Below are 230,686 nucleotides of genomic sequence, written 5' to 3' on the forward strand. Positions count from 1 at the left end.
GCCGCAGCAATACGTTCAGGACAAACGGATGTACCTGGCCCGGCAGTTGCTGCGCAACCCTTATTTGTTCATTTCGGAGGTCGGTCAGAAATGCGGCTACCGGTCGCCGAATTATTTTTCCCGCATCTTCCGGCGGCATAACCAGATGACCCCGGAGGAGTTCCGGGAGTATATCACGCCGAAGCTGGCTCCGGAAACCGCGGAATGACCGGCTCGTTCCGGGGCGGGAACCGGCGCGATGGCTTCAGGTGCGCGAACTATGGGATAACTCGGAAAATGATTTTATTATTCAATTATTTTTCCGATCAGGCTTGCATTGCCGGTTTTGACGGTTATTGTAACAGTATCTCTTCGCTTTCATACGGAAACGACTGTTCAAGTGGAACGGTGGTTTGAAAACAGTATGAGGAGGGAAGAATGATGAAAGTTTACGTTTTTTTGGTTTGATTTTTCGATTTTTTTGAAATCCTGATATCTTTGCAGTTTTTTCCTGATGGGTTCAGCAGCAATTTGCTTTCTCCTTTTCTTATCGGGCAATTTACCGACAACTTCCAAAACAACCAGTCAATTTTTATCGGAGAGAGCAGAATAACTGCGGGCGAATTGTTCCCGCGAAAGGACCCATGATGAACATCTATATTGGAAACATGCCTTACTCGATGAGTGAAAATGATCTCGACCGGGCCTTCTCCAGCTACGGCGCCGTGGACAGCGTCCGGCTGGTTACCGACCGCGATACCGGCCGGCCCAAGGGGTTCGGCTTCGTCGAAATGCACGATACGGCCGAAGCGCAGGCGGCGATTGCCGGCCTGAACGGTTCCAGCCATGACAGCCGGACGATTGTTGTCAACGAGGCCAGGCCGCGCGAAGAGCGCACCCACAGCAATAACGGCTTCCGCCGCAGCGGCAACCGCTATTAATTGCTTTCACGGCCGGGAAGATGCTGCAATGCTCTTTCCGGCCGGTGTTATTGAAAAGAGACTTTATGCCACATTCTTTTGTCCAAGACAGCTATGACACGCCGGAAGGCGGTCAGGACCTGGCTTCCCGGCTGTTGCTGAATTGCCGTTTTTATTTTTACTTGCGCACCTGCTTCAATTTTTACCGCATCGGCAAATGCGCCCGCCAAGGCCGTTTTCACCGGCAGAACCAGGCCTATTATTCCCGGTTGAATTTTGATTTGCTGGAGCGCTGCGGCGCCCGGATTCATTTGCGGGGCCTGCAGAATTTGTCCGCCGAGCCCGGCCCTTTCGTGCTGGCCGGCAACCACATGAGTTCGATCGAGACGATGATTCTCAACGCTTTCGTTTCGCCGCGGCTGGATTTTACTTTCGTCATCAAGCGGGGGTTGTTTTCCGTCCCGTTTTTACGGCAGGCGATGCGCGCCATCGGCGCCATCGGCGTCGGGCAGCTCGACGCCAGGGAGGATTTCAAAATCATTATGGAACAGGGATGCCAGCGGCTGCAGAGCGGTCAGTCGGTCTTGATTTTTCCCGAAGCGGCCCGTTGCTTCGAATTCCGGCCCGAGCGTTTCAATACCATTGCGGTCAAGCTGGCCAGAAGCGCGGGGGTCAAAATCATTCCTTTTGCCCTCAAAACCGATTTCATCACCCGCGGCCGCCTGATTGCCGAGTGCGGCCCGGTCCATCCGGAAAACCGGATTTGTTTCGAATTCGGCGCGCCGCTGCCGGTGATCGGCAACGGCAGGGAGACGCAGCGCCAGATCATCGATTTCATTGCCGGACGTTGTCGGCAGTGGCGCCGGGCCGCCCCGGTCGTTTCGATGCCGAATCGCGAAACTCCGCTGCTTGAACCAACGCCGATCCGTTGATTTTTAATCATTTCATTATCCGCTCAGGACGCCATCGGTTTTCCGGAGAGTGCCGGGAATGCCGTGGCCGATTGCAGTCAAGGAATCTTGCCATGCGTAATGCTGTCCCGGAAGTCATATCAAATTTTTATTCACCGAACGAAGAAATCGCCAACACCATCACCCACGCCGTCGGCCTGTTCGCCGGAATCGGCGGATTGATCGCGTTGTTTGTCGCGGCGCTGCCGGCAAAGCCGCTGACCATGACGGTCTTCCTGATTTACGGCCTTTCGCTGTTGAGCATGTATCTGGCTTCGACCGCCTATCATGCGGTTCGCAACGATCGAGTGAAATTGTGCTGCCGCCGGCTGGATCACTGTTCGATTTATCTGTTGATTGCCGGGACGTACACGCCGTTGCTGATGCTTGCCGTCGGCGGCGGCAGCGGCCTGGCTCTGTTGATCGTCATGTGGTCGATCGCCGCCGTCGGGATTGTCGTCAAATGCTTTACCCTGGAGAATTGTTACGGTTTGTCGGTGCTGCTCTACCTGGCGATGGGCTGGCTGAGCCTGATTGTCATCCGTTCCCTGATTGTGGGGCTGAGTACGACCGGACTCGCCTTGCTGGTTGCCGGCGGGCTGGTGTATACTTTCGGAATCATTTTCTTTTTGAGCAACCGTCCTTACAGCCACACCGTCTGGCATCTGTTTGTACTTTGCGGCAGTTCGTTGCATTTTCTGATGATTATCGGTCTTCGCTGAGTTGGGTTGCCGCCCGACGGGGCGGCGGAGGCGAATTCATGCCGGCGGCGGAGTTGCCGGCCGCGTTTTTTGTCGTTTGAAATCAAAAATTGGATTGAATGTGAAAAAAAATCCGGGAAATTTGACAAAATTCACTGATAAACTGGATTTTCATGGCAAAAAGTGGTATATTAAACGCAACTTTTTGATTATACTGTGTTTCACCTATAACTTTGAGGTTTGAAAAATGGCTGATTTGAGAATTGGTGTGCTGGGTGTCGGCGGCCGTGGCTGTCTGGCTGCGCTGGCGCATCATCCGGGCGAAGGGTCGCGTTTGGTTGCCGGTGCGGACATCTCTCCGAAGGCGTTGGCGACATTCAGGGAAAAGTATGGCGAAGACGTTTTCACGACCGATGATTACCGGCAGGTGCTGGCCCGTGAGGATGTCGAGGCGGTCTTCATTACGACGCCGGATTTCTGGCATGAGGAGATGGCGATTGCGGCGCTGGAGGCCGGCAAGGCGGTCTATCTGGAAAAGCCGATGGCGATCACCATCGAAGGCTGCGACCGGATTCTCGAAACGGCTTACCGTACCGGTTCCAAATTGTATCTGGGACACAACATGCGCCATTTTCCGGTCATCAACCAGATGAAGGATATCGTCGATTCCGGTCTGATCGGTGAAGTGCAGGCGGCCTGGTGCCGCCATTTCATCAGCTACGGCGGCGATGCCTATTTCAAGGACTGGCATTCCGAGCAGCGTTTCAGCAACGGTCTGCTGCTGCAGAAGGGTGCCCACGACATCGATGTCATTCATTATGTCTGCAGCGGTTACACCAATGCGGTCAGCGGCATGGGCAAGTTGAGCGTTTATGACAAATGCGCCCGCCGTTCGCCGGAAACGCCGGGCAATGCGTCCTGGAGCGATGAAAACTGGCCGCCGATGAGCCAGGTCGGCCTTTCGCCGATCATCGATGTCGAAGATCACAACATGATTCTGATGCAGTTGGACAACGGTGTGCAGGCCGCTTACATGCAGTGCCATTATGCGCCGGATGCCGAACGCAATTACACGTTCATCGGCACGCACGGCCGGGTGGAGAACATCGGCGACTACGGCCAATGCGAAGTGCACGTCTGGACCCGGCGCGGCCCGCGGGCGACGCCGGATATCATTTACAAGCTCAAGGAAGTGGCCGGCAGTCATGGCGGTTCCGATCCGGACATCGTCAAAACTTTCGTCGATTTCGTCCGCTTCGGCAAGAAGACCAAGACTTCGCCGATCGCGGCCCGCAATGCGGTGGCCGTCGGCGTCAGGGGCCATGAGTCGATGCGCGGCGACGGAGCCCGCAAGACGATTCCGCCGGTGGCGCAGTATCTGATCGATTATTTCGAGAACGGTCAGAAAAAATAAGCGATGAAATCGTTTTGGAAATTCGGGGCGGTGTCGGTTCTGGCCGGCTCCGCCTTTTTGGTCGGCGCCGTAGAGATTGGCGACGCGGCGCCGGAGGTGGAGGTGGCTGCCTGGCTGCGGGAAGGGGAGACGCTGGAGATCCGGCCCGGAGAAACTTATCTGCTGGGGTTCATGAGCGGCGACGACCGGCTCGACCGCATGACGCTGGCGATGCTGGCCGGTTGCCAGAAGAAGCTGGCGGACCGCGGTTTGCAGAGTGCGGTTTTCTTCAGCGGCGACGAGTTGCCGCCGGCTGACGGCCCGTTGCTGCGCAATGCCCATTATCCGGTCGGGTTGACGCCGAAATTCCAGTCGGTGGCTGGTTTCCTGCCGTCCGGCGAAGTGCTGCTGCCGCTGCTGGTCATCGTCAACCGGGAAGGGAAAGTGGTCTGGCGCGGCGATCTCGATGAAATGCGCCGGGTGCTGATTCCGATTCTGGATGGCACGTTCGATTACCGGGCGGCCGAGGCGCGGCTCAAATTGTTCCTGGCGATCGGCGAACAAATGCAGCAGGAGGATTACGAAGCGGCGCTGAAGCTGATCGAGGACGGCTTGGCGGCCAATCCGGACGACGAGCAGTTGGTGGCGTTCGAATGCTACATTTATGTGACCTATTTGAAAGAGGTTGCCAAGGCGATGGAAACGGTCAATGCCGCTTTGCAGCAGTATCCGGAAAATTACGATTTTTATCTGCTGAAGTTGAAATTGCTTGAGCAGCAGCCGGATTTGGCTGAGGCCGACGAAACCTATCAGGCGATGATCGAGCACTTGGGGCGCGAGCCGGCCCGGCTGTTGGAATTGGCCGAGGCGCTGCTGGCGCAGGAGACCGGACCGATCCGGATTGCGCCGGCGTTGGGTGCGGCGCGCAAAGCCTACCAGGAACGGGAGCAGTTGACGATTACCGAGCGGATTCGGGCGATTACGGCGTTGGCGCAATGCTGCCAGCGGATCGGACGGTTGAGCGAAGCGGTGCGATTGCAGGAAGAGGCGCTGGAGTTGGCCAAGGGAGCGGCCGAAGAACCGCTGATCGTCGAACAGTTGGAATTTTACCGGGCCGCCGAAGCACTGGGCCGGGACTTTTCTCTGGACGAGTGAAGCGTTAGCGTTCTTAAGTTTGCAAGACGCCGGGAGTGCCCGGCGTTTTTTTTCTTTTGACGCCGGGACGGGGAGCTGTAAAATCAGCAGCCGGCGAGATAAGGATTGTATTTCTTCTCATGCCCGATGGAGCCGGCCGGTCCGTGGCCCGGGTAGAATTTCAGGTCGTCCGGCAGAACCATCAGCCGCTGCTGAATCGATTCGAGCAAAGTCCGGCCGCTGCCGCCCGGCAGATCGGTCCGGCCGATGGAGCCGGCGAAGAGAGTGTCGCCGACAAAAATTGCCGGAATCGATTGGAAATAATAACAGCAGCCGCCCGGCGTATGACCGGGGGTGAAGATGACTTCGCAGTCCAGGCCGTCGAATTTTGCCGAGGTCGGCGGCAGATCGGTCACGCGCGGCAAATAGGGCAGCAGTTGGTTCTCTTTGCTGGCGTACAGCGGTTCATCTGCCGCGCTTAGCAGAATGCGTTTGGCCGACAACGCCCGCGCCGTCGCGCCGACCGCGCCGATGTGATCGACATGGGCATGGGTCAGCAGGATGATCGCTTCGTCGTAGTCGAATTGTCCGGCCGCTTCAATGATTTCAGGGGCGTCGGCCCCCGGGTCGATGAGGTACAGGCGTTTTCCGACCGGCACCAGATAACAGTTCGTCTCCAACAGGCCGACCGGTAACGTAATGAAATGATCCATCGCCATTTTGCCGTCCTTTACCGCCGGTTGCCGAAAATGCGCAGCAGCAGCAGGAAGAGGTTGATGAAATCCAGATAGAGCCTCAAAGCCCCGAGGATCGCCAGTTTCCGGACCAGACTGCTGTCCGAGTCGGAAATATTCATCGCCAGTTCGCGGATTTTCTGAGTATCATAGGCGGTCAGCCCGACGAAAACGGCGATGCCGAGATAGGTGACCAGCCAATACAGCATGTTGTTGGCCCAGAATAGATTAATGATCGATCCGATGATTACGCCCCACAAAGCCATGATGCACAAACTGCCGATGCTGGACAGGTCGCGCTTGGTCGTATAGCCGTAGAAACTCATGCCGCCGAAGGTGGCTGCCGTCGCCAGAAAAGTGGAAAATAGCGAGGCCTGGGTATAGACCAGAAAGATGCCGGACAACACGACGCCGTTCAACGCCGCATAACCGAGAAACGCCACGGTCGCCGTGGTGGACGACATCCGGCCGATTCCGGCTGACAGCCAGATGACCAGCAGCAGTTCCCCGATCAGCAAGCCCCAGAACAGTCCGCGCTGCATCATCAATTTTTCCACCAGTCCCGGCGTTGCCGCCATCCAGCCGGAAATCCCGGCGGTCAGCAGCAGGCCGAGGCACATCCAGCCGTAAACCTGGTTGAGAAAAGAGATCTGCGGCGAGGTGGCGGCATAGCTGCCGTACCGGTCCGGATTTCGTTCGTAAGAATTGTTCAACATTTCGTTTTCCTCCTCATTTTTTGCGTTTTATTTTATTAGCATTATTCGAAACTGCGATATATATTCTAATATAAACCGATAAAACAATAAAGTAAAGCTATGAGAATGACGACTTTTGGTTCTTTTCTCCGTCCGATGCCGTCGGCGGGACGGGTGTTTTTGTTGAGTTTGCTGTTGACGGCCGCCAACCTGCTGCGGGCCGAACCGGCGGCCGCGGTGGCGGAAACCGCTTTCCAGAAGGAAGATCCTTATCCGCAAATCATGCTGCTGACCAATGTCATGGAGATTTTGCGCGACAATTATGTCGATGAAAATAAAGTGACCTACGAACGTTTGATCGCCGGAGCTTTGCGCGGCATGCTGCGGGAACTCGATCCCTACAGTGCTTATGACACGCCGGAAGAACACCGGCGCAATTCCGATGATTTGAACGGCCAGCAGGTCGGTCTTGGCGTTATGGTCCGCAAGAACGATTACGAAGCGGTCAAGGTGATGGCGGTCATTCCGAATTCTTCTGCCGCCCAGGCCGGCATTCAGGCCGGCGACTGGCTGGTGGAAGTGGACGGTTTTTCCACCTTGGATGCCACGCTGGAAGAGTGCATGCGGCGTCTCAGCGGCCCGGTCGACAGCGAAGTGCAGTTGAAGGTCTACCGCGAGGAGGAGGATGAATTGCATGAGGTGACGGTGACGCGTTGCGCCTTTGCGCGCAATTCGGTGCCTTCCAACGGTATAGAAATGCTGCCGGGCGGCTACGGTTATATCCGGATCGAGAGTTTTACCAGCAATACGCCGGCAGAGCTGGACCGGGCGCTGAAGCAGCTCAACCAGAAAAGCATGCATGCGCTGGTGCTGGATTTGCGCAACAATCCGGGCGGCCTTCTGGATGCGGCGCTGGCGGTCTGCGACCGTTTTCTCGGCGCCAGTGAATTGCTGCTGTTTATCGAGGGGCGGCGGGAAAGTGATCGTGAAGTGTTCTATGCCGGCGATTCGACGGTGAAATATCTGAATCTGCCGCTGGCGATTCTGGTCAACGGGCACAGCGCCAGCGCGGCGGAGATCGTTTCCGGCTGCTTGAAGGATCACCGGCGGGCTGCTTTGATCGGAGAGAAAACCTTCGGCAAGGGGTCCGTGCAGCGGGTCCACCAGTTGAACAATGCCGGGGCGATCCGTTTTACGATCGCCAAATATTATACGCCGAGCCGCAATTTGATTCACGGCGTCGGCATCGAACCGGATCTGGAGGTGGAACTGCCGGAGGAAGAGGAGTTGCCGCTCAAGCTGTTGCGGGAACCGGCGGGATTGCGGATGACGCTCGAAGATGGTTCCGAATGGAACGATACGCAGTTGCAGGAAGCGCTTTTCTATCTGGAAAAAGAGACCGGCGCCAATTCCGACCGTTGACGGTTTGGGGCTTGGAGTGGTGAAAACGTCAAAATCAGGGAGCAGTGGACGCCATGCCGACGCAGGGCAGTTTATTTGAAGACAGCGCTGCCCGGCCGTTGGCCGACCGGCTGCGGCCGACCGTGCTCGACGATATCGTCGGCCAGGAGCATCTGCTGGGGGCGGATGCGCCGTTGCGGCGGATGATCGCTTCCGGTCGTTTGAGCAGTTTTATTTTATGGGGGCCGCCGGGGTGCGGCAAGACGACGCTGGCCCGGATCATGGCCAATTGCACGTCATTGCATTTTGTCGCTTTGTCGGCGGTATTTTCCGGGATTGCCGAACTGCGCAAGGCGTTTGAAGAAGCGGCGCGCCGTCGGGAATTCGGCGAAGGGACGCTGCTGTTCGTCGATGAAATTCACCGTTTCAACCGGGCGCAGCAGGATGGCTTTCTGCCGTATGTGGAAAATGGGACCGTTATTCTGGTTGGCGCCACCACCGAAAATCCCTCTTTCGAACTGAACAGCGCGCTGCTGAGCCGCTGTAAGGTTTTCGTCATGAACGCGCTTGACATTCCGGCGCTGGAGCAGATCCTCCGGCGCGGCGAACAGTTGCTGAAGCGGCCGCTGCCGTTGACGCCGGAAGCGCGCAATACGCTGCTGGAGCTGGCCGATGGTGACGGCCGTTATTTGATCAATCTGATGGAATCGGTCTGGGATTTGGCCGGGGAGGGCGTCACGCTTGATTCCGCCGGGTTGTTGAAGATCGTTCAGCAGCGGGCGCCGGTCTACGACAAGGACCGCGAAGGGCATTATAATTTGATCAGCGCTCTGCACAAGTCGTTGCGTGGTTCGGACAGCGATGCGGCGCTTTACTGGGCGGCCCGGATGCTGGCCGGCGGAGAAGATCCGCTGTATTTGTTGCGCCGCCTGACCCGTTTTGCGATGGAGGATGTCAGTTTGGCCGATCCGCAGGCGCTGCCGCTGGCGCTGGCGGCCTGGGATGCTTATGAGCGGCTTGGTTCGCCGGAAGGGGAACTGGCGATTGCCGAACTGGTCGTCTTTCTGGGCAGTGCGCCGAAATCCAACAGCAGCTATAAAGCCTGGCTGGCGGCGCAGGAGGCGGCCGGACAGTTCGGTTCGCTGCCGCCGCCAAAACATATTCTCAACGCACCGACGAAGCTGATGAAAAAGCTCGGCTACGGCAAGGATTATCAATACGATCACGATACCGCCGAAGGGTTTTCCGGCCAGAACTATTTCCCGGACGGCATGCCGCGGCAGAAGTTCTACGATCCGCCGGAACGCGGTTTCGAGCGGGAAATCCGCAAGCGGCTGGCTTATTGGGAAGAGTTGCGGCGGCGCAGGAATGCCGCTCCGTCAAAATAAGAACTTATCAACTAATAAATGGTTATAATACCGGATAAATCCTTATGATTTTATTCATGATGCTCATAGCGGCCGCCAGATAGAGCAAGCCCCGGTATGCCACGTACGTTTTCTCGTATCTGACGAGGAGTTTTCTGACTGTGAGTCAGGCGCTGGTCCTTGATTCCGCCGGCTTTGCCAAGCCGACCCGTGGCCGCATTTCCGGCCGCGCCGGGTGACAAACCTGTCGCCGGAAGCATAACTTCCGGCGTTGGTTGCCTCCCAAGCCTCGATGCAATAATGTGTATGGATTAGCTCGGCTTACAATATCCTGCTTTATCATGATGCGATCCTTTAAAGTAAAAAGATTTCCATCGATTACCGGCAATGGCCTATTGAGCTATCAATACCAAGTCGGTTTTTATTTCCGCATCCAGTGTTCTGCTGCCCGTGATTCTCTGGTAATCAAAATCATTCATTGTTATAGTATAATTCAAGCAGCAATTAATGCAAGTATCATCTAGTCGATCATGAAAAAGTATTTAAATGATTTTAATCAATAGAAATATTTATGATTTCGTGTTATATTCTTGAAAGGGAAGGGATTTATTGAGAAAGAACTCTTGCAAAATGGTGACGAAAAGCAGTAATTGCGATACAGTACGAAGCCATCTTTTCAAACCGTTATGCCAGCGGAATGAGTGATGAATCAATTCTGGATGAATGACTTTGAGATACTTATTTTCAATACATTACCGGTGTCGTTTATTTTGAGCACAAGTATCCGGCAGATCAGTCAACCATGTCGCGTTGGGGTAAAAAGCTGTCGGAAAGCGGCGCGGAGAAGAGGTTTGATGCTAGCTTTAAACCGTTTGCGCAAAGGCTTCCTCAAGAAAAGCGACCAAAAGAAACTTTATTCGGTTCATGAGCCGCAATACGATGGGCATACGCTGAAATCCGCGTTGGAACAAATGATGAAACTCATTGGCCATGAAGTGGAAATGGCGATATGCGACCTTTGCTGTCGATGGCACGATTATGAAGGCAAAATAAGGTTTTTCCTTTTTGCATCGGGCTTGGCATAACCGACTAATTAATGAAATTGCTGTAGTCAGAAAAAAGTACGTAGTTTACAGAATAAAAAAATAATAAATGTCATAATAAAAACAAACAAAGTTAATGACCATGAATGTAGATTTATTCTTTTTAATTCTTGTAGTTTTACTTATCGTCATTATAATAACTCATAATAAGTTTATTCTTTTATATCTTTTTTCTCGTTCTTTATTGTTGAGCATTTTAGGTATTCATTCGTTAACATTAAATGAATTTTGGATGGGTGGTATCATATTAATATTTGCAATATTGGGCTGGACTGAAATAGTATTTTACATTGCTATATGGAGAAAAAATAATGAACAATAATTTCGATTTTTAATATATATTTTATAGATAAAATTTATTTTTTATTTATTCCATAAACTTATATCTATGAAACTGCGAAGAACCAGTTGACTAGGTTATGTCGTCAATAGATGTGTGCTATATTATGCAAACGTCAAAAAAGGGGGACTGCAAAAATTGGCGGACCGAGGTTATGATTCGGACGCAATTGTTGAGAAAACAGAAAAAGCAGTTATTCCGCCAAGGAAGAATCTCAGGGTTCAACGTGAATATGATAAAGAGTTATACAAGTTACGATATTTTATCGAGAATGCATTTATGATCTTAAAACGTTGGCGCGGAATTGCAACCAGATATGCAAAGAACACCGCTTCGTTTCCTGCGGCAGTGCAAATCACGCCGGATATCACCTATACCTACAATCAGCTTGAATAACCATTGACGGTTGTCGATGCCGCCAGGACCAGAACATTTACCTATAATGCGCAAGTCGCCTTGCAAAAAGAGTCAATCAGTGGTATTTATACGAAAGAGCTGAATCGCGTTTATACCACCAGCGGCTTAAAGGGAAGTTACAGTGGATTGAACATCGGAACGGTCAATCTGTATACCTACGGTTACGACCGGTACAGTCGCTTGAATAAAGTGACCACCGCGGCCGGCGTTTTCAATTATACCTTTCTTGCCGACAGCGACCTGATCGCTTCCATGACCCGGCCGAATAATGTTTCGACCAACTACACCTACGAAACTGCCAGGGATCTGTTGACCAAGGTTGCCAACGGCGCCATCAGCACATTCCGGCCTGCCAACGGCGCACTCGGACGCCGTACCGGCATGAACCGCAGCGGTAGCGCCTTCACCGCTGCTGATGTTTTGAGTTATACTTACAACAGTTATTCCGAACTGACCGGCGCCTCGTCAAACAACAATGCTTCCTACGGTTACAACTATACCTACGATCCGATCGGCAACCGCAAGACCGCCGGCCTGGCCGGAACCAACTGGACCTATACCGCCAACAATCTCAATCAATATTCAGCGTTGAATCAAGCAGGTACGGTTCAGAATCCGACTTATGACATTGACGGCAACATGCTGACTCGCGACGGCTGGACGCAAACCTGGAATGCCGAAAACCGGCTGATCAAAGCTGAAAAAGGAACGGCAAAATTAGAGTTCGCTTACGATTATATGGGCCGCCGCATTGAAAAGAAAGTTTATAATGGTAGCACCTTAACAGCCCACATTCGATTCGTCTATGATGGCTATAAGCTGATCGAAGAACTCAATGGTTTGAGCAATAATGCTGTCTTGCGATGTTATGTCTGGCAGCCGGTAATGCTTGATACTCCGTTGACGGTTTTCGATGCAACAGCCAATAAAACCTACTTCTATCATACCGACGCCAATAAAAACGTGACTGATCTGACGGACTCTGCTGGTGCGATAGTCGCGCATTATGAATACAGTCCCTTTGGACAACTGGTGAAATCTTCCGGAGCTTATGCAAATACTAATGTCTTTACCTGGAGCAGCGAGTATTCGGGTAAAGAAACCGGTTTGATTTATTATAATTTCCGGGAATATGATCCGAAACTGGGGCGTTGGTTGTCACGAGATCCTATCCATGAACAAGGAGATCTTAATTTATACGCATATATAAGTAATAAAACTATCAATCATATAGATAAACTTGGATTACAAAATTTCGGAGAAGGATTTCTTCCAACAACGATTGATCTTCTGCCACAAATTGCAGAGCAAGAAACTGGAGGTGAAGGTAATAGTGAAAATACTTCTTGTTCAGCACAAGAAGCAAGTCTGAACAGATTTGTTTATTATTTTATACTAATAGCTAGAGGATGCGTACAAATTATCAATATGGAAAAAGGCCCAGAACCACCTGCACCAAAGTCTCCTTATGAGTATAACATTATCGTTAATCCTGATCCACCATCAGGGTCTTCAGGACCGGATCCTGATCCGACTCCAAAACCAACAGATCCGAATCCTCCTAAAGAACCACCGATTTCTCCTGGAACTATAGATATTTTCATTATTCCTATTCCGTATTGGTGGTTTCAAATGCAAATTGATAATATAAAAGAACAAGAGAGAAGAAATAATCCTTGTCATGGTAATCCGCCTTATACGATATAATTACTTTATCTGGTTCAGGGTAGTTGATATGAAATTTAAGGTAATATTATGAATATTAGATATAAATTGAGATGTTTGTTTTTATTCATTATTATCAAAATCGTGAGATTCAATCAGCGTAATTACAGTTTTTTAAAAATTGCTTTTATGTTTTTGCCAGGAGATGAATATAATAATGCCATTAAAAAGTTAAAACCAGTTCTTGAGGCTTTAGAGTATAATTTCGAAAATAGTAAATTTTTTGTTAATGAAATAGAAAAAATCAAAAAATCAAAAATTGAATTAATTATTATGCCTGATAATTTTATACCGGGTCATTCTTGTAAAAAAATGGGTAAATATTTATTTATGGAAGAAAATCTATTTACGAGTTGGTCTCGGATTTTCTTAATTTTATTTATTCATGTAGAAAAAGATAAAAATGAAATTGATAAATTCATTGAAAGATTGGAAACTGCATATAAAGCAGATTTTCAAGACTGGAAAAAATACTTTTATACTTTTTGGCATTATGAATTTACATAAAACAAAATCACCGGTTATGCTTGATGCTGCTCCGTTGACGGTTTTCGATGCCGCTGCCAATAAAACTTACTTCTATCAGACTGACGCCAATAAAAATGTGACTGATCTGACGGACTCTGCAGGCACAATAGTCGCGCATTATGAATACAGTCCTTTTGGGCAACTAGTGAAATCTTCCGGAGCTTATGCAAATACTAATGTTTTCACATGGAGTAGTGAATATACTGACCGGGAGACCGGTTTGATTTATTATAATTTCCGGGAATATGATCCGAAACTGGGGCGTTGGTTGTCACGAGATCCTATCCATAAACAAGGAGGTCTTAATTTATACGCATATATAAGTAATAAAACTATCAATCATATAGATAAACTTGGATTACAAAATTTCGGAGAAGGATTTCTTCCAACAACGATTGATCTTCTGCCACAAATTGCAGAGCAAGAAACTGGAGGTGAAGGTAATAGTGAAAATACTTCTTGTTCAACACAAGAAGCTCATTTAAATAAGTATTTATTTTACTTTTTGCTGATGTTTAAGAGTTGTGCACAATTTGTCGGTATGGAAATCGGTCCTGAGCAACCACCTCCTAGACCTGCTTATGAACAAACAATTGAACCAGCTAATCCTCCTTCGGGTTCTTCAGGACCTGATCCTGATCCTGATCCTGATCCGACTCCAAAGCCAACAGATCCGAATCCTCCTAAAAAACCACCGATTTCTCCTGGAACTATAGATATTTTCTTTATTCCTATTCCGCATTGGTGGTTTCAAATGCAAATTTATAATATACAAGAACAAGAGAGAAGAAATAATCCTTGTCATGGTAATCCTCCTTATACGGCATAATTACATTTTAAATTCAATATAATTGATTGATGTTGAAGGAAGTATTATGAAAATTAAGTATCATTTAAAAAATATATTCTTTTTAATTTCTATCAAAATCATGAGATTCAAACAGAGTAAATATAGCTTTTTAAAAGTTACTTTTATATATTATCCAGAAACTGAATATAATAATGCTATTAAAAAATTACAACCAGTTCTTGAGGCTTTAGAGTATAGTTTCGAAAATAGTAAATTTTTTGTTAATGAAATAGAAAAAATCAAAAAATCAAAAATAGAATTAGCTATTATGCCAGATAATTTTATACCAAATTATTGTTTTAAAAGCATGGGAAAATATTTATTTATTGAAGAAAGTCTATTTACGAGTTGGTCTCGGATTTTCTTAATTTTATATATGCATGTAGAAAAAGATAAAAATGAAATTGATAAATTTATTGAAAGATTGGAGACTGCATATAAAGCAGATTTTCAATACTGGAAAAAATACTTTTATATTTTTTGGAATTATGAATTTACATAAAACAAAATTGTTTTTAATCTGACTTTTAACATAGCATTTAATGAGATATAACTAATAGTGCTAGTCTGTACTTCCCGCAACTCTGACTCCTCTATCATCGCGTCAAACTGTTTTGAGCCGGCTTGCCATACTTGACCATGTGCTCGTTGAGAATCGTGGTACTGCTTGGCTAATAATCTGTTTTATATACGAAGCAATTTCGATACGAATTCAAATGCCATCAATATGATTTCTTTCTGGCGCTCTCTTAATTCAACTCGTATTATTAAAGGGAGGATAATAACACTTACCATGAATAACCATGTGAATCTATGAAGGCATTCCCGTACTCTTTTTTCCATCAAGCCAATGCATAAGGCTTTCTTTATTGATCAAAACTTTTCCAGAACGGGCCGGAGTAAGTTTCCTGACATCTATTTCACCCTTTTTCGCAGCTCGATACAATGTGGTTCGTGAACATTCCGAAAAGAACTCGGCCTCTTTCTCCGTCAAATAAGGTTTCGGATCAAAACTGCTTTCCTTTGCCTGGCAAGGAGAAAGCAATTCATGCAAAGTATACCCATAGGGCGAAATCAAGGTATCTATTACATTGACCAGATCATCGGGAATATGTTTTTTCATATAAACAGTGGCTCCTTTCCTGGTTGTTTTGCAGATACAGTATAACCTGATTCAAACGAAATGCAACCAAGCAAAATGGCGGCATTTACAAAGTTTAATTCCAAAGTGAATGAATTTGAGTTTCCATTTGTAACCATGAGGGAAATTGGAGGTTTTTCGACATCATAATAAAAAATGGTTATTTTTGATTTTTTGATCGATTCAAATAAATAGCATAAATCGCTTTCCCAAGACGACGTAATCATATGTTTTGGATTTTTTAATTTAAAATATCAAAATATGCAAAAACGTGAATAAAAAATTTTATTTTAAAAAAAAAGTCCCGTATTTTCCCTACATTTTTCATTTTTCGATCAAAAAAAAGTCAAATCACAATTTTCATAACATCATTATTAATATTGACTTATCTATAGTTTTTGTCGAGATAAAATAAATTAGAACTATACGTTCGCATCGTATAGGCCAGGGGTTCGAATCCCCTCAGCTCCACCAATTTTGAGATCGGAAACCAGTTGCGGTAAAATACTTGCGACTGGTTTTTCATTTTTGCGCCCCAACCTGCTCAAACCTGTCAAAACATGCCTTCAGACCACACCTGTCCTAACAATTTTCAAAATGGCGTAATTTTCTGATTACGCCCCCTCATTTTCATCTATTTCACACCAATTCTCAAAAGTAGCCCCCCTCACTACTGTCCGGTAAAAGTTTCCGGACTTGATTGTTAAAATCGGGACTTGTTCTATATTAGAAGAGCTCAAACCCATAATATTGAACAAGAAAGTCCCGACAATGCATTACAGTAGCATCTTTCAGCAGCTTTTCAATTTCATACCGAGACATCGTTTTGAGAAATCCGTAGAAAACTTATCCGGCGACCGCTATTGCAAACATTTTACCGCATGGCGGCAGTTTTTGACGTGCCTTTACGCGCAAATTACGGGCAAAGACTCCTTGCGAGAAATTGAAAACGGTCTTCTTGCAAACCATGATCGGCTGTATCACCTCGGCATGGAGGTTGTTCCAAAATCGACCTTGTCCGAAGCGATGAATCGACGTGATCCGGAGATATTCAAGGCGTTGTTTGAGGAAATTCTTGACCGGGCTTTGAAATGTGCGCCCTCGCACAAGTTCCGATTCCACAATCCGCTGTACGCGATTGACAGCACGACGATTGATCTGTGCCTAAATCTTTACGATTGGGCGCATTATCGTAAAAACAAGGGTGCTATCAAACTTCATACCGAGCTTGATCTATCCGGAAATCTGCCCTGCTTTGTGATGCTGAGCAACGGGAAAATAGCAGATATTCGAGCGGCACGAGAGAACATTATCATCGTTCCGGACAGCATCTACACCTTTGACAAAGGATACTATGATCTGAACTGGTTTCAACACATTGCGGACAGCGAGGCTTATTTTGTCACGAGACTGAAAGACAATGCAAAAATTGAGTTTCTCGGACAGCATCGGGAGGCAAATGAAAAACGTGGGGTTTTGCGGGATGAAGCCGTGTGGTTTACCGGATATCAATCAGCAAGAAAATATCCCGGAGAACTGAGGCTGATTGAGTTCCTGGATGAATCGACCGGAAAAACATACCGCTTCATTACCAACAACTTCAAACTGGCGGCAGCGAGCATTGCCGGAATTTATAAACAGCGTTGGCAGATCGAAATCTTCTTCAAATGGATCAAGCAAAATCTCAAAATCAAGAGCTTTCTTGGAACCAGTGAAAACGCCGTCATGACGCAAATCTATGTCGCGCTTATCCATTATCTTTTGGTCGCATACATCAAATTCCTGCATGGATTCAAGCTCAGCCTCTCGGAATTAACGAACCGAATCCGCGAGACGCTTATGCAGAATCTTTCCCTGCTCGAAGTCCTCGCTCTGAACCGCAAAACCATTACGAAGCCGCCGGATTGGAATGCTCCCGAACAACTCGAACTTTTCAACGAGTTTCTATGCTGAATTTTTTACCGGACAGCAGTGAGCCCCCCTTTGTTGTAAATCTGCTGTCCTAAAAAGCGAACTCTGGTTGAAATGATTCCGGCTCCGGTGGTTTGGTAAATGGTTGATCCAGCCATTGGCGCAAGTCGCGGTAAACAAATAGATTCCATTTCAGGAAAGTGACCAGGGTTGAAAAATGCCATTGCGCTTTCGACAAAAACTTCAGGTACTTGGTCAGCAAAATAGCGATAAGCGCTGTCCAAACTTGAATCCGAACCGCATTTTCGCTGGTGCCGATAAACGTTTTGATCTTGAAGTTCTGCTTGAGCATCTTGAAAAAGCTTTCGATTTGCCAGCGAGCCTTATAGATGTCGCCGATCGTTTGTGCGTCCAGCTCAAAATTGTTGGTTAGCAAGGTCAATGTCCGATGGTTTTCCACATCGCAGACGACCACTTTGCGGAGACGTTCCGGATATTTGTCTTGCGAACCACGCAGAAAAATGACTTCATCGCTCAAAACGGTTCCGGGATATTGCTTGACATCGTATTCCGGGATGTCGTAGGTCGTATTGGTCTTGAGGCGCGTGACAAAATCCACACCGGAGAGATTCCATTTATACAGCATGGAAAAATCAACGTATCCGCGATCACAAACCACCATGCTGTCACGCGGGAGTTCCATTCGTCTGGCGCTGTTTACCTCATGAACATCTCCATTGGTGAAATCAACGAACACGGGAAGATGACCATCGTGATCCAACAGCATATTGAGCTTGATTGCCCCTTTGGTTTGCCGATAGGTTGCCCATGGAAAAACTTTAACGCAAAGCTCAATCAGCGTTGCGTCGAGACTGTAAAGTTTCTTGGGAAACGAAAACTCATGCCGTGGCGCAATTGCATGGCAGTGTCCCAGAAGCATATGGAAAATATCGCCGAACATTTTCGGAGAGCGATGGGCATTGGCGTACGACAAGTTGGATTTGGTTGGAGCGGATTCCACTCCAAGATGATTCAATTTACCTCCACAGGTTTTCAAACCTCCGCAAATCTCTCGCAGACTATTGGCCTGCGCCAACTGGCAGAAGATCATCGACACAAAATGTGCCCAACTGTCAAAGGACTGTTTTCGCTTGTCTCCATTGTGTTTCATGACTATTTCTTCAAATTCTCGCTTCGGTATCAAATCCAACACTTGACGAAAAAGACTGACTGATGTATTCTTCATTACGGAGCCTCCTTGTGGTTTAGGCAACCGTAATATACTATTACGGACAAGTTGGCTCCACTTTTTTCACCCTTTCAAAAGTTTGTTAGGACAGGCGTGATGGATGATGCAGATGGGAATCCCATATTAGATTGGGAAGGCTTTTCTGCTTCTGTATTTTCATTAGGAGAAGTCTATGCCAATGGTTTTGATAAGATGATTGAAGAATTGAAGCTGAAACTTGGAACTTTTGATGAAACTGGCAATGTTGGAAATTGTTTTGAACGGTTGACTATTATTGGCCATGGAGTTAGCAATACACTTGTGTTGGGGAAAAATGATACGATTGGTTCTTTTCAGATGGAGCTTCTTGTGAATAATTCTCCGGTACAAGACCTTCAAGTCAAAGGATTTCTTGACTCATTGAAGGGGATGTTGTGTAGCTGTAATGCAGTTGTGGAATGGAGACTTTGTTATGTTGGTGATGGTAATGCAGGAAGTCTTTTGGGGCAACAATTAGCAAATTATTTGAACGCAGGAGTCATTTTGCATCAAGGTCAATCTAATATATTAGGTGCAACTGGATTTGGGGCAAAACCTTTATATAAAAATGAAGATTATAACCCTCTATACCCACATCGTATTAGGCGTTTTTTGCCAGAGCAACAATTTGATACTTTTCTTATGGAGAAAAAATAATGAAGAAAATAACTAGATATTCTATATGGGTCTTAGTTATTATTGCAATAGAAATATTAATTTTGTTATTTTGTCTTCCAGAAATAGTAACAAGAGGTTTTTATTATTTACCTCAAGAGATTGAAATTTCTGGAAACATAATACTGGCTGATAATACAGCTATAGAAATTTCCCCGCCTATAAAGGCATATCGTGTGGAAACTATGGATTTATCCAAAGAATATTGGGTCGGAATATATAAAATTGATGGAAAAATAGCAAAAGTATATATTTTAAATAAAAAAATTTACTTAAATATTAAAAATGTTTATTGTATTGATAATACTGAATTATTTGATAGAATAAAAAAATACATAAAAGAGCATGAGCATAAATATAACAGAAAATTTTCTTTTTAAAATATATTTCTAATAAGAAATTATTGTTATTGATTTTATAATAGAATAGGTTATAATTTTGGACTTTATATAGAACTAAATGTACCCAGAAGGCTAACAAGACGGCGGGATCATTGACGAAGAACTACGGTTATACATTGAACATCAAGGACCAGCGGATCAAGACGACGCTGGCGGACGGCAGTTACTGGGATTACGCGTATGACAACTATGGACAGGTGATCAACGCGGTGCGCAAGAATGCTTCCGGAGGGATCGCCGGGCAGTCGTTCAATTACAGCTTCGACCAGGTCGGCAACCGTCTGTCCGCCTTCCAGGGGACGACCGTCAGTGATTCCCAGTGGAGCTATACGGTGAACGCGGTAAATCAGTATTCGCTGATCACCGAGCCGAATGGCACCACTTACGCGCAGGTGCACGATGCGGACGGCAACCTGACTGGGAGCTATACGACGCAGTATACCTACGATGCCGAGAACCGTCTGAAAACGGCGGATGTCGGGACTTATCGTTATGAATATACTTACGACTATCAGGGCCGACGGATCAAGCAGAAGGTGATCCTGAAATCGGGAGCGACCGGCCAGACGCAGTCGGAGGTCGCTTACGTCTACGACGGCTGGAATGTGGTTGGAGTCTATGACAATACCACGGCAACGCCCAGCTTCCAGACTGGCTATCTGTGGGGCGAAGACCTCTCCGGCAGTCTGCAAGGTGCCGGCGGCGTCGGCGGACTGCTGGCGGAGACGCGCGGCGGCCAGACCTATCTGCCGGTGTATGACGGCAACGGCAATATCGTGAGCTACCTGAACGCCTCGACTAAGGCTTCGGTGGCGGAGTACGTCTACGACGCCTTCGGCCGCACGGTATCGTCGAGCGGAGCGGAAGCCGACAACTTCACCTACCGGTTCAGCACGAAGCCGGTGGACGGCAATGGGCTCTACTACTATGGTTACCGTTACTACGATCCGCAGCATGGCCGCTGGATCAGTCGTGATCCGCTGGAAGAAGAGGGAGGCGTGAATCTGTATGGATTTATCCAGAATAATGGCGTGAATTACTTTGATTTTTTAGGAATGAGTATTTGGACTGGCACAAGTGATCGTCTATATGGGGAACCGGTTGGTTTGGGTTTGAACCCAGCTCAACAAAATGAAGTTTTCCTTGGTTTTAGTACGGCTGAGATAGATGGAAATATAAAGGGGGTCGAAATGAAAGCTCCTTTATTAAAACTGCAAGTATTGGCATATTCATTAAAAGATGATGGTTATGATCCTATTAGTACCGAAGCAGCCATGACTTTGGTTAGGCATAAAATACGCTTCATGACATATGAAGATCTTTTAACACAATTGAAAGAATATGTTGAATTGGATGAATGCCGTTGTATTGATTCATTGATTATTTTAGCGCATGGTGAATCCGACGGTAAGTTAACATACGGAGGAAGGCAGTTAGGACTGCAGGATGATTTTGTTGCGCTTCAGGATTTTTTGTTTCAATGAGTTCTGCGAAATAGAGGAAAAGTGAACAGGAAGCAGTTTGAGCCACCGGCAAAAGCTTTGAAAACAAGCAAACAGTACGAGTTGGTGCAGAATTGGGTAAAAAATCGCTGAAAAAAGGCGTGAAGAATTAAGGCGGATGTGAATTCGCCGGGGTTGATTGAAAAATTTGAGATTATCGCGAAGCTATGCGGCGTCAGCAAACGATTTGTAACAGCGGATTTTGTCCGGCTGTTCGAGAATGAATGCGGCGGCGACGGCGGTGAGCGCGAGCGTCAGATGTGCAATGCTCATCTGGTTGCGGATGGCTCGGTAATTGAAATGCGTGGTCTGTTCGACCTCGCGCGAGCCGAGGCGCGAGAAATAGCGTTCGACGCCGGTACGTTTGGTATAAGTCTCTTTGTACCATGCGCTTTGGCGCGGGACCTGGGCGCGTGCATCATCGGTAACGTCGATGTAAGCGGTACAGCCATAGCGGCTGCCGGTACAGAATCGTTGATGATTGCAAGGGCATTGGCCAGGTAATTCGGCTTTTTCCGGGCGCGTTCCGGCGATGATCGGACAGCGGAATTTCTTGCGGGTGCGGCCTTCGCTCTTGGTGATGCATGAATATTTCATTTCGAGTCCGCCGGGACAGATGGGACAGCCTTTTTCGCCGAGAAGTTTGGCCGCTTGCTGGTTGCGCGGATTGATTGGGATGCATGCTTGGCCTTTGATTTCGTCCTTGATAAAGTCGTAGAATTGGCGGTGGTCATAGGCGGAATCGGCGATAAAAACTCGGCCTTTCTTCTGTCCGTAGACCCGTTTGAGTTTGCGTAAGAGCGAGTGCGCAATCTGTTCGTCGGAGATGTTGTTCGGCTTGGTGATTTCGACCAGCGGAACGCCTTCTTCGGAGACCAATACGTGCGTCCGGAAGCCCCAGAAAAAGCTGAATTGCTTGCCCGTGCCGAATGGCTGTTTCAAGTAAGAATAATAGCCGAGAGTCGCTTTGGGATTGCGGGGGATTTTATCCTCTTTATCCAATGAGCGACTCGGATTTTTGGGATTGTTGTGCTTGGTATTGGCCATGACCGGTTTGGAATCGACGATCAGGACGTCAAGCGAAACCACGCCGCCGCCGATCAGCGACTGAACCGCCGCATGATGAATCGCCTGGATTTCGGAGTTTTTTGTCTTGCTCAGGAATGTATAAAAACGGGACGAGTCCGGCAGCGAATCATACTGGAAACCGATCATTTCGCAGATCACCGGATTCCGTTGCAGATTGCGCAAGAGCTCCGGAATGCTTTTGATTTCCTCCGCGTGCTTGTAAACGTATGCTTTGAGGTAAGCCAAATCTCCATAGCCGATACGACCAGGACCTTTCTTCTTAGCGACACTAGTATGAGATTCTTCCAGCGCAAGAAACAGGCTCTCGTATTTGGAGTTGGCGTACCCGCGATAATCGCAGAATAAAGATAGTTGCATTGGTTTTTATTCCTCCTTCTGGAGTTATGATTTTGATTGCTAGAAGATTACAATATAATTTCAGTTGGAGGATTTTTCAAATTTCAATGCATTGTAAATAGTTAAAAATAAATAATTTAATGTATTTCGCAGAATGCACGATTTTTTGTTTCAATTAAAGGAGGTATTTTGTGAAGACGGTCATGTTGAATTCAGATCATGTTTTTCAGGTGGAGGAGAAGCCGGAGATTTGTTGGGACAATATATAGCTGACCAGTTGGATGTTGATGTGACGATGTATCAAGGGTTGGTTTCACCTTCTGGGGTAAAGGCAAGGGCTCTTTGGAGGATGGGAAGCAAGATGTTGGGATTTTATGACCGGAATGATTATGATCCCTTTAATAGGTCTTTTAGAGTTAAAAGATTTACTCCTGAATGCAATCAGTAGAAAAACGGAGATGTGATGCATTATCGTACTAAAAATTTTATTATGATTGGATCTGTTATTTTTATACTCCTGTTGCTTTTACTTTGGCGCATTCCGCCTAGAAAGGCCGATATAGAAAGCTATAGTCCTTTGGCAAATGGTGAATTCATATCATTGAAATCAGGTGAAAATAGTATGGATTTATTACGGGAGGTAAAGGTTGTAGATGATGAACTACGGAGCAAAATAAAGGGAAGTTCTAATAAGCGATTATATGATGCGGTAAAACAAATTGGCCGAATTATAATGAATAATAGAAATGATTGTTCTGTAGGCTGGTATAATGGACGAATTTTTTTATTTCCTATAGGCGAACATGGTCTTTTTGCTTGGGAATTAGATAAAAACTCAAAGATAGCTCAGGAAATTAGGGATATTTACAATGAGAAAGCGCAAGCTAAAAATAACTTTGAAAAGATATATTGAGTTTATAATAATTCTTTTTTAATATTCTAACAATATCTTAAAAAGAGATAGCGAGAGCTTTGGTAATAATGACTGTGTCTAAAATAGTCGGTCATGAAAAAGTCTTCAAACGCGATGAATTACTACAATACCAAAGGGCAGTTGATCAAGCCGGTGACGCCGGGCGGGGTAATGACGCTGTATACTTATAACGTTCGCGGCCAGTTGATTTCCGAAATAGTGGATATGGATCGTGACGGGACGCAGTCGACCGGCGATATCGCGACGACTTATACCTATAGCTTCGGAACTAAAACCCTGGATGGGCAGTCTGTTACTGTACAGGTGATGACGGTGACGACGTCGAGTGGAGCCAATTCGGTTGAGGTCCGGAAAACGGAACAAACGTTGGACGGTCTGTGCAGTTGGGTGACGGAATTCGGCAAGACTGCTTTTTCGCGGACCGAATATCTGGGCGACGGAGAGGTTCGGCTGACCGAAACCGATGCGGTTGGAGTTAAGAAGGTGACGACGCAGGAGAACGGGCTGGTTACGAAAGAGGAGTTGTTCAACAGTGACGGCACCGCCGGCAATGTGACGACTTACACTTACGATCAGTTCGACCGGTTGAGTACGGTGACTGAAAAGCGCGGCGCGACGGTGGTGAATACGCTGGCCAACAACAGCTATGACGCGAACGGCAACGTGCTGTCGCGGACGGTGAACGGGCAGTCGGTCAGTATGGCTTACGACAATCTGAACCGGCTGTATAATTATCTGCTGCCCGGGAACCGGATCGTCAACTATGAATTTCATTTGACCGGAGAGTTGAAAAAGGTGTCCGGCGCGGAAACATACACCCAGGAATTCACCTACAACAACTTCGGCGGCATGGCGACGCTGAAGACCTGGCGTACCAACACGACGCCGCAGGTGACGAGCTGGAACTACGACACCCGGCAGCGGGTGAAGGAGAAAATCTACGCGGACAGCCGTAAGGTTTCCTATACCTATACGGCGGACAACCAGCCATTGAAACGGACCTGGGCGCGTGGGGTGACGACGACTTATTCGTATGACAACGGCGGGCGGCAGACCGGCATCGACTACAGCGATGCGACGCCGGACGTGTCGATCACCTACGATTTCCTGAGCCGCCCGGTGACGGTGACCGATGGAGCCGGAACCCGGACTTATACTTATGACAACACGAAGAATCTGCTGACCGCCGAGACGGTGCCGTATCTGGCCGATACGACGCTGAATTATACTTACGATGCCTACGGCCGCCGCACCGGCCAAATGTTGAAGACCGGCAGTACGACGCACCAGCAGGCGAACTATACCTATGGTACGGATGGCCGCTATGCGACGATTTCGGACGGCGGTTATACGGCGCACTACACCCACAACGCGGCCGGGCAGCTGTCGACGCTGCGGCTGGCGACGGCGTCGAACAACCAGACGGTATCGACGGCAACCCGGAGCTTCAACAGCGCTCACCGGCTGACCGGCGTCAGCACGACGGCGGGATCATTGACGAAGAACTACGGTTATACCTTGAACATCAAGGACCAGCGGATCAAGACGACGCTGGCGGACGGCAGTTACTGGGATTACGCATATGACAACTATGGACAGGTGATCAACGCGGTGCGCAAGAATGCTTCCGGAGGGATCGCCGGGCAGTCGTTCGATTACAGTTTCGACCAGATCGGCAACCGTCAGTCCGCCTTCCAGGGAACGACCGGCAGTGATTCCCAGTGGAGCTATACGGCGAACGCGGTGAATCAGTATTCGCTGATCACCGAGCCGAATGGCACCACTTACGCGCAGGTGCACGATGCGGACGGCAACCTGACCGGCAGCTATACGACGCAATATACCTACGATGCCGAGAACCGTCTGAAAACGGCGGATGTCGGGACTTATCGTTATGAATATACTTACGACTATTTAAGCCGTCGGATCAGGCAGAAGGTGATTCTGAAATCGGGCGCGACCGGCCAGACGCAGTCGGAGGTCGCTTACGTCTACGACGGCTGGAATGTGGTGGGCGTCTACGACATCACGACGGCGACGCCGACTTTTCAGAAGGGGTATCTGTGGGGTGAAGACCTCTCCGGCAACCTACAGGGTGCCGGCGGGGTCGGCGGGCTGCTGGCGGAAAGGCGCGGTGGACAGACCTACCTGCCGGTCTATGACGGCAACGGCAATATCATGAGCTGCCTGAACGCGTCGACCAAGGCTTCGGTGGCGGAGTACATCTACGACGCCTTCGGCCGTACCATATCTTCGAGCGGCGCGGAGGCCGACAACTTCACCTACCGGTTCAGCACGAAGCCGCTGGACGGCAGTGGCCTCTACTACTATGGTTACCGTTATTACGATCCGCAGCACGGAAGATGGATCAGCCGCGATCCGATCGAGGAAAATGGCGGCGTGAATCTGTACGGATTTGTCGGAAATAATGGCGTTGATGAGTATGATATTTATGGTCTGAAAAAATGTTATCGTTGGATGCTTATCACCTTTTACAATGGACAAAAGAAAGTTGCGCCAGGACAAACTCCCGAGCCGCCATTGGATGAATTTAGTGCGGCTGTTGCTAATCAGCGATACACACCACCACCTGAAAATTCTAATAAAAGAAATCCAGATTTTCTTGGCAATGATCATCCGGTTAACCAACCATATCCGACTGGAACAATTTTCCATATTCGTAGAGGTAGAAAAAATAATGATCGGAGAGTTGTACGTGATACAGGTAAAGGATGGGCGATGCCACGTTCTCCTAAGAGTAGCGAAGGAGGTTTAACAAATAATGAAAGGTATGCTTTACCTAAAGGAGTAGATCCAGATGAGTGGCTTGATCTTTGGACAAAAAAACCCGATGGTAGAGATCCAGAATGGGATATTGTTATCTTAGAAATTGGAGAAGATTGCTCTTGCCCTTCGAAATGGAGTGAGAATGACCCGCCTCCAGAGCCGGATAATATGAAAAAATATAAAGAAGGGCAAAAAGAAAAGGCAGAATACGATAAGCGAAAGGCGACTGAGAGATGGAAAAAAAGAAACCCAGGCAAATAATAGTAGTATTATTGGAAATAGTTGTTTTTTTAGTGATTTTAGTTGCATTTATTTTCTTTTTGACAAAAAATAATGATGTGCCTAATATTTCACGTAAAAATGGAAACAGAGAGATTGCAAAAGTTTTGCAAGATGATGACAAGGTGGATAAAACTTGGAAAATATTTTCGCCGAATGGTGATTATTATTGTAGGGTAGAAGAGTTAAAGGAGCAAGGTGAAATAATTTCCTTTGGAAAACTGGGCCAGACCAAAGAAGTTTTTTTATTGCGGACCGAAAGATGGGCAAACATTGAATGGTCTGAACAAAATAGATGGTTTGTATTGTTAGACTGTAATGATGGTCATGTTACAGATTTATATGTTTATCATATTACAGATAATGAGAATTCCATGGTTGAGCTGGTTTATGCCTCGCCTGAGCGATGGATGTATGATAGACATTGGAGTCTTGAAACATGGAATTTTGAGGCAGGAACGATTTCTATAAAATGTGAATACGGTTGCGAAGGAAAAACTGAATGGAGGGAAAAATATTACACGATTCCTATTTTTATTCCTGATGCATGATAGTCATTTAAATTTATATATATTTAAAAATGATATGTAAAATTGTTCTGTATTGTATTTATTCAATGTCAAAAATACTAATTCTCTTATATTTAAAGTGAGATTCCTACTTATAACGACGTTTAGAGTGAACAGAGGATCTAACCGGTCATGGTGGCAGTAAATTTAAGGTTTTTAAGGAAGAAGGTAATAAATTGAAGAGGCTCCATGATGCAGATGAATATGGAAGATATTTTGAGAGATAAACATAAAGGTCCTGTTGGTCAATATATTTTACTGAAAAATTTAAAAGGAGTCAACCGATGATTGAGTCTGCGGAAGAATTTATTCGGTTAAGAGAAAGTGAAATTCCGGAGGAATATGTCCGTTCGGCGGAAGACGAATTGCCTTTAGAGATAGGTATGGAACTAGTAAAAAATTTTCCAGAGATGAAACAATGGGTTGTTATCAACAAAACAGTGCCAATTGAAATTTTGGAGTTATTAGCTGATGATGAAGATGAAAATGTTCGTTTTGAGGTTGCATCGAAACGTAAATTAACGAGGGATTTATTCTTAAAACTATCCAAAGATCCTGATGCAACGGTGCGGGGAAGGATTGTTTTTAATGCGAAAACTCCGATTGATATTCTGAGAGGAATGTACCCGGATAGCTGGGATCATCTCAATGAACCGCTAAGAAAACGCATAAAAGCTTATGAAGAAAAGATGAAAAAATAATTTAATTGGAAGATAGTAACTTGCATCGCACAAGGAAAATCGAGCGTAAATCTGTTGTATTTTTGTTCTGCCATTAAATGCTGATAGAACCTTGTGCGAATATGAGAATATCTATGACTATCTGAACTGTCGGATCAGGCAGAAGGTGATCCTGAAATCGGGAGCGACCGGCAGACGCAGTCAGAGGTCGCTTACGTCTACGACAGCTGGAATGTGGTGGGAGTCTACGACATCACGACGGCGGCGCCGACTTTCTAGAAGGGGTATCTGTGGGGCGAAGACCTCTCCGGCAGCCTGCAAGGCGCCGGCGGGGTCGGCGGGCTGCTGGCGGAAAAGCGCGGTGGGCAGACTTATCTGCCGGTCTATGACGGCAACGGCAACATCATGAGCTACCTGAATGCGTCGACCAAGGCCTCGGTGGCGGAATATGTCTACGACGCCTTCGGCCGCACGGTGTCATCGAGTGGCGCGGAGGCTGACAACTTCATCTACCGGTTCAGCACGAAGTCGATGGACGGTAACGGCCTCTACTACTACGGTTATCGTTATTACGATCCGCAACATGGAAGATGGATCAGCCGCGATCCGATCGAAGAAAACGGTGGCGTGAATCTGTATGGGTTCGTCGGAAATAATGGAATTAAGGCATATGATGTCCTAGCCTGAATGTTGCATGAAACTTTCGAATCGTCGAGAAATGTTCAGAAGATTCGGAAGTTTTTATTTTCAGAGTCGGATATTGTCGTTTTTTTGCAAATTGAGCATATTCCCCCTTTCCCCCGTTGTTGTTCGGCGAGCCGGTGACAGCTCTCCAAGGTTTTATTCCCAAGCGATGATTTTCGCAGCGATCAAGCGGAGGAGTTCCTGATTTGGACAAGCACTTGAAAGAGCAACATAAATTTTTCTGGTATTCCGCCGAATAATGGCACCGATTTTCACCAGGTATAAGCGAATGCTGCCGCAGGTAGCCTCGGCAAATTGAGTTCCTGTCAACAACAATGCCCGAAACCGTTCCATGAGAATATAAGCCAAACTTGAAAGCAGAAGCCGGAATTGATTTGCCGCAAAGTCATGGCAGCTCGTCCGATCAGCGAAAAGATCCAGCTGCTGTTCCTTGATCCTGTTTTCCATCTCACCTCGGGCGCAATAGACTTTTTCATAAAGATATTGTCCATCATCATCAAGATTGGTGACGATAAAACGATTATTCGGTCCGGGGGAGTTGAATTCCGCTTTGGCAATCACCCGGCGCGGGTATTTCCAAGTTCCTGCCGCATATTCGAACTGAGTAAACAGTTTTGCTTTTTCATGTGTTTCGTTGTAAAGTGCTTCCGCTTTCACTTGAAGATCTTTTGATAATTCCAGCAAACGTGGATTTTTCGCCAATCCGACAATATATTTGACCTCATTTTTATCACACCAGTTCAGCATTTTCTGCCGACAAAAGCCACTGTCTCCCCGGAAAATAATCTTAACCTTCGGCCATTTCTGCCGAAAGCGCTTTACCAGTAGCGAGAGAATCGCCCAAGCATGCTTGGCCGCATCAATTTTTGATGGACGCAAATAAGCCACAAGCAATTGATCCCCGCAGAAAACATACAACGGCAAAAAGCAATAGTGGTCATAATAGCCATGAAAAAAGCGATTTTCCTGCATCCCGTAAGCGAGGTCATCGGTAGCATCGAAATCAAGAATCAATTCTCGCGGCGGCGTGGAAAAACTTTCGATAAAGAATTCGACAAACAATCGGCTCAAATCTACGCAAGCACGACGATCGATTCCATTTTCGAATCGACATAAAGTGCTTGGAGTGGCGAGTTGACGATCACGACCGACAACAGTTTGAATCAGCGGATCAGTTCGCAATTCATGATGGTCATTGAGATCTTCATGGCCGGCAACCAAACCAAAAACTCGTTGACGAAGCATGCTCAGATAGGAATGTTCAACTTTTCCGGGCTGTCGAATATCAAAAGAATCCAGCAGGTTACCGGCGCGCCGGGTCAAACCGAGTTTGCGGTCGAATTCTTTCACAAAAAGCAACCCGCCGTCACTGCTGATATCTCCACCGGCGAAATTGAATTCAATTTTTCTGCTTTTCGGACCTTGAAAGAACGGAATCGAAACGTTACATTTTGTCATTGGCAGACCTCGGCGTTATATTGTCACGTAAAATATTACAATATAATATATTAGTCGAGAATCTGCCTCTTTGTTTTTGAAAATTTACGCAATATTCAGGCTAGACCGGGTTTTTCCCAAAATGCTGCCGCGGAGCGATTTTACCGCACTTCAGGCTGGCCGGCGGCCGGAACGGCCGCCGGCTCGATGACAAACTTGTCCCGCCGGTAAATGCGGTATTTTCGGGCGCTTCCCCTGACTTGGAAAGCCTTGACGGTGATTGCCGATTCATCAACCGTTACCAGGAGAAAATGATATTCCCGCAGCGCAGCCTGCCGGTACCGGTAACTCGGCTCGTTTGGCCGTTCGCCGGCGCGGCAGAGCGTTCCGCCGCCGCCGCCGGTGATCAGATAATGAATGCCGTCGCCGGCCGCATAGCGCCGTTCCGGAGCCTCGGCGCGGGTAAAACGGCGATCATCCGGCACCCAGAGATGTTCGTATTGATGGATATGGCCGGAGAAAACCATCGTGACGCCGTATTTTCGGAACAGCGCTTCGTAGGCGTCCCGCACCGGTTTCAGGCATTGGCCGCGCTCCGGCTTATTCGGGTCGGGCGGGTTTTCCGCCATCGCCGTCGCGTAAAGCGGATGGTGCAGATAGACGAAAATGGCATCGATCGAAGCATCGGCCCGCGCTGCTTGCAGCGTCTCCTCGACCCAGCGGAGCGGGGTGTTGGTCCAGTCGCGATAGCCCTGTTCAAACGAAAGAAACAGGGCGTTTTCGTAGCGGAACGAGTAAAAGGTGCGGCAGGAAAAGCCGCTCGGCACCCGGTCGCGGCATTCCGCCGCCGCCGGATCTTTCGGCGAGGATGGATATTCCGTCGGATCCGTCTCATAGGCGACCTGGAATTTTTCGGCGTAACCGCTGCCGAATACCGCCGGATTGCGGGTGAAGAGCTGTTCTTCCAGGAAGCGTTTGTATTGCAGCGAACCGACCGCGTCATGGTTGCCCATCGTCGGAAAAAAGGGGACGGTTGCCAGCAGCGGGCGGTAATATTCGACAAATTTCCGATAGGAATCCGGCGCGAATCCCAGATACATCAGGTCGCCGGTGTGCAATGCGAAGTCCGGCTTGAGCGCCGCCATGGCCGCCGGCAGAGCGCCGCGTTCCGGCACGCCTTCCAGCGGATCGCTGATCGCCTGCTGGTTGTCGCCGACCACGACGAAACGGAAAGGCGCCCCGTCGGCCAGCCGGCACGCCAGCGCCAGAAAGAAGAGCAATCCCCACCGGGCTGTCCGCCGCCAGGTCATCGGAGTGATTCCTCCCGGTTCAGCCGGCGAAGATGATCGTCCGCCGGCCGGAGGTGATGATCCGGTGCTCGAGATGGGCTTTGACCGCCCGGGTCAACACCCGCCGCTCAATCTCCTTGCCGAGCCGTTTCATATCGGCCGGATCGTCCTCATGGCTGATCCGCTCGACATCCTGCTCGATGATCGGGCCCTCGTCCAGTTCCGCCGTGGCGTAATGCGCCGTGGCGCCGATCATCTTGACGCCGCGCTCCCAGGCGCGCTGATAGGGATTGGCGCCCTGGAAGGCCGGCAGGAAGGCGTGATGGATATTGATGATCTGTCCCGGATAATGCGCGATGAAATCATCGCTCAGGATCTGCATGTAACGCGCCATCACCACCAGGTCGATGCGGTGATGGTCGAGCATATCGATCAGTCTTTTCTCCTGTTCCGCCTTGCGGCCCGGCTCCACCGGCAGGCAGTAGAACGGCACCCGGAATTGATCGGCGACGTATTCCAGCTCCGGGTGGTTGCTGACGATCAGCGGAATTTCGCACGGCAGATCGCCCTCCCGGGTATGGACCAGCAGATCGTAAAGACAATGCGAGGTCTTGGAAACCAGAATCGCCATCCGGCGGATCGGTTCGGTGTAATGCACTTCATAGCTCAACGCCAGCTCCGCCGCCAGCACGGCAAAATCCGCTTCGAGCCGTTTACGGGTGATCGCCATGTCGCGCAGGTCGATTTTGACCCGCATGAAATAACGGTCCTCCTGGGCGTCGGTGTACTGCTGGCAATGCAGGATATTCAGTCCCAGTGCGTAAAAAAAACCGGTGATTTTCGTCACCAAACCCTTTTGGTCCTGACATTGTATCAAAAAAACTGCCTGTTTCATCCGCGTTCCATTCTTTTTTCGGGCTACTTTCGTTCACTGCTGCCGCATCGGCTGGAAGGTGCTGCCGTCCAACTGTCCGGTCGGCACCGCCAGCGGCGGATGGCTGTCGGCCACGCCCCAGCGACGGCTGAACGGCCAGAAGACGAACAACGCTTTGCCGACAATATTGCGGCGCGGCACGACGCCCCAGCCCCGGCTGTCGTAGCTGAACAGCGAATTGTCGCCCATCATGAAATAACTGTCCGGCGGCACTTCGAATTCGGTGCCGTCGACGTTCAAATACTGGCCGATGACCCCGACCGGATTGTTCGTATGGCCGTGATAACCGCCCTGATTGCTGTAAATTTTTTGAAACGCTTCGGAGAATGCCGTTGCCGGCTGAAATTCGGCGTCGCCGGCCGGTTTGATCCACAACTGATTGTTGACGATTTTCAGCGTGTCGCCGGGCAGGCCGACCAGCCGTTTGATATAGTAGAGGCCGGACATTTCCACCAGCGGCCGGCCGCCGGCGCCGATGATGCCTTCGGTGTTGAAGACGACGACATCCCCCCGGTTCATGCCGAACAGGTGGTGGCTGATCCGGTCGACGAACAGGTGGTCGCCCAGCGACAGGTAGCCGTCGGCCAGCACCTCGCCGGGACGAAAGCCGCCGAAACGGTCCAGGCGCGCATATTCGCGCACTTTTTTCGGCTCGCCCGGCAGCTGGTAATGTTCTCCGCCGATGACGAATTCGGTGTCGGTGAAAATGCCGTTGGCGGTGACCGCCTTGACGCTGCCCGGCTCCAGGTAGCCGCCGCGGCCGATTTCAGCCCGGGCCGGCCGGGTGGAAAACAGCAGGAAATCGAGAAATTCCGGCAGTTTGCCCTGATAGGGGTTGGCTTTGCCCTGTTCGGCGATATAGTGGACGCCGAACAGAGTCGGCTGCATGCTGCCGGTCGGTATCTGGAACGGCTGCAATGCCAGCGCCCGGATGCCGAACGCCACCACCAACGCCACCGCCGCCACGTCGAGATATTCCCGCAGCGTTTGAAACGACGGCGGCGGGCAATATTCCGCCAGCCGCGCCTGGCAGTTGCCGAGGAAGGCGTCGATTGCCACCGGATCCCGGCTTTTCAGCAGCGACTGCACCTCGCCGTTGAGTTCGGCCAGCTTGTTCTTCTGCTCGGTGGCCAGAAGGTCGTCGTCGCGGTGGGCGAGCAGCCGCACCTGGGCGCCGAAATGTTTGAGTTTCCGGCGGCGGCGGCGCAATTTCCAATATTCCAACATAGCAGCTCCCAAAATCTTTTATTCCGTTTCACCGGAACGCAGGACGGCGACGAAAGCCTCCTGCGGAATGTTCACTTTGCCGATCAGCTTCATCCGTTTTTTGCCTTCCTTCTGCTTTTCCAGCAGTTTCCGCTTCCGGGTGATGTCGCCGCCGTAGCATTTGGCCAGCACGTTTTTGCGAAGCTGGCGGATCGTTTCGCGGGCGACGACTTTGCCGCCGACCGCCGCCTGAATGGCGATCTGGAACATCTGCGGCGGAATGACGTCTTTGAGCCGCTCCGCCAACTGGCGGCCGCGCTGATAGGCCATGTCGACATGGACGATGGAAGCGAAGGCGTCGACCGGCTCGCCGTTGACCAGGATGTCCAGCCGGACCAGCTTGCCGGCCCGGTAACCGGATTGTTCGTAATCCATGCTGCCGTAGCCGCGGGTGATCGACTTGAGCTTGTCGTGAAAATCGATCAGAATTTCATGCATCGGCATGTCGGCGGTGACGATGACGTGGTTGCCGTCGACCGACGCCGTATTCGTACAGACGCCGCGCTTGGACATGATCAGGTTCATCACGTCGCCGATGTAGGTGCTCGGCAGCATGATTTTCGCCTCGATGATCGGTTCTTCGATCCGGTCGATGCCGGACGGGTCCGGCAGGTGCACCGGATTGTCGACTTCCTCCATCGTGCCGTCCTTCATATAAACGTGATAAATGACGCTCGGATAGGTCGCGATGATGTCCATGTTGTATTCCCGCCGCAGCCGTTCCTGGATGATCTCCATGTGCAGCAGGCCGAGAAAACCGCAGCGGAATCCGAATCCCAGCGCCGCCGAGGTTTCCGCCTGGTAGAGGAACGCGGCGTCGTTGAGCTGCAATTTGGCCATGCTGGCCTTCAACTGCTCGTAGTCGGCGGTATCGATCGGGTAGATGCCGCTGAACACCATCGGCCGGATTTCCCGGAAACCGGGCAGCGGTTCGGCGCACGGATTTTTGATTTCGGTCATCGTGTCGCCGATCCGGGTGTCGGAAGGACTCTTGATATTCGGAATGACGTAGCCGATCGAACCGGCTTCGAGCGACTCGGACGGCCGCATCTCCGGACCGAAAAAACCGACTTCCTTGATTTCGCTCTCCAGCCGGTTGCTGAACAGTTTGATCCGGTCGCCGCGCCGGAATTCGCCGCTGAACACCCGGACGTAAGTGACCACGCCGCGGTAGGCATCGTAATTGGAATCGAAGATCAGTGCGCTGCTGCCGCTGTAACGCGCCGCCGACGGCGGCGGAATGCGGCGGATGATCGCCTCGATCACCGCCGGCACGCCTTCGCCGGTCTTGCCGCTGACCAGCAGCGCCTCCTCGCGCGGAATGGCCAGCACCTCTTCCATCTGCTCCAGGCACATCGCCACATCGGAGGCCGGCAGGTCGATCTTGTTGATCAGCGGGATGATTTTCAGGTTCTGCCGGAAGGCCAGATTGACGTTGGCCACGGTTTGGGCCTGCACCCCCTGGGTGGCATCGATCAGCAGCAGCGCGCCTTCGCAGGCGCCCAGCGAACGGCTGACTTCGTAGGTGAAGTCGACGTGGCCCGGCGTATCGTTCAAATTCAATTCGTAGGTTTGCCCGTCCAGCGTGAAATGCATCCGGACCGGGTGCGATTTGATCGTGATGCCGCGCTCCCGCTCCAGGTCCATGCCGTCGAGCAACTGCTCCTGCAAATCCCGTTCATCGACCGTGTGGGTGTATTCCAGCAGCCGGTCGGCCAGCGTGGATTTGCCGTGGTCGATATGGGCGATAATTGAAAAGTTACGGATCAGTTCAAGTTTTGCCATATTCTCTAAAGATTATACCGTTTTTTCGTCAAGATTCAAAAGAATACTATATCATCGTTTCCGCCGCGGTGCAACCGGATATGCCGGATATTTCGCGTCGGTTCGGCCGATGATGCACCGGCGGCGGCAGATGGAAATGGCGGAAAACTCGAACCGCGTCAGCAGCTTCGGATGCTGCTTTGCCGGTAAAGGTTGTTGCCCTGGCAATCGATCGCCGCTACCAGCGGCAGGGCTTCCACTTGCATTTCGTACATCGCTTCCGGTCCGAGATCTTCGAACGCGACCGTCCGGCAGCTTTTGATGCACCGGGCGATCAACGCGCCGGCACCGCCGGTGGCGGCGAAATAAACGCCGCCGTAACGTTTCATCGCTTCGATCACCGCCGGGTTGCGGTCGCCTTTGCCGATCATGCCGCGCAGGCCGCATTCGGCCAGCAGCCGCGGCGAATAGGCGTCCATCCGGCCGCTGGTGGTCGGACCGGCGCTGCCGACCGGCCGCCCCGGCGGGGCCGGGCAGGGGCCGACGAAATAGATGATCCGGTCATGCAGATCGACCGGCAACGGCCGCCCGGCATCCAGCAGCGCGCACAGGCGTTTGTGCGCAGCATCGCGGCCGGTGTAGATGGTGCCATCCAGGAGAATACGCATGCCGGCCCGGAGTTTCTGGACTTTTTCCAGCGTCAGCGGGGTGGTCAGACGGATCGTTTCGCTCATGATACCGGGCTCCTTACAGCTCAAAACCGGCGTGGCGCGCCGCGTGACAATTCAAATTGACCGCCACCGGCAGCGAAGCGATGTGGCAGGGATAATAATTGATATGCACCGCCAGGGCCGTCACCGAACCGCCCAACCCCTGCGGACCGACGCCGCTTTGGTTGATCCGCGCCAGGATTTCCCGTTCCAGCCCGGCGTAGTCGGCGTCGTCGCTCGGCTGGCCGACCGGCCGCAGCAGCGCTTTTTTGGCCAGGAAGGCGGCCTGTTCGAAGGTGCCGCCGATGCCAACGCCGACGATGGTCGGCGGACAGGGGTTGCCGCCGGCTTTGACGACGGTTTCGGTGACGAAATCGATGACGCCGTCACGGCCGTCGGACGGTTTGAGCATCCGCAGGGCGCTCATATTTTCCGAGCCGCCGCCTTTCGGAGCCAGGATGACCGACAGCCGGTTGCCGGGGACGATCGACAGGTGAATGATCGGCGGCGTGTTGTCGGTGGTGTTTTTACGTTGAAACAGCGGATCGCTGACGATCGATTTGCGCAGGTAGCCGCGGCGGTAGCCGTCGGCGACCCCGGCGGTAATCGCCTCGTAGATGCTGCCGCCGTCCAGCTTGACCAGCTCGCCGATTTCGACGAAAAAGACGGCGAAACCGGTATCCTGGCAGATCGGCAGCCGTTCGGCGGCGGCGATTCTGGCATTCTCCAGGCATTGCTGCAGAAAATCCCGGCCCAGTTCACCCTGCTCGAATTGCAGCGCCCGGTTCAACGCCGCCGAAACGTCCTCCGGCAGTTGACAGGCCGCCTGCAGACAGCAGGCGCTGACCGCATCGACCACCTGTTGAAACGGCACTACCCGCAACATGTCCTGCGGTGACGCGCCGATTTTCAATTTCAATTTTTTCGATCCGTCCATGATTGCATTCCGTCAGTTTAATTCGATATAGTGCGTTTGGATTTCCGGCGTCCGTTCGGCGATGTTGGACAGATGGTCACCGAGTTTTTCCAGTTCGCCGAGCATCTCGATGTAGATGACGCTGTGCGCCAGATTGCAGTTGCCGCGCCGCAGCCGTTCGATGTGCTCTTCCTCGTATTGCGCGGTCAGCCGGTTGATTTTCTTCTCATTTTTCAGCGCGATCCGGACTTTTTCATTGTCGACGCTGCCGAGCGCTTCGACGACGTCCTTGGCCAGTTCATCGAGCAGGCTCCAGATTTTTTTCAAATCCTTGCGGCCCTGTTCCGACAGCTTCTTGTCGGTCCGGACCAGCCGCTGCGCCAACTGCATGATGTTGGCGGTGTGGTCGGCAATCCGTTCGGCATCGTTGGTGCAGTGCATCAGCAGCGGCACCAGCTCCGACTGGGGCAGCGACAGTTCACGGCGGGTGATCTGCACCAGATAATCGGTGACCTCGCGCTGCTGGGCGTCGATGGAGTTCTCCAGCTTGTCCAGCCGTTCGCAGTCCTCCGGCGTATAGTTCAGCTTCATGAAATGCTGGTTCAACGCCTCGTCCACCATCAGCCAGGATTTTTTGACCATGCCGCGGATGGCGAATACCGCCTGTTCCAATGCGATCGACGGCGTGTCGAGCAGGCGCGGTTCGAGGCGGGTGGTGACCACTTCTTCGTTCTGCCGGATCGGGATGAAGAAGTTGCAGATTCTGGCGAACAGCCCGATGAACGGCAGCAGCAGCATGACGTTCAGCACGTTGAACAACGTGTGCGCCATGGCGATGTGCCGCTCGACGTTTTGCGGGATGACGGCGAAAACGTCGCCGGGCGTGATTATATTGATGAAATAGAGGAAAATCGGCATGTTGCGCGATCCCCACGGCACATAGAAAAGAACCAGCATGATGCCGGTGCCGATCGCATTGAACAGGAAATGGGCCAGCGCCGCCTGTTTGGCCGGCCGGTTGGCGGCCAGCGAGGCGAGGAAGGCGGTGATGGTCGTGCCGATGTTGGTGCCGAGCAGCAGAGGAACGGCGGTGTAAAAGCTGATCAGTCCGCCGGCTGCCAGGGCCAGCACGATGCCCATCGCCGCCGAACTGGACTGGATGACAAATGTCATCAGCGTGCCGATGGCGATGGCGGCGAGGACCGCGCCGAACGGCATGAAGGAGTTGCCGTCCGGCGTGCAGTCGAAGGTGGCGAAAAACTCTTTGAACGACGGGAAATCACCCAGGATTTTCAATTCATCGCTCATGATGCCCATGCCGAAGAACAGCATTCCGAAGCCGAAAATGGTCTCTCCCCAGCCCCGGACCGAGTTGCGTTTGGAGAGCATCATCACCAGTAGGCCGATGAAGATGGCCGGCATCGCCAGCCCGCCGAGATCGAATGAGATGACCTGGGCGGTAATGGTCGTACCGATGTTGGCGCCGAAAATAATGCCGATACCCTGGGTGAGGTTCAGCAAGCCGGCGTTGATGAAGCCGATGACCATCACCGTCGTGGCGCTGGAGGATTGAATGACGGCGGTCACCGCCGTGCCGGCCAGCACGGCGACGACGCCGTTGCTGGCGAAAAAGTGCAGAATGCGTTTCATCTTGTCGCCGGCGATTTTCTGCAGTCCGTCGCTCATCAGCTTCATGCCGAAGATGAACAGCGCCAGTCCGCCGAGCACGGTGATGACGACGCTGGACAGATTTAGCCCGAGCGCCCGGACCGGCAGGCCGCGGACGTAATAGCCGCTGCCCGGATCGGCGACTTCGATGTCGTAATGGTAGGCGCCGGTTTTGCTGCCGGTACGCAGTTCCGCCGTCGCTTCGCCGGATTCGTCGGTGACGGCCATGCCGGGCGACACCGATCCGCTGTTCCGGCCGTCGGGCGAAGCGGTGGCATTGAAATAAATCGGCACCCCGCTGGCCGGCGTGCCGTCTTCCCGGACCAGTTTGACTTTCAGCGGCTCGGCAAGCGTTTCGCCGGCGGTGCCCTGCAGGCCGCTGCCGCTGATTCTGATGCCGGAAATAAAACGGGCCTGGATTCGTCTGGACGGCGCCGAGGCCGGAATGATGTCGATGTACTGGTCGCCGGTGCGTTTGCCGGCGGTCACTTTGACGTCGACACAGCCGGAGACATCGGTGGTCGCTTCCGCCGGTTCAATGGTCAGATCGGAGTGAGGGGACGGTTCGAAGCGGAGTTTTTCCCCGGCAAGCGGTTCCCGGCTGCCTTTGCCGCCGAAAGCGCTTTTTTGGACCGGGCCGAGCACTTCGACGCGGAGAGTTTTTTCAAAGGGTTCGCCCGGCAGCGCGCACTGGCTGTCGCCCTGCAGGATCGTGACCTGGTCGACCGGGAGTTTTTGTTGAGAATCGCCGCAACCGTTGAGCAGGAGACATACCGGCAGAAGCAGGGTCAACAGCATGGCTCGCCACATCCGACAATGTTTTTGTTGCATCAAATATCCTGTTGTTGCTGTCATCTTCATATATGATGTATTTTATAATATATCCTGAAAAACGTCCTGAAACAACCCCGAGGACCGGAGAAAGCCGATAAAAAAGCCCGGATGCGGTTGGAAAACGCTCCGGGCAGTCGAAGGGATTATTTGATTTGTTTGCGCTTGACGCGCGGCGTGCCGGCAACCGCGGCGGCGAATGCCGGCCGGCGACGCGCGGCGTGAGCGCGGCCGAATGCCCGGCCGGAGAGTTCCTGCCGCACTTGACGCCGGTTGCCGGCGCCGTCGGACGGCCTTTGCCCCTGGCGGCCGGTCGGATCGTCGGCGTCGTCCTCTTCCGGCGCGCGGGCGATGGCGACCAGCGGAGCGCCGTCATGTCCGGCCCGGCGGAATGCTTTGAGCAGCAGTTCGGCATCGTCGGCATCGACTTCGAGGAAGGAAAAGTGGTCGAAGGAATCCACTTTGCCGATGCGGTTGCTGCGCAATCCGGTTTTCTGGAAGATCAATTCCAGCAGTTTTCCGGCCCCGTAACCTTCCGCCTTGCCGAGCGCCATGAAAAGGCGGAGCTGGATGCCGCTGCGGCGTTCCCGGCCGCGCTTGCGCCCGGAGGAGAGTTCCGGATAGGTTTCCGGCAGCAGTTCGGCGCGATAGGTCAGGCGGAGCAGCGCGGCCAGCAGTTCGGTGTGATCATGATGCTGCGACAACTCTTCGGCGAATTGCCGGTAGGCGTTGTGCCGGTTGTCGGCGATGACGCTGCCGAGCTGTTCGAGAATGCGGTTCTTTTTGCGGTTGACGACTGCGGCGCCGTCCGGCAGTTCGCCTTTGCGGATTTCTATTTTCGCCTCGCGCTTGATCTGGTTCAGGGTCCGGAATTCCGCCGGAGTGACGAAAGTGATCGCGGTGCCCCGCCGCCCGGCCCGGCCGGTGCGGCCGATCCGGTGAATGTAAGATTCGCTGTTTTGCGGGATGGAGTAATTGATCACGTGGGTCAGGTGATTGACGTCGATGCCGCGGGCGGCGACATCGGTGGCGATCAGGACGCTGAATTTGCGCGCCTTGAACCGCTCGATCAGCCGGGTGCGCTGGGCCTGGGCGACATCGCCGTGCAGCGCTTCGACGGCCAGTCCGCGGTTCTGCAGTTTTTCCGTCAACTCATCGACGTCGCTGCGGGTCCGGCAGAAGACCAGCGCATATATTTCCGGTTCGACATCGATCAGCCGGGCCAGCGCTTCGAGTTTGTCGGCGCGCTGAACTTCGAAATAGAACTGGTCGGTCAGCGGCGTGTCGGTTTCCGGTTCGGTGATCCGGATGATTTCGTAACCGCGCATGAATTGCGCTGCGATCTTCATGATCGGCGGCGGCATCGTCGCCGAGAACATCAACATGCGTTTCTGCTCCGGCGTGGAGCCGAGAATCGTTTCGATTTCCTCGAGAAATCCCATATTGAGCATCTCGTCGGCCTCGTCGAGCACGGCGAATTCGATCGAATCGAGTTTCAGCGCCTTGCGTTCGATCAGGTCGATGACTCGTCCCGGCGTTCCGACGACGATGTCGACGCCTCCCTTCAGGCGCCGCAGTTGGATGTCGATTGCCTGGCCGCCGTAGATCGGCGCCACCGACAAACGGCGGTTGCCCTGAAGCGACTGGATTTCCTCGGCGATCTGGATGGTCAGTTCCCGGGTCGGCGCCAGGATCAGCGCCTGGACACGGCCGGCCTCGGGCCGGATGATTTCGATGATCGGAATGGCGAAGGCGGCGGTTTTGCCGGTGCCGGTCCGGGCCTGGCCGATGACATCCTGTTCGCCGGCCAGCAGCAGCGGAATGGCGGCGGCCTGAATGGCGGAGGGTTGTTCGAATCCCTTCTCGGCCAACGCGTCGATGGTGGTTTCGGAAATGCCGAGACGGCGGAAACTGTCGAGATTGCTCATCAATGACTTCTTTCTTTGAAAATGAGTTGTTGGGCCGACTCTTTCCGGAAGATAATTATGGAGCAATACGCACAATTTGCCGACGAATTATATATCAGGAGCGATCGACTTGAGTGGTTTACTATACCATCGATCGATGAAAATGCAATGCGCAATTGAGAAAAGTGTCCAGAATATGAGAAATTTGTCCAGGCTGTCAATCCTGTCGCAACAGCGGAAATCCGGGTGCCGCCGAAAATTACCGGCGATACAACTGGCGGCGGTTGGGCCGTTCCGGCAGGGCTTCCGCCTGCTCGACAGTGGCGGCGTCGTAGCGGGCCAGCAGCCTGGCGTCAAGCAAGCTCCAGGCGCGCCAGTTCGGCAGCCGGTCGCGCAACCCGGCAATCAGACCATGATAATAGGGCAGATAGGATGCCGCAGGAAATTGCGCGGCGTACCGGGTTGACAGCAGATCAAAGGCCGGCAGCGCCTCCGGTCCCAGCAGTTGTAAATATTCGATGTCCAGTTCGGCCGGGCTTTCCGGGGTGATTGTCTGCCCGGCCGATGCCACTTCCCGGCAATTCTGGACGTTAAAACAGGCGATCCAGCCGCGGATCGGCAGCCAGCCCAACAACGTCAGCAGCAGAATCAAGGTCAGTAAGTTGGTGTTGACCAGCCAGAAATTGCTGCGATGAAGCAGAATCTTGAGCATGATCCACACCAGGCCGGCTACGACCAGCAGCATCCAGATTCCAGCGGCGAACCGCAGCAGCGTCAGGCTGTAAATCGTCACGTATTTTTCCAGCCGCAACAGGGAGGATATGACCAGGAAAACGTTCTGGAACAAAAAGAGATAAACCAGATAACGCGTCAATTTCCATTCGCGGCCACGCCGATCGCCGCTGAAAAATACGATGGTGATCAGGGCGGCGAGCAGTGCGGTGACGATCAACGGATAGGCGCCGCGGTGGGCGTAGGCGGCGAACGTCATGCCTTCCGGCAGGGCGACGCCGGCCCAAAGATATTCGATGTCGAAGATGTTCGGCAGCAGAAAAACCAGATTGAGGAAGACCAGGCAGCGGGTGATGAGGAGGCGGAAAAAAGAAACGGTGTCCATTCCCAGTTTTCCGGCCAGCCGTTTGGCGGTGTCCGGTTTTTCAGCGGGAGAACGTCCGCCGGAGAACGAGGTGAAGATTTCGCCGATATTCCGGCAGAAGTTGCCGATGAAACCGATCTTTTGACAGACCTGCTTCCCGGCGAGCAGCCGCAGGAACCCCCAGAGCAGGGCGGCGAACAGGAGCCAGAAGAGGACGCGGCGCAGATTGACCTTGCTCCACCATTGTTCGAGGAACCGGGTGATTGCAGTGCAGAGTTGTTCGACCAGCGGATTGGCGGCGATGAAAAAATTCAGGAAAAACAACGCCAGACCCAGCGGCAGAACCCAGAAACAGAAAACGCGCAGAAATTGACGCAGCCACCGGCGATCCCTGCGGTTCAAGCGATTGTCTAGATCGATTACCCAATTGAACCAGCCGGTGGTGCCAAAGACAAGATAGCGGCGCAGCAAAACCGGAAGAGAGAGGTCAGCCGTCTTCAGTCCTTTGACGCCGAAACGATAGAGAAGCAGTCCGAGGCTTGCCAGCAGGATGTTGAGCGCATTGGGCTGAAATACGATCGACAGGCCGTTGATGAGCAACAAGCCGGCGCCGAACCAGACCGGAAATTGTCGAAATGATTGTCGGCTGCGGGGCAGGACGATGACGCCGAGCAGCAGGAGATAGCCGCCGAGCGTCCAGCCGATCGGCCAGTCGAAAAACAGGTAGTCCGCCAGCATGACCAGGCCGATGAGAACGGGCAGGAAAAAATTGGCGGGCAGCAGCAAATCGTCAGATGGATTCATCATAAAAACGAAAACCTTCCATTGCTTGCAGTTTCACTCTATCGGAATAAGACGGAAAAGAGAGGTGTTTTTGTAACGGCAATGACGAATAAGTGATGGATTTTCTGGCAATCCGGCCGGCGAATGGTAAAGTATTGTCCGCGGAGAAGAAGTTTTCAATTCTTAAAAGCGCGCAGGAGAAATCATGGAAAAGCTGGAATTGACCGGCCGGCCGCGGGAAAAACGGCGCGGCTTGCTGTTGAATATTACCGGTGACGGCAAAGGAAAAAGCACGGCGGCTTTCGGGACGCTGTTCCGGGCGTTGGGTTACGGCTGGCAGGCGGCGGTGGTCCAGTTCATCAAGGACGGACGGCCGACCGGGGAGGCGGCCATGGCGGCGCGGTTGCCGGAACAACTGCGCTGGCACCGGTGCGGAGGCGGTTTTTCGTTCCGTCCGGGCGCCGATGCGGCGGCCGACCGGCAACTGGCGTTCGACGGCTGGCGGCTGGCGCAATCCTATCTGGCCGGCGGCGATGTCGATCTGCTGATTCTGGATGAACTGAATATCGCCCTGCAGTTGAATTGGCTTGACTTGGCGGCAGTCGTTGATGCGCTGCAGCGGCGGCCGGCCTGGCTGCATGTCATCGTCACCGGCCGCAACGCTCCGGCCGCCCTGTTGGATATTTCCGATCTGGTATCGGAAATCAAGGATGTCAGGCATCCCTATGCGAAGGGGATCGCCGCCCAGCCCGGCATCGATTTCTGATTCGAATCGTCCGGAAAGGTTCCGCGTTTCGGCCGGCCGCCCGGAAAAATCGTTTTTTTTCGGTTGGCGGCCAACTTTTTGACCGGCGGCGGCATCTAATACCTGCGAACGACCAATCAAGCGAAAAGCGAAACGACCAAGAAGGATGTATGTCACCGATGCACCATGGAATGACGGCCGGCCGGGATGAGCTGGCCGAATATTTGCGGGAGAACCGCGCGCGTTTTTACCGGATCGCCTACAGTTACGTCCGGCAGCCGGAGGATGCGCTGGATATCGTCCAGAATGCGATTGTCCGGGCGGTTGCCCGATACGGTTCGCTGCGGGAGAAGCGGTATCTGGGCAGTTGGTTCTACCGGATTTTGATCAACGAGAGTCTGGGGCAGTTGCGCCGTCGGCGGCGCTGCCGGGAAACGGTTGACATCGACGGCATCGAGCTGCCGGACCGTCACGCGCCGCCGCCGGACGACGACTTCGGGGCGCTGGTCCGCTCCCTGGCTCCGGAAACGCAGACGATCGTGTACCTGCGCTATTATGAAAATTTGAAATTCCCTGAAATCGCCCGGCTGACCGGTTGGAATGTCAATACCGTCAAGACCAGGCTTTACCAGGCTTTGAAACAGCTTCGCACACAATGGAAACAGGAGAATCAGAGATGAAACGTCGTCAAGCTTCCCGCCGGGCCTATCAGGCTGTCGAAATACCGCCGGAACTGGAATCCGTCGTCGAACGGGCATTGCGGCAGGGGCGGACATGCCGCCGTTGGCGTGTGCGCCCGCTGTGGAGTGCCGCCGCCATGTTGCTGCTCGGTTTTATCGCGCTGCTGAATGTCAGCCGCGCCTTTGCCGAGCTGGTCGGCGAGGTTCCGCTGCTGGGACCGCTGGCGCGGCTCTGCACAATTCGCGAATACAGCCGGTCCAACGGCGACGACGAGGTCAACGTGCGGATTCCGGCTTTGGCCGGCACCGGCAATCCGGTCCTGGAAGAACGGATCAACGCTGAAATTTTACAGCGGATGAACGACCAGGTGGCGGCGGCCGAGCGGCGTGCCAGGGAAGCGCGGGAAGCCCGGATTGCCACCGGCGGCGACCCGAACGAGGTGATTCCGGTTTTCATCGACATTGATTATGAACTGAAGTACACTTCCGCCGAACGGATTTCATTTGTGGTGACCAAGACTGAGACGTTGGCCAACGCTTATTCCGAGCAGTATTTCTACAATCTGGCGCTGCCGGACGGTCGGGATTTGCAGTTGTCGGACCTGCTTGGGCCGGATTTCAAACGGATTGTCGACACCGAGGTGGAACGCCAGATCGCCGAACGCGGCAAAGACCCCGATGTCGTCTTTTTCGAGGGGGAAAATGGTTTCCGGGGAATCGATGACCGGCAGAAATTCTTTATCGATGCCGACGGACAAGTGGTGGTGGTATTCGCCAAATATGAGATTGCGCCCGGCAGCATGGGCATCCAGACCTTCAAGATTCCGGCGCCGTTGTCCGGCAATTCCAGCGGCAGGTAATGTTGCAGTTGGTCCGGCCGGAATGGTTCAGCCCAGCCGGGGCGCCGGTCCCGAGGAATCCCGGATGATCAGCTTGTCCGGGGTGAAGGCCGCCTGCAGGGCCTGCCGCACGTCTGGCAGCGCAAGCTGGTTTTCCAGCAGTTGGATGAGCAGTTCGGTGGCCAGGCTGCCGGTCTGGAAGAGCCGGTCGTCCGGTGAAGTCAGCGGGACGGCGCCGTAGCAGCAGGTGGCGCTGTCCGAGGCGACGATGCTGATGTCTTCCGGACAGCGCCGGCCGCTGCGCAGGACGGCGCGCAGGAATCCGGTGCAGATCTGGTCGTTGGCGACCAATGCCGTGAAGGTCCGCCGGTCGGACTGCAGCCAGCGTTGCGCCAGGGCTTCTCCGGCGAGAAATTCATCGTTGGCTTCATAGTACTCCAGTTCGACCTGCAGGGTTTCCCGCCGGCTGTCCGGCTTGAGGCGGTGCAGGGCGTCCTGATAGATGTCGAACGTTTCCTGATAATAATAAGGCGCCCGGATTTTCCGGTGTCCCTGGTCGTACAGATAATTCAGGATGTTGGTGATGGTACCGGCTGCGTCCGATTTGAGGCAGAGGATGTCGTCCGGATAATTGCCGTCGATGATGATGAACGGCGTACTGCCGGCCTGCAGTTCTCGGACGGCCTTCAGGTCGGTGGTGCCGGCCATGATCAACCCGTCGACATTGCGCCGCCAGATGTTGGCCGGCCGCATGAAATGAGTCATGTCGGTCAGATCGTAAGTGGTGACGACCAGGTGATAATCGTAACGCTTGCACATTTCACTGACGCCCGACAGCAGCGTGCTGAAATAGCTGTTGGCCAGCCCCAGCGTCACTTTGTTGGACACCAGGAAACCGATTTGAAATGAGCGTTTGGAGGACAGGGCGCGCGCCGATCGCTGCGGGACGAAGTTGTAACGATCGACGATTTCGAGGATATGCCGACGGGTCGCTTCGCTGATCTGCGGCCGGTTGTTCAACGCGGCGGATACGGCGGAAATCGATACACCGGCCAGTCTGGCGATATCGGTGATTTTCAATTTCTTGCCATTTTCCGGTATGTTGGTCATTCGCCGCTCATCCTCCGTTCGGGAAACATTTTCAAGATGCGTCTAATATACTCCCGGCTGCCGGCGAGTCAATGTCCCGAATGAGCTTTTCTGCGGAAAAATCGGTACCGGAAAATGACCGGCGTCCGCCGGTCAGGTGGCAGGAGTTGGGTGCCGGCTTTTTTTTGTTAAGATTTTTGCCGGCAATGAATTGCGGATGATGTAGATCATTTGGTGCGGAGCAGTGATGTAAGCCACTTATTCTTCGGTTTTTGGCTTGGCCCTATTATTTTTTTTGCATAAAATACGCTATAAATCTTATATGACAAAACTGCAGCGGATTGAATACCGTCCCGGAGCCACGGTGCGGTTTTACGGTTCGCTGCGCAGCTTGGCAATCCGGCTGTCCAGTTCCTCCGCCTGCCGCAGCAGTTGCTGCATTTCCGGCTTGCCGTTCAACCGCAGCGCCAGCTCTCGGTGCAAGGCCATGATCTGGTCGTGCAACTGCTGCAGATCGGCGTCCGCCTTGATCAATTCCAGCCGTTTGGTCACCATCGTGCCGGTCAAGGCGGTCCGTTCGGCTTCCAGTTTTTTCAATTCGGCTTGCCCGGCGGCATCGGCGGCGACCAGCGTGGCGGCCGCTCCGGCAGCCAGCAGCAAAACTAACAGGATTCTCGATTTCATCGTTTTTTCCTTGCAAATCAATCCGTGACAAATCATTTCACCGGTAATTTAATCCGTTAACCGGCAAATTGCAATCGCCGGTCGGAAGGAATAAAAAGATGAAGGTTTTTCCGTTTCCCGGATTGACAATCTCCCGGCAAGCCGTTATAGTAAACATCGAAACATAGGATGTTTGATAAATCCGGATGGGCGCCGGGGAGATGCTTCGGCGGAAAGCCTTTTCCAGGAGAAGGCAATCGTCCGGTATCGTTGTAGTGTGGAAACAATCAACAATACCTGGTTCGAATGCATGGACGCGGCGTCGGCCGCACGTCATGTTTCGGACGGGGCCCCGGTTGCGGGGAACAGGGAGAATTCGTTATGGAAATTATTCACGACAGTGCCGCCGATCTCGGAGCTTTGAATGGCAAGACGGTGGCGATCATGGGGTTCGGCGCCCAGGGCCGGGCCCAGGCGCTGTGCCTGCGCGATTCCGGCGTCGATGTCATCGTCGGCGTCCGTCCCGGCAAATCTTTCGAGGCGGCCCGGGAAGAGGGCTTCCGGGTGATGAGCGTTGCCGAAGCGGCGGAGAAGGCGGATATCATCCACATTCTGCTGCCGGATGAGAACCACGGTCAGGTTTACGAGCAGGAGATCAAGCCGCACATGAAGCCGGGCAAGGCGTTGTGCTGCTCGCACGGTTTCGCCTACGTTTTCAACCAGATCGTGCCGCCGAAGGAGGTTGACGTGATCATGGTGGCGCCGAAGAGTCCGGGGACGGAAGTGCGCAAGCGGTTCGTCGAAGGGTTCGGGGTGCCCGGTTTGATCGCGGTGCATCAGAACGCCACCGGCAAGGCGCGGGATCTGGCGCTGGCGATCGCCAAGGCGGAGGGATTGACCCGTTGCGGCGTGCTGGAGTGCACGATGGCGCAGGAAACCTACGAGGACTTGTTCGGCGAGCAGAATGTCATCTGCGGCGGTGTCGTCGATTTGATGAAATACGGTTTTGAAACGTTGATTGAGGCGGGCTATCCGCCGGAGATGGCTTATTTTGAATGTATTCACGAGGCCAAATTGATCGTCGATCTGATCTATGAAGGCGGCATTCAGAAGATGAATTCGGTCATTTCCAACACGGCGGAATGGGGCGAATATTACAACGGCCCGTTCATCCTGCCGGCGGACGTCAAGGCGCGGATGAAGGAATCGCTGAAACGCATCGAGTCCGGCCAGTTTGCCAAAGAGTGGCTGGCGGAAGCCCACAGCGGCGCCGGGAATCTCAAGGCGAAACGCGAAGCGCTCGGCAAACACCCGGCCGAAATCGTCGGCAAACAGATCCGCAGCCTGTTCGAAAACAAGTAATCGTTTCGATGGCGGCTTGCGCGAAACGCCTTCCTTCCCGTGTCGGAAGGCGGGCGTTTTTGTTTGTTCGCAGAGTTTGAACCGCAAAGGAGGGCAATCGATGGTGGCATACCGCAAGCCGGTGAGAATGTCGCTGGCGCGTCAGGTGCTCGAAGAGATGGAGCGTTGCATCCGGGACGGCGTGTGGCCGCTGGGCGGCAAAATTCCGCCGGAACCGGAACTGGTGCGGTCGTTCGGAGTCAGCCGCAACACGGTGCGCGAGGCGGTGCAGTCGCTGATCCATGCCGGCATGCTGGAGGCGCGGCCGGGCGACGGCACCTATGTATTGGCCAGCGACCGGCTGGAAGTGGTCATCAAGGACCGGCTGAGGTCGGCGGAGCTGTCGAAAATCCTGGAGGCGCGGCTGGCGCTGGAAAAAGAGATTGCCCGGCTGGCGGCAGTCAACCGGACGGAGGCGGATTTGCGGTTGCTGGAGCAGCGGCTGCGGGAACGCAATAATTGCGACAACCGCGATCCGGAGGCGGATTTGAAATTCCATGCGGCGGTGGCGGCGGCCACCCACAATCCGATTCTGGCCGAGCTGTATGAAATCATCAGCCAATACCTGCAGGTGATCATGCGCATGTGGCTGGCCGCCAACCGGCGGAATGAAGCGGAAATTCAGGTGCACAACGAATTGGCGGCGGCGATCGGCGCCCGGGATCCGGAACGGGCCGAACAGCTCATCCATGCGATCATCCGTTTCGACAGTGCGGTGCTGCCGGCGGAGAAGGGTCAGGCGTCGGTCTGATTGAGGATGATGAACGGATTGTTTTCCGGATCGAGGCAGCGGAAAGTGTTGCGGCGGTTGAGCGCTTCGATGCGGAACCCGTAACTGTGGAGCAGCTTGGACAGCTCTTCCGGCTTTTCCACCCGGAACTGCCACTCCGGCACTTTGGCCTGGCCGTCCTGGCCGTCGGTGATTTTCTGCAGAATCAGCGTCGCCCGGTTGTCGAGCTGGAATTCCACTTGAAAATTGCTGTCGAATACCGGATTGCCGAGCCCGAGCAGCCCCCGGTAGAAAGCGCGGCAACTGTCCAGATTGCGGACCGGAATGACGATTTCAAACTGTTCGTTACTCATAATTGCGGTATCCGATTTGCGCATTTCCCGTCGAAAGATTACATTAAACATGTCTTCTGCCTTTAGAATAGAGCCGGAATGACCGAATTGCAAAAGTTTTTTATTTTTTTTCGGTTTTTTTAACCTCAAACAAGGATGATATTGCCAAGATGGATTATCAGGTTTATCAAAATCCGCTGACCGACCGTTACGCCAGCAAGGAGATGAGTTACAATTTTTCGCCGCAGAAGAAGCATTCCACCTGGCGCCGGCTGTGGCTGACGCTGGCCGAGGCGGAAAAAGAACTGGGGCTGGACATCACCGACGAACAGCTTCAACAGATGGCCGCCCATCTGGACGACATCGATTTCGATGCGGTGGCGGCCCGGGAGAAAGAGCTGCGCCACGATGTGATGAGCCATATTCACGTTTTCGGCGCCCAGTGTCCGGCGGCGATGCCGATCATTCACCTCGGCGCTACCAGTTGCTATGTGACCGACAATACCGAATTGATCCAGATGCGCGACGGCTTGAAGATCCTGCGCGGCAAGCTGCTGAAGCTGATGGCGCTGCTGGCGGATTTCGCCCTGGCCAACCGGGCGGTGCCGACGCTGGGCTTCACCCATTACCAGCCGGCGCAGTTGACGACGGTCGGCAAGCGTTTTTCGCTTTATCTGCAGGATTTCCTGCTTGATCTCGAAGAGCTGGAATTTGAATTGAACAAGCTGCCGTTCCGCAGCGTCAAGGGGACGACCGGCACGCAGGCCAGTTTCCTGGCGCTGTTCAACGGCGATCACGGGAAAGTCAAGACGCTGGAAAAGCGGGTGGCGGCCAGGATGGGCTTCGACCGGGTGATCGACGTCTCCGGTCAGACCTATACCCGCAAAATCGATTATTTCGTCATGGCGGTGCTTTCCGGCATCGCTCAGTCCGCCTACAAGATGGCCGGCGATATCCGGCTGCTGGCCAATTTGCGGGAGATGGAGGAGCCGTTCGGCAAAAGCCAGATCGGTTCCAGCGCGATGGCCTACAAGCGCAATCCGATGCGCAGTGAACGGGTCTGCTCGCTGGCCCGCTATGTGATGACGCTGCCGTTGAATGCGGCGCACACCGAGGCGACGCAGTGGTTCGAGCGGACGCTGGACGATTCGGCCAACCGCCGGCTGGTGCTGGCGGAAGGATTTCTCAGCGTCGATGTCATCCTCTCTTTGCTGCTCAATATCGTCGACGGCATTCAGGTGTGGCCGAACGTCATCGCCCGCCGGGTGGCGGCCGAGCTGCCGTTCATGGCGACCGAAAATATTCTGATGGCGGCGGTGAAGGCCGGCGGTGACCGGCAGCTTCTGCACGAGGCCATCCGGGTGCATTCGATGGACGCGGCCCGCCGGATCAAGGAGGAAGGCGGCGACAACGATCTGCTCGACCGCATCAAGGCCGATCCGGCGTTTGCCGCCATTCGCGACCGGATCGATCAACTGGTCGATCCGCGTTCGTTCGTCGGCCGTGCCCCGGAGCAGGTGGAGGAGTTCGTCGATCAGCGCGTCCGGCCGCTGTTGGCGCGGCATGCCGCCGAATTGTCCGCCGGTGGTGAAGCGATCAATGTCTAAGCGTTTCAATCTGCTGCTGTTGCTGGCCGTCTGGCTGCTCGGCGCCGCCGGTTACGCGGCGGAAGCGAAGCGGGTCGTTTCGCTGTCGCCGGCGCTGACCGAGACGATCGCGTATCTCGGTTGTCTGGACCGGCTGGTCGGACGCAGCAGCGCCTGCGATTATCCGGCAACGGTCAAAGCATTGCCGGCGGTCGGCGATTTCGCGATTCCGTCGCTGGAAAAGATCGTCGCGGTCCGGCCGGATCTGGTGGTGGCCGATACGCTGAAGGATGCCGGGCAAGTCAAAATTTTTCGCGATCTGGGCATCGATTTCCAAGTGCTGCCGTTGCAGAGCATCGCCGATTACAAGCGGGCGGTCGGCAAGTTGGGCGATTGGCTGGATTGCCGGGAAGCGGCGGCGAAGGAGATTGAACGGGTCGAGCGGGAAGTGGCGGCCTGGACGGCGCGGCGGCCGGAGAAACCGCTGAAAGTGCTGCTGCTGATCTGGGACAATCCGCCGATGACGGCCGGTCGGAACTCTTTTCTGACCGAGTACGTCGCGCTGGCCGGCGGAAGGAATATCGCTGAAGCGGAGGAGCGCGATTATTTCAGTTGCGCGCCGGAGTGGGTGTTGCAGCAGGCCCCCGAAGTGGTGCTGGCGCCGTCGCCTCCAGATTTGGCGGCGACGCGGCAGCTGAATCTGCCCGGCGGTTGGGAGGCGTTGCCGGCGGTGGCGGCGAACCGGGTGTATACCGATCTGGACGAAACGGTGGTCAACCGGTTGGGACCGCGGCTGTTCGAAGGCATTGCCGCCATCCACCGGGCGCTCTATCCGGCAACGCCGGCGAACGGTGGCGAATGATCCGTTATTTCAACTGGCATACTCATCAATTGAACCTTCAATCCGAGGTTTTTGCCCTGGTGTCCAGGGAGTTGGGGGAATGGGGCGCGACCCGGCCGTTCGCCCGGAATTGCTATACCTTGCAATTGCACCCGTGGTTTCTGCCGGAACGGTTCCGGTTGCTCGATGACGCGTTCCAGCAGGCCGCCGGGCAGGCGGCGGCGGTCGGCGAAATCGGCCTGGACCGGCTGCGCGGCCCGGAATTGCCGGTGCAGCAACAGTATTTCCTGGCGGCGGCGGCTGTGGCGGAACAGGTGCGGAAGCCGGTCATCCTTCACAACGTCCGGACGCTGGCGGAAATTCAGGCGGCCGCCAGACAATTGCGGCCGACGGTGCCGTGGATTCTGCACCGTTTTGCCGGCAGCGCGGCGCAGTTCGAACAATTGCTGGAGCAGGGGTTCTATTTTTCGCTGGGGGAATCGGCGTTGCGGCAGCCGGACTTGCTGGATTGCCTGGCCGCGTCCGCCGAAGCCCGGTGCCGGATCGGGCTGGAAACCGATGATTCCGCCGTGGAGATCGGAATGCTGTACGGCAGCTTTGCCGACGCGCTCCGGTTGGAGCCGGAACAGTTGGAGCAGGAGTTGAAACGGAACTTTCAGGCCGTTTTCAAGGAGGCGGACGGTGACGGAACAGGAGAAATTTGAGCAGCGGACCGCATTGGCGGTCGGCGCGGCCAACATGGCGAAGTTGCGGAATGCGCACGTGTTGATTCTCGGGCTGGGCGGGGTCGGCGCCTATGCGGCGGAAATGGTGGTGAGAAGCGGGGTCGGCGCGGTGACCATCGTCGACGGCGATGTCGTCGAGCCGAGCAACCGCAACCGGCAGTTGCCGGCGCTGGTCAGCACCGAGGGCCGGCCCAAGGCGGCCGTGATGGCCGAACGGCTGCTGGACATCAATCCGCAGTTGAAAATTCATCCGGTGGCGCAATTCATCCGTGACGAAGCGACCGAAGAACTGCTGTCGACCCCGTTTGATTATGCGGTCGATGCGATCGACAGCCTGTCGCCGAAAGTGCATTTCCTGCTGTGCTGCCGGGAGAAGGGAATTCCGTTCATCAGTTCCATGGGGTCCGGCGGCCGGCTGAACCCGGAAGGGATTGTCGTGGCGGATATCTCCGAAACTTACAATTGCAAACTGGCCCGCGCCGTACGCCGGCGGTTGGCGCATTACGGCGTCAGAAGCGGCATTCCGGTGGGTTTTTCGCCGGAGCTGGTGGCGGAGAGCGCGATCGATAGTTTTGTCGACGCCGCCGGCATCCGGCATTCGGTGATCGGTACCGTTTCCTACCTGCCGGCCATGTTCGGCTGCATGTGCGCAGCAGCGGTGGTGCGCGGGCTGTTGCGGCCGGCGTAGTCCTGATTTTGCGGATGCCGGGCGGCGGAGAAATGCCGTGTTTGTAAACCGGGGAAGTCAAGGATATAGTAAACATCAAGAGGAAATGTGTCGGTCGGCGGCTGGCCGGGGCGTTGCGGCGCGCTGGTCCGTGAAGCGAAAAAATATTGAATTTTGCTGGATTTGGAATTGTGAAAAAACTGTCATTGAGTTCACTGATTTTGCTGGCGGTGGTATTCGGCCTGGCGGCCGGATTGTTCTTCGGGGAATGGTGCCGGCACCTGGAAATCGTCGGCCGGGCGTTCATCGCGATCATGCAGATCAGCGTGCTGCCGTATATTTTCGTTTCGTTGATCCAGAGTTTCGGCAGCCTCGATCCGCAGCAGGCCAAACTGCTGGCCAAGCGCGGTATCGTCATGATTCTGCTGATGTGGGGCGTGGTGTTTGCATTGATGGCGCTGATGCCGCTGACCTTTCCGCAGTGGCAGTCGGGTTCTTTCTTCAGTCCGAGTATTTTGAGCAGCGGCGAGCCGGTCGATTACATTCAGCTGTTCATTCCGGCCAATCCGTTCAATTCGCTGGCCAACAATACGGTGCCGGCGGTGACGATTTTCAGCATTTTGTGCGGCGTGGTCCTGATGGGAATCAGGCGTAAACAGAATCTGCTCAATTTGTTGGAGATTTCCTCGGAGGTGCTCTCCCGCCTGACGCTGATGCTGGTCAAACTTTCACCGATCGGCATTTTCGCGCTGGTGGCCAAGGCGGCCGGCACGATGCGGCTCGAAGACATCGGCCGGGTCGAAGTCTACCTGGCCGCTTATCTGCTGATGGGGGCGCTGCTGTTCTTTCTGATCCTGCCGCTGGTGCTGACGATGTTCACGCCGTTCCGCTACCGGGAGATCATGAGCGTTGGCCGGGAGGCGATGCTGACGGTGCTGCTGACCGGCAATCTGTTCATCGTGCTGCCGCTGCTGGTCGAAAATATTGAAAAGCTGTTCAAGCGCCACTCGATCCTGACCGACGAAGGGGAGGCGATGGCCCGGATCATCGTGCCGATCACCTTCATCCTGCCCTGTGCGGGGCAATTGATGGATCTGGTGTTCATTCTGTTTGCCGGCTGGTTCTCCAACGAATCTTTCGGACTGGCCGGTTATCTGGAGTTGTTCGGCGCCGGTTTGCTGACTTCGTTCGGCAGCGCCAAGGTGGCGATTCCGTTCCTGCTGGGGATGTTTCATCTGCCGTCCGACTTGTTTGAAATTTTCCTGTTTTCCAGCGTGATCACCGACAACGTCAAATTTACGGTGGAAGCCGCCGCCGTGCTGGTGTTCTCCGCTTTGTTCGTCGCCTGGATGACCGGCCGGGTGCGCTGGAATTGGCGGCGGCTGTGGAGCCGGCTGGCGGTCATCGTCATCGTCATCGGCGTTTCGCTGTTCGTGCTTTATCTGGGCATGAACCGGCTGCTGCCGGAGCCGAAGGATCAGCGGCTGGTGTTGAATGCGATGAAAATCGAACCGTCGGTGCCGTTCGAAGTTTTCAATCGCCTGCCGGCGGCGCCGCCGCTGGCCGCGGGCAGCCAGCTGGACCAGATTCGCCGGAGCGGCGTGTTGCGGGTCGGCTACAACCGCGACGGCATTCCGTTTACGTTCTTCAACGACCGGGGCGAGCTGGTCGGTTTCGACGTGGCGATGGCCCATAAACTGGCGGCGGACCTCGGCTGTCGCCGGATCGAATTCTACCCGGTGGAATATGACGAGCTGGAAACGGTGCTGAACGACAATCTGGTGGACATTGCGATGTGTGAAATCTCAATCAGTGCGGAACGGTTGGGGAAGGTCGGTTTCACCGATCATTATCTGGAGTTGTCGATGGCATTGCTGGTGCCCGATTATCTCAAGACGTTATTGCGGCAGGACCCGTCGCGGCTCGAAGATCCGCGTTTCGCCATCGCTGCTCTGGAAGGCGCCGATTATGAGCGGCTGGAGCAGTTGTCTTTCCGCGGCAAGGCGGTCGAACTGGCCGGCTACGATGCGTTTTTTTCCGGCGAAGCCAAAGCCGACGCCCTGTTGATCGCGGCGGAAAACGGTTCGGCGTTGACGATTATGCATCCGGAGTACGATCTGTTCATTCCGGCCCGGCAATACAAAGACCTGGTCGCTTATGCGGTACCGCTCGACGACCAGCGCTTTATCGAATATTTGAACTTCTGGCTGGCGTTGAAGCGCAGCAACGGTGAGATCGACGAGGAATACGACTATTGGATCCGGGGCGTCGACGTCGAAAAGCTGCCGCCGCGCTGGTCGGTGCTTCAGAATGTGATTTTACCGAAAATTGCCGCCGGCGATTGAGGCGGCAATTTTCGGCGCCGGTTCATTGGCCGTTGAATGGTTGCCGTCATTCCGCCGGCAGCGGGACCGCGGCCAGGCTCCGCGCTTCCAGGCGGCCCTGCCGCCGGGTGGTTGATTCGATGTATTCCCAGTCTGCTGCCTGGTATGTGTAGTTGGCCAGGATCAGCATCCGCCGTCCATCCGGCGACTCCCAGACGGCATGCAGTACGACCGGCCGGAAACCGGAAGAGAGGTTTTCTTCGCCTTCCTTGGTATAGAGCCCGCGCTGCAGAAAGTGGAGTTCTTGCCGGGGACAGAAAAATGCGCCCGGTATGCCGAGCTGGCCGTCGAAGAGGAACTGGCGATGACGGTGGTAGAAGGCGGCGGCGTCCTTGAAGAAGGTGTAGTCGGCGGCGAATTCCGGGCGGTTGAGGTTTTCCTGCCGCAGAGTGGCGACGGTCGGCTGCATGCCCCAGACGACGTTGCGGGCCACTTCCAGCGCGAACTGTTCCGGGCAGAGCCGGTGCCAGGCCTTTTCGCTGCGGAACCGGCCGGCGTCCGGCCAGCGGTCGTCATAGGGCGGAATACCGTCCATCAGCGCATAATTGCCGAAAAATGCATGACGGCCGTGGTAGACGGCCATGAAAAGCGGAATGGCTTCCTGGTATTCCGGCAGCCGCAGGGCCCGTTCCTGGGAAGAATAGACGACGATATTGGCTTCTACCAGATCGAGAAAATCCTCGCTGCACTCTTCCGAGCAGAGCAGCAGACCCGGATTGCTCCGGCGAATTTCCCGGAACAGTTCGCGGAAGCCCTGCACCTGGTAATTACCGCCGCCGGGTTCGTGGGCGTGATGCGGGTTGCAGCAGAGGTAATCGTGGTTGCAGGTGATGACGTCGAGATAGAGCATCGGCAGCCGCCAGTGGCGGAGCCGGTCGGCTGTTTCGACAATTTTCCGCCGGAATTCCAGCCCCATGCCGCACATGAAAGTCAACGGATGCGGGTTGTAGCGGTTGAAATCGCAACTGAACAAGCTGCCGTCCGGCTGCAGCGCCGCCGAGGCTTCGCCGCCCTCCGGCCAGGAAGCGGCCCGGGCGTCCCACAGCGAACCGTTGGTGTAGACCTGGGTTAAAATACCCCGGGCGTTGAGCCGGTCGATCGCCTGAGTGAAAGCCGCTTCGCCTTCGCGCGGCGGAAAATAATCCGGATAAGCGGTGTCGTATTCCGATTGATGCCACCAGTACCAGTCGAGTGCCACCGGCAGTTGCAGGTCGTCGGCCAGCCGTTCCACCGGCGGAATGACTTCGGCGATTTTGCCGCGGTTCCATACCCAGGCGGCGACGTCGCGCAGCGGTCCGGGCGACGGTTGGTTGACGGCCCAGAATTGCTGTAGCGCCCAGTTGCGGTAGAGCCGGGCCGCGGCGACCCAGCCGCCGTCGAAGCGGGCGATCCGGCCGCGATAGGGCAGCGAGAAGGAGTCGCGGTGCCGGCCGCGCGGCATCGGGAAAATACTTTGGCAGCGGATCGCGCCGGATGTCGTTTCGTCGATTTGCCACTCTTTCAAGTAGCCCCGGGTGTCGCAGGTGCTGAAAAAATAGCCGGTGTCCTCGAAGAGCAGGGAAATGAACTGCATGGAGTTGTAGCGGGAGGTGATGGTATTGCCGGGAGCGGCCTGGGAAAAGATGTGCCGCCGGACCTGATGGACCAGCATGCCGCAGGTGACCGGCAGCGTCAGGTCGAAATCCCGGTCATCCGCCAGCGTGGCGACCGGAAAATGGATTGCCGTCACTTGGTATTCCGGCGGCAAGCGATGGTAGCGGAAGGAGAGCAGCAGTTCGCTGCCGTCCGGTTCCCGGCCGATTTCGACCGTCAACCCGTCAGCCCGGCGCCAGACAACCCGTTCCGCCGTTTCCTCGACGACCGCCAGTTGGGCGGCGTCAAGCTGCCGGCTGCCGCCGTCCGGCCCGGTTAATTCCAGCGACCAGCCAAGAGTAATCTGCTGATAATGGAGTGTCATGACGATGTCCTTATTTTTGAAATTTAATTTTATAATATGAAATTATATTGATTATAATTATAGTAAAATTTCAAAAAAAGTCAATAGGTCAATGGAAAAAAATTGGAATTTTGGGGGTCGAACTTCACTTTACGGGCTTGATTTGCCGGATAAGCGCGGTAGTAGTAAAGCGATGGCAACCGGACAGCCGGTTGAAGCGGCGGTGGAAATCAACCCGAAAAAGCAGCGATGATAAAAGTTCTTGACAAGGCCCTGGCGATGTTGGAAATGGCGGTGGTCGCCTCGCCGGAACCGGTGGCGATCAGTGAGTTTGAAAAAGCGCTCGGCATCAACAAAGCGACCTGCACCCGTATCGCCAAGGAGCTGACCGCCGCGGATTATCTGGAGCAGGTTTCCCGCAAGGACGGCTACCGGGCCGGCATCCGGGCGCTGGCTTTCGGCGGCGCGGTTCGCTATGAGACGGAATTGTTGCGGACGGCCGCGCCGTTGCTGCGCGAGTGTGCGGCCGCCTGGCAGGCTTCGGTGATGCTGTGCGCGCTGCGGCATGGGCAGCGTTATATTCTGTGGCATGAAAATCCCAATCCGGATTTGAAGATCAGAATTCCGGCGTTGGCGCTACGGGATTTGCGGGGGACTGCCGCCGGTTTGATGCTGCTGGCTTTCGCCGGAGACGCGGAGCGGCGCGCGGTGCTGCAGGCGCCGTTCAGCGAAGGGGAAGAAATTTTGAAGCGGGCGCTGTATCCGGATGATTCCCTGGAGGAGTTCTTGGATGGGGTGAAACGACGGCGGGAGTTGTGTTTCGAGTCGCCGTTCGGCTGGGGAGTTTGCAGCAGCCCGGTTTTTCGTGATGGCAGTTGCGTCGCCGCCGTCAGTCTCGGCATGACCGCTGCGGCTTTCGAAGCGGTTGACCGGAGCAGGCTGCAGGAACAGGTCGGCCGGATTGCCCGGGAAATCTCCTGCCGGATCAGCAGCCACGTTTCGATCGGCTGACGGTCGGCCCGGACGAATGGTTTACCTGTTTTTTACCTGATCGCGGATTTGCTTTTTGATTTTTGTCGGATTATAATAGTTACAGTTTGCAATAAAACGCTTTAGCGTTTGAAATGAAAATCAAAAAGGAGACCGATGAAATCCCATTGGACAATGTTTGCGTTGCTGCTCGGCTGGGCGGCGCTGCAAAGCGGTTGTGCCTCCCGGCAACTGACCGGAAAAGAGGCGACGAATGAACTGCATTTGATTCCGGCGCCGGCCGAAGTGGCGGTGCGCGCCGAAGTGTTGGTACCGGTTGCCGGTTTGCCGCTGACCACCGAGGTGGCCGATTTGGGCTTGCCGCGGGAAGGCTACCGGCTGAGCATTGCGCCGGACGGCATCCGGATTACCGGCCAGAGCGAAGCCGGCGTGTTTTACGGACGGCAGACGTTGAAGCTGATGACGGAGACGCGCCAGCCGGAGGCCGGCAAAGCCGGCGTGATGCTGCCGGTGACCGAAATCGTCGATTATCCGCGGGTGGCGTACCGCAGCCTGATGCTCGATGTTTCCCGGCATTTTTTGCCGCTCGGCGATGTGAAGACTTTCATCGATTGGATGGCCGCCTACAAATACAACCATCTGCAACTGCATCTGGCCGATGACCAGGGCTGGCGGCTGGAAATCAAGAAATATCCGAAGTTGACGGAAATCGGTTCGGTGCGCGGTTCGGCGGAGCAGCCGTACGGACCATTTTTCTACACGCAGGATGAGATGCGCGATCTGATTGCTTACGCGGCGGAACGCTTCATCACCATCACGCCGGAGATCGACATTCCCGGTCATTCGCTGGCGGCGCTGGCCAGCTATCCGGAACTCGGCTGCACCGGCGGACCGTACGCGGTCTGGAACGACATCGGAATTTCCGAAGACATCCTCTGCGGAGGCAATCCGGCGACATTGGAATTTCTGACCGGTGTTTTCACCGAAATCGCCGATCTGTTTCCCGGCCCGTATGTCCATATCGGCGGCGACGAGTGTCCGCTGCACCGCTGGGAGCAATGTCCGAAATGCCAGGCGAAGATGAAAGAATTGAATTTGACCAATCCCCGCGATTTGCAGCGGCGCCTGACCAGTCAGATCGGCGAGGTGCTCCGCCGGAAGGGCAAACGGCTGATCGGCTGGGATGAACTGCTGGCCAGCGGCGTGCCGGAGGATGCGATCATCATGTCCTGGCGCGGCACTTCCGGCGCGTTGCGGGCGGCTGAGCGGGGAATCGACAGCATCGTCGCCAGTTACTCCCACCTTTACTTCGACTATGCCCAGGGAACCACCGCCCAGGAACGTCCTTCCGCCGGCAGTTTGATCACCAACCGCCGCGCCTATTCGTTCGATCCGACGCTCGGCAATCCGGCGTTGACCGACAAGCATCTGATCGGCGCGCAGGCCAATTTGTGGGCGGAAAGCATTTACGATCTGAAATGGCTGCAATACAAGTCGATGCCGCGGATTTTCTCCTTGGCCGAAGCGCTCTGGTCGCCGGAAAATTGCCGCGATCTGGTCGGTTACCAGAACCGGCTGATGTACACCTATCGTCTGCTCGACGATCGGAATTTCGAAGCGCGTTATGCTGCCTGGGAAATGCCGGACACCGTCTATTTCTCCGGAGATTACACCGTCGATTTCGGCGAACTGCCGCCGAATATGGAAATCATTTATACGCTGGACGGCAGTGATCCGGCCGACAATCCGGCGGCGTTGAAGTACAGTGAGAAACGGCCGCATTTTACCGACGACGGCAGTTTGTGCATGCGCTTGATTCTGCCGTCCGGCAATCAATCCTTGTGGAGCTGTTATCAATTCGTCCAGATGGCGGCGCCGGTTTCGCCGGAGGAAGTGGCGCCCGGTTTGAAATTCGAAGTGCGCAAAGGAAAGTTCGATTCGTTGGAGCAGATGCGCAAGGCGCCGGTGGACTACACCTACTATGCCGACAATTTCGACTTTTTGGCCGCCAAGCTGCCGGAAGACGGTTTCGGCTACGTGGCCAGCGGCTATTTTTATGCGCCGAAGAGCGGCAATTACGAATTTTCCGACGCGATGATGTGGGGCGGCGACCTCTATATCGACGGCAAGCTGCTGATTCCGCACGATCCGGCCGGCGGCGTTTATTATTCGAAAGTGGCCAGCGTCTACCTGACCGAAGGCTATCACCCGTTCAAACTGGAATACCGGACGAAGGATTTCGGCCAGATGCAGCTTTATGTCGCCTTCGACCTGGAGCGCCAGTTGCCGCTGGCGGGGGAATATTTGGTGCATCGCAAATAGAAGATCGATCGGTTTGGAAATGAAAAGACAACCGGCGCCGGGAAACCGGCGCTGTTTTTATGTCAACCGGAGTCAATTGGCGGCGGAAGCGGTCCGAAAGTCGGCCTGGACTGCCTGCCGGAACGCGGCGTCGCGGAAAAATCGCAACGCCACGCCGGCCAATCCGGCGGCGGCCTGCAGCGCCGCTTCGAACGCCGGTTCCTGCCCGGCGGCCTGCTGGAATTCCCGGGTATGCAAACCGGCCGGCATTTCCGGCGGCGTGATGCCGAAAAAGAGATTGGCGCCCGGCACCGCTTCGGTGACGTCGGCGAAATCGGTGGAGATGCGTTCGGCGATTTCAGTTGCCGGGTGCAGACCGAGCTGCTCGGCCTGCTGCCGCAACGCCGTGTTCAAGGCCGGGTTGGGACGGTTGGCGGAATAAGGATTGGTGACCGGCGTCAGTTTGCTGCGGCAGCCGGTCATCAGCCCGGCTCCGGAAACGATGGCGGCAAATCGCTCTTTCAAGCGTTCCTGCAAGGCGTTGCTGTCGGCCCGCAGATAGAAGAACGCTTTCGTATAGTCCGGGATGATGTTGGCGGCGCTGCCGCCGGAAATGATAATGCCGTGCACCCGGGCGCCGGCCGGCAGTTGCTGCCGCCACAGGCCGACGCCGTCGAACAGCAATGTCAGGGCGTCCAGGGCGTTGATGCCGTCGGCCGGCGCGCTGGCGGCGTGGGAAGCTTTGCCGAAGAATTCGACATCGAACCGGGCGACCGCCAGGTTGCCCTGGTCGATACCGGTGGTGTGGTACGGATGGCAGGCCAGCGCGCAGTCGATCTCCCGGAAGGCGCCGGCTTTCAGCAGGTCGATTTTACCGCCGAAGGTCTCTTCCGCCGGAGTCCCGAACAAAACGATTTCACCGGGAACATCGAGCAAGTCGCCGACGGTCAGGAAGGCCGCCAGCGAAGCGACGGCGATCAGCGGATGGCCGCAGGCATGGCCCAGTTCCGGCAGCGCGTCATATTCGCTGAAAAATGCCCCTTTCGGCCTGCCGCTGCCGAGCGCGGCCCGGAAGGCGGTGGCCAGGCCGCCGAAAGGCGTTTCCACTGGAACACCGCAGGCTTTCAGCAGTTCGGTTTGCCGCCGGCAGGCGGCGTGTTCCTGATGGCCGAGTTCCGGGTGTTCGTAGATTTCCCGCCAGAGCGGCCGGAGCATCTCCCGGTAACGGGCGGCCGTTTGCTGCAGAAGAACCGGTGAGATGACGGCAGCCATGATCAGAAACCGAATTCCGGCTGAATGCTGCCGAACATATCGCCGTCGCCGTCCGGCTTGGAGGTTTCATCGGGCGCATCCGGCGCTTCTGTCGGAGCCGGCGGCGGAACCGTCGTCCCCCCGGCCGGTTCCGATTCCGGTTCTTCCGGGGAGTCGGCTTCCGTGGCGGGAATGGCATCCGGCGTCCGGAATTGCAGCAATTCCTCTTCGGCCAGATAGCGGTTGAAGGTAATTTTGGTGATCTCTCCGCCGATCCGGATGCCGCGCGCCTTGGGCGCCCGCAGCGGCAGCGTCAGCAAATTGAGTTCCGAGGTTTTCGGCATCAGCCGCTTGGTTTCCACCAGTTCGTACCAGGCGTCGGTGCGCGGCGTCAGCAGTTCGAGGCGGCACTTTTCCGGACAGAGCTGATACTCCTTGTCCTTGATGAATTTATTGATGACCGAGCGTTTGCCGTAAAACTTGCCATTGGTATTTTCCCGGTAAATGATGCCGAATTCGGTGGACGGGTCGTACTTGCGGAAGGCATACAGTTTGCCGATGAACAGCTTTTCCGGAATGCTGATGATCCGGTAGCTGCCGTTGCGTTCGATGCACAGCAGCACGTCGAATTCGTTGCAGGTGACCGTATCGTCCGGATTGACGCTGCGGACCGCGGTGCCGATATAGCCGTTTTTGCGGTCCCAGCCGACTTTGATGTTGTTCAGCGCCGCGTCGCGCCGGTCGATCTTTTCGAAATATTCGATTTCGGTCCGGCGCGGAAACATCGGTCCGTATTTGGCCAGCAGCGCTTCCAGATATTTGATCGCATAGGCTTTCAGCCGTTTCAGGTGGCGTTGAATTTCGTCGATCCGGCTCAAAATATCCTGCAAATCCTGTTGGTTCTTGCGGATGTCGAAAAGGGAAATCCGCCGGATCTGGATGGCCAGCAGCCGTTCGACGTCCTCGTCGGTGACATCCCGTTTCAGGAAGTGGCGGAATGGTGCCAGCCCGGCGTGCACTTCCGCCATGACCGCTTCGGTGGAGTCGCACTCTTCGATGCGTTTGTAAAGCCGATTCTCGATAAAGATCTGCGCCAGCGTTTTGGCGTGGAACTGTTCTTCGAGCTTGGCCAGCTCGATCTCCAGTTCCCGCTTCAAATATTCCAGCAGCCGCGCCGTATTGCGTTCGATGACCGAACGGGTGTTCATCTGGACCGGCCGGTTTTCGCAGATCACCATCATGTTGACCGAAATCGACACCGAACAGTCGGTATAGGTATAGAGGGCCCGCAGCGCCTTTTCCGGATCGTAGCCGCGGGTTGGAATGACCTCGATTTCCACCTTTTCGCCGGTGAAATCGCTGATCGAAGCGATCTTGATCTTGTTCTTTTCGGCCGCTTTCTCGATTGAAGCGATCAATTTTTCGGTGGTGGTGGTCGCCGGAATCTCCCGGATCAGCAGTTTGCGTCCTTCGATGTCGATGCGGGCGCGCAGAATGATTTTGCCGTTGCCGCGCTCGTATTCGCGGACATCCATCAGGCCGCCCTGCTGGAAATCCGGATACAATTCGAACTCCTCGCCCTGCAGCAGCGCAATCTGCGCCTGGATGACCTCGTTGAAGTTGTGCGGCAGAATGCGGGTGGCCATGCCGACGGCGATCCCGTCGGAACCGAGCATCAGCAAACTTGGAATCTTGACCGGCAGCACGACCGGCTCCCGGTTGCGGCCGTCATAGGAGTCGACGAATTCGGTGATGTCGTTGTTGAACAGGACTTCACGGCCCATCGGCGTCAGGCGGCACTCGATATAACGCGGCGCCGAAGCGCCGTCGCCGGTGAAGATGTTGCCGAAGTTTCCCTGCCGTTCGATGAAATATTCCTTGTTGGCCAGCACCACCAGCGCGTCGCCGATCGACGCGTCGCCGTGCGGATGGAACTGCATCGTGTGGCCGATGACGTTGGCGACTTTGTGAAATTTGCCGTCGTCCAGCCTCGATAGCGCCCAGAGGATGCGGCGCTGCACCGGTTTCAGCCCGTCGTCGACATCCGGGATGGCCCGTTCCTTGATGACATAGGAAGCGTATTCGATGAAATTGGTGTCCATCATCGAACGCAGATAGCCGTTGCCGCCGAGTTTGCGGTTTTGCGCTTCAGTGGCGCCGGCCGGCAGCGCTTCGGCCTCTTCGCCTTCGACCTCCTGCAGTGAGGCGTCGAATTTGATGTCGTCGGCTTCCGGCGGATTGTGGGGTTCGTCGCTCATAACTCAATGCTTCCTGACTTAGACCAGATTGGCCATGATGTGATCCCGGCGTTCCGGCGTGTTGTTGCCCATGTAGAAATTCAGAATTTCCGGGACATTGCGCATATGGTCGACGGTGACGTTCAACAATTTGATGTTCTCGCCGATGAAGGGGCCGAACTCGTTCGGCGAAATTTCGCCCAGGCCTTTGAACCGGGTGATTTCCGGTTCTCCGGATTTCCGGCGCGCCGGCAGCAGCCTGGCGATTGCCTGGTCGCGTTCCAGGTTGTTGTAGCAATAGATCGTTTCCGCCCGGTTGCGCACCCGGAACAGCGGCGTCTCCAGAATGTACAGATGTCCGGAGAGCACGATCGGCTCGAAAAAATTCAGGAAAAAGGTGATCAGCAGATTGCGGATATGCAGGCCGTCGACATCGGCGTCGGTGGCGATGATCACTTTGTCGTAACGCAAATTTTCACAGTCGTCTTCGATGTTCAACGCCTGGGTGATGTAAAAGAGTTCTTCATTCTGGTAAACCCGGTCGATTTTCTCGTTCCAGCAGTTGAACGGTTTGCCCTTCAGCGCGAAAAGCGCCTGGGTGTAGACGTTGCGGCAACTGACCATCGAGGCGGCCGCCGAATCGCCTTCGGTCAGGAAAATCATCGTCGGCCGGCCGGCGGCGCCGCGGTCGCCGCGATGGTACTTGCAATCCTTGAGCTTCGGAATTTTCAGCGACATGCGCTTGGCTTTTTCCCTGGATTGCTTTTTGACCGACTGAATCTGCCGGCGCAACTGCTCATTGCGCGACACTTTGTCGAGCAGCACTTCGGCTTCTTCGAGATGGCGGTGCAGATAATCGACGATGGCGTCCTTGACCGCCGCGACGATCGGGCCGCGCACGTCGGTGTTGCCGAGTTTGTTTTTGGTCTGCGATTCGAAAATCGGATCTTTCAATTTGATGGCGATGGCGCCGACGATGCCGTCGCGGACGTCGGCGGCCTGGTAGTTTTTGCCGGAGAATTCATTGACCGCCTTGAGCACCCCTTCGCGGAAAGCCGACAGGTGGGTGCCGCCGTCGTTGGTGAATTGGCCGTTGACGAATGAAAAATAGCTTTCGCCGTAATCGTCGTGGTGGGCGAGGGCGAATTCGATCGTCTTGCTTTTGAAGGCGATGATGTCGTAAAGGCCGTCTTCGCCGAGTTCGACTTCCAGCAGATCCTTCAAGCCGTTTTTGGAATAGTAGCGCTGATCGTTGAAATAGAGCGACAGGCCGCTGTTCAAATAGGCGTACATCCACATCCGCTTCTCAATGTATTCCAGCTTGAAACTGTAGTCGGCGAACAATTGATGATCCGGTATGAAGGTGATCAGGGTGCCGTTTTTCTCGTCGGTTTTTCCTTCGCTTTCACTGACGAGCCGGCCGCATTCGAAGGTCGCCTCGGTATAATGTCCCTCCCGGATGGTCCGGGCGATGAACAGCTCCGACAGCGCGTTGACCGCTTTGGTGCCGACGCCATTGAGGCCGACTGAAAACTGGAATACGTCGTCGTTGTATTTGCCGCCGGTGTTCATCACCGAAACGCATTCGACCAGTTTGCCCGGCGGAATGCCGCGTCCGTAGTCGCGGACGGTGACCCGTTCGCCGTCCAGCTTGACGTCGATGCGTTTGCCGCAGCCCATGATGAATTCGTCGATGCTGTTGTCGACGATTTCCTTGAGCAGAATATAGATTCCGTCGTCCGGATGCGAACCATCGCCCATCCGGCCGATATACATGCCGGGCCGCAGGCGGATGTGCTCCAGTGAACTCAGGGTTTTTATTTTGGATTCGTCATAGGCGACGACCGGAGGTTCCTGACTCATAAAACTTACGCGTACAATCTCTTTGGAGTTTCTGTTACCATGAAAAGAATGTACTGCCGATTCGGCCAAAATTCAAGTCTCCGCAGGTAAAAAAAGGGCTTCTTCCCGCTGGATTTCTGACGGAAATGCCGCCGGTTTCCGGTGGATTGCCGAAAAAGCGCCGGCTCGAAATATCCTGATTCCGGCCTGAAAAAACATCCGGGAAGATTGCCGGGCGGAGCCGGAGAGCGGGAAGGCGTTCCGGCGAAGATTACTTGCAGAGGGTTTCCCGGAGCGGGCCGGGATTGTTTTTTTTTCAGTTGCGCGGCAGGCCGCGGATCATGCTTCCAGCTTTCTGCGATTGGGAAAGACCCAGCCTTCCAGCAGGATGACCAGGCTGAACAGCAGCAGCGAGCCCGGGATCAGGAAAAAGGCTTCCCGCAGGCCGCAGCAGTCGCCCAGCAATCCCATCAGCCAGGTGAAAAAGCCGCAGCCGGGAATGCCGACCGATGAAAAATAGATGTACAGCATCGTCGAATCCAGCTCCGGGAGGTTGTTGACGCCGTAAACCTGCAGCGTCGGCCAGTAAGGCGCGATGCCGATGCCGGCCAGAAAGAGCAGGCCGAACAGTACGGCAAAAGTCAGCACCGACGATTGAAAGGTGTCCGGCTGCAGGAGCGTCAGCAGCAGCGTGACCGGGATGGTCCCGAGGCCGGTACACAGCAGCAGGTGCTTCAGGTACTGTTTGCGGGCAAAATAGCCGAATCCGGTGCGGCCGAGGAACATGCCGAGCGCAATCGCTGCCGTGCCGAGACCGGCGAACCAGGCGCTGGCGTTGAAATTCAATTGGATGTAGGTCGCCGCCCAGAAAGTCAGGCAGAATTCGGCGCCGGCGCCCATGAACATGCCGAGGCAATAGACCCAGAAGCGCGGGGTCCGGACGATGGCGGTGGTGTAGCGCCAGACATCCTTGGTACGGATTTTTTCCGGCGCTTCCGGATATTTATGGCGCGGACTCTCCTTCCACAGGAAGGTGAGCGAAACCAGCAGTCCCAGGAGGCCGGCGCCGGCCAGGATCGGCCGCCAGCCGATCCCCATGCTCAAAAGTCCGCCGGCCAGCAGCACGCAGGTGCCGACGCCGACCGACCAGAAGGCATGGGAAATGTTGACGTAGCGTTCCGGCGCGTCGGCGTGCAAATCCTGGACGAACGGCGTGGCGAGTCCCTCGCAAATGCCTTCGCCGAAGCCGGCCAGCAGCAGGCAGGGGATCAATAGCCAGTAGACTGGAGAAAACGCGCAGAGCAGAATGCCGCTGCCCATGAAAAGCATGCAGTAACCCATCGAAAGCCGTTTGCCGAGATGTCCGGCGATACTGCCGCACAGCAGCAGCGCCACCACCATCGACACGCTCCGCACCAGGTGCAGCACTCCGCCGGCGGCCATGCCGCCCTGATCCAGCGGGAAATTCAAATCGCGTCCCATCGCAACCAGCACGATCGGAATCGACAGCGAACAGAGCGCATAGACGGAAAACGCCGAATAACTGGCATAATCGTAGCGGCCCAACTGCAACTTCTTCGATGACTTCATCAACATCCCCGGCATGAAAAGATTAAGGCTTCGTTTAAGTATTAAGGGAAATGAATATAAACATCTTTCGCTAAAAAGCAAATCGGAATTTTCGAAGAGTGGGATGATTTTCGGTTCTATTCCATGAATCAATAATTTGCGTCTGCCCGGACGCGGCCCGGCGGGCGGACTCCGCTAGCTGCCGGCTCCGACGGGCCGGAATCGCGAAGCTGCCTGTCGTGGTGAAGATCGTTGTCTTTCCGGCGTCCGTTCCGGATTGTGCTCTGGACCGGTCGGCGGCGGCCGCTGGCGGGCCCAGAAACTGCACCTGGCGTTATTTGCTTGCCGCGGCTGGCATTTTCACCGATTCGGGCTATACTTGATCCGGTCGAAGTGAAATGTTGCCGCCATTGTGAAAAGAGATGTGAATTGTGAATATGAAACAATCGAAAACGGAAAAAAATGATGGAATGGAACTGCCGGAAGAATTGAAGGACCGGCAATTGTCGGAAATAGTCGAACCGCTGTTGCAATGGTATGACCTTCACGCCCGGGTGCTGCCGTGGCGGGAAGAGCCGACGCCGTACCGGGGCTGGGTTTCCGAGATCATGCTGCAGCAGACGCGGGTGGAGGCGGGCAAGCCCTATTTCGAGCGGGTCCTGGCTGCGTTGCCGGATGTAACCGCATTGGCGGAAGCGCCGGAAACGCGGCTGTTGAAACTGTGGGAAGGACTGGGCTATTACAACCGGGTCCGGAATCTGCAGAAGGCCGCCCGCCGCATCGTCGGGGAATTCGGCGGCCGTTTTCCAGCCGATTTCGAACAATTGCTGTCGCTGCCGGGCATCGGCGAATACACTGCCGGAGCGATCGCTTCGATTTCATTCGGCCAACCGGTGCCGGCGGTCGACGGCAATGTGCTGCGGGTCGTCGCCCGGCTTTCCGGCAGCCGGGCGGATGTCGCCGATCCGGCGGTGCGGCGGGCTTTCGGCCGGGCGCTGCAGGCGGTCTATCCGGCCGGCCGCTGCGGCGATTTTACCCAGAGCTTGATGGAACTGGGGGCGATCGTCTGTCTGCCGAACGGCATGCCGAAGTGCGAATCGTGTCCGTTGAGCTCCTGCTGTACGGCCCGGCGCGACGGCAGCTTTGCCGAATTGCCGGTCAAACCGGCGAAAAAAGCGCGGAAAATCGAAGCCAGAACCGTTTTTATTCTGCGCTGCGGCGACCGGATTGCATTGCGTCGCCGGCCGAAAACCGGGTTGTTGGCCGGCTTGTGGGAACTGCCGAGTGCGGCCGGTACTTTGACGCCGGAAGCGGCGGCGGCGCAGTTGCGGAAGTGGCGGCTCGCGGCCGGACCGCTTCGGCCGGCGGCCGGGGGGAAACATATTTTCACCCACCTGGAGTGGCATATGACCGGTTATATCGCAGAATGCCGGTCGCCGTCGGCGGGTTTCGAATGGACCGACCGGCGGCGGTTGACCGAGGAGATCTCGCTGCCGTCGGCCTTCAAAGCGTTTGCCGACAGTTTATTCGGCTGAAGTTTCCGCCGGCGGTGGGACTTCCGGCAGCTCCGACAGTTGGAACGGCGTCAGTTTGGCCCGGTACTGTTTTCCTTTGATCTCATCGAAGAGGCGGGCCGCCATGATGGTGCCGTCGTCCTCGGTCAGAAAACCGCAGCCGGCGTCGAAGTCGTACAATTTCAACAGCTTGAACTGTTTGTCCACCAGGGCGAAGCGGGAACCGTAGCAGCCGAGCAGGTAGCCGTCCCTGGTGGCCTTGAGCGATTGCACGCCGGCGTAAGTCTGTCCGACCGGTACGGCGTGTTTGGCGATCAGTTGAAAATCGGGCGTGTATTCATAAACCCATTTGAGTGGGGAGGGATCGTTGAGCAGTTCGAAAGGCGCGACGGCGAACCCGTCCGGCGTCGCCTCAATGCCGTCGATGCCGGTGGCGTCCGGGAAAGGGATTTTTTTGACGAACGAAAGGTCTTCCGGGTTGTAGACGAAAATTTCCGAATAATCCGCTCCCCGCGACCAGTCGTTGATATAGCAGGTCGAGACATAGAGCAGGCCGTCCCGGACCGTCAGGCCGCCGTGGTGGCCGTCGACGGCGATGCCGCGCAGAAAATTACCCTGGGCATCGGTTTTGATCAGCCGGTTGGTGAAACACCAGTACAGCGAACCGTCCTCGCCGCGGCAGAGGTCCTGGAGATGCTGCGGATAGATTCCCTCGCAGATGATTTCCGGTTGTCCGAACAGCATGAGCGGCAACAACAGCGCACCCAGCAGAATGGCGAATTTTTTCATGATGGTTTTCCTTTTGGGTTGGTATCGATCAAATTGGTATTTATTATATCCGGAAGGAGGCCGCGTGTCAAATCCGGGATGAGATAAAACGTTTTTTCTTTCAATAAGACGATATTGGGAAAAATGAAAATGGAATTCATTTGACAAGTCGGGGATCATTTGATATAGTAGAAATGTCTATCTGCAACAGAACTGTTGTATTCAATTGAGGGTAAGATGTATTTGAACCATTGGCGAAGCACGGAGAAGAGCCGCAGTTCCCTGTTGCTGCTGGCGGCGATGCTGTTGTTTTCCTTCAATGCGCTGCTGCATCCGTTGTTCCATTGCCATCGGCCGTCTTCCGAGCCGGAGCTGTTGGCCGGGGTGGCGGAGAAGTCGCCGGAGTGGACCGCCGGCGCCGGCGCCGGACAGTTCAGATTTACCGCCGGAGACGATCTTTGTCCGATCTGCGCCGGTTTGTTTCAGGCGGCGGATTGCGCCGCCGTCGCGCTGTCGCTGCCGGAACCGGCGTCCTGGAATGCCGCCGGCCGGCTGTTGCCGTCCATTCCGGCGGAACTGGACAAAAACACCTGCGCCAGAGCGCCGCCGCCTCTACCTGCCTCCTGTCTTTGAATCGACCTTTTTTCTCTTTTGGGCATTCGTCTGATTTGCCGACGGTCTCTTTGGAGCCGGTCGGCGACGGGAATCGCGGCCGGGCTCGGTATGGTCCGCCGGGTCGATTCGAACAATTCCAACACAATGTTTTCCGTCTGATTTTTTCACCGGCAGTCGGTGACTGCCAAACCGTGGATGTCACATTATGAATAAAACATTTCATTTTACTTTGATTGAACTCTTGGTTGTGATCGCGATCATCGCCATTCTGGCCAGCATGTTGCTGCCGGCCCTGGGCAGGGCGAAAGGCAAAGCGCAGGCGATTTTCTGTCTCAACAATTTGAAACAAAGCTACCTGGCGATGTCGCTCTATGCGGATGATTACAATGGCAGCTTTCCGGTGGTACACCTCGGCGATTTCGCCCATCCGGAGGAGATCGAGCCGGAAGTGGAGTGGTTCGAGCCGCTGGAGGACTATGGCTACAAGACCGATTATCTGCACTGCCCGACCGACGGCGGGTTCGATGGCGACAACGGCGTCCAGAGCTATGTCATCAATGCGATGCTGACCTTCGGCCGCAACCGTGACACCGTCAACCGGCCGAGTTATTATGTGATGCTGGCTGAACGGGGCGGCGATACGGTGGGCGATGCGGTTCATCACCAGTGCTATCATGCGATGGCGCCGGTGGACGCCTGGCGCCCGACGATTGCGGAGAAACGCCACGGCAACGGTTCGAATTATCTCTTCCTCGACGGTCACGCCGCGCTGCACCGGTTCATAGAAACGGTCGGCGACGGCAGCATTGTCGAAAACCGACACTTCATCAGCGAATGGGGCGGCAGTTCCTACTTTGAAGAACACCATCATTGAGGAAACGGTTCCGAATCTCCGGGCTCTGTTGTCGGAGCCCGGAGATTCGGGAGCTGCCGCTCGGGAATTTTTTTTGGTAAAAAGTGCCATTTGATATTACAAAAAATCGTCTTACTTCCGTCCTATCTAACGAGAGAGGAGTTTTGAGGGAAAAATGGTAATGGGTTTCGCCGCTATGAACGGCGGCGCCCGGACGGACGGGAGACGGGACAGTGAGAATTTCGAGTATTTTTGCCGAGTTTTTTGCGAAAATTTTGAAGCCGGTTCCAATGTTTCTGACGATTGCCGCCTTTGTCCTGCTGGTCGGCGGCATCTATTGCTATAACAGTTCCGAAATTTGCATGGATTTCGCCTATTGGCAGATTATCGAACGCGCCGACGCGGACCGAACGCCGCGGGACCGTTACGAAGCGCTGCCATTTTTCGTGCAGCAGCGCATCATCGACAGCACCATCGATACTTTGAAGAGTTCCGATTTGCGTTCCCGGGCGCGCGGAGTTCATTTTGTCGCCGATTTGTGCAGGGAGATTCCTTCCTGGCGGGGCTTGATGGCGGAAGGCGGCGTCGAAGAGGATGATATCGATTTGTTGAACAAGCGCTGCATCTATCTGGTGTTCGGGGCGGACAAACGGTTGATCCCGTACCGCAACGCGTTGGATGCGGCCGATTTTTTCAAGGCGAGCTTGCGCAAGGGACTGGCCGGCGAACACGTGGCGATTTACGTGGCGGCGACGCTGGGATTGATTTCGGCCGGCCGTTATGACGAAAGTTTCATCCGGCAGGAGATTTTGCCGGTGGTCGACCACGGCAGCGAGGAGTTGAGAAGGGAATTTTACACGCACATGTGGGTTTGCAAAGTGAAGAATTGGCCGAAAATTTTTGCCTCGCGTTTGCCCGTCGAATCGGATGCGAAAGTCAAGGCGTTGTTGTGCAAGCTGCTGGAGCGCGGCAATACGTCCGATTCGGCTTATGTCGAGGAAGATGAGTGGTGACGCAATCGGCTTTCGCTGAGTTTCCGGTTGCGCTTTTCCTTGCTGATGCTGGCGATGATTGCCGGCGGTCTGTTGGTTTCCGGTCTGAAGGCGGCGGTGGCCGCCGCACCTTCCTCGCCGGTTGACGTGGCGCTGGACAGCCTGGACCGGTCCGGTCCGTCACGAACATGACTCGAACCGCGCCTTGTTGAAAAATGGCGGCTGTGACGGCGGTTCGTGGTTGGAGACCGGTCGGAGTCAGCGGCGCAAGCTGCGTCTGTTACCGCTCGATTTCTGTCTGCTTTCCGAGCCGGAAAGCGGCACTTCCTTGAGTGCATAATCCCGCCGGCAGGACCGCGCCCGGGTCGTCCCGGGTGCGGTGCGGGCCATTGACGTGGAATGACTTGTTTGCATTTGAAAATGGAAAAAGATTGGTCAGCGGTCTTTGCGCCGCAGCCAGAGCAGCGCCCCTTTGTCCGGCGCGACCGGAATGGCGTCCGTCAAACTGAAATGTGCCTCCGGCTGGAATGATTTGATCGGCGGCGCCCATAGTTCGTACTTTTCCGGCTGGAAACCGGCAAAGATATCCGGCCGGATGGACAATTCGACCGGCAGCACTTCATCGGCCGGAAAATGTTCGTCCGGCCAGCGGGCGATGGCGATCAAGGCCTCGTCGGCTTTCTGATAACAGGTCACCTTGACGCCCGGCGCCGCGGCGGCAACCGGACAGGCGTTGTCCCAGTAGCCGAGCATGGCCGCCTTTTCAATGCCGAACCGGTCCCAGAGCTTCCACATCGACTCCGCATCGGGGAGGTAGCGGCTGCTCATGCCGAAAACCATGCCGCGATAGGGGTTGCCGCCGGTCTCGTAATTGAGCATTTCATTGGTCAGGCCGAATGGAATGCCGGAAATCTCCACCAGATAATAATCCGCTGGCATATCGTAATCGTAAAACTCTCCCAGCCATAAGTCGGTCAGATAAGGCAGATGCTCCATCGCATGGTTCATGACGCTGATTTTACTCGACGGGTACAGGTCGCTGCAATGCATGTTGATCCGATAGTCCGGCCGCAGCTTTGCCAGCGTGCGGGCCACCCGTTTGGTCACTTCCCGGCCGAAACCGATGCCGTCGAGATACAAACCTTGCGCGCCGGTTTCCCGGAACAGATAGTGCAGCGATTCGACATAGTAATTGATCAGGCGCGAATCGCTCCGGGTGGTGATCGCCGCGCAGAAATCGCCCGGCAGGCCGGCGGCGTCCAGCCAGTCGGTGCGCCAGGCCGGCACGTAATGGTCGACCAGATGTTCTTGCAGCCACGGATAACCGCCGCCGGGCGCGAAACTGAAAGCGCCCATGTCGGTATAAGTCAGCCCTTCACGGGTCGTGAAAATTTCATCGCCGAAACTGCGGAACGCCCACAGCTCGCTGCAGTGGTTGGACAACTCGCGGACGGTGTAATAGAGCTGGACTTCCAGGCCGGGCCGGGATTGCCGCCCTTCCGGCGTGTCGAGTTCCAACGGTCGGGCCAGTTCGGCCAGAAAGGTTTTCAACTCTTCCAGGTGAGTGAACGGGTAGTTGATATACGGCATCTGCCGGGTGCCGTGATGGATATGGTAAATCCGGGGGCCGACCGCATTGGAGTCATTCGAAATCCGCACCTGCCAGTGGCGCGGATCGATCGGCTTGAACGGCGTCAGCAGCAGCCGGAAACGCAGCGAACGGCTTTTTCCGGGCTGCAGCGTGAAGCTGCCGGTATCGGCCAGCAAAGTCAAAGTGTCGCCGTTCTCCTCGCTGCGGCAGCCGCCGCCGGCCCACAGCATGGCCGGGTCCAGCGGCAGCGCCCATAGCGCCCAGGTGTCTTCGGCCGACTGCAGTTTCAATTGGACGCCGGCTTGGACGTCGCCGACCCAGATCAGGTTGTTGAGGTATTGGCCGTTCCACTGCCAGTCCAATGCGCCCTGCCGTTTGCCGCCGCGCTTTTCCATGCCCATCCAGTATCGGGCGATGGCGCGGCGCAGCGGCAATTGCAACGTCAGGTTGTCGAGCCGGGTTTCCCGGTCGGCGGTCAAGTCGAGGAAGAACTGAATACAGCCGTCGGCTTCGCTCCGGGAACGCAGCGCGACGGAGATGGCGTCGCCGAGTTTTCCCGAATTGCCAAGTTCCAGTCGGGTGTCGTCGGAGGCCAGGAGTTCGGCCGGGGCTTCGCCGGTCAATTCGACCTCCCGCCCGGCGATTCCGGCGACCAGCCGCATCGGAGCGGCCAACAGTTCGATGCCGTTGCTTTGCAGTGAATCCGGCAAGCCCGACGCGGCGAAATGCAGCGAGCGGTTCAGCAGGCTCACCCGGCCGTCCGACCGCCGAACCGGCTGATAGGGCGGCGGCAGTACCGCTTCCAGCCCGCGGCGGGAATTCAGCCATTGCAGCCGGGCCAGCCGCCGGAGCTCGGCAATGCCGCCGTCCGGCAGCGGGTCGCCGGCGATTCGCAGTGCGACGTCGACGGTTTGCGGCGGGACTCCGGCGGCGGAAACGGTGACCGTGCCGGTGTAACTTCCGGCGGCGTCGAGCGGCACCCGGACCCCCATCCACAGCGGCTGGACCTTGCCGGCGTCGAGTTGGAGCCGGCGGCTGAAGGGGCGGCCGAGCCAGTCACTGCCGGACAGGTTGAAGCAGGTGGCGGTGGCGGCGGCCGGACCGCTCCAGTCGGCGGTCAGTTGATCGAGCGCGGTATCCGGCGCCCAGATGCCCAACTGGAAGACGTAATATTCGCCGGGGCACGCCACCCCTTCGAACCGGTTGGACGGCCCGCTTTCGATCCAGCGCAGCGGCAGCCGGTCGAACATCCGGATCGCGTGGTCGCGGTCTTCCGGAAAGATGACCAGCTTGCGGCCGGCGCATTGCTTTGCCAGCGCGGCGGTTTCCGCCCGGGTGGCGGCGACTTCCATCGGATAAAAATTGTTGAATTCATGGCGGGCCTGCAGCGCCAGCAACCGCGCCTGCGGCGGATTTGAGGCGGCGGCGGCGATCTGCTTCCAGTGCGGCCTGGCGGTGTCGCGCGGCGGATAATACTCCTCGGAGGCACACAACCCGAGCCGGGTATACGGCAGGTAATAGAGATAATAAATCCCGGCGCCGGCCGCCGGCCGGAAGCGGATGACGCCACGTTCATCGGAACAGGCCAGCGTCAGCAAATCGGTGACGGCCGTGCCATCCTCGGCATACAGCAGCAGCGCTTTGTCCGCCGCGTCGGCATCACGCCGCCGCCATTGAATATCGGCTTCGACCACCGCAGCCTGGGCCGCGTCGTCGTCGACTTCCAGTTTGGCGCGGTGATTGCCGAACCCGGATTCCGGCCAGTCGGCCACTTCATAGACCGGCGGGGCGGCGGTCAGCACGTTCAGTCCCAGCCACATCAGGCCGGCCAGCCCGGAACGGATTGCAGTCGTTGTCATGATCAAATTTCCTTCTTGGATGTGTATCAACTGCTTGCTCAGCGCGTTTCCACTGAGTCAATGCCGGCGATGGCGCAATATTGCCGCAATACGCCCAGCCGGTCGCCGTAACAGACAATATAATGCTGGCCGGCAACTTCGGCCAGGAAATCGTCGGCCGGAAAAGCGAAATTCATCTCCAGCGACGGCAATTGCGGCGCCGGCGGCGCCCAGCCGGCCTCTTCCCAGCTTGCCGGCGCCGTCGTTTCCGCAACGGCCGCATGCAGCCGGAAACGGCCATCTTTCACGGACAGGCGGGCCAGGGTGACTGTTCCGGTTTTCAATTTGGAAACGTTGAGCAGGCCTTCGCCGAAACTGCCGAAGGTGTTCGGCAGGATGGTCACCCGGCCGTCGACGGCGGCGGATGGCACGTAATCCGGTACGCCCATCAAGGCCGAACGGCTGGAAAATTCATAAAATTCCAGATAGAACGGCAGTTGGCCGGTCAGTTGCTGCAGCAGCAGCGCGGTGGCGGTACCGTAAGCGTCATTTTCCGGCACGGTCGGAATGGCCAGTTCGTCGTGCAGCAGCGTCATGGCGCCGGCCGGAGCGAACCGGAAGAGTTTTTTGATGCCGTCGACATCGCAGAAGGAAAAGGCCCGGTAACGGCGTTCCAGCAGCTTTCGCTTGAAAGCCAGCGCCAGCCGGATCGACTGGTCCAGCGTCGCCGGTTGCGGCGGCCGGACGAATTGCCAGTGCCGCCGGATGTGGGCGCGGGCGGCGGCGATGGCGTCGTCGTCGGCCAGAGACATCGCCGTTTGGACTTCGGCCAGGTCGAAATGTTCGATTTCGAGGCCGAGCACCCGCTTGAGCAGCAGGCCGTCGTACATCGTCCCGTACAGCCGCATGTCCCGGTAGCCGGCCATGCCGATCACCGCCTGGCGCAGCTCGGCGGCGGCCGAAGCGGCGGTCAGGAATTCCAGCGCTTCGTCGCAACGCGGCGGCGCGTCCCGGAAATTCACCAGATAACGGAAGCGGTAGCCCAGCTCTTCCAGCACCGCCCGCAGCGCGGTGCTGCCCGCCTGGTCGGCGGTGGTGACGAAGCGGCCGCCGTCGTTCCAGCCGGACAATCCCCAGAGCAGGATGGGTAGAGAACGGAAATTTTCGATGACTTTGATGACCGCCCAACTGGGAATCCAGCCGGCGATGCAGACGACCAATGCGTCGAAACAGCCGGATTGCAGCTCCTTTACCGCCCGTTCGGCCTGACTGCCGGCCGGGTCGTCTGCCACCGGGGCGGCGGTGACCAGCGTCACGCCGCGCCGCCGCAGTTCCGTTTCGACCGCCCGGCAGCGGTTGTCGATGAATTCCCGGGGAGTATTGACTTCGCCGAAACCGACGAAACCGGCACGAATTTTCATAGTCTGCCTCCAAAGGTTGGCATTAAGAGTTGATTGAGTTGCTGGTATTGCCGGAAATATTCCGCGTAGTATCGGGCATTTTCGCCCGGCTGAACCCGTTCGGCGATACGGACCATCGCGTCGGCGGCCGCTTCCGGCGAGGGAAAAAAGCCGGCGGCGATGGCGGCCAGCATCGCTGCTCCCAGGGCCGGCGTTTCGTCTCCGGAAGTCAGCGTGACCGGCAACCCGAGCGTGTCCGCGATAATCTGCCGCCACAGAGGGCTTCTGGCCGGTCCGCCCAGCAGGCGGATTTCCCGGATTTTGGTGTTCCGGCCGGGCAGGGCGGCCAGGTTGTCGCGCAGCAGCGCGGCGACCGCTTCCATCACCGCCCGCGCCCAGTGGCCCCGGTGGTGGGCCAGCGTGATGCCGTAAGCGACGCCGCGCGCTCCCGGATTGGTCAGCGGCGATACCGAACCGGCGCAATGCGGCAGCAGCAGCAGTCCGTCGCTGCCGGGCGGCACCGCCGCCGCCAGCGCGTCCAGTTCGGCATAGGAGACTTCCCCGGCGAATTGATCCCGGAAATATTTGAGCAGCATACCGGCGGTCGGCGCCCAGGGCAGCAGCGCATAAGCGCCGGGCCGAAAGGAACAGTAGGTGCCGATCCGTCGCTGTTCATCATAACAAAGTTGGCCGGATTCGGCAAAAATCGCCAGTGAGCTGCCGGTCGACGCGGCGATGGTGCCCGGCATGACGCAGCCGGCGCCGAGCGCGCCGGCGATATGGTCGAACGGGGCGGCGGCTACCGGCGTTCCCGCCGCGATCACCGAATTGCAGCGGCGGCAAGGTCCGTAACATTGGCCGGGATCGAACAAGGTCGGCAGTTGCCGTTGGGTGATGCCGAGAAAGTCGAGCATTTCCGGCGCGTACCGGCCGGTGGTCAAATTATAATAACTGCTTGACGGCAGCAGACCGCGGCAGGTGGCGTATTGCCCGGTCAGATGCCAGGCGATGTAATCCTCGACCATCAGGAATTTGGCGGTGCGCCTGAACGCCTCCGGTTCATGCCGCCGCAGCCACAGGATTTTGGCGGCCGGCCAGGCCGGCAGCATCTCCGGCTGTCCGGATAAGCGGAACAGTTTCTCTCTGCCGAATTGCCTTTCCAATTCGGCCGCCTCGGCTTTGGCCCGGTTGTCCAGCCAGACGATTGCCGGCCGCACCGCCCGGCCGTCCCGGTCGACGCCGATCAGCGTTTCCGCCTGTCCGGTGACCGCCAGCGCGGCGATCCGGGCCGGAGCGAGGCCGGATTGACCGACCGCCGCGGCCATCGCCTGCTGGGCTGCCTGCCAGTAAAGTTCCGGATTCAATTCGACGATATCCGGCGCCGGCGTTTCCAGCCGGTATTCCACCAGGGCGGAACCGCACCTGATGCCGGCGGGATCGAATACCGCCGCCTTGACCGCGGTGGTGCCGATATCCAGACCGAGAAAATAAAGGTGATTATTCATACATCAGCCGTTGAATGAGGTCCAGTGCCGCTTCGACCAGTTGTTTCCCGCCGTCCGAGCCGACCGGGCCGTTGATGACCAGGCCGCCGTAACCGCCATGCCGTTCCGCCTCCGGGCTGGGCAGGTAACCGTAATAGCCGGCGGCGAGCTGGACGATCGCCGTCTGTGCCGCAGCTGAACGCGCCTGGATGATCTGCCCGTAAGTTAAAAAGAGTTCGAACGGCACCGTCACCCAGGCGCTGCTGCCGATTCGAAAGGCGGTCAATTCCGCCGGCAGGAGCGGTTCGCGCTGACGGCGCCGGTAATGGGCGACGGTGGCTTTGTGATTCTGGATCAGCGAAAAGTCGTGAAGTTTGTCGTCATACGGTCCCGGTCCGCCCAGGGCGGCTCTGTCCCGGGTCTCCCGGCAGAAGGCGGCAAAAGCCGCCTCCTCGGAACCCCCGGCGGCGAGGCGGGCCAGTTCGGTCTGGGCCAAGGCGAAATCCGCGGCTGAAACCGGCCGGAGCGGCAGTTGCGGTCGTGCCTGCCGCACCCGGAAAACCGGCGTGAAATCGAGCGTGCCGAGATGCCAGGCGGCGGCGGTGACGACCGGAGCGAGCTTGCCGGCCAGATATTGCACCGTGTCGGCGTGCCAGCCGTCCGGTTCGGATTGATTGCGGCGCAGCAGATCGCGCGGCGACTGGCAGCCGGCCGCACCGATCTGGCACAGGGTGTGAAATTCCGGCGACAGTGCTTCTTTCAGCAGCTCCCGGACGGCGCCGAGATAGTCCGAGGAAATCAGTTCGGTTGCCTCCATCACCTGGGCCGGGCAGCAGACGTTGAGCAGCATGCCGGTCAATTGTTTCCGGTTGTCGCAGGTGAACAGCATTTCGACGCCGGACTCCTCGCCGGATTCCAGGCCGGTGAAATCGGCCCGGCCGGTGTCGCCGTACATTTCCGCCGAACCGTCGGCATAAACCGCCCGGCGGCAATGACCGATCGGGACCCGGCCGAAGGCCGCCGCCACGCCGCCGGGCCGCCGGGTCTGCCAGGCCTGCCGGACTGCCGCCGCCGCCTGGCGGCGCAGAAGGTCCAGATATTGCGCCGGCGTCGTCAAATCCGGATCGAAAACCATCCACTCTTCAAAGATGCCTTTCGGACTGGTATAGGGGGCATTGTGGGTATGGGTGGCGTTGACGACAAGGCGTTCCGGCGGCAGGTCCGGCAATTCCGTCCGGACCAGTTCCCGGATTTCCCGCTGCAGCGCGGCGGGTATGTCCGCCACGTCCAGCGCCAGCAGCGCCAGTTTTTCCGCTCCCTGCTGCAGCGCCACCGCCACCGCTTTCAACCGGGAATGGACGCCGCAGGCCACCCGCTGGTAATACTGGCCGGACAACTCAATGCGGCAGTCGGCCGGCGTGATGTCCGTTTCGCCCCAGCCGATCAGCAGTTCCTTCATAGTTTCACCCGCTTTCCGCTTGCGGCCGATTCCCGGATTTTCTCGAGTAGGTATTGCAGATAGAGGCCCTGGCGCAAATCCGGTCCGAGCGCCTGCCGGCGGTGAACCGATTCCAGAAAGGTGTACAGACAGTGCAGATGGCCGCGCAGCCAGCCGATCGCCGCCTTGGGGGTCGGGAATCCGGCCGGTTCCGGGTAGCGCTGGCCGCAATCGATCGCCGTCCAGCCGCGCTTGCCGCCGAGCGGGGACGCCGGCGCGGCGGTGGAGTAGAAGAACAGTTTGTCGAAGTTCATCGGCTGCAATTTCAAAGCTCCTTTGCTGCCGTAGATTTCAAAGGAAACTTCATCCTCGGCGCCGGTGGCGATTTTCGATGCTGAAATCGTTCCTCCAGCGCCGTTGGGCAGTTGCAGCGTCACGAGCATGTTGTCCTCGGCGGTGACCGGAACCAGCCTGGACGGGTCGCCGGCCATCGGCCGGAACGGATAGGCGATATGGGTGACGGCGCTCAATTCGGTAAAGTCGCCGAGCAGGTGGTGCATCAAATCCAGAATATGACTGCCGAGGTCGGCGGCGGTGCCGGCTGCCAGTTTCCATTTGAACGGCGCGTGCGGATCGGCGCTGCCGCCGTGCAGGTAACTGGCGCGGAATTCCAGAATGTCGCCGATTTCGCCGGCGTCGATCAGCTCTTTGGCCCGCAGCGTCGACGGAAAAAAGCGGTTCTGCAGCGTCATCTGGGCGATGCCGCAATAGGACGGCAGTGCCGCTTCAATCCGCCGGGCTTCCGCCGGCGTCGCGCACAACGGCTTGTCGCAGTAGATATGTTTGCCGGCCGCCATCGCCGCCAGCACGGCGGCGGCATGGCAGTCGTTCGGCGTGCAGATGTCGATGATGTCGATTGCCGGATCGTCGATCAGGCTCCGATAATCGTCGACCGGGCGGACGCCCCCGAGCCGGGCGGCGGCCTGCCGGGCGGTGGCCGGGCGGGAGGTGCAGACTCCGGTGATGACGCTGCCGAATTCCTGCTGATCGTAAAAGAGCGGGATATTCCGGTGTCCATAGGCGTGCACTTTGCCGATGAAACCGAAACCGAGCAGCCCGACGCGGTAAATTTTCATCCCAGCAGCTCCTTTTCGGTTTCGGCGATCGCGGCCTCGATGAGGTCCATGCCTTTGAGCGCCACTTCCTCCGGCATGACGATCGGCGGGCTCATCCGCAGGATGTGTCCGGCCGGAATCCAGGCCAGCCCGCGGCGGAATGCCTTCTGGTAAACCAGCCGTCCGGCTTCTTCATACGGTTCTTTGGTCTGCTTGTCCTTGACCAGTTCGACGCCGAGCAGACAGCCCTTGACACGGGTGTCGCCGACAATCCGGTAACGGCTCGTCCAGCCGCTCATTCGGCGCCGGAACAATTTTTCCAGCTCCTGCGCATGTTCCAGCAGGCCTTCCTCCTCGATGACCTCGAAACAGGCCAGCGCCGCTGCGCAGGCCATCGGATTGCCGCCGTAACTGGTCGAAGCGCTGATTTTGTCGACTGCGTCGGCATAGGGGGTCCGGACGACCATCGCCGTCACCGGAAAACCGTTGCCGAAGCCTTTGCCGAGGGTGACGATGTCCGGCAGCACCTGCCAATGCTCCATGCACAGGTATTTGCCGGTGCGGCCCATGCCGGTCAGCACTTCGTCGGCAAAGAGCAGGATGCCGCGCTCGTCCAGGAATTTACGCAATTTCGGGAAGAAATCGTCCGGCGGCATGATGCTGCCTCCCCAGCCCTGGATCGGCTCGACGACGAAGGCCGCCACCTGGCCGGTGGTGGATTCGCGGATGAACTTATCGTAGAATTCGAGATATTGTTCGGTGTCCAGCGACCCGTCCGGCCGGGTCCACCAGGGGCGGTAGGTATCCGGTCGCGGCGCCAGATAGAATCCCTCCGGCCGGCCGGAGCCGCTGAATCTGGTCATCCGCGCCAGCCCGATGGAGTGGCCGCTTTTGCCGTGGAAATCCATGAAACAACTGATGAATTCGTGTTTGCCGGTGGCGGCCCGGCAGGTTCGCAAACCGGCTTCGACCGCGGTGGTGCCGGAATCGTAAAGTTGAAAATTCTTCAGATCGCCGGGCAGGCATTCCGCCATCTTTTCGAGCAGCCGGACTTTGATCTCGGTGGTGAAATCGTGGGCGTTCATCAGCTGGCGGGCGTAGTTGGCCACCGCCTCGGAAATTTTCGGATGGCAATGGCCGAGGGTGGTCACGTAAATGCCGCTGGAGAAATCGATATAGCGATTGCCGTCGGCATCTTCGAGCGAACAGCCGGAACCGCGTTCAAAGGCGACCGGAAAGAGCCGGACCTGGCCGGACAGGCCGCGATAGTATCGGGTGGCGCGCCGGTGCAGCGCGGCGCTTTTCGGGCCTGGAATCGTCTCGGTGACCAGGTGCGGGTATTGGGTCAAATCGAGCTGATACGGCGCAGGGTTGTACTGTCCCATGATGCGGTTCCTTTCGATGATTCAGTGATTGGTTGTTTTGTTTTTAGTATATCGTATTCGATTGCCGGAGACAAGACGGAAAGCCGGTTCGGGAGATTTTTTCGCGCAACTGAATGTTATTATTTAACATTATTTGAGCGATTTCAGGTTGCCATGATCGGCCGGATGATGTTAATTAACAACACGGGAGGAAGTGACTATGCATCAGCGGCATCGACGGATTTTGGAAATACTGCAGCACGGCGCCTTGCGGATCCGGCAGGCGGCGCCGGAACTGGGTGTCACGGAGATGACATTGCGGCGGGACCTGCGGGAACTGGAAGCGCAGAATTTGATTCTGATGGTCAAGGGAGGGGCGATTCTGCATCCGGCCCGTTATGAGCCGGAGCGCAGCAAACTGCTGCTGACCGCCGAAAAATTCGCTCTGGCCGAAGCGTTGTACGAGGCGATCATGCCGGTGGACAGTTTGTATATCAGTTCCGGTTTCACCGCGCTGGCGTTCGCCAGGGTGCTGTCGCGGCGGAACACCCGGCGGATGACGGTGATCACCAACTTCCTGCCGGCGGCGGCGGCGTTGTTTCAAACCCGCTGTCAGGTAATTCTGCCGGGCGGGGAACTGCGTTCGACCTCGCTGGATTTGATCGGACCGATTGCCGAGCGGGAGATCGGCGAGTTTCAGGTCGAATGGGCGGTTTCCGGCTGTGACGGCGCTCTGCCGGGATATGGGTTCTATACCTCGGACATGAATTTGTCACGGCTGGAAGCCAGGTCGATCGGCATTGCCGACCATGTCGCGATCATCTCGGAAAGCGCCAAATTCGGCCGCAAGGCGTTGACCCGTTTCGCGGCAGTCCGGGAGGTCGACCTGCTGGTGACCGACGATCGGCTGGAAGCGGAAGCGGCGGATGCCTTGCGGCGGGAGAAGGTGAAAATTATCCAGGTGCCGTTGAAAGCGTAATCCCGTCTTGATTCTGCTGGAATAAGGAGCCTTCCGGAGCGGGCCTGGATGCGGTTCGGTGTCGCCGTCGGCCATCCGTTTTCAACCCGGCCAGACTGTTTTTCCTGGCGATGGGCGATTGGAAGACGATGTTATTTTTTAACTTTTTTTCCGTGGCGCAACGGCGTTTTTTCCTGCCGGGTAATTGACCTGGCGGCAATTTTTTGCTATACTCTTTTCTCAGAGAAACCAATGGTGACGGGCGTCAGGACAAGACGGGCCGCCGGAACTCCCCAGCAAAAAATTGGAGAATGAAGATGAAAAGAGCGGAAAAATTCACCCTTATTGAACTGTTGGTTGTGATTGCGATCATCGCCATTCTGGCCAGCATGTTGCTGCCGGCGTTGAGCCGGGCCAAAGCCGCCGCGATCGAAACGCTGTGCAAGAGCAATCTCAAACAGGTGATGCTGGCGGCGCATATGTACGGCGGCGACAATGACGACCGTTTCCCGGCCAACAGCCAATATGATCCGGTGGAAAACAAATCCTTCTTTTACGCCTATTATTTGAAATCCTATGTCGGCGACGGCAGCGATGATATTTTCATCGACGGTGAACCGGCCACTACCGCTGAAGTATTCTGGTGTCCGATATCGTATGCCGGCATGGAAGCATGGCTGCGGTCGATTTCGTGGGCGATTCCAAAGGATGGCAGAGCCAGTGTCGTCTATACCGGCTATGGCGTGAACAGGGCCTTTGACAGCTATTGGAGTACCACTTATTTCGGCGGAAAATACCCGCGGACCTTTTCGTCGGTGCAGATGCCGTCCGCCCAGCTTTATCTGATCGAAACCCACAATGGTTCGCTGGCGGCGGCGGAGTTGGGGACCAGTACCAAACACGTGGCCGCGACGTGGGCGGCGGCATACGACTGGCACCGCGGCAAGGCGACCGGTTCCTTCGTTGACGGCAGCGTGCACAGTTTCCGCGATCAGGACTATGCCGGCGGCGTGCTGCTGCCGTGGGACACCGATTGTGACGGCAAGTGAATTCCGGACCGGCAAGGTGAAGTGCGCCACCGGAAAACGGGAGTTTCCGGTGGTTTTTCAGGTATGGCAGCTTGCAAATCGCGCCGGATATTTTTATGGTATCGCGTCACTGGATAAAATGAATTAAGGAAAAAGAAAATGCGCCTGATCAATATTGTGCCGCTCTTTCCGGACCGAATCGACTATATGGTCGCCGAGGCGAAGCGCCTGTATGCCGCTGCCGGTCTGGATGAAGTGATGCTGTGCATGACTCTGCATCCGGAAGGGGAGCAGCCGGCGGAAAAAGTGGAGTTGTTCCGGCGGATCTTCCGGCAATATCGCGCCGCGCTGCAGGCGAGCGGCATCAAGGTCGGCATTCTGTTCCAGAGCTTGATCGGCCACGGCTGGCCGGGCGCCCCGGCCGGCGTCGCTTCCTGGCCGCGGGTTGAAACGGTCGACGGAGAGCCCAGCGACCGTTATTGCATCCTCAATCCCGATTTCCGGGACTATCTGGCCGCGACGGTCCGGACGATGGCGGCCGAAAAGCCGTTTGCCTTGCTTGTCGACGATGATTTCCGGCAGATTGACGGGCATGGTCTGGAGTGCTTCTGTCCGCGGCATCTGGCGCAGTTCAATGCCGGAAACGACCGGCCGGTCGGTGCGGATGAATTGCGCTCCCGGCTGCGGGCGGCTTCGCCGCAGGACCCGTGCCTGCGGCGGTTTGAAACGCTGCGGATCGGCAATCTGCTGGAACTGGCCGCGCTGGTGCGACGGGCGATCGACGAGGTTGCCCCGGAAATCAATTGCGGTTACTGCACACCGGGGTACGAGATGTTGAGCGCCGGCCGGATCGCCGGAGTGCTGGCCGGCCGTCACCGGCCGTTCATCCGCCTGTGCAATGCCAATTACCTGGAACGCGATATCCGTGATCTGCCGGCGATGCACTATCGGACGCAGGCGCTGAATCGGATGATGCCGGCCGAGGCCGATTTGCTGGACGAGAGCGATACGTTTCCGCATCACCGTTACAGCAAGGCCGCCGTCGGTCTGGATACCAAATTGACGCTGGCGGCCTGGAACGGGCTCGACGGCGCCAAATTGTGGTTGACCAACCTGAACTGGCCTGATGCGGCGGCCGAAGCGCCTTACGATGCGGTATTGGCGGCAAACCGCCGCCGTTATGCGGTCTTGCGCGAAACGATGCGATCGGCGCGGCCGACCGGGCTGGTGACGCCGTTGCCGTCGCCGGCATCTTACCGGAAACTCTGGCATCCGTTGCGGCCCTGGGAATGTTTTTATGCCGCCGACTGGCAGTGCCTGGTGACGAATCATTACGGTATTCCCGGACGCTATGCCGAACTCGGGGAAGGGGACGGCATTTTTCTGGTCAGCGGCGATATGCTGCGGTTTTTTTCCGACGCGGAAGTGGCGGCGCTGCTGGAGAAACGTCTGCTGCTGGACGGTTCGGCGGCGCTGGCTCTGGCCGAGCGGGGCTTTGAAACCGATTTGGGCGTCGGGGTGGTCGCCGGATTTTTCCGTTGCGGTTGTGAACTGGATCTGGCCACCGGCGCGCGGCTGCCGTTCATGAACGACGGCAGTGCGCCGTTACTGACGCCGCTGTCGGAGAGAACGCTGACGTTGTCGCAACTGCAGGAACTGCCGTATCATTGCGCGCAGCAGGGGACGCCGGTCGGCAGCGGCGTGACGGTGTTCGACAACAGCCGCGGCGGCCGGGTGGCGGTGTGGAGCCAGCCGCTGACCATGCCGATGCTGCTGCATCCGTTGCGCCGGCGCTTGCTGATCCGGACGCTGGAACGGTTGAACGGCGGCCGGCTGGAGGTCGCCGTCGAGAGCGATCAGGATGTTCTGGCGCTCAGCGCCGGATTGCCGGCGGGAGAATTGCTGCTGGTCTGCAACCTCAATTTCGATTGTCTGAAGGAGATCGAATTGCGCTTGAAGGCGCCGGTCCGGCGGTTGGAACGATTGACCGGTGCCGGGGAATGGTGTGAGACGGCCTGTGAACCGCTGCCGGACGGCATCCGCATCCCGCACTCGCTGTATCCCTATGAAAACATCATCCTGAAGATAAGCCGGTAGGCGATGCCGCTGCGGGCCCGCCCGAAGTTCCGGGCGGGCCGAAAAACTCCAAATTGACGGAGTAGGTATTTTTTATTGTTTCAGGAAAATTTCGACGACCGGGATTTCAATATCCGGCTTCCGGACCGGCAAGGTCAGAACGCAACTGTCCGGCGGCATGTTTTCGTGCATATAATCGTTGTCGTTGCTTTGCTTCGGCGCATCGGCGAAAGCGACTTCGCTGGCGTCGTGCAGCAGTTGAGCGTATGCGATTCTGCCGGCCAGCTTCGGCAATTCCAGCAGCCGGAAGGGCCAGTCGAAAATATGGAGGTACAACCGGCGGCTTTGCGGGTTGTAAGTGTAGCGGCAGCAGTCCGGTTCCGGGAACTCGGCCGGCGCCATCGTACAGCCGTAGATCGCCCGGCTGTTGAATTTCATCCAGTCGGCATAAACCTTGAGCGCCGCTTCCGCCCGGCTGTCGAAGCCGCCGCGGCCGGTCGGCCCGACGTTCATCAGCAAATTGCCGCCGCGCGACACATGGCGGATCAGGATGCCGAGCAGTTGGCTCGGGGATTTCCAGCTCATTTCGTCGCGGAAATACCCCCAGCTGCCCGAAAAGGTCTGACAGCCTTCCCACGGGACCGGATTGCCCGCCTGGTCGGTGACGCCGCGCTGCGGCACGAATTGTTCCGGCGAGCGGAAATCGCCGGCGCCGGGCAGGTCGCAGCGGTCGTCGATGATGATTTGCGGCTGCAGTTTGCGCACCAGCGCGAGCAATTTTTCCGATTCCCAGTCGTGGCGGCCTTTGCCGCGTTTCAGGTGAGGATAGGAGAAGTCGAACCAGATGACGGAGATTTTACCGTATTCGGTCAACAGCTCAGTGACCTGGTTGCGCATGTATTCGGCATATTTTCTCATATCGCGGGATTTGTTTTTTTCATCCTGGGTCGGATCGTCGCGCAGCGGATGGAGATCGTCGACCGTGAAATCCGGATGGTGCCAGTCGATCAACGAATAATAAAAGCCGACCTGCAGGCCTTCGGCGCGAAAGGCGTCGACGACTTCGCGCAGCAAATCCCGTCCGACCGCCGTGTTGGTCACTTTGTAGTCGGTGTATTTCGTATCCCACAGGCAGAATCCTTCGTGGTGTTTGGCGGTGATGACGAAATATTTCATGCCGGCCGCCCGGGCTTGACGCGCCCATTCGCGCGGCTGAAAAAGGTCCGGATCGAAGTGGTCGAAATATTTCTGATAATCTTCGGTCGGGATCTGCTCGAAATTGCGGATCCACTCGTGGCGGGCCGGCAGGGCGTAGAGGCCCCAGTGGATGAACATCCCGAAACGCGCTTCGCTCCACCAACTCAAATCACCATGCGGATAAGTCATTTTGCTTCCTCGTCTGTTGTAATTTCCATCCGGCCTGGCCGGTGTGTTGTGGTCTGAAAATATTATACATCGAAAGAGGCCCGGAGAAAATTGTTTTTTATGGCAAAAACATGTACATTAGTCCGAAAATGGAGAAATTCCGTGTTTGATATCATCGATCAATTGTCAATTGCGATTACGCACAGCTCGATCAATGAAATGACGTTTCGCAATTGGAATTACCGTCTGGGCAGCGACAACCCGGACACGCGCATCTATTTGATTCTCGACGGCGGCGGCAGTTACCGCTGCTGCGGGACGGCGGGGGAATTCCGGGTCGGTTCCTATTATCTGCTGCCGGCCCGGGCGCCGCTGGAGTTTCAGACGCAAAGCCGGATCCGGCTGGTCTGGGCGCATGTCGATGTCTGGTGGCGGCACGAGGTTCATCTGTTCAACCTGGTCACGCCGCATCCGGTCGAATTGCCGGAGCAGGGAGCGGCGCTGGCGCAGCGTTTCGGCCGGGTTCCGGCGCAGAGCCGGGGAACGGCCGGCGAGCGGCTGATGGCGTTGGGAACGATTTACGATTTGTTCGGCCGGTTCTGGCAGGCGGCCGAATTCGCCATTCCGGCCGAACATGACCGGCGGCTGCGCCGGTTGTCGCGGGCGTTGCGGCTGATCGACGCGCCCCTGGTCCGGGGCGTCCGCGTGAAAGAGCTGGCGGCGGCGGCCGGCATGGGGGAATCGCAGTTCTTTGTCGAATTCAAAGCATTGTTCGGTACTACGCCGGCGCGTTATGCGTTGCGGCGGCGGCTGGAGACCGTCCGCCGGCTGCTGCGCCAAAGCGACCGCAAACTTTCGACGCTGGCGGAGGAGACCGGCTTCGGCGATGCGTTCCATCTGTCGAAAGCGTTCAAACAGGAATACGGCATTTCTCCGCGCGATTTCCGCCGGTTGCCGCCGACCCGGCCGTAAAGGACGGTGTGCCGTTTGAGTTTGCCGGGCAATTCGCTTGTAATTGCCGCCGCGGGCCGATATATTGCTCGGAATACTGATAACCTGCAAGCATAAAAATTCCATTCCGTTCGAAAAAAAACAGTTGCTATGGTAAAAAGGAATGAGGTAGCGGTTATGAAATGAAAGAGGCTGATTCTCAAAGATGTGATACTGTAAAATAAGACATCGGCTCTGACGGACAGAGTCATGCAGACAGTTAAAACATCACAAAAGGAGACATCAGCCATGAGAAAATGTAGCACGGTATCGTTCGAAGGTCAAGTGATATTTGTCGGAATTGATGTGCACAAGGAAAGTTGGGTGGTGAATTTGCGGCATTGCCACCGTGAACTGGACAAGTTCAGCATGAATCCGAGCCCTGAGATGTTGGCGAAGTATCTGAAGATGAACTATCCGGGCGCCGAGTACCGGAGCGTTTACGAGGCAGGATTCAGCGGATTCTGGGCGCACCGGCGATTGTGTGAGCTCGGGATTGAGAATATCGTAATCAACCCGGCGGACGTGCCGACCAGCGGCAAGGAGCGCGACCGCAAGAACGATGCGGTGGACAGCCGAAAATTGGCGCGGGAACTGGAGAACCGGACATTGGAAGGGATCTATATTCCGCCTGAAGATAATTTGGAATTGAGAAACCTGGTCAGACGTGAAACGAAACTGACCGGCAATATAACCAGGGTCAAAAACCGGATCAAAGGACACCTGAATTTTATGGGGTTGAAGTTTGGAAGTTGGTCTGGAAGTTCTTTGAAAATGATGTATGCGGACGCGGCAAAGCGTTACGATTATGCCTTGCAGAGCATGTTGCGGGAACTGCGTTTTCTCAGAGAAGAGAAACTGCATGTGATCCGCGATGAACGGCGGTGTCTGAAGCGTTTGAAGCGCGACAAAGTACAGAAGCATCTACAGAGTATACCTGGCGTCGGGTTTCATACGGCGGTGATGCTGCAGGCCGAATTGTGGGACTTGCTGCGCTTTGAAGACAAGGATTCGCTGAGCTCGTATGTGGGATTCGCACCGAGGTTGGTCGGCAGCGGCGAACACGAGGCCGTCAAATCCGCCGGGAATCGCAAGAAAAAGCAACTGCATGCCATCCTGATCCAGTCGGCGTGGAGGTCGGTGTCGTACAATCTGGAGATTCGGGCCAGATATGGAGCCTTGCTTCATAAGGGGGCCAGTCCACAACGGGCTATTTCGATCATCGGCAAGAAATTGCTCTATGCGCTTCGGGCCGTGTGGCTCCAGGAACGTGATTACATGGTATCCGCAAGTGAATAAGATTTAAGTAGTTTCGGAGATTCTGTTTGCTGTGACTGTGAAATTCGGTTCTTTTTAGCACGTCGTTCGTTTGCTCCTTGATCCGAGGGGATCATGTAAAACAGTTTGCGAGTGCTATTTCAGAGTGGAACAGCAAAATGCGAAACCTTGAATTCATTCAAGAGTTGTCGTCAATAATAGTGTCCGATTTTTGCCCGAACCGCAACCAGAAGATAATCTTTAATTGGAAGACTGTAAAAATATTTACAGATGGAAGTCCTCTGCCCTTTGAGGCGGAGTTTCGCAAATAACAACAAATAACAGGAAAAATACAAACAAAGAAAGAGTCAGTCTCTTGACTTTTTCATAATAGGAGCCGTTGGTTATGGAGATTGTCGGAGTCCATCAATTGATTTTCAGCCCGGCCGGACATACCGGCCGGATTGCGGCGTGCATGGCCGGGGCGTGGGGCGCGTCTGCCGGGATTGACCTGATGCGCGCCGATACGGATTATGCCGCCTTGTCCTTCGGCGGCGACGAACTTTGCCTCGTCGGCGTTCCTTCCTTCGGCGGTCGGGTGCCGGGAGTGGCGGTGGAACGCCTCCGGCAGGTACGGGGCAGCTGCACGCCGGCGGTCGCAGTGGTTTCCTATGGCAACCGGGCTTATGAGGATACCCTGCTCGAATTGCAGGATACGTTGACTGCAGTCGGTTTTGTGGTCGTTGCCGCGGTTGCGGCGGTGGCGGAGCATTCGATTTGTCCGCAATTTGCCGCCGGGCGGCCTGACGAGCGGGATCGGGAGGAGTTGCGTCGTTTTGCCGACAGGATCAAAGAGCAGCTTGAGAGTGCGGCGCGGATTCTGCCGGTTGAAGTGCCGGGCAATCGGCCGTATCGCTTGTATGACGGCGTACCGCTCAAACCGTCGGCCGGCGGCGCATGCGTGCGGTGCGGCAAGTGCGCCCGGGAGTGTCCGGTCGAGGCCATTCCGGCGGATGCTCCGGATCAGACGGACAAAGCGAAGTGCATCAGTTGCATGCATTGTGTGGCGATCTGCCCGTCGCGGGCCAGGCAATTGAATCGAGTTATGCTCGGCCTGGCGGCGATGAAGTTGAAAAAAGTCTGTTCGTCCGCCAGGTCCAATGAGTTGTTTCTTCCGGGGTGATTGCCCGAGTTTGCGGCCGGAGTTTGCGAGATTCTCGCGTTTGCCGCTTGCGGCGAGGTTGATGTGGCTGTAAATTATCAGTTCCATCCCAATTGCATGCAGCTAGGTGAAAGTGAATTATGACTTCAGGTGAAATTGTCAGCAATGAATTGTTGCAGTTCGATTATTTCAAAGTGCGTTTTTATGCGCCGGAAATCTGCCGTACCGCCCGGGCCGGCCAGTTTGTCCATGTCCGGATCACCGATTTGCGCGACCGGATTCTGCGGCGGCCGTTCAGCATTTGCGACGTCGGCTCCGACGGCCGGCTGACGGTGATCTATAAAGTGGTCGGCGAGGGAACGAAGAAATTAGCGACGTTGAAACCGGGGGCGGTTTGCGATTTGCTGGGGCCGCTGGGGGTGGCTTTCACGCCGCCGTCGGCCGGGGAAGTGCCGGTTATCGTCGGTGGCGGTTACGGCTCGGCGGCGATGTATATGCTGGCGAAAACGGCGCCGGAGCCCGGAGTGGTTCTGCTGGGGGCGCGTTCCAAGGATGATTTGTTGTTGATCGATGAATACCGTGCGGCCGGATTTGAAGTACAGTTGGCGACCAATGACGGTTCTGCCGGTCGGCAGGGATTCGTCACGGCGCTGCTGCCGGAAGTGTTGCGGCGTTTCGCCGGCCGGTCGTTGCGTTTTTACGGCTGCGGTCCGATGCCGATGCTGCTGGCGTTGGCGAAGCTGTTGCAGGAGGCCGGATTTGAAGAAGGGGAAATCAGTTTGGACCACCTGATGTGCTGCGGGGTCGGCGCCTGTTTCGCCTGTGTGGTGAAGGTCAGGGATGGCGCCGGCTGGCGTTATGCCAGGACCTGCAGTGAAGGACCGGTATTCAAAGTCAAAGACGTTTATCTGGAGGAGTGTTGAAGTGGCCGATTTGCAGGTGAAGCTCGGGACGTTGACGCTGAAAAATCCGGTGATGACTGCGTCGGGAACATTCGGCTATGGCCGGGAATACCATCAATTTTACGACATCGCCCGGCTGGGCGCGGTAGTGGTCAAAGGGATCGCACCGTTCGTCAGCGCCGGCAATCCGACGCCGCGGGTGGCGGAGACCAGTTGCGGCATGCTCAATGCGATTGGATTGCAGGGGCCCGGCATTGATAAATTTCTGCACGGCGAGGAATATCTGCCGTTTTTGCGGACGACCGGCGCGACGGTGATCGTCAATATCTGGGGCAAGACGATTGAGGACTACCGGGAAGTGGCGGCCCGGCTGGAGGCCGATTCATCCGGCGTCGCGGCGCTGGAGATCAACATCTCCTGTCCGAATGTCAAGGCCGGCGGCATTGCTTTCGGAACCGATCCGAAGCTGGCCGCCGAAGTGGTCAGGGCGGTGCGCGGCGCGACCGGATTGCCGTTGATCACCAAATTGAGTCCGAATGTCAGCCGGATCGGTGATTTCGCCCGTGCAGTGGTGGACGCCGGTTCGGATATGGTTTCGCTGATCAACACCTTGACCGGCATGGCGATCGACATCGAAGCGCGGCGGCCGAAGCTGGCGAACGGGACCGGCGGGCTGAGCGGGCCGGCGATCAAGCCGGTGGCGGTCCGGATGGTTTACGAGACGGCGCAGGCGGTCAAGGTGCCGATCATCGGTATGGGCGGCATCGTTACCGGCGAGGATGCGGTGGAATTTCTGATGGCCGGGGCGAGTGCGGTGGCGGTCGGGACGGCGATTTTCGCCGATCCGCTGGCGCCTTTGAGAGTAATCGAGTCGATCGAGGCGTTTCTCGACCGGCATGGCTGCCGGACGGTGACGGAAATCATCGGCGCGGCATTGTAATAGTCTGCATAACTTTACGACAGGTGAATAATCATGGCTGAATTTCTTCCTTTTCACGGGGTGTTGCCGACGGTGGAGCGGGCGGCGGCGGTGGCGGCGGTGCCGTATGATGTGGTGAATTCCGAAGAGGCGGCGGCGCTGGCGGCCGGCAATCCCTATTCGTTTCTGCATGTTTCCCGGCCGGAAATCGATCTGGACTTGGGCATCAGTCTGTACGACGACCGGGTGTATGCCCAGGCGGCGGCGGCGTTTCGACGGCTTTGCCAGGAGGTGCCGCTCAAGCAGGACGCCGAAGCGCATCTGTACGTCTACCGGCTGCAGATGGGTGACCATGTCCAGACCGGCGTTTTCGGTGCCGCCTCGGCGGCGGAATACCGCGATGGCGTCATCAAGAAGCACGAGAAAACCCGTCAGGACAAAGAAGATGACCGGACCCGCCATGTGATGACACTGCGTTCGCATACCGGCCCGGCTTTTTTCACCTACCGCGATTCGGCGGCGATCGATGAATTGGTCGAAAAAATCAAACGGCAGAAGCCGTTGTTCGATTTTACTGCGGCCGACCGGATCAAACATACGCTGTGGCGGGCCGATGCCGCCGACAGCGCCGGGTTGTCGGCATTGTTCGGGGAAGTTCCGGTTTTTTACATTGCCGACGGCCATCACCGCAGCGCTGCGGCGGCCCGGACGATGCAGGAATGCGCGCCCCGGAATCCGCAGCATACCGGCAAAGAGGATTACAATTATTTCCTGGCGGCGGCGTTTCCGGCCTCGCAATTGCGGATTTTACCGTACAATCGTGTCGTCAAGAGCCTCAATGGCATGTCCGAAACGGAATTTCTGGCCAAAGTGGCGGAGAAATTTTCCATCGTGGTGACCGGGAACCCCCAACCGGAAAAATCCGGTGAATTCTGTATGTATCTCGGCGGACGCTGGTTGCTGCTGCAGCCGAAGTTCGCCACCGCCGGTCTCGGTGTTATCGAGCGGCTGGATGTCAGCATTCTGCAGGATAACATCTTGGCGCCGCTGCTGGGCATCGCCGATCCGCGTACCAGCAAAGCGATTGATTTCATCGGCGGCATCCGCGGAACCGGCGAATTGACCAGGCTGGTTGATTCCGGCAGCTATCAAGTGGCGTTTTCGATGTATCCGACGACGGTCGGACAGTTGATGGATATTGCCGACGCCGGCGAAATCATGCCGCCGAAATCGACTTGGTTCGAACCGAAACTGCGCGACGGCCTGGTCTGTCATAATTTCTGAAAACTCCGGCGTCATATGTGGAAAGCCTTGATCCGGCCGGGAATGATTTTCCTGGCCTTTGCGCTCGGATTTGCCTGTCCGGCGGCCCATCAGCTCAACTGGTTGATCCGCTGGCTGTTGGTCGGGATGCTCTATATGGTGTGTTTGCAGTTGAAATTCCGGGAATTGAAACTCAAGCGCAGCCATTTCAAACTGTTGGCCGCCAACTTGCTGATGGGGATAGTCCCTTATTTTCTGCTGCACTGGGCGGGCCGGGAAGATTGGGCATTGGCCGCTTTTTTCGTCGGCATTACGCCGACGGCCAATGCGGCGCCGGTAGTGATGGGATTTCTGCACGGCCGGGTCGGTTATGTGGTGACGGCTTTTGTGCTGCTCAATCTGGGGGTCTCGCTGGCGCTGTTGCTGCTGCTGCCATTGGTGACCGGTCAGTTTTCCTGGCATTTCGTCGGCACGGTCGGCGACAGTCTATTGTTCATTATCGGGCTGCCGGTTGCGTTGGCGGTTATCACTCGGCTGTTTTGGCGGAAAGCCAAGGAATGGCCGGCCAAATGCCGCAATTTATCGTTTGGCGCCTGGTCCTGCGCTCTTTTCATCATCGCCGCTGACGCTTCATTTTTCTTCCACGGCAATCCACACCTGTCGTGGACGCTGCTGTTGGGAATTGCGGTGATTTCCCTGTTGATCTGCCTGGCGAATTTCATCGGCGGCTATTGGTTGGGCAGCAAATATCTCAGGCGGGAAAGCAGCCAGTCGCTTGGACAGAAGAATACGATGTTCACGTTGTTTCTGGCCTTGACTTTCGCCAACCCGCTGGTGGCGATGGGACCGACTTTTTATGTACTCTGGCACAATATCTGGAACGCATTGCAGATGTTTTTGTATGACCGCCGCCGGGCGAAACGCCAGGCGCTCCTGAAAGTAAAATAGAAAAACAAACGATTCGGTCCATGGCCGAATGGTGGCCCGGTGGCGGACTTCGCTGGTCGCATCTTGCAATATGCGAGGCCAGTTTCCGAAAGTGCGGCAGATGATTTCCGATAGTTGCCAGCGGCATAATGCGATTTTCACCATCATATGGTCTGCAAATTTTAGGAAACTGCTGAAATTCGGCGGAAAAAAGTATTCTGCGGGGGTTGTAAAAAAGCGATTATGTTCTATAGTATAGAGAAGCATGTTGCGGGGTGGAGCAGTGGTAGCTCGTCAGGCTCATAACCTGAAGGCCGTTGGTTCGATTCCAACCCCCGCTACCAATGAACTACTGCGGATTCAGTGATGAGTCCGCTTTCTTTTTATCCTGATTACGAAGCGATTACAGATCAACTGCCCTTGCCGGAGCTTTTGTTCTGTTTCTTGCTGATCCTGTCCGTCCCTGTCCGGATGACGGGGCTTCGGAGCCTTTGAACCCTGGAAAGTGTAATCAAAGTGTAATCAAATATAACGGGGAACGCTTCTAACCTGAAATATTGCAGGGATTTCGCAAAACGAAGAGGCGAATTCTCGACTAATATATTATATTGTAATATTTTACGTCACAATATAATGCCGAGGTCTGTCTATGACAAAATGTAACGACTCAATTCCGTTCTTTCAAGGTCCGAACAGCAGAAAAATAGAATTCAATTTCAGCGGCGGCAATACCAGCAGTGACAGCGGATTGCTTTTTATCAAAGAATTGGACTGCAAACTTAGTTTGACCCGGCGCGCCGGTAAACTGCTGGATTCTTTTGATATTCGACAGCTCGGAAAAGTCAAACATTCCTATCAGAACATGCTTCGTCAAAGAGTCTTTGCGCTGATAGCCGGCCCTGAAGACCTCAATGACCATCTTGACTTGCGAAACGATCCGCTGATTCAAACCGTTATCGGCCGCGATCGTCAACTCGCTACTCCAAGCACTTTGTGTCGATTCGAAAATGGAATTGATCGCCAGGTTTGCGTTGAATTGAGCCGATTGTTTGTCGAATTCTTCGTGGAGAGCTTTTCCACGCCACCTCAAGAGTTGATTCTTGATTTCGATGCCACCGACAACCTCACTTACGGGATGCAGGAAAATCGCTTTTTTCATGGCTATTATGATCACTATTGTTTTCTTCCGTATGTATGTTTGCGGGGATCAATTGCTCACGGCTTACTTGCGCTCGTCAAAAATAGATGGAGCAAAACATTCCCGGGCAATTCTCTCGCTATTGGTAAAACGCTTCCGTCAGGAGTGGCCTGAAGTCAGAATTATTTTTCGGGGCGACAGCGGATTCTGCCGCCGGGAGATGTTGAACTGGCGTGATAGAAATAATGTCAAATACATTGTCGGACTGGCAAAAAATTCACGCCTTTTGAAGCTTTCAGAGAAACTTCAAACCCAAGCAGAAGCAGCTTATAATGAAAACACAGGAAAAAGCAAAACTGTTTACTGAATTCAGGTACGCGGCAGGAACCTGGAAATATCCTCGCCGGGTCATTGCCAAAGCGGAATTCAACAGACTCGGCCCCAATAATCGATTCATCGTCACCAATCTTGACAATGACGGACAATATTTTTATGAAAAAGTCTATTGCGCCCGCGGAGAGATGGAAAACCGGATCAAGGAGCAACAACTTGCCCTTTTTGCCGATCGGACGAGTTGTCATGATTTTGTAACAAACCAGTTCCGGCTTCTGCTTTCAAGTCTGGCATACATTCTCATGGAACGGTTTCGGGCATTGTTGCTGACTGGAACTGAATTTGCCGAAGCTACCTGCGGCAGCATTCGGTTATACCTGGTGAAAATCGGCGCTATTGTTCGACGGAATACAAGAAAAATTTATGTTGCTCTTTCAAGTGCTTGTCCAAATCAGGAACTCCTGCACTTGATCGCGGCGAAAATCATCACTTGGGAATAAAACCTTGGAGAGCTGTCCCCGGCTTGTAGAACAACAACGGGGGGAAGGGGGAATATGTTCAATTTACTGAAAAACGACAACATTCGACTCTGAAAATAAAAACTTCCGAATCTTCTGAACATTTCTCGACGATTCGACAGTTTCATGCAACATTCAGGCTAATTCCAATACTGCTTACTTTAATCAATAAAGCATTCATGCGGAGCAGTCTTGGATGAAAACTCCTGCTTGATGTTCCATCCTTTGATTTTGCGTTTTACTGCCCGTTCTCGTGTAATCCCGCGAGAAGACCAGGCAGTTGTTGCCGCAATCTCCTGAATGATTGCTTCGCGAATATACTCAATTTCCTGTGGTTTGAGGGGGAAAATGAGCAGCAGTGATTTTTCTGCACAGAATTCGTACCGCATTGATAAAGGAAAGCCGGTCTGGATCGACCTTATTTTTCCGTGCGGCTTGATGTATTAAGCTGCGAATCGTATAGTGCGCAAGTAGATATCCAAACAATTCCTGTATAATCAATTCCGGGGTTTTGCTTCGCAAGGCGGCTCCTGGTTGCTTCAGATGATTCTTCAATTCATCATAAGCCAATTCGATCTCCCAGCGCTCGTGGTAGAGAGCCGCAAGTTCCGAAGCCGGAGCGTCTTCCTCTTTTAAAATACTGGTTATCAAGCGATATTTTTCGCTGGAGCCTTTGATGGCATATTCAATTACTCGAACAGGAATGCCATTGGTTTTCTTGCGTTGTTCCGCGCCAGGATAGAACGTACTTAAAAAAGAACCGTCTGGCAGAATTTTTTCTTTTGCAAATTTCATATTGCTGCGGATTCGAAACACTAACGATGCGCCAGTTTTGATGCATTCGGAAAAGAACGGATAGCAACCAAAACCACGATCAGCAAGTAGCAGCATATCCTTTTGCAGGAGCGGCAAAAGTCGTTTGCCTTGAGTATTTTCCCCTTCAGAATAAGGCCCATGGGCCGCACCAATAATCGCACGCGTACCGATTTCAAGTAAAGTTGTCATGCGCAATTGCGGAAATGCGGTTTTCCCGCGGGAGCATGGCAGACGGCCAAAAAAATCATGATTCCTCTGCTCATCCGGTAAATCAAAGGTTGTGCCGTCGATTGCCATCAAACGCCATCCCCGATAAAAGGCGCCAATGGTATCCGGCTGGGCCAGGGGTTTACAAACATCCTCGAATAAACATTGCATTGCCTTGTACCCCAAACGGTTCCTGGCACGTGAAATTCCTCCTCGCCCTTTGATCTCGCCGCAAGGCATTTTTATCTTCAGCCAGTCAAAGCCCTCAAGAATGCAGCGCAAAACCTCTTGCAACGAAATGCTTGAATACAGCGAAAGACAAATAACATAATAAGCCATCAATTCCAGTGGCAGTTTGCGGTAACGTTGCGTCGCAAGTCCGCACTTGGTCAGTGCATTGCAAAGGGCTTCAAAAGGAACAACCCCAAGCAATGAGGCCAAGGTTAAAAAGTCACTCTCGCGAAAATTATCTGCCAACTGCGCTTGGGTTCGTGCCATATCGAATCTCCTGTTGTCTATGAAGATAATATAGCATGAAATCAATAATCTTCAAGAATTAAGTAAGCAGTATTGAGGTTAGCCAAAGTATCCTGCATCCAGACAGAGATTTTGCTCAAGGGATTCAGCATGGCCGAAATCCAAAGGAACGACGCGATTCCAAAGAAGTTCGTCAAATACTGCGCTATCGTGCCGGTTGGCTCCGGTTGCGACGAGCGACAACGGGATGCCATTCGCGTCTACCAATAAGTTCCTTTTACTTCCATTTTTTCCCCCTGTCCGTGGGATTGGGGCCGACAGCGTCCAAGGCAAGCGGGGCTTTGCTCTGCGTACCGTCGGCGGATTGCCATTCCCAGGCAATTCCCTCCATTTCATCATATTCCATAAGACCTGCGTGCCAGAGCTTCTGAAAAAATCCCGCACGCGACCATTGCATGAATTTTTTATGCACAGCTTGCGAGGTAATGTTGTCAAACTGAAGGCGCGGCAAAGCGTTCCAAATAATCCCGGTTCGGAGCACATAAACGATGGCCGAAAAATAAAGCCGGTCGCTATAGCGGGATTTCTTGCCTCCTCCAGGCTTACGGCGATACTGCTTCCCCGGTACGCGAGGATGGACTGGAATATTCGGTTCAACCTTGTTCCAAAATTCATCGCTTATTTCCCAGGTTTTCAGTCGCTCTTATGCCATGCTTCGTCTTCGGTTTAAGGTTGGGAGATACTATAGCACTGCAATATTACAATTGCCAATTATTAGTTGATAAGTTCTAAAAGTAAAAGCAATGTTTTCATAGCCATTGATGTTGTAAAAATTTAATCTTCTCCGGCGGCAGATTTGCCGAAACCGGCAGCGTGATAATCAGCGTCCTGCCGGCGCTTTCAGCCGGTGAAACCATGATCGTGTAGGTGCCGGATTCCGTTAACGAAAATTCCTGTTTCAGACGCTCGCGCATGCCGGCGTACTGCATAAAAGCGTCATCAAAGGTTACGCCGTCGTCTTTAATCTGCCGCACTCCTTCCTTGACGATCTCCACCTCGGAAGGCGTCAGGTCGCACTTATCGCGAATCAGCTCCGGCGGAGCGCAGAGCAGATTCGGCTTGCCGCCCGGCAGATAGCCGCCGGGCTCCGGAATCGGATTGATCATCGATAAAATGCCTTTCCCGTCTCCCAAAATGAACTCTTCCCCGCCGGGTATCCAGAGCAACTCCTCCCGGTACTGCATAGCGCCGTTGCGCGGCAGCGGCCGCATCCCCCGGCAGTCGTAGTCGGTACGTTCTATGCTGTTCAGCCTGATCAGGTCATCGGCGTCGACATAATCGGCCAGCCGGTTTTTGAAGGTTTCCAGTTTGTCCAGCCTGGCCGGATCGTCGGCATAGCGTCTGGAAAGATACCCGAACGCATTTTCCGGATTGGCCCCGGAAACCGTAATCCCGGAGAACATGTCGTAAATTCGCACCGTGTATTTCCGGCCGTTCAACTCCAGTTCGTGCGGCCGGCCGTCGGCCAGATAACGTTCCACGGCAAGATCGGTTTCAACTTTGCCGTTCAGCGTCCGGTCGGAGAATTGCGCTTTGTCGCTCATCAGCAGCCAGATCGCCAGTTTTGCGGCGCTTTCGTCGGCATAAACCGACGCCGCGCCGCCGGTCAATGTAGCGGTGCGCAGCCGCTGCGTCTGCGACACCGCCGCCACAGTAGCGGTCAGTAACGCCAACAGTGACAATACGCCGAGCACCGCGATCAGCGCGACGCCGGCCTGGTTGGTTGGCTGGTCGGCGGTCATGGCAGGGGAGCTTTCCTGGTTCTCAGTTGCTCGTAAAAACTGTTGCCGGCGGTTCGGCGGAGCCAGACCTGCTTCGCGCCGTCGGCAAATTCCACCTCCAACTGTAACGCCACCGGCAGATTTTTCAGTCGGTCGTTGTCCCATGAGTCATGCCAGACCAGTTTTTCCTTGTCGTAATCGGCATAGCAGAGCTTGATTGCCTTCACGTTGTCGGCCAATAGCTCCAGCTCAAAATTGTCGTCGTGGTCCGATTCCAGCGGAATGACCGGCGTGTGACGGTATTCGGCATACAGGCCGCCGTCTCTGACGTAAAGCCGCAGAAAACGGATCGCCCCGAGTTCCCGGTTGCCGATCCGGTGCAGATACGGCAGCATCACCGAATCGCTTTTACCGTCGAAGCAAAGCGCCTCTTTATTGTTCCGGTCTTGCCAGTTAAATGGAATCGCGTTGCGAAAAGCCGTCTCCGCGATCCGGTCGATCGCCTGATATTGTCGGAGCCGCCCGTCTTGTTCCGACACCTTGCGCCAGGTTTGCTGCGCGCCCTGAAGCGCCATGCCGGCCACCGCCATCACCACCGCCAGAATCCCGACGGCGATGCTGAGTTCCAACAGCGTAAAGCGGCGTTTCATAGGTCTTTCTTTCGGACGATCCGGTTCATTTCCAGCGATTTTACTTCCCGCCCGCGATAATTCAAAGTCACGGTCATCACCGCGAGCTGCCATTCGCCGCGTTCGTTTTTCACTTCCGGCGGCAAGCGGTCGGCCAACCGGTAATCCGCCCGGGCGGTATAGTCCGGAAACGGGAAAAAACGCTCCGGCAGATCGGCGCGCGGTTCGGCCAGCAGGAAATATTCGGCGGCCTGCGACAGCATATGTTGCTCGTTCCACTCGGTTTCCGACCGGGCACAGCGGTTGCTGCCCATGCTCATCATCTGCGTTGCGGCCAGCACGCCGCCGACCAGCAGCGTCAACGCGATTACCACTTCAATCAGTGTAAATTTCCTCACCGCCGCCTCCGCGCATTATCAGTTCGCCGCAGTTGGCCGGTCAGCGGCGACGGTTGCATTTTGACTTTGCTCTGCGACAATTGCAGTGTCATGGCCGGCCCGACTGTCGCGCCGTCCGGCCGGCAGCGGTACTCAATCGGTTCATTATGGTGGTGATCGCCGGAAAACTCAACCGTCATATCGGCCGGTAACGTCAACGAATAGGTTTGATTCAACAGATATTCCCGGTTGCCGGTTGCCGGATCGTCAGCTACCTCCCGAATACGAAACTGTCGGAGCTCCGGCAGATAGGCCAACACCACCGGTTTGCCGTGGGTTGACGCCAGGTAACTCGTCTGCGCAAACAGCCGCTCCAGCTCCCGTACCGACCGCTCCAGCGTCGCGGCCGTCGGCGCACGGCCGACCCGGGCGATGGCGACTCCGGCCGCCAGCATGATAATGGTGACGACGATTATCAGTTCAAGAAGTGTAAAGTTGAAAGTTGAAAGTTGAAAGCGGGAACGGGAGCGGGGGAAATGATAACATTCTGAAAAGTGCTTGAAGTCGAAAATCGAAAGTGGAAAGCGGGAACGAAAACGGGAGTAGGGGAATTGATAACGTTCTGAGAAACGCTTGAAGTTAAAAGTTGAAAATGGGAAATAGGGGTTGATTTTACTCATTTGACCGGCTTTGCAATTTTTACATTTGAAATCAATCCCTGAAGCATATTAGAAATCTCTTTTACTTCCTGTATCAACGGGATAATTTCTTGTTTTGAGCCAATATTCAATTGATGAACCAAATAGAGTTGAGTGCGCAACTCTGCTGCGGATCCCTTGGCTATATACAAAAAATGGATAAATTCTTTCCGGGTCTGCCGTTCGGCGCCTTCGGCTATATTGGACGGAATGGAGACCGCCGCCCGGGTAATCTGGTCGTAAAAGCCGCGGTCACGACAACCGCTCAAAACCTTATAAACCAGCACCGTCAACTGACAGCTTCGTTTCCAGACCAGCAACTCTTCAAACCCGGCCATTCGTCAATCCCTACTTTTAACTTTATTACTTTCAACTTCCCGCAGCTACTGTTGCGGCGTATCAATCCAGTTGCCGATGTCGGCGTCGTTGTCAGAGCCGCCGGCCCGGCCGTCGGCGCCGTAGCTGAGGATGTCGAATTCACCCTTGAGGCCAGGATTGCGGTAGACATACGGATTATTCCACGGGTCGAACGGAACGCCCTTAATATAGGGTCCTTTCCATTCCTTGATATCGCCCGGTTTTTCAATCAGGGCTTTGAGCCCCTGAGCCTGGGTCGGCAGCTTGCCGACATCGAGCCGGTAGTCGGCGATCGCCTGTTCGAACATCTGGATCTGCGCTTTAGCCGTCGCCGCTTTGCTCGAAGCGACATGCCTGAAATACAGCGGCGTCGCAATGCTCGCCAGCAATGCGATAATCACCACCACGATAACCATTTCGATCAACGTAAACGCCTTCATGACAACCTCCCAATTAACTTACAACTTTCAACTTTTAACTTACGACTTTGAACTAATTAATCTGATTCATTTCCATGACCGCGAGAAAAATTGAGACGACCACCAGCAGAATCACCAGCGCCAAGATGATGATCACCGCCGGTTCGAACAGCGCCAGCAGCCGTTTGATTTCCAGCTTGACCTGTTTTTCCTGTTCGTCGGAGACTTTTGAAAGCATCTCGCCGACCCGGCCGGATTCCTCGCCGACTTCCAACATCTGAATCGCATCGCCCGGCATGTAGGCGCTGTGCCGCAGCGCCGCCGACAACTTGTTGCCGGCCCGGACTTCGCCGGACAGATTGTCAAAGCTGGCGGCGATCGCGGTATTGCCGATCACTTTGGAGCCGATCCGGATCGTGTCCAGCATCGGGACATGGTTGCCGAGCAGGATGGAAAGCGTGCGGATGAAACGGCTGATCTCAATGGTCTTCAACAGACTTCCCAATACCGGAAATTTCAGGATATATCGATCCCAGATGAGTTTCGCTTTACCGCCGCGCCGGATTTGTACGAAGCACCAGATGATGCCAATCAACAGAAAAATCCACACCGGCCACAGGAAATTGATCACCCGGCTGGTGGTAAGCATGATTTCGGTCGGCAGCGGCAGTTTTTTGCCCATATCGAGAAAAATCTGCGAAAAGCGCGGGATGAAAACGGTGAACATCAACACAATCACCCCTGAAGTCACCAGCAGGATCGTCACCGGATAAATCGCGCTGGTAATTAAAAAATCGCGCTGTTCTTTCGACTCGTTTAAAAAACGCTGCAACTCGGCGACGACCTCGGCCATGCAGCCGGTCTGTTCGCCGGTTTCAATCAGATTGGCGTAAAGCCGCGGAAAACGGTTGCCGTGCCCGCGGATCAGTTCGGAAAACTTCTTGCCCTCATGCAGCCCTTTGCGCAGCTCCAGAATCACCTGTTTGTTGGCCGCATGGGTTTCGTGGTTGGCAATGATCGCCAACGCCCGTTCCAGCCGGATATGCGCCTGCAGCAGCGGCGCCAGCCGGTTGGTGAACATATGGACATTGAATTTGTCGCGGCTGAATAAAGATTGTTTGAGGTTGGAGACTTCACCGTAACTCTCAACCGGCAGCAACCCGCGGCCGCGCAGCCGGTTCAGCGCGTCGTCCGGGCCGTCGCCTTCGATCAGAACTTCAGCGTTTTTGCCGGTATTGTCGATCGCCTTGTACTTGTACAGCGCCACTTTACACCTCGGTCGCCGCGAGTTTTACTTCCGCTTCGGTGGTGATGCCGGCGGCGACTTTGGCCATGCCGTCGTCGACCAACGGCTCCATGCCGTTGCGGATGCCGATTTTTTCGATTTCGTTGCTGGAGCGCCGCTCATTGACCGCCCGGCGGATGTCGTCATCGATCAGCAGCAGCTCGAAGATGCCGGTCCGCCCCCGGAAGCCGGTGCCGCCGCAATTGCGGCAGCGGTTATCCGTTTTATTCACATCGATGCCGTTGCCGTGACAATGCGGACAGATTTTGCGCACCAGCCGCTGCGACAGAACCCCGGCCAGCGCCGAAGCGAGCAGAAAATGCTCGACTCCCATATCCAGCAGCCGGCTGATCGCCCCGGCCGCGTCATTGGTGTGCAAGGTGCTCAACACCAGATGGCCGGTCAGCGCGGCGTTGATCGCGATGTCGGCGGTCTCCCGGTCGCGGATTTCACCGACCAGAATGATGTCCGGGTCCTGCCGGACGATCGAACGCAGCCCGGCGGCGAAGGTCACGCCGATGTCGGCGTTGACCTGCATCTGGGTCAACCGCTCCAGCTTGTATTCCACCGGGTCCTCAATGGTGATGATCTTGCGCTTATAATCGTTCAACTGGGTGACGACGCTGTAGAGCGTCGTCGATTTGCCGCTGCCGGTCGGCCCGACCACCAGGATGATGCCGTGCGGTATCCGGATCAGGTTCTCAAATTTTTGCCGCATCGCCTTGTTCATCCCGACCACATTGAGATCAAACGAAATCGCCTCCTTGCTGAGCAGCCGCAATACGATGCTTTCGCCGTTCATGGTTGGGATGGTGCTGACGCGGACGTCCATGTCGGCGCGGCCGAGCTGTATTTTGGTGCGGCCGTCCTGCGGCAGCCGGCTTTCGGCGATGTTCAAGCCGCTGACCAGCTTGATCCGCGAGGCGATCGCCGGATACTGGGTGATCGGACAGCTCAGGTATTCGTGCATCACCCCGTCGATCCGGAACCGGATGATCAGGATGCTCTCTTCCGGCTCGACGTGAATATCGCTGGCCCGGCGCTCGACCGCCTGAGTGAACATCTCGTTGACCAGCCGCACCACCTTGGCTTCGCTGGCCAGGTTGCGCAGCGATTCCTCATCCTCCGCGACGACGTCCTCATGGGCGGAGAAATAAACGTCGTTGAGCAACCGCTCCAGCAAACTGCGCCGCATCAGGGTGAATTCGGCATTCAGGCCGTAAAATTGCCTGAAAAAGACTTTATGTTGTTCGATGCAATACGGATCACATACCAGCAGCAACAACTCGCCGTCGTCCCATTGATACGGCAGACAGCAATGGAAATTCAAATATTCGGCCGACAGATTCGGAAACGGCTGAACCGGATTGGAAATTTCCTCCTCTTCCAGCGCCGGCAAGCCGGCGGCCTGCGCGTATGCCTGCAACAGTTCAAGCTCGGTGAATTCGCCGGCGGCGCAAAGCCGCCAGTCGTTGTCGCCGGACGCCTCCCGGTAATCCGGATGGGCCGGCTGTAAAAGTGCAATCAGCTTGTTGCGCCAGCCGTTCATTCTTTTTCCGTTCCCGATTCGGCATTGAATTGTTTATGCTCAAATTTTTTGATTTCATCGACGGCGTTGCGGTAACGTCGTATCATTGCCTGCAGCCCGCTGTCTTCGGTGATGATCGTCGCGGTGATCAGCACCAGAATTTCAGTACGTTCGACCGATTGTGAGGTATTGCCGACCAATGAACGCAAAAACGGGATATCGGCGATCACCGGGATCGAGCTGTTGGTGAAATTATGCTTTTCCTTGATCAGTCCGCCCATGATCAGCGTCCGGCCGGAACGGAAAGACAATGAAGTTTTGAGTTCATCTTCTTTGATGATCGGCGAATCGATGCCTTTCAGGGTGTTGTCCACCGCCTCTGAAATCACCTGTTCGACGTCCATCGCGATCAAGCCGCCCTTGGTGGTTTTCGGCGTGACCGTCAGGATAATGCCGGTATCCTTGTATTGATAAGAACGCCGCAGCGAGGTGTTGTCCGGAATTACGCTGCTGGCGGTGTCGGTGATGTCGCTGGTGACGATCGGCACCTGCTTGCCGACCGAAATTTTCGCCTCGGAATGGCTGGTGGCGATGATCTGCGGGCTGGAGAGAACTTTCAGTTTGTTGCGCCCGGCAATCGCCCGGATGTAGCCGAATTTTTCGTCCGGGTTGTCCGGGTTGTAAATGTAAAACCGCCCCCCGGTCTGCGGATTTTCGCCGCCGGGCGACAACGCATCAAAGTTGGTCCCGAAAATCGATTCGGTGTTGCCGCCGGAACCTTTGCCGGAAAACTCAATCCCGAACTCGTTGGAATCGCTCAACTCGATTTCCACCACCAGCACCTGCATCAGAATCCGGTCGGGAATCGTGTCGATCCGGTTCAGAATCGCCTTGACCATCGAATAGACGCGCGGCGTGGTTCGGATCAACATCCGGTTGTTCTTGGCGTCGGCGAACACATACAGGGTATTGTCGAAGAGATTGCCGCTGTCGGATACCGGGTTGCCTTTGTCGTCGGTCTTTTTATCGGCGTTGCGTCCAGTCGCCGATTCCGAACTGGTATTAGCCGCTCCCTCCGAACCGCCGGAAACCTTCAGCACTGACCCTTCCACCGGGAACATCGCCGACAGCGCCTGCAGCAGCTCCCCGGCGTCGGCATTGATCACATCATAGACGAAAACCCGTTCCTGCTCGCCGGTGTCTCCCTTGTCCAATTGCAGCACCCATTTGCGCAACTCTTCCAGCGCTTCCGGCGTTGCGGCGGAAGCGGCGATCACCTGAATCCGGGGAATGCTGACAATCGAAATCGCGCCGGGATCGGCCTCTTTGTTGTCGCCGTCCGCGGCCGGGAAGCCCAACACCGGCAGCACCGCCAGCAGCTCCTCTTTGATCCGGTCGCTGGAAACATTGCGGCAGGGCAGCACAAGCTGCGACCAGCCGGCCTTCGGCTTGGCGTCCAGCTCGGCGATCAAGACCAGCAACCGTTCCAGATTCGGCCCGGTTTCCACCACCAGCAGCGCGTTCTGCTGTTCCAGCGCCGTTACCGCATTCTCACTGCCGGTAAACTTGGCGAGCTGAGTTACCATTGAGGCGGCGGCGATATGTTTCAGCGGCACCAGCCTGACTTCGATGTTGGAACCGTCTTTCAAAAAACCGGATTCTTTGGCGATTTTAGTCAACGGGCGAATATGCAGCACTTTGCCGTCCAGCTCGCAGTAGGCGTTGGCGAGGGTCAAAATCTGCTCGAACAGCGTCCAGACCTCCCGGCTGGTCATCGAACTGTTGACCGCCATTGTTACGGTGCCGGCCACTTCCGAGTCGATAATGTAATTCAGGTTCAGCGGGCCGGCGAAAGCCGGAATCACATCGGCCAGATTCGCCGCGTCGAAATTGATGTTGACTTTGATCAACGCCTGCTCATTCGCCTCGGCGAACAATGCTTTGTATATCGCATCTTTGGATTGCTTCAATTCGACCGCCGGCTCGAAAATGGAACTGTTGACCGGTTTGGTTGACAGCTCAGGCTCTTCAACCGCATCCGTTCCGGTCGAATCCAGCCCGGCCCGGACGATCTCTTCGGCGTCGGACGCTCCATCGATTACCCGGTCGGGCGTATCAACCAGGATCGAATAATCGCTTTGCTCCGGTACCGGTTCCGTTTCCTCTTCCGAGCCGGTTGATTTACAGCCGGCATGCAGCAACAAGGCCGTGCCGGTCATCAGTAGAAATAGGTTCTTCCAATTCATCATCCGCTCCGTTCTTCCCCATTTTATATCATCATTTTTTATTAAATTTTTGTCCGGGCGCCGGCAAGGGCTCCGGCTCGACCGGTTCTTCCGGCGGCGGTTTATCTTCCGGTGATTGCTTTGCCGCTTCCGCCGCAACCGCTTCAACTCCGGGTAATTCCGACGCTTTGGAGGTATCTTCGGAATTTACCGTTGGCGCCTCAACAACGGAAGCATTTGGGGGGTCTTCCAAACTGCCGGCCGGCGCCGCCACAAGCGTCTCCGGCTGCTTATCGGCCTGAGCCTGTTGTTCAAGTGAAATCTGGAATTTCTTTGCCTGTTCGCCGAACCGGGTGCGGCCGATCGCCAGCTCCAGCCGCTCATTATCCCGTTTCAACGTCACACCACTTTCTCCAACTTCATTCAATATAAAGCCGTCCGCAACTTCATCTCCGGTTTTAAAATATCGTTTTTCGCCGGCGGAGTTGCCCGGCGCCTGCTGCATTTTTTCAATGATCGCGCCGGCGCCGTCATCCATCATGCAAATGCCGACCAAAATGAATTTCGGCGCCTGGTTCTGCGCATTTTCTGCCTCTGCTGTCGCCGGTTTGGCCTTGCCGCGCAACGGATCGAATAAACTGCGAGCGGTCATTTCCAATAAGTCGTACCCCGCCGGGGAGGATACCGCCTTCACGGCCGGCAGCTCCGGCAACGGCGGCGTCTGAGTTAAAATTTCCGGCAGCGGCGTCTCCTCAAATCCGACCAGGCCGATGCCGATCAGCAGCAATAGAATGGCCAAAATCACCATTGCAATGGAGAGAAACAATTTCATTGTCCATCTCCCCACAGTTGATTCGCCGCGTCCTCCGAAACGGCGATCACTTTGATCGTGCCGTTCAGCATCAGGTAATTCGGCGCATTGATGTTGTCGGGATTGATCGTCATGTTTTTCCACCGGTAATAGGCGCCGCGTTCCTTCAATTCGGCCAGGAATTTCAGGATCTCCGGCAATTGCGCGTCGCCGTTGACCGTCATTTCGAAACTGTCGACGCCGTCGGCCAGCTTCGCCCGTTGCAGCGTGCCGATTGATTTCAACATGATTCCCGCCGCCTGGGCCGCCGCTTCGACCTGGCGGCGGATTTCGACGGCCGGGTTGCCGTTCTCCGGCTGCCAGCATGACGGTTTCATATTCTGCATCCGCGCTATCGGCTGTTGCATCATCTGGTATTCTTTATTCAATCTCCGCAGTTCTGTTTGCGTCAATTTCAGCGTTTCCAGTTCGGTCGCGGTTGAACCTCCGGCGCCGACATTGCGCTTGATAGAATTGAGGTTCACCGCCAGGGAAATCACCGCCAACAGCAAAATCACCCCGGCAATCAAAACAATTCTCCGCTGCTCCCGCCACAACTGTTTTAACCGGTTCATTGTACGCCTCCGGCTTGTTTCAGCGTGACGTAAAGCGTCGCGCTGCCGTCCGGATTGGTCTGCTGCCGCAGACTGTCCATGGCAAAGCCCGGCAGTTGATTCAACGCTGTGTTGACCGGTTCGGTGTTGCCGGATACCGACAGCGTTACCGCCAGATCGCCGTTGCCGGTCCGGAAACTGGTGATCCAGGCCGTATCCGGCAGGCTGCGGGTCAATTGCGCCATCACCGGCAACGGGTCGACGTCATTCAGCCCGTCGAGTATTTTCGCCGCCGTTTCACTGACCGCCCGGCTTTGTTCCAGAGCTTGCGTCAGGTATTCGAGCCGATAACCGGCTTCGTCCACTTCCCGTTGGACCGCCATGGCGACATTCCGGCGGTCAATGATATGCAAGTAACCCAAAACGACTGCCGATAAAACTGCAAATACCGCCAGTATTGCCGCCGCGATCTTCCAGCAACGATAGCGTTGGATCTGCAATCCGGGCGGCAATGCCGACAGATACTTCTTGTCGCGCTGAAACTCCGCTGACAAGGCGTACTCCGCGATCGACGCCGGCCGGTTGCCGGCCGGCTCGACCTCATCATCGTCTTTCAGGCGCATTTCCCATAAATCACTGTCTTTACACCAGAGATAGTCGGGTTCGAACTCCGGCAGATAAACCGGCGAATCAAGATCAGCCGGCAACGCCATGAAAGGATGAACGATCGCATCCAATTTAACTCCCTGAAGCGTTTCCAGTACGCCGTTCCATTCGGAAGTTTTTACCGCGAACACCCGAACCCGTTGTTTGCCGCCCGCCGCTGAAAATTTACGGCAGAACACCGTCATTTCCGCGGCCGGATATGGAACCCGGCGCGGCAGTTCAAACTTCAACAGGTTGGTTAATTCGGAATAACCGGTTTGGGGCAATATCAGTTCGAAGCACGCATAATTGGAAAACGCGGCAACCGCCACGACCACAGAAAACCCGTTGCTTCGTTCAGTCCCGCCATCCGGAATACTGATCAAGCATTGCCCGGATTTGCCGGTGCGTTCGGCTACGATACCGGTCAATGACCCATTGCGGTTACAGACAATAAGCTTACACTTCGGCACTGTATTCCCTCTCGGTTACAGTTAAAGTTAGTTATCTTCTGCGATTTGTCCGTATATGAATAATTCCGCCGGTTTCCAGCCGGCCGGCTCCATGACCGGCAGTTGTATGGAACCGCGAAACTGTTCAAGCCCGTCGCCGGGCGTAAAGCTCACGGTGACAAGATAAGAGTTTTGAAGCGGAGCGACGGAGGAATTTTCTTCCGCTTCACCATGAGTTTTCTGAAGGCAAATGGTCACCTCGGCCCCCGGCAGACCTTCAATTGATACGTCTCCGAATTTGACCGGTTGCGAGGTTTCCAGCAGAAATTCCTGCCGCCATCCATGACCGGCGGTCAGAGTGCCGGCGTAAATCATCGGTTGCGGTTTTACCGTGATCAACGGAATCGAGTTGCCGCGCAAAGTGATCGTTTTGGGCCCGGCCGGATCGTTGCTCTGAATGAACAGCGCCTTGGCGAACGGCCCGGCAATTGATTCCGGCACAATTGATGCGGCCAGTTTCGCGGAATCTCCTGGCTGCAATTCCGTCTGTTCGAGCTTGCCGACCGCGCAGCCGCAGGTGCTGCGGATACTTTTGATATCCAGCGGCTCGTCGCCGATATTGGTGAGAATAAATTCGGTTGACTGCTGTTGATTGGCCGGGAAAGTACCGAAATCGGCGGAAGCGGAATCCAATTCGAGTTGAGGTCCGGCATACGAAATAGACATGAACGCGTTGAATAATACCAATGCTCCCATACCCCATTTCATTGCTTCATACCTTCAGTGTTAATTAAAGTAAGAACCAATCCATGAAACAATACTACATGTGCAAAATTGTTTTGCAATCGAAATGCGTATCTTTTTTACCAAAAATTTGAAATGGTCGAGCCGATGGACTAAAACGATCCTTTACATATTTTCCTGTTTGTTGATTGGGATTGATTGCAGAGAATTGACCGGTAAGTATCGCTTTCCGATACTTTCATACATCATTTCAGTTTTACGGAGGCGATTTTCGTATTTATTTCAGAAGTATATTGAAACCGGCACGCGCTCGCCGCCATAAAATTTCGGGAATGGGGAGATTATGCGCGAGCCGATTATTTTTTAGAGTACAGCGATTACGTCCACCAGATGATCAAGATTGCCGGGATTCAGAAATTTCAGTTCGTTAACGCCGACATCCAGGAGAGATTCTCCGATTTGCTCTTCAAACATGCGTCTGATTTCTCCGGAAACCGTCCGTTCCGACAAACCCTCCAAACGAGGATTGGCTATCGTGTCAAAAACGATGCTCAGAGCATCATAAATATGCAGCCAATTCGGAAATGATGCCTTCTGCTGTTCAAACAGGTTAAGGAGATTTTTGGGGTTTTTCAAAAAATAATATCGTCCGCGCTTTCCCTCTCCGTGAGTCGCCACGATGGATGCTGAACTCAACTCGGCCAGCACGTCCTGAACGGATTTCCAGGAAAAACCGCTGATATTGGCAATGTCCTGAATTTTGCAGATGTCTTTGTTCAGTAAAGCGAGAATCGTCTCGGCTCTGGCGGAAAGCCCGAACGCTCCTCGTAATTGAAGTAAAAAAGTTGCTTCACCGACAGGGAAAGAAGCGACTTTTCCGGAGGGGAGATAAGGGTTGCGGATAAGACCGTATCTCAGCGCCCTTTCATCTGCTGTTCGCTGAAAATCGTTAGGCTGTCCGTCAAAATTTCGAAACAGCGGAACAGGAGAAGCGTTACCGGATGGCAAAAGGTCCTCGGCAAATTTTGTCCAGCGACGCTCCCCCTGGTCGCTCATGGCATTGACCATAACGCCCAGCGAGGCGGAATCAAAACGATAAACTTTTTTCCCCAGCGATTTGATTCGCTGAAGGTTGATAAAGTTGCCGTTGAGCCGCAGCCAGTCAATCACAAGATCGTATAGCCGTTGATCATAACGGCAGAACCATGCGGAAAACAGCAGGAGAACCTCCGGATCAATAACATAGTGCTGCTGTATCCCATCATCGATGTGTCCGGGGATTCCCAAACGCGTCCATTGACGCCATACAAGATTCAGCAGTGCGTCAAAATAGCGGGATTTAAATTCTGCCACTGACATTTTTCCACCCCAATTGAAAGAACATGCTTTTTAGAATTTCACGGAATTCAGGCGAGACGTCCTGCGTCATGCACCATTTTGCCGCCGCGATCAGTTCTTCTTCCGAGGGCGTCAACGCCCGAAGATCGCTGACATGATAGCCGCCGCGATCCGCTGATGCATAGGTTTTGAAAAAGATTTGATCGTAACGGCTGATGTAATGCATGGTGAGCTGTTTCCCGATCACTACTGTCGACAGCCGCGTTTGAAACCCTTCCGGCAAGCCCATGCGGAATTGCGAAGCCGGACCATTGTTCAGCCAATCGACAGGTAATTCCAGCGAGTGTCCGACGATGTCTGCCGCGCGGATCAAGTATTCAGGCAATGGCTCCGACTCTTTCAATTCATCGGCGTCCATCAACGCGATGATGTCAATATCACGAGTCGTCCGGGGAACCAGCCCCGTTGCAATCAGTGCGGATCCTCCGCAAACCACCAATTCAGTGTGCGGAGCATCATCCAATATCAGCCTCTCATTAAGCAAATTCAATGCTTCAGCCAGTTTTGACCCATCAATCGACTTATTGATGTTATTCATGAAATTCCCCTATTTTATATGGGTTTTTCTGTAAAATAGCATTGAGCCGTCAAAAATCAAATCTCTATATTAATTTAAAAGTTGAAAATTCTGTTTTCTGAAAAGCGCCGTTTGAATATTGAAAATCAGATGCTTCTGTAATTATCAGGGCACTTAATCTTTGCTGAGAAATTACGCTGCCTGGACTGCGATTTATATATTGATAGATATCCGAGGAAATTTTCATCGAGGGGCCGTTGTGCTGAATTATGCTCCCGGAGGAGAAAGACCGCACTGCCGTAGCCCGCCGCCTTCGGCCAGGGACGGTACGCTCTCGACCAGGCGGCTGATGCACAGTCGGAAGTCGATCGATCGACTCCTTCCAAAACTTGCACGTGGCGTTATTTATGGAATTTCTCTTTTTAGTGACTTGACTTATTTTGATGAATGATATATACTTCAAATAGATATCAGAAGATAAATAAGAGGTGCAGTTATGGAAATTGCAAAAGTATTTAAAACCGGACGTTCCCAGGCAGTGCGAATTCCGAAGCATTTCCGTTTCAATACTAGTATGGTCAACATCCGCAAGCAGGGAGACAGCGTTATTTTAACTCCTTGCAAGGAGGCTTCCTGGGATGATTTTTTTGCCAATCACACCTGTCCTGATTTTGAACTTGACCGCGAAGCGGTGCAATCAATTCAGGGACGGGAGATATTTTGATGAAGAAGCTTTACATGCTCGATACCGACACATGCAGTTATATTATCAAGGGTGCGAACCGGGCCTTGATTGAGCAAGTCAAAGCACACAAAAATCAGTTATGCATTTCATCTATAACTCTTGCGGAGCTGCTGTTTGGCGCGGCAAAGAAAAACTCTCCCCGCTTGACTGTGGCCGTTGATCTGTTTCAGCAGCTTGTTGATGTTCGCCCATGGCATTCGGAGGCGGCAGTGCAATATGCCATGATCCGTCAACAGTTGGAACTTTCCGGTACTCCCATCGGCAATATGGATATGCTGATCGCCGCTTCCGCTATGGCTGAGAAGGCGTGTCTGGTTACGAATAACACCGCCCATTTTTCCAGAATATCCAAGTTAAAGCTTGAAAACTGGTGCGCGTGATTGTGACTATGGATGAAACTCTCTGATAACCTGCCGGAAGAAATCCTTATTCCATAAGACCAACTCCTGTTGATCCCGGATAAAAGGGCGGACGTCGGCTTTCAGCGTCTCAATACCGGACTCATCTATGGCGTTACCCAGGAATGCCTGCAGCCGTTCCAGTGTCAACGGCTGATCGTCCGGATAGTCGCCCGACTGGCGCATCCGCTGTTCCAAATGGGCAAGGTCGATTTGCGGATGATTTCCCGCATACCAAACCATGTCATACCAATCGCGACCCTTGGAGCGATTACGCCATTTCCGGCATAGTACAGCATGAAGCTTTCCGGCCAGCAGGTCAGGAAGAGTATAGACGCGCACCATATGCGGGATCGGGCGTAGCAGAACTTTTACTTCGGTTTGGAAGCCCGGAGGTGGATCAATGTCAATCTCCAGTTTGATTTTCAACTCTTTTCGTGAATGAATGTGATCGGTTAATGTCGCCGGCATACCGATTGAAATCAGTTGTATTTTTGTATTGGCTTTCAAAAAGGCGGAGTCGATGTTGGGATCCAGAGTTTTTGCTTTTTCCACAAAATCTACCGTAAATCCGAAAGCGGCCAGCTCCCGCTTCAATGTACCGGAATAATCAGATATTCTAAATTTTTTATCGGAATGCAGCAATGAAAAGTCCAAATCCTCCGAACCGCGATTCAAGCCATAGAGTATCCGCAGCGCCGTACCTCCGTAGAACGCGGCGTGTTCAAAAAACTTCCCGCGCCACAATCCTTGTAATGCCAGTTCCTGCATGATTTCCCGGATTGCATTGATATAGTCATTCTCATTTCGGCATTCGTAACGCGCAAGCATTTGCTGAATTACCTGATTCATTGATTTATCTCCAACAAAAAATTTACGAGCTTAGCAAGTTTTCCTCGTGCTACTGCTTGCAGCGCCATGAAAACCTCACAATTCAGTCGATGCAACGCTTCATCCTCCAAACGCAAATCATCTAGACAATACGCCATGATGTCGTTTCCGGTAAAACGCTTGTCAGTCAGAGCTTTGTCATAAATCGCCTTTTCCCGTGATGCGATCAGAAAATTACAGTTTCCAGAATTTCCACTTTCAATTCCGATGGAATAATCCTGTGCCTGGCGCGAAAAATAGACAAAACTCCCAATCGGAGTTTCAAATTCACACGATCGCCCGGCCGTCATGGAAGTAACGAGTTGAACTTTTTCCGGAATCATCCCATAATATGAAAGAGCGTAGTCGCAACTGACGTAGCTGGGGCCATAAAGCATATTGGCGACGACACAGGAATTCAGCGGAGCTTTGCGAAGGTATTCCGGAAACGTATAGAGCCCTTTCTTGAGCCGGATGATTTCACCGGATGCCAACAAACGCCCGATCTTAGCCCGGATATTACCATACCCGGCAAGAACCGAGGTTAGCTGGACGTAATCGAAAACGTCTTCTTCAATTTTTTGTCTAAGCTTAATTTTCATAATTTTCAAGTATGTATCATTTTTCGATACTTACTATGCAGTAAATTCGGAATAATTTCAAGTTATATTCAAGCCAAAACACACAATTAAAGTTATAAACACCCAAATACCTGTCCAGCCGCGACTTTTCACGTAACATAGTCAATATATCAGTACAGGCGATATGACGCCCGGCAACAAACTCATGAGACGAATGCAAAAGTTTTTTCGCTTAAGGAGCAAATTTTTTGCATGATTAACATAAAATTAAAAAAATTGTCAATCATCACTTGAATATTGAAAACATGGTGCTTCTGTAATTATCAGGGCAATTATTCTTTGCTGAAAAATTACGCTGCCTGGACAGCGATTGATATGTTGATATGATTTCCGTGGAAATTTTCACAGGAGAATAACATATTAACTGCTTCGGCAAAGAGAGGGATGGCTTATCATGCATAAGCGCTTGGGAACCCTGGTCGTTGCGATTGTGATGACAACAACCGCAAGTCTCTCTACACAGGCAGCCACTTACTACGTTGATGCGTCGCGTCCCGACGACACCGGCAGCGGCTTAAGCGAGGCCGCCGCCAAAAAATCGATCAAGGCCGCGGTCAACGCAGCAAAAGCCGCCGCCGGCGATCACATCATCCAGGTCAAACAGGGAACTTACACTGGCGCGGACAACCGTGAAATCGAATTCGGTGGTAAAAATATCCAGCTCAAAAGCACCGCCGGGGCGGCAACGACAATCATTGACCTGGCGCAATCCGGCCGCTTCCTCTACCTCCACAACAATGAAACCAAAACCGGCAGTTCGGTGGAAGGTTTTACCGTGCAAAACGGGTCTTATAGTTCCGGCACGGCGATTACTTTGAGTTCAGCCGGACTGACGATTAAAAACTGTATTTTCAAGGATAACATCTATACCAGCGGCGGCACGGTTTCAACCTCCGGTGGCGATATCGACGTCATCGGCTGTAAATTTATCAATAATAGCCAAGCATCGAGCGGCGGCTATCCGGGCGGCGGTCCGACCAGCGGCGGAGCGCTGATCTCCAACAATGGTACTGTCAGCGTGACCGGTTGCGAGTTCGTCGGCAATACCGGTTACAACGGCGGCGCGATCCTGAGTTATGGCGCGAACTTCACGATCAAACAAAGCAAATTCACCGGCAACACGGCGAGCGGTTCCGGCGGCGCGCTTTATGTCATGCAGGCGAGTTCCACCGCACCGACCACTGTCATTGAAAACAGTCTTTTTACCAACAATACCGCGGCCAGCGCCGGCGGCTTCGGTCAGTTCAATGGTACGGTGACGATCAAAAATTGCACCATCTACGATAACATCACCAACGGCACCTCCACATCCAGCGTCGATTTGGCCTTTAGCAACAATATGTCGATCTACAATACGATCCTGATCGGCAAATTTTCCGGCACCCCGGGCACGCTTCAATATTGCTGTACCAATGCCGCCGCCACCGGTACAGGCAACATGAATACCGATCCGCAGTTGACGCCGGTGGGCTGGCTGACCGCGTCCTCGCCGTGCATCAATGCCGGCAGCAATGCCAATGCGGCGTCTTCTGACCTGGCCGGACAGATCCGGCCGCAGGGCGGCACCGTTGATATCGGTTGTTATGAGTGGAAAGATACCGATGGCGACGGCATCCCCGATGCCGTCGAAACCGCCGCCGGGTTGAATCCGAACAGCGCGGCCGACGCCTCCGGTGACGCCGATAACGACGGCCTTTCAAACTTGCAGGAATTTTTGCTCGGCACCGATCCCGGCAACGCCGATACCGATGGCGACGGCATTCTGGACGGTGTTGAAATTGCCCAGGGCTATAATCCGTTGAAATTTACCCGAATGGTATATGTCAATGGCGCTACCGGCAGCGACTCTAATAATGGCTTTACTTTAGCTGCGGCCAAAAAGACTCTCAGTGCTGCAGTTGAATTGTCGAAAACCCTGGGATACGAAAATATTATTCAGGTAAAAGGCGGCACCTATACGGGAAGTGCTAATAAAAACCTTGATTTTAACGGTTTCAATATTATTCTGAAAAGTATCGACGGAGCAAAGAATACGGTAATTGATCTGGAAAATTCCGGCCGTTTCCTGACACTTCAAAAAGGCGAATCCTTGGCAACAGGCATAGAAGGCTTGACGATTCGCAATGGCAATATGACCAGTTATGGCACCGCGGTTTATATCACGAATGCCCAGGCAAAAATCCAAAACTGTATTTTTGAGAACAATATATCCGGAACCCTGACCAGTGGCAGTGGCGGTATGAACAGCGCCGCGGTTTATGCCTCCGGTAAACCCGTAACAATTACAGGCTGTGAGTTCATCAATAACAGCTCTTACGGCAGCGGCATGGGCGGCCCGGGAGGAAACGCCGGCGCAGTAATGTTGATGAGTAATGTGGGTTCGCTGGTATCTGATTGCAGTTTTATCGGCAATCTCGGCTATACAGCCGGTGCGGTAAGTATCAGCGGTGCCCAGGTTGAGTTCACGAATTGTCGCTTTTTAAATAATGTGGCCGACTATTATGCCGGAGCAATTTATTTAACCACCGGTTACACTTCGAGCGGAACTGCAGCATCGATTGTGACATTGAAAAATTGTTTGCTGTTGAACAACCGGTCAAGGACTAAATATTCAGATCTGTACATCGCCAGCAACTGTTCCGGTCAGATTATTCATTCGACGATTGCCGGCGGTTCAGCCAAAGAAGGAGTTTGCTGCGGGTTTGACGGAAATATGATCATCTCCAACAGTATCATCCAAGGTAAGAATACGCTCAAAAACGGCATCACATTCTCCGCCAATCATAATTGTGTGACTGATAATTGGAGTTCTTACGGTTCCGGAAACATTACTTCCGCGCCGAAATTGACTGCAGCTGGATACCTGCAAAAAGGTTCACCATGCATTAATGCCGGAACATTGACCAATTCATTGGCGCAGGATATCAACGGTGTGCCGCGGCCGGCCGGGAATCTTCCCGATATCGGCTGTCAGGAGTTCGTGGATGCCGATAACGATGGAATTCCGGATTATTTTGAGATTCAGGCCGGTTTGAATCCTAACAGTGCGGCAGATGCCAATCTGGACAAAGACAATGACGGCGTAAAGAATTTGAATGAATATCTGGCCGGCACCGATATCAACAAAGCCGACACCGATGGTGATGGCATGAGTGACGGCGCGGAAATTGCCGCCGGTTATGATCCGGCCCGGTACACGAAAATCACCTATGTGGCCGCAAACGGCAACGATTCCAACACGGGAAACACCGCCGCGGCCGCCAAGAAGACGATTGGGGCGGCAATTACCGCCTCCCAGAGCAATGCTTATGAGAATGTCATTCAGATTGCGGCGGGGACCTATAGCGGAACGGGAAATAATACACTTGATTTCGGAGGATATGATATCAAGCTGATCGGCGCCGGAGCGGCAACAACCATCGTTGACCTGACGAACAACTCCCGCTTTTTATCCCTGCAGAAAGGTGAAACCCTGGCCAGCGGCCTGCAGCGGCTGACCATCAAAAACGGCAATATGACCACCGGCGGAACGGCGGTATATCTGACAAACGCACAGCTTGATATTCGTGATTGTGTTTTTGAAAACAATATTTCCGGCACGGACAGCGCCAGCGGACCGGGAACAACTTATACCAGTTCCAATGCGGCGGTTTATGCCTCCGGCCTGCCGATCAAAGTCACCGACACAGCTTTCATCAACAATAAAAGCTTCATGAATATGGGTGGCGGCATGACCAGCAACGCCGGCGCCCTGGCCATCTTCAATGGACCGGGCAGTGAAATTGTCAATTGTACGTTTACCGGCAATGTCGGGTATTTCGGTGGCGCGATCACGCTCAGCAGCAGTCCGGCCACGTTACGGAATAATCGCTTCTTCCGCAATCAATCCACGAATAACGGCGGTGCTATATATCTTGGCTATACTCCGACCGGCCCGGGAGCGGCCGCCACTTATCCGGCTGTAATTGAGAATTGTATTTTCAAAGACAACCGGGCCAGAACCAATTATTCCGACATCTATGCCGGGACAAACACCGTAGCGCAGTTGACCAACAATACAATTTTCAACGGTATTGCCAAAGACGGTAAAAGCTGCTACTTCGACAAAGAAACAACTTTGGTCAACAATATCATTCTGGGCGAAATCACTTTAAAAAACGGGATCACGATTACGGCCAACAACAATTGTGTAAGCAGTGATTGGAGTGCCTACGGCAGCAATAATCTGATTGCCGATCCGTTATTGACGGGGGTAGGGTACCTGAAAAAAGGGTCTCCCTGTATCAATGCGGGACTCAATATAGATGCGACGACACAAGATATCGATGGCGTCAGCCGTCCGGCCGGCGCAACCGCCGATATCGGAGCCCAGGAATTCAAAGACACGGACAATGACGGCATTCCGGACAATATTGAGGCTTTGGCCGGTTTGAATCCGAACAGCGCGGCGGATGCAAATCTCGATAAGGACAATGACGGCCTTAAGAATCTGGCGGAATATCTGGCCGGAACCAATATCAATAAAGCAGACAGCGACGGCGACGGAATCGGTGACGGCGCGGAAATAGCCCAGGGAACCGATCCGTTGTTGTATACCAGAATCATTTACGTCAATGGAAGTTCCGGCAATGATGCCAATGCCGGAACTTCCGCCGCAACGGCCAAGAAGACAATAAATGGAGCAATTGCGTCGTCGATGAATCCCGCCTATGACAATATCATCAAGGTTGCGGCGGGAACTTACTCGGGCACCGGTAATAAAAATCTTGATTTCGGCGGTTATGACATAAAACTGGAAAGTGTTTCCGGAGCAGATTCCACAACCATCGACCTCGAAGATTCGGGACGTTTCCTGACTCTGACGAAAGGCGAAACACTTGGCAGCCGCTTGAAAGGATTCACCATCAGGAACGGAAATTCTGCTACCTATGGAACTGCGGTACAGCTTGAGAATTCGCAGCTGCAAATCTGGAATTGCGTTTTTGAGAACAATCTTTCGAATAACGGAGGAACCGCCGGCGCGATCAGCGCTGCCGTCTATGTCAGCGGCAAACCGATCCAGATCAAAGATACCCTGTTCCGCAACAACAGTTCATTCTCCGGCGGGTTCGATATGAATGCCAACAGTGGAGCGGTTTATTTTGCCAATGATCCAGCCGGCAGCCTTATCCAGAAATGCCGCTTCGTCGGCAACAGCGGTTATTATGGGGCCATCGCCCTGTCCAATGCCCGGCTTACGGTTGAAGATTCGATCTTTACCAAGAACATTGCCACCTATGGCGGGGTTTGCGGTTCGGCGGGGTATTATACGGGACCGGCCGGCAGCTCTGATACCCGGTTGGATATGATCAATTGTCTTTTGATCAATAATCAGGCCAATACCAACTACTCCGATTTGTATTTGAAAGGCAATACCGTCTGTGAGCTGATGAACGTTACGATACTCGGCGGCAGTTCACCGGGGGAAAGCAGTTGTTTATTTGACGGCGATACCACGCTGACCAACAACATTCTTCAGGGCAAGCTGGAATGGAACACCAAGAAAACACTGACCGCCAACAATAACTGCAGCACGACAACCCTGGGATCATACGGTTCGGGAAATATTACGGTCGATCCTTTGCTGACTGGCGAAGGATTCATTACCGCCGCAAGCCCATGCGTCGATGCCGGTACTGCCGTCAATGCGCCGGACCGCGACTTGGAAGGGGTGGCCAGACCGGCCGGCAACGGAATCGATATCGGTTGCCGCGAGTATAAAGACAGCGATCATGACGGAATGCCGGACGGCTATGAAATCTACTATGGCTTTGATCCGAACAATCCGGCCGATGCAACGCAGGACGCCGATCATGACGGAGCCAATAACCTTGCCGAATTTCTTGCCGGCACCAACCCGGTTTCCAATGACAGCGACGGCGACGGGATTGATGACGATGTGGAAATCAGCCTGGGCTATGATCCGAGCCGCTATACCAGGATCATCTATGCCGATGCGTCCCGGCCCAACGACAACGGTAATGGCCAGACTCCGGCGACGGCGAAAAAAACACTGAAGGGAGCTGTCGCCGCTTCGTTGAATGGCGGATATGAAAACATCATTATCGTGAAGCCGGGAATCTATTCCGGGGTCGATAATCGCGGCCTCTCTTTTTCCGGGGTCGATATCAGAATAAAATCGGAAGCCGGACCGCTGTTGACCATCGTGGATATGCAGCATCAGGGCCAATTCCTGAGCCTGAACAACAAGGAAACCTACAATTCCTGCCTGGAAGGATTGACGATCCGAAACGGAGAAAACCGCAAAGGCGGCGCCATCAATCTGCACAACGCCAATTTTACCATCCGGGAATGTATTTTTACCGGCAACCATGCCAATGACGGGTCCTGCCTGTACACCAATCCCGGCAATGCCAGAATCATCAATACCCTGTTTGCCGATAATTTTGGGGAACGGGGAGTCGGCGGCTGCACCATCATGGATATCAACGGCAGTTCGCAGTGCGAATTGCTCAATTGTACTTTGTTGCAGCCGTATCCGGATTATCAGGCAATCCGCAACAATGCTTCGCTGAAAATCACCAACAGCGTCATTGGTTCGCATATCAATGGCGGCTGGCCGGATATCAATTACAGTTACACTGTGGATGATTATACTTCGAGGGGAACCGGAAATATTTGCGGCTCCTCCGGCATATTGCTTAACGGCTGCCTTGCCGCCGGTTCGCCATGTATCAATGCCGGAACTACAGCCGGTGCGCCTGCCACAGATTTGTACGGAACGCTGCGGCCGCAGGGAAGCGGCATCGACATCGGCTGCGAGGAATATCTTGATTCCGACAATGACGGGATGAGCGATGCCTACGAGGCGATCTGCGGAAAAAATCTGGCTCCAAACGCTGATGAAGATAACGATGGACTGACCAACATCCAGGAATTTCTATTGGGCTTGATTGCGGTCAATCCCGATTCCGACGGCGACGGGATGCCGGACGGCTGGGAGGTCGCCAACGGTACCAATCCGCGTTTGTTCGACGCCAATGAAGATCTCGACGGGGACGGCCTGACCAATCTGGAAGAATATCAACATGGTACGTTGGCCAACAATGTCGATACCGACGGCGATGGAGTCAGCGACGGCCAGGAGGTCAAATATTACTTCACCGATCCGCTGACCGCCGATTTCAATGGCACCACCACTGTGGTGCAGACTGTCAACGGCAGCAATTATGTGAATTCTTCCGGTACCTGGGATGTATCAAACAATACCGTTCACGCCAATGACCGTAATGGTTGGCTGACTTATACGGTCAATATTCCCGGAAACAGCGTTTATCAACTGGAGGTCCAGGTCACTCAACACAATCAAAACGGCTTCTCGTTCATGGGGGAACGCGACAACTTCACGGTGAGCCTGTTTGTCGATGACCGTTATATCGGCCAGGAAACGGTCTATGCGCCGTACAACACGGTCGGCAGCCTTTATTATCTGCTGCCGGTGCTGTCCACCGGCAGCCATACCGTCAAGCTGCGCTGGGACAACGTGTACCGGCTGACTTCGTTGCAGATCAACGCGCTTAAACTGAAAACGATCGGCGGAGCCGATACGGACGGCAACGGACTGCCGGACTGGGTGGATACCCGGCTGGAAAATATGGCGCAAGTCACGATCCCGACCAGCAGCCTGGTTTCGCCGCTGTGTCTGGAAGGCGGCAATGCGTTCGACCTGGACGGTATCAGTATCTCCGGTTACTATAATCCCAATAATTCGACGCCGGCGCCGGCCATTATCCGCGCGGTCAACAACCACTGGTATGGCGACGTTCCGTTAAATCCAACTTCCGTGACCGGATTGACTTTGACGATCAGAATGCAGGATGGATTCAAGGTCATCAACGGCAGTGTCAAATGGGACGCGCTGAATCTGGCGATCACCCCGGATATGACGATTCGGAAAAATGATGAACTGAAGCTCAGTGCAACTTCACCGAACGGCATCACCGGCGCAATTAAGATCGTGGTCGACGGCAATACCTATAATTTGACTGCCGGTCAAAACCGGGTCCATAAATTCGATACCGCCGGCACCTATGATGTCGTTGCCACCATTACGCCGGCTGCCGGCGCCCCGGAAACCTATCATACCTCGATCAAGGTGATGGAAGGCAAATTCAACGGCGTACCGCTGTCAGTCAATTACAACGGCAGGACCTGGTTCAATCCGGACATGTCCGAAGACGCTTTCATTGAAGCCGACAGCAATGTGGAATTCAGTACCAATGCCGGCGGTTATGACGGCAGAGGATTCCGGATTTACTTGAAGCCGAAGGATGACAACGTGGCGTACCTGACCTCCAGGCTTTACGAAGGTGGCCCGATTCTGGATTCCACCCATACCCGGAGAATGTTCTATGCCACTCAGCAGGACGAAGGCTATGTTAAGTGGCTGGAAACCTATCCTGACGGCTCTCGACTGATCGAAGGGTATGTCGTATTGAATGAAGTTCCGGCGGATATCATGTTGAAAATATCGTTGATTGCGCCGAATATCGTGTTTCAGGATGGAACCCGGCAGAAAATCTTAACGGCAGCCGATTTCAATGAGAACGGCATCGCCCATTACAATATCCTGTTGCCGCCGAACTCAACCAATGCCGCCTGTCACGAAATTAGATTCTATCAGGGCGGGGAATACTTGAGTACGATTTATTGACCGCTCCGGTCTTCCGCCCTCTCCAACTTTTTGAGAGGGCGGAAGACCGGCGGAAAAAACTTAATTTCAAGATCGGAAAGAGTGAACACATGAAAATAAGTCTCATACAGTTATTGATCATCGGTTGTCTGGTTGGCGGCATCCATCAGGGGATGGCGGAAGGGGCCGACCAGGCCGCGCAACTGCCGGATAATATTAAATTGATCATCGGCCAAACCGATGTTTGGGAGTATCTGCCCAGGTTGAAGGCGATCGAAGTGCTGTCTGCCGAATTGCCGGATGATCAGATCGAGGCGCTGTTGACATTCCTGCGGGCGCCGGCCGACACACAGCCGGAACCGCATTTGCCAACAATAGAATTTCATTGTTTGAAAAATGATGTTTTTATTGTTTTGATGAAACAGCGGACCAAACGTTCGCTGGGGAAAGAACTTGTTGCGATGGTCAACAATCCTGAAATGGACATCACTTGGCGGGATTATTGTTTGCAATTCATCGCCCAATGGTATCTGCAGGAACCGGATATTGCGGTCCGGCAGCAGATGCACGATACGCTTTATCAGGCGCTTCGTGAAAATGAAACGACCATTGCCGGAACTGCCATTAACTCACTGTATCTGATTTATACACGCACCCAATTGGATCGGGATAGCCTGGTTGCAGCCGTCGACCGCTTGCTGGTTGATTTGAAAACCAGTGATGCGACTAAGATCAGTGCGATCCAGGTAGCTGGAAAATTAAAAACCGCCAAAGCGTTGCCAAGCGCCAGGGCAATCGTCAACATGCCGGGCGAACATGATATGATTCTAGTGATGTCGGCAGTGGCGGTCTTAGGCGAAGTCGGCACTTCAGCCGACCTTCGATTGCTTGAGACATACCTGAAAAGCTCGGACGGACGCAAACGGATTCCCGCTGCCGCCGCCATTCAAAAAATCAAAAATCGTTGCAATAATTTACCAGCCAGTTAGTTTGAATAGTTGTAAAAATGAAAATCGCATTTATTATAGAAAAAGATTGGAGGATTCCGATGTTGAAACAAATCTGTGTCAGCGTCTTGTTGGGATGTCTTTCGTTCAGCGCGCTAAGCTATAATGGCCCGGCGGAAGATCCCGTGCCTCCGAAACCATGCAATGAGTGTCCCTCTGATGCAAATGCCAACAATGAGTGTGTCAGTTATAAATTCGAGTTCGGCAGAGCTGCTCATGAACCTGATTTTCCCGTTGGAGTATTCAGTATATATGGGCGTCGGCCCAGCGAAACGATGTTTACGCCGCTCGGTCTGTACTATTATCACCCGTTATTCACCCGCTTAGCCGGCGTTTCAGAGGAAAACGGTAAACAGATTGTCAAACTCCAAGGCCCGAATCGGGAAATTGAGATTTATGAATTTGCCGCCAATAGCAGCATCGGCTACCCGGGTGGTGTTTTCCGTAACAAATTGAAAAAAGTACTGGTTATGCTGGATGCCGATCATGAGCCGACGACAATATCGCCGACGTATTATAAGCTGGTCGATGAAAATGCCAATTATGTTTTATATTCGGTCGAAGAGCAAAAAGCGGTTTCCTATACCACCTCCACCGGAAGAGTTCTAACCGCTGACTCCAAGGATGTCCGCTTGGAAACGATACTGGATGCGGAAGGGGCCATCATGCAGGTTTATTCCGGCATTGACGGACTGGCCGATGTCGTGGTAACAACAGAAGAACTGGGCTATATCAGGACTTATGAGATCAGATTATACCATCCTTCCCAGGTTGGATCGAAAGTCAACAACAAATACTCCGTGACCGGTCAACCTTACATGACTTATCAGGTGATCAATCCCAATCATCCTCAAGAGCAAACAATCACTGAAAATGGCGAAACGCATATCCAGATCGTTCCACCTGAGATTCGGCAAATTCAATTTGTAAAAGTCGCCAATGGCAGCAACCGGACCGTCACTTATACATATAGTGATGCAGTAGATGATTGGACTCTCACTCAAGATGGCGGCAATGTGATTGTTTCCCGAGCTAAATCAGCTCAGACACGAGCTGCAAACGCGACTCAGGGATTAGTGATTGAAAGAAAAAGTGGAACCGGTGAAGTCGCTTATAAAGAATCGCAAACCTTGAAGCAATTTGATTTCGGAGATTTGCCGACTCAAATTACCAGAGGAACAAACGATACCACCACTTATACCTATTACGAAGATATAAATCAACCTGGTAGTTACGGCAAGAAAAAAACGGTGCAATTTTCAGACGGTTACTGGGAAAAATACTACTATGATGACCAACGCCGATTGACGATGAAAGTTTCACCGTTCAAAAACCAGATCATTACAGTGGCTGAAGCGGAGGCCAAAGTTGAAATCATCAGTTTCAGTTCCGTAGATTCCAGAGATGTACCTTTCGCCGGAGATCCGCGGCCGAGGATGAAGGAAACCAAAATAAACAATATTACCGTGGCAAAAGAATATTTTGCCTATTTCAGCGATACCAATGGCGACTATGTTGAAATTCATGAAGTCTGCCAGGGCGCTGCCGCCGAATATGGTAATCTGGCCAATGCCCGTACCGAGAAGCGCTACTACGGCGATAAAAACGATTCCACGACATTGGGACGGCTGAAGTCCGTTGTATTTTCCAATGGTTTGATGGATTCGTATGTTTATGCTTATGGCAATTTTACTCAAAGCAGTTCTCCCGGCAATTCCAGTTTTGCCGTCAATGTCAATGGATACGCGCTGAAAACCACCATTACCCATGGGACGGCCGACTCTCCAACCGGAATTGCCAACAAGACCACTCAGACCGAAAAAATCGGTGATGCTTTCGGCAATCCGGTGATGGAAAAAGAATATGTCTGTACCCGGGCCGCGGCGGCTGCAACCGATACGACTCCGGCAGTAACCGCCAGTTATGAACAGCTTTCCTGGAAAAATGCCACCTTTAACGCTACTCATCAGCAATTGAATACCTATAATTCCAGAAATGAAGAAACCAATACGACCTGGGATTGTTGCAACAAAGCGTCCTATACCGATGAAGTCGGTATCCAGTACACTTATACCTATGACAGTATGAACCGTTTGATTTCTGAAACGAAAAAAGGCTACAATGGCAGCAGCGATGTGGTTACCAGTTATACATATGACGCCAATAACAAACTCCTGAACAAAACTGTCACTGCCGGTTCATTATCATTGCAGGAATCTTTTGTCTATGATCAAGCCGGTCGAATAATACAATCAACAGATTCCAAAGGATTAGTTACGGCCATACAATTTAGCAATAAAGTGATTACCACAACAAAGCCAGGTAATTGCACGGAAATCATAACATCCTATAATGACAGAAGCTTAGCTTCAATTACGGGAACGTCCGTGATGAATAGATTTTTCGATTATGGCGTTATGAGTAATGGACAATTATGGAGAAAAGAAAATATTGGTAGTGCAAACAGTCTCAGATGGCAAAAAAGTTATACCGATCTAGCCAATCGAATTACTAAAAATGAAAACAGTGGATATGGAAATTCTATTATTGAATCAATTTCTGCTTACAATACAAAAGGATTTTTGATTAAAAAGGTAGAAACCGGCAAACCTGCCATATCCATCAGTTATGACGAAATAGGAAATATTGAAACTGTAGGATATGATATTGATGATGACGGATCATTGGAAATAGTTTTCAAAGATAGAATTATTAAGTTTGCGACTGGTTATAGTAAAGAATCTGGAGCGTGGTATCTCTCTCAGACGAAATCTACCTATGGAACTGATAATAATAGTCTTGAGACAATTATTTTACAACAAAAACAAAAATTGTCCGGACTGTCAAGTAATATTATTAGTGAAGTTAAAAATATTGATATCTATGGGAATATCACAACTACGACAATACAAAATACTCGTTCTGCTCGTAAACGATTAGTATCCACAGTGTCTCCATCTTCTTCGGTTTCTCAACAGAAAACCTTCATTAATGGACTCTTGAGTTCCGAAAGAAGCTTCTCTAATATTACCATTACGTACAGTTACGATGCTTTGGAACGTATGAGTTCCATTAATAATCCACGAACAGGTGTCAAAGCGATCACATACTATGCATCCGGAGCAGGGAAACTTGGACAAGTCATGACCGCCCCGGACCAAATTGGCAATATTATCACTTACGATTATTATTCCGACACTGGGTGGCTGAAGTCTATGACTGACGCTCTGAATAACGTATCGTATTATTCTTATAACTCGTTGGGCAAGGTTATCCGTCAATGGGGCAGCAGTGTTTATCCTGTTGAATTTTCTTATAATGCATTTGGCGAACAGGTCCAAATGAAAACATATCGTACCGGAACTAATTGGAATGCTGCCTCATGGCCGGGGAGCTCGATCACCGCCGATACAACTCAATGGAATTATGACCCGGCATCCGGTTTACTCGTGTCAAAAACTGATGCAGCCGATAACTCAGTTGCATATACCTATTCTCCTGACGGTAAAGTTTTAACCCGGACTTGGGCCCGAAAGATAAATAACGTTCCACTTGTCACATCATATTCGTATGATAATTTCGGGCAGCTTACCAGCATTGATTATTCCGACAATACACAAAGTATTCAATATTCCTATAATCGTATTGGAATGCCCATAGCAATTACTGATGCGTTGGGAACAAGAACTTTTACTTATAACAGCCAGTTTTCCTTGATTTCTGAAACCACACAGGGACTATACAATAAAGCAATCACTCGAAATTATGCTTCATCCGGAGTGAAGGGAAGATTTTTAGGCATAGACATTGATGGTGATTCCAGTTATACCTATGCTTATGATCAATATGGGCGCTTGAATCGGGTGACTGCCTCAACCGGTAACTTCAACTACACTTATTTGGCCAATAGTGATTTGGTTAGTTCAGTCTCTCGTCCGAACAATGTCACGACCTCATTTTCATATGAGCCAACCCGGAATCTTCTCACAAAAGTTGCCAACGGAACAGTCAGCACATTCAATTATACGAATGATGCCATCGGCAGAAGAAACAGCGTAAATCGAAGCGGCAGTGCTTTTACTTCATCCGATACCTTAAATTATACATATGACCCGATATCTGAGCTGCTTTCAGCGACTTCCAACAATAATTCATCATATAATTACAATTATACCTATGATCCGATCGGCAACCGGAAAACAGCATCCCTTTCTGGTGCCGACAATGTATATACCTCCAATAGCTTGAATCAATACACCTCAGTCAACAGTGGAGGCATTACAACTACTCCGACCTATGATGCCGATGGTAATACATTGGCGCTCGATGGATGGGCTCTGACTTGGAATGCTGAAAATCGCTTAATAAAGGCTGTAAAGAACACTACAAAACTTGAATTTTTATATGATTATATGGGAAGAAGAGTTGAGAAAAAAGTATTTAATAATAATATATTGACTCAGAATACTCGTTTTGTCTATGATGGTTACAAGCTTGTCGAAGAAATAAATGCGTTGGATAACAATGCTGTATTGAGGTCTTATATTTGGCAACCGTTTGAAAATAATGATATACCTCTTGCCGTTACGACTGGAAGCAATACCTATTACTATTTGACGGATGCCAATAAAAATGTTTCAGAATTGACAAATGCATCTGGTGCCAGTGTTGCTCATTATGAATACAGTCCATTCGGAAAACTTTTGGTTTCCACTGGAACATATGCGGCAACAAATCCATTCCGTTTTTCCAGTGAATATAGCGACTTAGAAACAGGATTCATTTATTATAACTATCGTTATTATTCTCCTGATTATGGAAAATGGCTAAGTAAAGATCCAATAGGAGAAAAAGGTGGAACTAATCTGTATAGATTCGTGGTTAATAATCCAATAAATTATTTTGATATTTTAGGGTTAAAAAATACGTTATCAGCAACCCTTTATTTAATGGAAAGAGACTTATTCTTCGATGATGTTTATTCAACCCTTGAATTTAATTTTGATGTTGATTGTGAATCTCATGGTGAAGGTGCCATGACTGTCAATGTCCCGGTGGAAATACATTTTGATAATCAAATCTTATATTCAACTATAGGAGGTTTTGCTGGAGCGAGTATTGTAGGCGGTTTAGGAGGAGTTGTAGGAGGAATTGGTGGTGGATTATTTGGTGGCATTGTAACAGCACCTACACATGCTGGTGTGAGTCATGGAATTGCTATTGGAACAAGTCTAGGAGGCACTACAGGTGCGGCATGGGGAGCTGCCTGGGGAACCGGTATTGGTTATTGGCTTTCCGATAAAGTTGATTATAATGGAACTTATGAAGTTATTATTAATTGTGTATGTGAAGGAGGAAATTGGTTTGGAATTATTCATAGTGACCGTTTAAAAGATGAACAACTAGTTAGAACTGACGACGAATTTTATATTAAGGTTCAACTTAATTAATTTTTGATATTAAGAAAAGATATTATAAATATTTTCCGTAATTAATCACGATAAATTTCTATATCAAATATAAATTATGGGGGGGGTAGATGTTTAAAAAAGTATATTATTGTTGTTATTTAATTCTTCAAATCAGCCAAATTTATTTTGGTTATTTGGCAATAAATTGTTTCTTTTCAAATAGTAATTTTGTATATTATCATGATAGAGATATTATGTTCTTTTCGTGGTTTATGCCGTTTATAATTTGTGAATATTCTATTTATATTATTCATAGTTTTGGCGAAAATAATATTTTGAATAATCGTCAGTTTTTATTTACTAATTTAGAAAAAAAAATCTTTACAATAAGAAAAAAAATGTATATACCTATTTCCGTAATAGTGCCCATAATAATAAAGTTACTCGTCTTTTTTTATAATATGTCAGATCCTGTTTTAGGAATCTTCAGTATGTGTTATATTTATTTAGCGTGCCTTAGTATAGTCCTTTATGCCATTCTTCAATATATTAAAAAAATAGAATATCGCCCATAAGAAGGCTGGAAAGAGAAATATTTAAATACTAATGATAATGATGAATTTTATGTTTTTGTTGAACGTAATTAATTATAATTAAAATAAAATATTATCGTTGACAATGTTTTTGATAAAGCAAATAATTATAATTAACGAGGTTACATTATGAAAACTTTCACAAGATATTATTTTGGTTATTTTTGTACTCGATAACGTCCAGAAAATTGCGCACATTTTAAAACTGCGGACTTGAAAAAGCGGCAGAGTTCCGATTGATTATTGAAGTTCGAAAACAGTAATCAAAAGAAGGAAAACTGCCATGAGTAATGTAGCGCCAGTGGATGAAAAAGTCCTGTCGAAAGCCTTTAAAATCGACGAAAAAGAGATAAAAAGCCATCTGTCTAGCTTGGTTAAAGAGTCGGTCGAGGAGACGAGATGCAGCACGTGTCGGTGCTGGTCGCCATCGGCGTCAATAATGACGGTTATCGTGAGATATTGGGCATCGCCGAGGGATATCGATACAGTTATACATAGTATTTCTTTTTACTTTTCAGCCAGTGTACAAGGCTGCGCTTTTCAATAAGCACTTTGCCGGATTGTGCTTCGGAAAGCTTACTGATTTCGATATCGCCACGCCTGGCGGCCCGATACAACGTTGACCGACTGCAATTAAAAACCGCAGTAGCCGCTTTTACTTCAATGTAAAGCTGCGGATCGCAGTCACGTTGTTCATTCGCACACTCAAGCAGTTGCTCCAAGTTGATATCATAGGGGGCAAGAAGAATATCAATCGCTTTTATGATCTCGTTTGGAATTTTTGCGTTCATAGATATATTTCCCTTATGCTTTTATGTATTTTTCTTGATTGACCTCATTGTCTGAGTAAAAATAAAGTACCGACAAATTACCCTATCCTGTTCTGAAGAAAAAATCTCCATTTTATTAGTCCGGATACTACGAGATTTTAGATTTTTATCAGTATCGTAAAATCTGTATTGATTAGCACAAAATTACCTTGATTTTACCTGAAACGCATCCTGAGCAATGCTGAATCATGCTGTTTTATCCTGATTATTGATAACAACTTGAAAAAAAAGTGGTACATTTCTGGCACATTTTTCACATTTTTCACTTTGCCGGGCAAAAATATCTCGAAATATGTTTTTCATAACTCTTGCATTTCCTGCAGAGACATGTATATTTAAAACATGACATGGGGATGTAGCTCAGTTGGCTAGAGCGATACGTTCGCATCGTATAGGTCATGGGTTCGACTCCCACCAGCTCCACCATTTTTGAAGTCAAAAACCAGTAGTAATCAATGAGTTACTGCTGGTTTTCTTTTTGTCTGAAATGCGTGAAAAAACCTGCAAAAACCCGCTTTTTGATGCAAAAAAAATAAAAAGTCCCGCATTTTTTACGCATTTTTCGGGGCCGTTTTTGGATGTAATTTCCTGTCTTAACTTTGTATAGCTTAAAGATTTACCATGTCTGCTAAAATAGTATTTTTTGGCTATACTCGGAAAAAAACGTTATTTTCACACCACCACGGAACCAATATTGGTTCCGTGGTCAGGTGGTCTGGTTTCTACGTATTTGCAAGATAAATTACCAAATACGAAGGAAACCAAGAATGTGCCAGCAACCCACTTAGAATTTATCCCTAAATAACAGTTGAAAACATGAAAAATATTGCTATATTATCATCAAACACTAGAAGGAGAATATGGCAATGAATTCGTGGGAAGTCTCTGATACTTTTTGGTCGAAGGTCGAACCTTTGATTCCTCGTGCAAGGCGTGATAGCAATCGGGAGTATCAGCGTCGTCGCGGAGCGGGACGCAAACCGTTGGAAGCGCGTCGAGTATTTGAGGGTATCGTGTATGTTTTGCGAACGGGAATACAATGGAAAGCGCTTCCCCGCGAATACGGGAGTTCAAGCAGCATACATCGTTATTTTCAGCGCTGGTCGAAAGCCGGATTGTTTCAAAAATTGTGGAAGAAAGGTTTGGCGGAATACGATGAATTGGAAGGGATTTCCTGGCGTTGGCAAAGTATCGACGGAGCAATGAACAAAGCCCCATTGGCCCGGGAAGCAGTAGGTCCCAATCCCACAGACAGGGGAAAAAAATGGGACCAAACGTCACGTTCTCGTAGACGAGCGTGGCATCCCGTTGTCAATAGTCGTAACCGGAGCAAATCGGAATGATGTTACGCAAGTGAATGCCGTTTTGAGCGCAAGAATGAGAAAGCCGCGAGTAAGAACAAAGCAGAATCTTTGTGCGGATGCCGGTTATACCGGCTCTGGAGAAGTTATGAAGGCGTACCGATATATTCCGCACATCAGACCGCGAGGAGAGGAGAAAATTGCAGTCAGGCAAGGTTATAAAGCTCGACGTTGGATTGTGGAAGTGGCCCATTCATGGTTCAATCGCTTCAGAAAACTTCTGGTGCGTTTTGAAAAAACACATGCCGCATATGAAGCATTGTTTCAACTGGCGGCATGCATGATTATTTATAAAAAACTTGCAGTTATTTAGGGATAAGTTCTTAATGAATTCTGCGAAATATGGGCTAACCTGAATATTGCGTAAATTTTCAAAAACAAAGAGGCAGATTCTCGACTAACGTATTATATTGTAATATCTTACATCACAATATAACGCCGAGGTCTGCCAATGACAAAATGTAATGTTTCGATTCCGGTCTTTCAAGGTCCGAAAAGCAGAAAAATTGAATTCAATTTCGCCGGTGGAGATATCAGCAGTGACGGCGGGTTGCTTTTTGTGAAAGAATTCGACCGCAAACTCGGTTTGACCCGGCGCGCCGGTAACCTGCTGGATTCTTTTGATCTTCGACAGCCCGGAAAAGTTGAGCATTCCTATCTGAGCATGCTTCGTCAACGAGTTTTTGGTTTGGTTGCCGGCCATGAAGATCTCAATGACCATCATGAATTGCGAACTGATCCGCTGATTCAAACTGTTGTCGGTCGTGATCGTCAACTCGCCACTCCAAGCACTTTATGTCGATTCGAAAATGGAATCGATCGTCGTGCTTGCGTAGATTTGAGCCGATTGTTTGTCGAATTCTTTATCGAAAGTTTTTCCACGCCGCCTCGAGAATTGATTCTTGATTTCGATGCTACCGATGACCTCACTTACGGGATGCAGGAAAATCGCTTTTTTCATGGCTATTATGACCACTATTGCTTTTTGCCGTTGTATGTTTTCTGCGGGGATCAATTGCTTGTGGCTTATTTGCGTCCATCAAAAATTGATGCGGCCAAGCATGCTTGGGCGATTCTCTCGCTACTGGTAAAGCGCTTTCGGCAGAAATGGCCGAAGGTTAAGATTATTTTCCGGGGAGACAGTGGCTTTTGTCGGCAGAAAATGCTGAACTGGTGTGATAAAAATGAGGTCAAATATATTGTCGGATTGGCGAAAAATCCACGTTTGCTGGAATTATCAAAAGATCTTCAAGTGAAAGCGGAAGCACTTTACAACGAAACACATGAAAAAGCAAAACTGTTTACTCAGTTCGAATATGCGGCAGGAACTTGGAAATACCCGCGCCGGGTGATTGCCAAAGCGGAATTCAACTCCCCCGGACCGAATAATCGTTTTATCGTCACCAATCTTGATGATGATGGACAATATCTTTATGAAAAAGTCTATTGCGCCCGAGGTGAGATGGAAAACAGGATCAAGGAACAGCAGCTGGATCTTTTCGCTGATCGGACGAGCTGCCATGACTTTGCGGCAAATCAATTCCGGCTTCTGCTTTCAAGTTTGGCTTATATTCTCATGGAACGGTTTCGGGCATTGTTGTTGACAGGAACTCAATTTGCCGAGGCTACCTGCGGCAGCATTCGCTTATACCTGGTGAAAATCGGTGCCATTATTCGGCGGAATACCAGAAAAATTTATGTTGCTCTTTCAAGTGCTTGTCCAAATCAGGAACTCCTCCGCTTGATCGCTGCGAAAATCATCGCTTGGGAATAAAACCTTGGAGAGCTGTCCCCGGCTCGCCGAACAACAACGGGGGAAAGGGGGAATATGCTCAATTTGCAAAAAAACGACAATATCCGACTCTGAAAATAAAAACTTCCGAATCTTCTGAACATTTCTCGACGATTCGAAAGTTTCATGCAACATTCAGGCTAAACGCAATACTGCTTACTTTAATCAATAAAGCATTCATGCGGAGCAGTCTTGGATGAAAACTCCTGCTTGATGTTCCATCCTTTGATTTTGCGTTTTACTGCCCGTTCTCGTGTAATCCCGCGAGAAGACCAGGCAGTTGTTGCCGCAATCTCCAGAATGATTGCTTCGCGAATAAACTCAATTTCCTGTGGTTTGAGGGGGAAAATGAGCAACAGTGATTTTTCTGCACAGAATTCGTACCGCATTGATAAAGGAAAGCCGGTCTGGATCGACCTTATTTTTCCGTGCGGCTTGATGTATTAAGCTGCGAATCGTATAGTGCGCAAGTAGATATCCAAACAATTCCTGTATAATCAATTCCGGGGTTTTGCTTCGCAAGGCGGCTCCTGGTTGCTTCAGATGATTCTTCAATTCATCATAAGCCAATTCGATCTCCCAGCGCTCGTGGTAGAGAGCCGCAAGTTCCGAAGCCGGAGCGTCTTCCTCTTTTAAAATACTGGTTATCAAGCGATATTTTTCGCTGGAGCCTTTGATGGCATATTCAATTACTCGAACAGGAATGCCATTGGTTTTCTTGCGTTGTTCCGCGCCAGGATAGAACGTACTTAAAAAAGAACCGTCCGGCAGAATTTTTTCTTTTGCAAATTTCATATTGCTGCGGATTCGAAACACTAACGATGCGCCAGTTTTGATGCATTCGGAAAAGAACGGATAGCAACCAAAGCCACGATCAGCAAGTAGCAGCATATCCTTTTGCAGGAGCGGCAAAAGTCGTTTGCCTTGAGTATTTTCCCCTTCAGAATAAGGCCCATGGGCCGCACCAATAATCGCACGCGTACCGATTTCAAGTAAAGTTGTCATGCGCAATTGCGGAAATGCGGTTTTCCCGCGGGAGCATGGCGGACGGCCAAAAAAATCATGATTCCTCTGCTCATCCGGTAAATCAAAGGTTGTGCCGTCGATTGCCATCAAACGCCATCCCCGATAAAAGGCGCCAATGGTATCCGGCTGGGCCAGGGGTTTACAAACATCCTCGAATAAACATTGCATTGCCTTGTACCCCAAACGGTTCCTGGCACGTGAAATTCCTCCTCGCCCTTTGATCTCGCCGCAAGGCATTTTTATCTTCAGCCAGTCAAAGCCCTCAAGAATGCAGCGCAAAACCTCTTGCAACGAAATGCTTGAATACAGCGAAAGACAAATAACATAATAAGCCATCAATTCCAGTGGCAGTTTGCGGTAACGTTGCGTCGCAAGTCCGCACTTGGTCAGTGCATTGCAAAGGGCTTCAAAAGGAACAACCCCAAGCAATGAGGCCAAGGTTAAAAAGTCACTCTCGCGAAAATTATCTGCCAACTGCGCTTTGGTTCGTGCCATATCGAATCTCCTGTTGTCTATGAAGATAATATAGCATGAAATCAATAATATTCAAGAATTAAGTAAGCAGTATTGAGGCTAAACGGGTATTCGATCTAAATTTCAGAACTATTTCCAGCCCTTTTGGTTTTTCAGACTTGACGACTCAGACCCTGTTGACGGCCTCGGAAGCCATCAGTGGAGCCTTGTGTTCTTCTAGAGGCGAATTCGTCAAGAAAGCTGTTGGCGGAGACTATTTTCAGACGGCCCAGAAATTCGAAAACCTTAAGAAGAAACATCATGGGACCTTCTCGTTGATTATAGTTACTAACCACAAAATGTCGGTAAAATTTGAAGGCAAGGGGCAAGAATGGAAAGACCGAATGCTGCCGATTTTGTTCCATCACCATATTCCTGAAGAAAAACAGGATCGAACTCTTGTCGATCGCCTGCTGGCGGAAGAAGGCAGCGGTATTTTAAACTGGATTCTTGATGGAGCAAGGCATGTGCGGAGCAGCAATTGGCGGATTGAGCTGACTGCAACGCAGAAGGTTCGTCGCGACAAGCTGGTGGACGAGATTCGGTCGATGGACATGTTTGTCTGCAACTATATCAGACGCTCTGCCGGTAATGAATTCTCATCAAGGTCGGCTTATGCCACCTATATCAGACACCAGAGAGACCTAGGACTTGAATTCCTTGAAGAAGCGGCTTTTTACAAACGTCTTGCAAAGTCCATGGGAACGGAATATAATGCCGTCGGCTGTAATTCCATCCATGGACAGAGAATTCGTGGCTACAAGGGCTTCGAGTTGCTTGACTGAAAAAAAGGTACATATACGCGCGTATAGAGAAATTGCAAAAACGTGTATTTCCCGTCGTTGCCGTCGTTTTTCGATGGCAACGGCGGATAAACTCAAACAAAATGGAGGAAAAACATGCTAATAGAAGCAGAAGAAAAATTCTTCACAGATCGTCTTGAAAAAATGAGCCTTGCCCGAATAGGCAATGATCCAAAAGAGGAAAATATTGAACCGGAGATTGTCAATGCCGTTCCTATACCATCTGCAAGTTCTTCTGAGCAGAAAAACGATTCTCTCATCTTAAGCTTTCAGCAACGATTCCATGTTTCGCCATTTCCGTTGACTGCGGAAAAACTTGAAATCATCGTCAGGGCCATCGACTGGGAGGGACCGCAACACCTGGGTTTCTTTTACCCGGTTGAATTACGTAAAGAATGTGGAATACTGATTCCATACCCGATCCTGCATTTTGCCGATGTCGGATTTCAAAGGATGCTTGCCACGTGGAATTGCAATTTCTGTTTTTTCAAATGCCAGGCAATCGGGACCGTTTTGAACTTCTATTATTATCTGCAATCCAACGGGAGAAAATAAAATGTGGATCACCAAGCAGACAGAAAATGCAGAACAGATCAAGTTGACGGATGCTACTTCAAAAGTTATTATTTGGGCGATCAATCATGCTGATTCACCTGAGATTTCAAGATTGGGAAATCTGACACATATCCCCTTCTTTCAAGGTTTTTCCAATTCTGACGGTACGATTCTTGTGAATACAAGCACATCGGGAATAACGGTTTCTAGACAGAAAAAAACATTGAGTTGTAACTATCCTGTAATGCAATCGGCCTCCCCCATGCTTCCGGTTCCATCGTTATACAACATCACTTCTTGGGAATTTCAATCCATTCTTCAAGAAATACTCGGAAATATTGATTACATCGCTTTGGCAGAAAAGCTCTGTCTGGAGCAAATGGATATGGACTCAATTACAGGCAAGTTGATCCGTTCTTACGCGGAATTATCCATTCCACGGCCACTGATAGTGGAAACTCCATTACCCATCAAAAACACCACAGGGAACCTTCAATTCCTGTATTGTCATGATCAAGGTAATGTTTATGAGATGAAGTTCTTCAAGTATAATGACTATCAGGAAGAATACCCTTTTCTCTTCAAACCACGCCAATCCGGAGTCTGGTTTCCAGAATACAGCTTATCCACCAATCCGTGGCAATTTTCCACTTCGATTCACATCACGCAAGCCAATCCTAGTATGGGATGGATTTGCACTGCTGGTGGAGCTGATAATTTGAAATGGGAAATATTTCGCCACATTCATTCCGAAATCATTTTGCCGTATTATCCATCAGATCCCCTTTTCAATCGAACTGCTTTGTCTAAAATATGGCCAATTCTTACCGAAGCCAAGCGACGTAACATTAAAATGCGAGTACGTCAAGTTAAAGCCCAGGAAACAAATCCTATGGCCCCTTACATGAGCGAATGGGTGAATGATAATGAGACCACCATTCTTGAAGAATCAGAGCTGAAAAAACGTGCATGGGAACAGGGGATCAAGCTTGATCCGATCTGGTTTCCGAAGCCTTACGAAGTTACCTTGAAGCAAAAAAAATATAACGGAAATCTTCCGTATTTCTGGCCGGCTGGTTCTATCGCATTGTTTGAGTCGAATAGAGCTGATCTTTTCATGAGAGAATTGTTAAAATATCTTTCAGAAAAAACAAAAGAGAATCGGAATATTGTTGTTGTAATTCCCCATGGTCAAGATGGATATATTCAGAAGTTTCTCCGTTGTCTGGAAAAAAATACGGCGATCACGATTGTCAATACAGAAATTTTGAAAGATGACTTGGAGTTCGAGATGAAGCTGCGTGAAAAAAATGCGGATGTCGTTTTTTTCTACGCAGTCAATGATGACTTCAACAAAGAGTTTGAGCGCGGGATTGGCTTGGCAATACAAACCGAGCTTCCGATAGCGATTTTCTCGTTTTCGAAAGAAGGCAATAGCCCTCTGTGTGAAGTGGCAGATCACACCTATATTGTGGAGGGCAATATAGATTCGGCAATTAACATACGTGCAATATTTGCTTGATGGTGTATATTATCATCATGGAAACTCAAGATGCCCGAAAACTCGATAAGGTCGCTCTTGAAGAGCGGCGCAAGCAGGCCGTGAGATTGTATCAAAGCGGCAAATGTAATAATTGTACAGAAATCGGAAAAATCGTCGGAGCGCACCGCAACACGGTGGGCAAGTGGATAAGCAAGTGGAAAAAAAGCGGCTTGTCTGCTTTGAAAGTAAAGAAATGCGGTCGTCCCGTCGGCTTTGGACGCCGTCTGCTTCCGCATGAAGAGAGTAAGATACGGAAAGATTTGGTCGACCATTGTCCGGATCAGTTAAAATTGCCATTTGCGCTCTGGACTCGTCAGGCGGTACGGTTGCACATCAAGATTTCGTTTGGAATCGAAATACCAGTCCGAACCATGGGGGAGTACTTGAAACGCTGGGGATTTACGCCGCAAAAACCAGTTAAGAAAGCTTATCAGCGCAATGAGGCGCACGTTCAAAAATGGCTGATTGAGGAGTATCCCCGAATCAAAAAGCTGGCAAAATCAGAAGACGCGGATATCTTTTGGGGGGATGAAACAGGAATTCGCAATGACGAGGCCAAGGGCCGCAGTTATGCGCCGAAAGGCAACACTCCGGTGCAAGCAGTCAATCCGGTACGCGAAAAAGTTAATATGATCAGCGCGATTACCAACCAGGGGAAAACTCATTTCATGTTTTACAGCGAAACGATGACGGCTCAACTCCTGATCCAATTCATGGAACGTCTGATTCGTCAAAATGAGCGGAAAGTGTATTTGATTCTGGATAACCTGCGGGTTCACCACAGCAAAACGTTGACTGGCTTTCTGCAGGAAAACGCGGCTTTCATCAAGTTATTTTTCTTGCCGAGCTACAGTCCCGACCTGAACCCGGATGAATATCTCAACCGCGACTTGAAATCAAATCTGAACAACAAGCCCTTGGGACGCGCCAAAGGAAAAATAACCGAACATGCCAAGCAACATATGGAAATGATAGCTGAACAACCGGAACGAATCAAGAAATTATTCCATTCCAAGACTGTTTTATATGCAAGTTAGTTAGCCTGAATATTGCGTAAATTTTCAAAAACAAAGAGGCAGATTCTCGACTAATATATTATATTGTAATATTTTACGTGACAATATAACGCCGAGGTCTGCCAATGACAAAATGTAACGTTTCGATTCCGTTCTTTCAAGGTCCGAAAAGCAGAAAAATTGAATTCAATTTCGCCGGTGGAGATATCAGCAGTGACGGCGGGTTGCTTTTTGTGAAAGAATTCGACCGCAAACTCGGTTTGACCCGGCGCGCCGGTAACCTGCTGGATTCTTTTGATATTCGACAGCCCGGAAAAGTTGAACATTCCTATCTGAGCATGCTTCGTCAACGAGTTTTTGGTTTGGTTGCCGGCCATGAAGATCTCAATGACCATCATGAATTGCGAACTGATCCGCTGATTCAAACTGTTGTCGGTCGTGATCGTCAACTCGCCACTCCAAGCACTTTATGTCGATTCGAAAATGGAATCGATCGTCGTGCTTGCGTAGATTTGAGCCGATTGTTTGTCGAATTCTTTATCGAAAGTTTTTCCACGCCGCCTCGAGAATTGATTCTTGATTTCGATGCTACCGATGACCTCACTTACGGGATGCAGGAAAATCGCTTTTTTCATGGCTATTATGACCACTATTGCTTTTTGCCGTTGTATGTTTTCTGCGGGGATCAATTGCTTGTGGCTTATTTGCGTCCATCAAAAATTGATGCGGCCAAGCATGCTTGGGCGATTCTCTCGCTACTGGTAAAGCGCTTTCGGCAGAAATGGCCGAAGGTTAAGATTATTTTCCGGGGAGACAGTGGCTTTTGTCGGCAGAAAATGCTGAACTGGTNATCAAAAATTGATGCGGCCAAGCATGCCTGGGCGATTCTCTCGCTACTGGTAAAGCGCTTTCGGCAGAAATGGCCGAAGGTTAAGATTATTTTCCGGGGAGACAGTGGCTTTTGTCGGCAGAAAATGCTGAATTGGTGTGATAAAAATGAGGTCAAATATATTGTCGGATTGGCGAAAAATCCACGTTTGCTGGAATTATCAAAAGATCTTCAAATCAAAGCGGAAGCACTTTACAACGAAACACATGAAAAAGCAAAACTGTTTACTCAGTTCGAATATGCGGCAGGAACTTGGAAATACCCGCGTCGGGTGATTGCTAAACCGGAATTCAACTCATCCGAACCGAATAATCGTTTTATCGTCACCAATCTTGATGATGATGATGGACAATATCTTTATGAAAAAGTCTATTGCGCCCGAGGTGAGATGGAAAACAGGATCAAGGAACAGCAGCTGGATCTTTTCGCTGATCGGACGAGCTGCCATGACTTTGCGGCAAATCAATTCCGGCTTCTGCTTTCAAGTTTGGCTTATATTCTCATGGAACGGTTTCGGGCATTGTTGTTGACAGGAACTCAATTTGCCGAGGCTACCTGCGGCAGCATTCGCTTATACCTGGTGAAAATCGGTGCCATTATTCGGCGGAATACCAGAAAAATTTATGTTGCTCTTTCAAGTGCTTGTCCAAATCAGGAACTCCTCCGCTTGATCGCTGCGAAAATCATCGCTTGGGAATAAAACCTTGGAGAGCTGTCCCCGGCTCGCCGAACAACAACGGGGGAAAGGGGGAATATGCTCAATTTGCAAAAAAACGACAATATCCGACTCTGAAAATAAAAACTTCCGAATCTTCTGAACATTTCTCGACGATTCGAAAGTTTCATGCAACATTCAGGNGCTCGCCGAACAACAACGGGGGAAAGGGGGAATATGCTCAATTTGCAAAAAAACGACAATATCCGACTCTGAAAATAAAAACTTCCGAATCTTCTGAACATTTCTCGACGATTCGAAAGTTTCATGCAACATTCAGGTTAGTTGCCGGTACAATAACCCTGCAACAGGATTTCGTGTGGAGAATATGGAAACGGGCGAAATCAAAAAATATCTTTTTGAGCCTAATGGCGATGTGCGCATAGAGCCCGGAACAGAAGAAGATATGGTTGAATAAAATTTCTGTCGAAATATCGTTTCATCCCCGGTTACGTATGGTAGCCGGGGATAATTTATATCTTTTGAGAAACTCCGTAGCTCCGCTGATGCGGTATCCGTTCATTACAGAACTGTGGTTTTGTCAGATTCAGAACCCATTGATCCAGATGTTTCATCTCATCAGTTGAATTGTTTACTGTGATACGGATGTTGTCAATCTGTTCGACAGGTGACATGGAATGAGATGTCCAAAGTCGCCTGATTACAGACAGGAGATCGGCAAGGTCGTATCGTCCGTATCCATCGCAGATGAAGAGGAAGAGGATATAGTGTTTTCCATATGGATCATAATGCCAGCAGTAAGTCGGGATGAATGCTTTCCGATTCAACGTGATCTTAAGAGAGTTCAGGTATTTGGAGAACTCTCCGCCATTGATCGCATGGAACCGATAGATTCCAACAGATACGGATTCGTACCTGGCAAGATAGCGTTCAATGATGTTGTGGGTTATGCTTTGCAATGGGTGTGATTCTGTCATGGCATTTCTCCTTGAGGTGTGTTAATTGAGCTCAAAAATACAGTGTCAGAGTTATTCTCTGCATAGGATTGTTCTTATTTTATCAGTGTATTTCATTCCAATTTCACGTATATATAACCACGTGACAGCAGGCTGAAGAGATCGGCCTGAACCTTATCAACGGCCCTTCCGGTCTTTCGGGATCGGAGGGGCTTGTTATTTTCAACATCACGGAGGTTGTGTATGAAGATTGAAGTGAACAAAAATGAATTGGAAAGAGCGTTGATCGCGCTCGGGAAACTGATCAGTCGGATGTCTCCGATTCCGAAGCATAAATCCCTGCTGCTCGAATGCAAGGATGGCAAAGTCTGTTTCAGCACCCGTTCCCCATCTGAACAGATGACATTCCGGACGGCGTGTGCTGGAGAAGTCGAGTTCCGCTGTATCGTGGGATTCGATGAGTTCCGGGATGCGGTTCGCGGATACCGGAACAAAGTGCTTGAGATCGAAGACAACGAAGGAACTCTGCGAGTCGGGGAAAGAACTCTGTTGCCGATGTCCGGTGTGGAGTGGCGGGTTCCCGATGAGGGTGAACACTGCTCTGTCAGCGAGCTGCCGAAGGACTTTGTCGCTCTGTTTGCTGCGGCATCTCCGCTTGTTGACCGGAACAACCCTCGCAAGGTCTTGCAGGGGATCAACCTCTGCCGGGAGGGGATCACTACGACCAACGGAAGAGAGCTGCTGAACATCTACGTTCCGCTGAATGTGGATGACTTCACGATACCGCTTCCATTGGCTCTGATGCAGACCAAGACAGCGGAATCCGGTACGCTCTGCACGTGGACGGACAGAATCGGGAAGAGGTGCCGCATCGAAACGGAACACTGGGTCTGGTATGCGGAAGGTTTGGAGGGAAACTATCCGAACTGGAAACAGGTCATCCCCTCGCAGAAGGCATTGGTCCGTTCGGTATCGTTCCTGCCGGAGCGTGGTCAGCAGCTTGAAATCTTCCTCAAGAACGTTCCTGATCAGCCTCCGCATAATCCAGTGGAGCTGTACCAGAGCGATGATCCGGGGTATCTGAACATTCTCGCTGGCGAGATGCACACCAGCATAGCGGCGGAGTTCATCGGCAACTGGAACGATGTTTCGATCAAACTCAACAAGCACGCGCTTCTTCGGCTGCTGTCGGAGGGGCATACGAAGATAGAGGCATGTGACGGACATTTCCCGATCCTTGCAACCGGAGGCACGGGACATTATATCACGATACCGTTATATCAGCCGAAAACTCAAGAACCCAAAACCATTCAAACTCAAACGGAGGAACCTAAAATGGAAAACAATGAAATGAGAGTCGTGTCCGCCCCTGTGCAGACGGTCGTCCGCAACTCGGAACCTGTTCCCGAAGCGGTTGATCCGATGGAGGAACTGAACCATGGTCTCGACGAGCTGCGCGGCAGGCTCAAGCTGCTGCTCGATGAAACCGGTGTCCTGACCCGCAAGGTCAAGGAGGCAGTGCTCAAACAGAAGCAGAAGGAGCGGGATTTCATCCTCGCCAAGCGTGCCATCGAACGGATCAAAATGGCGATCTGACCGCATCACACAGAAGAAACACACAACCGAAGGGACGGAAGCTTGACCGCTTCCGTCCCTTCTCATTTATGGAGGTGAAACTATGTTGAAACTCAATGCGTCGTATTCCAAGAAGGTTCCCGCCGGGGAAGAGTATTCAAGCCAGAGCTATCATGCGTCGGTCGAGGTTGAACTTCCGGACGGATTGTCCGGGGAAGCTCTCCAAGCCCGTATTCATGAAACGTTCGATCTGGTACGGAACTCGGTCGAAGCGGAACTGCACGGAAATGATCCCCGTAATTACGGTACTTATCCGGCTTCAAACGGGCCGAAAAACGCTCCTCAAGGCAGGAGAGCAGGAGACCGTCAGAACGACGGTCCGGCGAGTCCGAAACAACTTTCGTATCTGCTTGATCTGGCTCGTCAGCGTGGCGTGACACCGCAGCAGATCGCAGCCCGGTTCCAGGTTCCGGATGTGCGTCAGTTGTCCCGTCAGCAGTGTTCTAATCAGATCAATGAATGGAGGGCTGCGTGATGGCGACCATTGACGAACTGCGACAGGAACCGCACTGGTCGTATTCTGCGTTGAATACGTACCTCAACATCTGCCAGTTGCAATACTTCTACCGTTACGTGGAACAGGCCGAGGTCGAGCGGACTTCGGTCTGCTTTCCGTTCGGCAAGGCGTTTCATGCGGCATTGACCGCCCAGGCGTGGGAGTGTATGATGGGAAACTCTCTACGGCAGGATGAGCTTGTGGAGCGTTTCGCAGAGGCGTTCAAAATCGAAGCCGAAGCGACGCCGAACCTGATCTACAAGGAGGGAGAGAACTTCGACACAATAATCGATCTTGCAACGAAAATGCTGGATGCGGCGCTGGCGAACTGGACGGACTACTACACGATCAAGGGAGTCGCGCAGGCATTCAAGTTTGATGTTCCCGGTCTGGACAAGCCTCTGATCGGTGAGTTCGATCTCATCGTTCAGGATGGACGGGATGCCTGTATCGTGGACTGGAAAACCTCGGCGAGTCGCTGGCCTGCCGGGAAAGCCGACCGCGATCTTCAGGCGACCGTATTCAGCTATGCCTACGAGAAGCAGAATGGCACGGCTCCGCTCTTTCGGTTCGATGTGATTACCAAGACGAAGAATCCGGGATGTGAATCGCACTACACCAGTCGCGGTTTTCACGACTTCCGGCGCTTCGAGGTGTTGGCAAACCGGGCGCAGGATGCGATCAACAAAGGCGTGTTCCTGCCCAATGAAACATCGTTTGCCTGCGGCGAGTGTCCCTATCGGGATCGTTGCAGACAGTGGCATCTGAAGGAATGGAGGTGAGATGATGGGATTGACGATGTGTGAAGGGAAGTTCGTCGGACGTGACGAGATCGCAATGGTTCCGACTCCGACCGCTACCGCGAGCTGGAAGCCGGTTCCTCATAGCGAGGTGATCGACGCTGTAACCGATGTGGTCAAAGCGCATCGCTGGACGATCCTTGAGGAACAGTACGGCTTGGCCCGTGACGGACAGCGAATGTTCGGCATGATCCGGCTCAACAAAAGTTCGAGCATGGAGTGGAGCCGCTGTATCGGCATCCGCAACAGCCACGATCGCACGATTGCGGTTGGTCTGTCAGCGGGGATCAGTGTCCACGTGTGTAGTAATTTGTGCTTCGGAGGAAGTACGGTTCTGAAGCGTCGGCATACCTCCTGGATCGAACTGAACGGTCTGGTTCTGGAAGCGGTGAACGCTCTGGAACTGGAGTTTCTGACATTGGAAAACGTAGCAGAGGAGTTGAAGATCGATGAACTCAATGATGATGAAGTTCGTGCTTCGCTGGTGGTGGCGGCGGAACGTCAGGCGATTCCGTCGTGCGATATTCTGACTGTCTGGAAGGAGTTCAAACATCCCCGGCATGAGGAGTTCGCCGAACCGACCCGGTGGAGCTTGTTGAACGCCTTCACCGAAACCGCCAAGAAGTACAGTCCTGCCCGTGCCGACCAGTGCTACCGCAGTCTGACCCGACTGTTCGGACTGGACGGCAAACCGGCGGAGCTGTGGAAATAGTCCACGGGTATTCACCCTGGCACGCCCTCTGTCGGAAGTGGTGTAAACGACAGAGTACCTCGCACCCCGGCGGCTTCGGTCGCCGGTTTTATCAACTGAAAAAAGGAGTCGTTACTATGGCGAAAGTCTTTTGTCCGAACTGTGCTTCGATTGCGAATCCGCTTCATCGGGCCAGTACGGTTGGAACCGCAACCGGGATTACCGCAGGAGGAGCCGTTGTGATTGTCGGCATGGTTCGCGGTGCTCGTGCCGGAAGCGCGTTGGGAGTTGTCGGCACGACCATCGGAGCTGTCGCGGGAGGAATCCTGAATCTCCTCTGGGGTGTCACCTCCGGAGGTCTGCTCGGTGCTCAGGCTGGCAAGCTGATCGATGAAAACGTGATCGGATTGTACCACTGTCCCAAGTGTCATCTGCGATTCAAGGCATAAGTGCAATATGATTGATGAAATTCATTGTCCTGACTGCAACTCGATCCGTTGCATCCCGTGGGATGACGGATGGATCTACTGCTCCTGTGGTACAGAGTTCGATGTGCCGAGACCAGAAGAGGCGTTTCCGGAGACATCCGAATCGGAAGAATGCGAATAATCTGCAAAATGTAAAGGGGCTGTTGCAAAACCTCATAAGGTATGCGACAGCCCCTTTTTCTTTTGAATATCGGTAAAATTGTGTATAATAAGGTATGATCAGGAGATGACCATGGCTTATTTTACAAATTTTCAGGATTATTTGTTCCTTTGCTCAGATCTATCATCTGAGGAAAAGCAGAAACTCGATAATTATCTCTGGATTTTAGAGTACTCGGGCGTAAGTCGAATAATAGCAGAAAAAGTAACGAAAAGCATCGAAAAAGGCGGAAGACCATCTCATAATCCGTTTCGTTTATTTTCCGCCATATTATTTGCATTTTCTAAACATTCGGGAAGTCTTCGGCGCATTGAAGACAGCATTCGATTTGACACACGTTTCATGTATTTAATGGAACAAAAGGTTCCGTCATATTCCACGATTTCCAGGTTTTGCAACAACATAGTTGTTGCAAGACAGCGAGAAATATTCTCATGTATCATGAAAGAGATTGTTCGAAAATATAACATTGACATATCTGAAGTCTTTATCGACGGAACAAAGCTTGAAGCCAATGCCAATAAATATAAATTCGTCTGGAAGCCTAGAAAAAAGCATGATAAGCTAAACGAAGGCCTCAGATCAATTATTTCTGCCTATTTTCATTTGCCGCCAGGGAAAAAAGAATTTATGGGTCTTCACGGGAATTTGTGGGTAAATCAGCGTGAGATACATCAGAACCCGTCGTCAGTCAAGCGGCAATCCGACATAACCGCTCCCGTTGGTCGCTTTTATTCCGTTTGCCGTTTGACAGCCGCCAGAACCTGATGTGAATACGGCTTTTGCCGGTTCGGAAGGAAAAATGACTTTTTTCATCCGAACCATTGAATAAAAATAGCGCATGGCGTAATATTTTGTTACCACACAATCTATTACGAGGAACCATGCGCCTGAAAACTATACTCAACTACGGTCTGAAATTCAAATGCTTTTGTATCGGGAAATCGGAATTTAACGAAAAGAAAGATTCCATTATCGTGGAAATAAAGGCTCGAACCAATAGCAAACGGATGGTTGACCGGATTATGCAGTGTGACATCCTCCATGCGGATGAGACATTCATCAAATTGATGGTCAAGGGGGCAAAGAAGTGCAAGCAGGCTTACTTGTGGTGCCGATTGACTGGAGTCGGGCCGCCAATGATCGCTTTTCACTTTTCGCCATCCCGATCCCGGGATGTTGCAGAAAGTCTGCTCGGAGATTACTCCGGAACAATCATCAGAGATTCTTACGCGGCCTATGAAAAACTGGACTGCGAGGTTGCCTGTTGCTGGGCGCATGTCCGGCGACGCTTTCTGCAAGCCGTTGAAAACGGATATGGAAAAGCTGAGCCTCTGTTGAAAATTATACAGGAACTCTACCAAATTGAGCGTGTTGCAAAAGAGCGGGCGGAAAAGAAGGGTACGGAAACCGCACTCTTTCAAGAGCGGAAAAATGTACGTCGGCAGTCGCAGAAGTTCGTCCGGGAATTTTTTGAGCAGTGCCGGGTACTCAAGGAGTCGGAACGGCCGACCTCCCTTGTCGCCCAAGCCGTCTCTTATGCCCTGAATATCGAAGAGGAGCTCAAAAAATTCCTGAAGGATTCCAGACTGAATATCGACAACAACCCGGCCGAACGCCTCAACCGGGGAATTGCGATCATCCGAAAGAACTGCCTCTTTGCCGGAAACGAAGCCGGTGGGCAGCGTCTCGCAATCCTGTATTCATTCGCTGCAACATGCAAAGCGAACGGCATCTGCTTTCGCAAGTGGCTCGAAGACGTTCTGCCGCGTTTGAATTCCACTCCGGCAGGACAGATTGATTCGCTGATCCCAGAGGCAAAGCAAAGTTGTCAATGAGCTCAGGCTCATTATTATGAAGAGAGAATGCCGTCTGGTGCTCAAACGCCAGACGGCATCATTTTCTCCTAGCTCTAATTTTTTTCCAAAGCTCTCCGCGATATCTCCCCTCACCATGGGGCTCACTGGGCATACACCCTCACCATGGGGCTCACTGGGCATACACCGCACAGCGGAAAATATTGTTATGGAAAAACGCCTATGCAGACATTCTTGGATTCCTTGTCTCTTGCAAAAGAGAAAATGTTGCAGTATAGTAACGACATTCCAAACCAAAAGAAAATATGACAGATCGTCAGATGATGTCGTAACTTCTACAAATCATATCTGCCGGGCGTTTTTGGCTAGCCGGTCGAGCCCATGCTCATATTCCGGCGGATTTTCGGTACGCGCCCACATTTAAATTACTGTTCATAATTCATTATGTAGCACTTTGAGAAATTCTGCTTGTGCTGAAGCTGACATTTTCTTGAAACGCTCTAACAACCATTCTATTTCCTTTGAATCAAGGAAATGTTCAATCTGTTGCCTCAAAGAAGTCAACAACTCCGCGTTGACCTCAAGATCAACGTATTGCGGAGGCGCATCCAAGTCCGAACGCAATTCGTTCCCTTGCGCAATGGTCATAGCTGAAAGATTTTCTAATCTACTTTGAATTTCATTCAACCAGTCTGTTGCGGCATTTTGTCTAAATGCCTCACACGTTCCTTGCAACAATACAAATGCCTTCTCTAAATCCCACGGAAGTTCATATTCTGCAAAGCGTGTCAAGAAGTTTTCTTTAGTAGTCTTTATTTGTGCCTTGAAATCTGCAGTTGATATTCCCAAAAATTGTAACTTATGAAGGCTATCTAGATAGAACTCAGTTGCAGACCGCATATTTCTGAAATCATCCTCATCTCTGCTGAAACCTGAATATAAATGTTCCAAATCTAACGAACGACTACGCAACTCATCAGCAGATTGCGGGGAGAGTTCCGTTTCCCAAATAGAACTAGCATTATCTTCAATTTTTTTCCGGTGCAACTCAAGGCTTCTGTTTAGTTCCTTTAGCAGAGCAATTTTTTCTTCAAGTTCTCCAACTAGCTGAGCATTTTGCAATTTGGTCATTATTTGTCTGGAAGTCGTCAACAACTTCCCATGTCCCTTTAATGAATCTTGAAGGACCTTTAATTCTGCTAAAGTAATATTCTTCGGAAACGAACTATTATTTGCAAGCCATATATTCACATCTGTCAATGCTTGCTGACATTCAGCTACTTGCTCAAAACTTTTACTAATTCTTGTGTAATATTGCTCAAGTTGTACGCATTGTTCTGTCAGGTCAAGCTCTTTTAGATTTCGTCCAGTTTTTTCAATAAGTTTAGAACGAAATTCTGTCAATGCGGCTTGGCTACGGTTCACTGGTCGTTGCGAGACTAACCACGTTGAAAAATTTTGGATGATAATTTGTTTGGCAGTCAGAATCTGATCTGCTAAATATGAATAATCTTCCTGACGCCACATCGGATCGTCTGTTTTTTTCTTACCGTAGCTTTGCAATAGGGAAGCACCATAACTCAAATTAAAAACATCTTCTTGAGTCTTTGCACGCTCGATAATATTAAAAGCCTTTTCTTCTTTTTCATCAAATTCATCAATTTTTCTTTGAGCTTCTTCCGCAAGAGCGTGCAATTCTCTAGCTTTCCATTTAATTGTTCTTGGAATTTGAATTCTAGTTTCTAAATCATTTGCTTTGGTGGCAAATTCAATTCTGGCTGCGTATGAGCAAGCATTACCCCAGTCGTTTAACAACTGTTCCCATTCGGAATCATTGTTTTCGGTCTTAAAAAGATTGATTGCAGATAGAGCTTTAATCGATAAGATATTTGCGTCAAACAATCTTGCGTACATGTTTTGCCAGTCCGTATGTTGACCGTTTTCTTCGGCAAAAATGATATTCTTTCTTGTTTGAACATAAACAGAAAACAAAAGTCCTGCTGACGCAATATTAGCACCATACGGAGAGGCACAAGCCATTTCTATAGCAGATGCACAATTAAGTCCTTCCTGGTTTCCATATAATATTTTATCCCACTCCATTACAATTGCTCTTGCATTAGGCTGAGCAGGTTGAGCATTGATCGAACCGTCCTTGTTAAAGATCTTCCACGCTTCTTTCAATACGGAATTTGCACGGTTTTGTTGACGTTGTGGCATTGTTTGAATTTTGCCGTAAGAGAAATCATCCAAAAGCAACGCTCTGGTGAATTCTCCACAGTCTACAGCCGCACACGCCTGTCCTAACAAACTTTTGAAAGGGTGAAAAAAGTGGAGCCAACTTGTCCGTAATAGTATATTACGGTTGCCTAAACCACAAGGAGGCTCCGTAATGAAGAATACATCAGTCAGTCTTTTTCGTCAAGTGTTGGATTTGATACCGAAGCGAGAATTTGAAGAAATAGTCATGAAACACAATGGAGACAAGCGAAAACAGTCCTTTGACAGTTGGGCACATTTTGTGTCGATGATCTTCTGCCAGTTGGCGCAGGCCAATAGTCTGCGAGAGATTTGCGGAGGTTTGAAAACCTGCGGAGGCAAGTTGAATCATCTTGAAGTGGAATCCGCTCCAACCAAATCCAACTTGTCGTACGCCAATGCCCATCGCTCTCCGAAAATGTTCGGCGATATTTTCCATATGCTTCTGGGACACTGCCATGCAATTGCGCCACGGCATGAGTTTTCGTTTCCCAAGAAACTTTACAGTCTCGACGCAACGCTGATTGAGCTTTGCGTTAAAGTTTTTCCATGGGCAACCTATCGGCAAACCAAAGGGGCAATCAAGCTCAATATGCTGTTGGATCACGATGGTCATCTTCCCGTGTTCGTTGATTTCACCAATGGAGATGTTCATGAGGTAAACAGCGCCAGACGAATGGAACTCCCGCGTGACAGCATGGTGGTTTGTGATCGCGGATACGTTGATTTTTCCATGCTGTATAATTGGAATCTCTCCGGTGTGGATTTTGTCACGCGCCTCAAGACCAATACGACCTACGACATCCCGGAATACGATGTCAAGCAATATCCCGGAACCGTTTTGAGCGATGAAGTCATTTTTCTGCGTGGTTCGCAAGACAAATATCCGGAACGTCTCCGCAAAGTGGTCGTCTGCGATGTGGAAAACCATCGGACATTGACCTTGCTAACCAACAATTTTGAGCTGGACGCACAAACGATCGGCGACATCTATAAGGCTCGCTGGCAAATCGAAAGCTTTTTCAAGATGCTCAAGCAGAACTTCAAGATCAAAACGTTTATCGGCACCAGCGAAAATGCGGTTCGGATTCAAGTTTGGACAGCGCTTATCGCTATTTTGCTGACCAAGTACCTGAAGTTTTTGTCGAAAGCGCAATGGCATTTTTCAACCCTGGTCACTTTCCTGAAATGGAATCTATTTGTTTACCGCGACTTGCGCCAATGGCTGGATCAACCATTTACCAAACCACCGGAGCCGGAATCATTTCAACCAGAGTTCGCTTTTTAGGACAGCAGATTTACAACAAAGGGGGGCTACTTTTGAGAATTGGTGTGAAATAGATGAAAATGAGGGGGCGTAATCAGAAAATTACGCCATTTTGAAAATTGTTAGGACAGGTGTGACAGCCGCATTAGTCCTACTTGACCTGTAATTGTCAAATGGAAATGGTAATACCTTGGAATAAATCTTTTCAAATATAAAACTGGCTATTTGGGTAAGGCGAGATGGAAGTGCATCCCCGGGAAAAGTAGTCACAAAATTACGTTGCAAAAGCGCTTGCTTTATTTCCTCTTTTAAGGCTTCAATGCGTCTCTCTCGATGGATAGAAGCTATTTTTCCATAAAGTTCGCCTTCTTGTGGAGAAAGTTTTTCAATAATGTCTATCTCTGACATTATTTTACCGACTTCTCCCGAATCATGAAGCAAGGCAAGAACAACAGGTACATGAGTATGTCCGGTCTGCTTTGCACATTTTCGCAGAACATTTTGAGCTTGCAATTTGATGTCTTCTATTGATTCGTGTTCTGACACATAGCAATAAAAAATTATTCCTCGCGGAGTGTCAACTTGACAGAATTTTATGCTGTCCATCACGCCTGTCCTAACAAACTTTTGAAAGGGTGAAAAAAGTGGAGCCAACTTGTCCGTAATAGTATATTACGGTTGCCTAAACCACAAGGAGGCTCCGTAATGAAGAATACATCAGTCAGTCTTTTTCGTCAAGTGTTGGATTTGATACCGAAGCGAGAATTTGAAGAAATAGTCATGAAACACAATGGAGACAAGCGAAAACAGTCCTTTGACAGTTGGGCACATTTTGTGTCGATGATCTTCTGCCAGTTGGCGCAGGCCAATAGTCTGCGAGAGATTTGCGGAGGTTTGAAAACCTGTGGAGGCAAATTGAATCATCTTGGAGTGGAATCCGCTCCAACCAAATCCAACTTGTCGTACGCCAATGCCCATCGCTCTCCGAAAATGTTCGGCGATATTTTCCATATGCTTCTGGGACACTGCCATGCAATTGCGCCACGGCATGAGTTTTCGTTTCCCAAGAAACTTTACAGTCTCGACGCAACGCTGATTGAGCTTTGCATTAAAGTTTTTCCATGGGCAACCTATCGGCAAACCAAAGGGGCAATCAAGCTCAATATGCTGTTGGATCACGATGGTCATCTTCCCGTGTTCGTTGATTTCACCAATGGAGATGTTCATGAGGTAAACAGCGCCAGACGAATGGAACTCCCGCGTGACAGCATGGTGGTTTGTGATCGCGGATACGTTGATTTTTCCATGCTGTATAAATGGAATCTCTCCGGTGTGGATTTTGTCACGCGCCTCAAGACCAATACGACCTACGACATCCCGGAATACGATGTCAAGCAATATCCCGGAACCGTTTTGAGCGATGAAGTCATTTTTCTGCGTGGTTCGCAAGACAAATATCCGGAACGTCTCCGCAAAGTGGTCGTCTGCGATGTGGAAAACCATCGGACATTGACCTTGCTAACCAACAATTTTGAGCTGGACGCACAAACGATCGGCGACATCTATAAGGCTCGCTGGCAAATCGAAAGCTTTTTCAAGATGCTCAAGCAGAACTTCAAGATCAAAACGTTTATCGGCACCAGCGAAAATGCGGTTCGGATTCAAGTTTGGACAGCGCTTATCGCTATTTTGCTGACCAAGTACCTGAAGTTTTTGTCGAAAGCGCAATGGCATTTTTCAACCCTGGTCACTTTCCTGAAATGGAATCTATTTGTTTACCGCGACTTGCGCCAATGGCTGGATCAACCATTTACCAAACCACCGGAGCCGGAATCATTTCAACCAGAGTTCGCTTTTTAGGACAGCAGATTTACAACAAAGGGGGGCTACTTTTGAGAATTGGTGTGAAATAGATGAAAATGAGGGGGCGTAATCAGAAAATTACGCCATTTTGAAAATTGTTAGGACAGGTGTGGCTGTCCATATGTTGTGAAATCATATTTTCTGCTAGCCGTCGGAAAATACTCCAATAGGTAGGACGACTATCAAAAATCCATTCAGAAGACAAAATCTTCTGTTCATTTGCAAAATCACACTCAATATCGTGAATATATTCAGGAACCAGTTGCGCTTTTTGCACAAACAGCTTTTCTTGTTGTTCCGAATCATATTCTGTAGCAATTTTGTGGCGTAAAAACTTCAGAAATTGGGATTTTGAAACACTGTCTCCAATAATATCAAACTGATGGAATGATTCATCCCAAGAAACAATATTAAGTTCTTCTTCCAAATTCTTTAATATTGCTTCCAATTCATAGGCAGCTATTCCAGAGAAAGCAGATAAGGCAGTAATCGCCTCACTCCTGCTAGAGGCCTTCAAGCGAGTTATGGACAGGAGGACAATGCTCCGAAGAGTTAAAATGTCTTCAAAAGATAAGTGTTGTCGGTGTTTTTCATAAACCGACTGATACGATTGAACTATTGCATTATGTCCTGACTGTTCTTCTACATCTAAAAACTCACTTTGCAATTCAGATGTCCACAGTCTAACAGGAGGCAAGGTTGTACAGTGGGTGGAAAATTCAAATTCAGTATTATCCTCTAATGCTGCTTTTAACAGCGACAGGGCTGAACGCTGTTGCAGATATTGGCCTCCGGCAGATAAATGGAAAAGCAGCCATACAGATAATGGAGACAGTGGCCAACACCCGTGTCCAATAACTCGACTGAACATATCTTCTGAGTTCCAGAGAGAATGGTTTCTTGCATCCGGATACCAGTTTTGAAGTTGAGCAAAGGTTGACTTGATGGTGTTTGGATCAATATTTACAACATTCGTATTTTTAAGCAAAAGGCTGGCGATCAAGGTTTCAAGATTTATTGAAAGATACAATTTTTCAGAAGATTGAAATCTTGTGATAAAACGACGTATGTCGTTTTTGAACTCAGTAGGAAGTCGTTGCTCGTAGGCTTTCAATTCATATTGAATGAACCCGATAAAGGATAATTTACCAGAATTTTCCTGTATCCCCTCATAAAGCTGCTGCAATGCGCCATTACCAGCGATTTGGCTTTTGGTTGTTGCAAATTCTAAATAGCGACCAAATTCATCAAATAAAATCAAGACTTTTGAAAACGGTTTGTCATCACCGACATATTGGACAACAAGTTGTTTCAGCACATCTTTAGCTGTTTCATCGCCGATCGCTTTTAACGGTATTCCGAGGGTTGCCAAGAAATCATGCACTCTTGCATATATTGTTTCATCATATGCCGCAAGTTTGTCATAAATCACACTCATGTCAGAAATATCCAGTTCAAGCAGAAGAGGCTGAAGCAATGACGCATCAAAGTTTTTCAGAATACTAGCTGCATGGGTAAAGCGTTGCCGCAATTCTTCCAGTGGCTCGGTGGAAATCTTTAGTGCTTGCAGTTTTGTTTTTGCTTGAGCAAGAATTTCAGAACTCAAATCAAAATTATTCATTCCGTTTAAGGTAATAACCAGAGTTTTACCATTTAATTCAGATAATAATTTTCGAGTCTGCTCGGCAATGGATTTATCTGCGATTGCAATATTATCAATAATTTTATTTTTCACCTGTTCATCAGATGATTCCAGCAACTGCGATAACGTAAGGGCAATATGAGATTTCCCACTGCCAAATCCTGCAATGGCTAATGTAAAAGGTTGTCCTGAATAGTTTGTTAAGTTTCCAAGTATATTTTTGAAGAAAGAAGCACTGTCAATCAGACGATGTCCTGTATTTGAAACATCTCTTTGGGCTACCCCATGATAAGCAGGTCCATGAAACACAAATGCTTCAGAAACCTGTTTGGCTTTTTCAGGATCAGAGACAATCCAGTCTACATCAATAGCCCCATTAAACAAGCGAGCAATATCAAACTTAACAACCTCATTCAGAACAGGCATTATTTTAATCCTCCGTTAAATAAAATCTTCATAGAGTCGTTTCCACAAACTTTCAGAAGTCGTTTTACTACATACAATCCACGGATGCATATGCCGATCTATAGAAAATATACCCTTTTGTTCAAGCATTGTCAGAACTTGTTGTGATTCGCCGAGAGTCCAACCTGTTATGCTGCGAAAGCCACAGAACTCCTCTAGCTCATCTACAGTTATTTGGCCACCTGCACGTTTATTTCTTTCAATAGCATCTATCATCCAAGCAGCATAACCAATAGCAAAACTACTATCAATCGGTGCTTTTTCACGTTTCCACCTTCCTGAAAAATCTTTAATTGCACCACATTTTTGAAATGAATTCTCGTCAGAGTACATCCTAAATGTTGGACCTAGTGATTTCCCATCGGATGCTCCAATCATCGGGCATATCCATTTTTCCAAAGTTTCCTGATCAAATCTATCTCCAAGGATATCCTTGCCATTCCAGAAAACTTGATACCACGTTTCCGCCCCATCTTCTTTATTGCAGAGATACAAATGAGCAATCCACTGGGTTAATGCTTCTCTAAAGAATTTATCTTCAAGTAATACTGCTCTGCCAAAGAAAGTAAGAGCGAGTCTTCCGTCTTCAACCTTTACAAGATGCATTGCAAGGCAATAATCAGCAGTCGGCAAGGCTTTTCCACTAGAGGAATACCTGTTGCATCTGCGATTGCTTGCATATCGAGCTCGCCGTTGTCAGCTGCGTATTTCAATAATGCGCCAAGATATTGTTTTTCTGGAATAAATGTACGATGAAAATTCCGGGCTAAACGTTTGCTTTTATTTTTTGCAGTAGCCATTAAAAACCTCTTTCTGCCAAGGAGGAAATTTTGATTTTATGGACCTCAACTCTCATCTCACCTGTTTTTTCATTGAGGACAGGGCCGATGGATAAGCATTCGCCTTTTTGCAAAGACATAAGTTTTGCCTTCCATTGTTCTTTAGTTCCTGAATTTGCAACCTGCATAACCAGTTCAGCGTATTGATTTGCCTCTGGCGCATTAGGTCCAAAGAACAACTTATGTCCTGCTTGGAACAATCTCGCTTGTTGATCTTTATCCAAGTTACTTAAAGTCTGTGTTGCAGCAATAAGACACAATCCAAACTTTCGTCCTTCTGTGAGGATTTTACCCAGGGGAGCTTCTAATTTTTGATCAAGATTCTGGACTTCATCGAGTACAATTACTTTAGGAGTCTTTTCGGTACTTGAATTACATGCATATGCGTAAAGATCCCAAAGAATAAACTCAATCAATATTCTTGATGTTTCCTTATCCACCCCTGCCAATTGGAATACATGACACAAGTGTTGCTTGTCATCAAAAATTCCTTGCCAACTAGAGTTCTGCTCATTCGTAAACGGATGTTCAGAAACGAATGGCTTTAACTTACTGATGACAGTTTGCACTGTCCCTTTTTTGTGAACTCCATCATCAAGATAGCTTTCCCAAATCGGCATGAGACGTTCCAAATTCATTTGTCCCGACTCTACACCATCATAGATTGCATCAATTAAGATGCTGGCTTGCTGATCTCCCATATTATAAACAGAGTTAAAAATGGAGGTTACACGTTTTGCGACATCCATAGAATTGTTTTCGATGAAGTAACCACCGCCAACATCTTGCTTTTGCTTCAAAAATGGATCAAGAGGAAGTTTATTTGCTTTAACAAATCGTTGTCCTGGTCTCAGAGCATTAGACGTTGCAGATTCCAGCTGATTGGGCAAAAATCCATTGGTATAATCTACAATAAGACTGTTTTGCTTCTGTCTGCCAAATTCACACAAAATTGTCTGAATAGCATAGGTTTTTCCCATTCCAGAACTGCCAAATATAAGTAGATGACGGTTGTTCAATTTAGGATGTCCAAATTCCCAATAGAAGTCTCTGCCATTTTCTTTCCCCAAGAAAATTCGTTGTGGAATCTCATGCTGAGGCCCCGGAACAGCGGGGGGCTGTTCAATGGTTTTACCATCCTCGTCATTCCCGTCAGCCGTTGAGGCTGAATCATCTATTGAATCATTCCCAGAACTCACAGGTGGCTCATCTTCAGGAATAACAGGTTCAATGACTGGCGGAGCTACGATTACCTCTTCCTCCTCTTCTGGTTCAATCTCGTCCTGTGGACGTTCCTCAATATCGGTAGCAGTTGAAGAAGATGGTTTAAGAGTAACCATCTTTCCATCCCAATCTCTAATGGGAGATTCCATGCCGTTGCAAATATTCTTTATGAATTGATAACCAATGGAATAAACCTGCACTTCGTAGTTTTCATTGTTGGACTCAATATCCCAACATTCAATTTCGTCCATTCCCGGTTGCTTGCTGTCCGTCCAGAATGCAAAAACACCGGCAGTCCAGGAAATTTCAAAATCACCGGCTGACAAACGTTCCATTGCCGCCAGGAATATTTCTTCATTCTGAACATTTTTTGCGCTGCAAGCAATCAATCTATGAAGCTGCAAATACCAGTAGCGTCCATCTGGCACTTCTTGGCCATTCACTCTGGGGCGGAATGCCTTAATAAGTACATCAAGTCCATTCTGAATTTGCTCTTTAGCCTTATCCAAAACAGCACTGTTCTCCTTGACCATCTTGCATTCGATCATGGTCATCTTGAAGGCGAATTTTCCCGAAGGGGTAATATCTGCCCGCATCCACAATAAATCAGGATGTGTTTTATCGTCAGGAGAACTCAAATCGAACCAATGACGATATGCATCGATAGAAAATATCTGATTGCACAAGTGTTCGCCGGAGGTGAGCGGCAGAAGTTTATAAATCAGGCTGTAAGCCAACAAGTCACACCGGTAATAGCTCGGACCGAGCGCTCTGATCATAGACAGACCGGAAAGTTTTTGTGCTTCACCTACCAATTGCTCAACGATAACAATATCCTCTGCCTTGCTACCATAGGAGAAAGTATTTTTGAAATTATTCCGGAGATTAATTTTCAGGTCAGCAAAAGAGAATTGCTGAGTTGAAATAGTATAATTACTTTCTCCGTGGACACCAACGCCAGAACCAAAACCTATGAGTTCACGCTCTTTGCCTTGATCTTTGTAAGTAGGACTTATTTCTTTCAACAATTTATCATCAATATTGGCATCAATGCATACAATCCATTCGGCGGCTTCATGTGCGGCATCAATGATTCTCTGCCATTCTGCAAAATTGCCTGTTCCGAGAATAACATGGTATTGATCCGTTTTCGTATATTGATTTTTCAGGCGCGCCATAATTTCAGTATGGTCCGCGTTTATTCTGAATTGCCGGTTGCTAATAATTTGAGTTCGAGTTAGCTTCTCATCAGGAGTCGCTTGTGAGCAGAAGGACTTTTCCAGTATCGGGAATTTCAACACATCCCGAGTATTGTCATAAGCGGCAACTGGCTTAAATTTATTTTCATCCTGTCCTGCTGCAATGAAGTTATAGAACACAAAAATATCGCAGTCGAAATCTTCACGCAAAATTTTTTCAAATTGTGCACGGTTGTTAGTTGTTGAAACAATGCGATGCGCCACAGACAATGAACAATAGGAGTAGTATTTCAACTTATCTTCATTTTCTGCCGCTTCCCAGCGCTCCTGCCACTCTTCAAGATAGTTGGCAATACCTGTATCGTCAGCGAAGTCAGAGAACAACACCAATGATACTGCATATTTTTGTCCATTTTTCATTTGATCAGGGTTGATCCACTTCTTCAGATAACTATTCAACGCAGAAAGCACAGGTTGAATATCATCATTCCGATAGACAGCAAGGCAAATGCCGTCACGGGCGTGAGGATGCATTACTCGGTAATCATTGAGGATTCTCAAGAGCAGTTTTGACTCTCGTGTTTCCTTGAAAATCTCTGTATCGCTGATATCATCCTCATCTATGTGATCATAGCGAGTTATCAGGCGAGTTGCAATTGAAGATGTTGGATCGGTATGCTTATTCAAGATACGATGAAGTAAATTTTTGCCTCTGACATCTATACTTAACACACCATTGGCATCGGTTAACAAGCCCCCAAGCGGCATTTGAATTTCTGCCATATCAACATAGTACTGCCACCGGTTTTCTTTGAAACTGGGTTTATCACTTGCCAATGCTTCATTAACCAGAGTGGAAAATGCACGCGTCAGGAATACGCACTGAGCATGAACCATCTCTATTAAACTGGGATGCAAAATGGTGATGACGGCATCTTTCTCGTATGGCCGAACTCCCCAAATATCAATATCTTGATTGCGGTGATCACCGATGACCAAAAATGCTCGGAATAACATCGCCGCCAATTTTGTGGAATTCTGATATTTTTCTTCTTTGACAAAGTGTTCTGCTGCCTGATGATAAGAGTCTATAAGAGCCGATGCTTTTTCTCTCAAAGCAGAGTAAAAACCGTTATTTTTTGCATTTGAGATGAACTGCTTATAGTCAAAAGCAATTTTTTCCAGATCTATTTTTAATTCATCCGGATGTTGAGTGCGCCATGTCTCTGTAAACAGGTTCTCCATGAAAGGCGTTGCTCCAGGATGGGAATCACTGTCATTGATACAATGTAGCAATATCCGGCAAATTTCATCCTCATCTTTAGCGGCCATCAATTCCTGATAGTAGTTCAGATGAAAGACCGGAATGGGATAAAGCCAGTCGGCATTGTGCTCTGCAATATTTTTGTGTGCAAGAGTTATCAGATCGGATGCCAAGCGGTAGGGGTGAATTTCTGGCAGGCAAAGAGCAAAATTGAAATCTTCATCCATGTCTTCAGATGAGAGTTGTTCCAATGTAACTTGAAATTCAAAATAAGGCTCACCGGTCTTTGATGACTCATAAGCGATAGTATCGTTCAGCAGTTCACAGGATATCTCTGTGGTGTCGCCATCTTTATTCTGGAAAATTTGGATATATTTTTCCAAAAATGCGTCCAACCCACCAAGCATTTGAGTAAGTAATTGCTGTGCTTTCTCACTTTGATTCATGTCATCTGCGCAACAATCATGGCGGAATTTTTTACCGGTCAGAACAACCTTGGTGATATTATGAGTTTTTGCTTTTCCAAGAGCAATATAAATAGCGTGCAAAAACACCTCAAGAGGAGAACCGTAAAGTTTTTTTACAGTTTGTTTATCCGTTTTTTCCTTTTTAGGCTTATATTTCAGAATATCTTCCCAGATAAAAACAAAATCGCATTTGTTCAGAAGCTGCTTGGATCCTGCATCGTTTTCCGCGATGTAAAGTTTCAAAGCATCGAAGAATTCTTCTTCAGACTCAAAGGATGCGATCTGTTCCGGCTGAATATCTTTTTGTGCTTCTGAAATAAATTTATCAATACGTTTCAATGCATCTTCGCGCTTGGAAGGCTCAAGGAAGCTGTTGTAACTGAAAAAGTCCTTTGCACTGCTGGAATAATATCTAAAAGATTCTTTGCGTTTGCTTTGATACACACAGTTGCTGAGATTAGGAAGCCCGAATGAGTCTAATTGCGCGAGCAGCTCGCGGATAGCCTCCTTGGCAGAAGTTCCATCTATTTCCGCATTCTCCAGAAATGCGGAGATTTTTAATATGTCATAACGTGCTGACAGTTCTTTAAGAATATTATCTGCTTGTTCAAGTTCAGCTTCGCCGAATTGTATATTGTGTTCATTAAAAAAATCATCCAACCATCCGGCAAAACTTTGTTTCAGCTGGGCATTCCACAGATTGTAAAAATCGCACTGGTGGAAGTCTGATAAACTGCCTTTATCTGTTACTTTTGCAGAACCTACCAGGATTAGCAGAGAATTTTTATCACTGGTATTGATTGCGTTGCGTAATCCAGTCAAACTTCCGGACACCCAATAACCGTTAACCTTTACATCAGCTTGCTCTTGGGCAGTCCACTCTTCGGCAAGTTCATGAGCTACCTTGAAGTCCAAATGGATGTCATTTCCGGAACAATATTTGTCCAGACGATTTGCCAATTCCAGTGTTTCTTTGGCAGGCAAGCTGGGAATCATCATCTGAAAACGGTTGCCTGTGCCAGGAATAGCTTTCAGCTGTCCATCAATATAATTAACAACGCTTTTAATATAGTATTTCATTATTTACCACCCCTACAGAAAGGATTTTTTACCAAGGAACATGAGTCAGACAATGTGATCAGCATTCCAGAAGCCTCCAACATTCGTTCCAAGAATTGCGAATCGACAGCATTGAAATCGAGTTGCTCCTTTCGATTTTGCCAATCAGGAGATTCTGCCAATGCGCTTTCGTCAAATACAAATCCAAAGTGGTTCGCAATATTCTGCTTGAAACGTTCCAATGTCATCCGTTGTGTAGGCACGAGGGAAAGGACGAAAAATCGCAACAACTTGTCGGTCAGAACAAAACGAGCCTTGCCGCCACGCCGGGGAACGATTAAACCAATACTCTTTCCCACACGGCTGTACAGCTTATGACCGTATGTTTTATCTGCTTCTTTATAAACTCTTTCTTGTTTACCATCAAGCGTCGAAATGTTTTCTTTTATTTGCGGAATGCGTATCGCTTTGTATATACTAAGACAGATGTCAGAGAGTGTATTCTGAGAAATTTCACGACGTTTTCTGCAGCTTTCATCTATTTCAGAGAAAAACAGACGGAAATTTAATCCATCACCACAGGAAACTCCATCACGATATCGATAGCTTTGTGCGGCTAGAGAACGCATCAACTGCATGGCACAGACCATTTGCAAAAGATCAACTGTTTCCATAAGATCTGTTTGTGCTTGCAATATCCGCAAAAGTTCAATAGCGAAAAGATATCCTTCATGCCATCCTTCTTCTGGACACCAACCACATGTAATCTGACGTTGCCTATCGTGAATTGAATCTGTCGCATTAGCTGTACTTTGATCAGCCTGACGATCAATAAAATCAGCCAGTTCGTTTAATTCTTTTGGAGTTTTCTCAAAAAATTTATATAATGCTCCTTGCAGTTTATCGTAAAGCATTTTGGGAGCTTGTTCGTGGGGCAACAAAAATTCCCATCGTCCTGTATCCTTAAGCCAAGTTGTTATTTTAACAGGCTCTTGATGAAATGCATTATTCAGTTGAAGAAAAAGTAATTCTCCGCCACGAGCCAGAAACCGATGTTGATTTTGTGTAAACAAACTATTAAAATTATCCAAAACATCTTGCCAACAAAGCAGTTTTTCTGATTTTCTCGCTACAGTTTCATTCCAAATCAATTCTCCGCTAAGAACACCCTCACAGAATGGCAGAAAATTTTGAGCGCACCAAGTACGTTGAGCACCATTTCCCCAAAAGCCAAGGAATAAATTATTTAGCAAGATAAGAGCTTCATCTTTTTGCCCATCATCAGCATAAATTTTTTCCTTCATTTTTTTCCATAATTCTTGACAATGTTGCCGATGGGTTGCATGACGAGTCTCAAGACGAGATGCTCCAAGGAATGTGAAAAGTTTTAAATTTAATCTTGCCTTAGGAGAATATGAAAGCTCTTCATAAGCCCATTCTTGCAATTTTTCCCATGCTGGAAAATATCCCGAAAAATTGTCTCCAGCTATCGCTTTTTGAGAAGAAAGTAACAATAAAAATTCGGATAGTAACTCGACAGGATGTTGTTCGCTAGAAAAACGTCGTCCGAATAACTGGATCGCGGGATTTCCATCTTCTTTTTGTTCTGTATTGCAAATCCCTCTTGGAAAATCAGGAATATAATTAGTCATTTGAGACCTCCAACTTATCACCTTCCATACGCAAGCGCTGTTGACATAATTCATAAGTGTTATTTTGTTTTAGTAAAACAAGGCCATCATCATTTGGCAAAGCACAGCGTTTGAGCACATCCGTTTTGAATTTTTCCAATCGATCAATATAGGAGCTTTGTAGGACCGAGCTAATTCCACCATTTTTACGATGTGCAATATAGTCAAGGAATGGCAATGTTAATTCCAAATCGATGCCTTTGCAGATAGCTTTACCCTGCAGAATAACAACATTGCTCTCAAATTTAATGCTGAAGTTTTCAGTGAAATTAATCTTCCCTAACACAACCTGTGCACTTTGGCGGATGTTGTGTTGTCTGCGCGCAAGAGTGATATACAGTGATTTCCCATTGGATTTACTGCCGTCAGGAATACGGACTCCACAAAAGTGCTCTTGCAAAACCTGAAACAGTTGATTAAGCAATTTAGTTCGCTTTTCAAAAGCCAACTCTCCTTGTTGGTGCCAGTTATTATACTGTAACAGCATTTCCGAATTTAAAAAGGCTCCCAGAAATTTCTCAAAATTTGCTCGTGTTGATTCCGAAGGCGTATGAAGGAAGTAAAACATTCTACGAATTTGCCGCCTTGCCATTGCTCCGTCCGAATTATTGGATTCTGGATCAATTTCAATATTGGCTTCTCTACTCACTTTATTATAATATTTTTCCAACTCCGGAATATTCAGAGTAATAGATCCCTTTTGTCCCTCTAGCCAGAAGTAACGTTCAACACTGGAGGCAAAACGGGACTCGAAATTTTGTGCTTTTATAACCTTAACTGATTTTAACTGTTCTGCACGATAATCTGCTGCATTTGCATTGTCTCCGAAAAAGTGGTTAAAGAAGAAATAATCCCCTGCGTTGTCGTGAAATCTTGCACCAGCAACAGCTTGTTCCATAATTTGTGAACAATTATAGCCAGAACAGAGCATGTATGAAAAATGAGCACTAATCTGCCGCATTGTAAGTCGACTTCCGTACGCAGAAATACGTTCTAGTAACAAGCCGAGTCTTTCCAAGATAACGGAATCATACTGTTGTATCAACGACACATTGCGCAAAATAGGACAACCTTTAGCAAACGAACATTGCTGACATTTTTCCCAGCCGGGGGCATGAATCATCTTTTGCCACAGTTTTTTTGCAATATCAATATTGTTTCGTAAAGCAAGGTTATAGACGGAAAAAATAATGTTTTCGATTACCAAGTTCTTTCCTCGAGAGGAATCCATTGCCTCTAACACACGGTCTTCCCATAACATTTTTTGATTGCTGTCACAATTATTCAAAATCAGAGAAAGCAGACTGCCTGTGTTTGATACCAGCACAAAACGGCGTTGATTGCTTTTTATTTCTTTCCAAAGTTGCATCTGTTCTTCCCGACTCCATTCGCTAAGGTCTTTTACAATGGTAATCGGAATTCCACCGTAGTTCAACTCCTCTTTTGCCTGCAATCCGGCATCAAGGGACAAATCTGCAGGCAATTGCTTAATCCGCTTATACACCTCCAAGGCAATTGTTGATTTACCATCTCCTGCATGGCCGGTAAGAATAATATGTTTGTTGAGACCTTGTGTTGTCAAAATTGAGTATATTTCATCGACAAGAGGATGCGATATATGAATTTGACAAAATTGGGCTTCTTGAGCTTGCTTTTCTGCTAAAGCTCCGTCGCTGTTGCCATCAAGCGAATTAAGGGAGTTTATATATGAAACAAAAGAATTTCCTGTAAGCATTTTTTCAATCTTTACAATAGCCATCCCCTCTGCTGTAGACGTAACTTTTTCTACTGATGAACTCAAATGTTTAACCAAGAAGGATTTCAATATATTTCTGCGCTCTGCAGTTGTTAACAATTGAAACATTTCATCTGATAATACTGCATTTTTTACAATTTCCTTTAATTGTCCCGGTCCACCAACTGTATGAGTGCTTTCAAGGACGAGTTCCATTCCATCTTGAGGTACTAATGACCAGAAAGATTGACTTCGTAAATGGAAAAATGGAGCGTAAGAACGATCCCGATCGTTGGCAGATGCAAATTGCCTAAACCTATTTGTAAAAGCTGTTTTCAGAATATCATTGTAAAATATTTGCGCTGACTGAAAAATTCCTTGTTCAAAAAGGTCAACGACTGCGAGTAATAACAAAGCTTTGTGAGGACGAAAATTCCCCGCATTTGTTCCCATTTTTTCGATTTCAATGAACAGTTCTGAAGATGGCATAATATTCCTTATAATGACGGGAGGGTTTTCAAGGTTGTAATTAGTTCTGAAACAAAACTTCTAATATCTTTTTTAGTAGTAAAAATACTTGTCGATATTCTTACTGAACGTTTGGAAACTTCTTCTAGGCATCCCATTGATTGTAGAACATACGAAGCTCCAATAGCTCCGCTATTACATGCGGAACCACTACTTATGCAAAATAAAGGCATATTGGCAATTAAAATATCTGCTGGGAGCCCTGGAATTGCAACATTAGTTGTATTGGGTAGCCGGTTCGCACTTTTTCCATGGATAATGCATCCTGGTATGTTGATAAGCAACTCCTTTTCCAGTAATTTTTGCAACTTTGAAAAATGATCTATTCGTTGAGATAAGTTTGAAACAACCTCTTCTACAGCGGTAGCAAGTCCAACAATTCCAGGCAAATTATGAGTTCCGGGATGCACATCATGTTCCTGGCCTCCTCCGACAAAGGGCAGTGTGTAGGGCCATGATTTAAATCCCCCACGTAAATACAAGATTCCTGTTCCTTGAGGTCCGTGAATTTTATGCCCGCTGAAAGTAGTAATGTCAAAATCTTGTTTACTCATTTCAAGATTGTCTTTGCCCAATCCTTGCACAGCATCACAATGAAAAATAGCCCCTGCATTATGAGCCATTTCACATAATTGAGAAACTGGTTGAATAACCCCTGTCTCATTATTGGCGTATTGGCAAGATACAAGGACTGTATTATTTGATATAAGCTCTGAGGCTTGCTTTAGGTCAACAACACCGTCTTGTGTTACAGGCATTTCAACAACTTCAAACCCCAATGCCTCCAGCGCTCTGGCACTCAATAAGACAGATTTGTGTTCAATAGAACTGATTACAATACGCCGCTTGCCTGGATTGCTTTTTAATAAACTTAAGAAAATCCAGTTATTTCCTTCTGTTGCACCGGAATTAAAAAATATCTCGGACTTACGACAAGCAAGAGCGGCAGCGACTCGTTCCCGGGATTCTTCAAGCAAACGATAAGCTTGTCTTCCTATAAAGTGCTGACTTGATGCATTTCCCCATTGTTCTTTCATGCACACGCGAACAGCTTCTTGTACTTTATAAGAACAAGAGGTTGTTGCATTATTGTCCAAGTATATTATTTTATCTCTCATAAGTGACACATCAAACAGGGCGTTTCCCCGTCATCCTCTGTTTCAAACACATCTTTTAATTTTAAATGAGCTTGATTTTTCTTTGCATAAAGTTGTTGTTTTGCGTGTTGTTCCTTTATGGCAGCAACTCTTTCTGGACGCGCTAACTCCGCAAGGCTTTCGTTTTGTATCCAGGTAAATCTTTCTCCTGTAATAGGATCAATCTTTTCATAATCCATCGCCTGCTTGAAGAGATCTGGATGACGCTCCAATAAACCAACCCACTCAATTCGTTGCTGAAAAAAGCAAAAGAAACATCCCGAACGAGAGCGCCACTCATAGTAGGCGGGAACACCCAGTCCAGCCTCTTCTAAAATACGAAAAACATCGGCTTTTCTAATGTTTCCTTCAACGAACGGGAATACAGTTTTTATATTAGGTTTAGTTGAAATATAACCCGTTCTGTGTGGTTCATCAGCTCGAATTCCAACGTAACTTATAACCGCATCCGTTCCAATGTATTCTTCATAAGGAACAAGTTTCAAACATTCAGTACACCAACGAGACTGAACAGACGGCAAGTAGCCTCGCTTTAATTTTAGTATTTCATCAAAACCATAGCCTGATTTATACTTTAATGTATGAATTGGCTTTCCCAAATATTGACTTAAGCGTTGCATGTATTCATATGTTTCGTCCAATTCTTTTTCAGTATCACAAAAAACATATTCCATTTCCGGTACTTTATCTTTCATGTACACGGCCAACGCTGATGAATCCTTTCCTCCGGAAAGCGCTAATATATGCCTGACTTTCTTTTCGCTCATTTTTCATCCTCCCGATCAAGTTCTTCAATGCATGCCAACAATGCAGCTCGGGTAACAGCGGTATTTTGACCTTGCGGGAATTGTTTTTTCAAAACCGATTTGAGTTGTTCGACCTGCTTCTGTTCTGCCTTTGTTAAAACTCCGCTGCTTTTTGCGTAAGGGCGGTATGCCTCAAGGAACAACTGAGCTTTTCCTGCGGCAATACCCGGAAAGTTTTTAATATCCAATGAAGTCCAATTTTTCAACGGAACAGATACCATGTATCCCATTACTGCATCAGCCTTATTCCAATCGCCCATTGTATTTGCAACATTCTGCAGAAACGGAATCAATTCAGTATTTGTTACCTTGGGAGCAAGGAAACAAGCTCTTTCATAGAGCATATTCCAGCCTTCTTGAGAATTTGGCAATTTACAGGATTCAAGCAGAATTCCACGCTGAGTTTTCAGCAAATTAGGCAACAGCGCCGCGAGTTCTCCTAAACAATAGTTCAATTGCTTGAAATACTGCTCAAAGTCAGCATCGTTTCCATCTTCTTCTGAAATCGGAGGTAATCCGAATACCTTCGGCAAATCAACAAACAATAGCTTTTCCGGAGATTTTGCAACATCAAATGCTTGGCGGAAATCTCTTGTTTGTTCAGAAACCGCATTGGTGTTTTTTGCATATTTTGAGAGTGATCCCAGCATCTTATACAGATACTTGACGATATCACTGACTGCTTGTTCCGTGTGCAGACCATTGGCAAGTCGTTCCACAATTTTTTTACGCATGCCGACAATCTTTGCTCCCGCAATAGCAAAAAGATCAGGACGGCGTACAAGCAGTTCAAAATGTGCATCCTGCGGATCAGGCAGGAAAGAGCCTTCTTGATACAAGGTCACTTCTTTACGGTTCAAAACATAAAATGCCGTAAGAATTATAGGCATAATTCCATCAAGCATACCGTAGGGCGGTGCACTTAACTGCTTGTAAAGATCGTTCAACAATATGGGGTTTTCTGCAGCAAACACCATGTTTTCAATTTTTTTCCAACAAGAGTAGAGGTTGGTTGTATTGTCTTTTTCGGGGACTGCCAATTGCCAAATCCCGTCAATTTTTTTGTGTATTCCAGACTGATAAAGAAGGCCTTCATAAATACTGCGATCGGGAGGAAAACCGGTAATACCCAAAAATTGTCGTGCAACTGCATCCGGACGATTCAGATGTTTGATGAGGTTGTTTCGTGCGGCAGCCGCTTGATTGGAAATAGCTTGTTTGTTGATCATTTCGTTGAGCACACACGGAGAATCCGGATAGAGTGTATCGCAAACTCTTGAAAGTAAAATAGACACATCTTTACCGCTACTCATTTCCTGTTGTTCGCCGTTCCAAACCCACTTGCAATTGCTGCCCAAAGGAGCCGGGCGTGGATCAGTCAGGCTTATCTGCAACTGAGCAACCTTTTGTTTGGCTTCTGCCTGCCGTAAATCAATTTCTCGTTGAGCAATGCGGTCATCACGAAGTTCTTCGGTATTGTCAACAATCCATTTCAACCGCTGAACTTCATACAGTGCCGCCCGCAATTCATCGATGTTTTGGGGAATCGCAAAAAGAATTGTTGAGTTTTCTGCCGACAGTTTTTTACCTTCTTCAATGAAGGTATCCATCGTTGCATCACTACCGGCAAAACAGATCAAAACTTGTCCACAGGCATCTCCAATGCCTTTTTTATCACTAAAGACCTGCATTAAATCATCCGGAGAATCAACATAATCTACAGCAAAATAACGCAATGCCCCTGTACGAAAGCTGTGTCTTTTGGCAATAATGGGGCGTGGCGGCAGGGCGTTTCGCAATGGTTGTGCCAATGCAAAACCGCTTCTGCCAAGAGCTTTATCTGCTCTTTCTGCACACTCAATCAAATCAACATCACTACCTTCCCAAACGCAGTAAGAGTCGCTGAATTTTCGATACACCAGAATCGATTGCGTCAGCAATTTCTGTAAATTGCAACTCACCTTACCAAGAGCATACTCAATCAATACTGAAGAAGCTTTTAAGTTGCTTTGCTTGCCAAGCGAACTTAAAACAGCAACAACCTTTACTACAGTTTGCTCCTGATCTGAAAGGTTTTTACTGTTTAATATATCATTGGCTTCCAAAAATATTTTGCCGTGAGGATGATGGCTCAACTGTGTTTCATAGTTGGTGATAAGGTAATCAAACAACCAGTCCAATCCCAGAAGGCTTTCTACATCAGCAGAATTTATGAAAGACTGAAAACTATGCGGTTCATTGCTGGCAAGAAATGTAAAGATGGAACGCTCATTTTGGCCGAAACGCCTAAAAAGCAAAGGTAATGCCAATAATGCCAAAGGATGAATTGGCCACGCTGCAGAAACATATTTGCGGAATTCCTCTAGAGACAATCCAGAAATCGAATGCAGGGTAAGTGCAATACCTTTACTGATCAGTTCATCAAAATCATTTTTGCAGTAGCCTGAGCGTAATTTTTCATCACGTTCAATAGCACCTGCAAGCAACTGTAATTGGGCCGCTGGAGTTTCGATAAAAGACATTGGCGTAAACCGACCCTGTATTTTATTGAACTCATTTTTCGTTTTGACATCGTGGATATCATCTACATAATTGCCAAAACTTTGGTGCAACATTCCCAAAAACAATATTGGATTTCTCTCGCTGCGCGATGCAGCTTCAGACAAATCCTGCAACAGATTGATATCGGTTTCTTTTTTGTTGAAATAGGCTTCTTCAAAGACTTTTCCAAACTCATCAAAAATGAAAAATAATCCTCGATATTCATCTTTTACTGCAAGTTCAGCGATTTCCTCCACTAAACGAATAGCTGTTTTGGAATCTTTACAAACTCTCAACGCTTCAACTTGCGGAGCAATTTGATCGCGCAAAGGAATTTCCAGTTCATCAAAAGTTTCAGCTAACAAGGTCGCCACAGAAGCACGTCTGGCGGTCACGGGTAAAACAAGAAACCCGTATTTAGAACCATCTGCTCCAAAAATGTTGTTCCAGAGAGTTTGAGCAAAGTTCTTGTCTACCGCTTTTAATTGTTTCCAAGCATAGCCGCCTTGATCTTGCAACAGATGATAGAGCAACAAGCCAAAAGAAGACTTACCTGTACCATAGGGACCTGTTAAGGTGAATGCTCGATCTGTTATATTTTGCGTAAAACTGTCAGAAATTTGCGCCAAGGTTTGCACTACCAATGGAGTAATAATATAGCCATCCAACCCCTTGGCTCGTTTTAAATCTCGAGCAATATTGACAGAACGTAAAAAGCGCCTGCGAACGCTGATAATTTTATTCAAAGGAGTCATTTTGTATTCCTCCCGTAATATTTTTTCAGCAGGTCATCTGCATATTGTGATGCACTTTTCTTGCCGTTTACGTCGTAGTTTATGGTAGCCAGTCCTGCCGTCTCGCTTACAAGAAGTTTTCTTTTTGTTATTTTTTCAAGTTCAACCCACTGCTGTCCGGTAAAAAATTCAGCATAGAAACTCGTTGAAAAGTTCGAGTTGTTCGGGAGCATTCCAATCCGGCGGCTTCGTAATGGTTTTGCGGTTCAGAGCGAGGACTTCGAGCAGGGAAAGATTCTGCATAAGCGTCTCGCGGATTCGGTTCGTTAATTCCGAGAGGCTGAGCTTGAATCCATGCAGGAATTTGATGTATGCGACCAAAAGATAATGGATAAGCGCGACATAGATTTGCGTCATGACGGCGTTTTCACTGGTTCCAAGAAAGCTCTTGATTTTGAGATTTTGCTTGATCCATTTGAAGAAGATTTCGATCTGCCAACGCTGTTTATAAATTCCGGCAATGCTCGCTGCCGCCAGTTTGAAGTTGTTGGTAATGAAGCGGTATGTTTTTCCGGTCGATTCATCCAGGAACTCAATCAGCCTCAGTTCTCCGGGATATTTTCTTGCTGATTGATATCCGGTAAACCACACGGCTTCATCCCGCAAAACCCCACGTTTTTCATTTGCCTCCCGATGCTGTCCGAGAAACTCAATTTTTGCATTGTCTTTCAGTCTCGTGACAAAATAAGCCTCGCTGTCCGCAATGTGTTGAAACCAGTTCAGATCATAGTATCCTTTGTCAAAGGTGTAGATGCTGTCCGGAACGATGATAATGTTCTCTCGTGCCGCTCGAATATCTGCTATTTTCCCGTTGCTCAGCATCACAAAGCAGGGCAGATTTCCGGATAGATCAAGCTCGGTATGAAGTTTGATAGCACCCTTGTTTTTACGATAATGCGCCCAATCGTAAAGATTTAGGCACAGATCAATCGTCGTGCTGTCAATCGCGTACAGCGGATTGTGGAATCGGAACTTGTGCGAGGGCGCACATTTCAAAGCCCGGTCAAGAATTTCCTCAAACAACGCCTTGAATATCTCCGGATCACGTCGATTCATCGCTTCGGACAAGGTCGATTTTGGAACAACCTCCATGCCGAGGTGATACAGCCGATCATGGTTTGCAAGAAGACCGTTTTCAATTTCTCGCAAGGAGTCTTTGCCCGTAATTTGCGCGTAAAGGCACGTCAAAAACTGCCGCCATGCGGTAAAATGTTTGCAATAGCGGTCGCCGGATAAGTTTTCTACGGATTTCTCAAAACGATGTCTCGGTATGAAATTGAAAAGCTGCTGAAAGATGCTACTGTAATGCATTGTCGGGACTTTCTTGTTCAATATTATGGGTTTGAGCTCTTCTAATATAGAACAAGTCCCGATTTTAACAATCAAGTCCGGAAACTTTTACCGGACAGTAGTGAGTTCAACCATATAATCCATCAGAACACCTTCATTGAGCTTGAATATTTGACCGGGACTTCCTGCATCATAAAGACAATTCTGGACATTGATACTTGTCTGTCTACCGATTTTTTCAATAAATTTTAGTATTGCAAAGCCAACAAGCTCTGACGGCAAGTTCTGTTTGCCGCCGATATTAAATCGGTAGAGGTCTTGCTGCGAAGTTCCCTGAATCAATTCCAAACTCAAAAACGGGGAGTCAAAATTTTCCTCTCCTGCTTTTGCGCGTGTCCCCGCATAATTGCGTACAAAGCAGTCGATATCGCGTTCAATTGTACTTGCAGAAACACTGCAAGCGTTGCTTTGGATGGAGTGCTGCAAATCGCGTTTGGTAAACTCAGGTTTATTCCATTTGTAAAAAGCGAAGTGCCAGCTAGACCATGTATCTTCAGGGAGCAAGGCTCGTTGCATCAAAGACCAGTGCAGTAACCACAATGTGGCATCATCCTCCAAATACGGATCATTGCCTTCAACAAAATCTTTTTCCCCAAAAATAAATTTACCAAGAGTGGTAAGTCCCATCAATCCATTGCCGATATCAGTCAACAAACCTGTTTGAGTGCACCAATATTTGATACTCTCAACCATATTTTTGCCGACACCAAGTTGAATCAATACATCATCTTCCAAGAAGCCATGTGGATTCTTTTGAATCAATCGAACTCCTTTTTCCAACCACCCGTAACGGAAGACAAATGTTTGATGTCCTGAAAATTTATATTTCATATGTAAACCCGTCGTTATTTTTTTCATTTTCCGTCAATATACATGTGGGCGCGTACCGAAATCCGCCGGAATTTGAGCATGGGCTCTACCGGACAACCCAAAACGTCCGACAGATATGATTTTATCAGTCGGTTTTGAATTTGAAAATGATGATTTTTCATAGGGCATAAAAAAGTTTCCTGCATTGGTTGTGACTTTGAAATCCACGATGAGATCACCTGTTGACCAATTCTTTTCCCTTACGCGTAGGCAATATGATCGTATCCGGGTCTAAACATCGTGTTGCAGTCGTTGTTTCCGCCGCAGGAAAGTAAAAGGATCCTCCTTATTGGAAAATCATCATTTATTTACTTGTCCAGTGCGACATTCGGTATCATAGCCTCCTGTTAGATTGATGAATTTTAAGAACATCTGTAATATATGGGATGTTCGCAACTTTTTCAAATCACATCGTTACAATTACTGAAAGAATATTCGCCTTGACAGTGTTCAGCTGCCTCCAATCTATCCCCCGTAAGACAGTAGAGCAGAGATGTTCAAAACAGACGGTTTGGAGATCGAAAGTCCCTGTTCCAGCAGTGATAAAAGCAGACGTTTTCAGCTTCGTTGCAATAGATAGTTGTTCCCACCTGAAGACTGGCGGTCTTCAGGTGGGAACAGAACTCATCGCAGTCTTGTCGTGTCTATGCTTGAAAATCACCGGAATCGTTGTATAGTAAGATATTGGAGGATATGACAGTGAAAAGATTGACCAGTTTTACATACTCTTTTGAGAAACTCCGTAATGGCGGATGTCTCTATGTTGATAAGACGGAGTCCATCTGGAAGTTGATTCAGCCAACTCAGGAGGGATACTTCCTGTCACGTCCCCGCCGTTTCGGAAAGTCGTTGACGGTTTCCACTCTCAAAGCGATCTTTGAAGGACGCAGGGAGCTGTTCGACGGCTTGGCGATCTCAAAGAAAGAATACGACTGGAAACCGTATCCGACTATTCATTTGAGTTTCGGTGACTATAGCGTTGTCTCCGATCCCGTGAAAGAATTGCCTGAATATTTGCAGACCAAACTTCAGGAGATCGCATCCGCTTATTCCATTGCGTTGACGAACGCGACTCCGGGACTTTGCTTTGGGGAATTGATTGATGAACTGGCAAAAAATGACCAGGTGGCAATTCTCATTGATGAATATGACAAGCCGATTTTGGATAATATAACAAGTTCTCAAATAACGAAAGTCCAGAGAATTTTAAAAGGATTCTTCAGCGTTCTTAAAGAACGCAATGCCAAAGAACGCTTTCTGTTTATTACCGGTGTCAGCAAGTTTTGTCATGTATCGCTGTTCTCGGACCTCAACAATTTAACCGATATTACGATGCACCGCGACTATGCAACGATGTTCGGTTATACGCAAGCGGAACTGGAACACTATTTCAGTGATCGGATCGAAGCAACTGCACAGGCTCAGAATGTCCCGGTGGAGGAGCTGAAACGGAAGCTCAAGGCGTGGTATGACGGCTACTGTTTCGAGGAGACTTCGGAAACGGTCTACAACCCGGTGTCCATAGCGAAGTTCTTTGAGAATGACGGCAAGTTCGACAACTACTGGTTCGCCACCGGAACGCCTTCGTTCCTGATGGAGCTTGCCAAAAAGACTGATTTCAACTTTGAGGATGCGGTATCAAGAGCGGTTCCCGGCGTGACATTCGATGCGTTCGAGATTCCCAATATCGACCCTGTAACGCTGTTGTTGCAGACGGGGTATCTGACGATCAAATCCAGCGAGATTCGTTTCAACAAACGCTGGTTCTGGCTCGACTTCCCGAATGAGGAGGTCGCAGAATCTTTCAGTACCTATCTGCTGAACAGCTACGTAGGCAGAACACAGCGGGAGGTCAGCAGCTTTTCCGCTGATCTGGCGACCGCGTTCCTGGAGGGCAATCTGAATCAGGCGAGGAAGGTTCTCGAATCGTTCTTTGCCGGAGTGCCTTATACGATCCACAAGAAAAGCGAAGCGACGTTCCAGACTGTCTTCTATGCGATCTTCCGGCTGCTCGGGTTCAATGTCGAAGCGGAGTCCTGCACGAACGATGGGCGGATCGATGCGGTTGTCCAGACGGATGATCACATCTATCTGTTTGAGTTCAAGCTGGACGATGACGATACCGCGTTGTCGCAGATCAAGGACAAAGCCTACTTCAAGAAGTATCTTCAGTCCTCGAAGAAGATCACGCTGATCGGAGTCAACTTCGATTCGGAGAAAGGCCAGCTCATCGACTGGCAGACCGAGGATGTCGTAGAGTAGAATATGATACTTGCCTGATTGTGTGGTTTGACTGTAATATATTAATAATAAACAGGTTACAATTATTTTATATTTGCTCTCCATGTAGATGTTGATTGTGTAAACCGGGGTAGTTGTCAAGATGGAAGATGCCCTGAAATGACTTACTGGAACAGCTCATTTCGATGGTCGTAGGCTACCGGGCAGAGATGGTCAAATCAGCATCGTCAGCAAATCCAGCATCCCTGCTGCACTGGGCATATTCATAGCTTCACCAGAAACAAATGGTCGATCATCAGTTGGAGGCCGTTGCCTCCAACTGATGATCTTGTGTGTACGCCCGGCATGGGTGATAACTTGACGGTGAAAGTCCGTTACAGACTTGGCAGTAGGAACTGTTAGCTTAAGGCAAGGGTGTCCACCGCGAGGTGGAATCTGAAGGAAGTCGGCGGCAAATTCCCGGCCTGACGAACAGAAAGTACATATAAGGCATTTGCAAGGCGGACGAGCTTGCACAACAAAGCGAAGTCCAATACTGCCCGAACCTTGTGGTGTAGATGTACCAGGCGCCTGGGATGAAAGTTATCGCTCTTATCCGGGGAGATCTCAACGGTATGAATGAAGCCGTGAATGCATGGTAATTTCAACCCGTACAGTGATGTGCGGCTGAACGTTGAGAAGTCAGCAGAGGCCATAGTACCGTGTTTTTTTTTTTACGGGAAGGGCCGAACAGTAGTCGATCTTTCGCAAGTGAAAGGTGCAGCATGTGTAGAGAGCAGAAAATCCGGAAACGGAACTGCCCGGGGATGGATAGGCTGGAAGCCGAAGAGAATCCGGGAGTGCGGAGCATGCTTACGCGGGAAACTGAAGCGAAAGACGGTGCTGATTTGTTTGAACGCATCCTTGAGCGTAACAACCTCAACCGTGCGTACAAGCAAGTCAAGAGAAACGGCGGAGCGCCGGGCGTGGACGGAATGACCGTTGACGACCTGTTGGCGTATCTGTGCGAACACAAGGAAAGTTTCCTTGAAAATCTCCGAACCGAAACGTATCGCCCGCAACCGGTGCGCCGGGTTGAAATCCCGAAACCGGACGGGGGGATACGGATGCTTGGTGTTCCAACGGGCATGGATCGGATGATTCAACAGGCAATATCGCAGGTCCTCTGCCCGATATTCGAGGAGGAATTTTCAGAAAACAGCTACGGTTTCCGACCGGGGCGTAGCGCTCATCAGGCCATCCGGCAAGCACGGAAATACTACAATCAAGGCTATCGGCGGGTTGTCGATCTTGACTTGAGCAAGTATTTCGACACCATGAACCATGAGCTGTTGATGGAAATGTTGCGGGCCAAAATCTCTGATCAACGAGTTTTGTGCCTGATTAAACGCTACTTGAAGAGCGGAGTCATGATCAATGGCGTGGTGACGCGAACGGAAGAAGGCAGTCCACAGGGCGGCAATCTTTCGCCATTGCTGAGCAACATCTACCTGACCGCTTTCGACCGGGAATTGGAACGCCGTGGACACAAGTTCGTACGATATGCGGACGATGTCAACATCTACGTCAGAAGTCAACGCGCCGCCGAACGCGTACTTGCGAGCAGCAGACGGTTTCTTGAAGCGAAATTGAAACTCAAAGTAAACGAATCCAAAAGTAAAGCGGGAAGTCCGCTGAAGCTGAAGTTTCTCGGCTTCGCACTGCGAAGTACGACGAAAGGACAGGCCGGAATTCGAATACACGAGAAGTCTATAGACCGCTTCAAAGCCAAGGTTCGCGAGCTGACCCGAAGGAATCAGGGAAATTCGGTGGAATATATGCTGTACAAACTTCGGCAATATACCGTCGGATGGCTCGGATACTATGCGATTGCGGACATGAAGATGTTTATGCAAAACATGAATGAATGGATTCAACGGAAAATTCGGACGTATGTTTGGAAACAGTGGAAACGAGTACGGACACGATTTACGCGACTGCAATCGTTGGGTATTTCCGAGGGAAAAGCGTGGGAATGGGCGAATACGAGGAAAGGCTACTGGCATATTGCCCGTAGTTGGATTTTACATCGTGTATTGCCGTCTCAACGCATTGCCGAAATAGGGTATGACGATATCCTACTTCGGTACAAAGCGTTGCACTCAAGCTGCTGAACCGCCGTATGCCGAACGGCACGTACGGTGGTGTGAGAGGACGCCCGGCCAACTAATGACCGGGCTCCTACTCGATTATTGAGGTTTCACGTTGAAGTTGACCATGCCAGATTTCAGGAAGGTATCGAAGATAGAGTTACGCCACGCCTAGTCAAGCTCGGTCATGGTTTCCTGTAATGTCAAGTCCTTCAGCGTACCAGAGCGATTGGTGAAGTGCGGATTCCCGTCTTCGTCAACAGTGCATTTCGCTGTCTCCAGAAAGTCGCCGATTTCTTTCCAGCAGTAAGTGTTTCCCGCTTGTTGCTGAAAATACCGGATGAGTTGCTTTCTGCTCTCAGGGGCAACCACGCAGTTCGGCATCTTCATGACGAAGTCAATCTGATGCTCAGAAGCGTCGCCTTCGCACTCAGGCGTTATCGGGTCAGTCGCTGTATCGGAACCATCCTCTTGCAAGCGGGAACCGTCAATGTCGCTTTTACGTTTGTTCATGGTAAGTTATCCCCTGTCCGGTTATTTGATTTCACATTTGATCATGCCGTTGCTTCCAACCAAGGATTCCAGACTCTTCTGCCAGACCTCTTCGGTCCACGACGAAAGCACTGACAACGGACAGATACTCAAATTCCCGGTCAATGAACCTTCAATCCGCAGGTTTCCCACTTCGTCAATTTCATAGTTCAGGTTATTGAAGAAGGGACGCAGCTTCTCGCCTTCTTGGGTTGCTCCGGAATGGATGTAGTCGATGAAGTGATCTGCTGCCTGTTTGCGTGCAGCCGGTTCTGTAATGACTCTTGGCATCTCAAGAACCATTTCAGCGGTTTTGACATTCTCTTGTTTGACTTCTGGATTAACATGTTGATTCATTTTTTTCCTGTTTCTTTTAGGGAGTTTTATCTTCGGGTAGCCTCATGCCGCCCGTTCATTACATGACCATGAGCAATTATTTTTTACAACGCTTTCCTTCGTGAGCTTTGGAGAGAGCCATTCCCGAACCCTTCCGGGTGTTTGTTTTACAGATGCCGCACATATGGATTGCTAAAAACAGTGCTCCCTGCCAAGTATTCCCCAATTAGCCTTGGCCACTTGGTACACGTGGCTAATTTGCCTATTCTTACTGCTTCAAAGACAAGCAATTGCAGGCATAAAAGCGTCTCCTTTTGACTGACATGCAGCCGGAATGAAATCAATCGTATCCCCCTCCGAAATAGAAGGCTTCGGAGGGAGGGAGATTTGTATCAGTCTTTCAGAATGAATGCCTGGGGAAGGCGTTCCGTCAGCACGGCATCCTGCCAGCGATTCCGGAGGAAGCTGTACAGCTTATTCTGATCTTCCTCGCTCAGGGATTCCGATTGGAGCGGAACTGTGTCAATGTAAAACACGCAGTAAAATTGCTCCTTTTCTGCATTCCTCGTCACATCGGTCATGATCCGTTTGCAATAGGCTCTTCCGCTTGTCGCAATCGTATCAGGAATGCAGGCTGCGAAATCCATGAAGACGCCGATCTGTTCATTGCTGGAAAGCATCAGTCGATCTGGGAATGTGACGGCAAGGCGCAGCTGGTTGGGTGTTGGGGACTGCTTGACTTCCTGAGTAACATGAGAAATCAGGCCGGGAATCGTGTAGACATTTTCGGACATGGTGTCCTTCCTTTCTGGGCTTTCCGCCCGTAGTGATTTATTGGCCTCGAACCATCCGGGGCACATTATGTTCATCATACAAAAAATATAAAAATACCGTTCACGAGCCGGTGCACCGTAGATCAGGATGCCTTCCCGATGCCAGAGAGAACGATCAAGATCCCTGCTGTGACAGGGATCATATCGCCCCATTTACAGAACTACAGAGACAGGTCGTCATCGAACTTGAGATGACGGAACGGATGCCTGACCAGATCGATCAGCTTCCGGAACTGCTCACCGTTGCGTATCCGTGACTTCAATTTCGGAAGGAGGTTGAGTCTGCGCCAGTCCTCATCGCTGAACTGGTCAAGGCACGGGCACTCCGTCAGCAATTCAGCGGAACTGTAAAGGATGCTCCACCACATCGGTTTCGTAAACTTCTCCTTACAGGGGCAGTGAGTCCAAAGTCGTGGGTTGTGCTTGACGACCCAGAACCAGTCGCCCAGAGTGAAGTCATGCGTATCGATGTCTGTGCTGAAATAACTGTCACTCGCCAGTAACCCACTCCGTATAGCCGGATAATCCGGGATTTCGCAGTAATGCAACAAGGTCGGTTGGTGTTGTAACAGTCGTTGCCATTTAGCAGGGGTGAAATCCTTCCAGCACGTACACCGCCATGCAAGCGATGGCTGTTTTTCAAGAACGATGAGCCACTCGTCAGTGGTAAACTCGGAGAAGGGGCAGAGTTCCTGAAGCTCCGGGTGTCGGGAGACGATGCGTGCCCACTGCTTCGGAGAAAGCGGAGCGGAAACGGATGCCTCCTCCGGGGTAAATGCTGCACAGTTCCATTCCAGATTGAGAAATACGTTCAGTTCTTGTTCGGTCATGGTGATTGCCTTTCATGGTTATTTTTGAATGCGGGATGAGAATACTTCCCGCTGGTGCTTGGGTGAGGAGTCCTTCTGGTTGACTTTGGCAAGGTAGCTGCAACGACGGAAACACTGGTCGTATTTGCATTCATATTCGGGATCATCCTTTCGGAGCATGACACCGTTTTCCTGCGGTTGCCCTTGCCGGTTCCTCATACAATCGTCGATTAGTCCGTAGCTGGTTGCCCGTCCTGCGTCATTATGCTTCGGAGACAGATTCAGCGTCTTTTCCCATAACCGTTCCGCTGTCTGAATATGGTCGTGGATGCTCTGTGTCTTATGTCCGTTCATCATCAAAGCAACGTGATAGTGCTGATGTTTCTCTCTGGAACATTCCCGGACTGCGATATACGCCGGGTCGTAACCCGCTCTCTTACGGTTCTTGATGAAGGTCTCCTGAAACTGACTGAAGAGTTCGTTGTCATTCGGATGCCCGTAGCCTTGGGGGAATCGGACATCATACCGCATAAAGAAGGTTTTACTGTGACGGTTGCTCATGTCGGTCATCAGTTGATCGATCTTCTCCAATATCGACTCTTTGCATCCAAGCTGCTTGGCTTTATCCGTCATGATGGGATGTCCCTGGTACTGGTCTTCGTAGGTGATTCTTTCGTTTCTCATGATGTTGCCTTTCTCTTGTTATTATTCTGCTTTGGTTACTGTTTATTCTGTTTCTCTTTGTGTAGGGATGAGCCCCCCGGTGATGTCTAAAGCCCTCACCGGGGGGCTCATATAGGTACTACCATTTACCTGCTTTTGATAATGTGAAACATGCCTGCTGGCGCGGGAGCTTTCGATCCACGATCTCCTGCGTAGCGTAGATGGTGCTTTGACCGGATTATTCCCCACATAGGATATACGACACGATTATGTAATTAATTCATATTTACCAGTTTCCCAACAAAACATGAAGAATCAAAGAGGTTGAGGTTACAATGTTGCATTCTTCAAACTGTGTGCTATATTGATGCTAAGTAAACGAAACTATCGAGGTTTAACGCATGAGTAAGTCCGCTCTTGAATTTGCCATTTTCTGCATCGAGGCAGTTGCGCAGAAACTGCACTTACCCGGCAACCGAGTGTACGATATGCTTGCGAAGCAATCCGATATTTTGAATACCTATCTGATTCCTTCTTTCGATGTGCTTCATACGCAAAGCAAGCAGTATATAGTCGATGATATTCTGTCATTGATGCGGGAACGCGGGGTGTTATCGTGATTGAAGTGTATCATGGTTCTTTTATGGAAATCCGCAAGCCGGATATCGCGTTTTCGCGGCAAACCCTTGACTTCGGAAGAGGTTTTTATATCACTCCACTTCGGGAACAGGCGGTCAGATGGGCGTTGCGTTGGCAACGACGTGGCAAGAAAGCCATCGTCAACACATATGTTTTCGATGACAGTTCCGATGCGCTGGGGAAACTTCGAGTGAAGGATTTCCCGGAATACGATTCTTCCTGGCTGCATTTCATTATGGAGAACCGGAGCGGACAAGCATCGGAATCTTACGACATCATTCGTGGTGGAGTGGCTAATGATAAGGTATTCAACACGCTGGAACTGTTCTTCGATGGTTTGATTTCCGAAGAGGAGGCATTGGGGCGACTGAAGTTTGAAAAGCCGAATCACCAGATCTGCATCTGTCGTCAGGATTTAGTGGATCGGCTTCTGGTATTCCAATCATCCGAAGAGGTGTCTGATGGAAGCCAATAGCGTTCTATTGCAGAAGAAATATGCCCGGATTGTTGCGTTGTTCGCAGAACAGATGCAGCTTACCCTTGATGAGGCGCTGGAGTTTTTCTATCGTTCAGAAACCTATCAGGAACTGCGCGATGGAATTGCCGATCTGCACTGCCGAAGCGATCAGTATATTGTAGATGAACTGAAACTCGAATTTCAGTCTGCAAAATAACTGATTCTTAAAATCCATTCTTTCAAGTTATAGAAAAGCGTAATATACTTCGCTGTCTATATGTTTTCCATTCTGATTTATGGATTGAGTTGTCTATTATTCGTGCCAATTTTGCAATATTAATCTCGTTTTATATATGTATTACGTTTGAAAAAGTAGATTGTGTGATACTATATTGCCGTAAAAGAAAACCGGGAGATTATGGAAATGATTGAGCGATTCATTCTGAAAGATTTAATTGCTTGGAAAAGCTCTTCTTATCGAAAACCGTTGATTCTGCGAGGAGTACGGCAATGTGGAAAGACTTGGATTCTTCAAGAATTCGGCAGGCAACATTTTGAAAACACTGCCTATTTCAATTTCGAGCGGCAGAATCGTTTAGGAGAAGTCTTTTCTGGTGAGCTTGATCCTAAGCGAATTTTGCTTGAGCTCGGTGTGCTGGCGCACCAGAAAATAGAGCCCGGCAAGACGTTGGTCATTTTCGATGAGATTCAAGCATGTCCCCGGGCGTTGACCTCACTCAAATATTTTTGTGAGGAGACTCCGGAATACCATATCGCTGCTGCAGGCTCCCTGCTGGGGATCGCACTTGCAGCAACGGATGGTTTCCCTGTGGGTAAGGTAAATTTTCTGGAGTTGACGCCATGCTGCTTTGCAGAATATTTGCAGACAGTGGATTCATCGTTGTTTGAATATACCAATTCACTTGTTTCGCCCGAACCGATTCCAGGAATATTCGAAGAGCGTCTGGCAAAACATTTGAACGAATATCTGACCATCGGCGGCATGCCTGCCGTGCTTGAATCCTACCTGTCGAATCATGATCTTTCGCAAGCGGAGAATATTCTGGAAGACATTTTGAAAACGTATGAGCTGGACTTTTCCAAACATGCTCCGGTCAGAGATATTCCAAAACTCTTTTTGTTGTGGAAATCAATTCCGCAGCAGCTGGCGCGTGAAAACGCCCGGTTCATTTACGGAGAGGTGAAAAATGGAGCACGCGCAAAAGATCTTGAGAATGCGTTGCGTTGGCTGGAGAGTGCCAGCTTGATTCACAGGATCACCCGGATTGAGAAACCGGAGATACCATTGAATGCTTACGAGGATCGCAAAAGCTTCAAACTCTATCTTGCTGATGCAGGATTGCTCCGGAAACTGGCGGAGATACCGGCGGCTTCCATTTTGGTGAATCCGGATATTTTCCGTGAATACCGGGGACGGTTGGCAGAGAACTTCGTCCTTCAGCAGTTGGTTGCCATGCGATTTTCTCCCATTCATTACTGGACCAGCGGGAATCTGGCGGAAGTGGATTTTGTAATACAGGATACTGTCGAGGTTATACCGGTTGAAGTGAAATCAGGATTAAACGTCAAAGCCAAGAGTCTTAAAAGCTATCGTGAAAAGTACCATCCCAAACAGGCACTCCGCTTTTCCATGCAGAACCTGAAATTGGATGACGGCCTGCTGAATGTCCCGTTATATCTGATCCATCGATTTCATGATTTTCTACATACTGAAACACGGAATGACAAGAATGGAGAAATGTGATTATAAATACTGTTTTTCTTCCCCGTTTCTTCCCCATTTTGACTTGAAAAAACGTTGAAAAATGGTATGTTTATTTGTCTTCAAATTGACAGGGAAGCAGGTTTGATTCCCGGTTTGGAGATTGGCTGATTGGCATGTAAAAGTTCCCCATTTCTTCCCCGGGGAAAGGGATTTTCCCCGTTTTTTCCCCATAAAAGGGAAATCGGAAACCTGTGGAAGAAGTGCTATAAAGTGCCAAACTTGAGCGTGGAATGCTTAAAAACACGGAATTTTGAGGCGTAATCGGAGTGTCCGGTCACCCCCACCAGCTCCACCATTTTTGAAGTCAAAAACCAGTAGTAATCAATGAGTTACTGCTGGTTTTCTTTTTGTCTGAAATACGTGAAAAAACCTGCAAAAACCCGCTTTTTGATGCAAAAAAAATAAAAAGTCCCGCATTTTTTACGCATTTTTCGGGGCCGTTTTTGGATGTAATTTCCTGTCTTAACTTTGTATAGCTTAAAGATTTACCATGTCTGCTAAAATAGTATTTTTTGGCTATACTCGGAAAAAAACGTTATTTTCACACCACCACGGAACCAATATTGGTTCCGTGGTCAGGTGGTCTGGTTTCTACGTATTTGCAAGATAAATTACCAAATACGAAGGAAACCAAGAATGTGCCAGCAACCCACTTAGAATTTATCCCTAAATAACAGTTGAAAACATGAAAAATATTGCTATATTATCATCAAACACTAGAAGGAGAATATGGCAATGAATTCGTGGGAAGTCTCTGATACTTTTTGGTCGAAGGTCGAACCTTTGATTCCTCGTGCAAGGCGTGATAGCAATCGGGAGTATCAGCGTCGTCGCGGAGCGGGACGCAAACCGTTGGAAGCGCGTCGAGTATTTGAGGGTATCGTGTATGTTTTGCGAACGGGAATACAATGGAAAGCGCTTCCCCGCGAATACGGGAGTTCAAGCAGCATACATCGTTATTTTCAGCGCTGGTCGAAAGCCGGATTGTTTCAAAAATTGTGGAAGAAAGGTTTGGCGGAATACGATGAATTGGAAGGGATTTCCTGGCGTTGGCAAAGTATCGACGGAGCAATGAACAAAGCCCCATTGGCCCGGGAAGCAGTAGGTCCCAATCCCACAGACAGGGGAAAAAAATGGGACCAAACGTCACGTTCTCGTAGACGAGCGTGGCATCCCGTTGTCAATAGTCGTAACCGGAGCAAATCGGAATGATGTTACGCAAGTGAATGCCGTTTTGAGCGCAAGAATGAGAAAGCCGCGAGTAAGAACAAAGCAGAATCTTTGTGCGGATGCCGGTTATACCGGCTCTGGAGAAGTTATGAAGGCGTACCGATATATTCCGCACATCAGACCGCGAGGAGAGGAGAAAATTGCAGTCAGGCAAGGTTATAAAGCTCGACGTTGGATTGTGGAAGTGGCCCATTCATGGTTCAATCGCTTCAGAAAACTTCTGGTGCGTTTTGAAAAAACACATGCCGCATATGAAGCATTGTTTCAACTGGCGGCATGCATGATTATTTATAAAAAACTTGCAGTTATTTAGGGATAAGTTCTTAATGAATTCTGCGAAATATGGGCTAATCAGAAAAATATCCTACGTTCGAGCAGACGGGAACGCTGACTTGGCGTTTGAGAGGACATAAGACGGGTTTTGAAGTTCAAATAAAGCGCAACGAGGTAAGCCGCTCGTTCCAAAGAGGTTTGGTTGATTGAAAATTCTGTGATATCTGGTTATTACGCCACGTCAGCAAACGAACGGAAACGACAGATTTTATCCGGCAACTTCATAACTGCTGCCGCCGCGAGCGCCGTCAACGCCAAAGTTACGTGCGCAATTGTCATCTGATTGCGGATAGACCGATAGTTGAAATGGGTGAGCTGCTCGACTTCACGATCACCCAGCCGTGAAAAATATCGCTCAACTTCGGTTCGTTTGGCGTAAGTTTCCTTAAAGGACCTGCTCTGACGGGGAACTTCGGCGCGAAGGTTTTCCGGTGTAATGTATGTGGTACATCCATAACGCTCTTTCGAACAGATTAGTTATATAAACTGTTAAAAATAAATAAGATAAATGGATTCAAAGGATCCACGCCTTGTTTCAAATACGGAGAAAGAGAAAGCGAAGCATAACCTAAATCATAGATTTTAAGCTCAAGAGTTAAATTTTGGGACTTGCAAAACGCTAAAATATACGCTTCAATTAAGTGCCGGACAAAATCTCCGGCGGAAAGAAATCGCACATGAACGAACAGAATATACCACCCAACATTAAGGCAGCCATCCGTCTTCCCACTACTGCCGCCATCAGACGTATCCAGAAAAAACAAACCGCTGTCATTCTCTCGACGAAGTCAAACATGGCAACTCAGCGCTGATTGTTACATGGAAAGATAACATGAATCCTATGCCACCTGTTTTCCACGCCGGTATGACTTCAATAGACCGCCCAATTGGAAGAATTCCATGATCTCTCCGTCCGCATCCTGTGACCATGGATTTATCATTCGACCGCCAATACCGGAATGCGGACGGACGCTCATGATTGTAATACTCGATGAACTGTGTAACGGCATAACACAACTGCACCTCGTTGCTGGTCGAGACATTCGGCCTTCAATGTTTTGATAAAGGGGTTACTTGAAAAAGTAAACGCACGTTTGTCAAATTAACAACCCTCGCCCTCAAAAATTTATGCATTCAGTTAGCCAAAGCGGTAAAAAGGCATAGAATTTCTCTCTAGCCGCAACTGGAAAGTTTACTTTTTGTGCGTTTTCCCTGATAAAAAGACAACAATCCCCCGTGGTGTTACGTTGAATGCGACTCCCTTCTTTGCGACAAACTAAATGCAACCTGTCTATTTTCTGCGGTGCGTTTACTTTTTTAATTGACCTCTGGAAAATTTTTTAGTAAAAATGCTGTTTTTTTAATTTGGGGATTGACATTGGGAATTTTTTTCGCTATACTATCTTCCCGGTTTTGCATAAATTTGCGGAATCGGGTATAGCAAAAGGCAATAAGATGAATTTTCTGACCTGGAGTTTCCGGTCCGGGGCCTGTTTGTTGGCGGGAGGCGTCCTTATGGTCGGTTTTGACGGTTGCAAGGAGAACGGCGGTGGTGGTGACGCCGAGGCTAAAATTTTCTTTTTCATAAATGATGAAGAAAAAGACGGCGGTGGCGGATATGATGCCGGAACACTGAATAATTACACCGTCCACCACGAAGGGCTTTCCTTCTCGGTGAAACAGATTCATGCCGATCCGGACGGGGATTTACTCGTGCCCGGCAATGTTATAATTGCCGGCGAAGAAACGATGTTTCAACAATGCGGAACCTACGATATTACCATCAATGACAATGGCGTGGTTTACCGTTTTCCGAATTTTGTCTACCAAGGGGAACAAAATCGTTTCATCGCCCGCGGGCGGGGATGGAGTATGTACATTTCCCGGGATGACTGGAAACAATAGCGATCAGGATCGATGAAATGATGTCGAATATATTCATAAAAGAATACCTGATCGGTCTTTTATTCACGGGGCTGTTTGTTTCGGCCAATGCGGGCAGCGCTCCGGAGCGGCAATTGCTTGAGGCAATGGAACGCAATCGTGCCGCGTCTTATACCGTGACGCTGGCCAATCCTTATCGTGAAATTACCGGGGAGAGTGATTTGATTCCCTATGCTCCGGATTGGGTGTTTTACCGTTTTTATCGCAATGGCGAATTATTTTTGCGGCTTGAGGAACGAAAAGACGGTCAACTGGTAGGCGCCTATGTGAAAAACAGCGAAGGGATTTTCGGCTTTTATTCGAATGGTTTCGCTGCCGAAATCCTTGATGTGCCGCCGTTGTGGTATCCAGAATTGATTCATTTGGAAACGCCGGCCGATGAATTGGCAATCTGTTCTTTTGAAGAAACAACGGTGAGAATCGGTTCGGAAAATTATACCAAAATCAGTGTGATAACGCCCAGAAATGCCGGTGATATCCAAAAACTTACCGGAGAAGCTCAGGGTGAATTCAAGAAGAGGTGGAAATATTATAAAGAAAATCGTCCCTTTGTCCGGGAATTTTTTATCGGTTCAAATGGCCTGATCCAAATCCTCCGTCACTACAATTATGCCGGCAAATTGATTTTTGATCTCAATTTGGCAGGAATGGAATTGCTGGCTGGGCCGGAGGATTCGCTTTTTGCCACGCCTCCCGACCTGAAAGGGTTTTTTATCAACCGCAGCAGCTTCGGGCAACGAACGCTGTCCTTGATGATTGAACGGCAAAAACCATCGATCTGGTCCGGTATCGGGCAATGGTTTGCCAAAGCATGCAGGATCGGATCTCCGGAATTCATCAACGGCTGTTCTGTTCTTTTAACATTGGCGGGGATCGGAGGAATCGGATTGGTGTGCACAGTCAGATTGCACAACCGGCGCCGTGCCGAGGCCGGAAAGCGCGGCGGCCGGAAACACTGAAATCATTTCACCCGGCGGGAAACCGAAGCACTCCCTGCCGGGTCTATTGTTTGGCAGGCGCCTTGCTCTTTTATCGTTCATTATTCATTGCGATTCAGGAAATCCCTCCGGGCCTGAACCATTGCCTGGGTCAGCGGCTGGCTGCCGTCGGCCAATAAGTCGCGGTTCATCGCCCAGCAGAAAACGCCGCCGTAGCCATTTTCCAGGTAATAAGTGGTTTTGTCGTAAATACTTTGCGGAGAATCATAGATGACGAATTCCCGGCGATCCGGCCCGAACGCCCAAACGCCGCAGGATTCCGGCTCGTATTCACGTTGCCAGTCTTCACTGTAATCCAGCGCCTCGCGATAAGTGATCTGTCGCCAGTTTTCATCCGGCACTTCGACAAACCGTTCGGTATCCCGGAAATAATTGCCGTAGAATGGCAGCCCGATGATCAGTTTCGAGCGCGGCATTCCGACGACATTTTCCAGATAGGTGAGCTGATCGACCGAACTGACCCGGGCCGGATCGGCCGGGTTGGCAAAACGCGGCGCATGATAGTTCGACGTTCCCCAGCCCAGATCATAACACATCACATTGACATAATCCAGGCAATCGCGCATGACGGCGAAATCATTGTATTTCAGCGACCAGTCTCCCGGCGGCAGCGCCGTCGTCAGGAGATAATGCCGGCCGTTCCGGCGTCCCAGCTCATCCAGTGCGGTCCGCAGCGCTTTGATCGTCGCCGACCATTGCTTGCCCAGCGGTTCGGTGTTGGGATGCTCCCAATCGACATCCACGCCGTCATAACCGTTCTTTTCGACGTAATCAATCACCTGGGCAACGTAGGCGTCAATTTCCTGCTCCGTCCCGGTAAAGCAACCGAACGGAGTGGTGCCGCCGAGGGAAATCAGCGCCCTTTTGCCTTGTTTCCCGGCGTGGGCGGCGAGGGCGGGATCCGGTTCCCGGTCGGCGGTCAGCAACAAATTGCCGTCCGCATCGGCTATCAGAAAAGCGTTGAAATAAAGGTCATAGGCCGGATCGATCCGTTCCAGCGGATAATGTCCGTCGTAATAGCCGCCGAGCAGTGGCTCCAAACGTCCGTCCGGCGAGGTTGTGCAGCCGGCCAGCAGCAGGAGCAGCATCCCGCCCAAAGACAAGGTGATTTTCTGCATGATTCTTCTTCTCCTGTCGATTTGCTCAATTAGTCCTGGTGAATTTGGGCGTTCAGGGCCAGCAGTTCTTCCAGTTTTTCGAAAGCCTGTTCCCAGCGCGCCGTCGTCTGTTCGGTTTCCAGCTTCAACCCATTCAACTTTTTATTCAGTTCGGCAAAATCAAGGCCGGAAGCCTGACTGCTCAACTGGGCGATGATGGCCTTCTGCTCCTGCTCCAGAGTTTCGAGCTGTTTTTCCAGCCGGGTGACTTCCTGTTCCGCCCGCCGTTTGTCGGCCGCCAGCGCCTGCCGCTTCTGAGCCCGTTCCCGCCGTTTCTCCCTGGAATTGTCGAAGACGATATTCTCTTTTTCAGCGGCTTTGCCGGCCGTCGCAGCCGGGGCGTTTTCTTCGGCCGTCTTTTGCAGGTAGTAATCGTAATTGCCGAAATATTTCTTGATGGTCGGCGGCCGCATCGCCACGATCGTCGTCGCCACCTGGCGGACGAATTCGATGTCATGGCTGACCAGACACAGGGTGCCGCGGTAAGCCTGCAGCACTTTCTGCAATGCTTCCCGGGCGGCGATATCCAGGTGAGTGGTCGGTTCATCCAGCACCAGCAGATTCGGCGGGTTGACGAAAATGCGGGCGAAGCAGAGGCGGATTTTTTCGCCGCCGGAGAGCACTTTGCACAGTTTATGGCTGTCGTCACCGCTGAAACCGAAACTGCCCAGCACTCCGGGGATCATATTCAACGGGAAATCGCGCCTGGCGGCGCCGCGCACCACGTCGTAGGCCGATTGCTCCGGCTCCAGGAGGTCGGCAAACTCCTGCGCCTGATAACCGATGACCACGTTGTGGCCGATGACGACCCGCCCGGATTGCGGAATATTCCGGCCGGTCAGAAGTTTCAGCAAGGTACTTTTGCCGGTGCCGTTGTAACCGACGATGGCGATTTTATCACCGTGGTCGATTTGCAGCGTAGTGTCGACGATCGTCGGCTCTTTGCCTGGATAGGCGAAAGTGACCTGCTCCAGGCGGGCGGCTTCCGCGCCGCACGGCGGCGGCTCCGGCAGGCGAATGCTGCCGGAATAACTCAATTCATCCGGCACGACGACATCCTGGATGCGATCGAGCTGCTTCTGCCAGCTCTGGGCCTGGGATGCTTTGGAACTTTTGGAGCGGAAGCGGTCGATGTTGCGCTGCAGCTCCTTCTTTTTGCGGTCGATGTTGCGTTTGGCGGCTTCCAGGCTGACTCGCCGGTTCTCGCGCTCCGACCGGTAAAAATCGTAATTGCCGGGATAGCGCGTCACTTGGCCGGCGTTGATTTCCAGCGTGATATCGGTCAGTTTGTTCAAAAGGAAACGGTCGTGGGAAATCAGCAGCATCGTGCCGCGGAAACCGTTGAGAAAACGGCAGAGCCATTCCACCGCCGGGATGTCCAGATAGTTCGACGGTTCGTCGAGCAGCAGGATATCCGGGCGGGCGATCAGCGTCCTGGCCAGCATGCTGCGCATCTGCCAGCCGCCGCTGAAACTTTTCAGCGGCCGCTCGAAATCCGTCGTCGCAAATCCAAGCCCGCACAACGCCGATTCCGCATCGGAGCGCATGTGATAACCGCCGAGATGTTCGAATTGCGTCTGCAATTCGCCGTGGCGCTTCAAAAGCGTTTCGGTATCCGTCACACCGCCTTCATGCAGCCGTTGTTCGAGTTCGTGCAGTTCTTCGCCGATGCGGCGAAGCTCCGGCATCGAATCGGCGGTAAAATCCAGCAGGGTCTGTCCCGGACTGTAGTCCGGCAGTTGCTGATGCAGATAGCCGATGCGCTGGCCTTTCGGCAGCGTCACTTTGCCGCGGTCCGGCGACAGTTCTCCGGTAATGATGCCGAACAAGGTGCTTTTGCCGGCGCCGTTCGGTCCGACCACGCCGATGCGGTCGCCCGGGTTGATGCGGAAACTGACGGCATCCAGCAACTGCTGTTCGCCGTACCCTTTGGAAATTTCAGCAAAATCAATCATAATTATTTATTGTTCTCAGGTAATTCAATGACATAACGAAAACCGATATCGGTTTCACTGTCGCCAGTATGGGTACTGGCGGCGCAACGGGCGAAACCGGCGTCGGTTTTGAAACTGGCCCCTTTGACCACGTACAAGCCGCCGTGGTTCGGTTTGCGGACAAATTCCCGTACGTTACCGCACATGTCGGCGACGCCGTAAATCGAACGGTCCTGTGGGAAAGCGTTGACCGGGGCGCCGAACGGAAATTGCCCGGACGACTTATGAACGGCGGTCAACGCCGCTTCCGGCTGGAATTGCTCTCCCCAGATATAAGTGCGGCCGTCCACGCCCCGCGCCGCCTTTTCCCATTCCTGCGGCGTCGGCAGCCGGTAACGCAGACCGGTCGTTTTCGTGCGCCAGCGACAATAAGCCTCCGCCGCTTCACCGGTGATGCCGGTTACCGGCATGTTCGGCGCAAAGGGGGAACGCAGCTCGCCGCCGGCGTCCCAGGCGTCCGTATACTGCCGGTCGGCATCGGGAAATTTCGCCATATATTTCGCCTGGTCCTTCGGCGCCTGGCGCCGCCAGAATTCCAGATATTCGGCAAAAGTCACTTCATAGCGGCCGATAAAATACCCCGGCAGCGTGGCGTTGCCGTTGTTCGGCAGCAAATTGGAAACGTTGCCGAAAGAGAACGGTCCGGCCGGAATATAAACGGTGTTGTTTGGAATGTTGGCCGGGATTTCGATGTTCAGTTCAACCGGCTTGGAACTGCGCAGGCTGGCCGGATATTTGATCACCGATTTTCCCGGCAATTGGACCAGAAACAGGTAACTGCCTTCCGGTAGCACCGTCTGCAGCGGTGTGGTTCCCAGTTGGGTAGCCGCTTCAAGCGGCTGGTCCGGAATGAGCTGTTGATAGAAAATCAGCGATTCCGGCACGCTGGTGTTGATGGAGACCTGGCACTCTTCGGCGATGATGTCCCGCAGCGGACCGGCCTGCGCCTGGTCGGCGGCGATGATCGTGTTGTAAGCGTCGAGACTGCGTTTCCGCAGCCGGTCGGCCAGTTGGCGGACCATCGCCAAATTGTCCGTCAGCGTGTAGTAATTCAAGCGCCTGGAATAAATTTCGACGATGCTGGAAGTGACGCCGGCCGAATCGTAACCGGCCATTTCAAGCTGGGAAAGCAGTTCCAGCGCCGATTCGTAGAAATTTTCAAATTCCGTCTGCTGCACTTTCAACTGCTCCGCCAACTGCAGGAATTGTTCTTCGCTGATATCGTCGCTCTTTAACTTCTGCTGCAGTTGCGAATAGGTGTTCAGTGCCCGTTCATAGGCGATATTGCCGTAAAAAATATTGTGATTGGCCGGAATCAACCTCGATTCGAACTGGGCGATCTGCTCATAGCGCAATGCCGTAAAAACCCCCAATGCCGTGAAAAAGGCGATGATCAAGGCCAGCGGCACTACCGGATGGCGGCGGACCAGTTTGGTGAACCGGTAAAACGGCGGCGGTGAATAGGCCGAAACCGGATAATTGTCCATGAAATTCCGGACGTCGCCGATCAGAGCCTGCACCGTCGGATAACGGTCGCTTTTCACACGCGCCATCGCTTTGAGGCAGATTGCTTCCAACTCACGGGGAATCTTGCGGCGCGGCGCCCGGCGGCGCGGCGGCAGGAAATCGCCATTGACCGCCTGCTGCAGCACCTGGTTGATCTCCGCGTTATCGGGAAAGGGGGTCGGCTTGCCGGTCAGGATCGAGTACAGAATCGCTCCCAAACTGTAGATATCGGTCTGCGAATCGATTTCATCGGACAGGCCGGCCACCTGTTCCGGCGCCATATAGGCCGGAGTGCCGCTGATCGATCCTTTGTGCGTCGCCGTGGCGTCCGGATCGTCCGTTTCGTTGTTTTCACTCAATTCGGTATCGAGGCTGATTTTTTTGCCGGCTTCCGAAGAATCGTTTTCGGCCTGGTATTTGACCAGCCCCCAGTCCATGACGAAAACTTCGCCGTAATCCCCCAGCATGATGTTGGCCGGTTTCAGGTCGCGGTGAATGATGCCTTTGCTGTGAGCGAAAGCCACGCCGTTGCAGGCGGAAAGAAAAATTTCCAGCAGGCGGTACAGTGAATATTTGCGCTGGTATTCCCGGTCGCCGGCGTCGATTTTTTTCAACACCAACCGGAGGGTCTGGCCGATGACCCGTTTCATCGTGAAATAGGCGCCGACGTCATCGAAGACGCCCAGTTGATGGACCGGCACGATATTGGGATGGTCGATCTGCGCCGTCGCTCTGGCTTCCCGGATGAAGCCGTCGATGAATTTCGTATTGTTGCGATAGGCCGGACGGAGGATTTTCAGGGCGATTTCCCGGTTCAACACCGGTTCGCGGGCGGAAAAAACCGTCCCGATGCCGCCGAGACCGATGGTGGTGATATCCTGATAGCGGCCGATGGTATTGTCGCTGGTCAGACCGAGAATCCGTTTCAATTCCTCAATCGATACCGGCCGGTCGGAATTCAAGTCCTCGACGAGTACCGTTCCGCCGGTCAAGTTGTCAAAAATAGCCGAGCGATCTTCCATGCCACCGTGATTTCCGGATTAATTTTGCCGCTGCCGGACTTTGGCGTCCAGCAACTTGTATTGATCCTGCAACTTTTGCAACGTTTGGCTGAATTGCCGGAAATATTCCTCCTGAGCAGTCTTGGTCGTCGGAACGATTTCAGTTCCTTCCAGCGAAAACTGATCAGGAAAGACAAAGCATTTGGCTTCCTGCTTGCGGCCCATGTCGAAATTTTCAATGCCGACGACCACCCCGACGAAATCGCCCTGCTTGGTCATGACGATATCGCCAATATCGGCTTTCAATTCGCTGCCGGCCAACCGGGTGGAGTTGCGGATATACAAATATTCATCGTCGGCGGCCATGCTCATCGAACAGCGCACCTCCAATGGCGCACTGTCTTTGCCGAACGAATCCTTTTTGAACAGGTACAGCTCATGCAATCCGCGTTTTTTCAATTCCGAAACTGTCAGCAGGTTCAACTGCGCGGCGCTGATTTGAGGCGCTTCCAGCATACCGACCCGGACATCTTCCTTGACGGCATACAATGCTCCGGCCGGCACGCTGGCGGTTGTATTTTCCGCTTCCGGCGGCAGCCACTGGGAACTCAGGTCGTAGACCTTGCCGTAGGCTTCCGGCACGTTGAGCATATCGGTCAACAAACGCAGGGCGCTGATCAGGAAATTCTTGCCGCCGACCGCCACCACCGGCAAAAAGAAACTTTTCCGGACGGCGTGATCGAGCAGCAGCCGGCGGTCCTTCAAGTTGAAATCCAGCCGGACCGTCGAATCGGCGTATTTTTCATAAACATCGCTGCGCAGGCGTTCTTCGGCCAGCGCCAATTGCTCCCGGGTATTGTCCAGCTCCGTCTGCCGGGTGGCGATCTCCCCCTCCAGCCGGGCGATATTCGTTTTCGCCTGGTTCAACTCCGTCTCAGTTGCCGTTTTGGCATTGGTCAATGCCTTCAATTCGCCTTTCGCCCGGGTCAAGTCCGACACTGCATTTTTCAAAACGTTCTGCAAGTTTTCCAATTGTTTTTTGTGGTCGGACAATTCCAGGTCGCGGGTATAGATCGACCGCTGGGTCGTTTCCAGCCGGCTGCGGGCATCGGCCAGCTCCTTTTCCGTCGCGCTGAGTTTACCCTGCATGAAAGAATAACTCAGCTCGGCATCCTTGAGTTTGCCGTCCGTCTCGACGATGCGGTTGGTCGCCGTCGTCAACTGCCCCCGGGCGGCAGTCAATTCGCCGGAGGCGGTTTCCAGTTGGGCGGTGGTGGTGTCCAGGGCATTTCTGGTGTTCTGCAATTCATTGCCGGTTGCCAGCAGCTCCTGCTGCTTGGCCGCCAGTTCCTGAGAGGTCTGTTCCAATTGGTGGGTCGCGGTTTGGTATTGTTGCTGCAGCGCCGCCAGGTCGCCGGACGCGGTCTGGTATTGCCGGCGGACCTGTTCGAGTTCGGTATTGACATCGGCTTTTTCCAACGCCAGCAACTCCCGGGCGCGGCGCTCTTCGCTCAACATCTGCTGCAATTCTTCGGCCGACAATTCGCCCAGATTTTCCGGCGACAGCGCCAATTGCTTTTCCAGATAGGTCAATTTCTCCTTCGCCTCGCTGAGTTCCCGGTTCAACTGCTCCAGTTGCCTGGCGCGTTCTTCGTCAAACCCCAACTCCTGTTGCTGCTTCAGCAAGGCAGCCCGGGCCGCTTCCAATTTTTCCATCTGTTTGCGCAATTCGGTGATAATCACCTGCGAGGTATAGGTGTCGATGCCGGCTTCGGCGCTGCCGCCGCTGCGGGCGCTCAAACTGCCGTCGCCCAGGGTGGGAGACAGGCCGGGCATCATCGACAGCATCGACAGGACGATGAAGTCGCAGATTACGACCATGATCGAACGATTCACTTTCTGACTCTCCCGTAGTTGACTTATTTATGGTCCTGGACCAGCAGCCTGGAGCGCATCGGGTAGAGCAGTGTCAGGCGCAGAATGATGCTGAAAACAATGCCGACCAGCGTGGAAGAATAAGCGATCAACAGGCTGCCGGGACTGAAGGTCATCACCACGAAGGAACTGACCGTGCCGAACAAACCGATGTACAGCGGCAAATCGAAAAAGATATCGGCATTTTTCAACTGCTTGAATTTCAAATCGACCGAGTCGGCGCTGACTTTGATGCGGCCGATGATCCACTGGGCGGCCAGCAGGGCGGCAAACTGCAGCACGAATAGACCGATGAAGATGAAAAAGGATATTTGACCGACCAGTTCATTGCGCTCCGCCAGTTGCTGGCGGGCCTGCTGGGTGAGTTCTCCGATGGCCGGCGCGCTTCCGGCGATGAATTGGGAACGGAACGCATCGTAGTGGTTGAAACAGTAGAACATCGCCAGTACGAACACGATGCAGACGATCGCGATAATGCCGCTGACCACAAACCGGATATTGCCTTTTTTCATCTTTTCCTTGAACCTCAAAACTGAACTCTTTGTTTCCGCCGCATAAAAAACCCGAGGGGGTAAAGTACAACGGTCCTAGACAATAGTCAAGCGGCGAAAGTTTGATTTTTATTCGCCACTTTCACCGAAAACCGTTGAAAAAGCCGGGGCGGGATTTGCGAAAAAGCCGTTTGGCATGTAAAGTGTGTGATAACTGTGACAAACAATGGAAAGAACAGCTCAGTTTTCATGAAGACGCTTAATTTATATGTAACCCGCAGCTTCCTGGTGACATTTTGCATGTCGATCGGTATCCTGACTTTTGCGATGACCGGGGCCAGGCTGGTGGAAATCCTTGATCTGGTGGCGCAGGGCATTCCGGTTTCGGTCTTTTTCACCTTCGTCTGGTATACGCTGCCGATCGTCTTGACGTTCACCGTGCCGTGGGCGGCGCTGGTGGCGGTGATGCTGGTGTTCGGCCGGCTTTCCGCCGATTCGGAAATTACCGCGATGCGGGCCTGCGGTGTCTCGATTCTGCAAATCGTCTCGCCGATTTTGCTGATTACGTTTCTGCTGACGCTGGTATGCCTTTACCTGCAGATCGAAGTCGGACCGCCGATGCTCGGCCGGTCGCGGGAATTGACCAGCGACACGCTGATCGATCAGCCGATGGCGATGTTCAAGCCGGGCCAGCAGATTCGTTACAGCAACTACATCATTTACGTCGACAACAAAACGGCGGAAGACGAAGTGACCGGCATCCAGATCTATGTCGTCGACAATCCCGACGACAATGTGCCGCCGATCGATTATTCGGCGGCGCGGGCGAAATTGCTCGTCGACCGGGAGCGGGAGGTGATGACTGTCCGGATGTACGATTGCTTGTTGATGGACAAGAGCACGACGCCGGAAACCCGGATGAATTGCGAGACGATGGAATTCGAAGTCAATTACGGCAAAGAACGCAATTCCACCCGCATTCTGGTCCGGCCCAAGTATATGACGCTGAATGAACTGCTGGCCCGCATCAAGATTGAAAAACAGTACAATCGCGATGCCACGTCGATGGAGATCGAATTGAACCAGCGTATCGCTTTTGCGCTGTCGCCGATCGCTTTTCTGCTGCTCGGTCTGCCGCTGGCGATCCAGACTTCCCGCCGGGAGACGGCGGTCGGGCTGTTTCTCAGCGTGCTGCTCGCCGGTTTTTTCTTTTTTGCGATCATTCTGTTCGAATCGCTGGATTCCTATCCGAAGCTGTATCCGCAATACTTGCTGTGGGTGCCGAACCTGCTTTATCAATTCGGCGGCGCCTTTATGATTTACCGGATTTCCCAGCGTTAGCATATTGGAGAGGAAAATAATTTTGAGGAGGGTCGCGATATGAACGGAAACGGATATTTGAAACTGGTTCTGACGGTTTTGACGGTGGCGGTCATCGCCTTGGGCGTCATGCTGATCAATGCGGTCGACCGCATGCACGCCAGCCATCTGGCGGTGGTCGATAAACTGACCGAATTTCAGGAGTTGCTGCACAATACGCCGGGACCGGCCTGGGAAGCCAGGGAATTTCAGGTTGCGCCGGTCGAAGCGCCGATCGCCAACCGGGAATTTTACGATCCGAACGCCGTGCCGGGCGGCCGGCTGATTTCGGCGATTTCCGCCGAAACCGACAATCTGAATTATTTGATTTGCAATGAATCCAATGTCAGTATATTCAACGCGTTGTGCAATGATTCGCTCGGGGCCCGCAATTATGAGCATCCGGAGCAGTTTGAGCCGCTGCTGGCGGAATCCTGGACCGTGTCGGAAGACGGCAGGACGATCCACATTAAGTTGCGCAAGGGCATTCTCTGGCACGATTTCACCGATCCGGTCAGCGGCAAGCGCTGGAGCAATGTCGAAGTGACCGCCGACGACTTTCTGTTCTTTCTGGAAGTGCTGCGCAATCCCCAGGTCAATTGCGCTCCGCTGCGCGCTTATTTTCAGGATCTCGAATCCATCACGAAAATCAATGATTATGAGTTTGTCGTCAAGTGGAAGAATCAATACTTCCGGACTTTGGAATTGACACTCGGCCTGTCGCCGATGCCGCGCCATCTGTACCACGATTACGACGGCCCGTTCGACGGGGAAAAATTCAATCTGGATCATTTGCGCAACCGGATTATCGTCGGTTGCGGCCCGTATCGTTTCGTCCGCTGGGATAAAGATCAGCGGCTGCTGTTCACCCGTTTCGAGAAATATTTCGGCGCCCAATACGGCATTGCGCCGCCGTTGAAGGATTTGGCGTTCGAAGTCATCAAACATCCGAACACCCAGTATCAGTCATTGCTGGCCGGCTCACTGGATTGGCTGGGCCTGACGCCGGAACAGTGGACGAACCGGATCAGCGGCGACAAGCGGTTCGAGGAAGGCGGGGATTTGCGCAAAATCCAGTATCTGGCCCAGGCTTACAGTTATATCGGCTATAATTTGCGGAATCCGTTGTTTCAGGACAAGCGGGTGCGGCAGGCATTGACTTACCTGGTGGACCGCGAAAAAATCAAGAAAGACGTTTATCTCGATTTGGCGCAGATCATTTCCGGACCGTTTTTCTACGACAGCCCCTACAACGATCCGTCGATCAAGCCTTACCCGTTCGATGTCGAAAAAGCCAAAGCGCTGCTGAAAGCGGCCGGCTGGAGCGATACCGACGGCGATGGCATCCTGGACAAGGATGGCAGGAAGTTCGAATTTGCGATGATGCAGATTGCCGACCAGCCGATTCAGCAGCGGATGCTGCCGATCATCAAGGAAGATATGGCCAAAGCCGGCATCGACATGAAAATCAGTACGTTCGAGTGGTCGGTGTATCTGCAGAAACTCAACGAACGCAGTTATGACGCCTGCACATTGGCCTGGACGATGCCGTTCGAAGCGGACCCGTATCAGGTTTGGCACTCCTCCCAGGCGGATTTGCCGGACGGCAGCAATCATATCGGCTTTAAAAATCCCGAAGCGGACCGCTTGATCGAAGAAATCCGCCGCACCACCGATGTCGGGGTGCGGATTGAATTGTGCCATCAGTTTCAGGCGCTGCTGCACGAGGAACAGCCCTATACCTTTTTGTTTTCACCGTATGCGTTGCTGGCGGTTTCCGGCCGGTATGAGAACGTACGGGTTTTTGCCGACGGAGTGCCGAAGCTGATTTTGTGGGTGCCGAAGGACAAGCAATTGCGGATTCCGGGCCTTTGAAAATCGGGGAAACATACCGAAAACTAAATCAATATACATCCCTGCCGAGAGGAAGGAAGGCGGCGCTGGCGGCATGAAATTCCACGGAGCAGGGGCACCGGAAAGCGTCCGACGCTTGATCAAGGCTCATCGCGGAGCCGGGCAGGCCGCTTGCCGGCGAAATCAGGAGTGAATTTTTATGTTCAGAGTTGTCATTGTCGGAGCCGCCGGCCGGATGGGGCGGCGTTTGGTCGCCAACGTTTTGGACGCGGCTGATTGCGAGTTGGCGGGCGCAACCGAAATCGTCGGGTCGCCTTTTCTCGGCAGCGATGCCGGTGAACTGGCCGGTTGCGGGCATTGCGGGGTGGCCGTCGGCGATGATCTGGCGGCGGCGGTAAAAAATGCCGATGTCGTGATCAATTTCAGTACCGGCGGCGTTATCGAGGCAACCCGGACGGCGACGTCAGCCGGTTGTGCGGCGGTCATCGGTACGACCGCATTGGAAGACGGGGAGAAGCGGCAATTGCGGCAAATGGCCGATCAGGGGGCGCGGATTGTTTTTGCCCCCAATATGAGTGTGGGAGTCAACCTGCTTTTCCATTTATGCCGGGAAGTGGCCGGTATTCTGGGCGAAGATTACGACATTGAAGTGATCGAAATGCACCACAACCAGAAGAAGGATGCTCCCAGCGGGACGGCGGTTCGTTTGGCCGAAGTCATTTGCGAGGCGCATGATTGGGAATACGACGAAGTGGTGCGCAACGGGCGGGCCGGTCTGGTCGGGGCCCGTACCAGAAATGAAATCGGGATGCATGCACTGCGCGGCGGTGATGTCGTCGGCGACCATACGGTGATTTTCGCCACCGGCGGCGAACGGTTGGAATTGACCCACAAGGCGTCCAGCCGGGATACCTTCGCCCGGGGAGCGTTGCGGGCGGCCCGCTTTTTGATGACGGCCGAAGCCGGATTGTATGATATGCAGGATGTGCTGAATTTGCGGGAACGGAAATAGACGCCGATGAATGCCGTGAAATCCAGGCGGATCTGGATCTTTTCCGGGGAAGCCTCCGGGGATATCTACGGAGCCAGGCTGGCGACGGAGCTGCGCCGGCTCGGCACTTTGCGCGGTGAGACGATCGAGGTCGCCGGCATGGGCGGTCCGAAAATGCGGGCGGCCGGAGTGGAGATCGTCGTCGATTCCACCGAATTGGGGGTCGTCGGCATCGTTGAAGTGATCAAGCATCTTTTCACTTTCATCGGAATATTCCGGAAACTGGTCGGCCGTCTGGCCGAAGTCCGGCCGGATGCGATCGTTCTGATCGATTATCCGACCTTCAACATGATGATCGCCCGCCAGGCGCATAAACTGGGAATTCCGGTCATCTGGTATGTCAGTCCGCAGGTGTGGGTCTGGCACAGGAGCCGCATTTACAAGCTGGCCAAATATTGTCGGAAAATGATGGTCATTTTTCCGTTTGAAGTGGAAGTGTACCAACCGACGACGCTGGATACGGAATTCGTCGGCCATCCGTTGCTGGATATCGTCCGGGAAAGACACGATCCGGCGATTCAGCGCGACCCCGATCTGGTCGTGTTGCTGCCCGGCAGCCGGACGATGGAAGTGACCAGGGTGTTCAAGCCAATGCTGGAAACCGCCCTGGTTCTGCACCGGAAATATCCGGCGCTGCGGTTCGTCATGTCGGCGCCGCGGGAGAAGATGCTGAAATTGTGCGAACAGATTTACGCCGAGTTCCGGACCAGGCACCCGGAGGCCGATTTGCCGCTGCAACTGGTCTGCGGCGAGACCAGTTTCTATCAGCAGGCGGCCGGTACCGGCATTGCCGCTTCCGGGACGGTGACGGTGGAATCGGCGATTGCCGGATTGCCGCTGGTGGTTGTTTACCGCTTGAATATCATTACCTTATTGTTATTCTCACTGGTAGTCAAACTGTACCGCGGTTTTTTTACGATGACCAATATCATCGCCGACAAAGAAGTTTTCGAAGAATTTTTGCAGCATCACGTCTGCCCGGCCGAACTGGTGCCGGCTTTCGAGCGAATCATGCCGGGCGGCCCGCGGCGGGCGGAGGTGGAAGAAGGGATGGCGCAGGTCAAAGCGCTGTTGTCGCCGCCGGGCTGTGCTGCCGATACCCGGGCGGCCGAAGCGGTGTTGGAAACCCTGGAAAAATAACGGCGGTCAAGGTCGGCAGGGAATCCCCAGCAGGTTTTCACTGTCGCCGGCGATGGTCACCGGGACAATGCGCCGCAGTGGAACTGCGGCGGCATGGATTTGCAGATAATTGTCGCTCCAGCCCACCGCCAGTCCGTCGCGGTCCGTCCGTTCGAAAATGACCGGCAGGGTTTTGCCGAGCTGGCCGGCCGCAAATTCCCGTTTCTGGCGGTCGGTTATTTTTTTCAGATAGTCGTAACGTTCCTTGACTGCCGGGGAAGGCACTTGATCGGGCATGGTCGCCGCCGGAGTGCCCCGGCGCGGCGAATAACTGAAAATATGGGTGTTGGCGAACCGCAGTTGTTCGATCAGAGCGCAGCTTTCCAGAAAATATTTTTCCGTTTCTCCCGGAAAACCGACGATGACGTCAGTCCCGATATGGATATCCGGAAGCAATTGCCGGGCGCGTTGGACGAATTCGGCGTATTCTTCGGCCGTATAGTGACGGTTCATTGCCCGCAGAATAGCGTTGCTGCCATGCTGCAGCGACAAATGCAGAAAACGACAGAGGCGCGCTTGGCGGCTCATCGTTTCCAGCAGCGTCATATTGTCCGGATGCGGTTCGGTTGAACTCAGGCGAATCCGGAAATCCCCGGGCAGGGCGCAAAGTTCATCCAGCAATCGGCTCAGCGTTTTGCCGTGATCGCGGTAGGCGCAGACATTGACGCCGGTCAGAACGATTTCCGGAAAGTGCCGGTCGATCAACTGCCGGCATTCGGCCAGCACTTCCGCCGCATCCCGCGAACGTTCCGGACCGCGGGCATACGGCACGATGCAGTAGCTGCAGAAATTGTTGCAGCCTTCCTGGATTTTGACGAAAGCCCGGCTGCGGAACGGAAAACGTCCGGCGGCACGTTCCCGAAAAACCTCCGGCGGCTGGCCCAGGCTCAGCGCCATCCCGCTGTGAGTCGGTTGACCATTCAAATAATCCGTCACCAATTCGCTCAATCGGCGCTTTTCCGGATTGGTCAGGATGACATCGACGCAATTCTCCCGCTGCCAGCAATCGCGATCGATTTCCGCGCTGCAGCCGGTGACGATGATCAGCGCGCCGGGATGCTGCTTGCGGAATTTATGCGCCGCCTGCCGGCTCTTCTGCGCCGCCGTGCCGGTCACGGTGCAACTGTTGATGATCAGCAAATCGAGCTGGCCGGCCGAACCGGGTTCCATCAGGCTGTACCCCATCCGGTTCAGCCGGTCGCACAACAGGGCGCTGTCGGCTTGATTCAAACGGCAGCCCAGCGTAAAGACGGCAGCGGTTTTCATGGCTGGACCGACTCCGGCACGGCGGCCGCTTCGCCGGCTTTGAAAATCAGATAATGCCGGTACGGTTCGACCGTCATCAGCCAGACGACCATCAAACCGGCAAGGCCGAGGCCGAGGTAAAGGAAACGCCGTTCCACCTGTTTGAAGAATTTGCCGCCTTTGAAGGCGACGACCGTCAGGCAGGCCAGCAACAGCGATGGCGTCAGCAACGGCAAAGCGAAATCGGATTGGATCCGCTTCAAATACAGTTCAAAAAGCCATAAACCGGCCAGCGCCGCCGGCGCCGTCAGCCGGTAAAGCCACAATGCGATACTGCTCCATTGCCGGAAACGCGGCTGGAAATCCGGGTTGGCAAAGAGGGTTGCCGCCAGCAGGGAACCGGACAGTAAGACCATTAGCAAAGCCTCGGCGCGGCACGGCCAGACCAGCGGCCAGGCCAGCGGCCAGGCCAGCAAACTCAGCGTAAACCATTGGAAAGCGATTTTGACCAGCCGGGAAGCCGGGCGGTACGAGCGCCGGAAAAGCATCAGCAGCCAGAGAGCGACCGCAATCAAAACGGTCGGGAAGGCCGCGGCGATCCTCCACAGTTCAAGCGGAATGTCCAGTTGGTCAAAATCGAAACTCGACAATTGAGTGAGCCCCGGACTGGCGAATATCACCCGGCTCAACAGCAGAGCGGCGGCATAAAGCGCCAGGACAACTGCGGTCCGAGTGTGAAGGTTTCCGGCGAAAATAACGACGGTCAGCAGCAGCAATGCCGCCGGCGGCAGAAAATTGGGGAGGAACGGGTAACACAGCAGGGAAACGGGAACGAAAAAAGCAAACCGCTGTTTCGGCGAACGCGAGGTTGCCAGCATCGCATAGAGTAACGCGGTCAAAAACAGTGCGGCGAAAAAAATGTCATTGGGCTGGCGCAGCCAATCGATTGCCAGGCAATTGCCGAGCAACAACAGCACGCTGAAGATGCCGAAGCGCATGGCCAATCGTTCGCCGAGCAGATAGAGGAACAGCACCGTCAAAACGCCGGCCAGGATGGTCGGCAGCAACAGCAGCAGCAAATTGTCACTGCCGCCGAAGAGCCGGCTGATGCCCAGTTCGACCAGCAGGAAACTGTCGGCTTGGAATGTTTTATCATCCAGCACAATATTCCAGCCGTGCACTTCCGCCCGGTCGATCAGCCCGGGCAGCAGCGCATTGCCGCTCATCGCCGCGGTATAACGGTAACTGCCGGCGGCGGCGATCAACAAAGTCAGCAGCAGCAAGGCGCCGATCACTTTGCCGCGAAAATTGGCGACCGTGCTGGTATCGATCATTCGCGGATCTGCCCGTCGCCGCGCACCAGATATTTATAGGAGGTCAGCTCATTGACGCCCATCGGACCTCTGGCATGCAGTTTGTCGGTGCTGATGCCGATTTCGGCGCCCATGCCGAATTCGCCGCCGTCGGTAAAACGGGTCGAGGCGTTGTGATAAACCGTCGCCGAATCGACCATCGCCAGAAAATAATCGGCATTTTCCTGACGGTTCGTCAAGATGCCGTCGCTGTGCCTGGATCCGTAATGATTGATATGCTCCACCGCTTCTTTGACGCCATCGACAATTTTGACCGCCAGGATATAATCCAGATATTCGGCGAAATAGTCCGCTTCGGTCGCCGGCAGCGCCGTCGGCACCAGCTTTTGAAATTCCATGCCGCCGCGCAATTCGACGTGATGTTTTTTCATCGCTTTCAGAAACGGCGGTAAAAACTCCGGCGCTATCTGCCGGTCGATCAGCAGCGTTTCCAGCGCATTGCAGACACCGGGCCGCTGACATTTGGCATTTTCGATGATTTTGACCGCCATGTCGATGTCACAGTCCCGATCGACGAACAGGTGGCAGACGCCTTTATAATGTTTGATTACCGGAATGGTCGACTGCTCGACCACCGCCCGGATCAGCCCTTCGCCGCCGCGCGGAATGATCAGATCGAGGTATTGATCCATTTTCAACAGGAATTGTACGGCTTGGCGGTCGGTCCACGGCACCAGTTGTACCGCGCCGTCCGGCATGCCGCAGACGACACCGGCCCGGTTCATGATCTGGGCCAGCGTTTGGTTGGAATGAAACGCTTCCGAACCGCCGCGCAGGATGACCGCGTTGCCGGCTTTCAGGCAGATGCCGGCGGCATCGACCGTGACATTCGGGCGGGACTCGTAAATGATGCCGATGACGCCGATCGGCACGCTGACCTTGTCGATGCGCAGGCCGTTCGGCCGGTAGATGCTGGACAACACCTTGCCGACCGGGTCCTCCTGGGCGGCGACCTGCCGCAAACCGTCGGCCATGCCTTTGAGGCGTTTGTCGTCGAGCTGCAGGCGATCCAGCATCGCGGCCGACAGGCCGTTCTTGCGGCCGTTGGCCATATCCTTCTCGTTGGCGGCGAAAATATCGTTCCGGGCCGCTTCGATTTCGTCGGCCATATAGTTCAAGCAGCAAACTTTTGCCTGCGGCGGCATGACGGCCAAAGCGCGGGCGGCGGAGACCGCTTTTTCCCCCATCGCGGTCAAGGTGCTTTGTATTTGTTCCATCGTAACATTTCTGGCAGTCATATCCGGACTCCTCAATAAGTTTATATCCTAACAACCATATCTTGTATTGCTCTATAAAATAGTCCGTCAAAGCCGATTTGGCAACCGGCAATTCTCACAAGCCGCGGGCGGCGCAGCAAAAACCGGCCAGCGCGCCGGAACTGAACGCCCATTGCAAATTGTATCCGCCGCAGGGGCCGTCGACATCCAGCACTTCCCCGGCAAAATAAATACCGGGCTGCAGCCGGCTCTCCAGGGTTGCCGGATCGACTTTTTTCAAACTCACGCCGCCGTGCGTCACCATCGCCTTGTTCCAGCCGTCGGTCGCGGTGATTTCCATCGGCAGCGCGGTCAGCATTGCGGCCAGACGCCGCTGGCCTTCGGCGGTGAATTCGGCGGCTTTTCCGGAACCGTCCAGCCCGGCCAGGCGACACAGGTGATCGGCCAATTTCAACGGCAGTTGTTCCCCCAGCAGATTGCGGAGGAATTTTTTGCCCTGTTGCTGCCGCCAGAGTTGAAACTGCCGGAGCCATGCGTCCGTCCGGCGTTCCGCCAGCAGATTGATCTCCAGCGTCACCGCCGGCCGTTTCGCCAGCAGAGCGGCAATCCGGCCGGAAATGTCCAATACCGCCGGCCCGGAAACCCCATGATGAGTGAACAGCAGTTCGCCGCTGCCGGCAAGCTGCTGCCGCTGACCGCCGCGCACCGTGCAACTGCAGTCGGGTAAAACGATGCCGGCACAATCGCCGACCCAGGCCGCCGGCGTTCGCAGACCGACCATCGCCGGACAGGGAGTGACGATTTCATGACCGATTTGCTCGGCCAGCCGGTAACCGCCGCCGCGGCCGCCCAGCGCCGGATAACCGCAACCGCCGGTGGTGATGATCACCCGGCCGGCCCGGACGACCCGGCCGTCTCCGGTTTCGATGCCGTAGGCCTGGTCCTCCCTGACGATCCGTCCGGCGCTGCAGCCGGTGACCAGCCGGACGCCGCGCTGCCGGCACTCATTCTCCAACGCGCACAGCACGTCGCCGGCTCGCTCCGAAACCGGAAAAACATGAAATCCGTCCGTCGACCGGGTCGGTACGCCGCGGGCGGCAAACCAGCCGCGCAATGCTTCCGGCGGCAGAAAACGCAGCGCCGGCAGCAGAAAACGCCACTGCCGGCCGAAACGTTCCGCCAATGCCTCCGGCGGCAGCCGGTTGGTCAAATTGCATTTGCCCGCTCCGGTGGCCAGCAGTTTCCGGCCGATGGCCGGCAATTGCTCCAGTACGGTCACCCGGCCGTTTCCGGCCGCCTGGCAGGCCGCCATCAAACCGGCCGGCCCGGCGCCGATGATGACGATATCCGAACGATCATTTCCCATTGAACAGCTCCCTTCCGCATCGCTGATCCGGTAAATATAAATGGAATGCGCCATAAATCAATCTATATTTTTGACTCTGAATGAATGTGGAGTATATTTACCAATTGTTTTATATTTTTTAAGAAATCCAAGGTGAAGTTTCAAGTATGATGGAAGATGCAGTGCGGCAGATTTTGCAGGCGATCGGCGAAGACCCGGAACGGGAAGGATTGCTGGATACGCCGAAACGGGTCCGCAAAAGTTTTGAATATTTGATGGGCGGTTACCGTAAAAATCTTGCCGCCGTGATCAACGGTGCTTTGTTCGAAGCGGAATCGGACGATATGATCATCGTCCGGGATATTGAATTTTACAGCATGTGCGAGCATCATATGCTGCCGTTCTTCGGCAAGTGCCACGTCGGTTACATCCCGCAGAAAAAAATTCTCGGCGTCAGCAAAGTGGCGCGGATTGTCGATATGTTTTCCCGGCGACTGCAGATTCAGGAGCGTTTGACCAGGCAGATTGCCGAGGCAATCATGCAGACGGTGGACGCCGAAGGCGTCGGGGTGGTAATGGAGGCCAAACATCTGTGCATGCAGATGCGCGGGGTCGAAAAGCAGCATTCGATGATGACGACTTCGGCAATGCAGGGCTCGTTCCGGGCGGAAGGTCCGACCCGGGCGGAATTCCTGCGGTTGATCCGCGGTTGATCCGCGGTTGATCCGGCGGGGAGTTTGAAGCGGCGATGCGGGCATTGGTGCAGCGGGTTTCTTCCGGCGCGGTTTGCGTTGGAACGGAGCAGCTCGGCGCGATCGGAAAAGGTTTGGTCATTCTGCTGGGAGTGACGCATGCCGATACGGCTGCCGACGTCGATTTTCTGGCGGAGAAATGCGTCAATCTGCGGATTTTTGCCGACGAAGCCGGCAAAATGAACCGCTCCTTGGCCGACCTCGGCGGCGCGGCATTGATTGTTTCACAATTTACGTTGTACGCAGATTGTTCGCACGGCCGCCGTCCCGGCTTTGCCGAGGCGGCGCCGCCGGAACAGGCCGAACGATTGTACGATTTATTTGTCGATCGGGTGAAGCGCTCCGGCATCGGAGTCGCCACCGGGCGGTTCGGCGCCGAGATGCAATTGGAGATCCACAACGACGGGCCGGTGACTTTGCTGGTGGAATCCCGCAAATGAGCGAGCCGAAAACGGGGAACTTTTTAGAAAGCTGGAAATGAATAGGAAACGAGTGGTTGTCCTGGGCGCGACCGGTTCCATCGGGGAAAACGCCTTTCGCGTCCTGGAAAAATTTCCGGAGCGCTTCGATGTCGTCGGCCTGGTGGCCCGCAACAATATTGCCCGTCTGGCCCAGCAGGCGCGGGTGCTGCATTGCCGCCAGGTTGTCACCACCGACCCGGCCAAACGGGAAAGTTTGCAGAATCTGCTGCCGCACGGTTATTATGCCTTCGGCGGCGAATCGGCGGTAATCGATCTGGTCTGCAGTTCGGAGGTCGATGTCGTCTTGTGCGCCATCGTCGGCACCGGCGGCGTCCAACCGGTGCTGGCGGCGCTGCAGGCCGGCAAGACGGTGGCGCTGGCCAGCAAGGAAGTGCTGGTGATGGCCGGCGAACTGGTGATGAATTTGATCTACTCCGGCCACGGCCGGATTATCCCGGTCGACAGTGAACACAGCGCTATTTTTCAGTGTCTCTCCGGAAGATCGCCGGGCGAATTGGAACATATCATGTTGACGGCGTCCGGCGGCGCGTTCCGCGATGCCGGAATCGAAGAGATGCGCCGGGCGACGCCGGAGCGGGCATTGGCCCATCCGACCTGGTCGATGGGGCCCAAAGTGACCATCGATTCGGCGTCATTGATGAACAAGGCGCTGGAGATTGTCGAAGCCGGTTATCTGTTCGGCGTCGGACCGGAGAAAATCCGGGTGGTCATCCATCCGCAGTCGATCGTTCATTCGATGATCGAATTGAAGGACGGGTCGATTCTGGCGCAGTTGGCGCAAACCGATATGCGTTTCGCCATCCAGTATGCGTTGAGTTATCCGGAGCGCTTGAATGGCGAATTGCCGCGGCTGCAATTGAAGGATCTGTGCCGTTTGGAATTCCGGGAGCCGGACCGGCGGCGCTTCCCGTCCATCGGCTTTGCCGAGGAGGCTTTGCGGCGCGGCGGGACGATGCCGGCGGTGATGAATGCCGCCAATGAAGTGGCCGTCGCGGCGTTTTGCCAGGGCAGGCTGCGTTTCACCGACATCTGGACGGTGATCGAGCGGACCATGCGGGCGCACCGGGTCGAAGCGCAGCGCGATCTGGCGACGGTGCTGGCGGCCGACCGCTGGGCGAGGGAGTTCGCCGGCGCGGTGGAGTTGTAATTGAGAATCATTGTAAAATAAATAAATACTTGAGGAGGGCGGCAAACGATGCTGATGGAGCTGTTGAATTACCTGGAAGTCATCGGATTGATCATTCTGGTGATTTTCTTTGTTGGAATGTGCATTTTCGTGCACGAACTCGGCCATTTCCTGGCGGCAAAATTGTGCGGCATGCACATCGACGCATTTTCCATCGGCTTTAAAAAAGCCTGGGGCAAGACGGTGAACGGCATTGAATACCGGATCGGTTACCTGCCGTTCGGCGGCTACGTCGAACTGCCGCAGGTGGATTCTACCAGCAACACGCCGAAGACGGCCGACGGCCGGGAGCTGCCGCGCGCCAAACCCTGGCAGCGGATTGTCACCGCTTTCGCCGGGCCGTTGTTCAATATTATTTTCGGGCTGCTGCTCGGTTGCGTCATCTGGTGGGGCGGCATTCCCCAGGATACCCCCAACATGCGGCAAATCATCGTCCGGGAAATCGCTGAAAACAGTCCGGAATACCGGGCCGGGCTGCGGGTTGGCGATGCCATTGTGAAACTCAACGGTAAAGAATTTTTCTGTCCCTGGAATAAATTCGTCCAGGAAATCATGTTCAATTTCGAAAAGAGCGGTGTGACGCTGGATGTGGTACGGGACGGCAAGACTTTTCAGGTCAGCTACATGCCGGAAGCCAATACCAGCGAAGATCTGCCGGACGATTTGCGCCATGAAGGCATGGCGGTGCCTTTCTTCAAGCCGCTGGTGCCGATCGAACTGGACCCGGTCAAAAATTCCTCGGCGATGGCCGCCGGCGTGCGGCGCGGCGATATTTTACTGGAAATCAACGGCAAAGCGGTGAATTCTTTCGAGGAATTCCAGCAGGAGATCGACCGGCTCGGCCGCGAAAAAGCGCCGGTCCGGCTGAAACTCGAACGCGGCGGTAAAACGATTGAAAGCGGTGAGATCACTCCGGTGCTGCTCGGCAAGATCTATCAGATCGGCGCGTCGTTCACTTCGCAGGAAGACTGCAAAGTCGTAAAAGTGATCGAAGGTTCGCCGGCTTCGGTCGGCGGCCTGCAGGATGGCGATTTGATCCTGTCGATCAACGGCCAGCCGACCGCGACTTTTCCGCAATTCTATGAATTGCTGCAGAAGGATGGCGAAAATCCGCTCAAGGTGGCGGTCCGGCGCGGCGGGGAAACGGTGGATTTGGAAATCACCCCAGCGAAAAATGAATTTTATTCGCTGGAGTGCAGCGTGACGGTGATGAATTATCCGACGCCGTTTCAACAATTCCAGGATACGCTGGTCCTGAGTTACCGCTCTTTGAGCGGAATGATGATCTATATGGCCAACCATCTCGGCCTGACCGAAATGCGCAGCACGATCAAACCGAGCAATATGTCCGGTCCGCTCGGCATCGGCCAGACGTTGTTCGTCGTCTTTCGCGACGGCTCTTTCATGCTGGGGCTGTATTTCGTCGTCGTCGTCGCTTTTGCGCTGGCGATCTTCAACCTGCTGCCGCTGCCGGTGCTCGACGGCGGTCATATTTTCTTTGCCGTCATTGAATTGATCATCGGCCGGCCGTTGCCGGAAATCGTCATCAAAGTGCTGACTTATATTTTCATCACGCTGCTGTTGGGACTGATGGTCTTCGTCACCTGGGCCGACCTCGGCCGCCTGAAAAATCTGGTGGCGCCGGAACCGCCGGCGACGGAGGCCGCGCCGGAAAAAGTACCAGAGCCGGAAGACCAGGAAATGCCGTCGGAAGCGGTCTCGGCGGAAACGGTGGAAACCGCCGCACAATGAACGAAAAGACGGTGCGGCGTAAGACCAGGCAACTGTGGCTCGGTCGGATTCCGGTCGGCGGCGGCGCTCCGGTTTCCGTGCAGTCGATGACCAACACCGATACCGGGGATGCCGCCGCAACCCTTGCCCAGATCGCCCGGTTGGCGCAGGCGGGATGTGACATCGTCCGGGTGGCGGTGCCGGATGCGGCGGCCGCCCGGAGCCTGGCTGAAATCTGCGACGCCAGCCCGTTGCCGGTCATTGCCGATATTCATTTTGATTACCGGCTGGCTCTGCTGGCGATCGAACATCGGGTTGCCGGCGTGCGGCTCAATCCCGGAAACATCGGCGAAGCCGAAAAAGTCCGGCTGGTGGCGGAAAAAGCCGGCGAAGCCGGCATTCCGATCCGGGTCGGCGCCAATTCCGGCAGCCTCTCCGAAGCGGTCCGGCGCGAATTGATCGAACATGGCGTGAACGGCGAAGAACTGGTTGCCGAGACACTGGTGGCCAGCGCCCTGCGGGAATGTCGCCAACTCGAGCAATACGGCTTCCGGGCGATCAAGGTTTCGTTGAAAGCTTCGTCGGTGCCGGTGACGGTGGCCGCCTGCCGGAAATTCGCCGACCGCACCGATTATCCGCTGCACATCGGGGTGACCGAAGCCGGCACGCCGGGCAGGGGGATCATCAAATCGGCGGTCGGCATCGGGGCGTTGTTGCTCGACGGCATCGGCGATACGCTGCGGGTCAGCCTGACGGCCGATCCGGTGGAGGAAATCGCACCGGCGTTGCGAATCCTGGAGTGTTGCAATTTGCGCCGGAGCTGCCCGGACGTCATCTCCTGTCCGACCTGCGGACGGACGGCAATCGACCTGATCGGTCTGGTAACGCGGGTCGAAACCCTGCTGGACAACTGGCGGGCCGCCGGACGGCAATTGACGCTGCGCAAGCTGGCGGTGATGGGCTGTGTGGTCAACGGACCCGGCGAGGCGCGGGAAGCGGAGCTCGGCATCGCCGGCGGCAAGGGCAAGCTGGCGATTTTCCGGTCCGGCGAATTGCTGGGAACTTATTCGGAAGAAACAGGATGGAATGTTTTTCAGGAGGAATTGTCGAAATTTTGCCGTTGAAAACGAAAGAGAATTGAGGGCTGTGCCGCGGGAACCATATTTCTTTGGATAGAGCGGGGAAAAATCATTTTTTTATCGGCTGCTTATTGATTTATTGACAAATCATGCTAATTTGGGAACAGAGGAATTGCGTTCTATCTAATCTTAAAGTGAGGAGTAAGTGAAGATGGCACAGAGTTTTGAAGGAAAGTTGCTGGAGGCATCCAGCGCAGAAGTGCTCAAAGCGGCCAAACAGCTGCTGAAGAGTTCTCGTTTGGCTTGCGCTTATCGCGATGAAACCGGTTCGATCAATGCGGTGTTTCAGGAGGGCAATCATTATGCCCATACTGTCGTGCAGCTCGGCGAACCGCCGACTGCGGTTTGCAGTTGCGGCAATCATGGCGATTCGTTATGTGCGCATGCGGTAGCTTCAATTATGTATTGTGGCCGGTTTCGGTCGACAGAAATAGCCCCGATCAACGACGGAGTGGCGCGTTACGCGGGGATTAAGGATGAGAGTTTGGAATCTTTGGCCGGGCGGGGGACAGCGCCGGCGGAAGCGCAACTGTTCATTCAGGCGGAATCTGATTTCCCGCATGTGCCTAGCAAGTGGGAAAATGTCGCACTGACAGTTAAGTTGCGCGCCGGGAACCGCGACTATGTTGGCAACGTCAATAATCTGCGCCAGCTTTATTTCGATAAGGCATTGGCCATTACGTTGAAATTGAATCAGTTTTCTCTACAGGATCGGCAGATTATTCACTTTCTGGCGGTTAACGCCGAGGCGGAAAACTCCCAGTTGCTGCTGAATTCGGAAGTCACTGCCGAGTTTTTCCATTCCCTGATCGGTTTCGACCGGTTCAGCCGCAATGGCCGCCGTCTGATCGTCCACCGCGAACACGCCGAACCGGTGGTGTTGAAAAAGCGGATCGGCAATGAAGTGATGCTGTCGCCCGGTATCGTGGTGGGCGGAGCGCCGTTGTCGATTCATTCGGCGAAGGTTATCGTCGGCCGTTCCGGCTGCTGGATCGGCCGACAGGGGGAATACTGGTGGATGCCGGCGACGCTGGACATCGGCTGGCTGCGGAATTTTTTCCGTACCGGCGAGCAGAAACGCCAGTACAATGAATACCAGAAATTGATTGCCGACGGCGGTTTTCCGGTCCGTCTGCTCGATGTCGAATCGTTCGAGCCGGAAAAGAAGCCCTGTACGGTGCTGCTGTCCGGCAATTTGAGTCTGGAGAATGGTTTGCGGTTGAAAACCAATTATCTGTACGACAACGTCATCTATCCGGCCGATCACGGCCGCCTGTCTCGCGACGGCCGGAAATTCTGGCTGCGCGATGAGGAAATGGAACAGTCGTTCGCCAATGAACTGAAAATGTTCGGGTTTGCCGAACACGGGGCGGAATTGCAGCTGGATGACAGCGAAACCATCGGCGTTTTTCTCGATCAGGTTTTGCCGATGTGGCTGACCCAGCGGCCGAATTGCTGCCTGACGGCGGAACTGGCGCGGTTGTGCCGGGGCGGCAGCGGTCTGCCCGGGGCGATGATGCAGTGCACTTTGGCCAAAACGTTGTCGGACCGCTACGTGCTGAATTATCAGTTGGAGTGCTACGGGCAGGGGATCGGTTTTCAACAGGCGTTGAAAGCGGTCAAAAATCATCGCCGTTACCTGCAGCTGGCCAACAACCACATGGCGCTTCTCGATGAATCGTTCGGTAATTTTCTGCTGGCGGCGGAGAATGTCATCCAGAAAGTGGATGAAAAAAAGATGACTTTCGAACTGCCGCGCTGTGCAGTTCATTATTGGAAGCACATTGCCCGCAATACGCCGGAAGTCATTCCGGAGGAGTTCCAGCTTCTGGCCTCTCCCGGCGCTGCGGCGCCGCAGGAACTGCCGGACCCGCCGGCGGCGGAATTCAAAGGTGAATTGCGCGGTTACCAGCAGGAAGGCGTCAATTGGATGCGGCAACTGCTGGACAACAGTTTCAACGTCGTGCTGGCCGATGAGATGGGCCTGGGCAAGACGGTTCAACTGCTGGCATTGCTGGCCGGCCGCAAAACGAAAAAAGATGCGCCGATTCTGATCATCTGTCCGGCCAGCCTGGTTGAGAACTGGAAGCGGGAATGCGGGAAATTCGTTCCCGGTTTCCGGGTGGCGGTATTGAATTGCGGCGGCCGCGATGAAATCTGGCAGCATGCGATGGACTATGATCTGATCGTCGGCTCTTACTCGATTACCCGGTTGGACGCCGAGGCGCTGAAAAGCCTGAAATTCAGCTACCTGATCCTCGATGAAGCGCAGCATATCAAGAATCCCAATACCGCCAACGCGCAGAATTGCAAGGCGATCCGGGCCGACCACCGTCTGGTGTTGACCGGCACGCCGCTGGAAAACTCTTCGGAAGACCTGTGGAGTATTTTCGATTTTCTGCATCCGGGATTGCTCGGTTCGTTCAACAGTTTCAAGAAATATTACGGCAATCTGCGCGACAATCCGGCCTTGCAGCAGGATCTGGCGGCACGGGTTACGCCGTTCATCAAGCGGCGCACCAAAGCGCATGTTTGCCAGGAATTGCCGCCGAAGCAGGAATACACGCTGATGTGCGAGATGGAAGTTGAACAGCGCAGGCTGTATGACGAAATCCTTCGCCACGGCCGCGAGCAGCTCAAGGCGTTGCCGAAAAATGACAACCGGGCCAATTTCGAAATTTTGACGACGCTGTTGCGGCTGCGCCAGGTTTGCTGTCATCCGGATTTGCTGCCGGAGGCCGGCAAGAATGTCGTTTCGGCTAAATTTGAACTGCTCAAAGAATTGATCAACCAGCATATCGACAGCGGCAATAAGATGCTGTTATTCAGTCAGTTCACCAGCCTTCTGTCGTTGATCCGCGACTGGCTGGATGCCGAAGGAATCCGTTACGAATATCTCGATGGCGCTACCCGCAACCGGCAGCAACGGGTCGATTCGTTCAACAATACGCCGGAAATTCCGTTGTTTCTGCTCAGTTTGAAAGCCGGCGGCACCGGTTTGAATCTGACCAGCGCGGATACGGTGATTATCTTCGATCCCTGGTGGAATCCGGCGGTGGAGTTGCAGGCGGCCGACCGCACCCATCGCATTGGCCAAACCAAACCGGTTACCAGCATTAAACTGCTGGTCAAGGACTCGATCGAGGAAAAGATCCTGGCGTTGCAGGATAAGAAGCAGGAGATTTTTGACAATATCATCGAAAATCCGGCTGCGAACGCCGACAAGTTGTCGCTGGAAGAGTTGAAATTTCTGTTCCAATGAAAATTCTCTTGAAAAAGCAGCCGGACCAAGCAGCCGGCTGCTTTTTTTTTGTGCGCGCAGTTGTATAATATAATATGATCAGAATATGGATAATCGGTGCTAAAAAACGAATCGTTTATTCCAACCGGCCGATTCGGAAGATTGCCGGTTGTTGTCTGGCCGGTATTTGCTTGAGCGGCTGTTCCAGCATTTGGGACGCGCATACCCAAAAAGACGGCATGGTGGAAGATTATTTGGATGGCCGCTTCGATTCCGGAATTCGACGCGCCGAGAAAAAATTGGAATCGGCCCGCGGCAGCGGGGATGAATTGATGTGGCTGTTGGAATTGGGGTCGCTCTATTTCTACAACCGGCGTTATCCGGAAAGCATCGCGATCTGGCAGCAGGCGGATGCGCTGGTGGAAGAGTACGACAACCGGGCCGTGGTCAGCGTCCGCGATGTCGGCGCCGAGGCTGGGGCGATGGCGACCAATCTGAACGCCTTGCCGTATCGCGGTTTCGGACATGACCGGATCATGCTGCCGATCTTCAAAGCGCTGGCGCAGTTGGGCAGCGGCGATGAAGAATTGATGCTGGTCAATTTGCGCCGGATGCGTTCTTTTCAGGATCGCATTGCCGAGCGTTACGCTTCGGAAATCGCCAAAGAAAAAGCTCAAGTCGCCATGGAGAATTTAACGGCGGTCCGCAAGCTGGGGGAATTGGCCGCCGGCGGGAAAAAAAACGAAAAAAGCTCCGAGCCGGGCGGTGAGCCGCTGGCCGCGCTGCAGGAAAATGCCGACTTCAAGGAGCGCCTGGCCGCGATTGAACTGCAGGCCAGAAATGCCTACGGTAATTTTTTGAATCCGTTGGCGATTTTTTTGTCGGGGCTGGGCTATCTGCGGGAAAATGACTGGGAGAATGCCTATATCGATTTCAAGCGGCTTTATGAGGCGATGCCGGACAATGAGCTGATCCGGAAATATTTTGTCACCGTCCTGCGGCAGACCCGCCGGCCGGTTCCGGCAGTCCTGGCGTCGGTCGAACCGTTCCGGATGGCGTTGGACCGCAGCAGCGTTTACCTGATTTTCGCCAACGGCCGCGGCGCGGCTTTTACCGAAAAGAAATATGAGATCACCGTTCCCTATCTCGGCTATACCGGCATCGCCTTTCCGGTTTGCGAATATTATCCGCGGCCGTTCGGCAAAGTGGCGGCTTTGACCGGCAGCGATTGGACGGAAACCGTGCCGGTGGCGGATATGGATGCCATCGTTTCCCAGGAATATACCGAACGACTGCCGGCGATGATTACCCGGCTGGTGGTCAATTACCTGGTGAAGGAAACGGCCAGTTTGCTCATCTCCCAGTCGGCCAGTACGGCCGATGAGGCGGTGCGATATCTGACTTATTTCGGGACCGGCATTTACAAATATCTGTTCAATACCGCCGACACCCGCAGTTGGGAACTGCTGCCGGGCGAATTTCAAATCGGTCAGTTGCCGATGCCGTCGGACCATCGGCTTGAGGTTCAATTGCTGGCGCCGGACGGCAGGACGGTGCTGCGGCAGACGACGGTAAATTTCGGAGAGCAATGCCGGTCGGCCATCGTTTACGTCAATGCGCCAAGTCAGAAAAATTGGGATTGCCTGGTTTTGGAATTTTACGATCAATAAGGACGCAGGGAGGAAAAGATGACGAAAAATGTTTTCGGCGGTTTGTTGGGGCTGTTGTTGCTGGCGGGCTGCCAGAATTCCATCAACACGACCGGCAGTGATCCGGCTTTGTTCAATCCGATGACCGATCAGCGGTTTGTCACCGACAGTTTTTTGCGTGACCGATTGAAATTGATAAAAATCGACCAGGGGACGACGCCGGAAGGATTCCTGCAGATTCAGGTGACCGCGTTGAACGACCGCGTCGGATTTTTCAGCGAAAGCTGGAGTACGCTGACCGGCGGCAATCCGTATAAGATTGATTACCGGTTTCTGTGGTTCGACGAGGGCGGCTTTGCGATCGATTCGAATATGGCCATCTGGCAGGAAGTGATTACCCGGCCGGGTGAGCCGGTGCTGTTTGTCGGGACCGCGCCGTCGGCGAAATGCAAGAATTTTGTGTTGAGTGTCAAAGAATCGGACAATTGAATCACTGTTCAGGAGGGTAGAAAATGAATAAATTCTGGAATTTGACCGTGGCTGGAATTGGCATGTTGGGATTGGCGGGGTGCGGTTCCGGGCCGGAACGTTTCGATCCCCGGGACAATCCGGCCCGGCTGCGGGCGATGGGAGCGCTGGCGGCGGCCGATTATCAGGAAGCGGCGGCGGTGGCCATCAATGCGTTGATGGGCAGTCCGGTATTCAATCGTTATTTGCAGGAGTATCAGGCGGATCACGGCGGCAGAAAGCCGCTGATGATGTTGTCGACGGTCCGCAACAGCACCGACAACGAGCATATCGATACCAGGTTTATGACCGAACGCATCAGCGAAGATCTGCTCAATGGCGACAAGGTGCGCTTGACCAGCGCGTTTGCCGGCTCGGGGCAGGATGTCGACGATGCCAATATCATGATCCGCCAGCAGGATGTCAACGAATACGCCGACAAGAAAACCACCATCGGCCGCGATTCGCTGGAGGTGCCGCTGCTGGGGCTGTCCGGCAACATCATCACCCAGACCGACCAGGTCGGCCGCGACCGCAATTACAGTATTTTCTTCGTATTGACGATGACCGATTACCGTACCGGCGAGGTGGTTTGGAAGCATACCCAGGAACTGGGCCGGCGTGACACACAGTCGTGGTTCGGCTTCTGAAGCGGCGTTGACCGTATTCCCCGGGGGAAGCGGCCATCGGGGAATGGCGCCGAAAATTTTCCCGGCAAGTTGATTGTTGACCGTGCGATGCTATATTAACGCCGAGCGTCAGAACCATCAGGGAAGATGGAATGAATATACCATCGTAACCTCAACAATGCCTTTTCCGAAGGAATGAGTACGGCGAAGCCGCACGGAATGCCGGAGGGGAGGGGCCTAGCGAAAAGCACCCGGAGCTTTTGGCGGAATGCCAGAAGCCCCCGAGGCTCGGAGCCGAGGGTTGATCGTGGACGAAGAGAGACCAGGAAACAAAGATGGAATGAATATACCATCGTAACATTAACAATGCCTTTTCCGAAGGAATGAGTACGGCGAAGCCGTGCGGAATGCCGGAGGAGGGGCCTTGCGAAAAGTACCCGAAGCTTCTGGCGGAACGCCAGAAGTCCCGAGGCTCGGAGCCGGAGGGAGACAACTTTTTGGGGATCAAAGGAGATGCTTACAGTGACGAGCAAATATCTGCTGTTGCCGGCGTTGGCGTTGTTGTTGTCCGGCTGTGGTTATTTTTCACAATACGACAATCTGAAGAATGCGGAAAAACTGCGGGTCGGGATGACCAAACAGGAAGTCCTGGGGATCATGGGGGAACCGCTGACCAACGAAGTGTACAACACGCCGAATGTCTGGTATTATTACGTGACTACCCAGTGGCATGACGGCCTGTATACCGAGGACGAATGCATGCCGCTGTTGTTTGAAGACGGCAAATTGATCGGTTGGGGAAATGAATTCTACAACCGGTTGCGGATGCAGAACAAACATGTCATCAAAGATTGACCAGCTTCTGACCATGCTGCGGGAGGCGCAGCATTGTGTCGCGTTCACCGGCGCCGGCATCTCGACGCTGGCCGGGATTCGTGATTTTCGCGGCGCCAACGGATTTTACCGCGATCCGGATGTCGATGCGGACCGGGTTTTCTCGCTGCCGGCTTTTCTGGCGGATCCGTCCTATTATTACCTGCATACCAGAAATTTCATCTACGACCTCGATGAAAAGCGGCCGGGCATCGTTCATACCGAACTGGCCCGGCTGGAAGCGCTGGGAATCGTCAAATGTGTCGTCACGCAGAATATCGATCTGCTGCACCAGAAAGCCGGTTCGCATCATGTGCTGGAGTTGCACGGTTCGCCCCAGCGGCATCATTGTCTCAAGTGCGGCAGAATTTATTCTTTCCGGCAAATTGTCGACCGTCTGGAACGGGAACCGGTGCCGTACTGCGAAAGCTGCGGCGGCATCGTCAAGCCGGATATCGTTTTCTTCGGTGAAAACCTGGATGAACAAACCATCGACGCGGCCGTCCAGGAAGCGAGTTCCGCCGATTTGCTGCTGGTGCTCGGTTCCAGTCTGGTGGTCAACCCGGCCGCCTCCTTGCCGAATTACACCAGATATTTCGGCGGGCAGGTGGTTATCGTCAATGCCGACTCCACGCCGAAGGATCATCTGGCGGTATTGCATTTTGACGACTTGCAGGCAGTTTTCGCTGCGACGGCAGCCATTCAATAAACGTTCGGATTAAAAAACCGTCCCGATCGCAGGATCGGGACGGTTTTTTTAATGATCGCTGAAAGAATTGTCTACGGCAGCGTCACCTTGTAAATTTTACCTTCCACCAGCGTCAGGTACAAATTGCCGTCTTCATCCAGAAAATAGTTGTTGACCTGGGAGTTGCCGCAATTGTACTGCCAGAGCAATCTGCCGGTGACGGCATCGACGCAATACAGCATGCCGGTCCGCGAGGCCAGGAAAATCCGTCCTTTGGTTTCGATCACCGGACTCGGCGTATGTTCGTAGCCCATGCCGGTATCGCAGCGCCAGCGCAATTCGTATTCCGGGGTTTCGGTCGAAACGGCGATCAATTCCCCGTCCATCGTCTTGGCGTAAACCGTACTGCCGTCGGGGGAAATGCCCATCGATTCGCGATATTTGTATTGATTGTCGCGCCACAACTGCTGTCCGCCGTCCGCCGTGAACGCGGTCATATAACGGTCCGGCGCCACGATGATGACCTTGTTGCCGGTCAGGGCAGGAATGCAATTGCCCGGCGACAGCAGCACCCCGGCTTTGCCGTTGTTCCAGCGCCATAACTCCTTGCCGGTCGCTTCATCCAGACAGTACAGATGGCGGTCCCAGGCGCCAAATACCACTTTGCCGCCGGCCACGGCCGGCCGCGCTTGAAAAATGCCGTTGACTCCGGAGAACCGCCAGTCGATTTTACCGCTCTTCAGGTCGATTTTCAGGAAGTCGCCCATTCCGGCTCCCATATACAGTTTATCGCCGACGATCAAACCGTCGTTGACCACCGGCGCCGCGGTTTCGATGCTCCAGAGCGTTTCGCCGTTTTCGGCATTCAATCCCAGGATGGCATTGTGGGGGCTGCCGACTACGACAACGCCGTCGCCGTAGAGCGGCGTCGAATAAACCGCACTGCCGAGATCGCGGCTCCACCGCAAACGGCCGTTTTTCCAGTCGTAGGCTTTGACTTCGCCGAGCGAATTGGCATAATAGAGAACGTCGCCGTCGACCGACAGGCCGGAAAACATCGAACTGCCGTCGTCCAGCACCAGTTCCACTTCAGCGTCGGCCGGCTGCTCCCTGAAGCTGTCGGGGTCCGGCCGGGTTTCCGGTTTCAGATCCTTCAAGGCGCTCAACGTGGCAAAATCGATGTCGAAAACCGGTTCAGCCGGCAATGCTTCCCCCAGCACCTTATTGAATACCTTGAGTTCCCGGTCGTTCAAATCAACGATGCTGTAGCCCGGCCCGGTGCCGTCCATCACCAGTGAACGGAAGAGGATGCCCGGGATGCCGTCGATGTTGCGCAGTTGATAGCTGTGAAAATGGCCGTGCAGCGTCGCGGCGGTGTCGTATTTTTTCAACACATCGACGACGTCGCTCCAATTGTTCATGCCGCCCTGTTCGCCGATAAACGGACAGTGTCCGACACAGATGACCCGATCACCCGCTTTGACCATAGCCGCCAGCGTCCGGTCGAGCCATTTGATATCCTGGGATTTTACGTTGGAGTCGCCCATCTTCATATAGGGCCCGGTGCTGAAGCCGATGAAAATGAAATTGCCTTTCCGGAAGACGAAACGGTCGTCGCCCCAGTTTTCCAGAATCCGCAAACCGGCGCTCTGCGACCAGTTGGTTTCATGGTTGCCGGGGATAACGTAACAGGGTACCTGCAGCCGGTCGAGCTGCGCTTTGACCGCATCCAGTTCGGCGTTGGCGCCCGAATTGCTCAAATCGCCGGATACGATGACAAATTCGATCGAAGAATCCGCATTGACTTCATCGACACTCCGCTTCAGAAAAGTTTCGTTGTCTATGCCGGGCGAGACGTGGACATCGCTGAATACCGCGAAACGCATGGCGTCGTCAGCGGCCTGCAGCGTCGTTACGCCGAAGCAGAATGCCACGGCACAGAGGATTTGTCTGATCACTTGAGATACCTCATTTTTTGAATTGTTCCGAATATCCGGTACAATAGAACTGTGCCGGGGATTTTACAAGCCTCAGCCGGGAGATATTCGGCTGCCGGCGGAACATTTTCCGTGCAAAAGCAGTTATTTTTTTCAATTATTATTTGTATAAACTCCCTTTGCCGTGCTATTCTATATAGCGAGAACGGAGCTGGTTTTTACCCAGCAGAGCGCCGAAGATTCAATTTTAACGATGAGTGGAAGTTATGAATGGAATAGCCAGATGGACGGTATTGATGATGATGTCGATACCAATGGTGCTGAGTGCCGCCCCCAGGGTGGAGACGATGATTTATAAAGATCAAGCCGGGAAACCGGTGCCGTATGCCGGTACGGTCGCGCCCAACAGCAAAGTGCTGATTCCGACCCAGTATCACCCCAAAACCACCGAAGCGCGCGGCGCCTGGGTGGCGACAGTCCAGAATATCGATTTCGGCAAGCATCGGACTGCCGCTTCCTTCAAAAAGCAGTTCACGCAGATTCTCGACGACCTGAAAAGCAAGAATTTCAATTTCATCGTCTTTCAGGTGCGGCCGACCAACGACGCGTTTTATCGTTCCGGCCTGAATCCCTGGTCGCGTTTCCTGACCGGCGAAGAGGGCGTTGAAATCAAGGGGTTCGATCCGCTGGCGTTCATGATCGAGGAGACGCACAAGCGCGGCATGCAGTTTCACGCCTGGCTCAATCCCTACCGGGTGGTCGGCAGCACCGACCAGAGCAAATCGGCTTATCTGAATTCATTGAGCGACAAAAATTTTGCCAGACAGAATCCGCATCTGGTGCTGGATGTTCCGAAGAACGGCCAGCGGACTTTGATTTTGAATCCGGGAGAACCGGAAGTGATCAAATTCGTCGTCGACACTGTCCGGGAACTGGCCAGCAATTACGATGTCGACGCGATTCATTTCGACGATTACTTTTATCCTTATGGCGGCGTCGGCAACGTGGACAAAGATACTTACCAGCGCCAGAACAAGCGGCAGCAGTCGATCGAGGATTGGCGGCGCGAGAACGTCAATACCTTGATCCAGAGTGTTTCGCGCGCCATCGCCGCCAACAACCGGATCAACAACAAGCAGGTTCAATTCGGCATCAGTCCGTTCGGCATCTGGGCGAATTATTCGCCGGAGCAGAAATTCGGTTCGCTGACCCGCGGTTCCGAAGCGTTGAATTCGCAGTATGCCGATACCCGCCGCTGGGTCAAAGAGGGCTGGATCGATTACATCGCGCCGCAGTTGTATTGGCCCTTCGCCCATAAGGTGGCGGCTTATGCCGCGCTGGCCGACTGGTGGGCCTACACGGTGCGCGGGACCAATGTGAATTTGTACATCGGCATGGCGCCTTACCGCCTGGGCGAGGAAAGCATCTGGCAGAATCCGATGGAAATCGTCGACCAGCTCCGTTACAACGGCAAATATCCGGAAATCAAAGGCGAAATCTTTTTCTCATACCGCAACATCGCCAATCCCGGCAATGCCGTCATGAAGAAAGGCCTGGAACAAGTTTGGAAGAATTGCTGGAACAAACCGGCCGCGCTGCCGGCCTGCGGCCCCTTCAAGCCGAAACGGTGACCGGGAAATTCCCGCTTGCTCATTGATTAACAGAACGGTTGCCGAGGCAACCGTTCTGTTTCGTATGGAAAAATGAAATGGAAAAGAACGTTATGAGCTTACGACAGACAATCAAACGAAATCTGGACTGGTTCGAACAGTCGACGATCATGGAGCCGGCGGATGGCCGCTGGGGCGTGGCGGAACGGATTCTGGAGACCGCCGGCAATCCGGAAACTGAGAGGATTTTTACCGATTTTCCCGCGCAAACGCCGCATGATTCCTGGTGTGTCATCGAATCCAGACGGGCGGACTGCAATTTTGAAGCGGTCCTCTATTTTGCATTGGCCGCCGATACGCTGCAGCAGGAAAAATATCGGAAAATAGCCGAAAACATTCTGGATTTTCTGTATTTTCGCAGCGGTTTGCTGATTCGTGCCGATAAAAATGCGCCAAGCGGAATCTGGAACTGGTCCCATATCAATCCGGGGGCCTTTTCCCATTGGCTGGATGACAACGGCTGGGTGGCCGCTTTGCAGTTGGTGTTAGGACGGCGTTATCCGCAATGGGACCGGAAGTACGGCATGACCGGCTGGGGGTTGAAGCTGGCCGGCGAGCTGGCGAACGCTCTCGACCGAACCATCCATCACAGTTTTCCGGGGGAACCGGGCATCTGGCGCGACCCGCAGGAGAAATGGCTCGGCTGGCTGCAGTTGCCGCACTGGGGGGTGCCGCCCTGTATGGCGCTGCTGGCGGCCTGCGCGGTTGACCCGCAGGAGAAATATGTCTGGCTGGTACGGCGTTACCATCAGTACATGGCGGATCATCTGGCGGATTTCAATGCCAGTGAATTGACTTATGGGCTGATCGGTGCGACGGCGGCGTTTAAACTGTTTCAGGATGACTTCTATTGGCGGTTGGCTCTGGCGATCGGCGACCGCATTCTGGTTCGCATGGACCGCGAGACCGGCAATTTGCCATCTGAACATCACGAAGCACCGAAGGGCGCTCATCTGGTCGATACCATTTACACCGCCAACTGGGCTTTGCTGGGACTTCAGAATCTCTGCCGGGTCTGTCCGAAAAAAGAGTATGCGGAGGCCTATGCCAAATTGCTGCGGTTGCTTGAAAGCATTCAGGACGACGGTGCGGCGTTGCAGTATCGCGGCAGTTGGCGGGGTATGTACGATTTGCAGGCCCGTCATTGGGGAGGAGGCAACTGTTATGAGGGCGGCGCCGGCAGTGTCTACAGCGGCTGGACCAATGCGCCGATCGGCATGGCAATGCTCTGGGCGGCGCGCCGGGAATCGATGCTGGATCTCTTTGCTTGAGGACGATACGAAAATAAACCGATTGATCAATTGGGCCGGCGGCGGAAAATTCCTGCCGCCGGCCAAGTTTTTTTGTTTTGATCCGGTTTTACCGAATTTCAACCGTCAGCATTTGCTGACGATTTCATAAGCCATTTTCGCGTCGATATTGCCTTTTTCGCCATACTTTTCCCGCCGCTTGGCAAAACGCTCCTGCACGGCTTGGGCCGCTTCCTGCGGATCGATGCCGTAATCGGCCAGGGAGGTCGGGACCCCGAGCGAATTGAAAAAGGAGGCCGTCGCCGTAATCGTCCGGTCGATCGCGGTGTCGTCATCCGGATTGCTGATTTCCCAAATCCGTTTGCCGTATTGCAGCAACTTCGCCTTTTTCTGCTCCCGCAGCCGGTTCCACAACGCCGGCAGGACGATCGCCAGGGTGCGGGCATGGTCCAGACCGTAAATGGCGGTCAGCTCGTGGCCGATCATATGAGTGCCCCAATCCTGCATGACGCCGCAGCCCAGCCAGCCGTTCAAGCCGACGGTGGCGCACCAGAAAATGTTGGCGCGAATATCGTAATTGTCCGGCTGTTCCAACGCCAGCGGCCCCTGTTCGACGATGGTTTGCAGAACTCCTTCGGACATCCGGTCCTGCAGCGGCGTATTGACATCGATCGTCACGTACTGTTCGACGGTATGGACGAAAGTGTCCACCAGGCCGTTGGCGGTCTGCCGTTCCGGCAGCGTGGTGGTGAACGCGGGATCCAGCAGCGAAAATTTCGGAAAGACCAATTCGGAACCGAAATGCAATTTTTCATTGGTCGAGTTGCGGGAAATGACCGCGGTGCAGTTCATCTCCGAACCGGTGGCCGGCAGCGTCATCACCGCTCCCAGCGGCAGCGCAGCCTTGACCTGGTCGCCTTCTTCGAATTTGGCCAGGATATCCCAGGGGTCTTCACCTTCGTATTTGGCTGCTGCGGCGATGAATTTGGTCGCATCCAGCACTGAACCGCCGCCGACCGCCAGCAGAAAGTCGACTTTTTCCGCATTGGCCAATTCCACCGCTTTCATGCAGGTTTCATAGCGCGGATTGGGTTCGATACCCTGGAATTCCACCACCGTGGCATTGGCCAATGCCGCTTTTACCTGATCATAAGCGCCGTTGCGTTTTACCGAACCGCCGCCGTAAATCAACATGATTTTACCGGCAGGGGCCAATTCGGCCAATTTGGCCACGCAATCTTTCCCGAATTCGACATGGACGGGATTGTAAAATGAAAAATTCAACATTTGCAGAACCTCCTCGCAAAGTTATTTTTGAATGAGTTGTTGATACGCCTCGATGACCCGCTGCCATTCGGCGGATTGCTCTGGGGGCGGCGTGGCCGCCAGCCGGTCGGCCAACCGATCCGCCACGGGCTGATATTCCTCTGCCGGCATCCAGGGCTGCGCCCCATTGCGCTCCCGCGCCAGCGAGAGCAAATCTGCCGCTGCCGGCAGCTGATTCGATTCCAATTCCGCCAGCGCTGCGATGCACAATCCGGCCGGATCGGCCGTTTCCCGCGGGATGGTTTTCAACGCCAGCTCGGCGTTGCCGTTTTGCAATTGGGCAAACGCCAGTTTGTTGATCGGCAACGGGCCGGATTTATCCAGTTGGCAAAGCTGCTCGTAATACCAGATGGCCGAATCGAAATCTTCACCGTTTTCCGCTTCGGCGGCGGCCTGGTAGAGGAATTCAATCGTCTCCTTCTGGTCGGAAAGGGCATCTTTCAGCAATTCTTCCAATCTGGCATCGGGCGGCAAGCCCAGTTCCCGGGCGGCCTGATAGAGCCGGACCGCCTCTTCCTGACGGGCGGCGTCGTTCTCGGCGATGACCAGCGCCAGTTCGCGGCGGGCGGAAATATCCCGCGGCTCCCGGTCGATCGCCCGGTTCAACATCTTTTCCGCTTCCTGCGGCTGGTTGCTGCGGGCGAGGGCGGTGCCGACTGCCAGCAACAGTTGGTAATCGTCCGGGTGCTTCTGCAGCGGTTTTTCCAGCAGGGCCAGCGCGTTGCCGTATTTCTCCAGGCCGTTGAGCGCCCGGGCCAACTGAACGACCGCCGGCAGCGATTCGCCGTCGCGCAAAACCGCCAGTTGCAGCGCTTCCGCCGCTTCGCCGTAACGTTCCTGAAGCAGATACAGCGTTCCCAGTTTTAAATTCGCCTCGAAGTGATCCGGTTCGCCGGCCAGAATCTGCCGGTAATTCCAGATTGCCACTTCATTGGCGCCGCGCGTTTCCGCTTCCTGACCATTTTTCAGAAATTCGGCGATTTTTTCCGGCGTCGGGGCTTCCGGCTGGACCGCCGGGCGCGGTTGGGATTCTTCCGGGGTCACTTTGGCCTGAAGCAATTGTTCACGCAATTTGGCATTGGCCGTTTCCAGTTCTTTTACCCGTTCATCCTGTGAATTCTGCTTTTTCAGCGCGGCGTTCGCTTCCCGCAATTGCTCCCGGTCGTTCAGTGCCAACTGAAGCTTCTGCTCCGTCAGGACCAGGCGGGATTCCAATTCGGCGTATTTCTGATTTTCCTGTTGCAAAGCGGTAAGATCCGTCTGTTTCCGCGCCTGAGCCTGTAATTTTTCATTCGCCAATTTCAATTCCCGTTGCAGCGTTTCCAACTGCCCCTTGACGGCACGCAACGACTCCACTTCCCGTTGCAGAGGTTCCGCTTTTTGGGCCGCCAATTCCAGTGAAACCACCGACGCTTTCAATTCGATGAAGGCCTTCTTGGCTTCCTCGGCCAACATTTCCGCTTCCTCCTGGCGGGTTTTCGCTTCCGTCAAACCGGCCTGCAGCGTTTCGACTTCCCGGCGGCGATTGGCCAGTTCGGTCGTCAACGTTTTATTCTGCTCGTCGACTGCGAGGGCATTTTGATACTGGGAATCATTGCTGCTGTTCAAACGGCTCTGCAGTTTGTCGGCTTTGTCCATCCACTCCTGCAAATTCTCTTCCTGCCGGCGAGCGGTTTCCCGCAACGTTTTCAGTTCTTCCAGCGCTTCGGCATCGGCTTTCTGCAGCCGTTCATATTGCTCGTTGAGGATCCGGTTCTCTTCGGAAACGGTGGAATAGCGGCTGTTCATCGTTTTCAGCGCATCGCGGAACTGTTCCATTTCCAGATTGTTTTCACGCAATTTATCCTGTTGCAGCAGCAGATCGCGCTGCTGTTGCTCCGTGTCGGTCCGCAACTGATCCAATTTCTCCCGCAACGTCTGATTTTCAAGAAAGAGGTCGGCATTGATTCGATTGGCGCCTTCCGTGCCGTTTTTGGCGTCGACAAACCAATGGTTGAGCTTGTCGATTTCGGCCTGTTTCTCGCCGGACAATTTTTTCAATTGCTCCAGCTCTTTGAGCACCTGGCTCAAACGGCTGGACACCTCACCATGCGTTTTCGACAGATCATTGTATTTCTGCATCTGGGCGGCGTTCTCATAGTCCAGAGTTTTAACCCGTTCCCTGGCGTTTTTTTCCGCTTCCCGGCTCTGATTTCGTTCCTGAATTGCTCCGTTGAGCTCTTCCTGCAGTTTCTTGAAATCCTCCTGGAAAGTGGCGAACCGCTTGGCCAGCAACTCCCGGTTCAGCCGTTCATTGATCAGTTGATTCTTGATTTCATTTTTTTCACTGTCCGGCTGGCTGAGTTTTTTCTCCAGCGCTTCATAACGGCGCAGCAGCAATTCGTAGTTTTCCTCCGCGATCCGCTTCTCTTTGATCAGATTTTCAATTTCGGTCCGGTTGGTCTGGTGACGGCGGAGCTCCTGCCGGTTTTCTTCCAGTTCTTTCAACGCTTCCAGCAAGCGTTTTTTATAGGCGGCCAGCTCTTCCTCCAGCGCGGAATTGCCCGCGGAAACGGCGACCGGCGACCCGGCGGGGACGGCCGGAGGCACGGAATCAGGTTCCGACGCCGGAACGGTCTTGCCCAGCGTCGTTTGAATGACACCGATCGCCTGGTCGCACATATTGATGCGGCCGTCGATGATGCTCTGCTTCCAATCCGGCCGCCGTTCTTTCAATTCGGCATAACAGGCCCGCGCCTGCCGAAATTGTTCCAGTGCCGCTTCCAGGTTGCCCTTGCTCTGCAGCGCTTCGCCTTTTGCATAAAGATAATATCCCTGCCGCCACACTTCCCACGGCGAATATTCGCTTTCTTCCGCCATGCTGTTCAGCGAGAACAA

181 protein-coding genes, 2 tRNA genes and 2 pseudogenes (2 of these 185 only partly in view) are annotated in these 230,686 nt (G+C 52.0%); 101 read left to right on the forward strand and 84 right to left on the reverse strand.

The annotated features are described in order from the left end of the window. From HWX74_RS17715 to HWX74_RS17740, 6 genes are all read left to right on the forward strand, one after another. Positions 1 to 208, forward strand: the final stretch of a protein-coding gene (locus HWX74_RS17715) for an AraC family transcriptional regulator (RefSeq protein ID WP_176014904.1). Its footprint begins 578 nt before the window's first position; 208 of the gene's 786 nt are visible here — the last part of the coding sequence; the start codon falls outside the window, past its left edge; it ends in the stop codon at positions 206 to 208. A gap of 418 nt (positions 209 to 626) precedes the next feature. Then, positions 627 to 920, forward strand: a complete 294-nt coding sequence (locus HWX74_RS17720; protein ID WP_303048131.1) for an RNA-binding protein — start codon at positions 627 to 629, stop codon at positions 918 to 920. A gap of 65 nt (positions 921 to 985) precedes the next feature. Further along, entirely contained in the window at positions 986 to 1,831 is an 846-nt protein-coding gene (locus HWX74_RS17725) for a 1-acyl-sn-glycerol-3-phosphate acyltransferase (protein WP_176014906.1), read from the forward strand. A gap of 92 nt (positions 1,832 to 1,923) precedes the next feature. After that, on the forward strand, positions 1,924 to 2,571 hold the full coding sequence (locus HWX74_RS17730) for a hemolysin III family protein (RefSeq protein ID WP_217705015.1): 648 nt from the start codon (positions 1,924 to 1,926) through the stop codon (positions 2,569 to 2,571). A 226-nt stretch (positions 2,572 to 2,797) separates the two neighbouring features. Continuing rightward, on the forward strand, positions 2,798 to 3,964 hold the full coding sequence (locus HWX74_RS17735) for a Gfo/Idh/MocA family protein (RefSeq protein WP_176014907.1): 1,167 nt from the start codon (positions 2,798 to 2,800) through the stop codon (positions 3,962 to 3,964). Between the two features lie 3 nt (positions 3,965 to 3,967). Further along, on the forward strand, positions 3,968 to 5,098 hold the full coding sequence (locus HWX74_RS17740) for a lipopolysaccharide assembly protein LapB (RefSeq protein ID WP_176014908.1): 1,131 nt from the start codon (positions 3,968 to 3,970) through the stop codon (positions 5,096 to 5,098). Between the two features lie 83 nt (positions 5,099 to 5,181). Here the strand turns inward: HWX74_RS17740 and HWX74_RS17745 are convergent, their stop codons facing one another. Both HWX74_RS17745 and HWX74_RS17750 read right to left on the reverse strand, forming a co-directional pair. Next, positions 5,182 to 5,790: an MBL fold metallo-hydrolase gene (locus tag HWX74_RS17745; protein ID WP_217705016.1), complete on the reverse strand. Its 609-nt coding sequence runs from the start codon at positions 5,788 to 5,790 to the stop codon at positions 5,182 to 5,184. Positions 5,791 to 5,807: 17 nt separating this feature from the next. Then, positions 5,808 to 6,527 (reverse strand): Bax inhibitor-1/YccA family protein, encoded by a 720-nt coding sequence (locus HWX74_RS17750; protein WP_176014910.1) that lies wholly within the window; start codon positions 6,525 to 6,527, stop codon positions 5,808 to 5,810. Between the two features lie 105 nt (positions 6,528 to 6,632). On the opposite strand from HWX74_RS17750, the gene HWX74_RS17755 reads away from it, so the two are divergent. The 8 genes from HWX74_RS17755 (at position 6,633) to HWX74_RS17790 (ending at position 14,739) form a co-directional block, all read left to right on the forward strand. Beyond that, a complete protein-coding gene (locus HWX74_RS17755; RefSeq protein ID WP_176014911.1) occupies positions 6,633 to 7,928 on the forward strand; it encodes a S41 family peptidase in 1,296 nt (431 codons plus the stop codon). Between the two features lie 53 nt (positions 7,929 to 7,981). Then, positions 7,982 to 9,295, forward strand: a complete 1,314-nt coding sequence (locus tag HWX74_RS17760; RefSeq protein ID WP_176014912.1) for a replication-associated recombination protein A — start codon at positions 7,982 to 7,984, stop codon at positions 9,293 to 9,295. A 683-nt stretch (positions 9,296 to 9,978) separates the two neighbouring features. Beyond that, complete coding sequence (locus HWX74_RS17765; RefSeq protein ID WP_176014913.1) at positions 9,979 to 10,359, forward strand: hypothetical protein; 381 nt, start codon at positions 9,979 to 9,981, stop codon at positions 10,357 to 10,359. 454 nt (positions 10,360 to 10,813) lie between these two features. After that, positions 10,814 to 11,113 carry a transposase gene (locus HWX74_RS17770; protein WP_303048126.1) on the forward strand — a complete coding sequence of 100 codons (300 nt, stop codon included), beginning with the start codon at positions 10,814 to 10,816 and terminating at the stop codon, positions 11,111 to 11,113. A 3-nt stretch (positions 11,114 to 11,116) separates the two neighbouring features. Then, the gene (locus tag HWX74_RS20565) at positions 11,117 to 12,841 is read left to right on the forward strand and encodes an RHS repeat domain-containing protein (protein ID WP_176014914.1); all 1,725 of its coding nucleotides are present in this window, start codon (positions 11,117 to 11,119) and stop codon (positions 12,839 to 12,841) included. 48 nt (positions 12,842 to 12,889) lie between these two features. Beyond that, on the forward strand, positions 12,890 to 13,366 hold the full coding sequence (locus HWX74_RS17780; RefSeq protein WP_176014915.1) for a hypothetical protein: 477 nt from the start codon (positions 12,890 to 12,892) through the stop codon (positions 13,364 to 13,366). Beyond that, positions 13,263 to 14,216 (forward strand): RHS repeat domain-containing protein, encoded by a 954-nt coding sequence (locus HWX74_RS17785; protein WP_176014916.1) that lies wholly within the window; start codon positions 13,263 to 13,265, stop codon positions 14,214 to 14,216. The genes HWX74_RS17780 and HWX74_RS17785 overlap by 104 nt, the downstream gene beginning before the upstream one ends. 46 nt (positions 14,217 to 14,262) lie before the next feature. Next, the gene (locus HWX74_RS17790; RefSeq protein WP_176014917.1) at positions 14,263 to 14,739 is read left to right on the forward strand and encodes a hypothetical protein; all 477 of its coding nucleotides are present in this window, start codon (positions 14,263 to 14,265) and stop codon (positions 14,737 to 14,739) included. 309 nt (positions 14,740 to 15,048) lie between these two features. Here HWX74_RS17790 and HWX74_RS17795 read toward each other — a convergent pair whose 3' ends face one another. Next, positions 15,049 to 15,360, reverse strand: coding sequence for a helix-turn-helix domain-containing protein (locus HWX74_RS17795; protein WP_176014918.1), 312 nt, complete (start codon positions 15,358 to 15,360; stop codon positions 15,049 to 15,051). Positions 15,361 to 16,149: 789 nt separating this feature from the next. Here HWX74_RS17795 and HWX74_RS17800 point away from each other — a divergent pair. Further along, on the forward strand, positions 16,150 to 17,331 hold the full coding sequence (locus HWX74_RS17800; protein ID WP_176013549.1) for an IS4 family transposase: 1,182 nt from the start codon (positions 16,150 to 16,152) through the stop codon (positions 17,329 to 17,331). Positions 17,332 to 17,380: 49 nt separating this feature from the next. Here HWX74_RS17800 and HWX74_RS17805 read toward each other — a convergent pair whose 3' ends face one another. After that, positions 17,381 to 18,535: an IS4 family transposase gene (locus HWX74_RS17805; protein ID WP_176014186.1), complete on the reverse strand. Its 1,155-nt coding sequence runs from the start codon at positions 18,533 to 18,535 to the stop codon at positions 17,381 to 17,383. A gap of 99 nt (positions 18,536 to 18,634) precedes the next feature. On the opposite strand from HWX74_RS17805, the gene HWX74_RS17810 reads away from it, so the two are divergent. From HWX74_RS17810 to HWX74_RS17820, 3 genes are all read left to right on the forward strand, one after another. Then, positions 18,635 to 19,213, forward strand: coding sequence for a hypothetical protein (locus HWX74_RS17810; protein WP_176014919.1), 579 nt, complete (start codon positions 18,635 to 18,637; stop codon positions 19,211 to 19,213). Further along, positions 19,213 to 19,611 carry a hypothetical protein gene (locus tag HWX74_RS17815; protein WP_176014920.1) on the forward strand — a complete coding sequence of 133 codons (399 nt, stop codon included), beginning with the start codon at positions 19,213 to 19,215 and terminating at the stop codon, positions 19,609 to 19,611. Before HWX74_RS17810 ends, HWX74_RS17815 begins: the two co-directional genes overlap by 1 nt. Before the next feature lie 113 nt (positions 19,612 to 19,724). Further along, complete coding sequence (locus HWX74_RS17820; protein ID WP_176014921.1) at positions 19,725 to 21,116, forward strand: RHS repeat domain-containing protein; 1,392 nt, start codon at positions 19,725 to 19,727, stop codon at positions 21,114 to 21,116. A 183-nt stretch (positions 21,117 to 21,299) separates the two neighbouring features. Here HWX74_RS17820 and HWX74_RS17825 read toward each other — a convergent pair whose 3' ends face one another. After that, positions 21,300 to 22,580, reverse strand: a complete 1,281-nt coding sequence (locus HWX74_RS17825) for a transposase (RefSeq protein ID WP_176012237.1) — start codon at positions 22,578 to 22,580, stop codon at positions 21,300 to 21,302. A gap of 442 nt (positions 22,581 to 23,022) precedes the next feature. Here HWX74_RS17825 and HWX74_RS17830 point away from each other — a divergent pair, with 442 nt between their 5' ends. From HWX74_RS17830 to HWX74_RS20575, 5 genes are all read left to right on the forward strand, one after another. Beyond that, the gene (locus tag HWX74_RS17830) at positions 23,023 to 23,472 is read left to right on the forward strand and encodes a hypothetical protein (RefSeq protein ID WP_176014922.1); all 450 of its coding nucleotides are present in this window, start codon (positions 23,023 to 23,025) and stop codon (positions 23,470 to 23,472) included. A gap of 93 nt (positions 23,473 to 23,565) precedes the next feature. Next, complete coding sequence (locus HWX74_RS20570; RefSeq protein ID WP_176014923.1) at positions 23,566 to 26,541, forward strand: RHS repeat domain-containing protein; 2,976 nt, start codon at positions 23,566 to 23,568, stop codon at positions 26,539 to 26,541. Then, positions 26,514 to 27,110, forward strand: a complete 597-nt coding sequence (locus tag HWX74_RS17840) for a hypothetical protein (protein ID WP_176014924.1) — start codon at positions 26,514 to 26,516, stop codon at positions 27,108 to 27,110. The genes HWX74_RS20570 and HWX74_RS17840 overlap by 28 nt, the downstream gene beginning before the upstream one ends. Positions 27,111 to 27,412: 302 nt before the next feature. Next, positions 27,413 to 27,829: a hypothetical protein gene (locus tag HWX74_RS17845; protein ID WP_176014925.1), complete on the forward strand. Its 417-nt coding sequence runs from the start codon at positions 27,413 to 27,415 to the stop codon at positions 27,827 to 27,829. A gap of 384 nt (positions 27,830 to 28,213) precedes the next feature. Then, on the forward strand, positions 28,214 to 28,495 hold the full coding sequence (locus HWX74_RS20575; protein ID WP_176014926.1) for an RHS repeat-associated core domain-containing protein: 282 nt from the start codon (positions 28,214 to 28,216) through the stop codon (positions 28,493 to 28,495). A 153-nt stretch (positions 28,496 to 28,648) separates the two neighbouring features. Here the strand turns inward: HWX74_RS20575 and HWX74_RS17855 are convergent, their stop codons facing one another. The 10 genes from HWX74_RS17855 to HWX74_RS17900 form a co-directional block, all read right to left on the reverse strand. After that, positions 28,649 to 29,971 carry an IS1380 family transposase gene (locus HWX74_RS17855; protein ID WP_176014927.1) on the reverse strand — a complete coding sequence of 441 codons (1,323 nt, stop codon included), beginning with the start codon at positions 29,969 to 29,971 and terminating at the stop codon, positions 28,649 to 28,651. A 140-nt stretch (positions 29,972 to 30,111) separates the two neighbouring features. Next, entirely contained in the window at positions 30,112 to 31,260 is a 1,149-nt protein-coding gene (locus HWX74_RS17860; protein WP_176014928.1) for a metallophosphoesterase, read from the reverse strand. Positions 31,261 to 31,279: 19 nt separating this feature from the next. After that, positions 31,280 to 32,134: a formyltetrahydrofolate deformylase gene (gene purU, locus HWX74_RS17865; protein ID WP_176014929.1), complete on the reverse strand. Its 855-nt coding sequence runs from the start codon at positions 32,132 to 32,134 to the stop codon at positions 31,280 to 31,282. A 33-nt stretch (positions 32,135 to 32,167) separates the two neighbouring features. Next, on the reverse strand, positions 32,168 to 33,400 hold the full coding sequence (gene lepB, locus HWX74_RS17870) for a signal peptidase I (protein ID WP_176014930.1): 1,233 nt from the start codon (positions 33,398 to 33,400) through the stop codon (positions 32,168 to 32,170). 18 nt (positions 33,401 to 33,418) lie between these two features. Then, positions 33,419 to 35,224, reverse strand: a complete 1,806-nt coding sequence (gene lepA / locus HWX74_RS17875; RefSeq protein ID WP_176014931.1) for a translation elongation factor 4 — start codon at positions 35,222 to 35,224, stop codon at positions 33,419 to 33,421. Between the two features lie 158 nt (positions 35,225 to 35,382). Next, complete coding sequence (locus HWX74_RS17880; RefSeq protein ID WP_176014932.1) at positions 35,383 to 35,937, reverse strand: Fe-S-containing hydro-lyase; 555 nt, start codon at positions 35,935 to 35,937, stop codon at positions 35,383 to 35,385. 13 nt (positions 35,938 to 35,950) lie between these two features. Continuing rightward, on the reverse strand, positions 35,951 to 36,850 hold the full coding sequence (locus HWX74_RS17885; protein ID WP_254872361.1) for a fumarate hydratase: 900 nt from the start codon (positions 36,848 to 36,850) through the stop codon (positions 35,951 to 35,953). Positions 36,851 to 36,862: 12 nt separating this feature from the next. Further along, positions 36,863 to 39,328, reverse strand: a complete 2,466-nt coding sequence (locus HWX74_RS17890; protein WP_176014933.1) for a Na/Pi symporter — start codon at positions 39,326 to 39,328, stop codon at positions 36,863 to 36,865. Positions 39,329 to 39,474: 146 nt separating this feature from the next. Next, positions 39,475 to 41,256, reverse strand: a complete 1,782-nt coding sequence (locus HWX74_RS17895; RefSeq protein WP_176014934.1) for a DEAD/DEAH box helicase — start codon at positions 41,254 to 41,256, stop codon at positions 39,475 to 39,477. Positions 41,257 to 41,494: 238 nt separating this feature from the next. Next, positions 41,495 to 43,138: a DUF4173 domain-containing protein gene (locus HWX74_RS17900; RefSeq protein WP_176014935.1), complete on the reverse strand. Its 1,644-nt coding sequence runs from the start codon at positions 43,136 to 43,138 to the stop codon at positions 41,495 to 41,497. Between the two features lie 181 nt (positions 43,139 to 43,319). Here HWX74_RS17900 and cobO point away from each other — a divergent pair, with 181 nt between their 5' ends. The 3 genes from cobO to HWX74_RS17915 all read left to right on the forward strand — a co-directional run bounded on the left by cobO (position 43,320) and on the right by HWX74_RS17915 (position 45,399). Next, a complete protein-coding gene (gene cobO / locus HWX74_RS17905) occupies positions 43,320 to 43,880 on the forward strand; it encodes a cob(I)yrinic acid a,c-diamide adenosyltransferase (RefSeq protein ID WP_176014936.1) in 561 nt (186 codons plus the stop codon). A 149-nt stretch (positions 43,881 to 44,029) separates the two neighbouring features. Then, positions 44,030 to 44,539 carry an RNA polymerase sigma factor gene (locus tag HWX74_RS17910; protein WP_176014937.1) on the forward strand — a complete coding sequence of 170 codons (510 nt, stop codon included), beginning with the start codon at positions 44,030 to 44,032 and terminating at the stop codon, positions 44,537 to 44,539. After that, positions 44,536 to 45,399 (forward strand): RsiV family protein, encoded by an 864-nt coding sequence (locus tag HWX74_RS17915; RefSeq protein WP_176014938.1) that lies wholly within the window; start codon positions 44,536 to 44,538, stop codon positions 45,397 to 45,399. Before HWX74_RS17910 ends, HWX74_RS17915 begins: the two co-directional genes overlap by 4 nt. A 27-nt stretch (positions 45,400 to 45,426) precedes the next feature. Here the strand turns inward: HWX74_RS17915 and HWX74_RS17920 are convergent, their stop codons facing one another. Further along, complete coding sequence (locus HWX74_RS17920; protein ID WP_176014939.1) at positions 45,427 to 46,488, reverse strand: LacI family DNA-binding transcriptional regulator; 1,062 nt, start codon at positions 46,486 to 46,488, stop codon at positions 45,427 to 45,429. A 351-nt stretch (positions 46,489 to 46,839) separates the two neighbouring features. After that, positions 46,840 to 47,151: a hypothetical protein gene (locus HWX74_RS17925; RefSeq protein ID WP_176014940.1), complete on the reverse strand. Its 312-nt coding sequence runs from the start codon at positions 47,149 to 47,151 to the stop codon at positions 46,840 to 46,842. A gap of 360 nt (positions 47,152 to 47,511) precedes the next feature. Here HWX74_RS17925 and ilvC point away from each other — a divergent pair, with 360 nt between their 5' ends. Together ilvC and HWX74_RS17935 are read left to right on the forward strand one after the other, a co-directional pair. Beyond that, the gene (gene ilvC, locus HWX74_RS17930) at positions 47,512 to 48,492 is read left to right on the forward strand and encodes a ketol-acid reductoisomerase (RefSeq protein WP_176014941.1); all 981 of its coding nucleotides are present in this window, start codon (positions 47,512 to 47,514) and stop codon (positions 48,490 to 48,492) included. Between the two features lie 100 nt (positions 48,493 to 48,592). After that, entirely contained in the window at positions 48,593 to 49,282 is a 690-nt protein-coding gene (locus HWX74_RS17935; protein ID WP_176014942.1) for a FadR/GntR family transcriptional regulator, read from the forward strand. Here HWX74_RS17935 and HWX74_RS17940 read toward each other — a convergent pair. Further along, a complete protein-coding gene (locus HWX74_RS17940) occupies positions 49,267 to 49,614 on the reverse strand; it encodes a VOC family protein (RefSeq protein WP_176014943.1) in 348 nt (115 codons plus the stop codon). The genes HWX74_RS17935 and HWX74_RS17940 overlap by 16 nt on opposite strands. 149 nt (positions 49,615 to 49,763) lie before the next feature. Between HWX74_RS17940 and purB the strand changes: the two genes are divergently transcribed. The 5 genes from purB (at position 49,764) to HWX74_RS17965 (ending at position 55,757) form a co-directional block, all read left to right on the forward strand. Further along, complete coding sequence (gene purB, locus HWX74_RS17945) at positions 49,764 to 51,200, forward strand: adenylosuccinate lyase (RefSeq protein ID WP_176014944.1); 1,437 nt, start codon at positions 49,764 to 49,766, stop codon at positions 51,198 to 51,200. Further along, entirely contained in the window at positions 51,193 to 52,041 is an 849-nt protein-coding gene (locus HWX74_RS17950; protein ID WP_176014945.1) for a helical backbone metal receptor, read from the forward strand. The genes purB and HWX74_RS17950 overlap by 8 nt, the downstream gene beginning before the upstream one ends. Then, entirely contained in the window at positions 52,038 to 52,724 is a 687-nt protein-coding gene (locus tag HWX74_RS17955; protein WP_176014946.1) for a TatD family hydrolase, read from the forward strand. Before HWX74_RS17950 ends, HWX74_RS17955 begins: the two co-directional genes overlap by 4 nt. Next, positions 52,702 to 53,433, forward strand: a complete 732-nt coding sequence (locus HWX74_RS17960) for a ThiF family adenylyltransferase (protein ID WP_217705018.1) — start codon at positions 52,702 to 52,704, stop codon at positions 53,431 to 53,433. The genes HWX74_RS17955 and HWX74_RS17960 overlap by 23 nt, the downstream gene beginning before the upstream one ends. A 170-nt stretch (positions 53,434 to 53,603) precedes the next feature. Beyond that, positions 53,604 to 55,757: a cation:dicarboxylase symporter family transporter gene (locus tag HWX74_RS17965; RefSeq protein WP_176014947.1), complete on the forward strand. Its 2,154-nt coding sequence runs from the start codon at positions 53,604 to 53,606 to the stop codon at positions 55,755 to 55,757. A 46-nt stretch (positions 55,758 to 55,803) separates the two neighbouring features. Here HWX74_RS17965 and HWX74_RS17970 read toward each other — a convergent pair whose 3' ends face one another. Further along, entirely contained in the window at positions 55,804 to 57,753 is a 1,950-nt protein-coding gene (locus HWX74_RS17970; protein WP_176014948.1) for a DUF6259 domain-containing protein, read from the reverse strand. Positions 57,754 to 57,844: 91 nt separating this feature from the next. On the opposite strand from HWX74_RS17970, the gene HWX74_RS17975 reads away from it, so the two are divergent. The 3 genes from HWX74_RS17975 (at position 57,845) to HWX74_RS17985 (ending at position 61,044) form a co-directional block, all read left to right on the forward strand. After that, positions 57,845 to 57,985 carry a hypothetical protein gene (locus HWX74_RS17975; RefSeq protein ID WP_176014949.1) on the forward strand — a complete coding sequence of 47 codons (141 nt, stop codon included), beginning with the start codon at positions 57,845 to 57,847 and terminating at the stop codon, positions 57,983 to 57,985. Beyond that, positions 57,982 to 58,743, forward strand: a complete 762-nt coding sequence (locus HWX74_RS17980) for an IclR family transcriptional regulator (protein ID WP_176014950.1) — start codon at positions 57,982 to 57,984, stop codon at positions 58,741 to 58,743. Before HWX74_RS17975 ends, HWX74_RS17980 begins: the two co-directional genes overlap by 4 nt. 135 nt (positions 58,744 to 58,878) lie before the next feature. Continuing rightward, positions 58,879 to 61,044, forward strand: coding sequence for a family 20 glycosylhydrolase (locus HWX74_RS17985; RefSeq protein WP_176014951.1), 2,166 nt, complete (start codon positions 58,879 to 58,881; stop codon positions 61,042 to 61,044). Between the two features lie 72 nt (positions 61,045 to 61,116). Here the strand turns inward: HWX74_RS17985 and HWX74_RS17990 are convergent, their stop codons facing one another. From HWX74_RS17990 to HWX74_RS18005, 4 genes are all read right to left on the reverse strand, one after another. Next, positions 61,117 to 62,295: an amidohydrolase gene (locus HWX74_RS17990; protein WP_176014952.1), complete on the reverse strand. Its 1,179-nt coding sequence runs from the start codon at positions 62,293 to 62,295 to the stop codon at positions 61,117 to 61,119. 2 nt (positions 62,296 to 62,297) lie between these two features. Continuing rightward, positions 62,298 to 64,532: a DNA topoisomerase IV subunit A gene (locus HWX74_RS17995; RefSeq protein ID WP_176014953.1), complete on the reverse strand. Its 2,235-nt coding sequence runs from the start codon at positions 64,530 to 64,532 to the stop codon at positions 62,298 to 62,300. 18 nt (positions 64,533 to 64,550) lie between these two features. Continuing rightward, complete coding sequence (locus HWX74_RS18000; RefSeq protein ID WP_176014954.1) at positions 64,551 to 66,374, reverse strand: DNA topoisomerase IV subunit B; 1,824 nt, start codon at positions 66,372 to 66,374, stop codon at positions 64,551 to 64,553. 318 nt (positions 66,375 to 66,692) lie between these two features. Next, positions 66,693 to 67,943 (reverse strand): sugar MFS transporter, encoded by a 1,251-nt coding sequence (locus tag HWX74_RS18005; protein WP_176014955.1) that lies wholly within the window; start codon positions 67,941 to 67,943, stop codon positions 66,693 to 66,695. A 449-nt stretch (positions 67,944 to 68,392) separates the two neighbouring features. Between HWX74_RS18005 and mutY the strand changes: the two genes are divergently transcribed. Continuing rightward, positions 68,393 to 69,457, forward strand: a complete 1,065-nt coding sequence (gene mutY, locus HWX74_RS18010; protein WP_176014956.1) for an A/G-specific adenine glycosylase — start codon at positions 68,393 to 68,395, stop codon at positions 69,455 to 69,457. Here the strand turns inward: mutY and HWX74_RS18015 are convergent. After that, on the reverse strand, positions 69,446 to 70,225 hold the full coding sequence (locus tag HWX74_RS18015) for a hypothetical protein (RefSeq protein WP_176014957.1): 780 nt from the start codon (positions 70,223 to 70,225) through the stop codon (positions 69,446 to 69,448). The genes mutY and HWX74_RS18015 overlap by 12 nt on opposite strands. Before the next feature lie 216 nt (positions 70,226 to 70,441). Between HWX74_RS18015 and HWX74_RS18020 the strand changes: the two genes are divergently transcribed. The 4 genes from HWX74_RS18020 to HWX74_RS18035 all read left to right on the forward strand — a co-directional run bounded on the left by HWX74_RS18020 (position 70,442) and on the right by HWX74_RS18035 (position 72,856). Then, on the forward strand, positions 70,442 to 70,837 hold the full coding sequence (locus HWX74_RS18020; protein WP_176014958.1) for a hypothetical protein: 396 nt from the start codon (positions 70,442 to 70,444) through the stop codon (positions 70,835 to 70,837). Between the two features lie 187 nt (positions 70,838 to 71,024). After that, complete coding sequence (locus tag HWX74_RS18025; RefSeq protein WP_176014959.1) at positions 71,025 to 71,693, forward strand: prepilin-type N-terminal cleavage/methylation domain-containing protein; 669 nt, start codon at positions 71,025 to 71,027, stop codon at positions 71,691 to 71,693. Between the two features lie 269 nt (positions 71,694 to 71,962). Beyond that, positions 71,963 to 72,685, forward strand: a complete 723-nt coding sequence (locus HWX74_RS18030) for a hypothetical protein (RefSeq protein WP_176014960.1) — start codon at positions 71,963 to 71,965, stop codon at positions 72,683 to 72,685. Between the two features lie 27 nt (positions 72,686 to 72,712). Next, positions 72,713 to 72,856 (forward strand): hypothetical protein, encoded by a 144-nt coding sequence (locus HWX74_RS18035; protein ID WP_176014961.1) that lies wholly within the window; start codon positions 72,713 to 72,715, stop codon positions 72,854 to 72,856. Positions 72,857 to 73,099: 243 nt separating this feature from the next. Here the strand turns inward: HWX74_RS18035 and HWX74_RS18040 are convergent, their stop codons facing one another. From HWX74_RS18040 to HWX74_RS18065, 6 genes are read right to left on the reverse strand one after another with little or no spacing between them, the layout of a single operon-like run. Beyond that, positions 73,100 to 76,114: a glycoside hydrolase domain-containing protein gene (locus HWX74_RS18040; protein WP_176014962.1), complete on the reverse strand. Its 3,015-nt coding sequence runs from the start codon at positions 76,112 to 76,114 to the stop codon at positions 73,100 to 73,102. 38 nt (positions 76,115 to 76,152) lie between these two features. Next, positions 76,153 to 77,514 carry a hypothetical protein gene (locus HWX74_RS18045; protein ID WP_176014963.1) on the reverse strand — a complete coding sequence of 454 codons (1,362 nt, stop codon included), beginning with the start codon at positions 77,512 to 77,514 and terminating at the stop codon, positions 76,153 to 76,155. Then, the gene (locus HWX74_RS18050; protein WP_176014964.1) at positions 77,511 to 78,998 is read right to left on the reverse strand and encodes an FGGY-family carbohydrate kinase; all 1,488 of its coding nucleotides are present in this window, start codon (positions 78,996 to 78,998) and stop codon (positions 77,511 to 77,513) included. The genes HWX74_RS18045 and HWX74_RS18050 overlap by 4 nt, the downstream gene beginning before the upstream one ends. Further along, positions 78,991 to 80,436, reverse strand: a complete 1,446-nt coding sequence (locus HWX74_RS18055) for a neutral/alkaline non-lysosomal ceramidase N-terminal domain-containing protein (protein WP_176014965.1) — start codon at positions 80,434 to 80,436, stop codon at positions 78,991 to 78,993. Before HWX74_RS18055 ends, HWX74_RS18050 begins: the two co-directional genes overlap by 8 nt. Further along, on the reverse strand, positions 80,433 to 81,551 hold the full coding sequence (locus HWX74_RS18060; protein ID WP_176014966.1) for a Gfo/Idh/MocA family protein: 1,119 nt from the start codon (positions 81,549 to 81,551) through the stop codon (positions 80,433 to 80,435). The genes HWX74_RS18055 and HWX74_RS18060 overlap by 4 nt, the downstream gene beginning before the upstream one ends. Beyond that, positions 81,548 to 82,915, reverse strand: coding sequence for an aspartate aminotransferase family protein (locus HWX74_RS18065; protein WP_176014967.1), 1,368 nt, complete (start codon positions 82,913 to 82,915; stop codon positions 81,548 to 81,550). The genes HWX74_RS18060 and HWX74_RS18065 overlap by 4 nt, the downstream gene beginning before the upstream one ends. Positions 82,916 to 83,114: 199 nt before the next feature. On the opposite strand from HWX74_RS18065, the gene HWX74_RS18070 reads away from it, so the two are divergent. From HWX74_RS18070 to HWX74_RS18080, 3 genes are all read left to right on the forward strand, one after another. Then, the gene (locus tag HWX74_RS18070) at positions 83,115 to 83,873 is read left to right on the forward strand and encodes a DeoR/GlpR family DNA-binding transcription regulator (RefSeq protein WP_176014968.1); all 759 of its coding nucleotides are present in this window, start codon (positions 83,115 to 83,117) and stop codon (positions 83,871 to 83,873) included. Between the two features lie 296 nt (positions 83,874 to 84,169). Continuing rightward, positions 84,170 to 84,901: a type II secretion system protein gene (locus tag HWX74_RS18075; protein ID WP_217705019.1), complete on the forward strand. Its 732-nt coding sequence runs from the start codon at positions 84,170 to 84,172 to the stop codon at positions 84,899 to 84,901. A 138-nt stretch (positions 84,902 to 85,039) separates the two neighbouring features. Beyond that, positions 85,040 to 86,977 carry a hypothetical protein gene (locus HWX74_RS18080; RefSeq protein ID WP_176014970.1) on the forward strand — a complete coding sequence of 646 codons (1,938 nt, stop codon included), beginning with the start codon at positions 85,040 to 85,042 and terminating at the stop codon, positions 86,975 to 86,977. 72 nt (positions 86,978 to 87,049) lie between these two features. Here HWX74_RS18080 and HWX74_RS18085 read toward each other — a convergent pair whose 3' ends face one another. Further along, entirely contained in the window at positions 87,050 to 88,342 is a 1,293-nt protein-coding gene (locus HWX74_RS18085) for an alpha-L-fucosidase (RefSeq protein ID WP_176014971.1), read from the reverse strand. 141 nt (positions 88,343 to 88,483) lie between these two features. On the opposite strand from HWX74_RS18085, the gene HWX74_RS18090 reads away from it, so the two are divergent. The 9 genes and pseudogenes from HWX74_RS18090 to HWX74_RS18130 all read left to right on the forward strand — a co-directional run bounded on the left by HWX74_RS18090 (position 88,484) and on the right by HWX74_RS18130 (position 97,712). Then, entirely contained in the window at positions 88,484 to 89,293 is an 810-nt protein-coding gene (locus HWX74_RS18090) for a helix-turn-helix transcriptional regulator (protein WP_176014972.1), read from the forward strand. 267 nt (positions 89,294 to 89,560) lie between these two features. After that, complete coding sequence (locus HWX74_RS18095; protein ID WP_176011898.1) at positions 89,561 to 90,610, forward strand: IS110 family transposase; 1,050 nt, start codon at positions 89,561 to 89,563, stop codon at positions 90,608 to 90,610. Positions 90,611 to 90,974: 364 nt separating this feature from the next. Further along, positions 90,975 to 91,751, forward strand: coding sequence for a 4Fe-4S binding protein (locus HWX74_RS18100; protein ID WP_176014973.1), 777 nt, complete (start codon positions 90,975 to 90,977; stop codon positions 91,749 to 91,751). A 119-nt stretch (positions 91,752 to 91,870) separates the two neighbouring features. Next, the gene (locus HWX74_RS18105; protein ID WP_176014974.1) at positions 91,871 to 92,653 is read left to right on the forward strand and encodes a dihydroorotate dehydrogenase electron transfer subunit; all 783 of its coding nucleotides are present in this window, start codon (positions 91,871 to 91,873) and stop codon (positions 92,651 to 92,653) included. Beyond that, on the forward strand, positions 92,589 to 93,572 hold the full coding sequence (locus HWX74_RS18110) for a dihydroorotate dehydrogenase (RefSeq protein WP_176014975.1): 984 nt from the start codon (positions 92,589 to 92,591) through the stop codon (positions 93,570 to 93,572). Before HWX74_RS18105 ends, HWX74_RS18110 begins: the two co-directional genes overlap by 65 nt. A gap of 33 nt (positions 93,573 to 93,605) precedes the next feature. Further along, the gene (locus HWX74_RS18115) at positions 93,606 to 94,835 is read left to right on the forward strand and encodes a DUF1015 domain-containing protein (protein ID WP_176014976.1); all 1,230 of its coding nucleotides are present in this window, start codon (positions 93,606 to 93,608) and stop codon (positions 94,833 to 94,835) included. Positions 94,836 to 94,850: 15 nt separating this feature from the next. Next, entirely contained in the window at positions 94,851 to 95,762 is a 912-nt protein-coding gene (locus HWX74_RS18120; protein ID WP_176014977.1) for a hypothetical protein, read from the forward strand. A 248-nt stretch (positions 95,763 to 96,010) separates the two neighbouring features. Further along, a tRNA-Met gene (locus HWX74_RS18125) sits at positions 96,011 to 96,085 on the forward strand. 305 nt (positions 96,086 to 96,390) lie between these two features. After that, positions 96,391 to 97,712: pseudogene (locus HWX74_RS18130) on the forward strand (IS1380 family transposase). Between the two features lie 339 nt (positions 97,713 to 98,051). On the opposite strand, the gene HWX74_RS18135 reads toward HWX74_RS18130, so the two are convergent. The 17 genes and pseudogenes from HWX74_RS18135 to HWX74_RS18215 all read right to left on the reverse strand — a co-directional run bounded on the left by HWX74_RS18135 (position 98,052) and on the right by HWX74_RS18215 (position 113,710). Continuing rightward, positions 98,052 to 99,251, reverse strand: coding sequence for an IS4 family transposase (locus tag HWX74_RS18135; protein ID WP_176014978.1), 1,200 nt, complete (start codon positions 99,249 to 99,251; stop codon positions 98,052 to 98,054). Between the two features lie 162 nt (positions 99,252 to 99,413). Further along, positions 99,414 to 99,927 (reverse strand): annotated as a pseudogene (locus HWX74_RS18140) (IS5 family transposase); the annotation flags it as partial. 112 nt (positions 99,928 to 100,039) lie between these two features. Further along, entirely contained in the window at positions 100,040 to 101,032 is a 993-nt protein-coding gene (locus tag HWX74_RS18145) for a hypothetical protein (protein WP_176014979.1), read from the reverse strand. After that, the gene (locus HWX74_RS18150) at positions 101,029 to 101,661 is read right to left on the reverse strand and encodes a type II secretion system protein J (protein WP_176014980.1); all 633 of its coding nucleotides are present in this window, start codon (positions 101,659 to 101,661) and stop codon (positions 101,029 to 101,031) included. The genes HWX74_RS18145 and HWX74_RS18150 overlap by 4 nt, the downstream gene beginning before the upstream one ends. Next, positions 101,658 to 102,038 (reverse strand): hypothetical protein, encoded by a 381-nt coding sequence (locus HWX74_RS18155; RefSeq protein ID WP_176014981.1) that lies wholly within the window; start codon positions 102,036 to 102,038, stop codon positions 101,658 to 101,660. The genes HWX74_RS18150 and HWX74_RS18155 overlap by 4 nt, the downstream gene beginning before the upstream one ends. Beyond that, positions 102,035 to 102,472, reverse strand: coding sequence for a hypothetical protein (locus tag HWX74_RS18160; protein WP_176014982.1), 438 nt, complete (start codon positions 102,470 to 102,472; stop codon positions 102,035 to 102,037). Before HWX74_RS18160 ends, HWX74_RS18155 begins: the two co-directional genes overlap by 4 nt. Before the next feature lie 221 nt (positions 102,473 to 102,693). Continuing rightward, complete coding sequence (locus HWX74_RS18165) at positions 102,694 to 103,053, reverse strand: four helix bundle protein (protein WP_176014983.1); 360 nt, start codon at positions 103,051 to 103,053, stop codon at positions 102,694 to 102,696. Between the two features lie 45 nt (positions 103,054 to 103,098). Further along, the gene (gspG, locus tag HWX74_RS18170; protein ID WP_176014984.1) at positions 103,099 to 103,512 is read right to left on the reverse strand and encodes a type II secretion system major pseudopilin GspG; all 414 of its coding nucleotides are present in this window, start codon (positions 103,510 to 103,512) and stop codon (positions 103,099 to 103,101) included. Between the two features lie 52 nt (positions 103,513 to 103,564). Further along, positions 103,565 to 104,758: a type II secretion system F family protein gene (locus HWX74_RS18175; RefSeq protein WP_176014985.1), complete on the reverse strand. Its 1,194-nt coding sequence runs from the start codon at positions 104,756 to 104,758 to the stop codon at positions 103,565 to 103,567. 1 nt (position 104,759) lies between these two features. After that, positions 104,760 to 106,325: a GspE/PulE family protein gene (locus HWX74_RS18180; protein WP_176014986.1), complete on the reverse strand. Its 1,566-nt coding sequence runs from the start codon at positions 106,323 to 106,325 to the stop codon at positions 104,760 to 104,762. After that, positions 106,322 to 108,550: a secretin N-terminal domain-containing protein gene (locus tag HWX74_RS18185; protein WP_217705021.1), complete on the reverse strand. Its 2,229-nt coding sequence runs from the start codon at positions 108,548 to 108,550 to the stop codon at positions 106,322 to 106,324. The genes HWX74_RS18180 and HWX74_RS18185 overlap by 4 nt, the downstream gene beginning before the upstream one ends. Positions 108,551 to 108,581: 31 nt before the next feature. Then, complete coding sequence (locus HWX74_RS18190; protein WP_176014988.1) at positions 108,582 to 109,361, reverse strand: hypothetical protein; 780 nt, start codon at positions 109,359 to 109,361, stop codon at positions 108,582 to 108,584. Then, the gene (locus HWX74_RS18195) at positions 109,358 to 109,954 is read right to left on the reverse strand and encodes a hypothetical protein (protein WP_176014989.1); all 597 of its coding nucleotides are present in this window, start codon (positions 109,952 to 109,954) and stop codon (positions 109,358 to 109,360) included. Before HWX74_RS18195 ends, HWX74_RS18190 begins: the two co-directional genes overlap by 4 nt. Next, on the reverse strand, positions 109,951 to 111,051 hold the full coding sequence (locus HWX74_RS18200) for a hypothetical protein (protein ID WP_176014990.1): 1,101 nt from the start codon (positions 111,049 to 111,051) through the stop codon (positions 109,951 to 109,953). The genes HWX74_RS18195 and HWX74_RS18200 overlap by 4 nt, the downstream gene beginning before the upstream one ends. A 27-nt stretch (positions 111,052 to 111,078) precedes the next feature. After that, positions 111,079 to 111,798 carry a DUF1573 domain-containing protein gene (locus HWX74_RS18205; RefSeq protein WP_176014991.1) on the reverse strand — a complete coding sequence of 240 codons (720 nt, stop codon included), beginning with the start codon at positions 111,796 to 111,798 and terminating at the stop codon, positions 111,079 to 111,081. 339 nt (positions 111,799 to 112,137) lie between these two features. Further along, positions 112,138 to 113,127 (reverse strand): hypothetical protein, encoded by a 990-nt coding sequence (locus HWX74_RS18210; protein WP_176014992.1) that lies wholly within the window; start codon positions 113,125 to 113,127, stop codon positions 112,138 to 112,140. Then, on the reverse strand, positions 113,114 to 113,710 hold the full coding sequence (locus HWX74_RS18215; protein WP_176014621.1) for a DUF6036 family nucleotidyltransferase: 597 nt from the start codon (positions 113,708 to 113,710) through the stop codon (positions 113,114 to 113,116). Before HWX74_RS18215 ends, HWX74_RS18210 begins: the two co-directional genes overlap by 14 nt. Before the next feature lie 475 nt (positions 113,711 to 114,185). On the opposite strand from HWX74_RS18215, the gene HWX74_RS18220 reads away from it, so the two are divergent. Then, a complete protein-coding gene (locus tag HWX74_RS18220; RefSeq protein WP_176014993.1) occupies positions 114,186 to 114,413 on the forward strand; it encodes an antitoxin in 228 nt (75 codons plus the stop codon). Continuing rightward, positions 114,413 to 114,814 carry a type II toxin-antitoxin system VapC family toxin gene (locus tag HWX74_RS18225; RefSeq protein ID WP_217705022.1) on the forward strand — a complete coding sequence of 134 codons (402 nt, stop codon included), beginning with the start codon at positions 114,413 to 114,415 and terminating at the stop codon, positions 114,812 to 114,814. The genes HWX74_RS18220 and HWX74_RS18225 overlap by 1 nt, the downstream gene beginning before the upstream one ends. Positions 114,815 to 114,820: 6 nt before the next feature. Here HWX74_RS18225 and HWX74_RS18230 read toward each other — a convergent pair whose 3' ends face one another. Together HWX74_RS18230 and HWX74_RS18235 are read right to left on the reverse strand one after the other, a co-directional pair. Continuing rightward, on the reverse strand, positions 114,821 to 115,684 hold the full coding sequence (locus HWX74_RS18230) for a nucleotidyl transferase AbiEii/AbiGii toxin family protein (RefSeq protein ID WP_176014995.1): 864 nt from the start codon (positions 115,682 to 115,684) through the stop codon (positions 114,821 to 114,823). Next, positions 115,681 to 116,304 (reverse strand): hypothetical protein, encoded by a 624-nt coding sequence (locus HWX74_RS18235; protein WP_176014996.1) that lies wholly within the window; start codon positions 116,302 to 116,304, stop codon positions 115,681 to 115,683. Before HWX74_RS18235 ends, HWX74_RS18230 begins: the two co-directional genes overlap by 4 nt. Before the next feature lie 433 nt (positions 116,305 to 116,737). Here HWX74_RS18235 and HWX74_RS18240 point away from each other — a divergent pair, with 433 nt between their 5' ends. From HWX74_RS18240 to HWX74_RS18250, 3 genes are all read left to right on the forward strand, one after another. After that, positions 116,738 to 125,056: a right-handed parallel beta-helix repeat-containing protein gene (locus tag HWX74_RS18240; protein WP_176014997.1), complete on the forward strand. Its 8,319-nt coding sequence runs from the start codon at positions 116,738 to 116,740 to the stop codon at positions 125,054 to 125,056. 89 nt (positions 125,057 to 125,145) lie between these two features. Further along, entirely contained in the window at positions 125,146 to 126,024 is an 879-nt protein-coding gene (locus HWX74_RS18245; protein WP_176014998.1) for a hypothetical protein, read from the forward strand. Positions 126,025 to 126,083: 59 nt separating this feature from the next. After that, positions 126,084 to 131,492, forward strand: coding sequence for an RHS repeat domain-containing protein (locus HWX74_RS18250; protein WP_176014999.1), 5,409 nt, complete (start codon positions 126,084 to 126,086; stop codon positions 131,490 to 131,492). 1,042 nt (positions 131,493 to 132,534) lie between these two features. On the opposite strand, the gene HWX74_RS18260 is transcribed toward HWX74_RS18250, so the two are convergent. After that, positions 132,535 to 132,837, reverse strand: a complete 303-nt coding sequence (locus tag HWX74_RS18260; protein WP_176015000.1) for a helix-turn-helix domain-containing protein — start codon at positions 132,835 to 132,837, stop codon at positions 132,535 to 132,537. Positions 132,838 to 133,225: 388 nt separating this feature from the next. On the opposite strand from HWX74_RS18260, the gene HWX74_RS18265 reads away from it, so the two are divergent. The 3 genes from HWX74_RS18265 to HWX74_RS18275 all read left to right on the forward strand — a co-directional run bounded on the left by HWX74_RS18265 (position 133,226) and on the right by HWX74_RS18275 (position 136,011). After that, positions 133,226 to 133,302: transfer RNA gene (locus tag HWX74_RS18265), tRNA-Ala, on the forward strand. Positions 133,303 to 133,736: 434 nt separating this feature from the next. Beyond that, positions 133,737 to 134,550, forward strand: a protein-coding gene (locus HWX74_RS18270) for an IS5 family transposase (RefSeq protein ID WP_368506834.1) whose coding sequence is annotated in 2 segments (ribosomal slippage) — positions 133,737 to 134,135 and positions 134,137 to 134,550 — 813 coding nt in all. Because the reading frame shifts where the segments join, the coding sequence is not laid out codon by codon here. 138 nt (positions 134,551 to 134,688) lie between these two features. Beyond that, complete coding sequence (locus HWX74_RS18275; protein WP_176011736.1) at positions 134,689 to 136,011, forward strand: IS1380 family transposase; 1,323 nt, start codon at positions 134,689 to 134,691, stop codon at positions 136,009 to 136,011. Between the two features lie 339 nt (positions 136,012 to 136,350). On the opposite strand, the gene HWX74_RS18280 is transcribed toward HWX74_RS18275, so the two are convergent. After that, entirely contained in the window at positions 136,351 to 137,550 is a 1,200-nt protein-coding gene (locus HWX74_RS18280; RefSeq protein WP_176015002.1) for an IS4 family transposase, read from the reverse strand. 137 nt (positions 137,551 to 137,687) lie between these two features. On the opposite strand from HWX74_RS18280, the gene HWX74_RS18285 reads away from it, so the two are divergent. The 5 genes from HWX74_RS18285 to HWX74_RS18305 all read left to right on the forward strand — a co-directional run bounded on the left by HWX74_RS18285 (position 137,688) and on the right by HWX74_RS18305 (position 143,074). After that, a complete protein-coding gene (locus HWX74_RS18285; RefSeq protein ID WP_176015003.1) occupies positions 137,688 to 138,353 on the forward strand; it encodes a hypothetical protein in 666 nt (221 codons plus the stop codon). A gap of 114 nt (positions 138,354 to 138,467) precedes the next feature. Next, complete coding sequence (locus HWX74_RS18290; RefSeq protein ID WP_176015004.1) at positions 138,468 to 138,926, forward strand: hypothetical protein; 459 nt, start codon at positions 138,468 to 138,470, stop codon at positions 138,924 to 138,926. Position 138,927: 1 nt separating this feature from the next. Next, complete coding sequence (locus HWX74_RS18295; RefSeq protein WP_176015005.1) at positions 138,928 to 140,448, forward strand: hypothetical protein; 1,521 nt, start codon at positions 138,928 to 138,930, stop codon at positions 140,446 to 140,448. A gap of 17 nt (positions 140,449 to 140,465) precedes the next feature. Further along, the gene (locus tag HWX74_RS18300; RefSeq protein ID WP_176011602.1) at positions 140,466 to 141,506 is read left to right on the forward strand and encodes an IS630 family transposase; all 1,041 of its coding nucleotides are present in this window, start codon (positions 140,466 to 140,468) and stop codon (positions 141,504 to 141,506) included. A 104-nt stretch (positions 141,507 to 141,610) separates the two neighbouring features. After that, on the forward strand, positions 141,611 to 143,074 hold the full coding sequence (locus tag HWX74_RS18305; RefSeq protein WP_176015006.1) for an IS1380 family transposase: 1,464 nt from the start codon (positions 141,611 to 141,613) through the stop codon (positions 143,072 to 143,074). Positions 143,075 to 143,562: 488 nt separating this feature from the next. On the opposite strand, the gene HWX74_RS18310 is transcribed toward HWX74_RS18305, so the two are convergent. Continuing rightward, positions 143,563 to 144,027: a hypothetical protein gene (locus HWX74_RS18310; RefSeq protein WP_176015007.1), complete on the reverse strand. Its 465-nt coding sequence runs from the start codon at positions 144,025 to 144,027 to the stop codon at positions 143,563 to 143,565. A gap of 222 nt (positions 144,028 to 144,249) precedes the next feature. On the opposite strand from HWX74_RS18310, the gene HWX74_RS18315 reads away from it, so the two are divergent. The 7 genes from HWX74_RS18315 to HWX74_RS18345 all read left to right on the forward strand — a co-directional run bounded on the left by HWX74_RS18315 (position 144,250) and on the right by HWX74_RS18345 (position 150,114). Further along, on the forward strand, positions 144,250 to 145,602 hold the full coding sequence (locus tag HWX74_RS18315) for a hypothetical protein (protein WP_176015008.1): 1,353 nt from the start codon (positions 144,250 to 144,252) through the stop codon (positions 145,600 to 145,602). Positions 145,603 to 145,684: 82 nt separating this feature from the next. Then, on the forward strand, positions 145,685 to 146,116 hold the full coding sequence (locus HWX74_RS18320) for a hypothetical protein (RefSeq protein ID WP_176015009.1): 432 nt from the start codon (positions 145,685 to 145,687) through the stop codon (positions 146,114 to 146,116). Next, a complete protein-coding gene (locus HWX74_RS18325; RefSeq protein WP_176015010.1) occupies positions 146,116 to 146,919 on the forward strand; it encodes a PD-(D/E)XK nuclease family protein in 804 nt (267 codons plus the stop codon). Before HWX74_RS18320 ends, HWX74_RS18325 begins: the two co-directional genes overlap by 1 nt. 1 nt (position 146,920) lies before the next feature. After that, positions 146,921 to 147,649 carry a DUF932 domain-containing protein gene (locus HWX74_RS18330; RefSeq protein WP_176015011.1) on the forward strand — a complete coding sequence of 243 codons (729 nt, stop codon included), beginning with the start codon at positions 146,921 to 146,923 and terminating at the stop codon, positions 147,647 to 147,649. Positions 147,650 to 147,765: 116 nt separating this feature from the next. Further along, the gene (locus HWX74_RS18335; protein WP_154419712.1) at positions 147,766 to 148,077 is read left to right on the forward strand and encodes a hypothetical protein; all 312 of its coding nucleotides are present in this window, start codon (positions 147,766 to 147,768) and stop codon (positions 148,075 to 148,077) included. Between the two features lie 271 nt (positions 148,078 to 148,348). After that, the gene (locus HWX74_RS18340) at positions 148,349 to 149,044 is read left to right on the forward strand and encodes a transposase (protein ID WP_176015012.1); all 696 of its coding nucleotides are present in this window, start codon (positions 148,349 to 148,351) and stop codon (positions 149,042 to 149,044) included. A 116-nt stretch (positions 149,045 to 149,160) separates the two neighbouring features. Further along, positions 149,161 to 150,114, forward strand: a complete 954-nt coding sequence (locus tag HWX74_RS18345; protein ID WP_176015013.1) for an IS66 family transposase — start codon at positions 149,161 to 149,163, stop codon at positions 150,112 to 150,114. A gap of 411 nt (positions 150,115 to 150,525) precedes the next feature. Here HWX74_RS18345 and HWX74_RS18355 read toward each other — a convergent pair whose 3' ends face one another. Further along, on the reverse strand, positions 150,526 to 152,352 hold the full coding sequence (locus tag HWX74_RS18355) for a hypothetical protein (RefSeq protein ID WP_176015014.1): 1,827 nt from the start codon (positions 152,350 to 152,352) through the stop codon (positions 150,526 to 150,528). A gap of 133 nt (positions 152,353 to 152,485) precedes the next feature. Here HWX74_RS18355 and HWX74_RS18360 point away from each other — a divergent pair, with 133 nt between their 5' ends. Further along, positions 152,486 to 153,640 carry an IS4 family transposase gene (locus HWX74_RS18360; protein WP_176015015.1) on the forward strand — a complete coding sequence of 385 codons (1,155 nt, stop codon included), beginning with the start codon at positions 152,486 to 152,488 and terminating at the stop codon, positions 153,638 to 153,640. 81 nt (positions 153,641 to 153,721) lie between these two features. On the opposite strand, the gene HWX74_RS18365 is transcribed toward HWX74_RS18360, so the two are convergent. Further along, positions 153,722 to 154,225, reverse strand: a complete 504-nt coding sequence (locus tag HWX74_RS18365; protein WP_176015016.1) for a hypothetical protein — start codon at positions 154,223 to 154,225, stop codon at positions 153,722 to 153,724. Positions 154,226 to 154,324: 99 nt separating this feature from the next. Here HWX74_RS18365 and HWX74_RS18370 point away from each other — a divergent pair, with 99 nt between their 5' ends. Next, positions 154,325 to 155,479, forward strand: coding sequence for an IS4 family transposase (locus HWX74_RS18370; RefSeq protein WP_176015017.1), 1,155 nt, complete (start codon positions 154,325 to 154,327; stop codon positions 155,477 to 155,479). A 73-nt stretch (positions 155,480 to 155,552) separates the two neighbouring features. Here HWX74_RS18370 and HWX74_RS18375 read toward each other — a convergent pair whose 3' ends face one another. The 12 genes from HWX74_RS18375 to HWX74_RS18430 form a co-directional block, all read right to left on the reverse strand. Continuing rightward, entirely contained in the window at positions 155,553 to 157,550 is a 1,998-nt protein-coding gene (locus tag HWX74_RS18375) for a hypothetical protein (protein ID WP_176015018.1), read from the reverse strand. A gap of 15 nt (positions 157,551 to 157,565) precedes the next feature. Then, entirely contained in the window at positions 157,566 to 158,222 is a 657-nt protein-coding gene (locus tag HWX74_RS18380; RefSeq protein ID WP_176015019.1) for a hypothetical protein, read from the reverse strand. Then, positions 158,183 to 158,389, reverse strand: a complete 207-nt coding sequence (locus HWX74_RS18385; RefSeq protein WP_176015020.1) for a hypothetical protein — start codon at positions 158,387 to 158,389, stop codon at positions 158,183 to 158,185. The genes HWX74_RS18380 and HWX74_RS18385 overlap by 40 nt, the downstream gene beginning before the upstream one ends. Then, a complete protein-coding gene (locus tag HWX74_RS18390) occupies positions 158,389 to 163,662 on the reverse strand; it encodes an ATP-binding protein (RefSeq protein ID WP_176015021.1) in 5,274 nt (1,757 codons plus the stop codon). The genes HWX74_RS18385 and HWX74_RS18390 overlap by 1 nt, the downstream gene beginning before the upstream one ends. Beyond that, positions 163,662 to 165,293, reverse strand: a complete 1,632-nt coding sequence (locus tag HWX74_RS18395) for a hypothetical protein (RefSeq protein WP_176015022.1) — start codon at positions 165,291 to 165,293, stop codon at positions 163,662 to 163,664. Before HWX74_RS18395 ends, HWX74_RS18390 begins: the two co-directional genes overlap by 1 nt. After that, complete coding sequence (locus tag HWX74_RS18400; protein ID WP_176015023.1) at positions 165,286 to 167,556, reverse strand: hypothetical protein; 2,271 nt, start codon at positions 167,554 to 167,556, stop codon at positions 165,286 to 165,288. Before HWX74_RS18400 ends, HWX74_RS18395 begins: the two co-directional genes overlap by 8 nt. Before the next feature lie 8 nt (positions 167,557 to 167,564). After that, entirely contained in the window at positions 167,565 to 168,713 is a 1,149-nt protein-coding gene (locus HWX74_RS18405) for a cysteine desulfurase family protein (RefSeq protein WP_176015024.1), read from the reverse strand. Then, entirely contained in the window at positions 168,710 to 169,519 is an 810-nt protein-coding gene (locus HWX74_RS18410; protein WP_176015025.1) for a phosphoadenosine phosphosulfate reductase family protein, read from the reverse strand. Before HWX74_RS18410 ends, HWX74_RS18405 begins: the two co-directional genes overlap by 4 nt. Further along, positions 169,516 to 172,854, reverse strand: coding sequence for a hypothetical protein (locus tag HWX74_RS18415; protein ID WP_176015026.1), 3,339 nt, complete (start codon positions 172,852 to 172,854; stop codon positions 169,516 to 169,518). Before HWX74_RS18415 ends, HWX74_RS18410 begins: the two co-directional genes overlap by 4 nt. A 168-nt stretch (positions 172,855 to 173,022) precedes the next feature. Continuing rightward, positions 173,023 to 174,204 carry an IS4 family transposase gene (locus HWX74_RS18420; RefSeq protein WP_176013549.1) on the reverse strand — a complete coding sequence of 394 codons (1,182 nt, stop codon included), beginning with the start codon at positions 174,202 to 174,204 and terminating at the stop codon, positions 173,023 to 173,025. An 87-nt stretch (positions 174,205 to 174,291) separates the two neighbouring features. Continuing rightward, positions 174,292 to 175,074: a DUF4007 family protein gene (locus tag HWX74_RS18425; RefSeq protein ID WP_217705025.1), complete on the reverse strand. Its 783-nt coding sequence runs from the start codon at positions 175,072 to 175,074 to the stop codon at positions 174,292 to 174,294. Positions 175,075 to 175,107: 33 nt separating this feature from the next. Then, a complete protein-coding gene (locus HWX74_RS18430) occupies positions 175,108 to 175,281 on the reverse strand; it encodes a hypothetical protein (RefSeq protein WP_176015028.1) in 174 nt (57 codons plus the stop codon). Positions 175,282 to 175,812: 531 nt separating this feature from the next. Between HWX74_RS18430 and HWX74_RS18435 the strand changes: the two genes are divergently transcribed. Then, positions 175,813 to 177,375 (forward strand): ATP-binding protein, encoded by a 1,563-nt coding sequence (locus HWX74_RS18435; protein WP_176015029.1) that lies wholly within the window; start codon positions 175,813 to 175,815, stop codon positions 177,373 to 177,375. A 785-nt stretch (positions 177,376 to 178,160) separates the two neighbouring features. Continuing rightward, on the forward strand, positions 178,161 to 179,507 hold the full coding sequence (gene ltrA / locus HWX74_RS18440) for a group II intron reverse transcriptase/maturase (protein ID WP_217704802.1): 1,347 nt from the start codon (positions 178,161 to 178,163) through the stop codon (positions 179,505 to 179,507). 147 nt (positions 179,508 to 179,654) lie between these two features. Here ltrA and HWX74_RS18445 read toward each other — a convergent pair whose 3' ends face one another. From HWX74_RS18445 to HWX74_RS18465, 5 genes are all read right to left on the reverse strand, one after another. Then, positions 179,655 to 179,996 carry a hypothetical protein gene (locus HWX74_RS18445; RefSeq protein ID WP_176015030.1) on the reverse strand — a complete coding sequence of 114 codons (342 nt, stop codon included), beginning with the start codon at positions 179,994 to 179,996 and terminating at the stop codon, positions 179,655 to 179,657. A 21-nt stretch (positions 179,997 to 180,017) separates the two neighbouring features. Then, entirely contained in the window at positions 180,018 to 180,371 is a 354-nt protein-coding gene (locus HWX74_RS18450) for a hypothetical protein (RefSeq protein ID WP_176015031.1), read from the reverse strand. 371 nt (positions 180,372 to 180,742) lie between these two features. Continuing rightward, positions 180,743 to 181,144: a hypothetical protein gene (locus tag HWX74_RS18455; protein ID WP_154420991.1), complete on the reverse strand. Its 402-nt coding sequence runs from the start codon at positions 181,142 to 181,144 to the stop codon at positions 180,743 to 180,745. 200 nt (positions 181,145 to 181,344) lie between these two features. Then, the gene (locus HWX74_RS18460; RefSeq protein ID WP_176015032.1) at positions 181,345 to 182,013 is read right to left on the reverse strand and encodes a hypothetical protein; all 669 of its coding nucleotides are present in this window, start codon (positions 182,011 to 182,013) and stop codon (positions 181,345 to 181,347) included. Between the two features lie 18 nt (positions 182,014 to 182,031). Next, positions 182,032 to 182,676 carry an inovirus-type Gp2 protein gene (locus tag HWX74_RS18465; RefSeq protein WP_176015033.1) on the reverse strand — a complete coding sequence of 215 codons (645 nt, stop codon included), beginning with the start codon at positions 182,674 to 182,676 and terminating at the stop codon, positions 182,032 to 182,034. Positions 182,677 to 183,056: 380 nt separating this feature from the next. Between HWX74_RS18465 and HWX74_RS18470 the strand changes: the two genes are divergently transcribed. The 7 genes from HWX74_RS18470 (at position 183,057) to HWX74_RS18500 (ending at position 190,003) form a co-directional block, all read left to right on the forward strand. Beyond that, the gene (locus HWX74_RS18470; RefSeq protein ID WP_176015034.1) at positions 183,057 to 183,275 is read left to right on the forward strand and encodes a DUF3791 domain-containing protein; all 219 of its coding nucleotides are present in this window, start codon (positions 183,057 to 183,059) and stop codon (positions 183,273 to 183,275) included. Continuing rightward, entirely contained in the window at positions 183,272 to 183,769 is a 498-nt protein-coding gene (locus HWX74_RS18475) for a DUF3990 domain-containing protein (RefSeq protein WP_217705026.1), read from the forward strand. The genes HWX74_RS18470 and HWX74_RS18475 overlap by 4 nt, the downstream gene beginning before the upstream one ends. After that, the gene (locus HWX74_RS18480; RefSeq protein WP_176015035.1) at positions 183,756 to 183,968 is read left to right on the forward strand and encodes a DUF3791 domain-containing protein; all 213 of its coding nucleotides are present in this window, start codon (positions 183,756 to 183,758) and stop codon (positions 183,966 to 183,968) included. The genes HWX74_RS18475 and HWX74_RS18480 overlap by 14 nt, the downstream gene beginning before the upstream one ends. Positions 183,969 to 184,175: 207 nt before the next feature. Next, complete coding sequence (locus HWX74_RS18485; protein ID WP_217705027.1) at positions 184,176 to 185,516, forward strand: ATP-binding protein; 1,341 nt, start codon at positions 184,176 to 184,178, stop codon at positions 185,514 to 185,516. A gap of 750 nt (positions 185,517 to 186,266) precedes the next feature. Continuing rightward, positions 186,267 to 187,080, forward strand: a protein-coding gene (locus HWX74_RS18490) for an IS5 family transposase (RefSeq protein ID WP_368506834.1) whose coding sequence is annotated in 2 segments (ribosomal slippage) — positions 186,267 to 186,665 and positions 186,667 to 187,080 — 813 coding nt in all. Because the reading frame shifts where the segments join, the coding sequence is not laid out codon by codon here. Between the two features lie 1,535 nt (positions 187,081 to 188,615). Further along, positions 188,616 to 189,005 carry a hypothetical protein gene (locus HWX74_RS18495; RefSeq protein ID WP_176015036.1) on the forward strand — a complete coding sequence of 130 codons (390 nt, stop codon included), beginning with the start codon at positions 188,616 to 188,618 and terminating at the stop codon, positions 189,003 to 189,005. Between the two features lie 17 nt (positions 189,006 to 189,022). Further along, positions 189,023 to 190,003: a hypothetical protein gene (locus tag HWX74_RS18500; protein ID WP_176015037.1), complete on the forward strand. Its 981-nt coding sequence runs from the start codon at positions 189,023 to 189,025 to the stop codon at positions 190,001 to 190,003. Positions 190,004 to 190,083: 80 nt separating this feature from the next. Here the strand turns inward: HWX74_RS18500 and HWX74_RS18505 are convergent, their stop codons facing one another. From HWX74_RS18505 to HWX74_RS18525, 5 genes are read right to left on the reverse strand one after another with little or no spacing between them, the layout of a single operon-like run. Beyond that, positions 190,084 to 191,160: a glycoside hydrolase family 18 protein gene (locus HWX74_RS18505; protein WP_176015038.1), complete on the reverse strand. Its 1,077-nt coding sequence runs from the start codon at positions 191,158 to 191,160 to the stop codon at positions 190,084 to 190,086. Between the two features lie 29 nt (positions 191,161 to 191,189). Then, a complete protein-coding gene (locus tag HWX74_RS18510) occupies positions 191,190 to 193,154 on the reverse strand; it encodes an ABC-F family ATP-binding cassette domain-containing protein (RefSeq protein WP_176015039.1) in 1,965 nt (654 codons plus the stop codon). 2 nt (positions 193,155 to 193,156) lie between these two features. Further along, positions 193,157 to 195,721 carry a bifunctional serine/threonine-protein kinase/formylglycine-generating enzyme family protein gene (locus tag HWX74_RS18515; protein ID WP_176015040.1) on the reverse strand — a complete coding sequence of 855 codons (2,565 nt, stop codon included), beginning with the start codon at positions 195,719 to 195,721 and terminating at the stop codon, positions 193,157 to 193,159. An 18-nt stretch (positions 195,722 to 195,739) separates the two neighbouring features. After that, complete coding sequence (locus HWX74_RS18520) at positions 195,740 to 197,596, reverse strand: hypothetical protein (protein ID WP_176015041.1); 1,857 nt, start codon at positions 197,594 to 197,596, stop codon at positions 195,740 to 195,742. Positions 197,597 to 197,619: 23 nt separating this feature from the next. Continuing rightward, a complete protein-coding gene (locus tag HWX74_RS18525) occupies positions 197,620 to 198,147 on the reverse strand; it encodes a hypothetical protein (protein WP_176015042.1) in 528 nt (175 codons plus the stop codon). Between the two features lie 228 nt (positions 198,148 to 198,375). Between HWX74_RS18525 and HWX74_RS18530 the strand changes: the two genes are divergently transcribed. The 4 genes from HWX74_RS18530 (at position 198,376) to lpxB (ending at position 203,530) form a co-directional block, all read left to right on the forward strand. Beyond that, complete coding sequence (locus tag HWX74_RS18530) at positions 198,376 to 199,467, forward strand: LptF/LptG family permease (protein ID WP_303048127.1); 1,092 nt, start codon at positions 198,376 to 198,378, stop codon at positions 199,465 to 199,467. 39 nt (positions 199,468 to 199,506) lie between these two features. Beyond that, positions 199,507 to 201,360 (forward strand): peptide-binding protein, encoded by a 1,854-nt coding sequence (locus HWX74_RS18535; RefSeq protein WP_176015044.1) that lies wholly within the window; start codon positions 199,507 to 199,509, stop codon positions 201,358 to 201,360. A gap of 178 nt (positions 201,361 to 201,538) precedes the next feature. After that, positions 201,539 to 202,351 carry a 4-hydroxy-tetrahydrodipicolinate reductase gene (gene dapB, locus HWX74_RS18540; RefSeq protein ID WP_176015045.1) on the forward strand — a complete coding sequence of 271 codons (813 nt, stop codon included), beginning with the start codon at positions 201,539 to 201,541 and terminating at the stop codon, positions 202,349 to 202,351. 6 nt (positions 202,352 to 202,357) lie between these two features. After that, on the forward strand, positions 202,358 to 203,530 hold the full coding sequence (lpxB, locus tag HWX74_RS18545; RefSeq protein ID WP_176015046.1) for a lipid-A-disaccharide synthase: 1,173 nt from the start codon (positions 202,358 to 202,360) through the stop codon (positions 203,528 to 203,530). A gap of 6 nt (positions 203,531 to 203,536) precedes the next feature. Here lpxB and mtaB read toward each other — a convergent pair whose 3' ends face one another. The 4 genes from mtaB to HWX74_RS18565 all read right to left on the reverse strand — a co-directional run bounded on the left by mtaB (position 203,537) and on the right by HWX74_RS18565 (position 208,770). Next, complete coding sequence (gene mtaB, locus HWX74_RS18550; protein WP_176015047.1) at positions 203,537 to 204,835, reverse strand: tRNA (N(6)-L-threonylcarbamoyladenosine(37)-C(2))-methylthiotransferase MtaB; 1,299 nt, start codon at positions 204,833 to 204,835, stop codon at positions 203,537 to 203,539. Further along, entirely contained in the window at positions 204,832 to 206,148 is a 1,317-nt protein-coding gene (locus HWX74_RS18555; protein WP_176015048.1) for a hypothetical protein, read from the reverse strand. Before HWX74_RS18555 ends, mtaB begins: the two co-directional genes overlap by 4 nt. Beyond that, positions 206,145 to 207,425, reverse strand: a complete 1,281-nt coding sequence (locus HWX74_RS18560) for a glutamate-5-semialdehyde dehydrogenase (RefSeq protein ID WP_217705028.1) — start codon at positions 207,423 to 207,425, stop codon at positions 206,145 to 206,147. The genes HWX74_RS18555 and HWX74_RS18560 overlap by 4 nt, the downstream gene beginning before the upstream one ends. A 94-nt stretch (positions 207,426 to 207,519) precedes the next feature. Then, the gene (locus HWX74_RS18565) at positions 207,520 to 208,770 is read right to left on the reverse strand and encodes an NAD(P)/FAD-dependent oxidoreductase (RefSeq protein ID WP_176015049.1); all 1,251 of its coding nucleotides are present in this window, start codon (positions 208,768 to 208,770) and stop codon (positions 207,520 to 207,522) included. Between the two features lie 149 nt (positions 208,771 to 208,919). On the opposite strand from HWX74_RS18565, the gene folE reads away from it, so the two are divergent. From folE to HWX74_RS18620, 11 genes are all read left to right on the forward strand, one after another. Continuing rightward, positions 208,920 to 209,462 (forward strand): GTP cyclohydrolase I FolE, encoded by a 543-nt coding sequence (gene folE, locus HWX74_RS18570; RefSeq protein WP_176015310.1) that lies wholly within the window; start codon positions 208,920 to 208,922, stop codon positions 209,460 to 209,462. Between the two features lie 35 nt (positions 209,463 to 209,497). Then, positions 209,498 to 209,941: a D-aminoacyl-tRNA deacylase gene (dtd, locus tag HWX74_RS18575; RefSeq protein ID WP_176015050.1), complete on the forward strand. Its 444-nt coding sequence runs from the start codon at positions 209,498 to 209,500 to the stop codon at positions 209,939 to 209,941. A gap of 37 nt (positions 209,942 to 209,978) precedes the next feature. After that, a complete protein-coding gene (gene dxr, locus HWX74_RS18580) occupies positions 209,979 to 211,130 on the forward strand; it encodes a 1-deoxy-D-xylulose-5-phosphate reductoisomerase (protein ID WP_176015051.1) in 1,152 nt (383 codons plus the stop codon). A gap of 48 nt (positions 211,131 to 211,178) precedes the next feature. Further along, positions 211,179 to 212,921, forward strand: coding sequence for a site-2 protease family protein (locus tag HWX74_RS18585; RefSeq protein WP_176015052.1), 1,743 nt, complete (start codon positions 211,179 to 211,181; stop codon positions 212,919 to 212,921). Next, positions 212,918 to 214,024 carry a flavodoxin-dependent (E)-4-hydroxy-3-methylbut-2-enyl-diphosphate synthase gene (ispG, locus tag HWX74_RS18590; RefSeq protein WP_176015053.1) on the forward strand — a complete coding sequence of 369 codons (1,107 nt, stop codon included), beginning with the start codon at positions 212,918 to 212,920 and terminating at the stop codon, positions 214,022 to 214,024. The genes HWX74_RS18585 and ispG overlap by 4 nt, the downstream gene beginning before the upstream one ends. Before the next feature lie 166 nt (positions 214,025 to 214,190). Then, positions 214,191 to 217,301, forward strand: a complete 3,111-nt coding sequence (locus tag HWX74_RS18595; RefSeq protein ID WP_176015054.1) for a DEAD/DEAH box helicase — start codon at positions 214,191 to 214,193, stop codon at positions 217,299 to 217,301. 74 nt (positions 217,302 to 217,375) lie between these two features. Further along, entirely contained in the window at positions 217,376 to 218,950 is a 1,575-nt protein-coding gene (locus HWX74_RS18600; protein WP_176015055.1) for a hypothetical protein, read from the forward strand. 18 nt (positions 218,951 to 218,968) lie between these two features. Then, entirely contained in the window at positions 218,969 to 219,418 is a 450-nt protein-coding gene (locus tag HWX74_RS18605; protein WP_176015056.1) for a YcfL family protein, read from the forward strand. 23 nt (positions 219,419 to 219,441) lie between these two features. Next, on the forward strand, positions 219,442 to 220,086 hold the full coding sequence (locus HWX74_RS18610; RefSeq protein ID WP_176015057.1) for a hypothetical protein: 645 nt from the start codon (positions 219,442 to 219,444) through the stop codon (positions 220,084 to 220,086). Between the two features lie 501 nt (positions 220,087 to 220,587). Further along, positions 220,588 to 220,920, forward strand: a complete 333-nt coding sequence (locus HWX74_RS18615; RefSeq protein WP_176015058.1) for a DUF3192 domain-containing protein — start codon at positions 220,588 to 220,590, stop codon at positions 220,918 to 220,920. Further along, positions 220,904 to 221,647 (forward strand): Sir2 family NAD-dependent protein deacetylase, encoded by a 744-nt coding sequence (locus HWX74_RS18620; protein ID WP_176015059.1) that lies wholly within the window; start codon positions 220,904 to 220,906, stop codon positions 221,645 to 221,647. The genes HWX74_RS18615 and HWX74_RS18620 overlap by 17 nt, the downstream gene beginning before the upstream one ends. A 71-nt stretch (positions 221,648 to 221,718) precedes the next feature. Here HWX74_RS18620 and HWX74_RS18625 read toward each other — a convergent pair whose 3' ends face one another. Next, entirely contained in the window at positions 221,719 to 223,584 is a 1,866-nt protein-coding gene (locus HWX74_RS18625; RefSeq protein ID WP_176015060.1) for a PQQ-binding-like beta-propeller repeat protein, read from the reverse strand. 245 nt (positions 223,585 to 223,829) lie between these two features. On the opposite strand from HWX74_RS18625, the gene HWX74_RS18630 reads away from it, so the two are divergent. Continuing rightward, positions 223,830 to 225,194 (forward strand): glycoside hydrolase family 10 protein, encoded by a 1,365-nt coding sequence (locus tag HWX74_RS18630; protein WP_176015061.1) that lies wholly within the window; start codon positions 223,830 to 223,832, stop codon positions 225,192 to 225,194. Positions 225,195 to 225,286: 92 nt separating this feature from the next. After that, complete coding sequence (locus HWX74_RS18635; protein ID WP_176015062.1) at positions 225,287 to 226,504, forward strand: hypothetical protein; 1,218 nt, start codon at positions 225,287 to 225,289, stop codon at positions 226,502 to 226,504. Positions 226,505 to 226,609: 105 nt separating this feature from the next. Here the strand turns inward: HWX74_RS18635 and HWX74_RS18640 are convergent, their stop codons facing one another. Further along, on the reverse strand, positions 226,610 to 227,770 hold the full coding sequence (locus HWX74_RS18640; protein ID WP_176015063.1) for an iron-containing alcohol dehydrogenase: 1,161 nt from the start codon (positions 227,768 to 227,770) through the stop codon (positions 226,610 to 226,612). A gap of 21 nt (positions 227,771 to 227,791) precedes the next feature. Next, positions 227,792 to 230,686, reverse strand: the 3' portion of a protein-coding gene (locus HWX74_RS18645; protein WP_176015064.1) for a tetratricopeptide repeat protein. The gene runs 51 nt beyond the window's last position; the window shows 2,895 of its 2,946 coding nt (coding positions 52-2,946); the start codon falls outside the window, past its right edge; its stop codon occupies positions 227,792 to 227,794.

The organism is Victivallis sp. Marseille-Q1083 (assembly GCF_903645315.1).
GTDB lineage: Bacteria > Verrucomicrobiota > Lentisphaeria > Victivallales > Victivallaceae > UMGS1518.

Excerpts from the sequence above, each read along its gene's own strand:
- HWX74_RS18510 (WP_176015039.1), bottom strand. The coding sequence starts at position 193,154 with ATGATTGATTTTGCTGAAATTTCCAAAGGGTACGGCGAACAGCAGTTG.
- HWX74_RS17950 (WP_176014945.1), top strand. The coding sequence starts at position 51,193 with ATGTCTAAGCGTTTCAATCTGCTGCTGTTGCTGGCCGTCTGGCTGCTC.
- HWX74_RS17940 (WP_176014943.1), bottom strand. The coding sequence starts at position 49,614 with ATGAGTAACGAACAGTTTGAAATCGTCATTCCGGTCCGCAATCTGGAC.
- HWX74_RS17935 (WP_176014942.1), top strand. The coding sequence starts at position 48,593 with ATGGTGGCATACCGCAAGCCGGTGAGAATGTCGCTGGCGCGTCAGGTG.
- HWX74_RS18310 (WP_176015007.1), bottom strand. The coding sequence starts at position 144,027 with ATGACAGAATCACACCCATTGCAAAGCATAACCCACAACATCATTGAA.
- dtd (WP_176015050.1), top strand. The coding sequence starts at position 209,498 with ATGCGGGCATTGGTGCAGCGGGTTTCTTCCGGCGCGGTTTGCGTTGGA.
- HWX74_RS18340 (WP_176015012.1), top strand. The coding sequence starts at position 148,349 with ATGGCTTATTTTACAAATTTTCAGGATTATTTGTTCCTTTGCTCAGAT.
- HWX74_RS18260 (WP_176015000.1), bottom strand. The coding sequence starts at position 132,837 with ATGAACGCAAAAATTCCAAACGAGATCATAAAAGCGATTGATATTCTT.
- HWX74_RS18600 (WP_176015055.1), top strand. The coding sequence starts at position 217,376 with ATGATCAGAATATGGATAATCGGTGCTAAAAAACGAATCGTTTATTCC.
- HWX74_RS17805 (WP_176014186.1), bottom strand. The coding sequence starts at position 18,535 with ATGAAGAATACATCAGTCAGTCTTTTTCGTCAAGTGTTGGATTTGATA.
- HWX74_RS18610 (WP_176015057.1), top strand. The coding sequence starts at position 219,442 with ATGAATAAATTCTGGAATTTGACCGTGGCTGGAATTGGCATGTTGGGA.
- HWX74_RS17840 (WP_176014924.1), top strand. The coding sequence starts at position 26,514 with ATGGAAAAAAAGAAACCCAGGCAAATAATAGTAGTATTATTGGAAATA.
- purU (WP_176014929.1), bottom strand. The coding sequence starts at position 32,134 with ATGAAACAGGCAGTTTTTTTGATACAATGTCAGGACCAAAAGGGTTTG.
- HWX74_RS18280 (WP_176015002.1), bottom strand. The coding sequence starts at position 137,550 with ATGGCACGAACCAAAGCGCAGTTGGCAGATAATTTTCGCGAGAGTGAC.
- HWX74_RS18390 (WP_176015021.1), bottom strand. The coding sequence starts at position 163,662 with ATGAAATACTATATTAAAAGCGTTGTTAATTATATTGATGGACAGCTG.
- HWX74_RS18245 (WP_176014998.1), top strand. The coding sequence starts at position 125,146 with ATGAAAATAAGTCTCATACAGTTATTGATCATCGGTTGTCTGGTTGGC.
- HWX74_RS18105 (WP_176014974.1), top strand. The coding sequence starts at position 91,871 with ATGACTTCAGGTGAAATTGTCAGCAATGAATTGTTGCAGTTCGATTAT.
- HWX74_RS20570 (WP_176014923.1), top strand. The coding sequence starts at position 23,566 with ATGAAAAAGTCTTCAAACGCGATGAATTACTACAATACCAAAGGGCAG.
- HWX74_RS17830 (WP_176014922.1), top strand. The coding sequence starts at position 23,023 with ATGCATTATCGTACTAAAAATTTTATTATGATTGGATCTGTTATTTTT.
- lepA (WP_176014931.1), bottom strand. The coding sequence starts at position 35,224 with ATGGCAAAACTTGAACTGATCCGTAACTTTTCAATTATCGCCCATATC.
- HWX74_RS18535 (WP_176015044.1), top strand. The coding sequence starts at position 199,507 with ATGAACGGAAACGGATATTTGAAACTGGTTCTGACGGTTTTGACGGTG.
- gspG (WP_176014984.1), bottom strand. The coding sequence starts at position 103,512 with ATGAAGGCGTTTACGTTGATCGAAATGGTTATCGTGGTGGTGATTATC.
- HWX74_RS17760 (WP_176014912.1), top strand. The coding sequence starts at position 7,982 with ATGCCGACGCAGGGCAGTTTATTTGAAGACAGCGCTGCCCGGCCGTTG.
- mutY (WP_176014956.1), top strand. The coding sequence starts at position 68,393 with ATGGAACTGCCGGAAGAATTGAAGGACCGGCAATTGTCGGAAATAGTC.
- HWX74_RS18400 (WP_176015023.1), bottom strand. The coding sequence starts at position 167,556 with ATGCCATCTTCAGAACTGTTCATTGAAATCGAAAAAATGGGAACAAAT.
- HWX74_RS18290 (WP_176015004.1), top strand. The coding sequence starts at position 138,468 with ATGCTAATAGAAGCAGAAGAAAAATTCTTCACAGATCGTCTTGAAAAA.
- HWX74_RS18335 (WP_154419712.1), top strand. The coding sequence starts at position 147,766 with ATGGCGAAAGTCTTTTGTCCGAACTGTGCTTCGATTGCGAATCCGCTT.
- HWX74_RS18385 (WP_176015020.1), bottom strand. The coding sequence starts at position 158,389 with ATGGCTACTGCAAAAAATAAAAGCAAACGTTTAGCCCGGAATTTTCAT.
- HWX74_RS18185 (WP_217705021.1), bottom strand. The coding sequence starts at position 108,550 with ATGAATTGGAAGAACCTATTTCTACTGATGACCGGCACGGCCTTGTTG.
- HWX74_RS17780 (WP_176014915.1), top strand. The coding sequence starts at position 12,890 with ATGAATATTAGATATAAATTGAGATGTTTGTTTTTATTCATTATTATC.
- HWX74_RS18405 (WP_176015024.1), bottom strand. The coding sequence starts at position 168,713 with ATGAGAGATAAAATAATATACTTGGACAATAATGCAACAACCTCTTGT.
- HWX74_RS17845 (WP_176014925.1), top strand. The coding sequence starts at position 27,413 with ATGATTGAGTCTGCGGAAGAATTTATTCGGTTAAGAGAAAGTGAAATT.
- HWX74_RS18530 (WP_303048127.1), top strand. The coding sequence starts at position 198,376 with ATGAAGACGCTTAATTTATATGTAACCCGCAGCTTCCTGGTGACATTT.
- HWX74_RS18095 (WP_176011898.1), top strand. The coding sequence starts at position 89,561 with ATGAGAAAATGTAGCACGGTATCGTTCGAAGGTCAAGTGATATTTGTC.
- HWX74_RS17720 (WP_303048131.1), top strand. The coding sequence starts at position 627 with ATGAACATCTATATTGGAAACATGCCTTACTCGATGAGTGAAAATGAT.
- dapB (WP_176015045.1), top strand. The coding sequence starts at position 201,539 with ATGTTCAGAGTTGTCATTGTCGGAGCCGCCGGCCGGATGGGGCGGCGT.
- HWX74_RS18075 (WP_217705019.1), top strand. The coding sequence starts at position 84,170 with ATGAAAAGAGCGGAAAAATTCACCCTTATTGAACTGTTGGTTGTGATT.
- ilvC (WP_176014941.1), top strand. The coding sequence starts at position 47,512 with ATGGAAATTATTCACGACAGTGCCGCCGATCTCGGAGCTTTGAATGGC.
- HWX74_RS18085 (WP_176014971.1), bottom strand. The coding sequence starts at position 88,342 with ATGACTTATCCGCATGGTGATTTGAGTTGGTGGAGCGAAGCGCGTTTC.
- HWX74_RS17790 (WP_176014917.1), top strand. The coding sequence starts at position 14,263 with ATGAAAATTAAGTATCATTTAAAAAATATATTCTTTTTAATTTCTATC.
- HWX74_RS18110 (WP_176014975.1), top strand. The coding sequence starts at position 92,589 with ATGCCAGGACCTGCAGTGAAGGACCGGTATTCAAAGTCAAAGACGTTT.
- HWX74_RS18445 (WP_176015030.1), bottom strand. The coding sequence starts at position 179,996 with ATGAACAAACGTAAAAGCGACATTGACGGTTCCCGCTTGCAAGAGGAT.
- HWX74_RS18205 (WP_176014991.1), bottom strand. The coding sequence starts at position 111,798 with ATGAAATGGGGTATGGGAGCATTGGTATTATTCAACGCGTTCATGTCT.
- HWX74_RS18320 (WP_176015009.1), top strand. The coding sequence starts at position 145,685 with ATGTTGAAACTCAATGCGTCGTATTCCAAGAAGGTTCCCGCCGGGGAA.
- HWX74_RS18165 (WP_176014983.1), bottom strand. The coding sequence starts at position 103,053 with ATGGCCGGGTTTGAAGAGTTGCTGGTCTGGAAACGAAGCTGTCAGTTG.
- HWX74_RS18025 (WP_176014959.1), top strand. The coding sequence starts at position 71,025 with ATGAATAAAACATTTCATTTTACTTTGATTGAACTCTTGGTTGTGATC.
- HWX74_RS17785 (WP_176014916.1), top strand. The coding sequence starts at position 13,263 with ATGAAATTGATAAATTCATTGAAAGATTGGAAACTGCATATAAAGCAG.
- HWX74_RS18450 (WP_176015031.1), bottom strand. The coding sequence starts at position 180,371 with ATGAATCAACATGTTAATCCAGAAGTCAAACAAGAGAATGTCAAAACC.
- HWX74_RS17915 (WP_176014938.1), top strand. The coding sequence starts at position 44,536 with ATGAAACGTCGTCAAGCTTCCCGCCGGGCCTATCAGGCTGTCGAAATA.
- HWX74_RS18345 (WP_176015013.1), top strand. The coding sequence starts at position 149,161 with ATGCGCCTGAAAACTATACTCAACTACGGTCTGAAATTCAAATGCTTT.
- HWX74_RS18065 (WP_176014967.1), bottom strand. The coding sequence starts at position 82,915 with ATGGGACAGTACAACCCTGCGCCGTATCAGCTCGATTTGACCCAATAC.
- HWX74_RS18190 (WP_176014988.1), bottom strand. The coding sequence starts at position 109,361 with ATGAAATTGTTTCTCTCCATTGCAATGGTGATTTTGGCCATTCTATTG.
- HWX74_RS17900 (WP_176014935.1), bottom strand. The coding sequence starts at position 43,138 with ATGATGAATCCATCTGACGATTTGCTGCTGCCCGCCAATTTTTTCCTG.
- HWX74_RS17990 (WP_176014952.1), bottom strand. The coding sequence starts at position 62,295 with ATGGCTGCCGTCATCTCACCGGTTCTTCTGCAGCAAACGGCCGCCCGT.
- HWX74_RS18360 (WP_176015015.1), top strand. The coding sequence starts at position 152,486 with ATGAAGAATACATCAGTCAGTCTTTTTCGTCAAGTGTTGGATTTGATA.
- HWX74_RS18505 (WP_176015038.1), bottom strand. The coding sequence starts at position 191,160 with ATGCAGAAAATCACCTTGTCTTTGGGCGGGATGCTGCTCCTGCTGCTG.
- HWX74_RS17970 (WP_176014948.1), bottom strand. The coding sequence starts at position 57,753 with ATGACACTCCATTATCAGCAGATTACTCTTGGCTGGTCGCTGGAATTA.
- HWX74_RS17880 (WP_176014932.1), bottom strand. The coding sequence starts at position 35,937 with ATGAGCGAAACGATCCGTCTGACCACCCCGCTGACGCTGGAAAAAGTC.
- HWX74_RS18005 (WP_176014955.1), bottom strand. The coding sequence starts at position 67,943 with ATGAAGTCATCGAAGAAGTTGCAGTTGGGCCGCTACGATTATGCCAGT.
- HWX74_RS18395 (WP_176015022.1), bottom strand. The coding sequence starts at position 165,293 with ATGACTAATTATATTCCTGATTTTCCAAGAGGGATTTGCAATACAGAA.
- HWX74_RS17920 (WP_176014939.1), bottom strand. The coding sequence starts at position 46,488 with ATGACCAACATACCGGAAAATGGCAAGAAATTGAAAATCACCGATATC.
- HWX74_RS18425 (WP_217705025.1), bottom strand. The coding sequence starts at position 175,074 with ATGAAATATAAATTTTCAGGACATCAAACATTTGTCTTCCGTTACGGG.
- HWX74_RS18560 (WP_217705028.1), bottom strand. The coding sequence starts at position 207,425 with ATGACTGCCAGAAATGTTACGATGGAACAAATACAAAGCACCTTGACC.
- HWX74_RS18585 (WP_176015052.1), top strand. The coding sequence starts at position 211,179 with ATGCTGATGGAGCTGTTGAATTACCTGGAAGTCATCGGATTGATCATT.
- HWX74_RS18605 (WP_176015056.1), top strand. The coding sequence starts at position 218,969 with ATGACGAAAAATGTTTTCGGCGGTTTGTTGGGGCTGTTGTTGCTGGCG.
- HWX74_RS18485 (WP_217705027.1), top strand. The coding sequence starts at position 184,176 with ATGATTGAGCGATTCATTCTGAAAGATTTAATTGCTTGGAAAAGCTCT.
- HWX74_RS18250 (WP_176014999.1), top strand. The coding sequence starts at position 126,084 with ATGTTGAAACAAATCTGTGTCAGCGTCTTGTTGGGATGTCTTTCGTTC.
- HWX74_RS18635 (WP_176015062.1), top strand. The coding sequence starts at position 225,287 with ATGAGCTTACGACAGACAATCAAACGAAATCTGGACTGGTTCGAACAG.
- HWX74_RS18640 (WP_176015063.1), bottom strand. The coding sequence starts at position 227,770 with ATGTTGAATTTTTCATTTTACAATCCCGTCCATGTCGAATTCGGGAAA.
- HWX74_RS17980 (WP_176014950.1), top strand. The coding sequence starts at position 57,982 with ATGATAAAAGTTCTTGACAAGGCCCTGGCGATGTTGGAAATGGCGGTG.
- HWX74_RS18030 (WP_176014960.1), top strand. The coding sequence starts at position 71,963 with ATGTTTCTGACGATTGCCGCCTTTGTCCTGCTGGTCGGCGGCATCTAT.
- lepB (WP_176014930.1), bottom strand. The coding sequence starts at position 33,400 with ATGTTGGAATATTGGAAATTGCGCCGCCGCCGCCGGAAACTCAAACAT.
- HWX74_RS18415 (WP_176015026.1), bottom strand. The coding sequence starts at position 172,854 with ATGACTCCTTTGAATAAAATTATCAGCGTTCGCAGGCGCTTTTTACGT.
- HWX74_RS18015 (WP_176014957.1), bottom strand. The coding sequence starts at position 70,225 with ATGAAAAAATTCGCCATTCTGCTGGGTGCGCTGTTGTTGCCGCTCATG.
- HWX74_RS18050 (WP_176014964.1), bottom strand. The coding sequence starts at position 78,998 with ATGAATAATCACCTTTATTTTCTCGGTCTGGATATCGGCACCACCGCG.
- HWX74_RS17860 (WP_176014928.1), bottom strand. The coding sequence starts at position 31,260 with ATGACCTGGCGGCGGACAGCCCGGTGGGGATTGCTCTTCTTTCTGGCG.
- HWX74_RS18470 (WP_176015034.1), top strand. The coding sequence starts at position 183,057 with ATGAGTAAGTCCGCTCTTGAATTTGCCATTTTCTGCATCGAGGCAGTT.
- HWX74_RS17815 (WP_176014920.1), top strand. The coding sequence starts at position 19,213 with ATGAAGAAAATAACTAGATATTCTATATGGGTCTTAGTTATTATTGCA.
- HWX74_RS17740 (WP_176014908.1), top strand. The coding sequence starts at position 3,968 with ATGAAATCGTTTTGGAAATTCGGGGCGGTGTCGGTTCTGGCCGGCTCC.
- HWX74_RS18100 (WP_176014973.1), top strand. The coding sequence starts at position 90,975 with ATGGAGATTGTCGGAGTCCATCAATTGATTTTCAGCCCGGCCGGACAT.
- dxr (WP_176015051.1), top strand. The coding sequence starts at position 209,979 with ATGAATAGGAAACGAGTGGTTGTCCTGGGCGCGACCGGTTCCATCGGG.
- HWX74_RS17910 (WP_176014937.1), top strand. The coding sequence starts at position 44,030 with ATGTCACCGATGCACCATGGAATGACGGCCGGCCGGGATGAGCTGGCC.
- HWX74_RS18525 (WP_176015042.1), bottom strand. The coding sequence starts at position 198,147 with ATGAAAAAAGGCAATATCCGGTTTGTGGTCAGCGGCATTATCGCGATC.
- purB (WP_176014944.1), top strand. The coding sequence starts at position 49,764 with ATGGATTATCAGGTTTATCAAAATCCGCTGACCGACCGTTACGCCAGC.
- HWX74_RS18000 (WP_176014954.1), bottom strand. The coding sequence starts at position 66,374 with ATGAGTCAGGAACCTCCGGTCGTCGCCTATGACGAATCCAAAATAAAA.
- HWX74_RS18465 (WP_176015033.1), bottom strand. The coding sequence starts at position 182,676 with ATGAGAAACGAAAGAATCACCTACGAAGACCAGTACCAGGGACATCCC.
- ltrA (WP_217704802.1), top strand. The coding sequence starts at position 178,161 with ATGGATAGGCTGGAAGCCGAAGAGAATCCGGGAGTGCGGAGCATGCTT.
- HWX74_RS17730 (WP_217705015.1), top strand. The coding sequence starts at position 1,924 with ATGCGTAATGCTGTCCCGGAAGTCATATCAAATTTTTATTCACCGAAC.
- HWX74_RS17765 (WP_176014913.1), top strand. The coding sequence starts at position 9,979 with ATGAATCAATTCTGGATGAATGACTTTGAGATACTTATTTTCAATACA.
- HWX74_RS17925 (WP_176014940.1), bottom strand. The coding sequence starts at position 47,151 with ATGAAATCGAGAATCCTGTTAGTTTTGCTGCTGGCTGCCGGAGCGGCC.
- HWX74_RS17745 (WP_217705016.1), bottom strand. The coding sequence starts at position 5,790 with ATGGATCATTTCATTACGTTACCGGTCGGCCTGTTGGAGACGAACTGT.
- HWX74_RS18180 (WP_176014986.1), bottom strand. The coding sequence starts at position 106,325 with ATGAACGGCTGGCGCAACAAGCTGATTGCACTTTTACAGCCGGCCCAT.
- HWX74_RS18620 (WP_176015059.1), top strand. The coding sequence starts at position 220,904 with ATGTCATCAAAGATTGACCAGCTTCTGACCATGCTGCGGGAGGCGCAG.
- HWX74_RS18420 (WP_176013549.1), bottom strand. The coding sequence starts at position 174,204 with ATGCATTACAGTAGCATCTTTCAGCAGCTTTTCAATTTCATACCGAGA.
- HWX74_RS18410 (WP_176015025.1), bottom strand. The coding sequence starts at position 169,519 with ATGAGCGAAAAGAAAGTCAGGCATATATTAGCGCTTTCCGGAGGAAAG.
- HWX74_RS18220 (WP_176014993.1), top strand. The coding sequence starts at position 114,186 with ATGGAAATTGCAAAAGTATTTAAAACCGGACGTTCCCAGGCAGTGCGA.
- HWX74_RS18480 (WP_176015035.1), top strand. The coding sequence starts at position 183,756 with ATGGAAGCCAATAGCGTTCTATTGCAGAAGAAATATGCCCGGATTGTT.
- HWX74_RS18300 (WP_176011602.1), top strand. The coding sequence starts at position 140,466 with ATGGAAACTCAAGATGCCCGAAAACTCGATAAGGTCGCTCTTGAAGAG.
- HWX74_RS18020 (WP_176014958.1), top strand. The coding sequence starts at position 70,442 with ATGTATTTGAACCATTGGCGAAGCACGGAGAAGAGCCGCAGTTCCCTG.
- HWX74_RS18230 (WP_176014995.1), bottom strand. The coding sequence starts at position 115,684 with ATGAATCAGGTAATTCAGCAAATGCTTGCGCGTTACGAATGCCGAAAT.
- HWX74_RS17725 (WP_176014906.1), top strand. The coding sequence starts at position 986 with ATGCCACATTCTTTTGTCCAAGACAGCTATGACACGCCGGAAGGCGGT.
- HWX74_RS18375 (WP_176015018.1), bottom strand. The coding sequence starts at position 157,550 with ATGCCTGTTCTGAATGAGGTTGTTAAGTTTGATATTGCTCGCTTGTTT.
- HWX74_RS17795 (WP_176014918.1), bottom strand. The coding sequence starts at position 15,360 with ATGAAAAAACATATTCCCGATGATCTGGTCAATGTAATAGATACCTTG.
- HWX74_RS18160 (WP_176014982.1), bottom strand. The coding sequence starts at position 102,472 with ATGCTGGCGGCCGGAGTCGCCATCGCCCGGGTCGGCCGTGCGCCGACG.
- HWX74_RS18070 (WP_176014968.1), top strand. The coding sequence starts at position 83,115 with ATGCATCAGCGGCATCGACGGATTTTGGAAATACTGCAGCACGGCGCC.
- HWX74_RS18145 (WP_176014979.1), bottom strand. The coding sequence starts at position 101,032 with ATGACCGCCGACCAGCCAACCAACCAGGCCGGCGTCGCGCTGATCGCG.
- HWX74_RS18115 (WP_176014976.1), top strand. The coding sequence starts at position 93,606 with ATGGCTGAATTTCTTCCTTTTCACGGGGTGTTGCCGACGGTGGAGCGG.
- HWX74_RS18235 (WP_176014996.1), bottom strand. The coding sequence starts at position 116,304 with ATGAAAATTAAGCTTAGACAAAAAATTGAAGAAGACGTTTTCGATTAC.
- HWX74_RS17825 (WP_176012237.1), bottom strand. The coding sequence starts at position 22,580 with ATGCAACTATCTTTATTCTGCGATTATCGCGGGTACGCCAACTCCAAA.
- HWX74_RS17985 (WP_176014951.1), top strand. The coding sequence starts at position 58,879 with ATGAAATCCCATTGGACAATGTTTGCGTTGCTGCTCGGCTGGGCGGCG.
- ispG (WP_176015053.1), top strand. The coding sequence starts at position 212,918 with ATGAACGAAAAGACGGTGCGGCGTAAGACCAGGCAACTGTGGCTCGGT.
- HWX74_RS17735 (WP_176014907.1), top strand. The coding sequence starts at position 2,798 with ATGGCTGATTTGAGAATTGGTGTGCTGGGTGTCGGCGGCCGTGGCTGT.
- HWX74_RS18370 (WP_176015017.1), top strand. The coding sequence starts at position 154,325 with ATGAAGAATACATCAGTCAGTCTTTTTCGTCAAGTGTTGGATTTGATA.
- HWX74_RS18460 (WP_176015032.1), bottom strand. The coding sequence starts at position 182,013 with ATGACCGAACAAGAACTGAACGTATTTCTCAATCTGGAATGGAACTGT.
- HWX74_RS18455 (WP_154420991.1), bottom strand. The coding sequence starts at position 181,144 with ATGTCCGAAAATGTCTACACGATTCCCGGCCTGATTTCTCATGTTACT.
- HWX74_RS17975 (WP_176014949.1), top strand. The coding sequence starts at position 57,845 with ATGGAAAAAAATTGGAATTTTGGGGGTCGAACTTCACTTTACGGGCTT.
- HWX74_RS18275 (WP_176011736.1), top strand. The coding sequence starts at position 134,689 with ATGACAAAATGTAATGTTTCGATTCCGGTCTTTCAAGGTCCGAAAAGC.
- HWX74_RS17755 (WP_176014911.1), top strand. The coding sequence starts at position 6,633 with ATGACGACTTTTGGTTCTTTTCTCCGTCCGATGCCGTCGGCGGGACGG.
- HWX74_RS17855 (WP_176014927.1), bottom strand. The coding sequence starts at position 29,971 with ATGACAAAATGTAACGTTTCGATTCCGTTCTTTCAAGGTCCGAAAAGC.
- HWX74_RS18495 (WP_176015036.1), top strand. The coding sequence starts at position 188,616 with ATGGTCGGTTTTGACGGTTGCAAGGAGAACGGCGGTGGTGGTGACGCC.
- HWX74_RS18315 (WP_176015008.1), top strand. The coding sequence starts at position 144,250 with ATGAAGATTGAAGTGAACAAAAATGAATTGGAAAGAGCGTTGATCGCG.
- HWX74_RS18055 (WP_176014965.1), bottom strand. The coding sequence starts at position 80,436 with ATGAAGGAACTGCTGATCGGCTGGGGCGAAACGGACATCACGCCGGCC.
- HWX74_RS18040 (WP_176014962.1), bottom strand. The coding sequence starts at position 76,114 with ATGACAACGACTGCAATCCGTTCCGGGCTGGCCGGCCTGATGTGGCTG.
- HWX74_RS17885 (WP_254872361.1), bottom strand. The coding sequence starts at position 36,850 with ATGGACGGATCGAAAAAATTGAAATTGAAAATCGGCGCGTCACCGCAG.
- HWX74_RS18565 (WP_176015049.1), bottom strand. The coding sequence starts at position 208,770 with ATGGGAAATGATCGTTCGGATATCGTCATCATCGGCGCCGGGCCGGCC.
- HWX74_RS18295 (WP_176015005.1), top strand. The coding sequence starts at position 138,928 with ATGTGGATCACCAAGCAGACAGAAAATGCAGAACAGATCAAGTTGACG.
- HWX74_RS18135 (WP_176014978.1), bottom strand. The coding sequence starts at position 99,251 with ATGGCACGAACCCAAGCGCAGTTGGCAGATAATTTTCGCGAGAGTGAC.
- HWX74_RS18515 (WP_176015040.1), bottom strand. The coding sequence starts at position 195,721 with ATGGAAGATCGCTCGGCTATTTTTGACAACTTGACCGGCGGAACGGTA.
- HWX74_RS18630 (WP_176015061.1), top strand. The coding sequence starts at position 223,830 with ATGAATGGAATAGCCAGATGGACGGTATTGATGATGATGTCGATACCA.
- folE (WP_176015310.1), top strand. The coding sequence starts at position 208,920 with ATGGAAGATGCAGTGCGGCAGATTTTGCAGGCGATCGGCGAAGACCCG.
- HWX74_RS17800 (WP_176013549.1), top strand. The coding sequence starts at position 16,150 with ATGCATTACAGTAGCATCTTTCAGCAGCTTTTCAATTTCATACCGAGA.
- HWX74_RS17955 (WP_176014946.1), top strand. The coding sequence starts at position 52,038 with ATGATCCGTTATTTCAACTGGCATACTCATCAATTGAACCTTCAATCC.
- HWX74_RS17995 (WP_176014953.1), bottom strand. The coding sequence starts at position 64,532 with ATGAGCGACGAACCCCACAATCCGCCGGAAGCCGACGACATCAAATTC.
- HWX74_RS17810 (WP_176014919.1), top strand. The coding sequence starts at position 18,635 with ATGGATGATGCAGATGGGAATCCCATATTAGATTGGGAAGGCTTTTCT.
- HWX74_RS18595 (WP_176015054.1), top strand. The coding sequence starts at position 214,191 with ATGGCACAGAGTTTTGAAGGAAAGTTGCTGGAGGCATCCAGCGCAGAA.
- HWX74_RS20575 (WP_176014926.1), top strand. The coding sequence starts at position 28,214 with ATGAGCTACCTGAATGCGTCGACCAAGGCCTCGGTGGCGGAATATGTC.
- HWX74_RS18330 (WP_176015011.1), top strand. The coding sequence starts at position 146,921 with ATGATGGGATTGACGATGTGTGAAGGGAAGTTCGTCGGACGTGACGAG.
- cobO (WP_176014936.1), top strand. The coding sequence starts at position 43,320 with ATGGAAAAGCTGGAATTGACCGGCCGGCCGCGGGAAAAACGGCGCGGC.
- mtaB (WP_176015047.1), bottom strand. The coding sequence starts at position 204,835 with ATGAAAACCGCTGCCGTCTTTACGCTGGGCTGCCGTTTGAATCAAGCC.
- HWX74_RS18195 (WP_176014989.1), bottom strand. The coding sequence starts at position 109,954 with ATGAACCGGTTAAAACAGTTGTGGCGGGAGCAGCGGAGAATTGTTTTG.
- HWX74_RS18500 (WP_176015037.1), top strand. The coding sequence starts at position 189,023 with ATGATGTCGAATATATTCATAAAAGAATACCTGATCGGTCTTTTATTC.
- HWX74_RS18365 (WP_176015016.1), bottom strand. The coding sequence starts at position 154,225 with ATGGACAGCATAAAATTCTGTCAAGTTGACACTCCGCGAGGAATAATT.
- HWX74_RS18215 (WP_176014621.1), bottom strand. The coding sequence starts at position 113,710 with ATGAATAACATCAATAAGTCGATTGATGGGTCAAAACTGGCTGAAGCA.
- HWX74_RS18120 (WP_176014977.1), top strand. The coding sequence starts at position 94,851 with ATGTGGAAAGCCTTGATCCGGCCGGGAATGATTTTCCTGGCCTTTGCG.
- HWX74_RS17750 (WP_176014910.1), bottom strand. The coding sequence starts at position 6,527 with ATGTTGAACAATTCTTACGAACGAAATCCGGACCGGTACGGCAGCTAT.
- HWX74_RS18150 (WP_176014980.1), bottom strand. The coding sequence starts at position 101,661 with ATGAAACGCCGCTTTACGCTGTTGGAACTCAGCATCGCCGTCGGGATT.
- HWX74_RS17890 (WP_176014933.1), bottom strand. The coding sequence starts at position 39,328 with ATGCAACAAAAACATTGTCGGATGTGGCGAGCCATGCTGTTGACCCTG.
- lpxB (WP_176015046.1), top strand. The coding sequence starts at position 202,358 with ATGAATGCCGTGAAATCCAGGCGGATCTGGATCTTTTCCGGGGAAGCC.
- HWX74_RS18240 (WP_176014997.1), top strand. The coding sequence starts at position 116,738 with ATGCATAAGCGCTTGGGAACCCTGGTCGTTGCGATTGTGATGACAACA.
- HWX74_RS18325 (WP_176015010.1), top strand. The coding sequence starts at position 146,116 with ATGGCGACCATTGACGAACTGCGACAGGAACCGCACTGGTCGTATTCT.
- HWX74_RS17895 (WP_176014934.1), bottom strand. The coding sequence starts at position 41,256 with ATGAGCAATCTCGACAGTTTCCGCCGTCTCGGCATTTCCGAAACCACC.
- HWX74_RS18225 (WP_217705022.1), top strand. The coding sequence starts at position 114,413 with ATGAAGAAGCTTTACATGCTCGATACCGACACATGCAGTTATATTATC.
- HWX74_RS18555 (WP_176015048.1), bottom strand. The coding sequence starts at position 206,148 with ATGATCGATACCAGCACGGTCGCCAATTTTCGCGGCAAAGTGATCGGC.
- HWX74_RS18045 (WP_176014963.1), bottom strand. The coding sequence starts at position 77,514 with ATGAAAATTCGTGCCGGTTTCGTCGGTTTCGGCGAAGTCAATACTCCC.
- HWX74_RS18080 (WP_176014970.1), top strand. The coding sequence starts at position 85,040 with ATGCGCCTGATCAATATTGTGCCGCTCTTTCCGGACCGAATCGACTAT.
- HWX74_RS18060 (WP_176014966.1), bottom strand. The coding sequence starts at position 81,551 with ATGAAAATTTACCGCGTCGGGCTGCTCGGTTTCGGTTTCATCGGCAAA.